Source organism: Arthrobacter sp. StoSoilB19 (assembly GCF_019977275.1).
In the GTDB taxonomy this organism is placed as follows: Bacteria; Actinomycetota; Actinomycetes; order Actinomycetales; family Micrococcaceae; genus Arthrobacter.
Genome location: NZ_AP024650.1, coordinates 2,746,537 through 2,977,222 on the forward strand (window position 1 = coordinate 2,746,537; position 230,686 = coordinate 2,977,222).

Annotated in this window: 205 protein-coding genes, 3 tRNA genes, 1 other RNA gene and 2 riboswitches (2 of these 211 running past the window's edge); of the genes, 85 read left to right on the top strand and 124 right to left on the bottom strand. The window is 65.4% G+C overall.

The window, feature by feature from the left end:
- The 4 genes from LDO86_RS12610 to LDO86_RS12625 form a co-directional block, all read left to right on the top strand.
- Positions 1–1,497, top strand: partial view of a multifunctional oxoglutarate decarboxylase/oxoglutarate dehydrogenase thiamine pyrophosphate-binding subunit/dihydrolipoyllysine-residue succinyltransferase subunit gene (locus LDO86_RS12610; RefSeq protein ID WP_026265645.1) — the 3' end only. Its footprint begins 2,322 nt before the window's first position; the window shows 1,497 of its 3,819 coding nt (coding positions 2,323–3,819); its start codon lies off the left edge, out of view; it ends in the stop codon at positions 1,495–1,497.
- Positions 1,498–1,652: 155 nt separating this feature from the next.
- Positions 1,653–2,252, top strand: a complete 600-nt coding sequence (locus tag LDO86_RS12615) for a GDSL-type esterase/lipase family protein (protein ID WP_018768443.1) — start codon at positions 1,653–1,655, stop codon at positions 2,250–2,252.
- A gap of 87 nt (positions 2,253–2,339) precedes the next feature.
- Positions 2,340–3,173 (top strand): DUF4097 family beta strand repeat-containing protein, encoded by an 834-nt coding sequence (locus LDO86_RS12620; protein WP_018768444.1) that lies wholly within the window; start codon positions 2,340–2,342, stop codon positions 3,171–3,173.
- On the top strand, positions 3,173–3,634 hold the full coding sequence (locus LDO86_RS12625) for a PadR family transcriptional regulator (protein ID WP_018768445.1): 462 nt from the start codon (positions 3,173–3,175) through the stop codon (positions 3,632–3,634). Before LDO86_RS12620 ends, LDO86_RS12625 begins: the two co-directional genes overlap by 1 nt.
- A 298-nt stretch (positions 3,635–3,932) precedes the next feature.
- Here LDO86_RS12625 and rsrA read toward each other — a convergent pair whose 3' ends face one another.
- Positions 3,933–4,193, bottom strand: coding sequence for a mycothiol system anti-sigma-R factor (rsrA, locus tag LDO86_RS12630; RefSeq protein WP_018768446.1), 261 nt, complete (start codon positions 4,191–4,193; stop codon positions 3,933–3,935).
- Positions 4,190–4,963: a sigma-70 family RNA polymerase sigma factor gene (locus LDO86_RS12635; RefSeq protein WP_134163828.1), complete on the bottom strand. Its 774-nt coding sequence runs from the start codon at positions 4,961–4,963 to the stop codon at positions 4,190–4,192. The genes rsrA and LDO86_RS12635 overlap by 4 nt, the downstream gene beginning before the upstream one ends.
- 275 nt (positions 4,964–5,238) lie before the next feature.
- Between LDO86_RS12635 and LDO86_RS12640 the strand changes: the two genes are divergently transcribed.
- The 10 genes from LDO86_RS12640 to LDO86_RS12685 all read left to right on the top strand — a co-directional run bounded on the left by LDO86_RS12640 (position 5,239) and on the right by LDO86_RS12685 (position 13,723).
- A complete protein-coding gene (locus LDO86_RS12640) occupies positions 5,239–5,787 on the top strand; it encodes a DoxX family protein (RefSeq protein WP_018768448.1) in 549 nt (182 codons plus the stop codon).
- Positions 5,788–5,793: 6 nt separating this feature from the next.
- Positions 5,794–7,182, top strand: a complete 1,389-nt coding sequence (gene aroA, locus LDO86_RS12645; protein WP_018768449.1) for a 3-phosphoshikimate 1-carboxyvinyltransferase — start codon at positions 5,794–5,796, stop codon at positions 7,180–7,182.
- On the top strand, positions 7,166–8,281 hold the full coding sequence (gene rsgA / locus LDO86_RS12650) for a ribosome small subunit-dependent GTPase A (protein ID WP_018768450.1): 1,116 nt from the start codon (positions 7,166–7,168) through the stop codon (positions 8,279–8,281). The genes aroA and rsgA overlap by 17 nt, the downstream gene beginning before the upstream one ends.
- Before the next feature lie 44 nt (positions 8,282–8,325).
- A complete protein-coding gene (gene hisN / locus LDO86_RS12655) occupies positions 8,326–9,138 on the top strand; it encodes a histidinol-phosphatase (protein ID WP_018768451.1) in 813 nt (270 codons plus the stop codon).
- A 152-nt stretch (positions 9,139–9,290) separates the two neighbouring features.
- Positions 9,291–9,404: riboswitch (SAM riboswitch) on the top strand.
- Between the two features lie 36 nt (positions 9,405–9,440).
- A complete protein-coding gene (locus LDO86_RS12660) occupies positions 9,441–10,859 on the top strand; it encodes an aminotransferase class V-fold PLP-dependent enzyme (RefSeq protein WP_224083997.1) in 1,419 nt (472 codons plus the stop codon).
- A gap of 102 nt (positions 10,860–10,961) precedes the next feature.
- Positions 10,962–11,720 (top strand): class I SAM-dependent methyltransferase, encoded by a 759-nt coding sequence (locus tag LDO86_RS12665; protein WP_018768453.1) that lies wholly within the window; start codon positions 10,962–10,964, stop codon positions 11,718–11,720.
- Positions 11,721–11,765: 45 nt separating this feature from the next.
- Positions 11,766–12,479 carry a metal-dependent transcriptional regulator gene (locus LDO86_RS12670; RefSeq protein ID WP_018768454.1) on the top strand — a complete coding sequence of 238 codons (714 nt, stop codon included), beginning with the start codon at positions 11,766–11,768 and terminating at the stop codon, positions 12,477–12,479.
- A 1-nt stretch (position 12,480) separates the two neighbouring features.
- The gene (locus LDO86_RS12675; protein ID WP_018768455.1) at positions 12,481–12,888 is read left to right on the top strand and encodes a CrcB family protein; all 408 of its coding nucleotides are present in this window, start codon (positions 12,481–12,483) and stop codon (positions 12,886–12,888) included.
- Entirely contained in the window at positions 12,885–13,283 is a 399-nt protein-coding gene (locus LDO86_RS12680) for a CrcB family protein (RefSeq protein ID WP_018768456.1), read from the top strand. Before LDO86_RS12675 ends, LDO86_RS12680 begins: the two co-directional genes overlap by 4 nt.
- Before the next feature lie 62 nt (positions 13,284–13,345).
- On the top strand, positions 13,346–13,723 hold the full coding sequence (locus tag LDO86_RS12685; RefSeq protein ID WP_018768457.1) for a hypothetical protein: 378 nt from the start codon (positions 13,346–13,348) through the stop codon (positions 13,721–13,723).
- 49 nt (positions 13,724–13,772) lie between these two features.
- On the opposite strand, the gene LDO86_RS12690 is transcribed toward LDO86_RS12685, so the two are convergent.
- The gene (locus LDO86_RS12690; protein ID WP_018768458.1) at positions 13,773–14,756 is read right to left on the bottom strand and encodes a trypsin-like peptidase domain-containing protein; all 984 of its coding nucleotides are present in this window, start codon (positions 14,754–14,756) and stop codon (positions 13,773–13,775) included.
- Between the two features lie 162 nt (positions 14,757–14,918).
- Here LDO86_RS12690 and LDO86_RS12695 point away from each other — a divergent pair, with 162 nt between their 5' ends.
- Entirely contained in the window at positions 14,919–15,383 is a 465-nt protein-coding gene (locus LDO86_RS12695) for a pyridoxamine 5'-phosphate oxidase family protein (RefSeq protein WP_018768459.1), read from the top strand.
- A 12-nt stretch (positions 15,384–15,395) separates the two neighbouring features.
- Here the strand turns inward: LDO86_RS12695 and LDO86_RS12700 are convergent, their stop codons facing one another.
- On the bottom strand, positions 15,396–16,451 hold the full coding sequence (locus tag LDO86_RS12700) for a zinc-dependent alcohol dehydrogenase family protein (protein WP_018768460.1): 1,056 nt from the start codon (positions 16,449–16,451) through the stop codon (positions 15,396–15,398).
- A gap of 10 nt (positions 16,452–16,461) precedes the next feature.
- Entirely contained in the window at positions 16,462–17,340 is an 879-nt protein-coding gene (locus tag LDO86_RS12705; RefSeq protein WP_018768461.1) for a hypothetical protein, read from the bottom strand.
- Between the two features lie 168 nt (positions 17,341–17,508).
- Here LDO86_RS12705 and LDO86_RS12710 point away from each other — a divergent pair, with 168 nt between their 5' ends.
- Positions 17,509–17,979 carry a pyridoxamine 5'-phosphate oxidase family protein gene (locus tag LDO86_RS12710; RefSeq protein ID WP_224083998.1) on the top strand — a complete coding sequence of 157 codons (471 nt, stop codon included), beginning with the start codon at positions 17,509–17,511 and terminating at the stop codon, positions 17,977–17,979.
- 21 nt (positions 17,980–18,000) lie between these two features.
- Complete coding sequence (locus LDO86_RS12715) at positions 18,001–19,011, top strand: zinc-dependent alcohol dehydrogenase family protein (protein WP_018768463.1); 1,011 nt, start codon at positions 18,001–18,003, stop codon at positions 19,009–19,011.
- Positions 19,012–19,015: 4 nt separating this feature from the next.
- Here the strand turns inward: LDO86_RS12715 and LDO86_RS12720 are convergent, their stop codons facing one another.
- The 17 genes from LDO86_RS12720 to LDO86_RS12800 form a co-directional block, all read right to left on the bottom strand.
- On the bottom strand, positions 19,016–20,041 hold the full coding sequence (locus tag LDO86_RS12720; RefSeq protein ID WP_018768464.1) for an ATP-dependent 6-phosphofructokinase: 1,026 nt from the start codon (positions 20,039–20,041) through the stop codon (positions 19,016–19,018).
- Entirely contained in the window at positions 20,038–23,223 is a 3,186-nt protein-coding gene (locus LDO86_RS12725) for an HAD-IA family hydrolase (RefSeq protein ID WP_224083999.1), read from the bottom strand. The genes LDO86_RS12720 and LDO86_RS12725 overlap by 4 nt, the downstream gene beginning before the upstream one ends.
- A gap of 87 nt (positions 23,224–23,310) precedes the next feature.
- On the bottom strand, positions 23,311–23,772 hold the full coding sequence (locus LDO86_RS12730) for a pyridoxamine 5'-phosphate oxidase family protein (RefSeq protein WP_018768466.1): 462 nt from the start codon (positions 23,770–23,772) through the stop codon (positions 23,311–23,313).
- Between the two features lie 116 nt (positions 23,773–23,888).
- Positions 23,889–24,257: a transfer-messenger RNA gene (gene ssrA, locus LDO86_RS12735) on the bottom strand.
- A 73-nt stretch (positions 24,258–24,330) separates the two neighbouring features.
- The gene (gene smpB, locus LDO86_RS12740) at positions 24,331–24,804 is read right to left on the bottom strand and encodes an SsrA-binding protein SmpB (RefSeq protein WP_009356865.1); all 474 of its coding nucleotides are present in this window, start codon (positions 24,802–24,804) and stop codon (positions 24,331–24,333) included.
- Between the two features lie 83 nt (positions 24,805–24,887).
- Positions 24,888–26,318, bottom strand: coding sequence for a M23 family metallopeptidase (locus tag LDO86_RS12745; protein ID WP_018768468.1), 1,431 nt, complete (start codon positions 26,316–26,318; stop codon positions 24,888–24,890).
- 29 nt (positions 26,319–26,347) lie between these two features.
- Positions 26,348–27,262 carry a permease-like cell division protein FtsX gene (gene ftsX / locus LDO86_RS12750; protein WP_018768469.1) on the bottom strand — a complete coding sequence of 305 codons (915 nt, stop codon included), beginning with the start codon at positions 27,260–27,262 and terminating at the stop codon, positions 26,348–26,350.
- Entirely contained in the window at positions 27,259–28,047 is a 789-nt protein-coding gene (gene ftsE, locus LDO86_RS12755) for a cell division ATP-binding protein FtsE (protein ID WP_018768470.1), read from the bottom strand. The genes ftsX and ftsE overlap by 4 nt, the downstream gene beginning before the upstream one ends.
- A 187-nt stretch (positions 28,048–28,234) precedes the next feature.
- Complete coding sequence (gene prfB, locus LDO86_RS12760) at positions 28,235–29,350, bottom strand: peptide chain release factor 2 (protein WP_018768471.1); 1,116 nt, start codon at positions 29,348–29,350, stop codon at positions 28,235–28,237.
- A 73-nt stretch (positions 29,351–29,423) separates the two neighbouring features.
- On the bottom strand, positions 29,424–29,870 hold the full coding sequence (locus LDO86_RS12765; RefSeq protein ID WP_018768472.1) for a pilus assembly protein TadG-related protein: 447 nt from the start codon (positions 29,868–29,870) through the stop codon (positions 29,424–29,426).
- Positions 29,867–30,544 (bottom strand): hypothetical protein, encoded by a 678-nt coding sequence (locus tag LDO86_RS20265; RefSeq protein WP_018768473.1) that lies wholly within the window; start codon positions 30,542–30,544, stop codon positions 29,867–29,869. Before LDO86_RS20265 ends, LDO86_RS12765 begins: the two co-directional genes overlap by 4 nt.
- Positions 30,525–30,938, bottom strand: a complete 414-nt coding sequence (locus LDO86_RS12775; RefSeq protein WP_018768474.1) for a TadE family protein — start codon at positions 30,936–30,938, stop codon at positions 30,525–30,527. The genes LDO86_RS20265 and LDO86_RS12775 overlap by 20 nt, the downstream gene beginning before the upstream one ends.
- A 3-nt stretch (positions 30,939–30,941) precedes the next feature.
- Positions 30,942–31,238, bottom strand: a complete 297-nt coding sequence (locus LDO86_RS12780) for a hypothetical protein (protein ID WP_018768475.1) — start codon at positions 31,236–31,238, stop codon at positions 30,942–30,944.
- A 76-nt stretch (positions 31,239–31,314) separates the two neighbouring features.
- Complete coding sequence (locus LDO86_RS12785) at positions 31,315–32,256, bottom strand: type II secretion system F family protein (protein WP_018768476.1); 942 nt, start codon at positions 32,254–32,256, stop codon at positions 31,315–31,317.
- Positions 32,253–33,110 carry a type II secretion system F family protein gene (locus LDO86_RS12790; RefSeq protein WP_018768477.1) on the bottom strand — a complete coding sequence of 286 codons (858 nt, stop codon included), beginning with the start codon at positions 33,108–33,110 and terminating at the stop codon, positions 32,253–32,255. Before LDO86_RS12790 ends, LDO86_RS12785 begins: the two co-directional genes overlap by 4 nt.
- The gene (locus LDO86_RS12795) at positions 33,107–34,330 is read right to left on the bottom strand and encodes an ATPase, T2SS/T4P/T4SS family (RefSeq protein WP_018768478.1); all 1,224 of its coding nucleotides are present in this window, start codon (positions 34,328–34,330) and stop codon (positions 33,107–33,109) included. The genes LDO86_RS12790 and LDO86_RS12795 overlap by 4 nt, the downstream gene beginning before the upstream one ends.
- A gap of 346 nt (positions 34,331–34,676) precedes the next feature.
- On the bottom strand, positions 34,677–35,033 hold the full coding sequence (locus tag LDO86_RS12800) for a hypothetical protein (RefSeq protein WP_018768479.1): 357 nt from the start codon (positions 35,031–35,033) through the stop codon (positions 34,677–34,679).
- A 4-nt stretch (positions 35,034–35,037) separates the two neighbouring features.
- Between LDO86_RS12800 and LDO86_RS12805 the strand changes: the two genes are divergently transcribed.
- On the top strand, positions 35,038–37,536 hold the full coding sequence (locus LDO86_RS12805; RefSeq protein ID WP_018768480.1) for a GH25 family lysozyme: 2,499 nt from the start codon (positions 35,038–35,040) through the stop codon (positions 37,534–37,536).
- Between the two features lie 108 nt (positions 37,537–37,644).
- Here the strand turns inward: LDO86_RS12805 and rfbA are convergent, their stop codons facing one another.
- A complete protein-coding gene (gene rfbA / locus LDO86_RS12810; RefSeq protein ID WP_018768481.1) occupies positions 37,645–38,511 on the bottom strand; it encodes a glucose-1-phosphate thymidylyltransferase RfbA in 867 nt (288 codons plus the stop codon).
- Positions 38,512–38,566: 55 nt separating this feature from the next.
- Here rfbA and rfbB point away from each other — a divergent pair, with 55 nt between their 5' ends.
- The 4 genes from rfbB to LDO86_RS12830 are packed head-to-tail and all read left to right on the top strand — an operon-like array spanning position 38,567 to position 42,140.
- Positions 38,567–39,565: a dTDP-glucose 4,6-dehydratase gene (rfbB, locus tag LDO86_RS12815; RefSeq protein WP_018768482.1), complete on the top strand. Its 999-nt coding sequence runs from the start codon at positions 38,567–38,569 to the stop codon at positions 39,563–39,565.
- Between the two features lie 3 nt (positions 39,566–39,568).
- Positions 39,569–40,993, top strand: coding sequence for a bifunctional dTDP-4-dehydrorhamnose 3,5-epimerase family protein/NAD(P)-dependent oxidoreductase (locus LDO86_RS12820; protein ID WP_018768483.1), 1,425 nt, complete (start codon positions 39,569–39,571; stop codon positions 40,991–40,993).
- Entirely contained in the window at positions 40,990–41,721 is a 732-nt protein-coding gene (locus tag LDO86_RS12825; RefSeq protein ID WP_018768484.1) for a glycosyltransferase family 2 protein, read from the top strand. Before LDO86_RS12820 ends, LDO86_RS12825 begins: the two co-directional genes overlap by 4 nt.
- A gap of 8 nt (positions 41,722–41,729) precedes the next feature.
- Complete coding sequence (locus LDO86_RS12830) at positions 41,730–42,140, top strand: DUF2304 domain-containing protein (protein WP_018768485.1); 411 nt, start codon at positions 41,730–41,732, stop codon at positions 42,138–42,140.
- A gap of 55 nt (positions 42,141–42,195) precedes the next feature.
- Here the strand turns inward: LDO86_RS12830 and LDO86_RS12835 are convergent, their stop codons facing one another.
- On the bottom strand, positions 42,196–43,077 hold the full coding sequence (locus tag LDO86_RS12835) for a glycosyltransferase (protein WP_018768486.1): 882 nt from the start codon (positions 43,075–43,077) through the stop codon (positions 42,196–42,198).
- 86 nt (positions 43,078–43,163) lie between these two features.
- Positions 43,164–43,661 (bottom strand): GtrA family protein, encoded by a 498-nt coding sequence (locus LDO86_RS12840; protein WP_224084000.1) that lies wholly within the window; start codon positions 43,659–43,661, stop codon positions 43,164–43,166.
- Between the two features lie 491 nt (positions 43,662–44,152).
- On the opposite strand from LDO86_RS12840, the gene LDO86_RS12845 reads away from it, so the two are divergent.
- The 4 genes from LDO86_RS12845 to LDO86_RS12860 all read left to right on the top strand — a co-directional run bounded on the left by LDO86_RS12845 (position 44,153) and on the right by LDO86_RS12860 (position 48,848).
- Positions 44,153–46,024: a hypothetical protein gene (locus LDO86_RS12845; protein WP_155845512.1), complete on the top strand. Its 1,872-nt coding sequence runs from the start codon at positions 44,153–44,155 to the stop codon at positions 46,022–46,024.
- A gap of 105 nt (positions 46,025–46,129) precedes the next feature.
- The gene (locus tag LDO86_RS12850; protein ID WP_155845514.1) at positions 46,130–47,059 is read left to right on the top strand and encodes a glycosyltransferase; all 930 of its coding nucleotides are present in this window, start codon (positions 46,130–46,132) and stop codon (positions 47,057–47,059) included.
- Positions 47,056–47,799: a glycosyltransferase gene (locus LDO86_RS12855; protein ID WP_026265649.1), complete on the top strand. Its 744-nt coding sequence runs from the start codon at positions 47,056–47,058 to the stop codon at positions 47,797–47,799. The genes LDO86_RS12850 and LDO86_RS12855 overlap by 4 nt, the downstream gene beginning before the upstream one ends.
- Positions 47,800–47,870: 71 nt before the next feature.
- Positions 47,871–48,848 (top strand): glycosyltransferase, encoded by a 978-nt coding sequence (locus LDO86_RS12860; RefSeq protein ID WP_018768491.1) that lies wholly within the window; start codon positions 47,871–47,873, stop codon positions 48,846–48,848.
- Between the two features lie 83 nt (positions 48,849–48,931).
- On the opposite strand, the gene LDO86_RS12865 is transcribed toward LDO86_RS12860, so the two are convergent.
- Entirely contained in the window at positions 48,932–49,846 is a 915-nt protein-coding gene (locus LDO86_RS12865; protein WP_018768492.1) for a glycosyltransferase family 2 protein, read from the bottom strand.
- Between the two features lie 104 nt (positions 49,847–49,950).
- On the opposite strand from LDO86_RS12865, the gene LDO86_RS12870 reads away from it, so the two are divergent.
- Positions 49,951–51,213 carry a polysaccharide biosynthesis C-terminal domain-containing protein gene (locus LDO86_RS12870; protein WP_155845515.1) on the top strand — a complete coding sequence of 421 codons (1,263 nt, stop codon included), beginning with the start codon at positions 49,951–49,953 and terminating at the stop codon, positions 51,211–51,213.
- A gap of 71 nt (positions 51,214–51,284) precedes the next feature.
- Here LDO86_RS12870 and LDO86_RS12875 read toward each other — a convergent pair whose 3' ends face one another.
- The 5 genes from LDO86_RS12875 to glf all read right to left on the bottom strand — a co-directional run bounded on the left by LDO86_RS12875 (position 51,285) and on the right by glf (position 58,229).
- Entirely contained in the window at positions 51,285–53,255 is a 1,971-nt protein-coding gene (locus LDO86_RS12875; RefSeq protein WP_331274135.1) for a DUF6541 family protein, read from the bottom strand.
- Between the two features lie 161 nt (positions 53,256–53,416).
- Entirely contained in the window at positions 53,417–54,142 is a 726-nt protein-coding gene (locus LDO86_RS12880) for an ABC transporter ATP-binding protein (RefSeq protein WP_018768495.1), read from the bottom strand.
- Positions 54,143–55,024 (bottom strand): ABC transporter permease, encoded by an 882-nt coding sequence (locus LDO86_RS12885; protein WP_026265651.1) that lies wholly within the window; start codon positions 55,022–55,024, stop codon positions 54,143–54,145. It abuts the gene before it with no gap.
- On the bottom strand, positions 55,021–57,045 hold the full coding sequence (locus LDO86_RS12890) for a glycosyltransferase (protein WP_026265652.1): 2,025 nt from the start codon (positions 57,043–57,045) through the stop codon (positions 55,021–55,023). The genes LDO86_RS12885 and LDO86_RS12890 overlap by 4 nt, the downstream gene beginning before the upstream one ends.
- Complete coding sequence (gene glf, locus LDO86_RS12895) at positions 57,042–58,229, bottom strand: UDP-galactopyranose mutase (RefSeq protein WP_018768498.1); 1,188 nt, start codon at positions 58,227–58,229, stop codon at positions 57,042–57,044. The genes LDO86_RS12890 and glf overlap by 4 nt, the downstream gene beginning before the upstream one ends.
- Before the next feature lie 242 nt (positions 58,230–58,471).
- On the opposite strand from glf, the gene LDO86_RS12900 reads away from it, so the two are divergent.
- Complete coding sequence (locus tag LDO86_RS12900; RefSeq protein ID WP_026265653.1) at positions 58,472–62,557, top strand: FtsK/SpoIIIE domain-containing protein; 4,086 nt, start codon at positions 58,472–58,474, stop codon at positions 62,555–62,557.
- Between the two features lie 61 nt (positions 62,558–62,618).
- On the opposite strand, the gene LDO86_RS12905 is transcribed toward LDO86_RS12900, so the two are convergent.
- The gene (locus LDO86_RS12905) at positions 62,619–63,107 is read right to left on the bottom strand and encodes a hypothetical protein (protein WP_026265654.1); all 489 of its coding nucleotides are present in this window, start codon (positions 63,105–63,107) and stop codon (positions 62,619–62,621) included.
- A gap of 229 nt (positions 63,108–63,336) precedes the next feature.
- On the opposite strand from LDO86_RS12905, the gene LDO86_RS12910 reads away from it, so the two are divergent.
- Entirely contained in the window at positions 63,337–63,585 is a 249-nt protein-coding gene (locus LDO86_RS12910; RefSeq protein WP_003804966.1) for a WhiB family transcriptional regulator, read from the top strand.
- A gap of 159 nt (positions 63,586–63,744) precedes the next feature.
- Here LDO86_RS12910 and LDO86_RS12915 read toward each other — a convergent pair whose 3' ends face one another.
- Genes LDO86_RS12915 through LDO86_RS12930 form a run of 4 tightly spaced genes read right to left on the bottom strand, consistent with a single transcriptional unit; the run spans position 63,745 to position 72,090 of the window.
- Entirely contained in the window at positions 63,745–65,211 is a 1,467-nt protein-coding gene (locus LDO86_RS12915) for a PAS domain-containing sensor histidine kinase (protein WP_018768501.1), read from the bottom strand.
- Positions 65,212–65,238: 27 nt separating this feature from the next.
- Entirely contained in the window at positions 65,239–70,092 is a 4,854-nt protein-coding gene (locus LDO86_RS12920) for an NAD-glutamate dehydrogenase (protein ID WP_026265655.1), read from the bottom strand.
- Between the two features lie 55 nt (positions 70,093–70,147).
- Positions 70,148–71,452 (bottom strand): P-loop NTPase, encoded by a 1,305-nt coding sequence (locus LDO86_RS12925; RefSeq protein WP_018768503.1) that lies wholly within the window; start codon positions 71,450–71,452, stop codon positions 70,148–70,150.
- Positions 71,449–72,090 carry a hypothetical protein gene (locus tag LDO86_RS12930; RefSeq protein ID WP_018768504.1) on the bottom strand — a complete coding sequence of 214 codons (642 nt, stop codon included), beginning with the start codon at positions 72,088–72,090 and terminating at the stop codon, positions 71,449–71,451. Before LDO86_RS12930 ends, LDO86_RS12925 begins: the two co-directional genes overlap by 4 nt.
- 152 nt (positions 72,091–72,242) lie before the next feature.
- Between LDO86_RS12930 and LDO86_RS12935 the strand changes: the two genes are divergently transcribed.
- The gene (locus LDO86_RS12935; protein WP_018768505.1) at positions 72,243–72,458 is read left to right on the top strand and encodes a helix-turn-helix domain-containing protein; all 216 of its coding nucleotides are present in this window, start codon (positions 72,243–72,245) and stop codon (positions 72,456–72,458) included.
- Positions 72,459–72,463: 5 nt separating this feature from the next.
- Here LDO86_RS12935 and LDO86_RS12940 read toward each other — a convergent pair whose 3' ends face one another.
- Complete coding sequence (locus tag LDO86_RS12940) at positions 72,464–73,033, bottom strand: hypothetical protein (protein WP_018768506.1); 570 nt, start codon at positions 73,031–73,033, stop codon at positions 72,464–72,466.
- 139 nt (positions 73,034–73,172) lie between these two features.
- Between LDO86_RS12940 and LDO86_RS12945 the strand changes: the two genes are divergently transcribed.
- Positions 73,173–74,075: a LysM domain-containing protein gene (locus tag LDO86_RS12945; protein WP_155845517.1), complete on the top strand. Its 903-nt coding sequence runs from the start codon at positions 73,173–73,175 to the stop codon at positions 74,073–74,075.
- 104 nt (positions 74,076–74,179) lie between these two features.
- Complete coding sequence (locus LDO86_RS12950) at positions 74,180–74,683, top strand: Rv3235 family protein (RefSeq protein WP_026265657.1); 504 nt, start codon at positions 74,180–74,182, stop codon at positions 74,681–74,683.
- A gap of 116 nt (positions 74,684–74,799) precedes the next feature.
- Here the strand turns inward: LDO86_RS12950 and secA are convergent, their stop codons facing one another.
- From secA to mtrA, 7 genes are all read right to left on the bottom strand, one after another.
- Positions 74,800–77,541, bottom strand: coding sequence for a preprotein translocase subunit SecA (gene secA / locus LDO86_RS12955; protein ID WP_018768509.1), 2,742 nt, complete (start codon positions 77,539–77,541; stop codon positions 74,800–74,802).
- Between the two features lie 100 nt (positions 77,542–77,641).
- Positions 77,642–78,853 carry a crosslink repair DNA glycosylase YcaQ family protein gene (locus LDO86_RS12960; RefSeq protein WP_026265658.1) on the bottom strand — a complete coding sequence of 404 codons (1,212 nt, stop codon included), beginning with the start codon at positions 78,851–78,853 and terminating at the stop codon, positions 77,642–77,644.
- Positions 78,854–78,885: 32 nt separating this feature from the next.
- On the bottom strand, positions 78,886–79,611 hold the full coding sequence (gene raiA / locus LDO86_RS12965; RefSeq protein WP_026265659.1) for a ribosome-associated translation inhibitor RaiA: 726 nt from the start codon (positions 79,609–79,611) through the stop codon (positions 78,886–78,888).
- A gap of 144 nt (positions 79,612–79,755) precedes the next feature.
- A complete protein-coding gene (locus LDO86_RS12970; protein WP_018768512.1) occupies positions 79,756–80,724 on the bottom strand; it encodes a phosphoribosyltransferase family protein in 969 nt (322 codons plus the stop codon).
- Between the two features lie 116 nt (positions 80,725–80,840).
- Positions 80,841–82,556, bottom strand: coding sequence for an LpqB family beta-propeller domain-containing protein (locus tag LDO86_RS12975; protein ID WP_018768513.1), 1,716 nt, complete (start codon positions 82,554–82,556; stop codon positions 80,841–80,843).
- On the bottom strand, positions 82,553–84,325 hold the full coding sequence (gene mtrB / locus LDO86_RS12980; RefSeq protein WP_224084484.1) for an MtrAB system histidine kinase MtrB: 1,773 nt from the start codon (positions 84,323–84,325) through the stop codon (positions 82,553–82,555). The genes LDO86_RS12975 and mtrB overlap by 4 nt, the downstream gene beginning before the upstream one ends.
- Before the next feature lie 127 nt (positions 84,326–84,452).
- Positions 84,453–85,127, bottom strand: a complete 675-nt coding sequence (gene mtrA, locus LDO86_RS12985) for an MtrAB system response regulator MtrA (RefSeq protein ID WP_018768515.1) — start codon at positions 85,125–85,127, stop codon at positions 84,453–84,455.
- Between the two features lie 182 nt (positions 85,128–85,309).
- Here mtrA and LDO86_RS12990 point away from each other — a divergent pair, with 182 nt between their 5' ends.
- From LDO86_RS12990 to LDO86_RS13015, 6 genes are read left to right on the top strand one after another with little or no spacing between them, the layout of a single operon-like run.
- Positions 85,310–86,761, top strand: a complete 1,452-nt coding sequence (locus LDO86_RS12990) for a hypothetical protein (RefSeq protein ID WP_224084002.1) — start codon at positions 85,310–85,312, stop codon at positions 86,759–86,761.
- On the top strand, positions 86,751–87,389 hold the full coding sequence (locus LDO86_RS12995; protein ID WP_018768517.1) for a DUF4129 domain-containing protein: 639 nt from the start codon (positions 86,751–86,753) through the stop codon (positions 87,387–87,389). Before LDO86_RS12990 ends, LDO86_RS12995 begins: the two co-directional genes overlap by 11 nt.
- Positions 87,386–88,612, top strand: a complete 1,227-nt coding sequence (locus LDO86_RS13000; RefSeq protein ID WP_018768518.1) for a DUF4350 domain-containing protein — start codon at positions 87,386–87,388, stop codon at positions 88,610–88,612. Before LDO86_RS12995 ends, LDO86_RS13000 begins: the two co-directional genes overlap by 4 nt.
- Complete coding sequence (locus tag LDO86_RS13005) at positions 88,609–89,604, top strand: MoxR family ATPase (protein ID WP_018768519.1); 996 nt, start codon at positions 88,609–88,611, stop codon at positions 89,602–89,604. Before LDO86_RS13000 ends, LDO86_RS13005 begins: the two co-directional genes overlap by 4 nt.
- Complete coding sequence (locus LDO86_RS13010) at positions 89,604–90,896, top strand: DUF58 domain-containing protein (protein ID WP_018768520.1); 1,293 nt, start codon at positions 89,604–89,606, stop codon at positions 90,894–90,896. Before LDO86_RS13005 ends, LDO86_RS13010 begins: the two co-directional genes overlap by 1 nt.
- 44 nt (positions 90,897–90,940) lie before the next feature.
- A complete protein-coding gene (locus LDO86_RS13015; protein WP_018768521.1) occupies positions 90,941–91,654 on the top strand; it encodes a DUF4166 domain-containing protein in 714 nt (237 codons plus the stop codon).
- A gap of 2 nt (positions 91,655–91,656) precedes the next feature.
- Here the strand turns inward: LDO86_RS13015 and LDO86_RS13020 are convergent, their stop codons facing one another.
- The 9 genes from LDO86_RS13020 to LDO86_RS13060 form a co-directional block, all read right to left on the bottom strand.
- Complete coding sequence (locus LDO86_RS13020; protein ID WP_018768522.1) at positions 91,657–92,664, bottom strand: hypothetical protein; 1,008 nt, start codon at positions 92,662–92,664, stop codon at positions 91,657–91,659.
- A 74-nt stretch (positions 92,665–92,738) separates the two neighbouring features.
- Positions 92,739–93,146: a chorismate mutase gene (locus LDO86_RS13025; RefSeq protein ID WP_018768523.1), complete on the bottom strand. Its 408-nt coding sequence runs from the start codon at positions 93,144–93,146 to the stop codon at positions 92,739–92,741.
- A 97-nt stretch (positions 93,147–93,243) separates the two neighbouring features.
- Positions 93,244–94,959, bottom strand: a complete 1,716-nt coding sequence (locus LDO86_RS13030) for an ABC transporter ATP-binding protein (protein ID WP_018768524.1) — start codon at positions 94,957–94,959, stop codon at positions 93,244–93,246.
- Positions 94,956–95,957: an ABC transporter permease gene (locus LDO86_RS13035; RefSeq protein WP_018768525.1), complete on the bottom strand. Its 1,002-nt coding sequence runs from the start codon at positions 95,955–95,957 to the stop codon at positions 94,956–94,958. The genes LDO86_RS13030 and LDO86_RS13035 overlap by 4 nt, the downstream gene beginning before the upstream one ends.
- Positions 95,957–97,039 carry an ABC transporter permease gene (locus LDO86_RS13040; protein WP_018768526.1) on the bottom strand — a complete coding sequence of 361 codons (1,083 nt, stop codon included), beginning with the start codon at positions 97,037–97,039 and terminating at the stop codon, positions 95,957–95,959. Before LDO86_RS13040 ends, LDO86_RS13035 begins: the two co-directional genes overlap by 1 nt.
- A gap of 95 nt (positions 97,040–97,134) precedes the next feature.
- Positions 97,135–98,769 (bottom strand): ABC transporter substrate-binding protein, encoded by a 1,635-nt coding sequence (locus LDO86_RS13045; RefSeq protein ID WP_018768527.1) that lies wholly within the window; start codon positions 98,767–98,769, stop codon positions 97,135–97,137.
- Positions 98,770–99,037: 268 nt separating this feature from the next.
- Positions 99,038–100,168 (bottom strand): tRNA 2-thiouridine(34) synthase MnmA, encoded by a 1,131-nt coding sequence (gene mnmA, locus LDO86_RS13050; protein WP_026265662.1) that lies wholly within the window; start codon positions 100,166–100,168, stop codon positions 99,038–99,040.
- Positions 100,169–100,319: 151 nt separating this feature from the next.
- Complete coding sequence (locus LDO86_RS13055; RefSeq protein ID WP_018768529.1) at positions 100,320–101,549, bottom strand: cysteine desulfurase family protein; 1,230 nt, start codon at positions 101,547–101,549, stop codon at positions 100,320–100,322.
- 45 nt (positions 101,550–101,594) lie between these two features.
- The gene (locus LDO86_RS13060) at positions 101,595–102,260 is read right to left on the bottom strand and encodes a helix-turn-helix domain-containing protein (protein ID WP_018768530.1); all 666 of its coding nucleotides are present in this window, start codon (positions 102,258–102,260) and stop codon (positions 101,595–101,597) included.
- An 88-nt stretch (positions 102,261–102,348) separates the two neighbouring features.
- Between LDO86_RS13060 and LDO86_RS13065 the strand changes: the two genes are divergently transcribed.
- Entirely contained in the window at positions 102,349–102,771 is a 423-nt protein-coding gene (locus LDO86_RS13065) for a hypothetical protein (RefSeq protein WP_018768531.1), read from the top strand.
- Between the two features lie 179 nt (positions 102,772–102,950).
- Here the strand turns inward: LDO86_RS13065 and LDO86_RS13070 are convergent, their stop codons facing one another.
- Entirely contained in the window at positions 102,951–103,595 is a 645-nt protein-coding gene (locus LDO86_RS13070; protein ID WP_018768532.1) for a hypothetical protein, read from the bottom strand.
- Between the two features lie 244 nt (positions 103,596–103,839).
- On the opposite strand from LDO86_RS13070, the gene LDO86_RS13075 reads away from it, so the two are divergent.
- From LDO86_RS13075 to LDO86_RS13090, 4 genes are all read left to right on the top strand, one after another.
- Positions 103,840–104,784, top strand: coding sequence for a DnaJ domain-containing protein (locus LDO86_RS13075; RefSeq protein ID WP_018768533.1), 945 nt, complete (start codon positions 103,840–103,842; stop codon positions 104,782–104,784).
- Positions 104,785–104,807: 23 nt separating this feature from the next.
- Positions 104,808–105,275 (top strand): tRNA (cytidine(34)-2'-O)-methyltransferase, encoded by a 468-nt coding sequence (locus tag LDO86_RS13080; RefSeq protein WP_018768534.1) that lies wholly within the window; start codon positions 104,808–104,810, stop codon positions 105,273–105,275.
- Between the two features lie 215 nt (positions 105,276–105,490).
- The gene (locus LDO86_RS13085; RefSeq protein WP_018768535.1) at positions 105,491–106,099 is read left to right on the top strand and encodes a sigma-70 family RNA polymerase sigma factor; all 609 of its coding nucleotides are present in this window, start codon (positions 105,491–105,493) and stop codon (positions 106,097–106,099) included.
- Position 106,100: 1 nt separating this feature from the next.
- Entirely contained in the window at positions 106,101–106,982 is an 882-nt protein-coding gene (locus tag LDO86_RS13090; protein ID WP_026265664.1) for an anti-sigma factor, read from the top strand.
- 79 nt (positions 106,983–107,061) lie between these two features.
- Here LDO86_RS13090 and LDO86_RS13095 read toward each other — a convergent pair whose 3' ends face one another.
- The 4 genes from LDO86_RS13095 to LDO86_RS13110 form a co-directional block, all read right to left on the bottom strand.
- Entirely contained in the window at positions 107,062–107,841 is a 780-nt protein-coding gene (locus tag LDO86_RS13095; RefSeq protein WP_018768537.1) for a PIG-L deacetylase family protein, read from the bottom strand.
- 4 nt (positions 107,842–107,845) lie between these two features.
- Positions 107,846–108,793 (bottom strand): electron transfer flavoprotein subunit alpha/FixB family protein, encoded by a 948-nt coding sequence (locus LDO86_RS13100; protein WP_018768538.1) that lies wholly within the window; start codon positions 108,791–108,793, stop codon positions 107,846–107,848.
- Positions 108,794–108,806: 13 nt separating this feature from the next.
- Positions 108,807–109,598: an electron transfer flavoprotein subunit beta/FixA family protein gene (locus tag LDO86_RS13105; RefSeq protein WP_018768539.1), complete on the bottom strand. Its 792-nt coding sequence runs from the start codon at positions 109,596–109,598 to the stop codon at positions 108,807–108,809.
- 239 nt (positions 109,599–109,837) lie between these two features.
- Positions 109,838–111,409 carry a trypsin-like peptidase domain-containing protein gene (locus LDO86_RS13110; protein WP_224084003.1) on the bottom strand — a complete coding sequence of 524 codons (1,572 nt, stop codon included), beginning with the start codon at positions 111,407–111,409 and terminating at the stop codon, positions 109,838–109,840.
- Between the two features lie 283 nt (positions 111,410–111,692).
- On the opposite strand from LDO86_RS13110, the gene LDO86_RS13115 reads away from it, so the two are divergent.
- From LDO86_RS13115 to LDO86_RS13125, 3 genes are all read left to right on the top strand, one after another.
- Positions 111,693–113,741, top strand: a complete 2,049-nt coding sequence (locus LDO86_RS13115; RefSeq protein WP_018768542.1) for a TPM domain-containing protein — start codon at positions 111,693–111,695, stop codon at positions 113,739–113,741.
- A 107-nt stretch (positions 113,742–113,848) separates the two neighbouring features.
- Complete coding sequence (locus LDO86_RS13120) at positions 113,849–114,637, top strand: PspA/IM30 family protein (RefSeq protein ID WP_018768543.1); 789 nt, start codon at positions 113,849–113,851, stop codon at positions 114,635–114,637.
- A gap of 91 nt (positions 114,638–114,728) precedes the next feature.
- Positions 114,729–116,153 carry a deoxyribodipyrimidine photo-lyase gene (locus LDO86_RS13125; protein WP_018768544.1) on the top strand — a complete coding sequence of 475 codons (1,425 nt, stop codon included), beginning with the start codon at positions 114,729–114,731 and terminating at the stop codon, positions 116,151–116,153.
- A gap of 30 nt (positions 116,154–116,183) precedes the next feature.
- Here LDO86_RS13125 and LDO86_RS13130 read toward each other — a convergent pair whose 3' ends face one another.
- From LDO86_RS13130 to LDO86_RS13150, 5 genes are all read right to left on the bottom strand, one after another.
- The gene (locus LDO86_RS13130) at positions 116,184–117,116 is read right to left on the bottom strand and encodes a cytochrome b/b6 domain-containing protein (RefSeq protein ID WP_018768545.1); all 933 of its coding nucleotides are present in this window, start codon (positions 117,114–117,116) and stop codon (positions 116,184–116,186) included.
- 138 nt (positions 117,117–117,254) lie between these two features.
- Positions 117,255–117,328 (bottom strand) — tRNA-Met (locus LDO86_RS13135).
- Positions 117,329–117,474: 146 nt separating this feature from the next.
- Positions 117,475–117,548: transfer RNA gene (locus LDO86_RS13140), tRNA-Met, on the bottom strand.
- A 137-nt stretch (positions 117,549–117,685) separates the two neighbouring features.
- The gene (locus LDO86_RS13145) at positions 117,686–120,664 is read right to left on the bottom strand and encodes a UPF0182 family protein (RefSeq protein ID WP_186447752.1); all 2,979 of its coding nucleotides are present in this window, start codon (positions 120,662–120,664) and stop codon (positions 117,686–117,688) included.
- Between the two features lie 162 nt (positions 120,665–120,826).
- Positions 120,827–121,855 carry a S16 family serine protease gene (locus LDO86_RS13150; protein WP_051081327.1) on the bottom strand — a complete coding sequence of 343 codons (1,029 nt, stop codon included), beginning with the start codon at positions 121,853–121,855 and terminating at the stop codon, positions 120,827–120,829.
- 322 nt (positions 121,856–122,177) lie between these two features.
- Between LDO86_RS13150 and LDO86_RS13155 the strand changes: the two genes are divergently transcribed.
- Positions 122,178–123,602 (top strand): zinc-dependent metalloprotease, encoded by a 1,425-nt coding sequence (locus LDO86_RS13155; RefSeq protein WP_018768548.1) that lies wholly within the window; start codon positions 122,178–122,180, stop codon positions 123,600–123,602.
- 64 nt (positions 123,603–123,666) lie between these two features.
- On the opposite strand, the gene LDO86_RS20270 is transcribed toward LDO86_RS13155, so the two are convergent.
- Genes LDO86_RS20270 through nudC form a run of 3 tightly spaced genes read right to left on the bottom strand, consistent with a single transcriptional unit; the run spans position 123,667 to position 127,509 of the window.
- Complete coding sequence (locus LDO86_RS20270; protein ID WP_018768549.1) at positions 123,667–124,299, bottom strand: M48 family metallopeptidase; 633 nt, start codon at positions 124,297–124,299, stop codon at positions 123,667–123,669.
- Complete coding sequence (locus LDO86_RS13165; protein ID WP_018768550.1) at positions 124,296–126,431, bottom strand: ATP-dependent DNA helicase UvrD2; 2,136 nt, start codon at positions 126,429–126,431, stop codon at positions 124,296–124,298. Before LDO86_RS13165 ends, LDO86_RS20270 begins: the two co-directional genes overlap by 4 nt.
- A 55-nt stretch (positions 126,432–126,486) precedes the next feature.
- Positions 126,487–127,509: an NAD(+) diphosphatase gene (gene nudC, locus LDO86_RS13170; RefSeq protein WP_018768551.1), complete on the bottom strand. Its 1,023-nt coding sequence runs from the start codon at positions 127,507–127,509 to the stop codon at positions 126,487–126,489.
- Between the two features lie 143 nt (positions 127,510–127,652).
- Between nudC and LDO86_RS13175 the strand changes: the two genes are divergently transcribed.
- Positions 127,653–128,912, top strand: a complete 1,260-nt coding sequence (locus LDO86_RS13175) for a macrolide 2'-phosphotransferase (RefSeq protein WP_018768552.1) — start codon at positions 127,653–127,655, stop codon at positions 128,910–128,912.
- A gap of 33 nt (positions 128,913–128,945) precedes the next feature.
- On the opposite strand, the gene LDO86_RS13180 is transcribed toward LDO86_RS13175, so the two are convergent.
- The 3 genes from LDO86_RS13180 to LDO86_RS13190 form a co-directional block, all read right to left on the bottom strand.
- Entirely contained in the window at positions 128,946–132,425 is a 3,480-nt protein-coding gene (locus LDO86_RS13180) for an ATP-dependent DNA helicase (protein ID WP_018768553.1), read from the bottom strand.
- Positions 132,422–135,673 (bottom strand): ATP-dependent DNA helicase, encoded by a 3,252-nt coding sequence (locus tag LDO86_RS13185; protein ID WP_224084485.1) that lies wholly within the window; start codon positions 135,671–135,673, stop codon positions 132,422–132,424. The genes LDO86_RS13180 and LDO86_RS13185 overlap by 4 nt, the downstream gene beginning before the upstream one ends.
- Positions 135,674–135,795: 122 nt before the next feature.
- Positions 135,796–136,212, bottom strand: a complete 417-nt coding sequence (locus LDO86_RS13190) for an MGMT family protein (RefSeq protein ID WP_018768555.1) — start codon at positions 136,210–136,212, stop codon at positions 135,796–135,798.
- 63 nt (positions 136,213–136,275) lie between these two features.
- Between LDO86_RS13190 and LDO86_RS13195 the strand changes: the two genes are divergently transcribed.
- The 4 genes from LDO86_RS13195 to LDO86_RS13210 all read left to right on the top strand — a co-directional run bounded on the left by LDO86_RS13195 (position 136,276) and on the right by LDO86_RS13210 (position 139,780).
- Entirely contained in the window at positions 136,276–136,986 is a 711-nt protein-coding gene (locus tag LDO86_RS13195) for a 3'-5' exonuclease (RefSeq protein ID WP_018768556.1), read from the top strand.
- Positions 136,987–137,315: 329 nt separating this feature from the next.
- Entirely contained in the window at positions 137,316–138,269 is a 954-nt protein-coding gene (locus LDO86_RS13200) for an ABC transporter substrate-binding protein (RefSeq protein WP_018768557.1), read from the top strand.
- A gap of 12 nt (positions 138,270–138,281) precedes the next feature.
- A complete protein-coding gene (locus LDO86_RS13205) occupies positions 138,282–139,046 on the top strand; it encodes an amino acid ABC transporter permease (RefSeq protein WP_018768558.1) in 765 nt (254 codons plus the stop codon).
- Entirely contained in the window at positions 139,043–139,780 is a 738-nt protein-coding gene (locus tag LDO86_RS13210; RefSeq protein ID WP_018768559.1) for an amino acid ABC transporter ATP-binding protein, read from the top strand. Before LDO86_RS13205 ends, LDO86_RS13210 begins: the two co-directional genes overlap by 4 nt.
- A 136-nt stretch (positions 139,781–139,916) precedes the next feature.
- Here the strand turns inward: LDO86_RS13210 and hemL are convergent, their stop codons facing one another.
- From hemL to hemE, 10 genes are all read right to left on the bottom strand, one after another.
- Positions 139,917–141,248 (bottom strand): glutamate-1-semialdehyde 2,1-aminomutase, encoded by a 1,332-nt coding sequence (gene hemL, locus LDO86_RS13215; RefSeq protein ID WP_018768560.1) that lies wholly within the window; start codon positions 141,246–141,248, stop codon positions 139,917–139,919.
- 33 nt (positions 141,249–141,281) lie between these two features.
- A complete protein-coding gene (locus tag LDO86_RS13220) occupies positions 141,282–142,358 on the bottom strand; it encodes an LLM class flavin-dependent oxidoreductase (RefSeq protein ID WP_018768561.1) in 1,077 nt (358 codons plus the stop codon).
- Entirely contained in the window at positions 142,355–143,338 is a 984-nt protein-coding gene (gene hemB, locus LDO86_RS13225; RefSeq protein WP_224084004.1) for a porphobilinogen synthase, read from the bottom strand. Before hemB ends, LDO86_RS13220 begins: the two co-directional genes overlap by 4 nt.
- A 57-nt stretch (positions 143,339–143,395) precedes the next feature.
- Entirely contained in the window at positions 143,396–144,277 is an 882-nt protein-coding gene (locus tag LDO86_RS13230; protein WP_018768563.1) for a uroporphyrinogen-III synthase, read from the bottom strand.
- Between the two features lie 7 nt (positions 144,278–144,284).
- Positions 144,285–145,283, bottom strand: a complete 999-nt coding sequence (gene hemC, locus LDO86_RS13235) for a hydroxymethylbilane synthase (RefSeq protein WP_018768564.1) — start codon at positions 145,281–145,283, stop codon at positions 144,285–144,287.
- Complete coding sequence (locus LDO86_RS13240) at positions 145,280–146,527, bottom strand: ferrochelatase (protein ID WP_224084005.1); 1,248 nt, start codon at positions 146,525–146,527, stop codon at positions 145,280–145,282. The genes hemC and LDO86_RS13240 overlap by 4 nt, the downstream gene beginning before the upstream one ends.
- Positions 146,524–147,225: a hydrogen peroxide-dependent heme synthase gene (gene hemQ / locus LDO86_RS13245; protein ID WP_018768566.1), complete on the bottom strand. Its 702-nt coding sequence runs from the start codon at positions 147,223–147,225 to the stop codon at positions 146,524–146,526. Before hemQ ends, LDO86_RS13240 begins: the two co-directional genes overlap by 4 nt.
- A gap of 113 nt (positions 147,226–147,338) precedes the next feature.
- The gene (locus tag LDO86_RS13250) at positions 147,339–148,025 is read right to left on the bottom strand and encodes a hypothetical protein (protein WP_155845519.1); all 687 of its coding nucleotides are present in this window, start codon (positions 148,023–148,025) and stop codon (positions 147,339–147,341) included.
- Between the two features lie 352 nt (positions 148,026–148,377).
- Positions 148,378–149,859 carry a protoporphyrinogen oxidase gene (hemG, locus tag LDO86_RS13255; protein WP_018768568.1) on the bottom strand — a complete coding sequence of 494 codons (1,482 nt, stop codon included), beginning with the start codon at positions 149,857–149,859 and terminating at the stop codon, positions 148,378–148,380.
- Positions 149,860–149,863: 4 nt separating this feature from the next.
- Positions 149,864–150,958: a uroporphyrinogen decarboxylase gene (gene hemE / locus LDO86_RS13260; RefSeq protein ID WP_224084006.1), complete on the bottom strand. Its 1,095-nt coding sequence runs from the start codon at positions 150,956–150,958 to the stop codon at positions 149,864–149,866.
- Between the two features lie 158 nt (positions 150,959–151,116).
- Here hemE and LDO86_RS13265 point away from each other — a divergent pair, with 158 nt between their 5' ends.
- Positions 151,117–152,442, top strand: a complete 1,326-nt coding sequence (locus LDO86_RS13265) for a glutamyl-tRNA reductase (protein WP_134163767.1) — start codon at positions 151,117–151,119, stop codon at positions 152,440–152,442.
- A gap of 107 nt (positions 152,443–152,549) precedes the next feature.
- Here the strand turns inward: LDO86_RS13265 and moeB are convergent, their stop codons facing one another.
- Positions 152,550–153,749, bottom strand: a complete 1,200-nt coding sequence (gene moeB / locus LDO86_RS13270) for a molybdopterin-synthase adenylyltransferase MoeB (RefSeq protein ID WP_056394059.1) — start codon at positions 153,747–153,749, stop codon at positions 152,550–152,552.
- A gap of 84 nt (positions 153,750–153,833) precedes the next feature.
- On the opposite strand from moeB, the gene LDO86_RS13275 reads away from it, so the two are divergent.
- From LDO86_RS13275 to LDO86_RS13285, 3 genes are read left to right on the top strand one after another with little or no spacing between them, the layout of a single operon-like run.
- Positions 153,834–154,499, top strand: a complete 666-nt coding sequence (locus LDO86_RS13275) for a TetR/AcrR family transcriptional regulator (RefSeq protein ID WP_018768572.1) — start codon at positions 153,834–153,836, stop codon at positions 154,497–154,499.
- Positions 154,500–154,547: 48 nt separating this feature from the next.
- A complete protein-coding gene (locus LDO86_RS13280; RefSeq protein ID WP_018768573.1) occupies positions 154,548–154,772 on the top strand; it encodes a DUF3107 domain-containing protein in 225 nt (74 codons plus the stop codon).
- A 21-nt stretch (positions 154,773–154,793) separates the two neighbouring features.
- On the top strand, positions 154,794–155,096 hold the full coding sequence (locus LDO86_RS13285) for a hypothetical protein (protein ID WP_018768574.1): 303 nt from the start codon (positions 154,794–154,796) through the stop codon (positions 155,094–155,096).
- A gap of 87 nt (positions 155,097–155,183) precedes the next feature.
- On the opposite strand, the gene LDO86_RS13290 is transcribed toward LDO86_RS13285, so the two are convergent.
- The 3 genes from LDO86_RS13290 to thiO form a co-directional block, all read right to left on the bottom strand.
- Positions 155,184–155,999 carry a thiazole synthase gene (locus LDO86_RS13290; RefSeq protein ID WP_056394063.1) on the bottom strand — a complete coding sequence of 272 codons (816 nt, stop codon included), beginning with the start codon at positions 155,997–155,999 and terminating at the stop codon, positions 155,184–155,186.
- Between the two features lie 4 nt (positions 156,000–156,003).
- Complete coding sequence (gene thiS, locus LDO86_RS13295) at positions 156,004–156,240, bottom strand: sulfur carrier protein ThiS (protein ID WP_056394066.1); 237 nt, start codon at positions 156,238–156,240, stop codon at positions 156,004–156,006.
- Positions 156,237–157,538, bottom strand: a complete 1,302-nt coding sequence (gene thiO / locus LDO86_RS13300; RefSeq protein WP_224084007.1) for a glycine oxidase ThiO — start codon at positions 157,536–157,538, stop codon at positions 156,237–156,239. The genes thiS and thiO overlap by 4 nt, the downstream gene beginning before the upstream one ends.
- A riboswitch (TPP riboswitch) is annotated at positions 157,531–157,650 on the bottom strand. It overlaps the preceding gene by 8 nt.
- A 27-nt stretch (positions 157,651–157,677) precedes the next feature.
- On the opposite strand from thiO, the gene thiE reads away from it, so the two are divergent.
- The 4 genes from thiE (at position 157,678) to LDO86_RS13320 (ending at position 162,825) form a co-directional block, all read left to right on the top strand.
- Positions 157,678–158,412 carry a thiamine phosphate synthase gene (gene thiE, locus LDO86_RS13305; protein WP_018768578.1) on the top strand — a complete coding sequence of 245 codons (735 nt, stop codon included), beginning with the start codon at positions 157,678–157,680 and terminating at the stop codon, positions 158,410–158,412.
- A gap of 36 nt (positions 158,413–158,448) precedes the next feature.
- Positions 158,449–159,954 (top strand): RNB domain-containing ribonuclease, encoded by a 1,506-nt coding sequence (locus tag LDO86_RS13310; protein ID WP_026265666.1) that lies wholly within the window; start codon positions 158,449–158,451, stop codon positions 159,952–159,954.
- Positions 159,955–160,243: 289 nt separating this feature from the next.
- Positions 160,244–161,944 (top strand): DEAD/DEAH box helicase, encoded by a 1,701-nt coding sequence (locus LDO86_RS13315; RefSeq protein ID WP_018768580.1) that lies wholly within the window; start codon positions 160,244–160,246, stop codon positions 161,942–161,944.
- A gap of 8 nt (positions 161,945–161,952) precedes the next feature.
- The gene (locus LDO86_RS13320) at positions 161,953–162,825 is read left to right on the top strand and encodes a site-specific DNA-methyltransferase (RefSeq protein ID WP_018768581.1); all 873 of its coding nucleotides are present in this window, start codon (positions 161,953–161,955) and stop codon (positions 162,823–162,825) included.
- Here the strand turns inward: LDO86_RS13320 and LDO86_RS13325 are convergent.
- Entirely contained in the window at positions 162,822–163,670 is an 849-nt protein-coding gene (locus tag LDO86_RS13325) for a PHP domain-containing protein (protein WP_018768582.1), read from the bottom strand. The genes LDO86_RS13320 and LDO86_RS13325 overlap by 4 nt on opposite strands.
- 80 nt (positions 163,671–163,750) lie before the next feature.
- Here LDO86_RS13325 and LDO86_RS13330 point away from each other — a divergent pair, with 80 nt between their 5' ends.
- On the top strand, positions 163,751–165,325 hold the full coding sequence (locus LDO86_RS13330) for an aminopeptidase P family protein (protein WP_018768583.1): 1,575 nt from the start codon (positions 163,751–163,753) through the stop codon (positions 165,323–165,325).
- A gap of 140 nt (positions 165,326–165,465) precedes the next feature.
- Here the strand turns inward: LDO86_RS13330 and LDO86_RS13335 are convergent, their stop codons facing one another.
- Positions 165,466–166,467, bottom strand: coding sequence for a general stress protein (locus LDO86_RS13335; RefSeq protein ID WP_018768584.1), 1,002 nt, complete (start codon positions 166,465–166,467; stop codon positions 165,466–165,468).
- A 77-nt stretch (positions 166,468–166,544) separates the two neighbouring features.
- On the opposite strand from LDO86_RS13335, the gene LDO86_RS13340 reads away from it, so the two are divergent.
- The 3 genes from LDO86_RS13340 (at position 166,545) to LDO86_RS13350 (ending at position 169,723) form a co-directional block, all read left to right on the top strand.
- Entirely contained in the window at positions 166,545–167,828 is a 1,284-nt protein-coding gene (locus LDO86_RS13340) for a CBS domain-containing protein (protein ID WP_026265667.1), read from the top strand.
- A 34-nt stretch (positions 167,829–167,862) separates the two neighbouring features.
- Positions 167,863–168,504, top strand: coding sequence for a DUF1003 domain-containing protein (locus tag LDO86_RS13345; RefSeq protein WP_223995234.1), 642 nt, complete (start codon positions 167,863–167,865; stop codon positions 168,502–168,504).
- 61 nt (positions 168,505–168,565) lie between these two features.
- Positions 168,566–169,723 (top strand): Mrp/NBP35 family ATP-binding protein, encoded by a 1,158-nt coding sequence (locus tag LDO86_RS13350; protein WP_018768587.1) that lies wholly within the window; start codon positions 168,566–168,568, stop codon positions 169,721–169,723.
- Between the two features lie 30 nt (positions 169,724–169,753).
- On the opposite strand, the gene LDO86_RS13355 is transcribed toward LDO86_RS13350, so the two are convergent.
- The 3 genes from LDO86_RS13355 to sigE form a co-directional block, all read right to left on the bottom strand.
- Positions 169,754–170,158, bottom strand: coding sequence for a twin-arginine translocation protein subunit TatB (locus LDO86_RS13355; RefSeq protein WP_018768588.1), 405 nt, complete (start codon positions 170,156–170,158; stop codon positions 169,754–169,756).
- A gap of 69 nt (positions 170,159–170,227) precedes the next feature.
- Positions 170,228–171,127, bottom strand: coding sequence for a hypothetical protein (locus tag LDO86_RS13360; RefSeq protein WP_018768589.1), 900 nt, complete (start codon positions 171,125–171,127; stop codon positions 170,228–170,230).
- Positions 171,128–171,134: 7 nt separating this feature from the next.
- Complete coding sequence (sigE, locus tag LDO86_RS13365) at positions 171,135–171,749, bottom strand: RNA polymerase sigma factor SigE (RefSeq protein WP_026265669.1); 615 nt, start codon at positions 171,747–171,749, stop codon at positions 171,135–171,137.
- Between the two features lie 229 nt (positions 171,750–171,978).
- On the opposite strand from sigE, the gene LDO86_RS13370 reads away from it, so the two are divergent.
- Positions 171,979–172,611 carry an O-methyltransferase gene (locus LDO86_RS13370; RefSeq protein WP_018768591.1) on the top strand — a complete coding sequence of 211 codons (633 nt, stop codon included), beginning with the start codon at positions 171,979–171,981 and terminating at the stop codon, positions 172,609–172,611.
- A gap of 58 nt (positions 172,612–172,669) precedes the next feature.
- Here LDO86_RS13370 and LDO86_RS13375 read toward each other — a convergent pair whose 3' ends face one another.
- From LDO86_RS13375 to LDO86_RS13390, 4 genes are all read right to left on the bottom strand, one after another.
- Entirely contained in the window at positions 172,670–172,837 is a 168-nt protein-coding gene (locus LDO86_RS13375) for a DUF3117 domain-containing protein (protein WP_009357720.1), read from the bottom strand.
- Between the two features lie 233 nt (positions 172,838–173,070).
- Positions 173,071–174,327, bottom strand: a complete 1,257-nt coding sequence (locus LDO86_RS13380; RefSeq protein WP_018768592.1) for a hypothetical protein — start codon at positions 174,325–174,327, stop codon at positions 173,071–173,073.
- Positions 174,324–174,779: a DivIVA domain-containing protein gene (locus tag LDO86_RS13385; protein WP_018768593.1), complete on the bottom strand. Its 456-nt coding sequence runs from the start codon at positions 174,777–174,779 to the stop codon at positions 174,324–174,326. Before LDO86_RS13385 ends, LDO86_RS13380 begins: the two co-directional genes overlap by 4 nt.
- A gap of 43 nt (positions 174,780–174,822) precedes the next feature.
- Positions 174,823–175,605: a TIGR00730 family Rossman fold protein gene (locus LDO86_RS13390; RefSeq protein WP_018768594.1), complete on the bottom strand. Its 783-nt coding sequence runs from the start codon at positions 175,603–175,605 to the stop codon at positions 174,823–174,825.
- A 104-nt stretch (positions 175,606–175,709) separates the two neighbouring features.
- Here LDO86_RS13390 and LDO86_RS13395 point away from each other — a divergent pair, with 104 nt between their 5' ends.
- From LDO86_RS13395 to LDO86_RS13410, 4 genes are all read left to right on the top strand, one after another.
- On the top strand, positions 175,710–176,465 hold the full coding sequence (locus LDO86_RS13395; RefSeq protein WP_026265670.1) for an amino acid ABC transporter ATP-binding protein: 756 nt from the start codon (positions 175,710–175,712) through the stop codon (positions 176,463–176,465).
- A 70-nt stretch (positions 176,466–176,535) separates the two neighbouring features.
- Positions 176,536–177,423, top strand: coding sequence for a glutamate ABC transporter substrate-binding protein (locus tag LDO86_RS13400; protein WP_018768596.1), 888 nt, complete (start codon positions 176,536–176,538; stop codon positions 177,421–177,423).
- 85 nt (positions 177,424–177,508) lie between these two features.
- Positions 177,509–178,159, top strand: a complete 651-nt coding sequence (locus tag LDO86_RS13405; protein ID WP_018768597.1) for an ABC transporter permease subunit — start codon at positions 177,509–177,511, stop codon at positions 178,157–178,159.
- Entirely contained in the window at positions 178,156–178,995 is an 840-nt protein-coding gene (locus LDO86_RS13410; RefSeq protein ID WP_018768598.1) for an ABC transporter permease subunit, read from the top strand. Before LDO86_RS13405 ends, LDO86_RS13410 begins: the two co-directional genes overlap by 4 nt.
- 73 nt (positions 178,996–179,068) lie before the next feature.
- Here LDO86_RS13410 and dapE read toward each other — a convergent pair whose 3' ends face one another.
- Positions 179,069–180,205, bottom strand: coding sequence for a succinyl-diaminopimelate desuccinylase (gene dapE / locus LDO86_RS13415; RefSeq protein ID WP_224084008.1), 1,137 nt, complete (start codon positions 180,203–180,205; stop codon positions 179,069–179,071).
- Between the two features lie 51 nt (positions 180,206–180,256).
- On the opposite strand from dapE, the gene dapD reads away from it, so the two are divergent.
- Together dapD and LDO86_RS13425 are read left to right on the top strand one after the other, a co-directional pair.
- Entirely contained in the window at positions 180,257–181,279 is a 1,023-nt protein-coding gene (gene dapD, locus LDO86_RS13420) for a 2,3,4,5-tetrahydropyridine-2,6-dicarboxylate N-succinyltransferase (RefSeq protein WP_018768600.1), read from the top strand.
- Between the two features lie 7 nt (positions 181,280–181,286).
- The gene (locus LDO86_RS13425) at positions 181,287–182,144 is read left to right on the top strand and encodes a hypothetical protein (RefSeq protein ID WP_018768601.1); all 858 of its coding nucleotides are present in this window, start codon (positions 181,287–181,289) and stop codon (positions 182,142–182,144) included.
- 30 nt (positions 182,145–182,174) lie between these two features.
- Here LDO86_RS13425 and LDO86_RS13430 read toward each other — a convergent pair whose 3' ends face one another.
- Together LDO86_RS13430 and LDO86_RS13435 are read right to left on the bottom strand one after the other, a co-directional pair.
- Positions 182,175–182,786, bottom strand: coding sequence for a hypothetical protein (locus LDO86_RS13430; RefSeq protein ID WP_224084009.1), 612 nt, complete (start codon positions 182,784–182,786; stop codon positions 182,175–182,177).
- Positions 182,787–182,900: 114 nt separating this feature from the next.
- On the bottom strand, positions 182,901–183,509 hold the full coding sequence (locus tag LDO86_RS13435) for a TetR family transcriptional regulator C-terminal domain-containing protein (protein WP_026265671.1): 609 nt from the start codon (positions 183,507–183,509) through the stop codon (positions 182,901–182,903).
- Between the two features lie 109 nt (positions 183,510–183,618).
- On the opposite strand from LDO86_RS13435, the gene galE reads away from it, so the two are divergent.
- Positions 183,619–184,632, top strand: a complete 1,014-nt coding sequence (gene galE, locus LDO86_RS13440; RefSeq protein WP_134163758.1) for a UDP-glucose 4-epimerase GalE — start codon at positions 183,619–183,621, stop codon at positions 184,630–184,632.
- A gap of 76 nt (positions 184,633–184,708) precedes the next feature.
- Here galE and LDO86_RS13445 read toward each other — a convergent pair whose 3' ends face one another.
- The 3 genes from LDO86_RS13445 to fdxA form a co-directional block, all read right to left on the bottom strand.
- The gene (locus LDO86_RS13445; RefSeq protein ID WP_018768605.1) at positions 184,709–185,995 is read right to left on the bottom strand and encodes a citrate synthase; all 1,287 of its coding nucleotides are present in this window, start codon (positions 185,993–185,995) and stop codon (positions 184,709–184,711) included.
- Between the two features lie 237 nt (positions 185,996–186,232).
- Complete coding sequence (dapC, locus tag LDO86_RS13450) at positions 186,233–187,384, bottom strand: succinyldiaminopimelate transaminase (RefSeq protein ID WP_224084010.1); 1,152 nt, start codon at positions 187,382–187,384, stop codon at positions 186,233–186,235.
- 14 nt (positions 187,385–187,398) lie between these two features.
- Positions 187,399–187,725, bottom strand: coding sequence for a ferredoxin (fdxA, locus tag LDO86_RS13455; RefSeq protein WP_026265673.1), 327 nt, complete (start codon positions 187,723–187,725; stop codon positions 187,399–187,401).
- A 137-nt stretch (positions 187,726–187,862) separates the two neighbouring features.
- Between fdxA and LDO86_RS13460 the strand changes: the two genes are divergently transcribed.
- On the top strand, positions 187,863–188,102 hold the full coding sequence (locus LDO86_RS13460) for a hypothetical protein (RefSeq protein WP_043424755.1): 240 nt from the start codon (positions 187,863–187,865) through the stop codon (positions 188,100–188,102).
- A 49-nt stretch (positions 188,103–188,151) separates the two neighbouring features.
- Here the strand turns inward: LDO86_RS13460 and LDO86_RS13465 are convergent, their stop codons facing one another.
- Positions 188,152–188,961 (bottom strand): hypothetical protein, encoded by an 810-nt coding sequence (locus LDO86_RS13465; RefSeq protein ID WP_224084011.1) that lies wholly within the window; start codon positions 188,959–188,961, stop codon positions 188,152–188,154.
- Between the two features lie 198 nt (positions 188,962–189,159).
- Complete coding sequence (typA, locus tag LDO86_RS13470) at positions 189,160–191,088, bottom strand: translational GTPase TypA (RefSeq protein ID WP_224084012.1); 1,929 nt, start codon at positions 191,086–191,088, stop codon at positions 189,160–189,162.
- A gap of 268 nt (positions 191,089–191,356) precedes the next feature.
- Here typA and LDO86_RS13475 point away from each other — a divergent pair, with 268 nt between their 5' ends.
- Positions 191,357–192,220, top strand: a complete 864-nt coding sequence (locus LDO86_RS13475; protein WP_224084013.1) for an SGNH/GDSL hydrolase family protein — start codon at positions 191,357–191,359, stop codon at positions 192,218–192,220.
- A 58-nt stretch (positions 192,221–192,278) separates the two neighbouring features.
- Here the strand turns inward: LDO86_RS13475 and LDO86_RS13480 are convergent, their stop codons facing one another.
- The 6 genes from LDO86_RS13480 to ychF all read right to left on the bottom strand — a co-directional run bounded on the left by LDO86_RS13480 (position 192,279) and on the right by ychF (position 200,893).
- Positions 192,279–193,985: an ABC transporter ATP-binding protein gene (locus tag LDO86_RS13480; protein WP_224084014.1), complete on the bottom strand. Its 1,707-nt coding sequence runs from the start codon at positions 193,983–193,985 to the stop codon at positions 192,279–192,281.
- A gap of 11 nt (positions 193,986–193,996) precedes the next feature.
- Positions 193,997–194,941: an ABC transporter permease gene (locus LDO86_RS13485; RefSeq protein ID WP_018768613.1), complete on the bottom strand. Its 945-nt coding sequence runs from the start codon at positions 194,939–194,941 to the stop codon at positions 193,997–193,999.
- Positions 194,931–195,860 (bottom strand): ABC transporter permease, encoded by a 930-nt coding sequence (locus LDO86_RS13490; RefSeq protein WP_018768614.1) that lies wholly within the window; start codon positions 195,858–195,860, stop codon positions 194,931–194,933. Before LDO86_RS13490 ends, LDO86_RS13485 begins: the two co-directional genes overlap by 11 nt.
- A gap of 126 nt (positions 195,861–195,986) precedes the next feature.
- Complete coding sequence (locus tag LDO86_RS13495; protein ID WP_018768615.1) at positions 195,987–197,675, bottom strand: ABC transporter substrate-binding protein; 1,689 nt, start codon at positions 197,673–197,675, stop codon at positions 195,987–195,989.
- Between the two features lie 286 nt (positions 197,676–197,961).
- Positions 197,962–199,722 carry an ABC transporter family substrate-binding protein gene (locus LDO86_RS13500; protein WP_224084015.1) on the bottom strand — a complete coding sequence of 587 codons (1,761 nt, stop codon included), beginning with the start codon at positions 199,720–199,722 and terminating at the stop codon, positions 197,962–197,964.
- An 85-nt stretch (positions 199,723–199,807) separates the two neighbouring features.
- Positions 199,808–200,893: a redox-regulated ATPase YchF gene (ychF, locus tag LDO86_RS13505; protein WP_026265763.1), complete on the bottom strand. Its 1,086-nt coding sequence runs from the start codon at positions 200,891–200,893 to the stop codon at positions 199,808–199,810.
- A gap of 90 nt (positions 200,894–200,983) precedes the next feature.
- On the opposite strand from ychF, the gene LDO86_RS13510 reads away from it, so the two are divergent.
- Positions 200,984–202,213 (top strand): DNA recombination protein RmuC, encoded by a 1,230-nt coding sequence (locus LDO86_RS13510; protein ID WP_224084016.1) that lies wholly within the window; start codon positions 200,984–200,986, stop codon positions 202,211–202,213.
- 98 nt (positions 202,214–202,311) lie between these two features.
- Here the strand turns inward: LDO86_RS13510 and LDO86_RS13515 are convergent, their stop codons facing one another.
- Complete coding sequence (locus LDO86_RS13515) at positions 202,312–203,391, bottom strand: 4-hydroxy-3-methylbut-2-enyl diphosphate reductase (RefSeq protein WP_026265762.1); 1,080 nt, start codon at positions 203,389–203,391, stop codon at positions 202,312–202,314.
- A gap of 9 nt (positions 203,392–203,400) precedes the next feature.
- The gene (locus tag LDO86_RS13520) at positions 203,401–204,252 is read right to left on the bottom strand and encodes a hypothetical protein (protein ID WP_224084017.1); all 852 of its coding nucleotides are present in this window, start codon (positions 204,250–204,252) and stop codon (positions 203,401–203,403) included.
- A 164-nt stretch (positions 204,253–204,416) separates the two neighbouring features.
- Here LDO86_RS13520 and xseA point away from each other — a divergent pair, with 164 nt between their 5' ends.
- Both xseA and LDO86_RS13530 read left to right on the top strand, forming a co-directional pair.
- A complete protein-coding gene (xseA, locus tag LDO86_RS13525) occupies positions 204,417–205,787 on the top strand; it encodes an exodeoxyribonuclease VII large subunit (protein WP_224084018.1) in 1,371 nt (456 codons plus the stop codon).
- On the top strand, positions 205,784–206,002 hold the full coding sequence (locus LDO86_RS13530; protein WP_018769251.1) for an exodeoxyribonuclease VII small subunit: 219 nt from the start codon (positions 205,784–205,786) through the stop codon (positions 206,000–206,002). The genes xseA and LDO86_RS13530 overlap by 4 nt, the downstream gene beginning before the upstream one ends.
- A gap of 65 nt (positions 206,003–206,067) precedes the next feature.
- Here LDO86_RS13530 and LDO86_RS13535 read toward each other — a convergent pair whose 3' ends face one another.
- The 6 genes from LDO86_RS13535 to LDO86_RS13560 all read right to left on the bottom strand — a co-directional run bounded on the left by LDO86_RS13535 (position 206,068) and on the right by LDO86_RS13560 (position 211,852).
- Entirely contained in the window at positions 206,068–206,922 is an 855-nt protein-coding gene (locus tag LDO86_RS13535; protein WP_224084019.1) for a polyphosphate kinase 2 family protein, read from the bottom strand.
- A gap of 50 nt (positions 206,923–206,972) precedes the next feature.
- Positions 206,973–208,193, bottom strand: a complete 1,221-nt coding sequence (locus LDO86_RS13540; protein ID WP_224084020.1) for a pyridoxal phosphate-dependent aminotransferase — start codon at positions 208,191–208,193, stop codon at positions 206,973–206,975.
- 143 nt (positions 208,194–208,336) lie between these two features.
- The gene (locus tag LDO86_RS13545; RefSeq protein WP_056394123.1) at positions 208,337–209,299 is read right to left on the bottom strand and encodes an ABC transporter substrate-binding protein; all 963 of its coding nucleotides are present in this window, start codon (positions 209,297–209,299) and stop codon (positions 208,337–208,339) included.
- Positions 209,296–210,042, bottom strand: a complete 747-nt coding sequence (locus LDO86_RS13550) for an ABC transporter permease (RefSeq protein WP_134163750.1) — start codon at positions 210,040–210,042, stop codon at positions 209,296–209,298. The genes LDO86_RS13545 and LDO86_RS13550 overlap by 4 nt, the downstream gene beginning before the upstream one ends.
- Positions 210,039–210,752: an ABC transporter permease gene (locus tag LDO86_RS13555; RefSeq protein ID WP_018769246.1), complete on the bottom strand. Its 714-nt coding sequence runs from the start codon at positions 210,750–210,752 to the stop codon at positions 210,039–210,041. The genes LDO86_RS13550 and LDO86_RS13555 overlap by 4 nt, the downstream gene beginning before the upstream one ends.
- Complete coding sequence (locus tag LDO86_RS13560) at positions 210,752–211,852, bottom strand: ATP-binding cassette domain-containing protein (protein WP_276572205.1); 1,101 nt, start codon at positions 211,850–211,852, stop codon at positions 210,752–210,754. Before LDO86_RS13560 ends, LDO86_RS13555 begins: the two co-directional genes overlap by 1 nt.
- 205 nt (positions 211,853–212,057) lie before the next feature.
- Here LDO86_RS13560 and LDO86_RS13565 point away from each other — a divergent pair, with 205 nt between their 5' ends.
- Positions 212,058–213,074, top strand: coding sequence for a pirin family protein (locus LDO86_RS13565; protein WP_018769244.1), 1,017 nt, complete (start codon positions 212,058–212,060; stop codon positions 213,072–213,074).
- 52 nt (positions 213,075–213,126) lie between these two features.
- Here LDO86_RS13565 and LDO86_RS13570 read toward each other — a convergent pair whose 3' ends face one another.
- Both LDO86_RS13570 and LDO86_RS13575 read right to left on the bottom strand, forming a co-directional pair.
- Positions 213,127–214,077 (bottom strand): BadF/BadG/BcrA/BcrD ATPase family protein, encoded by a 951-nt coding sequence (locus LDO86_RS13570; protein ID WP_224084021.1) that lies wholly within the window; start codon positions 214,075–214,077, stop codon positions 213,127–213,129.
- Positions 214,074–215,147: a LysR family transcriptional regulator gene (locus LDO86_RS13575; protein ID WP_224084022.1), complete on the bottom strand. Its 1,074-nt coding sequence runs from the start codon at positions 215,145–215,147 to the stop codon at positions 214,074–214,076. Before LDO86_RS13575 ends, LDO86_RS13570 begins: the two co-directional genes overlap by 4 nt.
- 119 nt (positions 215,148–215,266) lie before the next feature.
- Here LDO86_RS13575 and LDO86_RS13580 point away from each other — a divergent pair, with 119 nt between their 5' ends.
- Complete coding sequence (locus tag LDO86_RS13580) at positions 215,267–216,505, top strand: MFS transporter (protein WP_018769241.1); 1,239 nt, start codon at positions 215,267–215,269, stop codon at positions 216,503–216,505.
- Positions 216,506–216,643: 138 nt separating this feature from the next.
- Entirely contained in the window at positions 216,644–217,147 is a 504-nt protein-coding gene (locus LDO86_RS13585) for an Lrp/AsnC family transcriptional regulator (protein ID WP_026265760.1), read from the top strand.
- A 22-nt stretch (positions 217,148–217,169) separates the two neighbouring features.
- On the opposite strand, the gene LDO86_RS13590 is transcribed toward LDO86_RS13585, so the two are convergent.
- Positions 217,170–218,417 (bottom strand): MFS transporter, encoded by a 1,248-nt coding sequence (locus LDO86_RS13590; RefSeq protein WP_134163748.1) that lies wholly within the window; start codon positions 218,415–218,417, stop codon positions 217,170–217,172.
- Positions 218,418–218,587: 170 nt separating this feature from the next.
- On the opposite strand from LDO86_RS13590, the gene LDO86_RS13595 reads away from it, so the two are divergent.
- Together LDO86_RS13595 and corA are read left to right on the top strand one after the other, a co-directional pair.
- Positions 218,588–219,082, top strand: a complete 495-nt coding sequence (locus LDO86_RS13595) for an Lrp/AsnC family transcriptional regulator (protein WP_026265759.1) — start codon at positions 218,588–218,590, stop codon at positions 219,080–219,082.
- Positions 219,083–220,078, top strand: a complete 996-nt coding sequence (gene corA, locus LDO86_RS13600) for a magnesium/cobalt transporter CorA (RefSeq protein WP_018769237.1) — start codon at positions 219,083–219,085, stop codon at positions 220,076–220,078.
- Here the strand turns inward: corA and LDO86_RS13605 are convergent.
- From LDO86_RS13605 to galU, 6 genes are all read right to left on the bottom strand, one after another.
- On the bottom strand, positions 220,075–220,818 hold the full coding sequence (locus LDO86_RS13605; RefSeq protein WP_224084023.1) for a Pr6Pr family membrane protein: 744 nt from the start codon (positions 220,816–220,818) through the stop codon (positions 220,075–220,077). The two genes, corA and LDO86_RS13605, sit on opposite strands and share 4 nt — an antisense overlap.
- Before the next feature lie 105 nt (positions 220,819–220,923).
- On the bottom strand, positions 220,924–221,076 hold the full coding sequence (locus tag LDO86_RS13610) for a hypothetical protein (RefSeq protein WP_018769235.1): 153 nt from the start codon (positions 221,074–221,076) through the stop codon (positions 220,924–220,926).
- 642 nt (positions 221,077–221,718) lie between these two features.
- Positions 221,719–221,794: transfer RNA gene (locus tag LDO86_RS13615), tRNA-Ala, on the bottom strand.
- A 131-nt stretch (positions 221,795–221,925) separates the two neighbouring features.
- The gene (locus tag LDO86_RS13620) at positions 221,926–222,849 is read right to left on the bottom strand and encodes a hypothetical protein (protein WP_134163898.1); all 924 of its coding nucleotides are present in this window, start codon (positions 222,847–222,849) and stop codon (positions 221,926–221,928) included.
- A gap of 105 nt (positions 222,850–222,954) precedes the next feature.
- A complete protein-coding gene (locus tag LDO86_RS13625) occupies positions 222,955–223,575 on the bottom strand; it encodes a GNAT family protein (RefSeq protein ID WP_018769232.1) in 621 nt (206 codons plus the stop codon).
- Between the two features lie 4 nt (positions 223,576–223,579).
- Positions 223,580–224,485, bottom strand: a complete 906-nt coding sequence (galU, locus tag LDO86_RS13630) for a UTP--glucose-1-phosphate uridylyltransferase GalU (protein ID WP_018769231.1) — start codon at positions 224,483–224,485, stop codon at positions 223,580–223,582.
- Between the two features lie 107 nt (positions 224,486–224,592).
- On the opposite strand from galU, the gene LDO86_RS13635 reads away from it, so the two are divergent.
- From LDO86_RS13635 to LDO86_RS13645, 3 genes are all read left to right on the top strand, one after another.
- Positions 224,593–225,213 (top strand): 5-formyltetrahydrofolate cyclo-ligase, encoded by a 621-nt coding sequence (locus tag LDO86_RS13635; RefSeq protein ID WP_224084024.1) that lies wholly within the window; start codon positions 224,593–224,595, stop codon positions 225,211–225,213.
- Between the two features lie 110 nt (positions 225,214–225,323).
- Entirely contained in the window at positions 225,324–225,590 is a 267-nt protein-coding gene (locus LDO86_RS13640; protein ID WP_018769229.1) for an FmdB family zinc ribbon protein, read from the top strand.
- Between the two features lie 112 nt (positions 225,591–225,702).
- On the top strand, positions 225,703–226,446 hold the full coding sequence (locus tag LDO86_RS13645) for an RcpC/CpaB family pilus assembly protein (RefSeq protein ID WP_224084025.1): 744 nt from the start codon (positions 225,703–225,705) through the stop codon (positions 226,444–226,446).
- Positions 226,447–226,473: 27 nt separating this feature from the next.
- On the opposite strand, the gene LDO86_RS13650 is transcribed toward LDO86_RS13645, so the two are convergent.
- On the bottom strand, positions 226,474–230,686 hold the 3' portion of the coding sequence (locus LDO86_RS13650) for a DUF4011 domain-containing protein (RefSeq protein ID WP_224084026.1). The gene runs 77 nt beyond the window's last position; 4,213 of the gene's 4,290 nt are visible here — the last part of the coding sequence; the start codon falls outside the window, past its right edge; it ends in the stop codon at positions 226,474–226,476.

Here is a 230,686-nt window from a genome sequence, read left to right on the forward strand (position 1 = left end):
TTCCACAAGGACGTCGTCATCGACATGGTGTGCTACCGCCGCCGGGGCCACAACGAGGGTGACGACCCCTCGATGACCCAGCCGCTGATGTACAACCTGATCGAGGCCAAGCGCTCCGTCCGCAAGCTGTACACGGAGTCGCTCATCGGCCGCGGGGACATTACCGAGGAAGAAGCCGAGCAGCTGCTCCGCGACTACCAGGAACGGCTGGAGCGGGTCTTCGCCGAGACCCACGCCGCCCAGACCTCCCCCATCCCGATCGTGACCGCGGATTCCGCTGCCGTGTCCGACATCGAGCGGCCCATGGCCCAGCAGTCCGATTCCAGCGTCAGCGCACCGGCCTCCACGGCCATCAGCGCCGACACCCTGGCCCGGATCGGCAAGGCACACGTCGAGATCCCCGATGGCTTTACGGTCCACCCCAAGTTGAAGCAGCTGCTGGAAAAGCGCGAGCAGATGTCCCGCGAAGGCGGCATCGACTGGGGCTTCGGCGAGATCGCAGCCTTCGGCTCCCTGATCATGGAAGGCGTCCCCGTACGCCTTGCCGGCCAGGACTCCCGCCGCGGCACCTTCGTACAGCGCCACGCCGTCTTCCACGACCGTGCCAACGGCAAGGAATGGCTGCCGCTGGGCAACCTTTCCGACGACCAGGCCAAGCTGTGGATCTACGATTCGCTGCTGTCCGAATACGCGGCCATGGGCTTCGAGTACGGCTACTCCGTGGAACGCCCGGACGCCCTGGTCCTCTGGGAGGCCCAGTTCGGCGACTTCGTCAACGGTGCGCAGACCATCATCGACGAATTCATCTCCTCCGCAGAGCAGAAGTGGGGCCAGCGGTCCTCGCTGGTCCTGATGCTCCCGCACGGCTACGAAGGCCAAGGCCCGGACCACTCCTCGGCGAGGATCGAGCGCTTCCTGCAGCTCTGCGCGGAAGACAACATGATCGTGGCCAACCCCACCACGGCGGCCTCGCACTTCCACCTGCTGCGGCGCCAGGCGTACAACCGGCCGCGCAAGCCGTTGATCATCTTCACGCCCAAGCAGCTGCTGCGACTGAAGGCGGCCGCCTCGTCCGTGGAGGACTTCACCAGCGGCACCTTCCGTCCTGTCATTGGTGAGCATGAGCAGCTGCCGGCCACCGCCGTCGAACGCGTGCTTCTGGTCTCCGGCCGCCTGTACTACGATCTCCTGTCCACCCGGCAGAAGACCGGCGACAAGACCACCGCCATCATCCGCGTGGAGCAGCTCTACCCGCTGCCGCACCAGGAGATCGCGGCGGAGCTCGCCAAGTACCCCAACGCCGAAGTGGTCTGGGCACAGGATGAGCCTGCCAACCAGGGCCCCTGGCCATTCATCGGCCTGCACCTGCCCGAGGCCCTTGACCGGCGGGTCCGCCTTGTGTCCCGGCCGGCATCCGCCTCCACGGCAGCCGGCTCCATGAAGCGGCACGCTGCGGAACAGGATGTCCTCCTGAAGCAGGCATTTGCACGGAAGTAAGCAGTAAGGCTGCCCGGCCGGAGTCGAAATACCAGACTCCGGCCGGGCAGTTCTGTTTAATGGATGGACAGCGCCGCCCCGTACCCCCGCAGCCGCGGCGGCGACGATGCAGCGGCCGTACCGAAGTAAACCCGTACCGAAGTAAAGAGGAACGCGTGGAAGACAGGAAGCTGCGGATCGCAGCTGTAGGAGACGAACTGCTGGCCGGACTGGGGGATCCCCGGGCACTTGGCTGGCTGGGCCGCGTCCTGGCCCGCACTCCCCAGGACGGAATGCTCCTGGAAAGCTACGCCCTCCCCTGTCCCCAGGAAGGCACCGAGGGGCTTGCGGCACGTTGGCTGGAGGAAGCCGGCCGCCGTTTCAGCTCCCAGGCGGAGAACCGGCTGGTCATCGGCCTGTCCGGGCGGGACATTGAATTCGGTCTTTCCACCGCACGGAGCAGGCTGAACCTGGCCAATATCCTGGACTCGGCGTCACAGAACCGGATCGAGGTATTCGTCGTGGGGCCGCCTCCCACGCTGGACCCGGCCCAGAACCGGCGGCTTGACGAACTGAACACCGCCTTCGCCGATGTCACCACCCGCCGCAAGCACCTCTACGTCGACACGTTCTCGCCCCTGCTTAACCACGAACAGTGGCGCCAGGACCTTGCCGCAAACGGTGGAACGCCCGGCCAGGCAGGCTATGGCCTCATGGCATGGCTGGTGCTGCACCGCGGCTGGTTCCAGTGGCTGGGACTGGAAGCCCCCCAGTAGTAGCCCGCTCGAGATATATCTTGACCCTGCCCGCCTGCGGCGATACGTTGTAGGGGCTACGCGATATATCGTCTTTTGGAGGGGACCATGGCCGAGCAAAACTGGAGTGTGACAGACCCGCAAACCATGGACGTCGACGGCGTGACGGCCCTGAAGCTGGGCATGGTCCGTGGCAGGTTCAGGATCACGGCGCACGCGGGGTCCCAGGTGCGGCTGGAGTTCGCCGACGTGCACGGCGATCCGGTAGCCGTGTCACTGAACAGCGGCAGGCTCGAAGTGCGGCACCAGCTGCACGGAGCCCAGGGCTGGTTCAAGAACCTCATGGAGACGGTCAACCACAGCAGCGACAACTCCGCGCTCATCACCATCGCTGTTCCCCAGGGTGTGGAGGTGGAGGCCGGGACCGTCAGCGGGGACGGGCTGGTTTCGGGCGTCTCTGCCCGTGTCCGGCTTAACACCGTGTCAGGTTCCGTAGTGGCGGACAGTACCTCCGGCGAGCTTCAGGTCAATACCATCAGCGGCAGCGTGGAGGTCAGGAACCACCGCGGGGTACTCATGGCCAAGAGCGTCTCAGGCAGGGTTACCGCCTCCGGATACTTCACCAACGTGCGCACCAACACCGTCAGCGGGCACCTCGACGTTGAACTGCTCGATTTCACCCGGGACTTCGGCTCCAACTCGGTGTCCGGGGATCTGGCTATCAGGCTGCCGCACGACGTCGGCGTCGACATCGTGGCCAAGTCCGCCGGCGGAGCGGTGATCCTTGACGGCCGGCAGTGCCTCCTGGCCAACGGCAAAGTGGAGACCATTGCCGGGCCCGACGGGCAGCTGATGCTCGTCCGGACCAATTCGGTATCCGGCAAGACGTCCATATCCCACGCTCCTGCACCACTTGACGGCGACGGGGAAGCGCAAGGCTGATGCCGCCCGTCTTCGCACACGGTGCGTTGCGCCTCTACCTGCTGGCACTGCTGGAAAGCGGGCCCAAGCACGGGTACGAGCTCATCAAGGCGCTCAAGGAAAGGTTCGCGGGGACTTATTCGCCAAGCGCCGGAACCATTTACCCCCGGCTGGGCAAGCTCGAGGAGGATGGCCTGGTGGCCACCGAGCCGGCCGGGCGGCGCACCAACTACCGCATTACAGCCGCCGGCCTTGCCGAACTGAACCGGCGCCGCGACGATCTGGCGGGGGTCGAGAATGACATCGCCGTCTCCGTCCAACGGCTTGACGTGGAACTGATGGTGCAGAAGTTCCATGATGAGCTCTGCGCGGACCTGCGGCGGCAGGCCATGCGCCGCCCCATCAGCCCTGTGACGCTGGAAACCGTCAGGACAGCCCTCGACGACGCCCGCGCGGCCATCCGCAGCACCCTGCAGTCCTAAGGCGGCGCCTGCTGCCGCACTTCCGCAGGTCATCCGCCCCTACCCGGTTCGCGGGCCGCCACATCATGTGGGAGACTTGAGGGCAGCTCTTTTGAGTACCAACAGTAAGGAGGCCAGCTATGAGCAAGCGTGCACGCAAGCGTCGTGACCGTAAGCGTGGCGGCGCGAACCACGGGAAGCGCCCCAACACCTAGGCAAATGCCAGGAACTACGGTTCAAGCGAAGGACCCCGCAAGCCAAACGGCTTTCGGGGTCCTTTGCTGTCTGCGGCCCTGACCGGCGCAACGCGTGCCTGTTCCTAGGCCTCCACGGGACGGATGGTGTGGATCCTGTCCAGGATGGCGTTCTTCAGGTTGTCCGGCGCGGACTCCGTGCAGGAGCGCTTGACCATATTGCGGATGACGCACTCCAGGTCATACTGTTCCGTGCACTCAGGGCAGTCATCAAGGTGGTTCTTGATTTCCGTGAGGTCCTCGCGGGTCAGCGCCCCGTCAAGGTATTCGTAGATGCGTTGCATCCTGGTGTCGTCGCAATCGCCCAATCCCTGGCAGTCGCTCATTTCCTGTTCTCCTGTGCTTTGCTTCCTGCCGCATCCGAGGCATCTGCGGCCGTTTTAAATCCCCGCTCGGCGGCGTATTCCGCGAGCATGTCCCGCAACATTCGCCGGCCGCGGTGGAGCCGGGACATCACAGTGCCGATGGGCGTGTTCATGATGTCCGAGATTTCCTTGTAGGCAAAGCCCTCAACGTCGGCGAAGTAGACCGCCAGCCGGAATTCTTCGGGGATGTCCTGCAGCGCCCGCTTCACGTCCGAATCCGGAAGGTGATCCAGGGCTTCAGCCTCGGCTGAGCGCAGCCCGCTCGAGGTGTGCGACTCCGCCCGTGCCAGCTGCCAGTCCTCAATGCTGTCCGAGTTGGACTGCAGGGGCTCACGCTGCCTCTTGCGGTAGAGGTTGATGTACGTGTTGGTCAGGATCCGGTACAACCAGGCTTTCAGGTTTGTTCCCGGCTTGTACTGGTGGAAGGCCGAAAAAGCCTTGGTGTAGGCCTCCTGGACCAGATCCTCCGCGTCGGACGGGTTCCGGGCCATGCGCATGGCAGCGGAATACAGCTGGTCGACGTACTGCATGGCATCCCGCTCAAAGCGAAGGCGGCGCTCCTCCACGCTCTCCGTGGCGACGTCCAGCGTGGCATCCTCGGCATCCGCTTCTGCGGCCAATGATTCAGGGTCTGCCTGTCCGGCAGGCACAGGCGCGGTGCCGGCCCTGCCGTTTGCTTCGCCGGGGGTAGCCTCATACATGGCCGCAACGGCCGGATCCAGGGTGTTCATTGCCTTCAAGTCTACTGTCAGGCTCCCTGCCCGGGGCGTGCCGTATTCCGGCGGTTCCGAGGCCAGCTTGTCCACTGCCACCGGGCCCGCCTGCCTGGTTCCGTCCAACACCTTCCCCAAGGGCCAACTCCGCTCTGTTTCGGGTGAATGATTGTCAGGCCCCTGTTGCGGACCTGTTTGCCATAACCGCCTCCCACGGGCAAATATTCCCCAAAAGTGCAAGACTAGGACCGACTCCGCCGCTCGGCGCGGCTCGTCCATCCAGGAGGAAATCCATGTCCTTTGTCCGCACGCTCGCACGGCCCATGCTCGCCTCCAGTTTCGTTCTCGCCGGACTGGATAAGCTCAGGAACGCAGACGACACCGCACAGCAGCTCTCACCGCTGCTGCGCAAGGCTGCAGCCTCGCTTCCCTTCCAGGCGAACGAAACCACCCTCGCACGTGTGATTGGCGGAACCCAGGTAGGGGCCGGCGTCCTGTTCGGCCTTGGCAAGTTTTCCCGGCTCTCCGCGGGCCTATTGACGGTGATTTCGCTCTTGAACACCTTCGTTGAATGGCGCAGCGCGGATATCAGCAGCAAGGAAGGCCGCGAAAGCCGCCGGAACCAGCTGCTCAAGAACCTCTCGCTGAGCGGCGGCGCCCTGCTCGCTTCCGTGGACACCGCCGGCAAGCCCGGCCTGGCCTGGCGCGCCGAGCACCTGGCGGCCGATGCCCGTCGGAACGCCTCGCACCTGGCCGCCGACGCGCGCAGGACCACCACCAAGAAGCTGAACAAGGCGGACAAGGCCGTGCGCCGCGCCGTCGAACACGCTACGGGAGCATAAAAACGAATGACCGCAGCAGTTGCCACCCGGGACGGGTCCGGAACGCCTGTCCAGCACTGGGCCGCACCCTTTGCGTCCCGGCCCGTTAACGCCACAGTGACGGTGCCCGGATCGAAGTCCCTGACCAACAGGTACCTGGTCCTGGCTGCCCTCGCGGACGGCCCGTCCCGGCTGCGGGCCCCCCTGCATTCCAGGGACTCCGCACTCATGGTCGACGCACTGCGGCAGCTCGGTGCCGTCATCACCGAAGTGCCCGGGGACGGTGCCTTTGGGCCCGACCTGGAGGTGGTTCCGCTGCCGGCGGCAGCGGCCGCGTCCCACACCAGGATCGACTGCGGACTTGCCGGCACCGTCATGCGGTTCGTTCCGCCGCTGGCGGCGCTCCGCAACGGAGCCAGCGTGTTCGACGGCGATCCCCACGCCCGCAAGCGCCCCATGGGAACCATCATCGAGGCCCTCAAAGCCCTGGGCGTGGCCGTTTCCGCCGAAGACGGCAGCGCGCCGTCGTCGCTCCCTTTTGTGGTGGAAGGCAACGGCGCAGTCCGCGGCGGCCATCTGGTGATCGATGCCAGCGCCTCCTCGCAGTTCGTCTCCGCCCTCCTCCTGGTGGGCGCAAGGTTCGACGACGGCCTGCACCTGGAACACGTGGGCAAGCCGGTACCCAGCCTGGACCACATCAACATGACAGTGGCCGTCCTGCGCGGTGCCGGCGTTTCAGTGGACGACTCCGTCCCCAACCACTGGGTGGTGGCGCCGGGACCCATCCGCGCCTTCGACCAGCGGATTGAACAGGACCTTTCCAACGCCGGGCCCTTCCTGGCCGCGGCCCTGGCCACGCGGGGCACCGTACGGATTCCCAACTGGCCTGATGAAACGCAGCAGGTGGGAGACCTGTGGCGCGGAATCCTGGCCAGCATGGGCGCCTCGGTCACCCTGGCTGACGGTGTCCTGACCGTCACCGGCGGCCCGGAGATCAAGGGCGGCAACTTCGCGGACACCAGCGAACTGGCTCCCACGGTCGCGGCCCTGTGTGCCCTTGCCACGGGGCCTTCCCGCCTCAGCGGCATCGCCCACCTGAGGGGACACGAGACGGACAGGCTCGCGGCCCTGGTATCGGAGATCAACCGGCTGGGCGGCGACGCCGAGGAAACCAGCGACGGCCTGGTGATCCGGCCCACCCGGCTGCACGCCGGCGTCGTCCACAGCTACGCCGACCACCGCATGGCCACGGCCGGCGCAATCCTGGGACTCGCCGTCGAAGGCGTCCAGGTGGAGGACATCGGCACCACGGCCAAGACCATGCCGGATTTCCCGCAGCTGTGGGCCGGCATGCTGGCCCAGGGAGAAGGGTCCGCCGCCGGACCGGAAGGGCGCGGCAGTGGCGCGGAGCACTGATTCCTGGGACGAATCGGACGTTCGGATCCGTCCCAGCAAGAAGGGCTCCCGGCCGCGCACCAAAGACCGCCCCAGCCACGACGACGCCGTGACCGGACGGATCATCACGGTGGACCGCGGGCGGTACACCGCGGTAGTGGACGAGGACTCGGAGAATGAGCGCGTTGTCATTGCCGCGCGCGCCCGGGAACTTCGGCGCTCGCCCGTTGTGGCAGGCGACTTCGTCTCGCTCGTGGGGGACGTCTCCGGCGCGCCGGACACGCTTGCCCGGCTGGTGAAGATCCAGGACCGCCACACCCTCCTGCGCCGCAGCGCCGACGACACCGACCCCGTTGAGCGCGCGGTGGTGGCCAACGCCGACCAACTGGTGATCGTGGTGGCTGCCGCCAACCCGGAACCCCGCACGGGGTTCATCGACCGCGCGCTCGTGGCCGCATACGACGCCGGAATCGAACCCATCCTGCTGGTCACCAAGGCCGACGTCAAAGACCCCGCGGACCTGCTTTCCAACTACACGCACCTGGACTTCCCGGTGATCATCAGCAAGACGGCGGATGCGCAGGCGTCGGGAATCGATGCCCGGTCCGATGACGGGCTCTCGGCGCGGCTGGACAGCGCCGCAGTGGCGGCGCTGCGGGACCATCTCGATGGCAAGGTCACCGTTATGCTGGGGCACTCCGGCGTCGGCAAGTCCACCATGGTGAACGCCCTGACCGGCGCCGAGCGGGCCACCGGCGGCGTGAATGCCGTGACCGGGCGCGGCCGCCACACGTCGTCGTCGGCCCTTGCCTTGCGGTTGGCGGACGCGCCTCCCGGCAGCTGGATCATCGATACCCCCGGCATCCGTTCCTTTGGCCTGGCCCACGTGGACCCTGACCGCATCCTGCGCTCCTTCCCGGACCTCTCCCCCGGCATCGAGAACTGCGAACGGGGCTGCAAGCACACCGCAACCGCAGTGAACTGCGGCCTCGACGACTGGGTGGCAGGCGGACACGCAGGTCCCACCGGCGCGGCCCGGCTGGCCTCGCTGCGGCGCCTGCTTGGTACGGACCCGAGGATGGAAGCACAGGAAACCAAGGAGCTCGGCAGCGTCAACTGACGCGTTCTCCCGGCAGAACCGTCCACAGACGGTAGTTTGGAACCATGATCCAACCCGCTTCGAGCTACAACGATGACCTGCGCCTGGCCCATGTCCTGGCCGACTCCGTGGATGACCAGACCATGAGCCGCTTCAAGGCCCTGGACCTCCACGTTGAGACCAAGCCGGACCTGACGCCGGTCACCGACGCGGACAAGGCCGCCGAGGAAGCCATCCGGGGCCAGCTCTCCCGTTCACGCCCCCGCGACGCCGTCCTGGGCGAGGAATTCGGCAGCACCGGCCACGGTTCCCGGCGCTGGATCATCGACCCCATTGACGGAACCAAGAACTTTGTCCGCGGCGTTCCCGTATGGGCCACGCTGATCGCCCTCGTGGATGAGGGCGAACCGGTGGTGGGCGTCGTCAGCGCCCCGGCCCTGGGCAAGCGCTGGTGGGCGGCGAAAGGCATGGGCGCGTACATGGGCAGGTCCCTTGCCGCCGCCACCCGCCTCCGCGTGTCCAACGTGTCGAAGCTTTCCGACGCCTCCCTCTCCTACTCCAGCCTGGGCGGGTGGAAGGAACGCGGAAACCTTGACGAGTTCCTCGGCCTTACCGAGGACGTTTGGCGGACCCGGGCCTACGGGGATTTCTGGTCGTATTGCATGGTGGCCGAGGGCTCCGTGGACATCGCCTGCGAACCCGAGCTGAACCTCTATGACATGGCTGCCCTGGTGCCGATCGTGGTGGAGGCCGGCGGCCGGTTCACATCCCTGGAAGGCGAGGACGGCCCGTTCGGCGGGAACGCCCTGGCCACGAACTCAATCCTGCACTCGGAGGTCCTGCACCGATTGAACCCGTACCTGGACGATCTGCTGTAACTCACGCGCTTTCCACGTTTGAACGAATAATGCGACGCCGGACACCTCCCAAGGCAGGTGCCCGGCGTCGTTTATTCGGGGGCGCGTAACAAAGCCCTTAACAATTGCCGCGGCTTCAGTCCTGGCCGCCCCATGTCCTACGCTTTTATGCAGGTCACGAGTGCCAGCGCAAAACCCCGGTTTGCTGGCCGGCAACCCTCCATTCGCGGTGGGGTGCCCCGGGTGACGACCAGGCCGGTCCGGAGCGGATGCGGCAAGCGCGGATTCCACTATGCCGGAGTCCTGTACCAAGTGAGGTCTCTGTGACAACTGCCACCGTCTCCCCCCAGCCCGTCATTGCCGAAGCTGCCGTCCCCCAAGCACGCCACGCCGCAGCCGGCCGGCCGCTCGCTGCCGTCACCGGCGCCGAAATCCAGGCGCCCCTGATTTCAGGCGGCCACGTGCGGTACGCCAACCTCGATTACGGCGCCTCCGCCCCGGCACTGTCCGTAGTATCGGCTTACCTGAATGAGATCCTCCCCTACTACGCCAGCGTCCACCGCGGGGCAGGATACGCATCCCAGATCAGCACCTCCGTGTACGAGAACGCGCGCAGCATCGTCAGGGATTTCGTGGGCGGCCGCCCGGATGATTCGGTCATCTTCACCCGCAACACGACGGATTCGCTGAACCTGCTGGCCGGCTGCCTTCCCGTGACCGATGGCCGCCACGACGGCGAAGTGCTGTACCTGGACATCGAACACCACGCCAATCTCCTGCCGTGGCAGGGCGTCCCGCACCGCAGCATCGTCGCCGCCGACACCATCACCGGCACCCTTGAGGCCGTACGTGCCGAGCTTGGACAGGGCGGTGTCAGCTTGGTCGCGGTCACCGGGGCCTCCAACGTGACCGGCGAAATCCTCCCCATCCGGGCGCTGGCCGCGCTGGCCCACGAACATGGCGCACGGATCGTGGTGGATGCGGCCCAGCTCGCGCCGCACCGCCGCATAGACATCAGCGCGGATGACGTCGACTACCTCGCCTTCTCAGGCCACAAGCTGTACGCGCCCTTCGGCGCCGGCGTCCTGGTGGGGCGCCCGGACTGGCTGGACGCCGGCGTCCCGCACCTCGCCGGCGGCGGCGCCGTCAAGGAAGCCAGGCTCGACGGCGTCAGCTGGGCCACCGGCCCGGCCCGCCATGAGGGGGGCTCGCCGAACGTCCTGGGGGCCGCCACGCTGGCCCGCGCCACCCAGGTCATTGCCGGCCTGGACCAGGAACGCTGGCACGCCCACGAGTCCGCCATCCGCTCCTTCCTGGTGGAGGGACTCCAGCGGATCGACGGCGTCACGGTTCACCAGATCTTCAAGGACACCAACCCCGAAACGGACACCATCGGGGTGGTCAACTTCTCCGTCGAGGGTTACGACGCAGGACTGGTGGCGGCGTACCTTTCGGCAGAGCATGGCGTGGGCCTGCGTGACGGGCGCTTCTGCGCCCATCCCCTGCTGAAGCGCCTGGGCCTGCCGTCCGGTTCCCTCCGCGCCAGCTTCGGCGTCGGTTCGCGCCTGGAAGATGCCGAGCGCCTGCTGGCCGGCATCCAGGCGCTCCGGAGCAACGGGCTGGGCTGGGACTACGTGGTGGACGCAGGCCGCTGGGTCCCTGCCAACGACACCCGCACCTACCCGCACTGGGCGCCCAACACCCCTGGAACAGCCGGCGCAGCGCCCTGCATCGACGACTGACGCCGGAGACCGGCCACTCCTGTTTCAGCCGGCTGACCGTGCGTCAGGGGAATGCGGTAAATTCGAAAGGTACCGCAGGACGTCAGCTGAAGGAGGCCACGCGTGGTTCGGGGTGGCCCCAAGCTTGATCACGGGCGGCGCAGGGAACTGGGCCGGAGCTTCCAGGACGGCGGCAGGCACTACCAGCGCGTCCGGCCCGGCTACCCTGAGGAGTCCGCCCGGTGGCTGGTGCCCGCCGACGCCCATGAAGCCCTCGACGTTGGTGCCGGTACCGGAAAGTTCACCGCGCTGCTGCTGGACATGGGGCTGGACGTCACGGCCGTGGACCCCTCGGCGGACATGCTCGCCCAGCTCACGGAACACTACCCGGCTGCCACGGCGATGCCGGGGACTGCCGAGGCGACAGGCCTGCCCGACGCCAGCTTCGACGTCGTCACCGTAGCCCAGGCGTGGCACTGGTGCGACGCCCTGGCGGCAAGCACCGAACTGGCCCGCGTGCTGCGCCCGCACGGAACCCTCGGCCTGGTGTGGAACCAGCTGGACACCTCAGTGCCCTGGGTGCACCGGCTCTCCCGGATCATGCACGCAGGCGACGTCTACCGGCCGGGGCACAAGCCCGTCATCGGCCCGGAGTTCCAGGGGCTCGAAGGGCATGTCACCCACTGGCAGGACACAGTGGACACCACGGACCTGATGGAACTCACTAAATCCCGCAGCTACTACCTCCGGGCCGGCGAGTCAACGCGGGCCAAGGTCCTGGCCAACCTGGACTGGTACCTGCACGAACACCTTGCCTACACCCCTGACCAGGAAATCGACCTTCCCTACCTCACCCTGGCTTGGCGGGCCGTCAAGGCATGACGGCGCATCCCGTATGGCGCCTGCAGAGCCGGTAGGCTTGGATTCGTGAAGACCAGCGCGCCCTCCTCCTCGATCGAGGATTACGTCAAGGTCATTTATTCCTTTACCGAATGGCAGGACAAGCCCATCACGTCCTCCCAGCTCGCACAGCGGCTGGGGGTGGCAAATTCCTCGGTGTCGGAAATGGTCCGCAAACTCAAGGACCAGGGCCTGGTGGACCACAAGCCCTACAGCGCCGTCACGCTGACCGAGGCCGGCCTGCGGCTGGCGCTGTCCATGGTCCGGCGCCACCGGCTGATCGAGACATACCTTGTCCAGCGGCTCGGATACAGCTGGGACGAAGTCCACGATGAGGCTGAACAACTCGAACACGCCGTGTCGGACACGTTCATCGAACGGGTCGCCGCCAAGCTCGGGGACCCGAAGCGTGACCCGCACGGCGATCCAATCCCCACGGCGGACGGGCAGGTGCTGATGCCGCGCGCGCACCTCCTCGCCGAGCTGGACCAGGGACATACCGGCAGGATCACCCGGATCAGCGACGACAACCCGGAACTGCTGCGCTACCTGGCCGCCCAGGCCATCGACCTTGATGCGGACGTCGAGGTGGTGGGACGGCGGCCTTTCGGCGGAGCCCTGGTGGTGCGGATCGGTGGTCCCGGCGGCGCCCGTGAGTACGATTTCGCTGAGGAAATCGCCTCGGCGCTCTGGGTCTCCAGCGACGCGCCGCATGCCGGCTGCGCCCTGGACGGGCTCTGACGTGGCGCTGCCCACCGCCCGTGCCTGGCTGGCTGTCGCCGCCGGCGGACTGATCGGCAGTGAGCTGCGCTACGGGCTGGGCCTGGCGTTTCCGGACGTGCCCGGTTCGGTCCCGTGGGCCACGCTGGGCATCAACATCAGCGGCAGTTTCGTCCTCGCGGCTTTGACCACCGTCTGGATGGCACGCCCGCACACGGCCTTCTGGCTGCGCGCCGGCATCGGGCCGGGCCTGCTGGGTTCCTTCACCACCTTTTCCGCGGTCATTTTCGCCTCCGACCAGTTGGCACGCGCGGGTGAGCACCCCGTATGGCTCCTTTACCTGGGCTTGTCGCTGTTGCTCGGCCTTTCGGCGGCAGGCCTGGGCTGGCGCACCGGAAGGCTCATCGCCCGGAACCGGGGCCCGGCATGATCACGGCAGCCCTGGTGGGAGTGTTTGGCGTGGCCGGGGCGCTGCTGCGGTTCGGGATCGACAGCTGGTTCGCACACCACAGCAGCATCCGCAGCGTCCGCACCGATGGCCGTGCGGCGTTGCACTGGCCCTGGGCCACCCTGCTGGTCAACGTCGTCGGCTGCTTCATCATCGGTCTGGCACACGGCCTGACCGCCGGGCTGGGACTGGGCGCGGAATGGCAGGTGGTTTTGGCCACCGGACTGGCCGGCGGACTTACCACCTTCAGTTCGTGGACCACCGCCACCATCCGCTTGCTCAGCGAAGCACGGTTCGGCGCCGCGGCCCTGAACGTGGCAGTCAACCTGGGCCTTGGCTTTGCTGCCGCGTCCGCTGGCATAGCACTCGCTTCCTAGCGACGCTGTTCCCGTTGGGGGCCCGGCCGGCGATTTGGCGGCCTCCCGTATGGTGGAAGGTGATGATCAGCAGACGCGACGCCGCAATAACCCTTGATGTTCCCCTTGAGATGGCGCAGCGCCACGGCCTGCCGAAGTGGATGACGGAGGCCGAACTCCGCGCCATCCTCGACAATCCTCCGCCATGGCTGGTGCAGTCACGCGCCAACCGGACGGGCAAGCGGCCGGTGTGGGTGCACCTGGAATGCGCCGTCTGTGGCTATGAGGAGGCGGCCCGGCCCAAGAAGTGGTGGCCGGACTTCACCTACGTGGTATGCAGCCATCATGCGCCTTCCGATGTTCCCGCCGTCCGCCCCGGGTGCGTCCGCAGCGAGTACGACGGCGTGGGGACCCGTTTCGTGGGCATCGCGGACGTGGAAGCGCCTCCGGTCCGTCCTTAGGCCCGCCCCAGGTGACGTGCCCCGGGGACCTTCGGGCCGGCGTCGGGCATTATCCTGCGCCGTTGCCTGTCATTTCTTCCGGGACGGCGGTGAGGTGCAACTCGGCGCCGTCGCGGAGTACCTTCACGTCCAGCGGCTCGCCGATGGCATCGGAAAACAGGAGCCGCTGCAGGCTTTCGGCGTTGCTGACGGGACGGCCTCCGGCGGTGACGATAATGTCACCCGCGGTAAGGCCTGCTTTGTCCGCCGGCGAACCGGGCAGCACCTCCACGACGCGGAGCCCTTCGCGCAGCCCGCTGCGGATCACAGCGCTGGGGTTGAGCTGGATGGGCGTGCTGACAAGGCCCAGGTAGGCACGGCGTACCCTCCCGTCTGACAGGAGCGCGGAGATGATCCTGCGGGTGGTGGCATTGATTGGTATGGCGAGCCCCAGCCCGGCGCCCGCCACTGCGGTGTTGATGCCGACGATCCTGGAGTGCGTGTCCGCCAGCGCTCCACCGGAGTTGCCTGGGTTCAGCGCTGCGTCCGTCTGGATAACGTCCTCGATCACTCTCCTGTTGCCGCCCGCCCAGACTGGAATGGCCCGGCCCAAACCGCTGACCACGCCCGCGGTGACTGACCCCGCCAGGCCCAGTGGGTTTCCGACGGCAATCACAAGCTGGCCCACGCGCAGGGTCTCGGCCGCGCCGAACTGAGCAGGTGGCACCTTGGGCCGCGAACCGTGGACCACTGCTAGATCGGACAGGGGGTCGGCTCCCACCAGTTCCAGTTCCATCCGGCTCCCGTCTCCAAACACCGCAAAACCGTGCCGGGTGCCTGCCACGACGTGTGAGTTGGTGAGCAGGTATCCGTCCTCCGTGAAGAGAACGGCCGAGCCGGCGCCCACCCTCACCCTGCCGTTGCCCCTATTCGCGGTCATCTCGATGGCTGCCACGTGGGGCGTAACCGCTGCCGCGACACGCATGACCGTTTGCGAGTACGAGTCCAGGACGTCCTCGTCTCCGGTGGATATGGGTTCCCGCGCCTGTTCCATGACGCACCTCCGGTCTGGTGCCGCTTCCGGCAATCCATGCCCTTTACGGGTCCTTACGGGAGACAACAATGGCCGGGCACGGTCCACTCCCGGTGGAGCTACGCCGTGGGTGAACGCCGGCAGTGCGGTGCGGTGCGGCTGTCAAGGCTTTAGGATCGGAGCATGACTGACTCCCCTGCAGGGTCTCAAACGGAAATACTGAACGCTGAGGAGTGCTGGCGGTACCTTCGGTCCTCCTATATCGGGCGGCTGGCGGTCATCAACGGTGACGTTCCCGAGATTTTTCCCGTGAATTTTTCGGTCGCCGGTGACACCCTGCTGTTCCGCACGGCGCCGGGGACCAAGCTCCGTGCCCTGCTCAGCGGCTCGGTTGCCGCCTTGGAGGTGGACGGCCTCAACCCATACGCCACTCAGGTCTGGAGCGTTGTCGCCAAGGGCAGGCCGCAGCCATTCGATGAAGCCAGCATGAAGCTTCCGGAGGAAGACGCCGACAGGGAACCTTGGGAACCGGGGATCAAGGACCACCTGGTGGCCATTACCCCCACCGATATCACCGGCCGCCGTTTCGCTGTCACGCCGCGGACCCGCTGGTGGCCGCCGGTCGATTTTTCCGCCGACTGGCTGTAGCGGCCTGCGGTCTCACGCCGTGATGATCACTTTGAGGGCCTTGGTTTCGGCTGCCCGGGAAAACGTGTCGTAGGCGTCAAGGAACTGGTCGAAACTGAAATGGTGCGTGGCGAACTTCTCCGCCCTGATCTTTCCCTGGGCCACAAGCTTGAGCAGCATGGGCGTCGTGTTGGTATTCACCAGCCCCATGCTGATGTTGATGTTTTGGATCCACAGGTTTTCCAGGTGCAGCTCCACCGGTTTTCCGTGCACCCCAACGTTCGCCACCGATCCACCCGGCCGCACTATGTCGGTGCACATGCCAAATGTTGCCGGCACGCCAACAGCTTCGATGGCCACATCGACGCCCTGTCCGCCGGTCAGGGCCAGGACCTGTTCCTTCCAGTCACTGCTGCCGGAAAGGACAGTGTCCGTGGCGCCGAACTCCCTTGCCTTCGCCAGGCGGTTGGCGTCCAGGTCGATGGCCACCACAGTCGCTGCGCCGTACAGTCCTGCCGTGGTGATCGCCGCCAGGCCCACCGGCCCGGCACCAACAACGGCCACGGTGTCGCCGGGCTTCACCCGGCCGTACTGGACACCTATTTCGAATCCGGTGGGGAGGATATCGGAGAGCATGACGGCCTGTTCGTCGCTGACGCCCGCGGGCAGCAGGTGCAGCGAGTTTTCGGCGTACGGCACGCGGACATACTCCGCCTGGGTCCCGTCGATCAGGTGTCCGAAGATCCACCCGGTGCCTTCCTGGCCCTCGCCTCCCAGGCAGTGCGAATAGAGTCCGGTCTTGCAGTTGGCACAGTGGCCGCAGGATTTGATGCACGAGATGATGACACGGTCATTCACCTTCAGGCCGGTCACGGAAGGCCCGGTTTCCACGATGGTTCCCACCGCCTCATGTCCCAGGATCCGGCCCTTTTCGACGGCGGGTACGTCACCTTTGAGGATATGCAGGTCGGTGCCGCAGATCGTGGTGGTATCGACCTTGACGATGACGTCGCCGGGTTGCTGGATCCGGGGGTCGGGGACATCAGTCCATGACTTGTCACCCGGGCCGCCGTAGACGAGGGCTTTCATGTGTCTCTCCTTACTGTGTGGGACGGATTCTCCGACGTTCGCCGCCGGCTTGCGCGGACAGCTGATGGTTGGGCTGCGGGCCGGCGGGACTGGCTGCCGGCGGATCCAGTGCCTGGAGTTTGGCTATGTGCAGGCCTCCGAGCACCAGGAAAAGCCCCGAGAGCCCAAGGGCGGGCAGCAAGGCGGCCAGGCTTGGTTCTGCACCGAACAGGGGTTTAACCAGTTCACCCACCGCCAGGGAGAAAATGAGGGTGAAACCCAGGACATACAGGGCCGGGAGAAGCAGCAGTCCCGTACGGTGGCCCCGGTACGTGAGGAAGGACAGGATCAGGAACCCGGGCATGATGAAGCAAAGGTCCAGGATGAAGATCGAGTAGAGGGAGTCAATCTGCTCGCCGCTCCGCATCAGGGGCAGGAGCATCCCGATCCACAGAGGGTAGAAGATCAGCGGCTGAAGGATGGCACCGGCCGCTGACACCAGCCTCAGTGCACGGGGAAGGGAGGCGGATGGCGCGTCGCGGTCCATGGTGGCCCCGGCGGTGACCATGGCCCAGAATGACACTGCGAAGACTGCCATGTAGAGCAGGTACAGGCCGTTGTACGTCCGCTCAATGACGTAGATCCCGTATGCGTAGAAGAGGTAGCCAAGGAGCCCCAGTGCCACGATCTGGTATTTGGCCCTGTGCGGGCCAACCGCGTAGGCCAGGTACAGCAACGCGAGCCCGGCCGCGACGGAGAGCAGGTCCTGGGAGTAGGCGCCGGGGATCAGGTCAGCGGCAACCACCCTGTTGTAGATTCCGGGCCGCCAAAGCCCCGTTGCCGCAGCGGCGAGCGCCAGCAGTCCGGCAACAGCCCACAGCAGGCGGTTGAGGAACAGATGGGTCAGCATGGGCCACCTTTCACCGGAAGATGAGCGTTTCCCGGGCGTCCCCACAGCGTCCCATTGGGCCGGCCGGACCCCAAGTGCCATTGGTCCTTCCTTGGGCATTGGTCCTTCCTTGGAGGCCGGGCCTTTATGCCCTTACGGCAGGCGGGAGAGTTGCCTACGCTGTGGCCTATGACTGAGAAAACGAACGTGCCTGTGCCGGAAATCCTTGACGCGGACGAGTGCTGGACGCTCCTCGCCCAGACCGGGGTGGGGCGCCTGGCCGTCATCGCCGATGGCCATCCGGATGTCTTTCCCGTCAATTACAAGGTGGACGGCAGGACGCTGGTTTTCCGCACCGGCGGCGGTACCAAGCACCAGGCCCTCCAGTCGGAAGCCACCGTGGCCCTCGAAGCAGATGCGGTCAGCTCCCAATTCGGGCTCGCATGGAGCGTCGTGGTCAAAGGCACGGCTGTTGAAGCGACGCCCACGGGCCCTGACCTGGATGACGTCAAGCGGGCGCTGTTTCCATGGCAGGGCGTGGGGCAGGAGCACTTCATCCGCATCACGCCGGAGTCAATAACGGGGAGGCGCTTCACGGTGGACGCACCACTGCTGTGGCAAACCTCGCTGGACCACGCAACCCGCGCCGGTTTCGAGTAGGAATTACGGGCGGGAGACACCGTGCGCGCATGGTGGGTGAACGGGCCGGGCCCCATATCCACCCACCCGCTGGTTCAGGGACTCCGTGCCACTCCCACGCCTGCGGCCAACGAACTCCTGGTGGAAGTGACTGTCTGCGGTGTTTGCCGCACCGACCTCCACCTCGCTGAAGGAGACCTGGCACCGCACCGTGCGCAGACTGTGCCCGGGCATGAAGCAATCGGCGTGGTTGTTGAGGCAGGAGTTGCCTGCTCCCGGTTCAGGACTGGCGACAGGGTGGGTGTGGCGTGGCTTGGCGGGATTTGCGGCAGGTGCGACTACTGCCGCCGGGGTGATGAAAATCTGTGCCAGTCGCCCGTCTTCACCGGCTGGGACAGGGATGGCGGCTATGCCGAGTACTTGACGGTTGCGGAGGACTTTGCCTACCCGGTACCTCCAGCCTTCCCGGATGAGCAGGCGGCACCACTGCTGTGTTCGGGCATCATCGGGTACCGCGCGCTGAAGCGCGCCGCCCTTCCCGTGGGTGGCCGCCTTGGCATTTACGGCTTTGGCAGCTCTGCCCACATCACCGCCCAGTTGGCGCTTAAACAGGGCGCCTCCGTGTATGTCATGACCCGGTCTGACGGCGCGCGGTCGCTCGCCCTGGAGTTGGGAGCTGATTATGCGGGGGACGCTTATGACCAGCCGCCTGTACCGCTCGATTCCGCCATTCTTTTCGCACCGGTTGGAGACCTTGTCCCGGCTGCGCTGCGCGCCCTGGACCGGGGCGGAACGCTTGCCATCGCCGGAATCCACCTAAGCGACATCCCGGCCCTCAATTACACCAGGGAGCTCTTTTTTGAACGGCAGGTGCGGAGCGTGACAGCCAATACCCGGGCTGACGGGCGTGAGTTCCTGGCTCTCGCAGCCAGGCTTTCGCTTACCCTCACCACCACGGCCTACCCGTTCCAGGCTGCGGCCAAGGCACTTGAGGACCTGGCTGCCGACAGGATTACCGGTTCGGCAGTCCTGCGGGTCCGGCCGGAACAGTAGCCTCTCATCCAAACAGGACGGCGGCCTCCTGGTACCGCGCTTCAGGGACCACCTTCAGTTCCCCCAGCGCTTCTTCAAGGTCGACGTTGACAATGTCCGTGCCGCGCAGCGAAACCATGGTGCCCCACCTGCCGGCGGCTGCCGATTCGACGGCGGCCAGGCCCAGCCTGGTGGCAAGGACACGGTCGAAGGCCGTGGGTTCGCCGCCACGCTGGATGTGACCCAGGACGGTGGCGCGCGTTTCGATGCCGGTCCGCAGCTGCAGTTCTCCTTCAAGCAGCAGTCCGATGCCTCCCAGCCGCGGGCGTCCGAAAGTATCCAGGCCACGGGGCGCGTACGGTGCTTCGTGGCCTTCAGGAGCGAAGGCCTCGGCCACCACCACGAGCGGAGCCCTGCCCCGGTCACGGGCTGACAGCACCCACGAGCAAATTTGGTCCAGGGACACCGGATGTTCAGGTATCAGGATGGCGTGCGCGCCCGATGCCATCCCGGAATGCAGTGCTATCCAGCCCGCACTGCGGCCCATGACCTCGGCCACCATGCACCGGTGGTGCGACTCGCCGGTGGTCCGGAGCCGGTCGATGGCTTCGGTGGCGGTCTGCACCGCAGAATCAAAGCCGAAGGTGTAGTCGGTGGCGCCGAGGTCATTGTCGATGGTCTTGGGCACTCCCACCACGTTGATGCCCTGGGAGCAGAGTTCCCGGGCGGCTGCCAGTGTTCCCTCTCCCCCAATGGCAATCAGGCCGTCCAGTTCGTTGTGCCGGACGCAGGCACGGACACCCTCGATTCCATTGCCCACCAGCGGGTTGGTCCGGGACGTGCCCAGGATGGTTCCACCCAGGCGGGCGATCCCACGGACACTCGTACGGGGCAAAGGGTAAATGTCCTGCTCCAACACACCCCGCCAACCGTCCCGGAACCCGATGAATCCATAGCCATGCGAAACGTGTCCGCCCAGCACGGCTCCCCGGATGACCGCGTTCACGCCCGGGCAGTCACCGCCACTGGTGAGGATCCCCAGCCGCTTCACCGGACCACCACCCCCGAAGCCCGGACAGGCAACGGAAAATGGAGGGTTTGCCCGGGAGGAAGGACCTCGTCATTGCCATGCACCTGCACCTTGATGGGGCCGGCGTCACCGGGAGCAGAGGCGATGCTCATGTCCCCGTCCTTGAGATGTATGCGGAGGCGGTGTCCCCGGTAGAGGACCTCAAAGGCAACGGCGCGCAGCCCGGTGGGGAGGTTGGGTGCAAACAGGATCGTGTCACCGCTGAACCGGAGCCCCGCAAAGCTGCGCTGGACCACGTCGATGGTTCCGGCCATCGCGCCCAAATGGATGCCCGCGCGCGTGGTGCCGTGCTGGGTATCGTCAAGATCGGCGTCGAGCGCTTCCCGGAAACTGTCCCACGCCCGGTCCGCGTCCAGGCCCGCAAGGACGGACGCGTGGGCAACCCTGCTCAGGGTGGAGCCGTGCGCCGTCCTGGCCAGGTAATACTCGATCGTCTTGTTGAGGTGTTCCGCCGTGAATGCATACTGAAGCCGCCGAAGAATGCTGACCAGTCCGTCGTGCCCCAACAGGTACGGGAGCATCAGGACGTCGGCCTGCTTTGCCAGCTTGTAGCAGTTGGTACTGTCATCTTCGGCCTCGAGGATGAGGTCCAGCCGCTCAATGTCGCCGTACCTGTCCCGGTAGTGGTCCCAGTCGAGTTCCTTCAACGACCCGTAGCCCTCGAACTGGCTAATGACGCCGTCCTCGTGAAAGGGGACGTACATCGCCGATCCCACGTGCGCCCACCCGGCGGTTTCCTCCTCTGTGACACCCAGGCGTTCCATGAGTACGGCACGTTCGCTGCCGTGCAGGAAGGCCATGATTCCCCTTGCCGTGGAGCAGGCCCATGCCGCCATGACATTGGTGTAGGCATTGTCGTCCAGGCCGGGTCCGTCGCTGCCGGGATAGCCGGTGTGGTATTCGTCCGGTCCCACGACGCCGCGCAGGTGGTAACGGCCCTCCTGCTTGTCGTAGTCCGCCAGTGAGCGGAAGAAACGGGCAACCTCGATCACCAGTTCCGCCCCCTTTTGCAGGAGCCAGATCTTGTTACCAGTGGTCTGGAAGTACTGCCAGGCATTGAACGCGACAGCAAGTCCGGAGTGCACCTGCAGGTGCGAGTGGTCCTTGACCCACCTGCCGGACCTGTCGTTGTACAACCATTTGGGCGTTTCCTCGGTTCCGGCGCTGGCGCTTTGCCACGGAAATTTCGCCCCTGCCAGACCTTCCAGGGCCGCGGCATGCCGGGCGGCGGGAAGCCGCCGCCACCTGTAATCGATGACGGCACGCGCAACCTCAGGCGTCCTCGAGGCGAGTACCGGCAGGACGAACAGCTCATCCCAAAAGACGTGGCCCCGGTAGCCCTCGCCGTGGAGTCCACGCGCCGTCACGCCGGCATCCAGTTCGGTCGTATGGTGTGTCAGTGTCTGCAGCAGATGGAATATGTGCAGGTTCAGGACAAGGCGCACCTGGACCGGGGCATCGATCTCCACCATGAACGGCCGCAGCTCGCGCCGCCACGCTTCCTCGTGCGCCGTCAGCAGCGAATCGAAGTCCCCGGGGATACGCGCCAGGACCGCACGGGCGCCGGCTTCCGGAGAGGATATGGCACGGTCACGGGACGTCACCACTGCCACCGTCTTGGTGATCCGCACCGGGGCGCCGGCACTGAGGGACAGCAGAAGAGTCTGGAAATGGAAGGCCCCTTTCCTGCCCTCCTCAACTCCCTCCGCTTCCGGGAATACCTGTGTCCGATAGGCCGCGGCGATGCGGATGAGGCTCTGGGTAGTTTCCACTTCGACGACGGAGGCAGCAAGCGCGGACGGCTCAGGGATGGAGCGGTGGGAGGCTGTCCTGTCAGCGATGTGGACGTCCGAACCCTCGGCATGTTCGGGGAGGTTGGCGTTGCGGACCCCGGCGTTGACACCGCTGCGGACCTCCACCTGACCGCTCCAGCCCAGCGCGGTGATAACCGTCTCAAGGACCAGCAGATGGGGCTCGGCCATGGACGCGAAACGGGTTTGCACTACTTCCAGCCTGCGGTGGTCGGCTGTCTCCAGCAGCAGCCGCCGCTCCAGTACCGCCCGTCTGAGGTCCAGGACCCTGTGCTCGCGGACCGAGGTCATTCCGCCCTCCGACCACCACTGCTGGCCCGGCAGGCGCAGGTCGAGCGGCAGGCAGTTGGGGGCGTTGACCATGTGTTCTTCCAGCAGCGTCTCGCCGCCGGCTTCCGCGCGGACACGGTTGTAGACGCCGGCGAGGTACATGCCCGCGTAGCTGAAGCTGCCGCCTTCGGGCGCCGCCCCGCGGACGCCCATGTAACCATTGCCCAGCGTGGTCAGGGCTTCCCGGTGTCCCTCGTGTGCGGCGTCGAAACCTTCATAGACGAGGTGCCAGGCGTTGCCGATGACCTGGCCCAGATCCAGCTCCCCCACGTCGTTGAGGACGGTATGGGCGCCGGCTGCCTCAAGCTGCCGGCGGTTGCCGGTCCGGTCGATTCCGACAACGAGGCCGAAGTTACCCCGGCGGCCGGCCTCAACCCCCGCCGCGGAGTCCTCGATCACCACCGCATGTGGCGGGGAGACCCCAAGCCGCGATGCGGCCGCAAGAAAGACGTCCGGCGCCGGTTTTCCGCGCAGGCCGAGCCGGGCCGCCGTCGTTCCGTCCAGCACCACCCTGAAGAGATCCTGGATGCCCGCCGCTTCCAGGACCAACCCGGCGTTACGGCTTGAGGTGACCACAGCAGTGGGCACTGCCGCGCCCGCTAGCCTCTGCAGCAAATCCAGGGTGCCTGGGTAACTCTGGACGCCGTCGGTCCGGAGGTGTTTCAGGAACAGTTCGTTCTTCCAGGCACCCAGGCCGAACCCGGTCCATGCGCCGGCTTCGTCCGTCTCGTTTCCCTTCTCAACGTGCACTCCCCTGGCAGCCAGGAACCGTACCACCCCCTCCTCCCGCGGCATCCCGTCGATGAAGGTGAGGTAGTCATTCCTGCTGAGCGGGGCACGGTTGGCGCCGGCAGGGATTCTTGGGTCACGCAGGACCCGGTCGAACGCATCTTTCCAGGCAGCCTGGTGGACCAGCGCTGTATTGGTGACCACCCCGTCCAGGTCGAAGATGACGGCGTCAAACGGTGGCTTGGCAGCAGCGGCGGTGGGCGACCCGATCATAGGTCAGTGGTACCAGCAAAGCGGTCATTCCGGACAGGGCCCTAGGGCCCGGCGCGGCCGCCGGGTCACGACGCGGCCACTGGAACCCTATGTCTTTGCGCCGGCTGTGTGCCCCACGTGGCTCCACCAGGTCAACGGGGACGTGATGGAAAAACGCCTGCCCGTTACGGAGTTGGGAACGATCCGGACAAAGTGCTCCTTTTCACCGGCCTGCCAGGGAAACAGGGTAAGGCCTGCTCCCTTCATCAGTTCCTCCGATGGCTCGAGGATGACGGCCTTGCCTTTGACCAGGACGCTCCATGCTTTGGCGGCATCATGGCCGTCGGCTTCCAGGGCGACGGCGAGCGGCCCGCCTGCTGCGCGCAGTTTCGTTCCCTCCCCCGTCCGGAAGACCAGCGATTCGTGGTCCACTTTGTAGTTGACCGGGAACACCTCCGGGTATCCGTTCACCAGCACTGCCAAATGGCCGACGGATACTACACGCAGGAGGTCCCAGCACGTTCCGGCGTCCAGGACTTCGGTAGGCGTTTGCGGTGGATCGTTGTGCATGCAGTCGAAGGTAACGGCTTGCGGGGCCAGCCCGGTAGAGCATTTAGGCCCGGGTCCCCTTGCCTTGACAGGCAAAGAAAAACACCCCGGTCCGAAGACCGGGGTGTTTTACCCGTGGGTGGAGATGGGGGGAATTGAACCCCCGTCCGATGTCGTGTTGTCAGGGCTTCTCCGGGCGCAGTTTGCGTCGGATTTTCTCGGCCCCAGCCATGCTGCAAACAGCTGGCTGATCCGGGCCCAGTCATCTAAAAGTCCCGTTTACTCCGATGACGGGAGCAAACAGCAGTGGCTATCTAAATGACGCCAGGATCCGGGGCGATAGCAACCCCGGGCTGACGGACTGTCTTACTGCTTAGGCAGCAAGAGCGAAGTCAGTGCGCTTAGATTCGGCACTTATTGGTTTGCAGAAAGCGTTTACGAGATAATTCTGCATCCTCGGCCCGCTTCACCTGTCGCGACTAACACCGTCGAAACCGATCATCCCCGTATTTTGTTACCAAACCGGCTGGCAAGCCTGCCGGACTATTCATACTAACGCATGACCCGTGGAAATAATTCCTACCGGCGCCGGTTGCGCTCGCGCATCTCACGCTGGGCTTCACGGTTGTCCTGCTGTTCCCGCAGCGTCTGCCGCTTGTCGTATTCGCGCTTGCCGCGGGCAACACCGATTTCCACCTTGGCCTTGCCGTCCACGAAGTACAGCTGGAGGGGAACAATGGTGTAGCCGGACTCCCGGACCTTGTGGGAGATCTTGATGAGTTCTTCCCGGTGCAGCAGCAGCTTGCGGCGCCGGCGTGCCGCGTGGTTGGTCCAACTGCCCTGGTTGTATTCGGGAATGTGGATGGCTTCCATCCACAGTTCGTCGTTATAGAACGTGCAAAATCCGTCCACCATGGAGGCGTGGCCCTCACGCAGGGACTTCACTTCGGTGCCCATCAGCGCGATGCCGGCCTCGTAAGTGTCCAGCACGTGGTAATCGTGCCGGGCCTTGCGGTTGGTGGCCACTACCTTACGGCCACTTTCTTTAGGCACGGGGAAACTCCTCGGGTTCAGGTCGGGTGCCTCCGGGCCTGCGGCGCGGAGCTATACCAGTCTACGGCAGCAGCGCTTCGCCCCTACAGCAATCCCATGGGGTCGACGGCGGCACCATTGAGCCAGGTTTCGAAGTGGGCGTGGCAACCCGTGGAGTTGCCGGTGCTGCCGGAGTAGGCAATGAGCTGACCCTGGGAGACCCTCTGCCCATTCGAAACCACGATGCTGGAGTTGTGGTAGTAGATGGTGGTGAGCGTATTGCCCTGCACCACGCCGTGATCGATCTTGACGCGCCAACCGCCACCATCGGCGGAATTCCAGCCTGAGCTGAAGACCTCACCGGCAGCTGCCGCATACACGGGCGTGCCGCAGGCTGCGCCAAAGTCGATTCCGGTGTGCATGTATCCACCGGTGCCATAGAAGTCGATGGTTCCCGGCGGGGTGGTGCGGTAGCCAAAACCGGAGGTGATGGGGATGCTGCCGTCGAAGGGGTGGCGGAGGCCAAACGCCGACGGCGATCCCGCGGCGGGCGGGACGTACGGCTGCGCGGGCGGGGCCGGGCGGTTTGCGGCGGCCGCGGCCGCGGCCGCCGCAGCGGCAGCAGCAGCCGCCTGCCTGCGCTGCTCGGCTTCCCAAGCTTCACGGGCCCTGCGGTCGCGTTCGGCGATCTCGTTGGCCACCTGGTTCTGGTTGGCCTGGACGCCGGCCAACTGGGCCTGGATGCCGGGCTTTGCCGCCTGGAGTTCGGCATCGAGGCGGGTGGTGTCCGCAATGAGCTGGTCGACTTGGGCCTTCTTGGCCGCAGCCTCGTCGCGGGCGGCCTTCTCCCGCTCCAGGGCGGCGTCGGCCTTGGCCTTGAGGTCCTTGATCTCAGCTTCGACAGCTTGCAGGCGCGCTTCGGAGTTGACGTTGGTGGCGTTCTGCTGGCTGAGCTTGTCCATGGCTGCGTTCTGGCTGCGCATGGCCTGGTCCGCAAGGTCCATGGTCTCGGTCAGGCTGCTGCCGCTGTTGGAGCCGAAGAAGAGCGACAGGTTCGAAGGAACGCCGCCGGATTTGTAGGCCTGGGTGGCGATCTGCCCAATCAGTTTCTTGGTGTCCGCGATCTTTTGCTTGTCCGTCTCCAGCTGCTGGGTGATCTTGGCCTTGTTCTGCTGGGCCATGTCCACGCGGGCCGACAGCGCCTCTACCTCCTTGACAGCCCCGGCTACCCGGCCCTGTGCCTCAAGGAGTGCCTGCTGGGCACCGGGCAACTGTCCCTGGTAGATCACCAGGTCGCTGGCGGCCTTGGCGATCCGGGAATCGACGAATTCGAGGGATGCCTGGACGCGTGCGGCTTCGGCCTCGAGCGCGGCTTGGCGGTCTTCGAGGTCGTCGGCGAAAGCGACGGGTGTGGCAAGGGCCATCCCGGCCGAAAGGATGACGGTGAGCACGCCGCTGACGATCCCCAAACGGCGGGCAGCGGCCCGCCCTCGGCTGTGCCGGGGGCGGGGCAAGGTTTGGTGAATGAGGTTCATGGGCATTCCTAGGTCGCGGTGTGCACAGCCTAAACGCGCAAATATCTACGTAAGGTCAAGAGAGACGAAATTCCTGCCAAGGATCCGCCAAGGATTATCAGCGCCGGGGCGATGATCAGGGTCTGCCCGGATGAGATAAAGGCCGTATCCGGGTATTGCCGCGACATATAGTCGCCCAGGAAGTATTGCGCTACGGCCCACAGGGTGCCCGAGGCCAGGGCAGCGCCGATGACGGCTGCTATGACGCCTTCCAGGATGAACGGCAGCTGGATCACGGTTTTTGAGGCACCGACCAGGCGCATGATTCCGGTTTCGCGGCGCCGGCTGAACGCGGAGAGCCTGATGGTGGTGGCGATCAGCAGGATGGCGCAGACGATCATGACCCCTGCGATGCCGACCGCCACAAGGGACGCACCGTTCATCACCGAGAAGAGGCGTTCGAGGAGCTGGCGCTGGTCGATCACCGTTTCCACGCCTGGCTGGGAGGAAAACGTCTCGCTGATGATCTGGTACTTTTCCGGGTCCTTCATGTTGATCCGGAACGATGCGGGCAGCTGGTCCGGCGTCACGGAATCGACGATCGGAGAGTTCGAAAACTGGTCCTTGAAGTGCTTGTAGGCCTCATCCTTGGACTCGAACTGAAAGTCGTTGATGTACTGCGCCACGGCCGGGGACTCAAGGAGCGCGTTCAAGCCCTGTTGCTGCTCAGGGGTGACTGGCCCGGAAGCGCAACCCGGCGCCGTCGAACCTTCACTGCAAAGGAAGATCGCCACCTGGACCTTGTCGTACCAGTAGCCCTTCATCTGGTTGATCTGCATCTGCAGCATTCCGGCCGCACCCACGAAGGTGAGGGACACGAACGTCACCAGGATGACCGAGACCACCATGGAAAGGTTGCGGCGCAGCCCGCTGCCGATTTCCGAAAGGATGAATGCGAGCCTCACCGCTGGGCCTCGCCTTCAGCGCCGTTGCCCGGCAGGCCGCCGTCGGGCGTTTCCCTGCCACTGGCGTCCTTAAGGCGCCTGGACTGGCCGACGACGGGAATCATCGAGGTGTACAAGGCCTTGGCTTCGTCGCGGATCACCACGCCGTTCCTGAGTTCGACCACCCGTTTGCGCATTTCGTTGACGATGTCGTCATCGTGGGTGGCCATCACCACGGTGGTTCCGTTCTGGTTGATCTTGTCCAGGACGCCCATGATTCCCATGGACGTGGTGGGGTCCAGGTTTCCGGTGGGTTCGTCCGCGAGGAGGATCCCGGGCCGGTTGACCACGGCACGCGCGATGGCCACGCGCTGTTGCTCGCCGCCGGACAGCTCGTGCGGCATGCGGTGTTCCTTGCCTTCGAGGCCGACGGTCTTCAGGACCTCCGGGACGGTGTCGCGGATGACGCTGCGGCTCTTGCCGATGACCTGCATGGCGAACGCCACGTTGGCGAAGACATTCTTTTGGGGCAGGAGGCGGAAGTCCTGGAACACGACGCCGATGCCCCGGCGGAGGCGCGGAACACGCCAACTGGAAATCTTCGCGACGTTTTGGCCCGCCACGTAAACAGCGCCGGAGGTGGCGCGGTCTTCCTTCAGCACCAGGCGGAGGAAGGTGGATTTTCCGGAGCCGGACGCACCGACAAGGAAGGCGAATTCGCCGCGGTCAATCTCAAGGGTGACAGAGTCCAGCGCCGGACGGGCTTTCTGGTCGTAAACCTTGGTGACATTTTCGAATCGGATCATGGCCCTAAGTACCCTGCAGGGCATGGCTGATTCTTGTGATGCAGCCCAGTTCTGCAGCCGGTGCACGGGTTTTCGTTTGGGGAAAGTAGGGCCCCGGCCCCTCGACTATACGCAGGGTCCCCCGTGCTTCGACCTGCTTTCGGGGGCGTGTCGCTGGATCAGCTGCAGGACGGCGGGGCCGGCAGGCCTACTTTTCGGCGTTGCGGTTGTCAGTACGCCAGCGGATGCCCGCATCGATGAAGTCGTCAATCTCGCCGTCGAACACTGCGGACGTGTTGCCCACTTCGTGCTCGGTGCGCAGGTCCTTCACCATTTGATACGGGTTCAGAACGTAGGAGCGCATCTGGTCACCCCACGAAGCTTTAACATCGCCGGCCAGCGCCTTCTTCTCCGCATCCTCCTGCTCCTTCTTCAGCAGCAGGAGCCGGGACTGCAGCACGCGCATGGCGGCGGCGCGGTTCTGCAGCTGCGATTTCTCGTTTTGCATGGAAACCACCGTGCCGGTCGGGATGTGGGTGAGGCGGACGGCGGAGTCCGTGGTGTTGACCGACTGGCCGCCGGGGCCCGACGAACGGAACACGTCCACCCTGATTTCGTTGTCCGGGATGTCGATGGAGTCCGTCTGCTCGATCAGCGGAATGACTTCCACGGCGGCAAAGGACGTCTGGCGGCGGCCCTGGTTGTCGAACGGGCTGATCCTGACGAGACGGTGGGTTCCGGCTTCCACGCTGAGCGTGCCGTACGCGTAGGGAGCCTTCACCTCGAAGGTGGCCGACTTGAGCCCGGCCTCCTCCGCGTAGGACGTGTCCATGACGGTGGTGGGGTAGCCGTGCCGCTCGGCCCACCGGAGGTACATGCGCATCAGCATCTCGGCGAAGTCTGCGGCGTCCACACCTCCCGCGCCGGCGCGGATGGAGACCACGGCTTCGCGTTCGTCGTACTCGCCGGACAGCAGGGTGACCACTTCCAGGTCCTTGAGGGCTTTCCTAATGGACTCAAGTTCTGTCGCGGCCTCCCCCATCGAGTCCGCGTCGTCCTCGTCCTGCCCAAGCTCAACGAGGACTTCAAGGTCGTCGATCCGGGATGCCAGGCTGGTGAGTCGCTCCAGTTCGGACTGGCGGTGGGAAAGCCGGGAGGTGATTTTCTGCGCGGCCGCGGGGTCGTCCCAAAGGTCCGGCTCCCCTGCCCGCTCGCTGAGTTCGGCGATGTCTTCCTTGAGTGTCTCCACGTCGCTGACGCGTTCAATGGACTCGTAGGTGGCGCGCAGCGCCCGGATTTCAGCGGAAAAATCAATATTGGCCATGGTTGTTTAAGCCTACGCTATGGAGCGGTACGGCCCGGCGCTGCCAGGATCATTGGCTCAGCGGGTGCATGACTCAGCGGGTCAGGCGTGAGCGGGCGGTGGACGTCGCTTCGATTCGGATGCCATCAGGGACAAGGAAGTTCACCACAGGTGGGTGCACGTCTGCCGTGAGGACCACAACGGCGGTGGAACCGTCAGGTGTACCCGTTGTAGCGGCGACGGCGAGGCCTGAGAAACGCTGCGAGGCTGGGCTCCTCGAGACGAAGTCGGCAGCTACATTGCGGACGCGCGCGGGATTAAGGACAGCCGAGGGGCTTCCACCCTGGGATGTGACTTCTCCCAGGGTGTAGCTGTCGGCCGCCGCAAGCGACGCCCCGTCTGCCAGGGACAGCAGGCGCTTGTGCTCCAGATAGACGGCAGATATGCCGACGACGACCGTCGCCACCAGAAGTGCCAGGGTGATGTAGCCGAGAATCATCACCATGACCTGGCCGCTCTGGTCCGATTCCCGGCGTTTCACCGGTACCGGCCTACCAATTGGGTGGAAGACGCCTCAACCTCCGTGGCTGATAATCCGTCGGCGAACGGAATGAACGGCAGCGGTACGCTCAGGCTTACGGTGACAGTCACCGTGGTTCCGGCGGCCTGGCAGTCAGCAGGGTTGCAGGTCGTGGCCATGCGGGCCCTGTCTGCCTGGTGCCCGAAGTCGGAAAGGGCGAGGGCCACGGCCTGCTCCGCAGCTGCCTGGGCTGTGGAGGAATCCGGCTGTGCCACATAAACCTTCGCCGCCTGGTCCGCGGCACCCACCACAGCGAAGGAACCGCCCTGGATTTGCCCGACGGTGATCACGAAGTACACCAGCGGGACCATCAGCAGAAGTGCAAGGAACGTGAACTCGACTACCGCACTTCCTTGCTCGTGTCCGCTCCCCTGCTCCTCATGCACAAAGCCCTGCTGCTGGTGCTCCCCGCGAGCAGGCCTGGGGCAGTGGGATGGGTCGCCCACGTGCGTGCCCCCGGCACGCTCCCTGCAGAGCACTTCTGCCACGCGGGCCGTGACCAGGAACAGATTGGAACCGGCCTGTGCGCTGGAGCGGGACTGGGCACTGGAACAGGACTGCGCACTGGCGCGGGGTGGTCCGTCGGGGTGGGGCAACGGGCTGGCGCTGAACGGATCAAGGCTGGACAGCCGCATGCCCTTTCACCTCCAGCAGGTCCCGGGGCCCAATCAGACCGATGACCGGCATTGGGGACCGGACAGTCACTTCCAGGGTGCGCATCCCCTGGACAGTTACTTCCTGCGTACTGACCTGGTCAGCAAAGCCTTCGTTCAGGGCCATGCTGATGAGGCTGCGGGTCCGCTCTTGCGCGTCGGCGGCATTGCGGTCAGCGAGTGTGCCGTACCGGGCACCAGAGGCAGCAGCATCAATAAGTGTGTTCCGGACATGCAGAACCAGGGTCAGCTGAATAATCGCAAGGAAGAACATCGTCAGCAACCCGCCAACCAGGACGAAGTCCACCACGGCTGAACCCCGCTCGCCCGGCCTGGGCAGCACTGGCTGCACGGGTCCGTGAGCGGACGGCAGCATGGTTCAGTTCCCCACCTTGTCCATTGCCTGGTTGAACATGGCCTCCAAGGCGGGGCCCGCGAGCGCCAGCAGGGCTGCAACCAAGACCGCGGACATCAGGGTTATCATCACCCATCCCGGAACGTCACCTCGTTCAGGGTTATCGTTACCGATGGTCGGAGGCACCTGAAGGTCTTCCCTGCCTTCGGTGTACTGTGCACCGATAGGACGCCCCCTCCCGGCTGTCGCGGGCACCTTGAGCTGCAGTAGAGCGGCAAGGCCAAGAAGCAGCAGTGCACAGCGGGTTCCCATGGTTTTCATCTTGAGTCCTATTCCTGGTTCCTAAGGTGGGCTTTAACTAATGGCAGCGGGTCCGGGCTTCGGGTCTTTCTCCCCATCAGAAGCCCAGGTTGATGGCGGCCAGGCCGGGGAAGACAGCAAACACCACGGTCAGGGGAAGCACCCCGAAAACCAGGGGCACCATCATTGCGATTTCCTTTTTCCCGGCAGCTTCCATCAGGTCCCGCTTGGCCGAATCGCGGACGTCCTGCGCCTGCGCGCGAAGCACGTCCGCAAGGGGTGTTCCTCTTTCCACCGCAACGATGATGCCGTCAACAAACCTGACCAGCGGCGCAAGGTCGGTGCGCCCAGAGAACTCCTGCATTGCCAGAATCAGCGGCTTGCCGGCCCTGGTCTCCGCGAGGATCTTCGAAAATTCCTTGGACAGCTCACCGTTGGCACTCCTGCAGACGCGATCCAATGCGCCTGTTGCGCTCTCCCCTGCGCCGACGGCCAGGGCCATCAGTTCGGCAAGGCTGGGAAACTCGGCCATCATCCGCGCTTCCCGCCGGCGGACCTGGGCGCCAAGCCAGTAGTCCCGCAACACAAAACCCGCTGCAGTACTGCCGATAATTACCGCCGCTGCCAAGAGCGGGCTGAACCTGCCCGCTGCGGCTCCAATGAGCATGAAAGTCGCTGAGAGGACAAAACCCGCAGCAGCCCACAGCAACTGTTCAGCGCGGAAGTCGATGGCAGACTTGTTGATTCCTGCCTGGGCCAGCCGCCGGCCCGTGGCACCAGGCGTGGGGTTCAGTCTTCCCAACGCGGACAGCCAGTCCCGGAAGACGGGACGGAAAATTCGTTCGAGGGGGCCGAAAGGTGTCAGGTTCTGCTCGCCGGCGTGCAGGAGCCTCGACTCCAGGTTTTGCGACTTAAGTTGGGGCTCTATGCGTTGGGAAAGCGTCAGGGCGCGCATGGGAGGTGACCGGAAGATCACGAGCCACAAACCAAGGCCAAGGCCGATACCGCAGATTACTGCTGCAGGCGGGATGACGATCATCGGAGCACCCTTTCGTCCTGTGGTAGGGCCCCGATCTTCAACATCACCGTGTAGCAAACAAGCGAGACCACCAAGCCGCCGAGCAGGACTGCGGCGCCCATAGGCGTGTTGTAGGCCTGGATCGCCTCCGGCCTGCTGGCAAGCAGGATCATCACGATCCAGGGTGCCGCGACGGCAAGCCGGGCGGCATTGATGGTCCACGACTGCCGCGCCTCGAGCTCGCTGCGGGTCCGGGCATTCTCCCGCAGGAATTCCGCCAAGGTGCCCAGGAGCTTCCCCAGGTCCGAACCGCCTACCTCCCGGGTCAGCCGGAGCGCTTCGACGATGCGGTCGGCCACCGGGTCAGCCAATCGCTGCTTCAACTTGTTTAGAGACCCATCAAACTGGCCTCCGGCGCGATAGTCAGCGCCGAACTCACGAAAAATGGGCCGCAATTCCTCAGGTCCCTTTTCTCCAAGCTGAATGAGGGCCTCGGGCAGGGGCAGGCCCGCACGGATCGCAGAGCGCAGATGATCCACGACGTCAGGCCAGAGTTGGCGCAGCAGGGCCGTCCTCTTTTTGGCCCGCCACCTGAGGATGGTGATGGGAAGCCATGTGCCGAAAAGTCCGAAGCAGCCGGCAATGGGCCACGAATGGCTAAGCCCGTAGAACACCAGTGCTACAAAAACCCCGAGGCCCAAGCAAGTACCGGCCAAACCGCGGGCTGAGACCCTGTCGACCCCGGCAACCGCGAGCAGGTCAGCCAGGTGGCCGGGCTTTCGCACGCGGTTCCCGTGGTCCGGCGTTTCCCAACAGGACCACCAAATGAGGAAGAGGCCCATCCCTAGCGCCGCCCCCATCAGCGCCGGGATCATCGCGGATCCAGCAGCGTGGCGAGGTCGTATCCTGCCCGCGAAAACTTCTCAGCTGCCGGCATGGCGTTGGCCCGTGGTTGCAGGATTCCATTCTCCAGGGCGAAAACCAGTGACGACTCGATGATGCCGTTTTCCACGCGGCGCCCCAACGATAGGATTTGGGTCACTTGCCGACGCCCATCGGGATGCCTGCTGCAGTGCACTACAAGGTCGATGCAGGATGCAACGGTGGGGACCACGAACGCACTGGAGATGTTGTCCCCCGCCAGCAGCGGCAACGTGCAGATCTTGGTCACAGCATCGTGCGCCGAGTTCGCATGGACGGTGCACATTCCGGGCAGGCCACTGTTAAGGGCAATCAGCATGTCCAGGCTCTCGGCTTCCCGCACCTCCCCTACCACCAGCCGGTCCGGACGCATCCGCAACGCTTCCTTGACCAGGCGACGGAGTGGAATTTCGCCCTCACCTTCGAGGTTCGGCTGCCGGCACTGCAGACCCACCACGTCCCGGAGCGGAAACTGAAGTTCAAAGATCTCCTCGACCGTGATGACACGCTCCCGGCTACCTATGCTCGCCGCCAGACAGTTCAGCATGGTTGTCTTGCCTGCCTGGGTGGCCCCCGACACAAGGATGTTGAGGCCACTGGACACCGCTGCGCCGAGAAATCGTGCCGACTGCGGTGTCAGCGTTCCCAACTCGACCAGGTGTTCCAGTCGGCTGGCCTTCACGACGAATTTGCGGATGTTCACGGCCCAGTGCCGGCGGGTTACATCCGGAATGACTACGTGGAGCCTGGATCCGTCCGGCAGTGCCGCGTCCACAAAAGGGGACGACATGTCCAGCCTCCTGCCGGAGCTTTTGAGCATGCGTTCTACGAGGTCACGCACGTGTTGCTCGGAGAGGCTCAGCGAGGTCAGCTCTGACTCCCCGTTGCGTGCCACATATATTTCGTTTGGCGCGTTGAGCCAGATCTCTTCTATTGAAGGATCGTCGAGGAGTGGCTGGAGCACTCCAAAGCCGGCTACGGCATCGAACAGGAACCTACGGGCAGCATCCAACGGGCCAAGGGGTGGAAGAGGCCCCATCAGGGCGCGCTCGTCATAGTCAGTGACGGCTGCTTCCACCAGCCTACGGACCTCTCCTGCCTGCCTCAGTGGGTCCAGCCCACGACGGCGGATGAGCTCGCGGACTTCGTCCTCGACAATTCCCAGCGCGTCCATATGTTCCCCCATACAACTGCCGCCCCCAGCGGAGGCAGTTCGACTGGGTACAGCTTAAGTAGAGGGTCCTGCCGCAACAAGTCATTCAGCACTCCTGTGGATAACTGACGACCCTCAAGATTCCCCTTAGTAGGGCTCAAGATTTCGCTTCGAAGACCACAGGATTCACATAAGTAACACCAGAATCACTGGTTGCGCCAGTAACACTGGTGCTATGGTGAGCGCGTTATTTATCGAAATAGCACTATCAGGTGCCTTCCTGGGGGAAATCACCTGAGCAGTATCCAAAGAGGCGCTTGGGGGAGCGCCGCATTGTCTCCGGAGCACATATGAAGCGGAACCTGTCTCAGTCCCGTCGCCCAATCATGATGTCCCTTGGGGCCGGCTTATTAGCTGCCTCCTTGCTGACCGGCCCTGGCCTGATCGGAGCAGCTTCCGCTTTGGAGCCCAGTCCCACACCAACGCCTGCCCCGTCCCAAACTGCCACTACGCTGCCACAGGCGACGCCGGCACCAACAACCACAGCGTCGCCGCAGCCTTCCATCGCAGCCAGTTCGCCGACGTCGGCTACTCCCCAGTCAATGGCCCAGGCCATCGGCCCCGGCGGGGCGGAAATGGGGCAGAGGTCCAAGAGAGTGACCTCTGCTTCCCCGTCGCCCACCGCCCAGAAGCTCAGCGCCGAATCGCTCGCAACAGAGGGCACATGGATGCCCTCCTTTGGGATACAGGGGCTTGACGTCAGTGGACACCAAACCAGCGTCGACTGGCAGCAGCAGTGGAACATGGGTGCCAGGTTCGCGTATGTGAAAGCCTCTGAAGGCAATTACTTCACGAATGATCTGTTTGGCTCGCAGTACCAAGGCGCACGAAGCGTGGGGATGCTCCGGGGTGCTTACCACTTCGCGATCCCCAACTGGTCTTCCGGCGCCGATCAGGCGCGCTATTTCGTGAACAACGGTGGCGGATGGTCCGGCGACGGCTATACGTTGCCGCCGGTTCTCGACTTCGAGTTCAACCCCTACGAGGGTCGGACGATCAACGGCTTCTACTTTGGCAACACCTGCTATGGCATGTCCCAGGCGCAACTGACATCCTGGGTCCAGGACTTCGGAAACACGATGAGGTCCCTCACCGGCAGACTGCCGATGATCTATACGAATACAAATTGGTGGAACCAGTGCCTGGGCAATCCCACCGGTTTTGGGGACTATCCCTTGTGGGTTGCGGCCTACCCGTACTCGGCAACCAACGATGCGGGCGCCATTCCGACAGGGAGTTGGGACACCTACAGCATCTGGCAGTACAGCAGCACCGGGCCGTTTGCTGGGGACTCCAACGTTTGGAACGGGGACTATGCGGGACTCAAGGCATTCGCTTCCGGAGCCGTTCCATTGGCGGCGAGCCAGGCCATAGGCGACGTCCGATCCCGTACGCCAGAACTGGGAGCCCAGACGTCCAACATAGTTTGCGGCCTGCGCGAGGGAGGCTGCTACCAGAACTTCCAGAACGGTGCAGTCATATGGTCCCCGGCCAACGGAGCCCATCCCAGCCTGGCAGGTCCGATCAGGACGCTCTGGCAAGCCGACGGCTTCGAAAATGGAACCATGGGCTACCCGACCTCTGCCGTAATCTGCGGCCTGAAGGACGGCGGCTGCTATCAAAACTTCCAGAACGGTGCCATCCTGTGGAGTTCTGGCTCTGGCGCGCAAATCAGCGTGAGCGGACCAATTCGAACTGCCTGGGCAGCAACAGGCTTTGAAAACGGCGTTATGGGATATCCCACCGGAGGTCAAACATGCGGCCTCGCCGCACAGGGTTGTTACCAAAACTTCCAGTCGGGCGCGGTCTTGTGGTCTCCTGCTACCGGGGCCAAGCGCAGCCTCAACGGACCCATTAGGGCGGCTTGGCAAAAGACAGGCTTCGAGTCAGGGCCACTTGGCTACCCGACCAGCGACACGCTTTGCGGTCTTCGGGACGGCGGCTGCTTCCAAAGTTTCCAAACAGGCAGCATCGCGTCCTCATTCACCAATGGAGCACACATCGTTTGGGGCCAGATGGAGTCGGCCTGGAGGGCAGGTGGCCGGGAAGCAGGACCCCTGGGCTACCCCGCTGCAGATGAAGTCTGCGGCCTCAAGAACGGGGGGTGCCGGCAACTGTTCGAAAAGGGTGCCACCGTCTGGTCACCCTCCACTGGAGCCCAATTGAGCCCCGCCGGACCTATCCGCACGTTGTGGCTTCAGCAAGGGGGTGAGAGCGGTCTGATGGGATATCCCACCGGGCCTCAAACATGCGGGCTCGTCAACGGCGGCTGCTTCCAGGAGTTCGAAGGCGGGGCCATTATTTGGTCTGCGACGTCCGGTGCGCAGCTGAGCAAGGCTGGTCCCATCAGAAATGAATGGGCTCGAACTGGCTTTGAGAACGGTGCCATGGGCTACCCCACCGCAAATGAAGTTTGCGGGCTACCCGACGGGGGCTGCTCGCAGGATTTCCAGAACGGCTCACTTACGTGGACTTCCGGCAGAGGCGTTTTGCGGGTCATGTCCCCAATTTTTGCTTCGTGGAAAGCTCAGGGGCGCGAGTCCGGAGTACTTGGCTACCCCAGCGCAACCCAAGTCTGCGGACTTGTCGGAGGAGGCTGCTACCAGAACTTCCAGAATGGCGCCGTTCTCTGGTCGGCGGCCACGGGCGCCCAGCCGAGCCCTGCAGGGCCCATCCGCACACTCTGGGCTGCGACAGGATACGAAAACGGTTCTCTCGGATACCCCACCAGTAGCCAGGTCTGCGGTTTGAAAGACGGTGGTTGCTACCAGAACTACCAAAACGGGGCTATTCTCTGGTCTCCCGCCACGGGCGCGCAGATAAGCCCCAACGGACCCATCAGATCCAAGTGGGGCTCCATGGGCTACGAGCTCAGCGAGTTGGGATACCCTACGGGCGGTGTGGTCTGCGGCATCAGGGACGGGGGCTGCTACCAGAATTTCCAAGGCGGAGCGATGCTGTGGTCGCAGGCAACGGGGGCTCAGCCCAGCACTGGACCAATCCGCACGAAGTACGCCAGCCTTGGCTACGAGAACAGCTTCCTCGGCTATCCCATCGCGGCGACTTCCTGCACCTTGGCCAACGGAGGCTGCTTCCAGAACTACCAGGGCGGGTCCATCACCTGGAGCCCCACAACTGGGGCAAGCGCAAGCACAGTGCGCCGGTAACCGGTGTGGCTCCTGCTGCGAGAGGCAGGAGCCACGGTCAGAAGCTATTGGATTCAGAACAGAAAAGGGTTGAAGCAGCCGCTTCAACCCTTTTCTGTTTGTAGAAATCTACTTTTCGGCGAGGAGCTCGAGCAGGTATGAGCCGTAACCGCTCTTGACGAGGGGTTCGGCCCTTTCGCGGAGTTCATCGTCGGTCAGGAACCCCAGCCGCCACGAGATCTCTTCGGGCGCTCCAATCTTCAAGCCTTGCCGGTTCTCCACCGTCCGAATGAAATTGGAGGCATCGTTTAGGTCGTTGAAGGTCCCGGTGTCGAGCCAAGCAGTTCCCCGGGGCAGGATCTCGACCTGCAGCTTACCGGCGTCCAGATAGACGCGGTTCACGTCGGTGATCTCGAGTTCACCGCGGGCGGACGGCTTGAGGTTCTTGGCGATGTCAACAACATCGTTGTCATAGAAATAGAGCCCTGGAACTGCGTAGTGGCTCTTGGGTGCCGCGGGCTTCTCTTCCAGGGACAGAGCCTTGCCATCGTCATCGAATTCCACCACCCCGTAAGCAGACGGATCCTTGACCCAGTATCCGAAGACTGCTCCCCCGTCGATGGTCTTGAACCTGCGCAGCTGAGTGCCCATGCCCTGGCCATAGAAGATGTTGTCACCCAGGACCAGAGCAACGCTGTCATCACCGATATGGTCCGCACCGAGCACAAATGCCTGGGCCAGTCCGTCAGGAGAAGGCTGCTGCTTGTAGGTGATGGAGACGCCGAACCGGGACCCATCCCCCAATAAGCGTTCAAACTGCTCCGCGTCGTGGGGAGTGGTAATGATGAGGATGTCCCGGATCCCAGCCAGGATCAGCGTGGACAGCGGGTAGTAGATCATCGGCTTGTCGTAGACCGGTACCAATTGCTTGCTGACACCCAGCGTGATGGGATGAAGCCTGGAGCCGGTTCCGCCGGCCAGTATTATTCCGCGCATGTCCCCATCTTTCCCTTCGCTAGGAGCAGCAGCAAATCCGGTAGTCTAGGGAATTATGCAGCGACTTCTCGTAACCGGCGGAGCCGGCTTTATTGGCTCGAACTTTGTCCACTACGTTTTGGAAAACACCGACGACCACGTAACGGTTCTGGACAAGCTGACCTACGCAGGTAACCTCGAGTCGTTGAAGGGCCTTCCGGAGGAACGTTTCACCTTCGTCCGGGGCGATATCGCGGACGCAGCCCTTGTAGATGGTCTTGTTGCCGATTCCGACGTCGTTGTTCACTACGCTGCCGAGTCGCACAACGACAACTCGTTGCACGACCCACGCCCTTTCCTGGACACCAACATCATCGGCACCTATACGCTCATTGAGGCAGCGCGCAAGCACAACAAACGCTTCCACCACATCTCCACGGACGAAGTTTACGGAGACCTGGAGCTGGATGACCCGGAGCGTTTCACCGAACAAACGCCTTACAACCCCTCAAGCCCGTACTCGTCAACCAAGGCCGGTTCCGATCTGCTGGTACGGGCATGGGTACGCTCCTTCGGCCTGCAGGCCACCATCAGCAACTGTTCCAATAACTATGGTCCGTACCAGCACGTGGAGAAGTTCATCCCCCGGCAGATCACCAATGTCATCGACGGCATTCGCCCCAAGCTCTACGGTAAGGGCGAGAACGTCAGGGACTGGATCCACGCCAACGACCATTCCTCCGCTGTGCTTGCAATCATCGCCGGGGGAAAGATTGGCGAGACCTATCTGATCGGCGCGGACGGCGAGAAGAACAACAAAGACGTCGTAGAGCTGATCCTCAAGCACATGGGACAGGCCCCGGATGACTACGACCATGTGGTCGACCGGCCAGGTCACGACCTCCGCTACGCCATCGATTCCACCAAGTTGCGCGACGAACTCGGGTGGAAACCTCAGTTCTCCAACTTCGACGAGGGCATCGAAGACACAATCGGCTGGTACCGGGATAACGAAGACTGGTGGCGCCCGCAGAAGGCTGCCACCGAAGCAAAATACAAGGAACAGGGCCAGTAGTCCATGTCGCTGGAGTTCTCGAAGAAGCTTGCTGCCCACCAAACCCCCATTCCCGGCGTCGTTCTCTACGACCTCCCGGTCCACGGCGACAACCGGGGATGGTTCAAGGAGAACTGGCAGCGGGAAAAGATGCTTGCTCTCGGGTTGCCTGACTTCCGGCCCGTGCAGAACAACATCTCCTACAACGAAAAGGCCGGAACCACCCGTGGGATCCATGCCGAGCCGTGGGACAAATTCATTTCGGTGGCCACCGGCCGCATCTTCGGGGCGTGGGTTGATCTTCGGGAGGGCCCCTCGTTCGGTGCGGTCTTCACGGCTGAACTCGACCCGAGCCAGGCAATCTTCATCCCCCGCGGAGTCGGCAATGCGTTCCAGACGCTGGAGGACAATACCGCCTACACGTACTTGGTGAACGACCACTGGTCCGCGGACGCTCAAGGTCAATACACCTTCCTTAACCTCGCCGATGAGACGGCTGCGATCCAGTGGCCGATTCCGCTCACCCAGGCGGAACTCTCTGACAAGGACAAAGCGCACCCGCGGATGGCCGACGTGGTCCCGATGGCAGCCAAGAAGATCCTTGTGGTAGGTGCCGGGGGGCAGCTGGGCAAGGCACTTCGTGCCCAGTACGACGGCGATACCTCGGTTGAGTTTGCAGGCCGCGCTGAGTTCGATCTCACCAACGCGAACAGTTTCAAAAGCAGGAACTGGAAGAACTACTCGACGATTATCAACGCCGCCGCCTACACTGCTGTCGACGCAGCGGAAAGCGCAGATGGGCGGGCCTCCGCCTGGTCCATCAACGTCGCGGCCGTAGCGCAACTGGCGCGCACCGCCGTCGAGAATGATCTCACTTTGGTCCATATTTCCTCGGACTATGTCTTTGACGGTAGCCGCGATATCCACGACGAGGACGAGCTCTGCTCTCCCTTGGGCGTTTATGGGCAGACCAAGGCCGCCGGAGACGCGGTAGTCAGCGTGGTTCCCCGCCACTACATTGTGCGGACCAGTTGGGTTATTGGAGAAGGAAATAACTTCGTCCGCACCATGGCCAGCCTGGCGCGAAAAGGGGTCAAGCCTTCCGTCGTGAATGACCAGACAGGCCGCCTGAGCTTCACCCAGGACATTGCGGCTTTCATTCGACATTTGCTGGAGTCGGATGCAACCTACGGTTTGTATAACTTCAGCAATGACGGGCCCGTCAGGAGCTGGGCGGATATTGCGCGGGATGTGTTCGAGCAGTGCGGGGCATCCGGCAGTGACGTCACTGGCATCACCACTGCCGAATATTTCAAGGACAAGGCAGCGGCCCCGCGGCCACTTTCCAGCACGCTCGACTTGGCAAAGACGCGCTCTACGGGTTTCGACATACCTGATGCCGACGAGCGGCTGGCAGCCTATCTGAAGTTGGAAAACGATAAGGCATGAGACCTGTAGATCAGACGCAGCACACCCTTGTGATCATGCCGGCCTGGAACGAATCGGAGGCCATCGGCAACACGATTCGTGAGGTCTTCGAGTTTGGCCCGGATTGCGATGTCCTGGTAGTTGACGACGGTTCACGGGACGACACGGCACAGGTAGCCCGTGATGCAGGCGCGCTGGTTGTGCAGCTACCGTTCAACATGGGCGTTGGCGGTGCCATGAGAACCGGGTTCAAATTCGCAAAGATGCACGGCTACACCCAGGTCATCCAAGTGGATTCGGATGGCCAGCACGATCCCCGGGATATAAAAGCCGTCCTCGATGGGCTCCAGGAAGCAGACATCGTCATCGGTGCCCGCTTCGCCGATAAGGGCAATTACACAGTCCGCGGGCCCCGTAAGTGGGCCATGAACGTCCTGGCGTGGACGATATCGAGGGTCGCAGGAACCCGGCTCACGGATGTCACGTCAGGCTTCCGCGCTGCGAACACGAAGGCCATCCGGCAATACGTAGACCACTACCCTGCGGAGTACCTCGGGGACACCATTGATTCCCTGGTTGTTGCGATCCGGTCTGGGTGCACCGTGCGCCAGGTTGGAGTGTCAATGCGGGAGCGGCAGGGCGGGACGCCGAGCCACGACCCATTGAAGGCAGCCATCTACCTCGGCCGGTCAGCTTTTGCCCTCCTCTTCGCTTTGACGCGCAAGAAGAACGAACCGTCATCCAACTAGGAGTTCACATGGCCACGCTTGTTGGCTTCATCTTTGTGCTGGTCATTCTGCTCATTATCTTCGAGATGCTCCGCCGGCGTCATTTGAGGGAAAAGTACGCAGTCCTCTGGATCATCATCGGTGTTGGAATGCTGGTCCTTGTTGCGTTCCCACAGCTGCTTTTCTGGGCCAGCGGCGTGCTCGGCGTTCAAGTGCCTTCAAACCTTCTTTTCGCGATGGCATTGCTTTTGCTCGTCCTGGTCTGCCTTCATCTGTCTTTCGAGCAGTCCCAGGCTGAGGACGAAATCCGTGTCCTGGCCGAAGAAGTAGGAATTCTGCGGCTCAAAGTACAGGAACTGGAAAAAGGCCAAACACGCGATCAATCTGTACCGGACAACGAGGTGCCAAGCGCGGGAAGGCCACCCGAAACCACTGCATAAACTATTCAGGTGGCTGCCGGTCAATGCCTGCAGCCACCTGAATTATTTAAGTCTCCTAAGAGATAACGTGTTTCAACAGCCGGGGCAGGGAATCGGTCTTTCCAATCGCCAGGGAACGCGCGACCAGGGTAGCGGCGTTCAGACGCGACGTCGTATGGAAAGCAGCCGCGCGAGCTGTCCTCTGCCAGCCGAGTTCGCGGAATCGGCGCGCCTGGCCCTCGAAGAAGGCCCGCTCCTCATCGAAGCGCCTCCCATCCAGAGCCTTAACTGATGAGTCTGAGGCTGAATGACGGCGGTAAAGGAATGCCAAGGTTGGATCAACCACCATAGATCCGTTTTCAGCAGCAATATCCAGCAATAGTGCGAGGTCCTGGACGACGTGCAGCCCCTCGGTGAAACCGATGCGGCGAATCACGTCCGTGCGCCAAGCAAGGGACGGGAAGTAAGCCCAGTCTGCCCGCATAAGGCTGGTTGCCATTCTTTCGCCCTGCAGGAGGACCGGTTCCTTGACGCTCGGGGCATAGACCTTCTTGACGATGTCGACCAGAGGCGACGCGACTCGGCCCTTCTCATCGATCACCTGGACCCCTGGCTGCACCACGCTGGCTTGTGGGTAGGCTTCGAAAGCCTTTGATACTACTGCCAGATAGTTCGGCAGCATGATGTCATCAGCGCCCATGACGACGACGATGGGGGCTTCAGCCAGGTCCAGGGCCTTGCGGTAGTTTCCGTTGGCACCCAGGTTCTTTTCGTTCTTTTGGTAGCTCACCCGAGGGTCGGAGATGGATTCGAACCAGCGCTGAGGTTCGGGGCTTGGAAACCCATCATCCACCACGATGAGCCGCCAGTCTTCGAACTGCTGGCTCATGACGCTCTGGGCAGCGAGTTTCATCAGGTCGACGTCCCCATAGTAGGGAAGCAATACATCAATGGCCATGTGCCAGGTAGATCCTTTTCTTGTCTTCCAGCGGATGCCCGCCAGCGGTTAGTCCGAACGTGAGCCAGATGGTCGTTTGAGAAGTGCTAGTCCGTGCCTTCAGCGGTCACAGTTCCTGCACGAGCAGGAACTTTTCCGGGCTCATGCCTGAAAATCCATACCTTATAGAGCCAAAAGTTCCAAGATGTGGTCAGTACAGTCGCGAACGCTTTGCCTATTCCGTAGGAAATTCCCCAGGCGTCGAAGCCGTTCACGATGACATCTATTGCCACGATGTTGAAAACCACCAGGGCCAGATACTTAAGCAGGCTCACATGGCTCCGGTTTCTGGCACGGAACGTAAAGGAGCGCTGGAGGGCGAAGTTGAACACCAAGCTGGCGACAAAAGCGATGGGCGTGGCAATCCAGAGGTCCACTCCGAAGACTTCATGCATGAGGGCCAGTAGAACAAGATCTACTGCGAAGGAAGCGCCTCCAACGAGCAGGAACTTGATCAGGTGACTGCGCTCAACGATCCCTGAGATCCGGGAAGCGAGTTTCTGTGCTCGATGCTTCACTGATCGCGCACTGTCTGTTGTCTGCAAGCCACTCCCAGTTCCGTATACCCCCGCAGGTTGCAGTCGGGCTCAAGCCATCATACCGGGTGGCTGTCCATGGGGTGCTACCGGCAAAGAGGTCGAGGCGGCATTCGCGCCGACGGCTTCGACCGGTTCCATGACGTTATACTTGCGTTGCCGTTGCATACGTGGCGCCCTCGCCGGGGGCGCGGGGGTTAATTCGGCGCTTCAGAAATTTGGGGGAGCAACAACACATCATTCTGCGGCATCGAGCCATAGCCGGTGATTTCACCTTTGGTCCCCTTGGTCTGGGCGCCAGCCGCGATCTATGGGCGGCAGGGATCCCATGCAAGTCGGTCGAAATTGTCTGTGCAGCGTCGTGCCCGGGTTATGGCAAAGGTAACAGCAGTCGTTAGGCAAGAAGGAAGAGCAGAATGTCACCCCAGATGTCGTCCAGACTTCAAAGCATCAGCTTGCATGCCTGGCGTTGGGTGTCAGCTTCCGACCGAATGGCGCGAATGGCCGTCATCGCTGTGTATGCGTTCCTGGTGATCACTGGAGCCACGACCTCTTCAATTGGAGTGGCAGAACTCCGACAAGATCCTTCCCACCCGGAAGGAAACCAACTGGGGTCGAGCTCCGCTATTCGCTCTGACGAGTACAACGCATTCTCCCCGATTGCGATCTCCATCATGGCGACGGGGGCAGCCCCGACTACCAGCTATCTTGCCGCGCCGGCTGATGTCGTTCACAGGTATCCTTCCGGCGGGTTCTTCGAAACGTTCGTCTACTTTGATTCCACCATGCTCCGGTCCGCGGCGGTTCTGCCCGACGAGATGGTTTTCGCAGCCCACTGGTGGCTCCCGGCCTTCCTGCTCTTCCTTTTCCTTCCCAAATGGTTTCAGCAGATTGGGGCATCCCGGCACATGGGATGGCTGGCTGCTTTCCTTATAGCGCTCTCCCCCGCCGCATCCTGGTGGACGATGATGCCGATCCAGCTAATCGCGTACACGATCGCGGGGTCGAGTCTCCTGCTCTCCGCATATGGCGGCTTCAAATCGCGGCGCCTGCCCATCCCGCTCGCTCAGTCCGTTGCTGGTGGAATTCTCCTCGCCGGCATCCCCAGCTTCTACATTCCGTGGTCTTTGGTTCTGGGTCTTCCCGTGGTGGCTGCAACGTCCCTTTGGATCCTTTCCCGGAAGGAGAGTTGGGTGCCGAAGATCAAGGCCCTCGGCTTCACAGCCGGTGTAGCGTTGATATTCGGGATAGGCACGCTGCTGGAAAACAGGGAGGGCATCAATGCCCTGCTGAACACGGTATATCCAGGTTCGCGACGGTCAACTGGCGAAGCTCAGCCATTTGGGTTCCTTTTTGGTGCACCATCCCTGGGGGAGCTCAAAGATGCAATCCCTGTCGGCAGCAACCAGAGCGAGATGTCTACCGCGTTTACCATAACCTTCCTTTGGGCTGTGCTGGTATGGCTGGGCGTCTCTGGAATCGGCAGATGGAGGGATAATGTCGTACCCCTGATACTTTCCTTCTTTGGTGCTGTGTGGCTTCTGTGGTGCACCTTTAATTTTGGCCCTGTGGGGGCTCAAATCCCTCTGCTCAACTATGTCCAGCCTGCCAGGGCGGCCCAAGTCTGCGGAATTATCGGCACATTGTTGGTTGCCGTGCTGTTGTCCCGTCTCAAGGACAGCCCCCGGTGGCGCTTGCCCATTGCTGCAGGGCTCACAACAGGACTGGTAACCGCCTATGCGGGTTCCCAGCTTCAGCTCACTTATCTGCCGGGCATGTCAAGGAAGGAGGCGCTTCTCGCGGCTGCCGGCGTTGCAGCAGTCGTCTTCTTTGTCACACGCTTTCCCAAGTCCATTTATCCCGTCGGACTTGCTGCTGTCGTTGCCGCGATTCCAGTCTATGGCGCTAATCCTCTACTTTTCGGCTTGGGCGACCTCAGAGCGTCACCAGCAGCGACCTACTTATATTCCGAGGGGAGCGAAAGCCGCGAAGCAGGAACTCTCTGGGCCACCGACAGGTCGGCTGTTGACACCCTCTTGCTTGCTAGTGGCGTGCCCTCACTCACGGGAGTTCAGCGCTCCGGCCCCGACCAAAGTAAGTGGAGCATTCTTGATCCCGAACATCGATATGCCAACGACTGGAACAGGGGCGGCGGCTTCATTCAATTCGCCTGGACACCTGGGCTGCCAAAGACCTTCTCAAACAACGGTGGAGACAGGACAATCCTCCACATTGACCCCTGTGATCTGAAAGGGGCGTTTCCAAGCCTTACCCACATCACGGCATCCGGAGAACTTTCCGCTTCTTGCTTGACCCTGGAGAAAGAACTGACCTGGTCTGGACAAAAGACGCTAGTCTACCGCGTCTCATGACTGACGCCTTGTTCCCTCCGGGCGACGATACACTGGATCCTGCTGCCTGACGACTCCCACAGTTGGGGCCGGTCAATTCGGATAAGCGAAAAGGAACAGTGAGACGTGACGCGCCAGAGTGACGCCAGAGTGGTGGCCATTATTTCCGCATTCCACCCGCCGGTGGACCTGTCCGAGAGAGTCCTGGAACTCAACAAGCAGGTGGCACACACCGTGGTTGTCGATGATGGCTCGGATATCAGCCATTCCAGCACCGTCCTGCAGAAGCTTGAAGAGATCGGCTGCACTGTGCTCCGGATGCCGGAAAATTCAGGAATTGCTGCCGCCCTGAACACCGGCATCAATCTGGCGCTTCAAAAGTGGTCCCCCGACTTCGTGTTGACCCTGGACCAGGACTCCGCGCTTGATCCCGGCTACATTGAAGCTGCGCTCAACACCTTCACGGCGGCGAAGGCCGAGGGAATAGATCCCGGACTTATCAGCGCCCAGTCGCACAATGGCCTAAACGTTCCCCTTCTCACCAAAAAAGCTCACTTTCCTGAAGCCTTCGATCCCCTCCAATCTGGAGCTCTGATACCTGTCTCAACCCTCAAAGCCGTGGGAATGATGGATGAAAGACTCTTCATCGATTGCGTGGACTCTGAATTCAATCTGCGCGTCCGGTCCCATGGCCTCGCCACCCTGATAGGAAAGGGCTGCAATATGACCCATGCCCTGGGGCATGCACAGCCGATGATGCTTTTCGGATGGCATGTGTCCGTTCTGGGCACCAAACGGCACGTCCACTCGCACGCGCCGTTCCGGGTGTACTACATAACCAGAAACAGCATTTACCTTTGGCGCCAATACGGTGCGCGATTCCCAGGCTGGCTCCTGCGACGGCTCAGATTCCAATTGGAAAGCGACATCTTTCGACTGCTGTATGGGGCAAACCGCAAGGGGCAACTCCGTGCTTTGGCCCGCGGCTGCCTCGACGGCTGGCTTGGACGGCTCGGAAAGATTGACCCCTCATTTCAGCAACGGATCAGCTCATGAATGCGAAAGCGGTAAAAAGGGTATCTGTCTGCATGGCAACATATAACGGACAGGATTACCTGGCGGAGCAGATATCGTCCATTCTCGACCAACTGTCGCCCGAGGACGAACTCATCGTCGTGGACGATGCCTCCAAAGATGGGACGATCGACGTCGTCCGCAGCATCAATGACTCCCGTATCATCCTCCTTCCCAACCAGGAAAACATGGGGTATGTTTCCAGCTTCGAGAAGGCAATCGCCGCGAGCAAAGGTGCCTACATCATGCTCTCGGACCAGGACGACATCTGGTTGCCGGGGCGCGTGGAAAAGCTGGTGGATTCACTGCACACCAAGGCCTTTGCGGCAAGCAACTTCACGGTGTTTGGCGGCCCCGCCAACAAGCTGCAGAAAGTGCAGTTGAAGAAGGCCGACAGTGGGCGTTGGCTATCGAACCTGGTTACCACGTGGATCGGCATCCGACCCTACTATGGCTGCACCATGGCCTTCCGCGCAGATGCCAAGCGTCTGATTCTTCCCTTTCCAACGTTTCTTACGGAAACCCACGACCAGTGGATAGCGATCGTGGCGAACATTAATCGTGAAATGGAACATGTGGAATCGGCCACTGTTGCACGCCGCCTGCATGAACAAAACACGACACCCAAATCGCGACGTCCCATCTCCAAAATCGTCCGAGCCAGGATTATGTTGCTCCGGGCGTTCCTCGTTGCCCTTCGTCGGAAGTCCCAGACAACATGAGCCCCGCTCCTTCGCCTCCAACTTCGCCAGCTCAGGCGGGTAACTATTCTGAAGCATTTGGCGCTGTAGCTATGGCCGCCTACGAGCCCGACGAAACCATGTTCGCTCGGCAGCTCTTGTCCATTCAAGCCCAGACTCACACCGCCTTTGTATGCCTCATATCGGCTGATGGCAATTTTGAGCGCGTCCAGGACATTGTCAGCCGGACCTGCGGAGGCGACAGGCGTTTCAAGGTGCTTGGATACGACGACAGGCTTGGGTTCCATCACAATTTTGAGCGTGCGCTCAATGCAGTTCCTGCGGAGGCACGCTGGGTAGCCCTCAGCGACCAGGATGACTACTGGTATCCGGAAAAGCTCACCACGCTGCTCCCCTACCTCGAGGAGTCAGCGCTTGTGACGTGTCAAGCCCGCGTCGTATCACCAGAGATGTCAACAACAGACCTGGACCCAGCCAAGGGTACTCAGACCGATCGGAAGAATGTAGGGCCGGCTGATCTTGTCGCCAACAACCAGGTTACAGGCGCACTCTGTGTGTTTCGCCGTGAAGTCCTTGAGTTGGCTTTGCCCTTCCCGTCGCTGGCCGCCCCTTCCCAGTATCACGACCATTGGATCGCTCTCTGCGCTATGGCCGGAGACGGCGCACGCGTGAAGGACCTGGTCCTCCAGGACTACATCCAGCACGGCGGCAACGTTGTGGGAGAATCCCGGCAGAGTCTTACGGGCTCGATACGTAACACGTTCCGGTTCGTGCGCCGCTACGAAGGCAACGCTTCGCCTATAAGTATCTGCCGACTCATCTATAAGACAGGGCTGGGCTGGCGGACGCTGATGGCACGGACGCTCCTGCAGCGGCTTCAGAGCGACGGACGTTCAATCCCTGCGGACCTTCGGGGTGCATTGGAAATTTATGCCGCGCCCAAGGCACTACGCCTGATCCAGCTTTTGGCATTGGGTTGGCGACGCAAAAATGTGCCCTTGATGCGGGTGCTGGAAATCTTGCTGGGGGTCTTCGTGAAACCCATCAGCAGCCGGAACATAACCAACTGACCTGTTCGCCGGCGCCCTCGCGGTGCTTCGGTTCCAAGGCCCCCTTGAGCGTCCGGTGCTGCCGCAGCACGTGACCGGGACCGTCAGCAGTTGATGCGTTCCCGGGCCTCGGTGGTAAGGGTGGCCAGCAGTTCACCGGGCATCTGACGGGTGGGTTTGGTGAAGAAACCCTGCCCATAACCCTTGGCAACCGCCACAAACCAGTCCTTCTTACTCCGGGCGGCCAGTCCCTGGTGCAGAGAATGCTGGATCAACAACAGAACATCGAACACATTGGTACCCAGCGGGAATCCCCGTTCCCGGATGTACCAAAGGCTGTTTCTGACATGGAAGAACAGCCGTGATCCCATGTCCTCTCCAATGCCCTTGGCAACCGGGTGGTTGACTTGGCTCTCCTTGACGGTCATCGCGAAGCCCATCTTGGACAGTCGATGGGTGTATTCGGAGTCATCAATCCAGATAAAGAAGTCCTTGAACGGCAGATGCGTGGCGGCGGCAACCTGAAGGTTGATCAGCACGCCCACGAAGGTCGCGGCATCAATGGCGATACCGCCCAGTTCGCTGGCCCGTACCTGCTTATGAGCGTCCCGGCTCACTACGGGGGGATTCCTGGGATTGAACTCCCCCCGGCCCGCCGTCACGAGTGACGCAAGGAACGCGGGACGGGGCGCCATGGACTCGAACTTTTCCATCAACGGCGCCAGTGCGTCCAATTCGGGTTCAGCGTCGTCGTCCATGAGCCACGCTGCATCATGGCCGTGGGCAAGAGCAATCTCCACTCCCCAGGCGAAGCCCCCGGCTCCACCGAGATTGGCACCTGTCTCAAACATCGTGACAGTCGGGTGTGAGTCGCGTATGTACTCTGCGCTTCCGTCGGTGGATCCGTTCTCAATGACGATGATTTCATCGAGCGGCCTCGTCTGCTGTTCCAGAGCCGCCAGGCACTTCTTCAGGTAGTCAAGACGGTTGTAAGAGACGACGACAGCAGCTACGGACATGAAATTTCCTGACTTTTTAGATCAACTTCCCGGTACATCGTAGTCGACCTGGCGCACAATCCCCTTGTCCGGCGAGGGGCGCCGGCTACTCTAAGCTGGATACTTTGGCGCTCAACGCTTACAAAGGCACGTCGAAGGAACAGAACCGCATGAAAGCAATTGCCGCAGCGCTGGCCAGGTTGGCGAAGTTTGCCCTGACCGTTGGCCTCGGCACCGTCGTCGGACTAATAGCTATTCCTGTCATCACCGACGTTGTCGGGTCCGGGCTGTGGGCCATCCTTGCGCTGGTGCAATCGCTGGCCACCCTGTTCGGTGTACTGGTCGCCTTTGGATGGGGAACCGTCGGACCGTCGATGGTCGCGTCGCTGCCAGCGGCCGAACGTCCGCAACTTTTCGCGGACTCACTCGTAACGCGCTCCTATCTCTACTTGTTGACGGCACCAATCATGGGCTGCGTCATGATTGCTTTGCAGCCGGCCCATGCCGCCTTTGTCTTCCTGGCCTCCCTGACGTATCTTCTCCCCTTCCTTGGGGCCTCTTGGTACTTTATCGGCGAGGCAAAGCCAACACGCCTCTTTCTGGCTGACGCGCTGCCGCAGTTGGCCGGTACGGTTGCTGGACTTTTCGTTCTTACGAACACGAGAGATTTGACTCTCATGGTGCTGACGCAACTGCTGTTCAGCCTGTTTGCCGTAGCGATCAGCGCAGTCGTGGTGCTGGGCTCGGCTAAGTCGACCCTGAGCTTCGACTTCTCCATCCGTGGGTCCTGGTCGCGCATGCAGTTGCAACGGCACGGAGTCATCACTGCGGCGACTGGGAGCCTCTACGTGAATTTGCCGATTCTTGCCGTCACAATCCTGATTCCGTCCCATTTGGACGTGTACGCCTTCGCGGACCGGCTGTTCCGATACGGCGCCGTAGCTTTCTCGCCCGTTCTCCAATTTATTCAGGGTTGGATACCGGAAGGTGGCGTACGGGACCAGAAGCATAGAATCCGGCGTGCAGCCCAGGCCGCGCCCTTGATTGGGGTGGCAGGCGGTCTGGCCCTGGCGATCCTTGGCCCGTTTGCGGCTCAAGTTCTTGTCAAAGATCCCATCCCATTCGGCACAAGCCTCAGCGTACCGATCGGAGTGGCTTTTGCAGCGGTGGCGCTATCACAGGTGCTGGGACTGGCTTGCCTTGTAGCAGTTGGACGGGCACGGGACCTAGCGAGATCGACACTCATCGGCGCCCTGGCAGGTGCCCCGATGATCGTAGCGGGAGCACTCAGCCTTGGTGTGGTGGGGGTGGCCTGGGCCGTCGCCATATCCGAAGCCCTTGTTGCGGCTTACCAGCTTGTGGTACTCCGTCGACACATGCGGGGCTAAGCAGGGGTCATAGTTCCCGCAAAGCGGATACCAACCGTTCCGTGGCTGAATTATGAGGCCGGGTTTAGCCTCTACGCAGGAGGGGAAGGGCACAGGTCGAGTTTGTAGAGCTTCGCCTCACCCTGGGAGTCTTCGAGTGTGGCCATGCCTGCAGCTATGAGGGCGTCCAGTCCTTTATAGCCACTGTCCCTTCCATGGACTTCCCGGTGCCCGAAGTCGAGGATGTATTCGATCTTCAGGCTTTCAACTGTCGGGCATACGGCGGGATCGTCCTTGGCCGGAGCAGGACCGTTAAGCAAAGGAGTTGCACCTTGGGGAACGGCGCTGAGGATGTGGAGTTGGACGAGCTTCCGGTCGGCAAAGGCGTACGCGAGGGAACTTCCGTTCCATGGATTGCCCACCATAAGGGCGTCCTGGGGCACTTCGCCTGGCAAGCGCTTGATGAGCGCCATCTCGTCGCTGGAGATCAGCGGTGAGTTCTCGGACAACCGGTAAGACCCTGCCATTGACGCTTCGGCTTGGCTGACATTGCCGCGTTGAGTCGCCACAATCAAAGCCAAAACCATGACGGTAGCCGCCACGGCGCCCAACATCTCCGGCCGCAAAGTCTTCCCGCCCGTCACAGGCGCGGTAGGCCGGACAGAACGGCCCCTTATCAGGCCGGCGCCCTTTGCCACGAGGATGGACAGCTGATTCCACACCGCGACGGCACCCCTGCACGCAAGCGGAATCGTCACCACGGGCAGGAGAGCCGCCAGCCGGGGAGGGTCGTTGTACCAGATGCCAGTGAGGAAAAGCCGGAAGTCGTCAGCCGGAAAGGAGCTGACCACAACGAAGAGAAAAGCAGCCACCGCATAGGTTCCCAGCAGCCACAGCTGCCGCCCGGACCGGAAAGTTAAGTAAATGCCGATCAGCGTCAGGAGCATGATGCCCCACGCAACTGGACGGCCAATTGCTGAGCTGGAGATCACCTCTCCAATTGCCTGCCCCGTCGACTCTACCGGCGGCCAGAACGCAGCCTCGGCTGGAGGACGCACCGCGTCCCACAAGACTCGGAGCAGTACGACGGCGACAACGAAGCCGAGTGCCAGGGCCGTTGAAACGATGATTCGTTCCTTGCCCCGCCGGGTTGCAACCGTAGTCGTGAAAATGCGGGTGTATACGTAGAGGGCCGGGGGCAACATCAGTGCCAGCCACGCCATGGCGGCGCTTGGGTGGGCAAGTGCCATACCCGGAAGAGCCGCAAGCAGCAGGAACAGGCTCAGGAGCCTGGATCGGCTGGATACGGCAGACAGGCCAAGTGCGTCCAGTCCCAAGGCAATCACCATAGGCAGGAGGGCAAGCGCAAGAAAATTCGGGTACAGGACACCGAAGTCCAAGAGGGAAATTGGAAAAGCGCCGAATGCAGCAGATGCAATGCCTGCAGTGATGCTGACGGCCGGACGGCGCCCCCAAATGGCCTGTGCGAGATAAATGCACCCAAGCGGCCAGACGAAGGAGGCCACGACAATATTCATGACGTTTACGGATGCCGTGATGTCCCCTCCCCCAATGCCGACGAGCAGGGAGACCAGGTCGTGCCAGGCGGCGGGATAGGAACCGGCCCCCGTCATCGCATTAAGCGTGAGGGACGAGCCGGAGCCGGTGTCGAGAATGTACCGCACAGCGTTCAGGTGGAACACATTGTCGAAGGTTTGGGAAAACGACTCCGGGGAACCGGCGGCGTTCAACAGCCGACGACCAATCATGACGGCTGCGATGGCCAATGCCGCCAAAGAGGCAAGGATCCAGTGGCCCGGATTGTCCTTCAACCCCGCATCAACCGCACCGGCCCGCTTCCTGAGCAGGAGGGACACCGCAAGAGCTACGGCGGCCACCCCAATGGTTACGGCGACCACCGGCAGGAGCGACCAGGCAATTCCAGCGAAGGGTGCCAGGATTGCAGCCACAGCAATTATTGAGACGCTCACAGAGGGAGCAGCGGCGGCGGCCCGGGTGGCACCCAGTCGCGCGGCCATGCCGACGGTGAATCCGGGAATCATCAGCAGGGCCACCGCGAGGACAAACTGTGGTACTGCGTCAAACCAAGACAAAAGTCCTCCGTACGGCTACTGGAGCGCGGGTATGTTCTGCCTGCCGCGGCTGCCTGCTTGAAAACGTCACGGACGGCCTGGTAAGGCCCGCGACGAAGGGTTAAATTAGGTCAATTGCGCAACAGGCCGACAGCCTCATGTATCGGCCCGTCGTAAATCATTTCTCCGTGTTTGAGGAGAACACCCCGTTTGCAGATCCTCGACACAAGATCCAAGTCATGGCTCACCACGACCAAGGTCTTGCCGTCCTGCGCCAATTCCTGGATTTTGTCGATGCACTTCCGTTGGAAAGGCTCATCTCCTACTGCGAGGATCTCATCGATCAGGAAAACCTCAGGGTCTGTGTGCACAGCAACGGAAAAGGCGAGCCGCAGGTACATTCCGGACGAGTAGAACTTGACCTCGGTATCTATGAACTGGCCAATCTCGGAAAACTCGACAATGTCGTCGAACCGGTCCTTGATCTGCTGCTCGGTCATTCCCAGGATGGCGCCGTTAAGGAACACGTTGTCGCGTCCGGAGAGGTCCGGGTGGAAGCCCGCGCCGACTTCGATCAGTCCCGCCACCCTGCCCCTTGTTTTTACTGTTCCTGAATCAGGAAGCATGACCCCCGAAATATGCTTGAGCAGAGTGGACTTGCCGGAACCGTTCAGGCCCAGCAGCGCCACTGTTTCCCCCGCCTCGACGTTGAGAGAAACGTTCTTTAGCGCGTGGAACTTCTCCGAAAGATCCCCTTTGCGCCCCTTGACGAGCCAAACGACGGCTTCCTTGATGGATCGCGTATGGCGGAGGACGAATTGCTTGCTGATGTCAGAGACTTCAATTGCGTTGACCACTTAGAGCTCCTGCGCGAAACGGCCCTCAAGGCGCCGGAAAGTGAATTGGCCCAGGACGAGGATCGCCAAGGCAACGCCGATCCCAACCACCAGCCAAAGACTAAAAAGATTGGGGGGCATGGCGACGGAACCGTCAGTCGTCGGGAACCAGAACGCGTAATGAAAGAGCTCCACGCCGATCGTGATCGGATTCGCCTGGTAGACGGCAAACCATCCCGACCCCAGCTTCTCCTGAACCATGGACCAGGCATACATCACGGGGGAAGCCCAGGTGGCGACCATCAGGAGCATGTCCACCAGGTTCTCGGAGTCACGGAAGTAGACGTTGGCGGCGCCGAACAGAAGACCCAGGCCCGTGGCAAGGAGGGCAACGATTGCAAAGCCGGCCACCGCCGCGAGCAGCTGAAAAACGTTGGGATGCCATCCGGCGAAGAGACACCCGACGACGAGCACCACCAGCTGCGGGAAGAAGTGCACAGCCGAAACCCAAACGGACGCCACAGGAAAGAGTTCGCGCGGAAGATAGATCTTCTTGATGAGGTTTCCGTTGTTGACGATGGACCTGGCTGCATTTCCCAGTGCTTCGGAAAAGAAGTTGATTAGCACAATGCCCGAAAACAGGTAGACGGCGTAGTTGGCCAACCCTTCGGGGTTCCGTGCGCTTCGTTCCAGGCCCAGAAAAACCCCGAGAGCCACGTAGAAGACGATGAACTGCACTCCAGGCTTCACATACGACCAGAGCAGGCCCAGGACAGACCCTCGGTAGCGTACCTTGAGCTCTTTCCGTACCAGCAGCTTAAGAAGGAAGCCTGACTGCCTTATATCCCGGAGGCCACCACCCAGTCCGGGCGTGGTCAACTCCCCGGATGCGACTTCACTCACTTGATCTCGTTCTGGGTATGCTGCTCGAACGTCTTCCTCCAGGACTCCATAGAAGTGAGGTCCGACACGGCAGCTTTGTATTTCCTGCTGAGCGCGGGCCACTCCTTGAGCAGGGCAGAGTGAAGCCGCGCGCTCTCTGCCAGCATCTTCCGCAACTGCTTGGGATCCCGGCGGTACCAGGAGGCTCCGGTGCCTTCAGCGTTGGACACCACAGCGCTGTCGTACTGGGCCATGCGCCACCACCGGTTGTCCTGGTGCGCAATCGTTGTCTGAGGACGCTCTGCACTGGTGCCCTTGACCGGGCTTGCCAACTGCCGAACGACAGTCTTGGCCGCCCATGGAAGAAGGGTCAGCTTGCCAGGCTGCGACGGGCCGTGGCCCCGCCGCGGCGGTTTGTCCATCTTTGGCGCCGGAAAGTCTTCCGGATCAGGACGGAAGACTGCATCCGAATGTGCGGCCATCATCTCGCGGATCTGTGGCAGCTTGGCTGGCAGCAGCCCGGGCAGTGATTCCGGCCCCTTCAACACATCCTCCAGGGCCCATTGCCGGCCCTGGGCCGTGGCGTACTGCATGGACACCAGATGCTTGACGTCAGCGTATTGCGACTCCTTGATGACCCTGCCGCCGAACTCGTAGGGACTGTGAAGGAGGGCGGCCACCACCCTGTTGCGGGCGTGGAAGTAGGCCTGCCAGCCAACGAGGTCGTCCTTGTCAATCCAGGACACGTGCCAAACAGCTGAGCCCGGTAACGACACCGTGGGGTATCCGGCCGCCTTGGCCCGCAGCCCATATTCGGAATCGTCCCACTTGATGAACAGCGGGAGTGAGAGTCCGATCTCCCGGATTACCTGGGTGGGGATCAGGCACATCCACCAGCCGTTGTAATCGACGTCGCAACGCCGATGCAGCCACGGGGTTTGGCGAAGGTTGGACGACAGGAAGTCGTGGCCCAGGATCATGTCCTCGCTGGGTAGCGAAGGCTGGAACCGGTAAGGGTTTACCACTTCGCCGAAGGTGTGCAGGACCGTCCGGTTGTAGAGGTCGAACATGTGCCCTCCGACGAGGGTCGGAGTCTTGCACCGGTCCGCGAACGTCAGAAGGCGAATGATGCTCTCAGGCTCAACAACAACGTCATCGTCCATCAACAGGGCGTAGTCGCTGCCGTTCTCGACAGCCTCGAACATGCCCCGCGCAAACCCGCCCGAACCGCCCAGGTTGGACTGGTTGATGATGCGGAGCTTGCCCCTGAGGGAACGCTTGACGTCGTCGAACCCCTCAGCGTCGGAAAGTTTCTGTGTGCCCTGGTCAACAATCAGGATTTCCTGCACGTGGGCCAGCGCTTCTTCGCTGTCGGCAAGGAGCCGCAGGTTGTTGAGGCAGAAATCCGTTTTGTTCAGGGTGGTGATCTGGAGCGTGACGGACCCCGGCGTTGTTTCGACCGCCGGACCCTGCCATTCCGCGTCGAGCATGATCAAGGGCTCGGTTCCGGCCAGCAGGTCGAACCAGTACCACCCGCCGTCGCCGAAGGGCGCCAGTGAAAGTTCAAACGTGCTCTCCGCGTTGCCTTCAACCCGGCGGGTGTCCACCCGCTGCAGGGAACCGCGGGCGTTCGACTTGTAGACGATAACCGAGCCGGCGCCCTGGGTCCGGACCTGGAGCCGGATCTTGTCTACTGTCGTCCACCGACGCCAGTAGCTGGCGGGGAAAGCGTTGAAGTAGGTGCCGAAAGACACCCGTTCGCCGGAACGGACAGACGTTGAGTGCCGCGAAAGGAAGTCTTCAACGTGCGCTTCTTTGGTGGGGCTGCTGATGGTCCGGGGCTTCGCGGTCTTACCGTCGCGGTCGCCGGCGGTGGGCAACTGAATGCCCGTCGCGGTGCCCATGTCCATATAGAGGGGCACCGTGTCCATCTGGCTGGCACTGGGCAGGATCACACGCTGAAGCGTCTGCCACGCTCCCCGGTCCTTAACAGCGTCAGCCCTCACGGTGTTCTTCGTCTTGTTGTCGGTAGGGACGCTCATGCGTCGACTCCCCCGCTTTCAAGCTGTACGCCGCTTTCGAAGTGCGGCCGGATCTTGTTGTCAAACATGCTGAGAGCGGCGCCGATGGCCATGTGCATGTCGAGGTACTTGTAGGTGCCCAGCCTGCCGCCGAACAATACGTCCTTTTCGGCCGCAGCGAGGTCTCGGTACTTCAGGAGGCGTTCCCTGTCCGCGGAGGTGTTGACCGGGTAGTAAGGCTCATCGCCCTTTTCGGCAAAGCGCGAGAATTCGCGCATGATGACCGTCTTTTCGGTCTGGTAGTCGCGCTCCGGGTGGAAGTGGCGCGGTTCGATGATGCGGGTGTAGGGGACGTCTGCGTCGTTGTAGTTCACAACCGACGTGCCCTGGAAGTCGCCCATCTCAAGGACTTCTTCCTCGAAGTCGATGGTGCGCCAGGACAGGTCGCCCTCGGCATAGTCGAAGTACCGATCCACCGGGCCGGTGTAGACGACAGGAATGTTGCCCACGACCTTGTTTTTGCTGTACTCGTGGGACTCGTCGAAGAAGTCGGTATTGAGCCGCACCTCGATGTTGGGGTGCTCTGCCATCTTTTCGATCCAGGCGGTGTAGCCGTTGGTCGGCAGGCCCTCGTACTTGTCATTGAAGTACCGGTTGTCATAGTTGTAGCGCACAGGCAGCCGGGAAATGATACCGGCCGGCAGGTCCTTGGGATCTGTCTGCCACTGCTTGCCGGTGTAGTGCTTGATGAAGGCCTCGTACAAGGGGCGGCCGATCAGCTGGATGCCCTTGTCGTTCAGGTTCTGGGGGTCAGTTCCCGCCAGTTCCCCTGCCTGTTCCTGGATGAGGTCGCGGGCCTGGCCGGGGGTGAGATTGGCCCGGAAGAACTGGTTGATGGTGGCCAGGTTGATGGGAAGCGAATAGACCTCGCCCTTGTGGACGCCATAGACCTTGTGCACATAGTCAGTGAAGGTGGTGAACCGGTTGACGTACTCCCACACCCGCTCGTTCGAGGTATGGAAGAGGTGGGCGCCGTACCGGTGGATCTCGATCCCGGTCTGCTCTTCCTTTTCGCTGTACGCGTTTCCGCCGATGTGGTGGCGGCGGTCGATGACAACGACCTTCAGGCCGAGCTCAGTGGCGGCCTGTTCTGCGATTGTCAGGCCAAAAAAGCCGGACCCTACGATGACGAGGTCAGCGGTCACAAAATCTCCTGGTTCGAATGCGGGCAGCGCAATGGTGCGCAGTGTCTGCTGCTCTAGCCTACCCGAGTGACTGCAGGGCCCGTCGAATCAGCATTCCCGCTGTGACCCGGCACACGGAGTCCCGATGGGCAGGCGAAGGACCCCGTTATCCCAGTGCGGTTTATCCACATAGGCGCAGAAGCCAATGCCCCGCACTGAGCCCGGTGGCTAGCGTGGGTCCATGCACGAGGGACCAACTACCCATGACGCTTAATTGCACTCTGGTGGGCGGACCGGGATCACCGCGTGCCCAGCCACCCGTGGAACTGTCCATTGATGCACCGGCCGGCACGGCAGGGTACGTCATTCACGAACAGTTGGTCCGGAAGTACGGTGCGGGCTCAGTCAGAGTGGACGGGCAGGATCTGCGTTCCCTGGTCCTCGGCGTGCCGCCGCTCGTAGAGGCGGCAATCCTTGTCGACGGCGGCACCCCACCTTCGAGCAGGCGGCCACGGCGCCCGCCAATTGCCGATGCCGTCCCTCCCCTGGTCCTCGCCATCGACAGCGGAGCAGCAGCGGGAACCGTTGTGCCATTACGGCGTGGCACCTACACCATCGGTCGAAGCGGCACACGGATTGTCATCCCGGACCCGGAGTTGTCCCGTGAACATGCCAGTGTGGTGGTCACTGACACGGAGATCATATTGGTTGACCTGGACAGCGCCAACGGGACATATGTCGACGGCCAAAGGATACGGAACACGGTTATCTCAACGGACTCAACCATCAGGTGCGGTCAATCGAACCTATCGCTGGTGTTTGCAGATGTGCCCCATAGAGTCCTCTCGGAAGCAGGAAAGTCGGTGGCGGAACCTATCGTGGTGTCCGGCCGCCCTGATCCAGGAAACCGCGCGGCACTCCTTCTGACCGCGATTCTCCCACTGGCACTTGGGGTACTGCTGGCCTTTCTCACCGGCATGTGGATGTTTCTGGCCTTTTCCGCGGTTTCGGTGTTTTCGGTCCTGGTGCCCGCGGTCAGCGGACGGCGGCACAGGCGGGACCTGTCCGCGGCCCTGAAGTCGGCTGTTGAAGATGACAGGGAACGCCGACGACGGTGCGCCCCTTCCCTGTCCATCGTTGCTCTTGCGGCCCGGCGGACTGAAGGGACGTCCAGCCCGGTTCCCCCCGGCGACGGGGTGTGGCTGCGGCTGGGACAGGCAGAACAGCCGGCCAATGTCAGGATCGAACCGCCCGGTGCTGCCGCGACCATCCCACGGGCAGGAATCGTCCCCGTCGTTCTGGACCCGGACGTCCCGCTCACCACCCTGGGCGGCCCGCGCTTTGCCACCGATGGCACCCTCCGCTCCCTTCTCATGCAACTTGCGGCATACCCGCGCACGGGCACGATGAATGTCGTCGTCCACGGGCTGCCGGAAGCCCTACCCCTCGCAGCCCGGTATCTCAGCAGAGTGACGCTCACTGCAACATTGTCCGCCGCCCTTAATGCAGTGGACGGCAGCGAGCAACAGGGCTGCGGGCGGGGAGTCCTTTTGATCCGAGGGGATAACTCCGGAGCGGTGGTGGAAAAGTCGCTCCGGGAAGCAGCGCTCCAGCGGGGGTGGCAGGTTCTTCACTTCCTGCCTGAAGACGGCGATTGGCCTGCACCTGACGTCCTCCTGTCCGAGCGTGCATCAACCGTGGTGCAGAACCACCGCGGTACTGTGTTTGTCCCTGACCTGGTCCCGGACGAAGTCTTTACGGCTTTCTGCCGGCACCTCGCCGGTGCCCTGATTCGTGACAAGGAACAGGCCAAGACCGTTCCCGCTTCCTGCAGCCTTGACGAAGTCCTGCCACTGACGCTCGCGGCTACCGCAAGCAGATGGGACTGCAGCGCCCGAAACATCGGATTGCCCGTACCCTTGGGCGTTTGCAGGTCGGGAACGAAGACCTTCGACCTCCTGGCCGACGGTCCGCACCTCGTGGTGGCAGGCACCACAGGCTCAGGGAAGTCGGAACTGCTCCGGAGCATGGCCCTGGCGCTGGCCTTGTCCTATCCGCCGGACCGGGTCAACTTCTTCTTCATCGATTTCAAGGGCGGTTCAGGTCTTGGTCCGCTCAGCGGGCTCTTTCATTGCGTGGGACTGCAGACGGATCTTTCCGATTCCGAGATGGAGCGGACACTGACATCGCTTCGCGCCGAAGTGAGGCTGCGGGAGAGCTGCCTCGCCGCGGCCCGCGTCCCTGACGTCTCCACGTACCGCTCCGCACCGGCGGCCAAGGATTTTGTGCTCCCCCACCTCGTCATCGTCATCGATGAGTTCAGGATGCTGGTTGACGACGCGCCGGAAGTTCTTCGTGAGCTGCTGCGGATAGCATCGATCGGACGGTCACTGGGCATCCACTTGATCATGGCCACTCAGAGGCCGCAGGGAGCGTTGACAGCTGACATCCGTGCAAACGTCACCTCGAGCATTGCACTTCGCGTGCAGTCCGACATGGAATCTGTCGACATCGTCAATTCCAGGGACGCTTCGGCCATCAGTGTTAATACCCCCGGCCGCGCCTTCCTGGCGCGCGGAACGGAGCCGGCCGAGGAGTTCCAGGCCGCGTCCCTGTCGTCAGTCTCCGATCGCAAACAGCCAAGTGCCGTTTTTGTCCAGCGGACAATGGACTATCTCGCCTGCCAGGCAGCCGAACCAGGCGACAGACGAGCCCCTGCACCCACCCCCGCACAGGCAGTGGAACCGCTGGCAGCCTTGGTGAGGAGCCTGTGCGCTGCCCAGCAGAAACCAGCACCGAGAAGGCCTGTCGCACCTCCACTGCCGACTGAACTGGAAAAGCCCGACCCGAACGCGCCATCCTCGGATTCGGGAACCGCTGACTCACTGGCCCTGGAACCCGTGGCTGTGGCGGGCCAGATCTGCCTCGGCCTGATGGATGTTCCCGAGCAACAAAAACTTCAGCCCCTTCTGTGGAGCCATGCCAAGCACGGTCACACAGCCTTCATTGGCAGTCCAACTTCCGGGGCCGGATCGGCACTGGAATTAACTGTCCATGAACTAATGGCCAGTCCTGATGGAGCCCATTTCTATGTCCTGGACGCGGACGGGAGTCTTTGCCCGCTGGCAGGCGAAGCACGGGTGGGCGCCCACGCCGCCTTGCACGATCTGCGGCGTGGAGTGCGCATCCTGGAGCGGCTCGTCCGTGAACTGGGGCAGCGGTTGAGTCAACCCGCCTCCAATCCGGTACCTCTCGTCCTCGTCATCATCGGCTGGGGATCCTGGGTTTCGGCATTCCGGTCCGGACCGCTGGCCTGGGCGGAAGATCTGGTTCTGGACCTCGTGCGCGACGGCGCCAGGGCAGGGATAACGCTCCTGGTCCATGGGGAGCGGGAGCTTGTCACCGCCAGGTTCTTTGGTGCGCTTCCCAATCGTTTCTTTTTTCCAGCCTGCTCCACCGAGGAGAACCGCGCCCTGTGGCCGCGGATGCCTGCCGTCCCGGCCGTCAAGGGCAGGGCTGTAGCCTTCGGCCCTGTCTCGGGCGGCAACCCCGTTGCCTGCCAGTTCTACCGCACCCCCGATCTGCAGGCTGGCACAGGCCGGAGAGGCGCCGGATATCCGCCAGCCGCATCGACTCCATTCCGCATTGAACCCCTCCCGGCGAAAATCACGGTCCGGCAGGTCGCAGCGGTCTTGTCGGCGGCGGGGACACCCCAACGAGCCCTGCGGTCCCCAGACCAGGACCCGCCTGGCGGTACGCACTGCTCCGAACTATCGGAACCGCCCCGCCGGCCACGCAACGTCCTCCTGGGCGTAGCCGGAGACGAACCCGCTCCAGCGTCCTTGCTGATGCCTGGCAGCGGAGTCACCGCCATTCTTGGCAACCCGGGAAGCGGCAAAAGCAATACCCTGCTCGCGCTGGCAGCACTCAACCCGGGACAGCAGTGGTGCACGTGTCCGGTACCGGCAGAAGGCGCAGAAGATTTTTGGCGGGACGTGCTTATGCAGGCGGAGAGCGGGGGGCTTTCGCGGGAGACCGTACTGCTGGTTGACGACGTTGATCTGCTGGCCCTTCCGGCGTTGAGGGCTTTGGAGCAGCTGGCCGCTTTGGGCCACTCCCTGATGGTCACTGCTGCCTTCAGCCCAATGCTTTTCCAACGCGTTCCGCTGGTCATGAACGCAAGGGGCGCCGGCGCCGGACTTCTGCTGGGTCCACGTTCTCTGGCGGATGGCGACCTGTTTGGGATCAGGTTCGAAGTTGAGTCCAACGCTCCGCCGGGGCGTGGCGTCCTCATCTCCGGCGGGCGGTCCTGCCCCGTTCAGGTGGCCTGGGCGGGCGCGACAGGCTGAGCATGCCGGTTGCCCGTCGAACGCCGTCCCGCGGAGAGGCGGCCAGGCCCCGCGCTGCAGGTCAAAGTGCGGGCGGAGCACTTCCGGTTCGGGAGGCATGGTTGATCACGTTGTTGGAGAACAGGAGGACGATGGCGATAACAGCGGGTACCAGCATCGCCAACCCGGCAAGGACCAGGCCGCTGGTTATGGCAGGTACGCCTATGGTCAGGACGAACAGTTGGGCCACCAATGCGGCCGCCCGGGTCCAGCGGTAGCCCCTGTACAAAAAGACGGACACCGCAAACAGCCACGCGGAGAAAGCAAGCAGGAGCCCCAAGGTGAAGACGGCACCCCAGAAGGACAGCACGGGGCTCCCGCTGAGCAGCTCGTAGGCGTACCACCCGGCGGCTGCCAGCAAAGCCGTCGCCTCTGCAGCAGTCACAATGGCCACCACCTTGGCCGCGGCCGGCACGGTTGCCGGACGATCGCCGGCCCAGGGGTCAGCACCGTCACGGGGCTCATCAGGAGAAGAGGGGGCGCCTGCTGGGTTTACCGGGGGTCTTGACACACTGGCACCCTACCGGACATAGTCGGACACTGGTGAGGGCGGGAGCCGACACTGTGATGCATCGCTCAGGTTTCAGCGGATATCAAGCGTTATTACCCCTTGTTTACACAGCGTTAACATGACAGGCTTGATGCAGATGACCAAGGGGGCCCTGAGGGCCCCTTTCCTTTGTAGCCACTAGTGAATAATTTCACAAAGGCATTTCCCAGAAATGGAGCAACTGATCAGCATGGATTGGCGTAACCGCGCAGCGTGCCTTGACAAGGACCCGGAACTGTTTTTCCCCGTTGGGAACACAGGACCTGCCCTCCTGCAGATCGAGGAAGCCAAGAGCGTCTGCCGCCGGTGCCCTGTCGTAGACACCTGCCTGCAGTGGGCCCTCGAGTCCGGCCAGGACGCCGGCGTATGGGGCGGCATGAGCGAAGACGAGCGCCGCGCGCTTAAACGGCGCGCCGCCCGCGCACGTCGCGCCTCCTAGGAAGGCACGGCACCGCAGGCCGGTCAGCATCGGACCTAGCAACCGAAGAATAGAGGCCCCTGGACAATCCACATGGATCGTCCAGGGGCCTCTGTCTGTTCGTCGGTGTCTGTATTACTCACCGTCCGGCCCTTGGATCTGTGGCCGGACCGGTGCCCTTTACTTCCCGGCCAGGCTGAGCCGGATCTTGACCTCAGTCCCGCCGCCCTCGCGGCGCTCCCACGTGATGGTCCCGCCCAACTCGCTGGTGACAAGCGTGCGCACGATCTGAAGCCCGAGCCCCTCAACGTGCGGAGTCTGCGGAAGCCCCACCCCGTCATCGGCGATGGTCACAGTCAGTTCTTCGCCGTCGTCCCCTTCGGACCGGTCGGCAACAAGCCAGACTGTTCCTGCCCTTCCTTCAAGGCCATGCTCCACAGCGTTGGTCACCAGTTCGTTGATGACGAGGGCCAGCGGGGTGGCAAGATCGCTGGGAAGTTCACCGAAGGTCCCTGACCGTTCGGTCCGGACCTGCTGCGACGGGGAGGCCACCTCAGCAGACAGCCGGAACTGGCGCCCGATCAGTTCGTCGAAATCAACACTTTGCGTCAGGCCCTGCGACAATGTCTCGTGGACCAGCGCGATCGTGGCAACGCGCCGCATCGCCTGCTCCAGGCCCTGCTTCGCCTCATCGCTGACCATGCGCCTGGACTGCATCCGCAAGAGCGCAGCCACGGTCTGGAGATTGTTCTTGACCCGGTGGTGGATCTCCCGGATGGTGGCGTCCTTGGTCACCAGCTCCATTTCGCGTCGGCGCAACTCGGAGACGTCACGGCAGAGAACCAGGGCGCCGAACCGCTGCTGTTCGTCCCGGAGCGGAATGGCCCGCAGGGACAGGCTGACCCCGCGGGACTCGATCTCGCTGCGCCATGGCATGCGTCCGGTGACAACCAGCGGCAGGGTCTCATCGACCATGCGCCGGTCCTTGAGCAGGCCGGCGGTGACTTCGGCGAGCGAGCGCCCTTCCAGGGATTCGCCGTCACCCAGGCGCCGGAAGGCCGACACTCCGTTGGGACTGGCGTACTGGACCACGCCATCGGCATCCAGCCGGATGAGGCCGTCCCCTACGCGGGGCGCGCCCCGGCGGGAGCCGGTAGGTGAGGCGAAGTCGGGCCACAACCCAAGCGTGCCCATCCGCAGGAGGTCGTAGGCGCACTGGCGGTAGGTCAACTCCAGCCGTGACGGCATGCGTGAACTGGAGAGGTCCATATGGGTGGTGACTACCGCAAGGGTCCGGCCGTTGCGGACCATGGGGACGGCCTCCACCCGCAGCGCCATCTCGCTGTTCCAGTTCGTCTCGCTGGAGCGCTCAATGGACCGGGAGTTCCAGGCTTTGTCCACGAGCGGTTGCAGGTCTGACCGGATTCCCTCGCCGACGAAGTCGCTGTGGAACGCCGTGTGCGTGGTGGACGGGCGTACGTGCGCCAAAGCGATGTAGCCAAGCTCCGGGTGGGGGAACCAGAGCGCCAGGTCGGCGAACGCCAAGTCCGCGACCATCTGCCAGTCCCCCACCAGGAGGTGCAGCCATTCGGCATCGCCCGGCCCGAAATCAGCATGTTCCCTGATAGGGTCCGTAAAGATTGCCACTGCACCTCCATTTGCGACGCCGGATTGCTAGCGTCGGACGATTGACCTCAAGAGCCTCAATGCTACCGACAGCGAGGCCATGTCGTCGGCCTCGAGTGCATTCACCTCGTCGAACATGCTCTTTGCCCTGCCCAGCTGCTCGGCATTTTGTGCCTCCCAGTCCTTGAGTCGTGCATCGGGGGCGTCGGCGGCAGACGTAGCGTCCAGCACCGCCGTCGTCATGTCCGACACCGTTGAGTACAGATCGTCGCGCAGGGCAGCCCTTGCCAGCGCCTGCCACCGGTCCTGTCGGGGCAGGCTGCTGATCCGCTCCAGCAGCGAGTCGGCATGGAACCGGTTGAACACCGTGTAGTAGACGGCGGCGATCTGCTCCACCGGGTCTTTCCGGGTCCGGGCGATCTTTGCGATGTCCAGCAGCACGAAGCTCTCGAACAGTTCTGCCCAGCGCAGGGCAAGGCCTTCGGGCAGTTGCCACTCGCGGCCCTTCGCCAGCCATTCCGCCACCCGCTCGCGGTCGTCGCCGCGCAGGTAGTCCAGCAGCCGGGCCCGCATGGGATCCATGAGCGGCTTGAACTCGGCCACCACGTCTGCGATGGGGCGTGAAACGCTCTCCTGGCTCAGCAGCCACCGGACCGCACGGTCCAGAAGCCGACGGATGTCCAGGTGGACGGTGCTCCAGTGCTCCGTGGGGAACGAGGCAGGCAGGCTGTTCAGCTCGCCCACCATCGCATCCAGTTCGTACACCTCGCGCAGCGCCACGAATGCCTTGGCCACGGCCACTTCACTGGCCGAGGTTTCCTCCATGACGCGGAAGGCGAAGGTGATGCCGCCCAGGTTGATCATGTCGTTCGCCACCACGGTGGCGATAATCTCGCGGCGCAGGGGGTGGGTGTCCAGTTCCGCATCGAAGCGTTCCCGCACCTGGTGCGGGAAGTAGGAACGCAACGTCTGCCGGAACCACGGGTCATCGGCAAGGTCGCTGTCCCGCAGCGCTGATGCAAGCTCGATCTTGGCGTAGGCGGCCAGCACCGAAAGCTCGGGAGAAGTCAGGCCCTGGCCTTGCTGCAGCCGGTCCCGGAGCATTGCCGTGCTGGGCAGCGCTTCCAGGTCGCGATTCAAGTCGGCGCTCTTCTCCAGCCAGTCCATGAGCCGCTCGTAGCTCGGGCTCCACTCCGCGACGCGGGTCCTGTCGTTCAGCAGCAGGATGTTCTGGTCGATGTTGTCTTCGAGGACCAGCCGGCCCACCTCATCGGTCATGGAGGCGAGGAAGTCGGCCCGCTCACCGGCCGGCAGTTTGCCAGCCGCAACCATCCGGTCAACGAAGATCTTGATGTTCACTTCGTGGTCCGAGCAGTCCACGCCGGCGGAGTTGTCGATCGCGTCCGTGTTGAGAATGACGCCCTGCAACGCTGCCTCGATACGTCCGCGCTGGGTCATGCCCAGGTTTCCGCCTTCACCCACCACCTTGACGCGCAGGTCCCGGCCGTTGACGCGGATGGCATCGTTGGCTTTGTCGCCCACGGATGCGTTGGATTCGGAGCTCGCCTTGACGTAGGTACCGATACCGCCGTTGTAGAGAAGGTCGGCAGGCGCCAGCAGGATGGCACGCAGCAGCTCGGGAGGGCTGAGTTCAGTGGTGTCCGCCGGGAGCCCCAGCGCGGTCCGAACCTGCGTGGACACGGGAATGGACTTGGCCTGCCGGGCGAAGACCCCGCCGCCTTCACTGATCAGCGACTTGTCGTAGTCGTCCCACGAGGACCGGGGCAGCTCGAAAAGTCTCTGCCGCTCCACAAACGAGGACTCCTCGTCCGGCTCCGGGTCCAGGAAGATGTGCCGGTGGTCGAAGGCAGCCAGCAGGCGGATGTGCCGGGACAGGAGCATCCCATTGCCAAACACGTCACCGGACATGTCCCCCACACCCACCACCGTGAACGGCTCGGTCTGGGTATCCAGGTCCAGCTCGCTGAAGTGCCGCTTGACCGATTCCCAGGCGCCGCGGGCCGTGATGCCCATGGCCTTGTGGTCGTACCCCACGGAGCCGCCGGAGGCGAAGGCGTCGCCAAGCCAGAAGCCGTACTCCGCGGAAAGGCTGTTGGCAATGTCTGAGAAAGTAGCCGTTCCCTTGTCCGCCGCGACCACCAGGTAGGAGTCGTCGTCGTCATGCCTGACAACGTTCGACGGCGGCACGAGCCGTTCGCCGCCGCCTTCCGTGAGAAGGTTGTCAGTTAGATCCAGCAGCCCACGGATGAACGTCTTGTAGCTTTCGACGCCCTCGGCCATCCAGGCGGCGCGATCCGTGGCGGGATCGGGAAGCTGCTTGGCGAAGAAGCCGCCCTTGGCACCGGTTGGCACGATGACGGCGTTCTTGACCGTCTGCGCCTTCACCAGGCCCAGGACCTCCGTCCGGAAATCCTCCCGCCGGTCAGACCAGCGCAGTCCGCCACGCGCCACCTTGCCGAACCGAAGGTGCACACCCTCAACTCGTGGGGAGTAAACCCAAATTTCAAACATGGGCCGCGGGAAGGGCAGGCCTTCAATCCGCGCGGGATCCAGCTTGAAGCTCAGGTGCGGCTTGTCCTGGTAGAAGTTGGTGCGAAGCGTGGCCTCAATGAGGTTGACGAAGGTGCGAAGCACGCGGTCGGCGTCCAGCGTTGCCACCTTTTCGATGGATGCTGCCAGGTCCCGTCCCACGGAGGCCTGTGCCTCGGACCGGTCTCCGTCAGTCAAGGCCGGGTCAAAGCGGGCGGCAAAGAGCGCCGTGAGGCCCCTTGTCACGTTGGGGTTCGCGAGGAGCGTGTCCGCCATGAAGCCGAAGGAGCTGCTGTTGCCCATCTGGCGCATGTAACGGGCATAGGCGCGCAGTACGGTGATCTGCCGCCAGTGCAGGCCCTCCCTCAGCACCAGCCGGTCAAAGCTGTCCGATTCCGCAGCGCCCGTGACAGCCGCCCCGAAGGATTCCGCGAGAAGCTCTCCCGTTGACATCGGGTCCACGCCGGCCGGGTATTTCAAACCCAGGTCGTACAGGAAGAAGTCGCGGTGGTCTGCTGTTTCGATTTCAAACGGCCGTTCATCCAGGACCTCGAGTCCGAGATTATGGAAGTACGGCAAAATCTGGCTCAGGCTCTTGGGCTCCAGCATGTAGAGCTTGACCCTTGCATCCTCTTCCAGGGTGGCGCCGGCCCCTTCTGGAAGGTACACGTGGACGCCGGGCCTTTCCTGCCGCGCGCCGGTGCTCCGCTCCGCGGCGGCCCCGTACTTTTCGAAACGCGCAATGTCCTCAAGCGCGTCCTCTACTTCGTAGTCCACGCGGTAGCTGGCCGGGAATGCTTCGGCCCAGATAGCGGCGAGTTCCTTGGCTTCGGTCGCATCCCGCCCTTCACGCAGGACTTCCGCGATGCCTTCACTCCATGACCTTGCGGCCCGGACCAGCCGCTTTTCCAGCTCATCGCTGTTGACGTGGCTGACGTCGGCATCCTTGGGCAGCCGAATACGGAAGAACAGCCTGGCGAGGGCGGACTCCGTCATACGGGCTTCGTAATCAATCGAGACCGCCTGGAACGTTTCCCGCAGTTCCTGTTCTATGCGAAGCCGGACGTTGGTGGTGTAACGGTCGCGCGGCAGGTAAACGACGGCGGACATGAACCGGCCGTAGATGTCCGGCCTCAGGAACAGGCGGGTACGCCGCCGTTCCTGCAGCTTCTGGATTCCCAGCGCGGTGGCGGCAAGGTCGGGAATTTCGATCTGGAAAAGTTCATCCCGGGGGTAGGTTTCGAGGATTCCCAGGAGGTCCTTGCCCGAGTGCGAGTCCGGCGGGAAACCCGCGCTCTGCAGCACGGCATCCACTTTCTCCCGGACAATGGGAATATCGCGGACGGAGCCGGCGTAGGCGCTGGTGGCGAAAAGACCGATGAAACGGCGCTCCCCGTTGACGTTGCCCGCGGCGTCGAAGCTTTTGATGCCGATGTAGTCCAAGTAGGCCGAGCGGTGGACGGTGGACCGTGAATTGGCCTTCGTGATGACCAGTGCACGCTTTTCGCGGGCCTTCTTACGGCCGGTATCAGTGAGGTGCTGGATGTGCGGGGAGTCGGCGGCCGCGCGCAGCAGCCCGAGGCCGCTGTCCTCGCGCAGTTCGAGGACGTCTTCGCCGTCCACGTTGAGAAGGTCGTACTCACGGTAGCCGAGGAACGTGAAGTTCCCTTCGTCAAGCCACCGCAGCAAGTCCTTGGCCTGCCGCAGTTCGGCAATCTGGGCGGGATTGGCCACCCGGTCCAGGCTTTCGGCGATTTCCAGGGCCTTTTGGCGCATTTTGGGCCAGTCTTCGACGGCGGCGCGCACATCTTTCAGCACGCGGGTCAGGCCGGCGAGCAGGGACGCCTTCACGTCGTCGGAGACGCGTTGGATTTCGACGGCGATCCACGACTCCATGTGCGACGCGTTCTCACCCTGCGCGATGAGGTGGGAGAGGTTTGGCATTGCCGCGGTATCCCCACTTGATATGCCCAAGTGCGCGGGGACCCTGTTCACCTTGACCAGTTCGCCCGTTTCCCGGTTCCTGGTGGCCACGAAAAGCGGGTGGACCACAAGCTTGATGGCGGCGTGCTGCCTGACCAGTTCTGAGTTCACGGAGTCGACAAGAAACGGCATGTCGTCGGTGACGACAAAGATGACGCTGCTGTCCTCTTCGTCGATGATCGAGATCTTCGCCTGCCCGGGCTGCCGTACTGATGCTGTCCGGCGGTGTTCCTCGGCCCGGGACTCCAGTACGTCGCGGGGGTAGCTTCGGGCATCCTCCTCAGCCAGGTGCTGGTAGTAGTCCCCCATGAAGCCTTCAAGGCTTTCAATGGAGAGGGGCTGGTCCTCCACACTGGATCCAGACGACATCGACAACGCCTCCATCAGAGATTCTCGCCGCACCTTTGCAGCTCTTATGGCGAGCCTAGTCCTTTGCCCTTCGCCGCGGTGTGGAAGAAAATACAGATGATTTGGACTTTCGCTGGTCGGGTGCACAAACCAGGTCCCGGATAGCGCGCCGGAGGGTCGATTCGGGCGACGCTTCGAGCAGCAGTGATCCGGCCAGGAGTGCGGCGTCGGCGGCGACAGGGTCGTAAGGCAGGAACGCCTTGAGGCTGGACGCGGGGCCGTACCGTTCCCACGCATCCCGCAGTTGGCGCTCGGGGGCCCTTCCCACGGACGACGAACGCACCTTGTTCATTACGACTGTGGGCGATGCCTGCGGGACTGCGCCCTCCAGCTCGGCAAGTGCACGGACCAGCCGTGGAACACCCACGGGATCAGCAGCGCCGACGGCATACACAGTGTCCGCCAGTTCCAGCGGACGCAGTGTCGCCGCGTTCCGTCGAGGCGCCGTGGTGTCAAAGCTCAGTTCCTCATCCGCCTCAAGGCAAAACCCGGTGTCCACCACCACAACATCGGCAATCTGCCGGGCCCGCTCAAGGACCAGTCCCAGGGCAGGGGCGCGGAGTTCCGTCCACCGATCGGCCCGGGTTATGCCGGTCAGCACCCGGAACGTCCCGGCCGTGGTGGCGACCGTGGCGGCCACCTTCCGCAGTGCCTCGGCGTCCAGCAGGCCCTGGTCTGCAAGCCTGCACGCCTGGGCAAGCCCGGCTGACTCATCCAGGAGTCCCAGCACTGCCGCCACGCTGGCGCCGTACGTGTCGGCGTCGACCAGCAGGACTGACCGGCCGTCGGCGGCCATCTCACCGGCGATGTTCACAGCAACCGTTGTACGTCCCGGAGATCCGGCGGGACCCCAAACAACGATCAGCTGCCCGGCCCCGCGCCCCTCCTCGTCCAACGCCGGCACAACGGGATCCGTTGCCAGTGCAGCAGCGGTATCGGCGGCCGCGCTGAGGTTCGCCGGACGAAGCGCGCCGGTCAGCTGGGCGACGGCGTCCGCGATCCTTTCCGAAAGCTCCGCGGACTCAACGCCCGACAGCGCCGAAGCGACACCTATCGTGCGGAGTCTGGCTGCCTCCTCCGCGTTATCGGTCAGCGCGACGATCGCCACGCCAACAGCTCCAAGACGGTCAACCAGGGACGCGGTCAGCCCCTCTGAACCCTCTGCCACGACTGCCGCCCTCGCCAGCCCGCTCTGGCAGGCAGCAAGCAGTTCGGGAAGTTCAGCGCACCTGCGAACCACCGTGACCGGGCCGTGGAGTCTTTCGAGCCCGCCCACCAGGTCCTCGCGGCTCTGGCCGACGGTGACAACGGGAATGTTCATCGGGCGCCGCCCGGATTCCACACCACGGAGATCTTGGCCTCGTTTGCCTGGGCCCCCAGCAACGCAGGCATCTGCTTGTCCTCCACCAGGACCATCAGCACAGTGGTCTTTGACGATCCAAGAGCGGTGGATCCCGTGGAGACCTCTGCAATTTCCGCTCCGGGAAGGATCAGCCTGGGCTCGCTGAATCCATTCTTCGCATCCGGCTGTGCCACCCAGACGTCCACGCGGGCACCGGCAACTGCCTGTGACGGCAAGGTCTGCTCAACGCTGAGGGCGACGGGCTTCCGGTCCAGCCGATCCACCGTGCCGAGGCTTGCCCTGGGAACCAGTTGGTCTTTTGCGATTCTTTGCAACGCGACCACGTCCTGGGGCAGGCCGGCCTCGACAGTGATGTAGTGCTGTTCGGCATCGCCCAGCCGGACCTTGGCGCGGACTACATTGTCGGGCGTCAGGCGCTCACCAACGGCTATGCCGTCCCGTGCGGCGTAGACCTCGGTGGTGCGGTCTGCACTTCCGACAAGGAAGACGACTCCGGCGACGGACACCAGGACCAGGAGAACGCCAACCAGCAGCCGGGGGTCCTTCCACGATGGACGCTTAAGCCGCGCTGCAGTTGCACTTGAATCAGGAACCATACCGTTCTCCCCCCAGGTATACCGAGCCTGTCCGCTCTGGCCGGACTCCTCATTGTTACCGCATGGCCCGGTGAACAAAAGTCATTTGTCTAAATGGCGCCAATCTGTGGATAACAGCCACAAAATGAGCCACTTGATGGCAAAATGGATACATGCCCAGGTTCCTCACACTCGCTGACGTCGCGGAGCAGCTCCAGATCAATTCCCCTGCCGCCTACGCCCTGGTCCGCAGCGGTGAGCTGAAGGCTATCCAGGTGGGTGGCCGCGGGCAATGGCGGGTCGAAGAGAAGATGCTGGAGCAGTACATCGAGGAACGCTACGCCGAGGCCAGCCGCATGATCCAGGAATCGCGCTCGAAGTCCGTCTGACGCCGCTAGCTCCCGCCGGGTTTGTATGACCTGATCATGGCCAGGGCCGTGAAAGGTATTGCTGAAACCTGGCCTACACTGTGACCCCTCCGGGGCTCCCCGGTATTGACCATGGCCAGGTCGATGTAGTCCCTGCCAACACGGTCGATCACGCCTGCCAGCCTGCTGGTCCCGGCTCCACCACCAATCGTTACCGAGAGCTCCGCCCGGTCGCGCGCCAGGCCACGCAGGGCATGCGCCAATCCGATCGACCGGCGGACCGGTGAAGTCTCCGCCAATGCGTGCCTGCCCAGGCCAACGTAGCGTGCCGCCGCCGCATAGGGGATGAGCACCTGGTGCTGGCCTTCATCCAGGACCAGTGCATCCGCTCCAGCATGCGTCAGTTCCCCGTGCACCGTTTCGCCGCAGATGAGCTGAACACCGATCCGGTACCCAACAGCGGCGCGCAACCTGCCTTCAAGGGGCAGGCTCACCATTTCTGCCCGCGCGCGCTCGTTGACCTCACTGTCCAGCGCCAGCCGCTCAGCCTCCGCAAGCTGGCTTTCCATGTCATTGAAGAGTGCATCCCAGCGCATTCCGCCAGCGTAGGGTCCCCCTGTCCGGCCCGTCAATGCGCCGTCTTTTTCATTCCAACGTATGGACAAATACTTTGATCGCGGTCCAAACTGATTCAAACATCAATAAACAGCATCAAACGCTATCAAAGGAGTACTAATGGGCCGGGGAGACAGAATCCAATGGTCGGATGCCTGCATGGTCCTGGCCCTGTTAGTACTCGGCATTCTGCTCTGCTTCCTCGGAACGGGCCTGTTGTCCCAGTGGCAGGAATCCATGGCCCGGCACCAGGGCGAATCCGTGGACCTCCTCCTGGGTGGGACCACAGCAGCCACCGGCCTTGGCCTTCTCCTCTGGTGGGGTGTCTCGATCCTGACCGCCGGGGCATCCGTTCTGCTGGAACGCCTGGGACGACGGCGGGCCGCAGCGGCCGCGCGGAGGCTCTCGCCCGCTTTCATGCGGAGGGCAGTTGTCGCGGCACTCTCAATACAACTTGCGTCAGGTGTCGCCGCACATGCGGCGGTCCTAAGCGCTCCCGGGCCCGAGTGGACGCCTACACAGGCACACGTGGCGTCGTCGGCTCCGTCAGACCCGGCGGCTCCCCAAGATGGTCCGCTGCCCACGGTCAGCGACAGCCCGGGCGGTGTGCGCGTTAAAAACCCGCCTCTCCCGGTTGCAGCAGCGCCAACCGGCCGGGAAGGGCCGTCGCCGGCATGGAATTCCATGACACCGCCCACCGTCACTCCGATCGACCCCGGTTGGCAGCCCGCTCCCCCTGTGGTGGAGCCCGGCCTGCTGGCCGGACCGGAAACCAGGACCGCGCCGGAGTGGGGCGGCAGTGGCCCTGGTGCCAATGGCAGGGGTGGCCCGGCAAAGGCAGTGACGGTCCTCGCGGGCGACACGCTGTGGGACATCGTAGCCACCCATTTGGGCCCGGAGGCATCGGATGTGGACATCGCTCTTGAATGGCCGCGCTGGTATGCCGCGAACCGTGCACTGATCGGTGGAAGCCCGGATGTCCTGCTTCCAGGCCAGATACTCCAGGCGCCGGCAGCGTTGTAGCCGCTGTCAGTGACCCACTCGCACCAATAACCGGTCAAAGCACCAACATCACGTCGAACCAGAAGCAAGCCTAATCACCAGTCACACCAACCAAGGGGAACGCCATGACCGCAGTGACACCTATCCGGGCCGTTAAAGGTCCGGCCACCGAGTCCAGGCAGGGAGGGGCCGGTCCCGCAAAGCCGCTGCCTGTGTCGACGCCAACCCGCTCCGGCCAATCCACCGGGGCAACCCCTCCATCGCTGCGGCCAGTTAGCGAGGCTGCGGAGGTCAGGGCCATTACCCGCGGGACAGTTCAGGCTTCCATGGAGGTCCTCGCCGGAATCCGCCCCATCCAGCAGTTGGCGCGGCGCCTGGACCCGCGCTGCCTGGCATCGCTGCAGCACCGGGCAGCGCTGATCAGGCGCGAGCTCACCAGGACCGGCAATCCTGCATTGGCCCGGCTCCACCGGAATTCAACAGTCCGCTCCGTGCGGGTCTGTGAAGTGGCCGACGGAATCTATGAGGCCAGTGCTGTAGTGGTGGATGATGTGCGGGCCCGTGCCGTAGCTGTCCGGCTTGAGCGCAGCAAGCAGGTGTGGCGGGTTGTTGAACTTGTCATCGGCTGACCCGTCGAAATACCTGGGGCGTGCGGTGGTACGGAACAGGCGACGCGCAAACAGGGCAGGGACGCGTCCGTCCCTGCCCTGTTTGCCGCCGTCGGCGGGTACCTGCAGCTGTCCTGCTAGCGCTTCTTCTTTTTCGCGGGGCGTTTGGCTGCATCCTGGGCAGCTGCCTTGGCAGGATTGCCGGAGCGACCGCTTCCGGCGCGCGTTTCCACGCGTGTCTGGGTTCCTCCACTTTCCGAGGGAGCCGTGTACTGCAGCTGCGCAGGCTTCTCGGGGGCTTCGAGGCCGGCGGCGTGAACCTGGGGGTCAACGTGCTCGGTATGCCCGCCGGCGGCATCCTGTACTACTACATCCTGGGCGGGGGTTACTTCCACCTCAAGGTTGTAGAGGAATCCAACGCTTTCCTCGCGGATGGCTTCCATCATGCTTTGGAACATGGCGAAGCCCTCGCGCTGGTACTCCACCAGCGGATCGCGCTGTGCCATGGCGCGCAGGCCAATCCCTTCCTTCAGGTAGTCCATCTCGTAGAGGTGTTCCTGCCATTTGCGTCCGATGACGGACAGGACCACCCTGCGCTCGAGCTCGCGCATGCTTTCGGAGCCGATGACCTCCTCGCGGGCCTGGTACACCAGGCGGGCGTCAGAGAGGATTTCCTCCTTCAGCAGCTCCACGGTAACCCTGGACTTGCCCCCGGCTTCCTCGATGATGTCTTCCGCCGAAACGCTGACCGGGTAGAGCGTCTTGAGGTTGGTCCACAGCTGGTGGAAGTCCCAGTCGTCACCGTTCCCCTCCGCCGTTGCGGCATCGATCAGCGCCGTAATGGTGTCTTCGATGAAGAACTGCACCTTCTCGTGCAGGTCATCGCCCTCAAGGATGCGGCGGCGGTCGCTGTAAATCGCTTCACGCTGACGGTTCAGGACGTCGTCGTACTTCAGCACGTTCTTGCGCTGCTCGGCGTTCCGGCCTTCCACCTGGCCCTGCGCGGACGCGATGGCACGCGAGACAAGCTTGGATTCGAGCGCGACGTCGTCCGGGACCGAGCTGTTCATCAGACGTTCCGCGGCTCCCGAGTTGAAGAGCCGCATAAGGTCGTCTGTCAGCGAGAGGTAGAACCGGGATTCCCCGGGATCGCCCTGGCGGCCGGAACGGCCGCGGAGCTGGTTGTCGATGCGGCGTGACTCATGGCGCTCGGTGCCCAGGACATAGAGGCCCCCGAGGTCCAGGACTTCCTCGTGTTCGTCCTTCACGGACTGTTTGGCAGCTTCAAGTGCCGCAGGCCAGGCTGCCTCGTATTCTTCCGAGTTCTCCTCGGGGTCCAGCCCGCGTTTGGCAAGCTCGGCCACGGCGGTGAACTCCGCGTTGCCGCCGAGCATGATGTCGGTGCCGCGGCCGGCCATGTTGGTGGCCACGGTGACCGCGCCCTTCCGGCCCGCCTGGGCGACAATGGCGGCTTCGCGGGCGTGGTTCTTGGCGTTCAGGACTTCGTGCCGGATGCCTTCCTTGGCGAGCAGCTTGGACAGGTACTCGCTCTTCTCCACGCTGGTGGTGCCCACGAGGACAGGCTGGCCTTTTTCGTGGCGTTCGGCGATGTCCCGCACCACGGCGTCGAACTTGACAACCTCATTCTTGAACACGAGGTCCGGCTGGTCTATCCGCTGCATGTCCCGGTTGGTGGGGATGGCCACCACGCCAAGCTTGTAGGTGCTCATGAACTCGGCCGCCTCAGTCTCGGCGGTGCCGGTCATGCCGGAAAGCTTGTCATACATGCGGAAGTAGTTCTGCAGGGTGACTGTGGCAAGGGTCTGGTTTTCCGCCTTGATCTCGACGCCTTCCTTGGCCTCGATCGCCTGGTGCATGCCTTCGTTGTAGCGTCGCCCGGCCAGGATGCGGCCGGTGTGCTCGTCAACGATCAGGACTTCGCCGTCCAGGATGACGTAGTCCTTGTCCCGCTTGAACAGTTCCTTGGCCTTGATGGCGTTATTCAGGAACCCGATCAGCGGCGTGTTCGCGGATTCGTACAGGTTGGAGATGCCAAGGTAGTCCTCGACCTTTTCAATTCCGCTCTCCAGGACGCCGACCGTGCGCTTCTTTTCATCGACTTCGTAGTCTTTGTCCGGCTGCAGCCGGAGCACCACTTTGGCGAACTCGCTGTACCAGCGGTTGGTGTCCCCCTGGGCAGGGCCGGAGATGATGAGCGGCGTACGCGCTTCATCGATAAGGATGGAGTCGACTTCGTCGACGATGGCGAAGTTGTGGCCGCGCTGGACCAGTTCGTTCCGGTCCCAGGCCATGTTATCGCGCAGGTAATCGAACCCGAACTCGTTGTTGGTTCCATAGGTGATGTCCGCGGCGTACTGCTGGCGGCGCACGGCAGGATCCTGGTTGGCGAGGATGACGCCGCTGGTGAGGCCGAGGAAGCGGTAGACACGGCCCATGAGTTCGGACTGGTATTCGGCCAGGTAATCGTTGACGGTGACCACGTGGACACCCTTGCCGGTGAGGGCGTTCAGGTAGGCGGGAGCGGTCGCCACCAGGGTCTTGCCTTCACCGGTTTTCATTTCAGCGATGTTCCCCAAATGCAGGGCAGCGCCGCCCATCAGTTGGACATCGAAGTGGCGCATCCCCAGGGTCCGCGAGGACGCTTCGCGCACGGCGGCAAAAGCCTCCGGAAGCAGGTCTTCGAGCTTTTCACCGTCCTGGTGGCGTTCGCGGAGACGGTCAGTCTCCTCACGCAACTCTGCGTCGGTAAAGGTCTTGAATGAGTCTTCGAGGGCGTTGATGGAATCGGCATAGTTCCGCAGCTGCCGGAGTGTTTTCTTGTCACCCGTGCGGAGAATTTTTTCGATAAGTGATGCCACGTGAAGATGCTCCCAGTCTGATGCCGCCGAATTCTGGCGTGTTCAGTCTACGGGAGAGACACGCGGCCGGTGCCCCCTTTTCCCTGAGAGCGGATACTCCTTACAGCCGTGCCAGCTCATGGGCAAGCCTTGCAGCGAGGTCTCCTGCCGGACCCACTTCCACATCCGGCAGGCCAAGCCACTGACTCATCAGCCTCAGCTCGGCAGCGAGTTCGACGGCGGTGTCCGCGGGTGCGTCCGGCTCGGCAAAGGCGGCTCTCACCAGCAGACGGCCACCCGACCGGTCCGCCTTCAAGTCAACCCTGGCCACCATCCTGTCGCGCAGCAGGAACGGCAGGACGTAATAGCCGTAGCGCCGTTTGGGCTCCGGGGTGTAGATCTCGATCCGGTAATGGAAGCCGAACAGTTCCAGCAGGCGCCGGCGTTCAAAGACCATGGAATCAAACGGGCTCAACAGGGCCCGGCCGGTGGCACGCCGCGGGAGTACAGCCTCGACATGCCGGAACACGTCCCTCCCCCACCCCGGCACGTTGACCGGTTCCAGCCTGCCCTGCTCCACCAAGTGCGCAACGGCGAGCGCCGTTGCCTTGACGGGCGTCCGGAAGTAGTCGGCGAAGCAGCGGATGCTTCCGATCCCATGCGCCCGCGCCGCCGCTTCGGTCAGCCGGCGGAGCGCAGCTGTTGGGTCGACTTCCCCTTCTGCTTCGGCAGGGCGTGGGAGGACTTTGGCTGTCAGCGTGTATCTGCGCTCGAATTGCCCGGTCCTCGAGGCTGCCGATACCAGCCCTTCTTCGAAGAGGTGTTCAAGGACCCGTTTCACCGCGTTCCAGTTCCACCCCCAGTCGACTGTCTGTTTTTCCTCAACGTGGCCAATCCGGGCGGTCAGTTCGGAGGCCGTCATGGGCCGGGACCTGGCCAGGACCGCCAGGATCCGGTCTGCGACGTCGTTGCGGAGCCCGGGATCCAGCCGGGAGGCGCCCACCCAGGAGCGCTTTTGCCACAGCAGCAGATCCTGGTAATGCTCCGGCCGGATGTAGCTCGCTTCGTGTGCCCAGTACTCCAGCATCCGGCGGGGGTGGCTGGCAGACATGCGCTGCAGGATGTCCCGGTCATAGTTGCCAAGGCGGGAATAGAAGGGCAGGAAATGGCTGCGGACCAGGACGTTCACGGAGTCGATCTGGACGAGCTGGAGGCGGGCAAAAGTACGGCCCACCGCCCGTGCTGTCACGGGGCCGGTGGGCCGTACTTTATGGAGTCCCTGCGCTGCCAATGCGATCCGCCGTGCCTGGTGAAGGCTCAGCGTTGCTGACAATTCAGTCCTCTCTGCTGGTGGTTTGGTCCACCCTAAGCGTTGGCGGCGGCGTCGTCGGAGCGGTAGGCAAGAATCTTTTCCTCCACCACGGTGTCTCCCGGCTCGCATTCATGGTCCAGCGTAATGACGCCATAGGTCCAGCCACGGCGGCGGTACACGACGGAGGGCGTGTTGGTCGCTTTGTCCACGAAGAGATAGAAGTCGTGGCCCACAAGCTCCATATTGTCTACGGCGTCGTCGAGGGAGAGTGATGCGGCGGGAAAGACCTTGCGCCGGATCAGCACCGGTGAGTTTCCGGCCGGGATGTCGTTGTCAACATCGTACGGCGATTTGTCTTCGGGGGCTGCCACCGCTTCATTCCGGTGGTTGGCCTCAAGATACAGCGGTTCATGGGCACTGGCGGGCTCGAGTGAGGCGGTGGCCTCACGGACAGCCTTGGGAGTGTGGCGGCCGTGGTGGACCTTCTTGCGGTCCTTGGCCCGCCGGAGCCGCTCAAGCAGTTTGTTGTAGGCGAGGTCAAAGGCGGCAAACTTGTCTGCGGCGCTTGCTTCGGCACGGATTACGGGTCCGCGGCCCAGGACTGTCACCTCGACGGTCAGCTGGTCGCCGGTCTGCCGGGCATTGGTCTCCTTGGAGACTTTCGCGTCGACCCGCTGGACTTTGTCGCCCAGCGATTCAATTTTCGCGATCTTTTCCCCGGCATACTCGCGGAACCGGTCTGAAACTGTCAGATTTCGTCCGCTGATCATAAACTCCATGGTGCCCTCCAAATGACTTCGGTGACACGACGGCGGCGCTTCCCTGGGCCGGGCTGTGTGACAGTCGAGCCCCTCTCCGAGCCGCCATCGAAAGGTACATTCTGTTCTTGGTACCCACCTCAGACGTTAGTTCATAGCCACCCGTTATTCATCCTTTCCCGGTTTATTTTTTTCTAAGTCATGCGGGCTTTCACGCGGCGCGGCGGCCCGGCAGCCCGGCTGCTGGGTATCGGGCGGGCGTGTCGCGGCAAGCACGACGGCGCCCCTCACCACAGCGCCGGCCAGGTGCAGTGCGCGGGCTGCTTCACCCACCGTGGCACCGGTTGTGAGGACGTCATCAACGATGATGCAGGGGCGCCCTGCCACCTTTGCCCGGGCCCCGGGCTTGACCCGCATGGACCCCCGGACGCGCTGGGAACGGGCTCCCCTCCCCAGGCCTTTTTGGCCGGCCACACCTCTTCCGCTGCCGGATCCGCGGGTGCCGGGGAGGACGGGGCCAGGCCTTGGAGTCTTGCCCAGCACATCCGCGACGTCGAGCCCTGGATGCTGCCGTGCCGCCGACTTCAGGAGCAGGTGGACCGGGCTGAAGCCCCGGCTGACGTAGGCCGGCGTGCTGGTGGGCACGGGGACCAGGAGGCATCGGCCGGGGCCAGGGACGGCGGCCCTGACTGCACCTGCGAGCGCCCGGCCAAGGCTTCTGCCAAGCTGAGGCTGGCCGTGCCGTTTGAACGACAGCAGTCCCTGCGCCAGCTCGTCCCGGTACACCCCCGCTGCCACGACGGGAAGCACGACGGAGCCGGCGACATCCATAAGGGCCGGAGCTCCGCTTTCGGCCCGGAATGGCTGCCTGGTCAGCTGGCGGATGCGGCTGGCACAGGATGGGCACAGGGTGCTGTCTTCGGCCCCGCAGCAGACACAGTCCACAGGGACGGCCAGGGCGAGCAGATCCGCCACGGCGCCGGCCAGCCAGTCGGCAAGGCGAAGGAGGGCGGCCGCGTGTTCACCCCGGTGCAGCGCCGCCCAGGGCGGGGGCGGTTGAAGGTCCGGATCCACCCTCCGGGTCCGCCGGTGGCCGGAACCGGCCGCGCCGTTCCTGCGGATGAGCCGTTTCATGGTTCCACTGTCGCCTGAAGCCCAGTCACAGTTGGAGGGCCAGCCCGGGCTATGTGCATAAGGCAGGCCCCATCGGGACGGCGGAGGCAGAACCTGGCGATACCGCCAACAGGGTGTCAGCCGGGAAACGCGGGGTCGATAGGGCCCTTGATCTGCGGGGACCAGCCATTGCCGAGGCGCTGGAAGATCCCTTCCCCGGACTGGACATAAATGTCGTCGGCGCCATTCCCGGCACTGATGGCTACCAGGCCCGGCCACGGGGCAAGCTGCTGCGGCTGTCCGGAGGTGAGGGACAGCAGCTCCGGTGTGACGTTGGAACCCGAAGCCCCCTTCATGACGGCAACGGTAATGCCATTCACCCACACCCCTTGATCAGGGTCGGTGCCGGATACCAGGGTGACGGGCGCGGTCAGTTCGCGCGGCGTGCCGTCGGCGGCGCGGATCATGCCTGTCACCTGCACCTTGGACTTCCCGTTCTGTTCGGATATGACCAGGGCGCGCACACCGTCGCGTGAGACGCGGAATTCCTTGACCGTGCGGCCGGCAAGCCAGGAGGGTGCCAGCGTCACGGACGGAACGGCGGCGCCCTCTGCCACTCCGGTGGGATGGAAAGCCACTACTTCCGTGGCTCCGGTGGCACCGGGTCCGGCCGTCCATACCCAGTCGGAGACACTGAAGGACGGGCGGGTGAGGGTGCTCCGGGTAGTCAAGGCGCGCGCAGACTGGCCGGGATTGATGCTGTACAGCGTGGTGCGGCCTTCATTGAGGAAGGCAGCCGTCTGTGACACCGGGGATTCCGCCGGATAGCGGGGGTTGAGCGCAGACACCGGCTGCATGTCAGGCAGCGGCGAGACGCGGTTGTTTTCATAGCGCACCAGTTCGTTGCCGCTAATGGCGATCTGGCGTGAGGGCACGGTCCTGTCCAGCACCGGAGGAAGAACGGACCCGTTGTCCTCCACCCGGACCAGGTCCTGGTTGGCACGGAGTTCAACATTGACCACGTCAGGCTGGCTGCGGAATGTCAGGGTCAGCTGCATCTGCATGCGGAGCCGGTCCTCCGCCGATGTTTCCGTCAGCTCCTTGGCTGTCAGGTCCACCTGTGCGGCCCCGGACACCACCGGCACGGATTCCCGGGCGAGCTTGATCCCGGAAGGGAAGGCACTGGCGACGGCGCCGCGCAGATACGGGGCGGGCCCGGCCAGCAGGGCACTGGTCATTGCTTTGACGGTCTTGTTCTTCAGGAACCAGCGGACGTCCGGGATGGCATAGGTGAAGGTGGGGTCGTAAAAGTAGATGGGGTAGGCACCGTAGATCACCTTGAACGTTTCCTCGGCAATGGCGGTCCCGTCGGGAATCGCCGAAATCCGCCACTCTCCATCCACCTGGGTCACCGTCACCGGGATGCGCTCCACGGTTCCCGGGGGCGACTGGGTGGCTATGCCGTCGGCGTCCACCGTGTAGGACACATCGAGCTCGTAGTTGAAGACGTTTTCCGTGCCCGTGGGCACAACGCGCGCCTCCCGGTATACCAGCGCGCGTTTGTCCGGTTTCCAGGACACAGCCGAGGCCTGGGTCAGGTACTGGCGGGCCACCGCATAGTCGTCCTCGTAGCCACTGCCTGCCCGGTAGAAGTAATCGATGATGGTCTCGGGTGATGCCCCGGGCTGCGGCGCTGCCGGGAGGAACACGGGGGCGCTGACGTTGCCGGCGCTGCTTTCGCTGCTTTTTCCCACCGGACCGGACGTGGGGATCCGTGCGCAGCCGGACAAGAGGACGATCAGCAGGGCAAGCAGTGCCGCCGGGTACTTCGCCAGGCGCACGGTGGCCCTCATGGTGTCTCCTCGGGCGCGCGCACCGGAGCAGGCCGGGCCGCTCCCGCCTGCAGCACCAGCATGTTTTTGTAGTCCTGTTCCGCGGGAACGCTCCCCGGTGCTCCGGGATTGGTGACGTCCTTTGGCTCCAGCTGGACGGGCGACTCAGTGATGCCACCGTCCTGGCGCAAGGGAAGGGTCAAACGGAAGTTGGCGCCGTCGCCTTTCCTGCCCCAGGCCTGGAGCCAGCCGTGGTGCAGCTTCGTATCCTCCATGGCGATGGACAATCCCAGCCCGCTGCCGCCCGTGGTGCGTGCGCGGGCAGGGTCGGCTCGCCAGAACCTGTCGAAAACCCTGGCGGCCTGTGCCTGGTCCATCCCGATCCCGTGGTCGCGGACAGCGACGCCCACGGCAGTTTCATTGACCGCGACCGTGACGGCCACCGGCTTGCCCTCACCGTGCTCCACCGCGTTCAGGATCAGGTTCCGCAGGATCCTGTCGATGCGCCGGGCGTCCATCTCCACCACCACGGCGCCCTCGGGAGCGGTCAGGACAATCTCCGAACCGTATTCAGCCGCCACCGGCGCGGCGCCTTCAATGACGTGGGAGATCACTTGGAGAAGGTCCTCGGGTTCAGCATCCAGCACGGCCACGCCGGCGTCGAAGCGGCTGATTTCGAGGAGGTCGGAGAGGAGGGACTGGAACCGCTCCACCTGGTTGTACAGGAGCTCTGCGGACCGCTTGTTGATGGGGTCGAAGTCATCGCGGGCGTCGTACAGGACCTCTGCCGCCATGCGCACGGTTGTGAGCGGCGTCCGGAGCTCGTGCGACACATCGGACACGAAGCGCTGCTGCATCTGGGAGAGCGTCGCCAGCTGGGTGATCTGCTCCTGCAGGCTGGCGGCCATGTGGTTGAAGGAAGCGCCAAGGCGGGCCACCTCGTCCTCCCCCTTGACCACCATGCGCTCCTGCAGCTGCCCGGCGGCGAGCTTCTCCGAGACCATCGCGGCATGGCTGACCGGGCTCACCACGTTGCGGGTGACGTACCAGGCGACAGCGCCGATCAGGAGGACCAGCACCGCACCGCCGGCCCACAGGACGCTTTGGATCTCGTTAAGCGTCTGCTGCGCTGTGTTCAGGTCGTAGATCAGGTATAGCTCGTAGACAGTGCCGTTGAAGGTCACCTTGTTGCCGACCGCGATCCCCGGCCGGTCCTCCGTGCCCACGGGGATGACGGTGGAAGCCCAGTACTGGTCCTTCCCCGACTGCTGGACGGCCTTGCGCAGCTCAGGGGGAATGACGCTGACCGTCAGTTGGTCGGATGCCCGCGACTCAACCCACCGGTTGCGGGGCTTGGTCTGTTCCGGCATCGCCTCGAAGACGTACCGGCGCTGGATCACTGAGCCCCGGCCCTCCACCGCGTTCAGGGTGTCGTAGACCAGGGTGATGACGCTGGACTGGTCGGTGACCTGGGCGCCGTCGAACGTTTCCTGGACCTGCTTGACGTTGTAGCGGGTCTCGGACTCCGCCTGCGTCAGCCGCTCCTGGAACAGGTTGTTGGCAATCTGGTTGGACAGATAGGCACCGACCACGGCGAACGAGGTCACGGCGAGCATCAGGGTGGTGAGAACGGTGCGGAATTGAATGGACCGGCGCCAGCGCCGCTGCAAGGCCCGCCCAAGGTACCGCAGACCGGGAAGGAAGCGCCGGACTCCCGTCCGGACGAGCCGGGCGACGCGGAGGGCCACAATCAGGGCACGCCGCTGCCAGATCCTTGCCCGGAACGCCATGTGCCGCAGCCCGGGAGTGGCGGCGTCGCCGGCTTCCGGCGCGTCCTGGACGGCGCCGTCCTGTTTCACGGCATCCGCGGAGTCCGGGGTTGGGCGCTGATCCGGTTCCCCGTCCTGCGCGGCGGGGTCAGACCCCTGCTTTATAGCCGACACCACGCACCGTCAATACGACTTCCGGAGCTTCCGGGTCCTGCTCGATCTTGGACCGCAGGCGCTGGACATGGACGTTGACAAGCCGGGTGTCAGCGGCGTGGCGGTAGCCCCAGACCTGCTCCAGCAGCAGTTCCCGGGTGAAGACCTGCCAAGGCTTGCGGGCCAGCGCCACCAGGAGGTCGAACTCCAGCGGCGTCAGGGAGATCCGCTCATTGCCCCGGCTGACCGTGTGCCCGGCGACGTCGATGGTGATATCCGCGATGCGCAGCGTTTCGGGGGCTTTCTGGTCCCCCGGGCGAAGGCGGGCACGCACGCGTGCCACCAGCTCGGCAGGCTTGAACGGCTTAGGCACGTAGTCGTCAGCCCCGGATTCCAGCCCGCGGACGACGTCTGAGGTATCGGACTTGGCGGTCAGCATGACGATGGGCACGTCCGACTCGCCGCGGATCTGGCGGCAGACCTCGATGCCATCCATACCGGGAAGCATGAGATCGAGCAGGACCAGGTCCGGCCGCGATGACCGGAACACGTCCAGGGCCTGGGCGCCGTCGGCGCAAAAGACCGGCTCGAAGCCGTCATTACGGAGGACAATTCCAATCATCTCGGCCAGCGCTTCGTCATCATCTACCACCAGAATGCGTGCCTTCATAGCTATATATTCCCTTATCGGGATGGGTTTGTCCTGTTGAGCGGCTTCCGGCATGGCGGGGCACTAGGCCGTCCGGCGCCGGAACTATAGTCTTGGGGTCATGCCCCGCGTGGCCGGTGCGCCCTTTTGCCGGGTGCATTTCCGGCGCAGGAGCAGGCGGACTGGTATTGGGGGAGGAATCAGTGTCACCACAGGAGTCGGGGCCCGGGGAGCCGGCGCAGGAGCAGCCAGGCGTTGGACACGACGACGTCGGGCCGGCTTCCGCAGGCGGGCCCGGGCCGGTGCCGCCCGCCCGGGAACAGCAGTGGGACCAGCCCTGGACGCCGCCCGAGGGCCGGCAAGCAGGCCCCTGGCCGGGAACCGAGCCGCGGCAGCAACCGCAGTGGCAACAGCAGCCCGGACAGCACCCGCCCCGAAATGCCCCGTACCCTGGCGCCCCGTCCCCCGGAGCCTTCCCATCCGGCGGCCAGTCCTACGGGACCCCGGGATACAGCGGCCAGCCTTACGGCGGACCCCCAGATATCCGGTCGCCGTATTCCGGCGGTTCCTACGGCGCCTGGCCCTCAGCGCAGCCCAGGTATGCAGCCCCGCCCAAACCCGGGATCATTCCGTTGCGGCCGTTGTTGTTCGGGGAGGTCCTGGACGGTTCCTTCCAGGCCATCAGGCGCAACGCCAAGGCGATGCTCGGCGCCGGCCTCCTGGCGCAGTCCCTGTCAGCCATCCTCGCGGCGGTGCTAACGGGAGTTTTCGCGACGTCGTCAGGGTCCATCGAAGCCTGGGCCCGGACGGCGAGCAACACCGATATCGCTTCCCTGGGATTCGGGCTGATGGCCACCTTCGTCCTGCTGTCCATCCTGTCCGTCTTCATCACCGTTGTCCTCCAAGGTGCCATGGTGGTCCCGGTGGCCCGGTCCGTCCTTAACCAGCCCACCGGCTTCCGGCGCATGCTGTCGTTGGCGCGTCCAAGGTTTGGGTCACTGATCAGGTTGGCGGCGCTGCTGGTTGCAGCCGTGCTGGCCACGGCGATCGTTTTCGTCGCCGTCGTCGTGCTCCTGTTCTCCAACGTGCGTGGCGCGGGAGCCCTGCTGGTCATCCCCCTGATGCTGGCCTTCGGCGCCGGGTTCCTCTGGGTGGCGGTCAAGCTCATGGTGGCGCCCGCCGCCGTCGTTATCGAAGAACTCGGGGCGTTTGCCGGCCTTCGCCGGTCCTGGAAACTGACCAGGGGCAACTGGTGGCGGATCTTTGGCATCACCCTGGTGGTGGGGATCCTGGTGGCCGTCATCACCCAGGTGGTCCTGATCCCGGCCAGCATCCTGCCAACGGTCCTCTCCGGGGTGGTCTCGCCGCACGGCGGCAGCGGGCAGGAAGCAACGCTCGCCGTGGCCGTCGGCATCTTCACCGCGGTGGTCGGTGCCCTGGTGGGCGCGGTCGGTTACGCCTTCCAGACGTCAGTCATGGCGTTGCTCTACATGGACCTGCGGATGCGCCGGGACGGCCTGGACATTGCGCTGCTGCACCAATTGGAGAACGGCGCTGATCCTGACGGCATCCCGGGCCGGGGCGCGCACCCCGGCAACAACCGCCCGTATCCCGGATATGGAGCCTCGCCTGGAGCCTGGCCTTATGGCGGCTGAGCCACCCGTGCGTCCGGGTGCCGGGGAGGCACGGCGCTGGGCGGAGGAGGAATTGGCCAAACGGGAGTACCGTGATGCCGCCCCCTCATGGCTCGGCACCCTGTGGCGGAACTTCCTGGACTGGCTGCAGTCCCTGGACGGCTCCCAGGGAGACGCTGCCCCGGTGCCAAGCCCCGTCATCGCCCTCGTTATTGCCGCCATCATCGCGGCTGCCGTCATCCTGGCCCGCCCCCGCCTGCACGCCCGGTCCCGGCAGGCCAGGGACGTCTTCGAACGGGAACCCACCCTTGGTGCCACCGACTACCGGGCCCGTGCGGAAGCGGCGGCCGCCGCCGGAAAGTGGGGGGACGCCGTCGTCGACCGCTTCCGCGCGGTGGTCCGGAGTGCGGAGGACCGGGCCATCCTGGACCCGCAGCCCGGCCGCACTGCCGACGAAGCGGCCCGGGCCTTGTCCGTTCCGTTCAACAGCCAGTCCGGGCGCCTTGCCCGGGCAGCGGCCACTTTCGACGGGGTCCGCTACGGAAACAGGGCGGCCGACAGCGGGGACTACCGGCAGATGGTGGAGCTTGATACCGCCTTGGACGCCATGAAGCCCGCCACCGCCGGCACTGCGGCGGTGACGCCGTGACCGGCCTTCCCGCCATCGGCGAGAAACCCCGGGACGCGGGCAGGGAACCGGACGGTGGCAAGCAACCGGCCACCGGATCCGTGGCTGACAACCGGAGGATTCGGGGTTGGCTGCGGCGGCACCGCGGCCTGACCGCGGCGGCAATGGTGGTGGCTGCGGGGCTGGCACTTGTCGTGGGCACGCAACTCGCTCCGAAGGGTGACGCCGTTCCCCTCTCGGTCCACAATGCCGCGCCGGAAGGGGCCAGGGCGCTGGCGCAGATCCTGGGCCGGCACGGGGTTTCCGTTCACACACCCGGCCGGTTCGATGCAGCGCTGGCGGACCTGCGCTCCGGCTCCTCCCCCACCCTCCTGCTCTACGACAGGAACGGCATCCTGGGTGCGCAGCAGCTGGCCGACCTGAGAGCGGAGGCAGACCGGGTGGTGGTGCTCTCCCCACGGCTGGAGACGCTCACCGCCCTTGACAGCGGCATCCACCAGGCCGGCGTTGTTCCCGATGCCTTCCCGATCCTCGATGCCGGGTGTTCCCACCCTGACGCGGAAGCTGCGGGACAGGTCACGGGACAGGGAGGATTTGTGTACGACGGCGGCACGTCCTGTTTCCGGACAGCAGGAACCGCCGGAATGCTTGCCATCAGCGGCGATGGCCGCCTGGCCGTGCTGGGCAGCACGGCCGTCCTGGGCAACGGGAGGCTGGACGAACTGGGAAACGCCGCGCTTGCCACCAGGTTGCTCGGCGCGTCGCCTGACCTGGTCTGGTACTTGCCCTCGATTGAGGACGCAGCATCCAACGGATCCGGGAAAACCCTCGATGACATTGCTCCGGCCTGGGCCCGCTTCCTGGGCCCCTGGCTGCTCCTGGTGGCGGTGACGGCCGTCGTGTGGCGGGGCCGGCGGCACGGGCCGCTCGTATTCGAGCCGTTGCCGGTGGTGGTCAAGGCTGTTGAGACGGCCGAGGGACGTGCCCGGCTCTACCAGGACGCGCGCGCCATCGACCAGGCACGGGACAACCTCCGGGCCGGCCTGCTGGTCCGGTTGTCCGGGAAGCTGCGGATGGGACCAGGCGCCACCGCCGAGGACACGATTTCGGCAGCAGCCCGGATCCTGAACCGGGACGCCACTGAAGTCCGCGCGCTGATCAACGAACGCCCCGCAACCGAGGCCCGGCTGGTTGCCTGGTCGCAGGCCTTGGACAAACTCGAGAAAGAGGTCAAGATCCGATGAGCGAACAGAGCAGTGGCCAGCGGGTCCTTAATACGGTTGACGACGACGGCGCACGGCAGGCGCTGCTTGCGGTCCGCCGGGAGGTGGCCAAGGCGGTGGTGGGGCAGGATGCCACCGTCACCGGCCTCCTGATTGCACTGCTTTCCCAGGGGCATGTGCTGCTGGAGGGCGTCCCCGGAGTTGCAAAGACCCTGCTGGTCCGGGCGTTGTCCTCCGCGCTGAGCCTGGACACCAAGCGGGTGCAGTTCACCCCCGACCTCATGCCGGGTGACGTCACCGGTTCCCTGGTCTACGACTCGCACACCTCCGAGTTCAGCTTCCGGGAAGGACCGGTCTTCACCAACCTCCTGCTGGCGGACGAGATCAACCGGACTCCTCCAAAGACCCAGGCTTCACTCCTCGAAGCCATGGAAGAGCGGCAGGTGTCTGTGGACGGCGTCTCCCGGCGGCTGCCCTCGCCATTCCTGGTGGCGGCCACCCAGAACCCCGTGGAGTACGAGGGGACCTATCCCCTGCCTGAGGCACAGCTGGACCGGTTCCTCCTGAAGCTCACCATGCCGCTGCCTGAACGCAGGGATGAGATAGAAGTCATCCGCCGCCACGCCGCCGGGTTCGATCCGCGGGACCTGGCTGCCGCCGGCGTCCGGGCCGTGGCCGGCGCGGAGGACCTGGAACAGGCGCGGGAGGCAGTGGGCCGGGTGGCGGTGGAACCGGAAATTATCGGCTACATCGTTGACCTGGTGCGCGCCACCCGGTCAGCGCCTTCATTCCAGCTTGGCGTCTCACCGCGTGGCGCCACCGCCCTGCTGAACACGTCAAGGTCGTGGGCGTGGCTCTCCGGCCGCTCTTTCGTGACCCCGGACGACGTCAAGGCGCTGGCTTTGCCCTGTTTGCGGCACCGGGTGGCGCTGCAGCCCGAAGCGCAGATGGACGGGGTCCGGGTGGACGACGTCCTGGGCAGCATCCTGGCCGCCGTCCCCGTTCCGCGCTGATGGCCATCTCCGGGCGCTTCGTGGCAGTGGCGCTGCTGGGACTTGTACCGGTACTGCTGTTCCCGGAATGGCTGACGGTCCTGGCCACGATCGCGGTGCTTGTGGGACTGCTGGGGGCCGACCTGCTGGTGGCGGCGCCACTCCGGCAGGTCAATCTGGTGCGTGCCGAACCGGAGAACGTAACCCTGAACAATGCGGTGGAGGCGGCGCTCACCATCCGTAACGGCGGCAGCAGGCGGCTTCGGGGATCGTTCCGGGACGGGTGGCAACCTTCCGCCGGTGCCCGGAACCCCGTCCAGGACATTGATGTCCCGGCCGGGGAAGGCAGGCGGTTCGCGGTTCGGCTCCGGCCGGTCCGGCGGGGTGACCTCTCAGCGCCGCACGTGACGCTTCGGTCCTTTGGTCCGCTGCACCTGGCGGCCCGCCAGCGGACCATTGACTGTCCGGGCTCGGTGCGGGTGCTGCCGCCCTTCCATTCCCGACGCCACCTGCCGTCAAAGCTGCGGAAGCTGCGTGAACTTGATGGGAAGGCGGCAGTCCAGGTCCGGGGCGCGGGCACCGAGTTCGATTCCCTGCGGGACTATGTCCGCGGTGACGACGTACGCTCCATCGACTGGCGCGCCACTGCCCGGCGCTCCTCCGTGGTGGTCCGGACCTGGCGCCCGGAACGGGACCGGCGCGTGGTGATGGTCCTGGATACGTCACGTACCGCCGCAGCAAGGATCGTGGACGAATCGCGCCTGGACACCGGGATAGAGGCTGCGCTCCTTCTGGGTGTCCTGGCCGAACGGGGTGGCGACCGGGTGGACCTGGTAGCCTTCGACCGCAGGGTCCGGGCGCGGGCGGGCTCTGCCGGGCAGGGCAATATCCTGGGCCGGCTGGTCCAGGCCATGGCTCCGCTTGAGGCCGAGCTGATTGAGATGGATTGGCCTGCGGTCCCGGCCCAGGTCCGTGCTGTTTCGGCGCACCGGTCGCTGGTGGTGCTGTTGACGTCGCTGGACAGCGGGGCGCCGGAGGAGGGCCTGCTTCCCGTGGCGGAGCGGCTGGCGAGCCAGCATGTCGTGGTGGTGGCGGCTGTCCGCGACCCGCAGCTGGGCGCCATGCTCCGGGAACGGAACGATGCCACGGCGGTGTTCCGCGCGGCCGCGGCCGAGCGCGCCCTCCTGCAGCGGGCGGCGGTCTCAGCCGAGCTGCGCCGCTACGGGGTGGAAGTGGTGGACGCCGAGCCCCACGAGTTGCCGCCCCGGCTGGCGGACATGTACATCCGGCTCAAGGCTGCCGGTAGATTGTGAATCCGGAGGCTATCGTCCTCCCCCGGCAACAGGAGGTCCACTTCATGAACGTCCCGATCTACCAGCAGGCCCTGGGCCGGGAATTCTCCCGGCTGCAGCCCGAGCTCCAGGAGTACTTCTCGCTGGTCCCGGGATCCGGCCAGTACGGCGTAGGGGAAGGAACGTTCGACGTCGTGGGGTGCCGCCAGCGGTGGCTGCGCCCTTTGCTGAGGGTCACCGGGGGCGAAGAGGCCTTCTTCCCCGAGTACGGGGAGAACGTTCCGTTCCGGATCGAGAACCACGCCCACCAGGATCCGTTCGGCCGTTCCAGCCTTACCGCCCGGCGCGAGATCCGGTTCCCGGCGCGCACCCGGCTTTTCCAGGACACCACCAGCGTCACCAACCGGGGTGGCACCACCCAGCTGGTGGACTACGTGGGCAGATACCGGCGCCTGGTGACCGACCTGAACCTGAGCGTCACCGCTGCCGGAAGGCTGCGCGGTGTCTCAGAGGCGTCGCGGCTCTTCCTGGGCCCGCTCCGGGTCCCGCTTCCGGCAGGCCTGGACGCCAAGGCGTACGCCGAACAGTGGTGGGATCCCGCGGAAGGAAGCAACGGGCGGCACCGCATCCAGGTGAAGGTCATCCAGCCGCAGATCGGCCTGGTGCTGGTGTACGCGGGCGCCTTCGATTACCGGCTGCGGCCCTACACTGGCGGCAGTTCCGCCCAAAGCTTCGTGCCCCGCTACGCCCAGCCGGACCGCTGGGAGAACAGGGTGTAGCCCTATCCCAGCGCCTGCTGGTTCAGGCCGTCGGCCACCTGGATCAGCCGGCCCAGGACGGCGGTGGCCTGCGCAGGTGTGTGGCCTGCCAGTCCTGCTGAAGGCGTCACCCGGATGGCGCCAAGCAGCGACGGCGGAAGACCCAGCTGGCGCCACGGACGCCATACTGACTCCACGCAGTCGGCGACCCTGGGCAGCGGGGCGCCGGCGGGGACGTCCAGCGCACCGGCCCAGAACTGTTTCCCTGACTCCAGTGCTGCGGCAAGCTGTTCCCACTGGCGGTTGGTCAGTGCCTTGAGCGGCAGGGCGACGCCGTCCGCACCGGCCGCCAGGACCAGCTCGATCGGCGCTTCGATTTCAGGACATGAGACAACAACCTCAGCGGCACCGGCCGAGCGGAGGGCGTCCAGGACCAGGCGCCAGGATTCGCGCGCTTCCGATGCCGGCACTGCGCGGAGGGTGCGGTAACCGCTCGCCGTGGGTATGGTTCCGGCCAGCACGGCGGCGATGGCGGGCTCGTCCACCTGCACCACCAGGCGTGCACCCGGTACGGCCGCCGCAACCCGGCGAAGGTAACCGCCGACGCCCGCGGCAAGGGACGCGGCCACGTCCCGGCGGGCTCCGTAGTCCAGGAGGGCGCGCTCCCCGTTATGCAAGTGCAGGCCGGCGGCAAGGCTGAGCGGCCCCACCAGCTGCACCTTGAGTTCACCCGCCGACACGTCCTCGCCCCCGGCCACGTCGGCGAGGACATTCAGGTCGGTGGACAGCGCCGACACGGCACGCTGCATGTCCTTGCCGGGGCGGTCAACAAGCCGCCATCCGTAGGGCTGGACGTCCACCGCCAGCTCTTCCAGGAACGAGGCCGTACGGCCCAGGGCGTCTGAGCCGACACCGCGGTCGGGCAGTTCGGCGAGGAATGGCAGGTGCGGGCTACCGAGCTCGCCGCGGATGATCCGGGCGGCTTCCAGCGGGTCCTCGCCCGGCCACGGTCCCAGTCCGGTGGCCGTCACTTCCCTGGCTGTGACCTTCTGGAAGGGAGCCGCGGCCGGACGCGGGGCTGGGCCCCTTTGGTGCTGTTCCCGGCTCACGCCAGTGCGGAATTCTGCGGCTGCTGGCCCGACGAGGCCTGGTGGTCCTCGGCGATGGCCTCGTGATGGCGGATCACCTCGCCGATGATGAAGTTGAGGAACTTCTCTGCGAATGCCGGGTCAAGGTGGGCGTCCTCGGCGAGGCGTCGCAGCCTCGCGATCTGGGCTGCTTCACGTCCTGGGTCGCCGGCCGGAAGGCGGTGTGTTGCCTTCAGGAAGCCCACTTTTTGTGTGGCCTTGAATCGCTCGGCCAGGAGGTACACCAGGGTGGCATCAATGTTGTCGATGCTGGAGCGGATGGACAGCAGTTCAGCCATCACCGAATCGTCCACGTGGCCAGCCAGTGAGCTGGCGGAGGGATCAAAATCGTCGGAGCCAGGAGTGCTGGGGTTGTGCTGCGTCATGGCTCCAGTCTATGGGAGCCGACGGAATCGACGCGGGTGTGAAGCGCCGGTGCGGCCGTCCGCCGGCACCGGCGCCCCACACTGCGGGCCTGGAGGGTCAGATGCCCAGGAGTGCCCGGTGCTCCTCCCGGCGTTTGGCCTGTTCGGCCGGGTCCGGCACGGGCAGGGAGGCGATCAGCCGGCGCGTGTAGTCATGCTGGGGGTTCCCCATGACCTGGCTTCCGATCCCCTGCTCCACCAGCTTGCCCTTGTACAGCACGCCCACCCACGAGGACAGGATGTCCACTACAGCCAGGTCATGGCTGATGAACAGGCAGCCGAAGCCGAACTCCTCCTGGATGTCCCTGAACAGCTCCAGGACCTTTGCCTGCACCGAAACGTCCAGGGCCGACGTCGGCTCATCCGCTATCAGCAGCCGCGGGTTCAGGCTCAGCGCCCGCGCCAGTGATGCCCGCTGCCGCTGGCCGCCGGAAAGTTCGTGCGGGTAACGGGCCGCGTACGACGCCGGCAGCTGGACTGATTCGAGCAGCTCACCGACGCGTTTCCGCGCCTGGGCCGGGCTTGGATTTGTGTGGATGACCATAGGTTCGGCGATGCATTCCCCGATGGTCAGCTGCGGGTTAAAGGAGGCGGCGGGGTCCTGGAACACGAAGCCGATGTCCTTGCGGAGCGGCTTGAAAGTGCGTTCGCGAAGGTTGAGCATCTCATAGCCCAGCACCTTCAGGCTGCCGCCGGTGGTCCGGTTGAGCCCGGCGATCGCCCGCCCGATGGTGGTCTTGCCGGACCCCGATTCGCCCACCAGGCCGAAAACCTCACCCCTGGACAGGGTGAAGCTGACGCCGTCCACGGCCTTGAAGGCAGGGGTGCCGAGCCGCCCCGGATACTCGATGACCAGGTTGTCAGCAGCCACAAGGACTTCCTCATCCTGGTGGCGCCGTACGGTAAGGCCTGCGGACGCGGAATTCCGGCCCAGGTGCGGGACTGCAGCCAGGAGCTTGCGGGTGTAGTCCTGGCGGGGTTCAGCGAACAACGTCTTCGCCGGCGCTTCCTCCACAACGTCGCCCTGGTACATCACCACCACGCGGTCCGCCAGGTCAGCCACCACGCCCATGTTGTGCGTGATCAGCACTATGGACGTGCCGTACTTGTCGCGAAGGTCTCGCAGCAGCTCCAGGATCTCGGCCTGAACGGTGACGTCGAGGGCGGTGGTGGGCTCGTCGGCGACAATCAGTCCGGGGTTCAGCGCCAGCGCGGCGGCGATCACCACACGCTGCTTCTGCCCTCCGGAGAACTGGTGCGGGTAATAGTTGACGCGGTGTTCCGGGTCAGGGATGCCCACCTTGCGGAGCGCCTCGATTGCCCGTGCTTTGGCCTCCTTTGCCGAGACGCGGCCTCCGCCATCCACGGCGGCGTGGGCGCGAATCCCCTCGGCGATCTGCCAGCCCACTGTGAATACGGGGTTCAGGGCCGTGGACGGCTCCTGGAACACCATGGCCACATCCCGGCCGCGGATCTGCCGCAGCCGGTGCGGACTGAGGCTGATGATGTTGGTGCCGTTGATCAGGACCGCGCCGGAACTCGTGGCGGTTTCCGGGAGCAGGCCCAGGATGGTTTTGGCCGTGACGGTCTTGCCGGAGCCGGACTCCCCCACGATGGCAAGGACCTCACCCTTCCTGACGTTGAGGCTCACGTCCTTGACTGCGTGGACGTCGCCTGCGTCCGTGGCGAACGTGACCTGCAGGTGGTCGATGTCGAGCACGTGCTGGCCGGCGTTGGGCTGGTGTACCGGCGACGGGTCGATGTTGCCTGTCATGAATTCCTCACTTCTGCAGCGATGGCCTCATTGGCCACCGGGGCCGGCGCCGTGCCGCCGGCACGCTTGCGTCCGCGCAGGCGCGGGTCGTTCAGGTCATTAATGCTCTCCCCGACCAAGGTGAGTCCGACGACCGTCAGGACTATGGCCAAGCCAGGGAAGACACCGGTCCACCAGATGCCCGAGGAGGCATCGGAAAGTGCCTTGTTCAGGTCAAATCCCCATTCCGCAGCGGAGCTCGGCTCAATGCCAAAGCCCAGGAAGCCCAGCCCTGCCAAAGTCAGGATGGCTTCCGAGGCGTTGAGGGTGAAGATCAACGGCAGGGTCCTGGTGGCGTTGGCGAAAATGTGCCGGCCGATGATCCTGGCGCTGGAGGCGCCTACCACCTGCGCGGATTCCACGAACGGTTCGGCTTTCAGCCGTATGGTTTCGGCACGTATCACCCGGAAGTACTGCGGGACAAACACTGCGGTGATTGCCAGCCCGCAGGCGAGGATTCCACCCCAGAATCCGGACTGCCCCTTATTGATGGCGATGGACATAACGATCGCTACGAGGAGGGTCGGAAAGGCATAGATGGCATCAGCAACCACCACAAGAACCCGGTCCAGCCAGCCACCAATGTAGCCACTGACGAGCCCCAGAAATACCCCGAGGAAGATTGACATCACGACAGCGGCCACAAGCACCGCTGCGGCTGTCTGTGATCCCCAGATCACGCGTGACAGGACGTCGTAGCCTCCAACAGTCGTCCCCCATGGGTGCTTGCCACCGGGTTCCGCCTGGGCCGGAAACGAGCCTGCTTCATCGGAAATCTGGGAGAAACCATAGGGCGCCAGCAGCGGCGCGAAAACAGCAGCCACCACAAAAACAACACAAAGCACGACGCCGATCAGCAGCATCGTGCGCTGCAGGCCAACGCTTTGGCGGATGTGGGACGCCACCGGCAGGCGGTCGAGCAGCGGCTTTTTGGGGTGGGGCAGGGCTTCGTTATTCATCAGTACCTCACCCGCGGATCAATCAGGGCGGCCGCAATATCCACCACGAAATTGGTGACCGCAACGATGACGGCCAGAAGCATGACTATCCCCTGGACCGCAACAAAGTCACGCGCCGTCAGGTACTGCGCCAGCTGATACCCAAGGCCCTTCCACTCAAAAGTGGTTTCCGTCAGCACTGCGCCGCCGAGCATCAAGGCGATCTGCAGGCCCATAACGGTGATGATGGGGATCAGGGCCGGCTTGTAGGCATGCTTTGTCACAAGCCGGAATTCGCTGACTCCACGGGAGCGGCCGGCCTCAACATAATCCTTGCCCAGGGTGCCAATGACGTTGGTGCGGACCAGGCGCAGGAAAACACCGGCTGTAAGCAGGCCGAGGGCGACGGCAGGCAGAACCGCGTGGTGGACGATGTCGCCAAAAGCTGCCAGGTCACCGCTGCGCAGGGCGTCCAGCCAGTAGATCCGGCTGGGCGCTGCCAGCCTGCCCATCGCCAGTTCCGTTGTGGTGGATGCACGGCCCGCGACGGGGAACCAGCCCAAGCCTACGGAAAAGACCAGCTTCAGCAGCAGACCTGCGAAGAAGACAGGAGTGGCGTAGCAAAGAATGGCAAACAACCGCAGGAGGGCGTCCGGAACCTTATCGCGTTTGTGGGCGGCAAACATCCCCAGCGGAATCCCCACCAGCAGCGCCACGATCAAGGCATTGATGCTCAGTTCCAGCGTGGCGGCCCCGAAAGTGGTCAGCATCTCGATGACGGGCCGCCCGTCTGAGATGGTCCTTCCGAAGTTGCCTGTGGCGATGTTGCCAAGGTACTCGACGTACTGAATGAACAGGCTCCGGTCATAACCAGCCTGGTGGATCAACGCATCAATCTGCTCCTGCGGCAGGCGTCCGCCTTGGGATGCGGTGATGGGATCGCCAGTGATCCGCATCAGGAAGAAGACCAGGGTGACGAGGATGAAGATCGTCGGAAAGATAAGCAGGAAGCGGATCAGGATGTATCTCCCGAGGCCACCTCCGGCGGATTTGGATTTGGGCGGCGCTACCGTTGGCGGCGGCGCATCGATCATTGTGGCCATGCTGTCCCTGCTTGGTAAGAAAACGAAAGATGTGGGGCCAACAGTTAGGAGGCGGAGCCGCGCAGGCCCCACCTCCTAAGCTGGCGGATTGGTGATTACTTGGAAACGGTCCCGAGCCTGAACTTGAAGGATGCGTCCAATGTGGAATCCACGCCCTTCACGTTTTTCCCTGAAACGGCCACCTGGGCTCCCTGCAGCAGCGGCAGGGTGGAAATGTCCTTGGCCAGTTGGTTTTGAATGTCCTGGATAGTCTTAACACGCTCCGATTTGTCGGCAGTGACCAACTGCTTGGCAATCAGCGCTTCGACGTCGGTGTTGGAGTAGTGGTTGTTGAAGAAGCCGCCCTTAGGGAAGAAGGGGGTCAGGTAGTTGTCCGCATCACTGAAGTCCGGGAACCAGCCAAGCTGGAAGACGGGGTAGCTGTCCTTCTTCGATGCCGAGTTGTAGGTGACCCACTCGGTGGACTGCAGATCTACGGTAAAGAGGCCGCTCTTCTCCAATTGGTCCTTGACCATGGCATATTCGTCACCCGAGGACTTGCCATAGTGGTCCGGGTTGTACTGCAGTTTGAGATTGACCGGACCGCTGATGCCGGCGTCGCTGAGGACCTTCTTCGCCTTGTCCAGGCTCGGCTTGCCGCTTCCGTCGCCGTACGCCTGCTTGAAGGATTCGTTGGCGCCGAGGAAACCGGACGGAACATTGGACCACATGGGCAGATAGGTGCCCTTGTAGACCTGGTCGGAAATGGCCTGGCGGTCAACGAGGTTGGCCATGGCCTGCCGCACGGCCAGCGCCTTCTTAGGATCTGCTTCGGGAGTCTTGGCGCCGAAGGGCATGGTGTCGAAGTTGAAGACGATGTACCGCATCTCGCCGCCGGGGCCGACGTTGACCTTGACGTTGGAGTCCTTTTTGAGGTCGTCAATGTCCGTGGCGCTGAGGCTGCGGTTGGCAACGTCGATCTGCCCACCCTTGACTTCCAGCTTCATGTTGGTCTGGTCGGTGTAGTACTTAATGGTGGCGCCGGAATTGGCCGGTTTGCCGAGGACACCGTTGTAATCGGGCCAAGCCGTGAGGCTCACCAGCGTGTTCTTGTTGTAGGAGTCGATAACGTACTGGCCGTGGAAGGCCTTGGCCTTGACGATCTCCTCGTCACTGAGGAGTTTGTCCGCCGGGAAGACTTCATCGTCGACAATGGGGGCCGCGGGACTTTGCAGGATCTGGGTGAAGGTCTGATCGTTGGCCTGCTTGAGGGTGAACACCACTGTGGTGGCATCCGGGGTGGCAATGGACTGGATGTTGGTCAGCAGGGATGCAGGCCCGTTGGGATCAGCGATCTTGACCTGGCGGTCGAACGAAAACTTCACGTCTTTGGAGTCCAGTACGTGCCCATTGGCCCATTTAAGGCCGCTCTTCATCTTGACCGTGAATTCCGTGGGTTTAGTAAAGGAACCCGATTCGGCCAGGTCCGGTGTAGGTTCGGCGCCGCCGGGCTTGGAGTTCATCAGGAAGGAGTAGATCTGGTTCATCACCATGAACGAACCGTTGTCGTACGACCCCGCCGGGTCCAGGGCAGTGACTTTGTCGGTGGTGCCGTAAGCAATGATGCTGCCTGCACTTCCCGATGCTGTGCTGCTTCCGCCTCCGGACGGGCCTGTGCAGGCCGTCATTGCCAGCGCGGAAATGCCTGCCAGCGCGATCGCGCCATGCAGGGCTTTGTTGCTCTTCGTCATCTGTGAGCTTTCTGTCCGATGAGAACGTGCGCTCCGGGCACATGGGCGTGGGTGCCCCTGCCCCGGAGCACAGGGCTGATCCCTAGATTCAATCAGAGAGTCAGCCCTCGGGACGGCCAATTTGTGAGTTGAAACACAAAATTTATCTCATTGGTACCCCTGCCCACTGGTCGGACTGCGGATGCAGGCGCCTGAGGGACAGGAATCGGCCGGAAACGCCAAAGCACCGCCCCGGCGACAACCGGGACGGTGCTTTGGGATGGTGTGGCTAGAGCGCGGCGCGCTGCAGCGACCGGGCGGTGTCGATGGTGGCCTGGCCCAGTACCCGGCTGCCCTGGTAGAGCACCACTGTCTGGCCGGGGGCCACCCCCCTCAGGGGCGTCACCAGCCGGACCACCAGCTGGCCTCCGGCTCCGTCCGTGGCAGGCTCCATCCTGGCAGTGGCCGGCACCGGGTCCCCGTGCGCCCGGACCTGGGCGTAGCAGTCGAACTCAGCTCCCGTTTCCACCTCGGCGATCGGAAGTCCCGCCCAGGACACCTTGATGCCGCGGATCTCGTCGATCGCCAGCAGCGCCTCGGGACCCACCACCACCTTGTTTTCCTTGGGCCGGATTTCCAGGACGAAGCGGGGCTTGCCGTCGGCAGCGGGAGTTCCGAGTTTTAGTCCGCGCCGCTGGCCGACCGTGAACGCGTTGGCTCCCGGGTGCTCCCCCACCTTCGCGCCGGTCTCGTCGACAATGTCGCCGGTGGTCATGTCGATTTTTTCCGCAAGCCAACCCGCCGTGTCGCCGTCGGGAATGAAGCAAATGTCATGGCTGTCCGGCTTGTTGGCGACAGACAGGCCCCGCCGCTCCGCTTCGGCACGCACCTCGACCTTGGACGGGGTGTCGGCCAGCGGGAACATGGAGTGCTTGAGCTGTTCGTGGGTGAGGACGCCAAGGACGTAGCTCTGGTCCTTGGCCCAGTCCGCGGCGCGGTGCAGTTCCCGGTTACCGTGGGCGTCTTCGATCACCTTGGCGTAGTGGCCGGTGCACACGGCATCAAAGCCCAGGGCGATGGCCTTTTCCAGCAGGGCCGCGAACTTGATGCGTTCGTTGCAGCGCATGCAGGGGTTGGGCGTCCTGCCGGCCGCGTATTCATCGATGAAGTCCTGGACGACGTCTTCCTTGAAGCGCTCCGAGAAATCCCACACGTAATAGGGAATGCCCAAAACGTCGCAGGCGCGCCAGGCATCCCGGGAGTCCTCAATGGTGCAGCAGCCGCGGCTGCCCGTGCGCAGGGTGCCGGGCATGCGCGAGAGGGCCAGGTGGACGCCGACGACGTCGTGCCCGGCCTCCACCGCGCGGGCGGCGGCAACAGCGGAGTCCACTCCGCCGCTCATGGCTGCTAGTACTCGCATGCTGGCCTTCTGTTGGGGGATATGTTCTTCCGGGCCGGGCTGGGACCCACCGGCAGCGGAAACGATCTTCGCCTATCTATTCTACGGTGGCAGGCAAATCGGCCGGCACGATCCAGGCCGGTATGGGCACGAAGAACGTCGGGTGGCGCGTTCACACGCCGCGCAGCGCCTGCCGCGCCACGGTTCCTGCTGTCTGGATGGAGGACTCGTGCCCGGCCATGCCGGCCTGGCGGGCCCGCGCATAAGCCTCCGGAAGCGCCCTCAGCAAAGCATCAACGTCGGCCTCGGTGGACGCGTGCCCCAGGCTGAAACGCTGGGCTCCGCGTGCCGTTTCCTCGTCCAGGCCCATGGCGAGCAGCACGTGGGATGGCCGCGGCACGCCGGCGGTGCACGCCGAGCCGGTGGATGATTCGACGCCGGCCAGGTCAAGAAGGAACAGCAGCGAGTCACCTTCGCAGCCGGGGAACGTGAAATGGGCATTGCCTGGCAGCCGTCCTCCGTGGGGTGCCCCGCGGAGGACGGCCTCCGGAACGCTTTCCCGGACGCCCTCGATCAGGCGGTCACGCAGTGCGGCAACCCGCGCCGCTTCCGCCGGCAGCCCGGCGGTGACGGCCTCCGCGGCGGCAGCGAAGGCAGCGATGGAGGCGGTGTCCAGCGTGCCGGAGCGGACATCACGTTCCTGGCCGCCGCCGTGCTGTACCGGCGTCAGTTTTACAGCGCGGCCCAGCAGGAGTGCGCCCACGCCCACCGGGCCGCCGATCTTGTGTCCGGAGATGGACATCGCGTCCAGGCCCGATTCCTTGAAGTGCACCGGGACGGAGCCGAATGCCTGGACGGCGTCCGAGTGCACGGGGACGCCGGCGGCATGGGCCAGCTCAACCACCCGGTGGATGGGCTGGATGGTGCCCACCTCGTTGTTCGCCCACATCACGGTCACCAGGGCCACGGCGGCGGGGTCGCGCGCGAGCTCGGCTTCGAGGACGTCGAGGTCCAGGACACCCTTGCCGTCCACCGGCAGCCAGGTCACGTCGGCACCCTCGTGGCGTTCGAGCCATTCGACGGTGTCCAGCACCGCATGATGTTCGACGGCGGAGCAAAGGATGCGGCGCCGGTGTGGGTCCTCTGCCACGCGGGACCAGTACATGCCCTTCACTGCGAGGTTGTCCGATTCGGTGCCTCCGGAGGTGAAAATTACCTCGGAGGGGTGGGCTCCCGCGGCCGCTGCGATCACCTCGCGCGCATCCTCAACGGCACGGCGCGCCCGGCGTCCCGATCCATGAAGCGACGACGGGTTCCCGGTCCGGGCCAGTTCACGCGTCAGGGCGGCGAGCGCCGCTGCGGACAGCGGAGTGGTGGCGGCATGGTCGAGATAGGCGGGCATCCCCCAATTCTATCGTGGCCTGCCGCCGCATCCCCGGGGAGCCGGTCAGTCCCCGTCGGTAATCCTCGCGCAGCAATGGCCGGCGCCGGCAGCTGGGGCAACGCGCTCTTCCGGACTGCCACACCCCACCGCGGCCCCGCGCAGGAAGGCGCCGTTCATATCGCACACCACTGCCGCATGTGCCCGCGACAGGCGGTGGAACGGGCAGTTGGGAAGCAGGTAACCGCCCTCGCCGTCGTGCTCTGGCTGGTAGCCCGATTCGGTCAGGAACTCTTCCAGGTCCCCCGCCGCTTCCGCCAGTTCCCGGCCCTTCAGGAAGGCGGCCGCGCGGAGCGACTCAGCCACAGGCGCGCCGTCGGCCTGGGAGGCTTCGATGGCGGTCGCCATGAGTTCCCCGGCGAGGTCATAGTTCCGGTCCGGCACCGACGCGCCGATTTCACTCCCCACTGTCCGGTACATCTTGGCGGGGCGGCCGGAGCCCGGCCCCGTCCTTCCTGCGGGCTTGTGGAACTCCACCGCCAGCAAACCGTCCTGGACCAGCCTGTCCAGGTGGAATGACACTGTGCTGCGGGCCATGCCTGCGGCCTCGGCAACATCGTCGCGCCCCAGCGGCCGTGGTGATGATGCCACGAGCTCGAAAAGATGCAGCCTCTTGGCGTCCGTCAGCGAGGCAACGGCAGCAATCCTGTCAGCCCAGGGAAGTCGGTACATAATGCCCACCAATCCAAAGTCAAGATCTATTGATTATAGAACGTGCGCTTTCTAAAATGGGCATACCTACTTTTAGAAGGAGAACACCATGAAATCAGCGTCGGCAGTGCGGGCCCAGCACGCATCAACCACCATGCCGGCGGCCCGGCAGGCGTTCGTGCTGCTGCGTACCGTCTTCACCGTTGCTCCGGTCCTTTTCGGCCTGGACAAGTTCACGAACATCCTGACTGACTGGACCATCTACCTGGCGCCCCAGGCAACAGCGGTGGTGCCGCTGCCGCCCCAGACCTTCATGTACATCGTCGGCGCAGTGGAGATCATCGCGGGCATCGTCGTGGCTGTCCGGCCGAAGTATGGTTCGCTGCTCGTGGCGGCGTGGCTGGCAGGGATCATCGTCAACCTGCTCCTGCTGGGAAGTTTCTACGACGTGGCCCTCCGGGACTTCGGGCTGCTGGTCGGCGCGCTGGCCCTTAACCGGCTGTCGATGGGGACCAGCCGAACTGCTGCCTGACGCCGCTGGCGCCGGCCAGGCGCAAGCACTACAGACAGCGCACAGCATTACTCACGGCGCGGAGCGTTGTGCACACCCAAAGCCGCCGGCAGCTGAGCCCTCCAGCCGCCGGCGGTTTTACGAGCCGGACCCCGCGCCCCAGCCCTGCAACAGGGCCCATGCATGTACGCTGTCCGGGCTCAAGCAGACGGAGGCAGCAACGGCAGGTAGCGGACCACCTCGTCGCGCGCCGTGGCCAAGGTGGCCGGATCCGGGCAGGACACGGATATATAGGCCGAGGAGCCTGCGGTGCCGAAGACCCTCGCCAGCACGGCGGTGGACCTTCCGCCGGGAGCCGTCTGCTCCAGCGCCAGCACTTCCACATTCTTGCCGGGAGCCTCGGGGGTACCACCCCACCGCAAAGTCCCGGTCTTCAGGTACGAGGGCTGGATGGTGGCGTCCAGGTACTGGAAAAGGGCGACGGACGATTCACGGTCATCGCCGCGGACCAGCGGCCCCTGGCCCGTACTGACCCGTGCGGCGACAACGCACCCATCCGCCTTAACGTATTCGCTGGCGCCCGACACGTTGTCCTTGGTGACCTTCCAGCCGGGCACGTCCCTCAGCCCGTCAGAAATTCCCACCGGCACCCCGGGCGCCAAGGTGCCACCGGCGGCAAAGGGCAGGTCCCGTCCCGCCACTGCAGCGGCGTCGTGGCCCGGGGTGATGGTTGGCGTGGACAGAACGGGCGTGCTGGCAGGGGCAGCAGGCACGGAAGGATCCCGGACGTCCACGCTGCAGCCGCCAAGAAGCACCGCAACCAGGCCTGCAATGGCGGGCTGCACTCCCCGGTTCCATGCCCTGCCGGCCCGTCCCGCCGTCGTCGGCATATCCGTCTCCAGTCCGTCGCATCCCCTTCGGCCGGTGTCCGGCCGCGCAGGCAAGAGTCTAGACGCCGTCCGCCGGGAACCTGGAAGCCCCGGACATTCGTTGTTACGGCAGGCCCATCAACCGTGCTGGCTAGACTGGGCGGGCACTTTGCTTTCCCTGCGGAGAATTAAGACGCCGCGCATCAAGAAAAGGAAGATCTTGACCGAGAGCAGCAGCTCCCACTACCAGGTCCTTCGCGTGGCCGTCACCGCCACCGAAAAGGAAATCAAGGTGGCGTACCGGCGCGCTGCCAGGGCGGCACACCCGGACCACGGGGGTGACGCCGCAACCTTCCGCCGGGTGACCGCCGCGTACGAGACCCTCATCGATCCGCAGCGCCGGAAAGCCTACGACCGCACCTATGGCGCGGGTGCGGTCCGTGACACGTCCGACGGCGGCGCCCACTTTGATGCGCCCGCCGCCGGAAGCCGGGCCTCTGCCACCGTCCGCAGGCCGGACAACGGCAGGAACACCGCAGGCGACCCGCCGGTCTACGTTCCGCCGTACGAGGCAGCTGGCTCCGCGGTCCCGCTCATTCCCCTTGCCCAGGCCCGCCAACAGGTACACGGGATGCCGCGGAAACGGGGTATCTTCGGTGCCGAGGCCCGCATCCAGCGCGAGATGCGCACCGTTCAGCTGCTGACCCGGCAGGTGCTTCCGGCCATCCCGGCCGCGCGGCTCATCAACGGCCTGCAGTCGCCCGCGGACAACAGCCACATCGACCACGCGGTCCTGTCCGGCTACCGGCTGGCCCTGGTCAACTCCATGCTGCTGCCCAAGGGCGCCTATGCATGGGACGGCCGGACCCTCAACCACGGCGGCCGCGCGGTGGCACCACCGCAGCTCGCCCGCGTGGTGTGGGCCATGCAGGACATCTTTCCCGAGCTGAACGTCACCGGATGGACCGTGGTGCACAGCCCGGACGGCAACCTCCACGAACCCGTGATCGACCACCACCGGCGCCCCGCGGGCGCCCTGGAGACCGTCCAGATCGTCAATGCCGCCGGCATGGTGCGCGGCCTGAAGGAGTTCCTGGCATCGGGCCCTGCCCCGAACACCGTCAACGTTCCGGTCCTCGCAAGGCTGCTGCGGGGAATGCACTAAGAACGGATCGCTAGGATGGGGAGGTGTTCCGCATCCTTTTCCATGCCCCAGAAATCCCCGGCAATACCGGCAACGCCATCCGCCTTGCCGCAATCACCGGCGCAGAGCTGCACCTTGTGGAACCCCTGGGGTTCGACTTCTCTGACGCAAAACTCCGCCGGGCGGGCCTCGACTACCACGACCTCGCCGTCGTCACTGTGCACAAGTCGATCGAAGCCGCCTGGGAGCACCTTCAGCCCGGGAACGTTTACGCCTTCACCTCTGACGGCACCACCAGCTACACGGACATCACCTACCGTCCCGGTGATGTACTGATGTTCGGCCGTGAATCCGTGGGACTGCCGGCGGAACTGAAGACCGATCCCCATGTAACGGCCACCGTGCGCCTGCCCATGCTGCCGGCCCTGCGTTCCCTGAACCTCGCAAACGCCGCCTCGATTGCCGTGTATGAGGCCTGGCGCCAGCAAGGTTTTCCGGGGGCCAGGCTGTAGCAGTCGTCCGGACCGGCGCCCCCTCCCAGGAGCCATGCAAATTCTTCAGCCGCCGTCCCATCCGCCCCGCCTCCGGCCTCGAATGGCTCTTGACGACATTCGAGCGGAGCAAGGAGCGGCAGGTGACACTACTGGAGTCAGGATCCAGGCAGGCAAGCCGCAACCGGCACGGCAGTGCTCAGGATTCGCCGCCCGGAGACTTATGCTTGGACTTAATGGAAACTCCCAACGCGCCAAATTCCGAGGGCTCCGCCGCGGTGACTGACCCGCCGGCAGACCTCAGCCAACGCCTGTCAATCCTGCTCGCGGGCATCGCCCGCGGAGACCAGGCGGCGTTCGCCGAGTTCTACCAGTTGACGTCCCGCAGGGTCTTCGGCATGGCACGGCGCGTCCTGATCGATCCCGAACTCAGCGAGGACACCACCCAGGAGGTCTTCCTGCAGGTCTGGCAGAACGCGGCGAAGTTCGATCCGCAGGCAGGGAGCCCGCTTTCCTGGCTGATGACCATCTCGCACCGGCGGGCCGTGGACAAGGTGCGCTCGTCGCAGTCTTCCACCGACAGGGAAGCCAGGTACGGGGCCAGCACGCAGGACATCGACCACGACAGTGTTTCCGACGAAGTGGGCAGCCGGCTTGAGGCTGAGGCGGTGGTCCGCTGCCTGGGGACGCTGACCGAAACACAGCAGGAATCCGTGCGCCTTGCCTACTACGGCGGCCTCACCTACCGGGAGGTCGCCGAACGGCTGAACGCAGCCGTGCCCACCATCAAGTCCCGCATCCGCGATGGACTGATCCGATTGAAGACCTGTTTGGGGGTGAGTTGAGATGAGCGGTATGGACGAAGGGCGCAGTGGACGTTCGGGTTCCTTCGGCGACGCTGTCGCCATGGACCTTGCGTCAGGCCGCGCCGTTGACCTGGCCGAGCTCTACGCCCTGGATGCGGTCACGGAGCAGGAACGCGACACCATTGACCAGTACATCTCCTCGGCCCCGGCAGCGGAGCGCCTGGCCTTCCTGGACCGCGTCCGGCAGTCCCGCGAGGCGCTGGCGCGCACTTTCCGGGTGGAGGAAGAACCCCCGTCGGACCTCTTCGAGCGGATCATTGCGCAGCTTCCTGCCCAATTCCCCGGGCAGGAGGGGCTGCCCGGTGGAGCCGTACCGGCCGCAGGCACCCCGCCAACCCCATTTGAAGGCAAGCCTGCAGGGCCGGAAGCTCGCGATGAGCTGGCGCAGGCCCGCAAGCGCCGGGAGGACCGGCGCGGCGCTTCCGGCGCCCGGCGCTGGCTGGTCGGCGTGGCAGCTGCAGCAGCCATTGCCCTGGGCGGCGTGGGCGTTGGCGCCTACATTGCCGACCAAAACGATCCGGTCAACCAGGTGGCCAGGGCCGGGGACCTGCGCGAAGCTTCCGTGAACGTGGTGGGCGGCGGCAAGGCCACCCTCCTGATTTCAGCGTCGGAGGACGCGGCCGTAGTGAAGATGAGCGGCGTGCCCGCTCCCCCGGCGGGCAAGGTCTACCAGATGTGGCTGATCCCCAAGGACGGCTCCGCACCGGTGTCGCAGGGCCTCATGGACGAACAGGCCCTGTCCAAGCCTGCGGTGGTCCAGGGCATCCACTCGGCCGCTTCACTGGGAATCACAGTTGAGCCGGCGGGCGGGTCCAAGGCCCCCACCCTGCCCACGGTGGCGGCAGCCCCGCTGGGAGCCTGACCCGGCCCCGGCATCAGCCGTCAAACAGTAAAGCGCCCCCGGTTCCTTCCTGAGGAAGGAACCGGGGGCGCTTTACAACTCAAAAGCCTGCGATGGTCCCGGGCCCGTTGATTGCCACCACGTGGAAGGCTTCCGCGCTGTGCCCCTCCGGCAGCCCGGCCCGTGCGGCATTGAGCCGCATACCCTGCCGGACGGCGGCTTCCATGGCAGCCACGTCAGGATGCTGGCTGACGTGGACATGGATGGCGGCCAGCTTGGCGTCCACCTGGGCGGTGACGTCCACGAAGTGGTTCTCCCGTTCCTCGGGTCCGGCGTAAAGCCACAGCCACGGCAGCTTGTAGGCTGCCAGGCCGGCTTCGGCCAGTTCCGGGTAGGCGAACGGGTTCTCGAGCGCGGGATACACGGCACGTGTTACCGCTTCCCCCACGGCCAGGTGGTCGGGATGGCTCTTTTGGATCCGCTGCCAGTTCCGTTCCGGATGCATGGCGAGGACGACGTCGGGACGGAGTTCCCGGATCAGCCGCACCACCCCTTTCATCACCTCGTGCGACGGCTCGAGGTACCCGTCCCGCTGGTGAAGGTAGTGGATGTCGGTGACGCCCACCAGTTCCGCGGCACGGCGCTGCTCGGCGTCGCGCATGGCGATGATGTCCGCGCGGTGCGCCGGGTCGAAGCCGCCGGCGTCGCCGTCGGTCATGATGCAGTAGCTGACCTCCACGCCGGCCGCCGTCCAGGCGGCAACGGTGCCGGCTGCGCCAAAATCGATGTCGTCAGGGTGGGCCGCAAAACAGAGCACCCGCCCAACCCGGTGTATGTCCGGGTTGAACGGGCTCCCTGCCTGCCTGTGGGAGGCAGTCAACGATTCAGCCTTTTCGCTTCTTGATCTCGGCGGTGGCCTGCGGGAGGACTTCGAACACATCGCCGATGATGCCGAAATCCGCAATCTCGAAGACCGGGGACTCGGCATCCTTGTTCACGGCAACGATGACCTTGGACGTCTGCATTCCGGCTTTTTGCTGGATGGCGCCGGAGATGCCTGCGGAGATGTACAGCTGCGGGGAAACTGTCTTGCCGGTCTGCCCCACCTGGGCATCGTGGCTGATCCAGCCCGCGTCCGTGGCGGCACGGGAGGCGCCCACGGCGGCACCGAGGGCATCGGCCAACTCTTCCACCGGGCCGAAGTCGCCGTCCATGCCGCGTCCGCCGGCAACCACGATCCGTGCGTCCGTGAGGTCGGGCCGGCCGCTGGCCACCTTCTGCTCACGGGCCGTGATCCGGGCGGCTGCAGCCACCGCGGGGACCTCAACCGTCGCTGTTTCGGGCGTTGTGGGTGCAGGGGCAGGTTCCGGGGTGACGTTGTTGGCCTTCAGGGTCAGCACGGAAACCGGGGTGGTGGCTTTGCAGTCCGTGTTGTACGAGCCGGCCAGGACGGACTTGTGGGCAGTGCCGTCCGGGTCCACGGCCACCACGTCAGTAATGACCCCGGCGTTCAACCGGATAGCCGCCCGCGCCGCGATCTCCTTGCCTTCGGGCGAGTTGTCCAGCAGCACGATGCCGGCGCCGCTGGCTTCAGCCGCGGCGGCCACGTAGGCGGCCTTGGGTGCCACCAGGAAGTCATCCAGGTCCTGGGCAGACGGGCGCAGGATGCTTTCCACGCCGTATTCGGCGAAGGTGGCTGCGGCGCCGTCGGAAAGGTCTCCGTTGAGCGCCACGGCGCCCCCGCCCAGGGAACGGGCCAGGGTCAGCAGCTCAAGGCTGCTCTTCTTGAGCGATTCGCCGGGGTTGTCGATGAATACGAGTACTTTTGCCATGTCGATGTCCCTCTTAGAGCAGCTTCTGGGCGGCCAGGAAGTCAACCAGCTTGATGCCGGCGTCGCCCTCGTCGGTGATGATGGTCCCTGCAGTCCGGGGCGGCCGCTGTTCCGCGCTGGCCACGCTGGTCCAGGAACCGGCGAAGCCGACCTGGGCGGGGTCCACACCGATGTCGGCCAGGGACAGTGTGGTGATGCTCTTGCGCTTGGCTGCGATGATTCCCTTGAAGTTGGGGTACCGGGGCTCGTTGATCTGGTCCGTCACGGATACGACGGCGGGCAGCGGCGCCTCCACGGTCTCCGAGGAGGTATCCGCGTCGCGGCGGGCCGTCAGCCGGCCGCCGTCGACCTCCAGCGTGGAGGCAAAGGTCACCTGGGGCAGCCCGAGCCGCTCCGCCAGCTGCGCCGGGACAAGCGAGGTTTCACCGTCGGTGGAGGCCATGCCGGTGATGACCAGGTCCACGTCGCCCAGGTGGCGGACGGCCGCTGCGAGCGCAAGCGACGTGGCCGCGGCGTCCGAGCCGGCCAGGGCGTCGTCCGTCAGGTGAACGCCCTCGGTGGCGCCCATCTGCAGCGACTTCTTGACGGCGTTGACGGCTCCGGAGGGTCCCATGCTCAGGGCGATGACCTGGTTGCCCGCTTTGCTCCCGCCCCTCGCCTCGGCCAGCTGCAGCGCTGCCTCGAGGGCGTACTCGTCAAGCTCGGACAGAATGCTTTCATCGCGGTCCACCGTGTTGCCCTCACCGTTGAGATGACGGTCGAACTGGGCGTCCGGTACATGTTTGACCAGGACTACGATCTTCAATGTCTCTTCCACTGTGTTTACAGCAGCCTTCCATGCTTGTGGACAGCCAGCCGGGTGGGTCATGGCCGCGGAATGCCCGGCAGGCGGGTAGCTCCTAGCTAACCATATCGGCGCGCCCCTGCGCCCTCTTCCGTTAACGCCTGTGTCAGGCCCTCACCGTGGCTCAGCATGACGACGGCGGCGCCCCCTTGGATGGGAACGCCGCCGTCGTCATTGCTGCACGATGCTGCTGCCTGGCCTCAGCTGGCTGCGGCACCCAGCGTGACGTCGAATGTCTGTTCCTTGCCGCTGCGCTGGACCGTGATCTTCCCGGTGGAGCCCGCCGGCTGTTCGCGGACGGCCGCGGTCAGCTGGTTCGGTTCGCCGATGGTGAGGTCGTTGAACTTGGTGATGACGTCACCGACCTTGATACCGGCTTTTCCTGCGGCAGAGTTGGGGTCAACGGTTGCCACGTCGGCCCCCACCGAGAATTCGGAGGAGGCACCCGACGTCTTGGCCTTGACGCTGACACCCAGCTGGCCGTGCGAGGCCTTGCCGGTGTCGATGATTTCCTGGGCGACGCGCTTGGCGTTGTTGATCGGGATGCTGAACCCCACGCCGATGTTGCCGCTCTGGGAAGTGGACGTCCCGGAGCCCGCGGAAGCAATGGCGACGTTGACGCCGATGATCTCGCCCTTGCTGTTCACCAGGGCGCCGCCGGAGTTGCCAGGGTTGATGGCAGCATCAGTCTGGATGACGTTGATGGCGATGGATCCCTCGCCCGCGCTTTGCTGGCTCTGGCCGCCGCCCGGAGGGGCGAACTGGAAGCCCTGGTCGCCGCCCTGGCTGTTGTCGCCGCCCTTCGGGGCTGCGGACGATGCAACGCTGATGGTCCGGTTGAGCGTGGACACGATGCCGTCCGTGACCGTTCCGGTCAGCCCAAGCGGGGAACCGATGGCGATGGCCGTATCACCCACGTTCAGCTTGGAGGAATCACCCAGGGTGGCAGGGGTCAGGCTTGACGTGTCGTCCACCTTGATGACGGCGAGGTCGGACAGGGGGTCGGTGCCCACCAGCTTTGCCGGCAGGACCTTTCCGTCACTGGTCCGGATTTCGAGGGTGGCATTGGCGGTCTGGCCATCGAGGGTCACCACGTGGGTGTTGGTCAGGATGTGGCCTTGGTCGTCAAGGACGATGCCCGAACCCGTGCCCCCTGAGCTGCCGCTGGTGGCACTGATGGTGACGACGCTGGGCGAGGCCTTCACGGCAGCCGCGGTAATAGCGTTGACGTCGTCCTTGTTGTTGACGATGACCGTGCCGGGCTGGCTGTTGCTGCCGACGGTTGAAGTGCTGGACCCGGTGTTCCCAAACAGTTCGCCGGCACCCACCGTAGCCACGCCGCCTCCCACAAGGCCTGCTGCGAGGATGCTGGCCACGAGGGTACCGACGCCAAAGGTTGCCTTCCGGCGCGGCGCGTCCTTGGGATTGGGGGTGTAGCCGGCGTTGCCGTTCGGCGTGCCGGGGCCCCCGCCGTGAACGGGCTGGCTATCGTGGTGCTGCTGCTGGCCGTAGTATCCGGACTGGCCGTAAAACGGCTGGCGCTGCGGATACACCGGACGTGGAGCTCCGGGCAACTCCTGGGTGTGGTCGCGCTGCTCCGCACCGCTGTAGCCGCCGGGCTCCTGGTCCGCGGTCCCGTTCCCATACTGAGTGGCCACCTGCCGGTCACCGGGCTGCTGCGCGTTCTGCTGCTGGCCCTGCCGCTGCCACGGGTTCCGGTTGCCCGCGTGGCTGTCCTCCGGGACCGGTCCTGGGGTTTGATTCTCAGTCATGGGACTTCCTTTCATCCTCGTCTGCCATTAACTATGGACCGTCCCGCTGGAACAAGCTCGGATGTTTGCTGAGAGCTTCCTGAACGTTCCGGTCATGTCCTTCTGGAGGGCGGGGCGTTTCGCTGGGGGCATATTCGCCGTCATGGACTGGCTGTGGGGTGCACCATAGAATCAAAGATGAATTGCCACAGCGACCTGCGGCTTCACACCAAGCGTGGGGGCGCTGTTGGATTCGACGACTGATTCGTCCCGAATCGGTGTCAGGCGTGCTGAAGGGTTGCACATGCGGTCAAAGTTCAAACGTTTCCTCGCCGTGATCGGCCTTGCCGGGCTGCTGGCGGTACCCGCCGGCGCCGCCTGGGCCGAAAACCCGGTCACCATCCCCTCCGGCACCAACATTGTTGATGACGCGAACGTCCTGGGCAGCCGGAAGGGCGAGGTCCAGGACGCCATCCAGAAGCTGCTGAAGGACCACAAGTACAACCTGTACGTGGTCACGGTTAAGTCTTTCGAGAACCCCACTGATCCCGCAGCCTGGAGCAATGCGGTGGCGCAGGCCAAGGGAATGGGCAAAGCAGACGCCATTCTTGCCATCGCCACCGAGCAGGGCAAGTACTACTTCTCGCCCAATTCCGCCAGTTCCATTTACTCCAAGCGCAGCAACATCACCCAGAACGCTGTCGCCGCCAACCTCGGGGCGGGCAAGCGCGACTTCGCCCAGGCTGCCATCGATACCGCCTCAGCCATCGGCGATGCCGCCGGCGGCGGCAGCGGCAATGTGTCATCCGGTGACGGGGCCGGCGCGGGCATCCTGGTGGGTGCCGGCGTGGTGGTGGCCGGCGGCGGCGCGTACCTGTATTACCGGAACCGGCGAAAGAAGGCCGCCGGCAAGGACGCGTCCAGTGGAAGCTACGGCCCCCAGGGCGCAGAACTGGACCCGCTGGCGTCACTGAGCGTGGAGGAACTCCGCCGGAAGAGCGGATCCCTGCTCATCGAAGCGGATGACGCCATCAAGTCCAGCGAGCAGGAACTCGGCTTTGCCCAGGCACAGTACGGTGATGCCGCCGTCGGAAACTTCACCAAAGCTTTGGCGGAAGCGAAGGGCCACATGACGGAGTCCTTCAAGCTTCAGCAGCAGCTGGACGACCACATTCCGGACACCGAGGAGCAGCAGCGGACCTGGCTGGGCGAGATCATCCGGCGCTCGGAAGCCGCCCTGGCCTCCCTGCAGGAGCAGAAGGCGGACTTCGACTCCCTGCGTGAGCTGGAGAAGAACGCACCGCAGGCCCTTGCGGCGGTCAACACCGGAGCCCGCGAAGCGGACGCCAAGATCGCCAGCGCGGAGCAGTCCCTTGCCGCCATGCGGTCAAAGTACGCCGACAGTGCGCTGACCCAGGTCTCGGACAACATCGTGCAGGCCAAGGAACGGCTGGCGTTCGTCCAGAACGCCTCCGAAACCGCGCAGCAGAAGCTCGGCGAGGGCGAGAGCAGCCTGGCGGCAGTGGCCGTTCGCGCAGCCGAAGAAAGCCTGCACCAGACCAACGTCCTGCTGGATGCCATCGCCAAGGTCGCCGCCAATCTCGACCAGGCCCGCAACGGCCTCGAAGCGGCGGTGGTGGATACGTCCCAGGACCTGGCCCAGGCAAAGGCCATGATCCAGTCCGGCACCCACGCCGAACTGGCCGGTCCAGTGGCAGCGGTGGAGGCCGCCCTTGCCCAGGTGAAGACCGAAATCCAGGGTGGAAAGATTGACCCCATCGCCACCCTGCAGAGGGTGGAAACCGCGCACCAGTCCCTGGACCAGGCCCTGACCGGGATCCGGGACCAGCAGGAGCAGGCCCGCCGCGCACAGGCGTCGCTGCAGCAGACCATCATGTCCGCCCAGGCCCAGATCAGTGCCACCTCCGATTACATCACCGCGCGCCGCGGCGGGGTGGGCACCGAGGCACGCACCAGGCTTGCGGAGTCGCAGCGGAACCTCGACTACGCACTCTCCATTGCCCGCACCGACCCCGTCACCGCGCTTACCTACGCGCAGCAGGCCCACGCCCTGGCAGCACAGGCCGCACAGCTGGCCCAGGCCGACGTCGAGCATTTTGACGGCTATGCCAACCAGGGCTTCGGCCGTGGCGGCATGTTCGGCGGCGGAGGCGGCGGCGGACTGGGCGGCGCCATCCTGGGCGGCATCCTGATCAACTCAATCCTCAACGGTGGCCACGGCGGCTGGGGCGGCGGCGGCGGCTGGGGTGATGGCGGTGGAGGCGGCGGCTTCGGCGGGGACGGCGGCTTTGGCGGCGGTGATTTCGGCGGCGGAGACTCCGGCAGTTTCTAAACACTTCCGTCGGAACACGCTGGAGAACCCGGCGGGCGGACAGAAGCACGACACCACTGTTCACGGACGTCAGTGGTCAACACAGAGCAGGACGAAAGGCAAACACCATGGTTAAGCAGTCCATTTTCGGCCGGATCGCGCAGCTGGCAAAGGCCAATATCAACTCCTTGCTGGACAACGCCGAGGATCCGCAGCGGATGCTGGACCAGATGGTCCGCGACTACACCAACAACATCGCCGAAGCCGAGTCCGCCGTGGCGCAAACCATCGGCAACCTCCGCATGCTGGAAGACGACTACAACGAAGACGTCAAGAACGCCCGCGACTGGGGGAACAAGGCACTGGCCGCCTCCCGCAAGGCTGACGAGTTCCGCGCCGCCGGCGACGTCGCCGACGCCGAGAAGTTCGACAACCTGGCAAAGGTCGCCCTGCAGCGGCAGATGGCGGCCGAGAACGAAGCCAAGGGCGCAGAGCCGAGCATCGCCTCCCAGCGCGAGGTGGTGGACAAGCTGAAGACCGGCCTGGACCAGATGAAGAACAAGCTCAACCAGCTGACCAGCAAGCGCAACGAACTGGTGGCCAGGTCCAAGACGGCAGAGGCGCAGTCCCAGGTGCACGATGCCATCAAGAGCATCGACATCATGGACCCCACCAGCGAAGTGGGACGCTTCGAAGAAAAGATCCGCCGCGAAGAGGCCAGGGTCCGCGGCCAGGAGGAACTGGCAGCGTCCAGCCTGGATGCCCAGTTCAACCAGCTGGAGGACCTTGGCGAGCAGACGGAGATCGAGGCCCGGCTGGCCGCTTTGAAGGCCGGCGGCGCCAAACCTGCCCTCGGCGCCGCCAACGCCGCGGAGTCCGAGGCAACCGTGGAGGAAGCGGACTTCGACAAGCTCTAAGGCCAGCCAGCACCACACAGTCGAAACCAGGCGGTGGCCGGGACCCCGTGGTCCCGGCCACCGGCATGTCCGCAGTGTGTAGCGTGGAGCCATGACCTCCTCTGAAGAGACCGCCCTGGTCTGGCTGCGCGATGACCTTCGCCTGGATGACAACCCCGCCCTCAACTCCGCCGCCGCGCTGGGCCTGCCGGTGACAGTGGTGTACGTCCTGGATGAAGAATCTGCGGGCATCCGGCCGCTGGGCGGTGCAACCCGGTGGTGGCTGCACCACTCACTGGCACGATTGGCTTCCTCCCTCGAGGCCCGCGGCTCGCGGCTGCTCCTTCGCCGGGGGCCGGCCGGGCGGGTGATTAAGGAAGTGGCTGTGCACGCCGGAGCAACGCACTTGTTCTGGAACCGGCGGTACGGTCAACCCGAGCGCAGCATCGACGCCGCGGTCAAGGAGTGGGCCGGGGAGAACGGCCTGGAGGCGTCAAGCTTCCAGGCAAACCTCCTGTTCGAGCCCTGGACGGTCAAGACAGGCTCCGGCGGCCCCTACAAGGTGTTCACTCCTTTCTGGCGGGCATGCCTTGCCGGCCAGGAGGTCCGGGACCCCCAGGAGCCTCCGGCCCGGATCCCGGGACCCCCTCAGGGCGGCCGTCTCCAGGCCGGCGACGAGCTCGACAGCTGGCGGCTGCTCCCCTCCTCCCCCGACTGGAGCGGCGGCCTCTCCGCCACCTGGACTCCCGGCGAGGAAGGCGCGCGCCACCGGCTGGCGGACTTCCTGGACGGCCCTGCCGAGGAATATGGAACCGGACGGAACCTGCCCGGCATCGAGGGAACCAGCCGTCTGTCACCCCACCTGCGTTTCGGCGAAGTCAGCCCGTTCCGGGTGTGGCGTGAGATCCGCCAACGTTTCCCGCATAAGGTGCCGGCCGACGTCGGAATTTTCCGCTCGGAGCTTGGCTGGCGGGAATTCTGCTGGCAGCTGCTGTACAACAACCCGGACCTGGCCACCCGCAACTACCGGCCCGAATTCGACCGGTTCGCCTGGCAGCAGCCGGGCAGGAGTGAGCTCGCGGCCTGGCAGCAGGGACGCACGGGCTACCCCCTGGTGGACGCCGGGATGCGGCAGCTCTGGCAGACCGGCTGGATGCACAACCGGGTGCGGATGGCCGCGGCCTCGTTCCTGGTGAAGAATCTGCTGGCCGACTGGCGGATTGGAGAGCAATGGTTCTGGGACACGCTGGTGGACGCCGACGCCGCCAGCAATCCGGCCAACTGGCAGTGGGTGGCCGGTTCCGGCGCGGACGCGTCGCCGTACTACCGGATCTTCAATCCCGTCACCCAAAGCAGGAAATTCGACGCCGGCGGCCGGTACCTGCGCGAGTTCGTTCCGGAGCTCGCTGACCTGGACAACAAGTCCATCCACGAGCCCTGGAAGACCGGGGTCCCGGACTACCCGGAACCCCTTGTGGAGCTTCCTCAGTCCCGGGAACGGGCGCTGGCTGCCTACCAGCAGCTCAAGGACGGCTGAGCCGCCCCGGCTGTGGGGTGCCGGGTGGCCTTAGCGGCTGACCTTGCCCATGAGGGAGGCGATGGGCCGCAGGAAGACCGGGCGGGCCAGGAACCACGCGGCCGCCATGACGGCCACGGAGGCCAGGAACACCCAGAAGCCGAACCAGCCGTCGTCGTCCCGGACCCCGTACATGTGGTTCAGGTTCCGCAGTGCACCCGTGGTGAGCACCAGGAAGACGTGGACCACGATGAAGGCCACGAAGTAGATCATCACCGGGAAGTGGACGGCGCGGGCCCATTCGATCGGGTAGGCCTTGTTCAGGCCGGCAGCCTTCTTTGGCCAGGCGGAGGACATCCGCAGGCCCGTGATGAACGCCAGCGGAGCGGCGAGGAAGACCGTCACGAAGTAAGCCAGGAGCTGCAGCGCGTTGTAGTTGATCCAGCCGTCTTCCGTGGGCCAGTCCAGCGAGGCGTATTGCAGCGCGGCCGACAGGGCGTTGGGGATGACGTCCCAGCTGGTGGGGACGATGCGCATCCATTGCCCGGTGGCGAACAGCAGCACGGCAAAGACGAGCCCGTTCAGGATCCACAGGGCGTCCAGCGTCAGGTGGAACCACAGTTCAAGGCTGATCTTGGTGGGCGCGTTCCTGGTGCGGATCAGGCCCTTGTTGTTCCGGGTCCAGTGCCCGCTGGGCCGTGTGGTGGTCCGCACCTGCCATCCGGTGCGGATGATCAGGAGCAGGAAGAAGGCGTTGAGGAAGTGCTGCCAGGCGAGCCACGCGGGGAATCCCTCCGGGGCGCCGGCCGGCAGTGCCGACTGGCCCGGGTAGTCGGTGACAAAGGACGCGACGGCGGGCAGTCCCACGACCAGCCTGGCCGCCAGAACCACCAGGACCAGCGCCACGAGGACAGCAGGAACCGCCCAGTAGAGCCGGGACCGCTTACCCGTCGCGGCGCCGGGTTTCTTCGTGGGTGTGGCCATCGAACAACATACCTCTCAAGAATGACTGGGGCAGCCCGCAGATCGCGGGACCCTTCGAAAGAGAATACTAGGAACTGTGCGCATCCAAGGAAAAGAAAGACCCCGGCCGGCGTAACTGCCGGTCGGGGCCTTCATAAGTTGCGGGGACAGGATTTGAACCTGTGACCTCTGGGTTATGAGCCCAGCGAGCTACCGAACTGCTCCACCCCGCGTCGCTTGATCAACACTACCCTACTTTCACGGCCGGCCTGACCACACGTCCACCAGGCCCCCTTGGGGTTCGACGACGGTCCCGGCGGCCCCAGCGGAGAAAGCAAAAGACCCGGACATTGTTTCCAATGTCCGGGCCTTTCCTCAGTTGCGGGGACAGGATTTGAACCTGTGACCTCTGGGTTATGAGCCCAGCGAGCTACCGAACTGCTCCACCCCGCGTCGCAAGAACTACTTTACCGGGAGGTGAACCGCAGGCCAAATCGAAGCGGCGTGACGTCCGTTACGCCGGCCCGGCACCTTGCCCCCATGGGGCTCGGATGCCGGGCCGCCGCCGTCGTGCTGCTGTGCCCGTCCTGCTACCGGCCCGCTGACGGGGACGGCGTTGCCGAGGGTGAGCTGGAAGCAGCGGGGGCCGGGCTTGCCTCCGGAGCGGTGACCGGGATCTTGGCCTCGGCGTCCATCGCCTTCTTCAGCGCGGCCGCCACCTTCTTCTGCGCCTCGCCATAGGCAGCGAAGTCGCCTGCCGCCAGTGCCGACTGGCCGGACTGGATGGCCGCATTCGCCTCGTCCAGGGCCGCCTTCAACTGGGCCTTCGCGTCCGCTGCGGCCGGTGTCGCAGGCGCTGCCGGGCCGGCCGGCACCTGGCCGTTGTTGGCGGAGTCACCCGCTGCTGCACCGGAGTCACCACCGAATAGCTGCTTGAGGGCCGCGTCAAGCGTTGGCGCGAAGCCCACCTTGTCCCCGAAGGCCACCAGCACGCGTTGCAGGGTGGGGTAGGACGTCTCACCGGTGGACTTGAGGTAGACAGGCTGGACGTAAAGGATGCCGCCGCCGACGGGCAGGGTGAGCAGGTTGCCGTTCAGCACGTCCGACGCACCCTGCCGCAGCAGGTTCAGTGCCTGCGAAACAGTGGGATCGGAGTTGAACTTGTTCTGCGCCTGGCCCGGGCCGGGCACCTGCGTTTCCGGCGGGATCTGCAGCAGCCGGAGCTTGCCGTAGCCGTCCGCCTTCACACCGGCCTGGTTCCCGGCATCCGAGTCAGCGGCGAGGAACCCGTACAGGACGTTGCGGGCATTGCCGTTGACGATCTGCGGGATGAACGAGGACGTCAGCTGGAACGCAGGCTTCTGCTGGTCCGGCATCTGCAGCGACATGTAGAACGGCGGCTGCTTCACGTCCGTATCCACCGTGGGATCGGCAGGTACGCTCCATGCGTCGTTGTTCTTGTAGAAGCTGGTGGGATCCGTCACGTGGTACTGCCCCAGCAGCTCACGCTGGACCTTGAAGAGGTCCTCCGGGTAGCGGACGTGGCTCATCACCGCGCCGGACATCTCCGAGTACGGCTTCAGGGATGAGGGGAAGACCTTCTGCCAGGCCTTGAGGACCGGGTCCGTGTCGTCCCAGGCATAGAGGGTGACCGAGCCGTCGTAGGCATCCACAGTGGCCTTGACCGAGTTGCGGATGTAGTTCACCGTGCTGTTGGGCAGGGCCACGGCGCGGCCGGAGCTGGTCTGCGAATCAGTGGTGGCATCCGAGAGCTGCTTCTGCTGCGAGTACGGGTAGTACTGGCTGGTGGTGTAGCCGTCCACGATCCATTTGACCCGGCCGTCCACCACGGCCGGGTAAGCGCCGCCGTCAACGGTCAGGTAGGGTGCCACCTTCTGGACACGCTCGCGGGGGCTGCGGTCATACAGGATCTGCGACGCCGGGTTCACGCCGTCCGATAGCAGCAGGTCCGAGGACTGGAACTTGATGGCGTAAAGGATCTTGTTGAAGAAGGATCCAACATTGGGCCCGCCGTTCCCCTTGAACGTGTACTGGGTTTCGCCCTCCCCTTCCTTGCCGGAAGGGCGGTCCTGCTCGCGCGGGGTGGCGCCGTCGGGTGCGCCGACGATCGAGTATTCGGGCGAGGACTCGCCGAAGTAGATCCGCGGCTCGTAGGTTGTATCGTTGCCCAACACGCCGGTGGACGGAATGCCGGACTGGAGGAATTCAGGCTTGCCGTCAACCGTGAACTTGTTGCCCTTGGCCGCCACAACCCCATAGCCGTGGGTGTACACCACATGCTGGTTCAGCCAGCCCTGCTGGTTGGTTGCCACGTTCGTGGGATTCAGTTCCCGCACGGCGATCACGGTGTCCTGGATCTTGCCGTCCACCTCGTAGCGGTCCACATTGAGGGCCTTGGGGAACTGGTAGTACGGGCGGTACTGCTCCAGCTGAGCAAACGCGTCCGAAATCAGGTTCGGGTCCAGGAGGCGGATGTTGGCAGTGGTCTGGGCGTCCGGCGCCAACGCGCCGGTACTGGCCGTGTTGGTGGCGTCGTACCGGGTTTCCTGGATGCCGTCCAGGCCGTAGGCCTTGCGTGTGTTCTCGATGTTGCGCTGGATGTACTTGCTTTCCAGCGTCTGCTCGGACGGGCGGACCTGGAACTGCTGGATCACCCAGGGATAGACGCCCCCGGCCAGGATGGAGGTGATGATCAGCATGGCGGTACCGATCACCGGAAGGCGCCAGCGGCCAATCACGGCGGCCACGATGAACAGGATGGCCACCAGCACGGCAGCCACGGCGAGGATGGCCTTGGTGGGGATGACGGCGTTGACATCCGTGTAGAGGGCGCCGGCCCAGCGGCCGCCGTTGCTCTGGACGGAAGAGTAGCGGTCGAGCCAGAAGTTGACGCCGAGGAGCACCAGGAAGGCGGCGCCGGTCACGGCGATGTGGATCTGTGCCGCGCGGCTGGTGAACACGCCGCGCTCCATCAGCCGGATGCTGCCGTACAGGTAGTGCGTGAGGATGCCGGCGATGCCCGCAATCACCACCACGCTGATCAGGAACCCGGTCACAAAACCGAGGAACGGCAGGGTCATCAGGTAGAAGCTGATGTCCATGTTGAACTGCGGATCGGCCTCGCCGAAGCCAACCTGGTTGAAGAACAGCAGGACCTTCTGCCACTGGCTCGCCGCAGCGCTGCCCGCAAACAGGCCGAAGAGGACCGGCAGGCCCACCATGACGATGCGCCGGACCGGCTCCAGCTGCGCCTGGTACCGGTTGAGGTTGTCCCTGATTTCGGAGTCCGGCGCGTAGACCGGCCGGGCGTTGTAGGCAATGCGGATCGAAAAGAAGACAGCCGCGAACATGATGGCGAAGCCGGCCACGAAGGTGGCGATCTTGGCGAGGTTCTCGGTGACGAAGACTTCGATGAAGCCCAGTTGCCGGTACCAGAGGACGTCGGTCCAGACGTTGGCGAAGAAAATGAAGCCCACTACCACCAGGGCGACAATAATCAGGGTGGGCGTCAGCACGCCGCGTCGTGAAGGGGGCCTGCCGGTGGACATGGTGCTGGCGGGACGGGACAAACTGGGTACCTCATAGCTGGTCGTCGAAATATTCGAAGCGTGCGAGCGACGTACGGTACCGGTCAAACGGCTGGTTTCGTCCGTCAACTGTGCCACGAGTGGCGGTAAAGCTTAGTTCCTGTGAGTCTAGTTGCGCCCAGTCTATTTGCTGGAGCAGGCCGGGAGCGCGGATGTGTCCTGGCCGCTTCCGGCCAGTTCCACGGCATGCCGGGCTTCCGAGAGGTTTTCCACGCGGACCACCTGGAGGCCGTCGGGAACGTGGCCGGCCACTTCGTTGCAGTTGCCGGCGGGCGCCAGGAAAAGGGTGGCACCGGACGAACGCGCACCCCGCATCTTTTGCCCGATGCCGCCGATGGGTCCCACCTTGCCGTCAGGCGAGATGGTGCCGGTACCCGCGATATGTTTTCCGCCGGTGAGGTCCCCCGGCGTAACCGTATCGATGATGCCCAGCGAGAACATGAGCCCGGCACTGGGCCCGCCCACCTTGTCCAGGGAGATCTGGACCTGGAAGGGGAAGCTGAAGAGGTACTTCAACATGACACCGAGGATGAAACGGCCCTGGCCGTTGTCCTTGGGCGTGACCTGGACGGTGACGGGCTGGCCGGCGCGTTCCACCGTTACCGATACCGGGGCACCCTTGCCCGAGGCCAGCTCATCCTGGATCACACTGAGGGCGGTGATGTCCCTGCCGTTAATGGATTTGAGGATGTCCCCTTGCTGGATCCTGCCGGCGGACGCGGAATCCTTGGACAGGTCCGCGGCCTGGAGCTGTTGGCTGAAGGGAATCCCGAGTTCATTCAGGGCGGAGGCCACCGCGTTCTCCTGGGACGTGGCCATGGCCACCGCACTCTGTTCCTGGGCCTCTTCCTTCGTTGTGCCCGTGGGATAGATCAGCTCCACCGGGTACACGGCTTTGGAGTTGTCCAGCCATGCCGAGAATGCGTCGAGGATGCTGACCGGGCCATTGGGGCCGCCGTCAACGTACACGGTGGTCAGGTCGAGGCTCCCGGCAGCCGGATACGTTTCGCGGCCGCTGACGTTGATGACCGGATGTCCCTGGCTCTCCCCCAGCGTGTTGTAGGTGGGCCCGGGCGATTCAATGACATACGGCACCGGAAGCGTACCCACGGCAATTCCCAGCCCCAACGCCGCCAGCCCGGCAACCATCATGGTGGAAAGCCGCCTGCCCGTGCCGCCGCCGTCGGACGCGCCGGGGCCGCTGCGTTCAACTGCCTGGCCGCCACCGGCCCCGGAGCCTTCGGGCGGGCTGCCGGCACCAAACGGACCGGGCTTGGAGAAAGGGGGAAGATCGGGAACGTGGTCCTCTGAAGGGTGGCCGCCACGGGTTGTAGTCACCCCACCAACAGTACGCGGTGGTGGTGCGACGGGGCGCTTTGCCTAGAGCGAACGACGGCGGCGGGCGGCAGACAGCCGACCCCCACCGGGGTACCGTGAAGGTTGATCAACAGTCACACCATCGATCGGCGGGACCATGACCTCCAACCCACTCAATCCGTCCAACGGCGACGACACCCCCAAGGATCCGTTGACCGAAATGCTGCAGAACCTAATGGGCGGCAAGGGGATGGAAAACTTCGATCCCGCCGAGCTGGCCAAGGCGGCCGGCCTGCCGGACGACCCCAACCTGCTGGCCCAGATGTTCTCCCAGGTTCAGGCGATGATGAGCGCACCGTCCGAAGGGCCCGTCAACTGGACACTGGCCCACGACAATGCCCGGCGGGTTGCGGCCGGCAGCGCGGACCCGTCCGTCACAGCCCAGCAGTCCCGGGAGGTGGATGAAGCCCTCCGCCTCGCCGAGATGTGGCTGGACCCCGTCACCGACCTGCCCGCCACCGGTCTGATCGGCAAGGCATGGTCCCGCGCGGAATGGGTGGAGGCCACCCTGGGCACCTGGAAGCGGCTGACAGAACCCGTGGCCAACAGCATCGCCAATGCGCTCTCCTCCGCCATGACGGAGCAGATGCCCGAGGAAATGAAGTCCATGATGGGCGGCGCCTCCTCGATGCTGCAGAACATGGGCGGCGCCATCTTCGGTATGCAGCTGGGGCAGGCCATCGGCGCCCTGTCCAAGGACGTGGTGAGCTCCACCGACATCGGCGTCCCGCTGGCCGACCTTGAGATGGCACTCCTGCCGGCCAATGTCGCCGCGTTCGGCGAGGGCCTGTCCCTGCCCGGGAACGACATCCGGCTGTTCCTGGCCGTGCGGGAAGCCGCGCACGCCCGGCTGTTCGTACAGGTTCCCTGGCTGCGCGGACACCTGCTGGGCGCCATCGAGGCATACGCCCGCGGCATCCACATCGACACCTCACGCATCGAGGAACTCGCCCGCGACCTTGACCCCAGCAACCCGGAAGGCATCCAGGAGGCCTTGTCGCAGGGCGTGTTCATGCCACAGCGGACTCCCGCCCAGGAACAGGCACTGGAAAAGCTCGAGACCGCGCTGGCCCTTGTGGAGGGCTGGGTGGATGAACTGACCGCGGCCGCCACGGAGAAGGTCCTGCCGTCCGCCGGGGCACTGCGCGAAACAGTGCGGCGCCGGCGGGCAACGGGCGGTCCCGCCGAACACGCCTTCGCTTCACTGGTGGGACTCGAGCTGCGTCCGCGCAGGCTGCGGGACGCGGCCACCCTGTGGGCCACGTTGAAGGAGGAACGCGGGATCGAGGGCCGTGACGCCATCTGGCACCACCCCGACCTGCTGCCCACGGCCGAGGACCTGGATGATCCGAAGGGTTTCAGCTCCCGCCGCAAGCTTGCCGAGGCAAGCGACAGCGAGGTGGATGACGCGCTGCAGAAACTGCTGGACGGCGGTTTCGACGACACCTCCGGTGATCAGGGCGGCGCCGGGGACACCGGCAGCAAGGACGACGACGGCGGAACGGACCAGCCCAAGGGCTGAGACATTGCTGGCGGGCCAGGGCTTCCTGGCCCGCCAGACTTCTTTTCGCCGGATTTAATGCCCGCTATTGGACTACGTCAGCGTCAAGCGGGCCGACGTCAGGCTGGTCGGCATCTTTGTCCATTCCCCGCGACGTGGCGAAGGAAACACCCTCGAGGAAGGCCTTGGCCCGCTGGGTTTCGGGGTAGGCCTCCAGCAGCTGCCAGAAGGCAGCGTTGTGTGAGGCCACCAGAAGGTGGGCCAGCTCGTGGAGCAGCACGTAGTCGATGACCCACTGGGGCATGGGCCGCAGCTTGTCAGACAGGCGGATGGTCCCCTCGGCCGGCGTGGCCGAACCCCACCGGGAATTCTGGTTGCTGACCCAACGGACGGATGTGGGCACTGACCGGCCACCGAGGTATTGCGTGGACAGCGTGGCCGCATGGGCTGCGAGGGCCTCATCTGTGGCAGGACGCCGCCGCCCGGCTGCCGCCTGCCGCTGCCCCTGCGTGTGCAGTTTGGCCAGCATTTTGTGGACCCACTCGCGCTCCTGCGCCGCAGTGAAGCGGGCCGGAATGGCAACCACCGCCGTCCCGTCTTCCCAGAACGCCGCCACGGTTCGGGTGCGCCGGGCAGAGCGCCGCACCTCCACCGGAGAACCGTTCGAGGTGGTCAGCACTGACGCCTGCCGGGCACCGCCGCTGGCTCCGCGTTTCACAGGACCGAGCTTTCGACGAGGACCCGGAGGACGTCCTCCCCGTACTTTTCCAGCTTGGATGGGCCAACGCCGGCCAGGCCGGCAAGTTCCTCCAGCGACGCCGGCCTCGCCTCCGCGATGGCAGTGAGGGTGGCGTCGGTAAAGACGACGAAGGCCGGGACGTCCGCGGATTGGGCCACCTCGCGGCGCCAGTTGCGGAGCGCATCAAAGGTCTGCTCCTCGTAGCTGGGGGGACACGCGTTGCAGCGGCCAACCTTGCGTTCCGCTCCGGTGGCAAGCATGCTCCCGCAGACCCGGCACACGGCGGGGGCGGCAGCCTTGCGGCGCGGAAGCGCGCCCTTCCCCCGGGTGCTTGAGCTTGCCACCGAGTCCGGCCGCAGGCCGTCGAGGAACCGGGACGGCTTCCGGTTGGCCCGGCCGCCGGGGGTCCTCGCGGTGCTCCACGAGAGGGAAAGGTGTTCACGGGCGCGGGTGATGCCGACATAGAGGAGGCGGCGCTCCTCATCCACCGATTCCGGTGAATCGGCGAAGGAAATGGGCATCAGGCCTTCGCTGAGCCCCACCAGGAAGACGGCATCCCATTCCAGGCCCTTGGCCGCGTGGAGCGAGGCGAGCGTAACGCCCTGCACGGTGGGCGCGTGCTGGGCGAGGGAACGCTCCTGGAGTTCGTTGACGAAATCAGCCAGGCCAAACTGGGGGCCGCGGGACTGCACCAGTTCGTCGGCGAGCGCCACCAGTGCCGCGAGGGACTCCCAGCGTTCGCGCAGGGCACCCCCGCTGTGCGGTGCCGAGTCGGTGTAGCCGAGGGAGGAGACGATGTCCCGGACCAGTTGACCCAGGGGTTCCGGTGTGTCCGATTCGGAAACCGCCCGGGTGGCGGCACGCAGCTGGAGGATCGCGTCCCTTACCTCCTTGCGGGCGAAGAAGCGCTCGCCGCCACGCAGCTGGTAGCCGATGCCTGCCGCGGCCAGCGCCTGCTCGTAAGCCTCGGACTGGCCGTTGGTACGGAAAAGGATGGCCACCTCGCTGGCTGGAGTGCCGGCGTCGAGCAGTGCCTTGATCTTCTGCGCCACCGTGGCGGCTTCAGCTTCGTCGTCCGTGCACTCGGTGAACTGGGGCGCGGGCCCGGCGGGGCGCTGCGCCACGAGCTGGAGGGGCGATGCCCACGCGGCGTCGGCGGTGGGCCCGCCGCTGCGGCGGGCGGCCAGCAGGTCATTGGCCAGTTTCACCACCTGCGGGGTGGAGCGGTAGTCCCTGATGAGCTTGACCACGTTGGCCTGGGGGTATCGGGTCTTGAAGTCCAGGAGGTGCCGGGGCGATGCGCCGGTAAAGGAATAGATGGTCTGGCTTGCGTCACCCACCACGCAGAGTTCGTCACGGCCGCCGAGCCACAGGTCCAGGAGCCGCTGCTGCAGCGGGGAGACGTCCTGATATTCGTCCACCACAAAGTGCCGGTACTGTTCCCGGACCGTGGCGGCCACCTTCTCGTCCTCCTGCAGGATGCCCACCGTGATCAGCAGGACGTCCTCAAAGTCGATCACGTTGCGGTCCGTCTTGACGTCCTCGTAGGACTGGAAGACCCGGGCGACCGTGGTGAGGTCAAACCCGCCGGGCGCGCCCCTCCCTTGGGCGTTCTCCAGGTAATTGGCCGGTGTCAGCATGGACACTTTGGCCCATTCGATTTCCGAGGCAAGGTCGCGGATGGAGGCCCGGTCCGTGCTGAGCCTGAGCCGCCGGGCGGCCTCTGCCAGCATCTGGGCCTTGTGGTCCAGCAGGTTGGGCAGTGTTCCACCCACCGCCTGGGGCCAGAAGAACTGCAGCTGGCGCAGGGCAGCGGCGTGGAAGGTACGGGCCTGCACGTTGCCGGCGCCAAGGTCCCGCAGGCGGCTGCGCATCTCTGCCGCAGCCCGGGCCGTGAACGTTACGGCGAGCAGGCGCTGCGGAGTGTAAACCCCCGAGTGCACGCCGTAGGCGATGCGGTGGGTGATGGCACGGGTCTTTCCGGTGCCCGCGCCGGCCAGGACGCACAACGGGCCATTCAAGGTGCTGGCCACCTCACGCTGTTCGGCGTCCAGTCCGCCGAGGATCCGGTCCTCCAGCGAGGCTGCTCCGTCAAAATTCTCTGTAGTCACTTCTGCTGCTTTGTTTCTCGACTACCGCGTGCTGGAGTCTGGTGGATGGAATGACTTAGGCGCCAGTGAGGTCCTGGATCCGGCCGCCGTACCAGTGCTCAATAAGCGAGCGGGCAATGGAGAGCCTGGTGGAGATGGTGATCTCCCCGCTGAGCACCGCTTCCTGGAGTTCCTCCCGGCTGAACCAGCGGGCCCTGGTGACCTCCACGCCGTCGGGCGTTGCCTGGGCGTCCTCGGTGACGGCGGTGAATCCAAGCATAAGGGAGGCGGGGAACGGCCACGACTGGGAGCCGAGGTACTGGCAGGCGGTGACCCGCACGCCCACCTCCTCCTGGATCTCGCGCACCACGGCCTCTTCAAGGGATTCGCCAGGCTCAACGAACCCGGCGAGGGTGGAGTAGTTCCGGGCGTCCACGGGGCCGCCGCCGCCCAGGAGCAACCGGCCGTCCGGGCCGACGACAGTGACGATGATGGCGGGGTCCGTGCGGGGGAAGTGTTCGGAACTGTCCGCCGGGCACCGGCGCACCCAGCCGCCGGCCACCACTTCCGTGGGGGTGCCGCAGCGTGGGCAATGCGTGTGGGCAGCGTGCCAGTTTGCGATGGCGCTGGCTTCCACGAACAAGGCTGTGGAGGTGGCCGTCAAGCCTGCGGCGACGTCGCGGAATCCAGCCCACTCAGCATCCGCGGGGATACCGGCGGTCCCGGGTTCCGGGGGCTCAGGAAGGACGAACAGCAGCAGCTCGGTCCCGGCCGGAAGGTGTGAGGCAGGCAGCGCCGAGCCCAGGTACACCACGAGTTCCGGCGCGGCTCCTGCTGCTTTCAGCTGTGCCAGGAGTTCCCTGGCCCCGGTCAGCATCATGTCGCCGCCCTGCACCAGCCCCTGGCGCCTCGACAGGACCGCAGCCAGCGCATCCGGGCCGGACAGAAGATCATCGATCATGCCGGGCCTGGCGCGCGCGGCCGATCCGCGGTCCACCAAGGCCGGCCTTACGGGGAGCAGGGTATCCACCAGATGGTTCGCCGGCAGCCGTTCCGGCGCCGCCTGGTGGACGGGTATGACAGACTCCGCATGGCTCATGGTTCCACCGTACTGACTGCTTCCGACATTTCACATTTCGGGAGGCACCGCCCCGCCGCAGGGAAACCCCCTATTTGCAGCTATCTCAAGACTCGCCGCGGCCGGACCGCTGTCTGGGAGGGCGGGCAATCTACCGTGGAACGGTGAGAAGAAAACCGATTGAACTGGCGGCAATAGCAACCGCGGCAGTCCCCGGACTGACCCCGACGGCCGTTAGCTCCGCGCCGGATGACCCCGCGGACTTCGATTCGGCCCTGCTCCTCGATTCCGAAGGAAAGCGCTGGCGGGTCCGGTCGCCGCGCCACGCGGAAGCCAGCGCGCGGCTGGAAACGGAATTCCTGGTACTCCGGGCTTTTGCTCCCGCCGTGCGCGCCGAACTGCCGTTCCTGATGCCGACGGTGGCCGGCAGCGTCCGGCTGGGAACGCTGACCACCTTCGTTTACTCGCACCTGTCCGGCACCACACGCAGCGTCGAGGAGCTGACGTCGGGGCCTGCCGGCCTGGCCCGGGAGATCGGCTCCGCCTTGGCCGCGGTCCACGACCTGCCCCGCTCGCTGGTCAGCAACGCCGACCTGCCCAGCTACACCCCCAATGAGTTCCGCCAGCGGCGGCTGAACGAACTGGACCAGGCGGCCACCACCGGCAAGATCCCGGCCGCACTGCTGCGCCGCTGGGAACACGCCATGGAGGATGTGTCCCTGTGGCGGTTCAACCCCTGTGTGGTCCACGGCGACCTGCATGAGGACAACCTGCTGGTGGAGGCGGGCAGGGTGACCGCAGTAACGGGTTGGACCGACCTGCGCATCGGGGACCCGGCCGATGACTTCGCCTGGCTGGTGGCTTCCAATGAACAGGACTTCATTGACGCCGTGCTGAAGGCGTACACATCCAGCCGACGCGACGTGCCGGACCAGCACCTCCTGCGCCGGGCCGCCCTGTCCGCCGAATTCGCCCTGGCTCAGTACCTGGTCAAGGGCCTCGCCACCGGTGACCAGGACATGGTCACCGAGGCGGAAGACATGCTGGAGAGCCTGGCCAGCGACATCGCCGAGTACGGCGGCCAGCCGATCAGCGTGGAGCCGCTTCCGGTCAAGGACAGCCCGGACGCTGCAGGCGCATCCGTTCCCGCAGCCGCCACCGGATCCGGAACAGGCGCGGCTTCCGGGAGCGGCAGTTCCGCCGTCACTCCCGCCGTTACGGTGGTTCCGGTCCCCGCCGGGTCCACTACGCCAGCGGAGCCGGCAGTCTCCATCCAACCTGCAGTGCACGTTGCCCCCATCCCGGCGGAGCAGCCCACTGCAGCCGGTTCCGCGGAGGCCACGGGCGCCGAAACCCCCGGAACCAAGGGTCCGGACGATACATCCACCGCCGCCATCTCGGTCATTAACGTCAAACAGGGCTGAGCCTGGCCAGGCCTGGCCACGTGGCAGTCCCACTCAAGGCCGGCTAAGCGCAGCGGCAACGATTCCTTCCAGCTCGTCGGCCGACCCCAAATCGTGCGGCCGCACCACAGCGTTGTCAGCCACGTAGAAGAATGCAGCCCGCACGTCCTCCAGGGGAACATCCTTCAGGCGTGCCCACGCCAGCCGGTACACCGCCAACTGGATCGAACGGGTCTTCAGCTGCTCCGCGGACGGCCGGCGGCCGGTTTTCCAGTCCACCAGGTCCCAGCGGCCATCGGCGTCACGGAATACGGCGTCCACCCGGCCCCGCACCACAACCTCCCCAACCCTGGTTTCCACCGGGACCTCGACGAAGGCCGGGTTCCGCTCAGCCCAAGGGGAAGCCTTGAACGTAGCCACCATCTCATCCAAATCGTAGGCAGCATCGATATGGTCGTCCGAACCGGGCGCTTCGCCGAGGTCCAGCATTCCGGCCCTGCCAAAATATTCCTCCACCCAAGCATGGAAAGCGGTGCCCTTCCGGGCCGACATGCCCGGTTCCCGGGGCATCGGCCGGCGCAGGCGCCCCAGCACCGCCTCAGGGTCATCCCGGAGGTCAACCAGGGTGGAAGCAGAGATGTGGGTAGGCAGGTGCACATCCTGTCCACTGGATCTTCTGGCCCTGCGCTCCAGCAGCAACGCGGCTTCGCGTGCCCAGCCGGCCGCTGCTCCCGTCAGGCCGGGCTGCGGCACGGACCGCTCCGCGGGCACCAGCGCTCCCCCGCCGGTGGACAGGATGCCGAGCACCCGTTGGGCCGCCGACTCCATGGCCGTCCTTCGCCCGCGGGCCAACCGAAGGCGCTCACCGCTGCGTGGGTCCACGGGCCCTTCAAGGGGGTCGTACGGCCAGGTTGCTTCTTCTGTTTCCAGTGTCAACGGACTCTGCAGGGGCAGCGCTGCCTCCTCCAGCGACAGCGGGTGGACCACAGCCTCCCGACTTCCCGCGCCGTCAGCCGGTTGCGCCAGGACTTCCAGCTCCGCAAGGAATGGAGACATCTCCGCCCGCCCCGCCCGTGAGCCCACCCAGGCGGCACTGGACACCCACAGGACATGCTTGGCCCTGGTGTAGGCGACGTACGCCAGCCGCCGTTCCTCCGATTCGCCGTGGGCCTGCACCCCGGCCTTGTAGTCCTTCTCCGCGTCCAGCCAGCCTTTCTGGTCCGGTTGGTCGAGGTCCCACTGCGGAAGGTCGGCCCGGTCCCCGCGCAGCGGCCAGGGCAGCGCGGCGGAACCGCTGCTCCAGCGGGAGTCCCTGTCGCTGGGGAAGGCGCCGGCATTCATCCCGGGGACAAACACAACATCCCATTCCAGGCCCTTGGAAGCGTGGACCGTCAACAGCTGCACGGCCTCCCGGTTCACGTCACTGGCAGGCGCTTCCAACCCGTTTTCTTCCGCTGAAGCAGCCTCCAGCCAGGACAGGAAAGCGAGGATATCCACTCTCTGGGAGGTGCGCAGGAACCCGGCGGCGGCATCCTGGAACGCATCGAGGTTGCGGCGGGCCTGGTGGATGCTGATCCCCGGGCGCGCTGCCACTTCGATGTCCAGCAGCATGGCCCTCTCCACCTCGCCCAGGAGCGTGGTGAGGTCATCGCCGAGGTATCCGCGCAGTTGCCGCAACTCGGCAGACAGCCGGGCCAGCCTGCTGCGGGCCGCAGCGCTGAGGATGCGGCCATTCTGCGACGTCCACCCGTCACGCGGCAGGAAGTCCAGGGCCTCCACCAGGCTGGCGCCGTCGGTAAGGTCACCCTCGAGGACGGGGACGCCTGCTTCATCGCTGTCACCGTCCCGGGTGTCGGCGTCGAACTCCTGCGCAGCCCGCCCCCGCCTCCTTGCCAGCTGGCTCGACCAATCGCGCAGGGCCATGAGGTCGGCAGGACCTATCCGCCATCGGGCACCCGCGAGCAGCCGCATCAGGGCATCAGACCGCCCCGGATCGGCAAGCACGCGGAGGGTGGCCACCAGGTCAACAATCTCCGGGGTGTCCAGGAGTCCGCCAAGACCGACGATTTCGTAAGGGATCCCCCGGGCCTCGAACTGCCGCCGGACGGTTTCCATCTGGGCGCGCCTGCGGCACAGCACGGCTAGGGCCGGCGGCTCGGGCACACCGTCAGGTTTCAGTTCGAAGTCTGTCACCCGGTATTTCAGGACATCGTCAGCCAGGGCTGCAGCTTCCTCCACGTCGCTGGCGAAACGGCCCAGCACCACCGTTCCGTCCACGGCATGGGGGCTCGGCTGCAGCGGGGGCACGTCCGCAGCTGCTGCCCTGTCCCCGGCAGGTCCCTTGTGGGCCGCTGACCGGCCGAGGGATTGCGACATGACGTTTGCTGCGGCCAGGATCGACCGGCCGTTCCGCCAGGCCGTTGTGAGGTATGAGGTGGGGGCAGGCGCCCAGCCCGGTGCCTCGTCCGGTGCGTTGGTCCGGACGGGAAATTCGCGGACGAAGTGGAACAACTGGCCCGCGGAAGCGCCACGGAAACCATAGATTGACTGGTTGGGGTCCCCGACCGCTGTCACGGCGTGGCCGCCGCCGAACAGACGGGAAAACAGCACCAACTGCGCGTATGAGGTGTCCTGGAACTCGTCGAGCAGGACCACTTTGTACCGCTGGCGCTCCATCTGGGCAGCCAGCGGGACCTCCTGCGCCACCTTGGCGGCGAGGGCCACCAGGTCGCCGAAATCGAGTGCGCCGCGGGCCCGTTTGGCTGCGGCGTAGCGGCCCACCATGTCAGCGACGCTTGCCCTGGTCCGCAGCATTCCACCCAGGTCCAGTGCCGCCTTGGGCGGGTTCCTTTTCTTTCCGGCCACGTAGGGCAGTGAATCAAACTCCGAAAGGCGGGCCATGAGCCACGCTTCGACGTCCTCAGGCTCCTGAAGGTGTTCCGCGCATTCCCCCGCCAGCTGAATGACGGCCTTCACCAATGTGGACTTGGCGGCCCGGAAGTGGGCGTATTCGCCGTCGTAGGCCTCAACCACCTCACTGGCCAGCTGCCAGGCCTGCGCACCGCCCAGCAGAACCACGTCCCGCTCCACCCCGAGCCGCAGCCCGTAGTCGGAGACGATGCCGCTGGCGAACGAATGGTAGGTGGACACTTTGGGCTCAAGGGCGTCACTGCTGCCCAGGGCCTCCGGAAAGACGCCTTTCCCGGCCTCCTTCGCCGCAAGACGCTGCAGGGCCAGGAGCTTTGACCGGATCCGGCTGGCAAGTTCGCCGGCCGCCTTCCGGGTGAAGGTCACGCCCAGGACCTCCTCAGGGGTGACCCACCCGTTGGCCACGAGCCAGACCACCCGGTCGGCCATGGTGGCGGTTTTTCCCGATCCGGCTCCCGCGATGACCAGCCGCGGAGCAAGCGGCGAGGAGATGATCGCTGATTGCTCAGGCGTTGGGGTATTTCTTTCTCCGAGCAGCGCAGACAGTTCTTCGGGGCTGAAGCGCACCGCCGGAGCGGCTTCCGCGGCTGCCGGCACCCCGCTCATTCGGTCACCTGCCTTCCGCGCGCGCACAGGGGGCACACCTCAGGGAGCCGGCAGCCATGGCCGCCATGGCTGCCCTTGGCAGGGTCATGCCGTGCAACGAACTCCTTGCCGGCCATCACGGCGGCCGCCTCCTCCACCATGTCCAATGCCCAGTTCTCCTGCGGGTCGAGTGGTTCCTGCTGCTGGATGGCTGGATTGATGGCTCCAGTCCCCAGCTGTGCCAGCACGGCCCCGCCGGACCTGGGGCGGTCCCCGTCAGCGCCGGCATCGAAACCGCCCGCCAGTACTGCCGCCTGGTATGCGCCGAGCTGTGGGTGGCGGGACAGATCGTCCTTGCCTGGCTGCCGCTTCCCGGTCTTGAGGTCCACCACCACCAGCCGCCCTTCGGCGTCGATCTCCAAACGGTCCACCTGGCCGCGGAGCACCGCTTCACGCGGCGGAGCATCGTCCACTGCCACCTGGCCAAGGGCCACTTCAAAGTCCTTTTCCACGCCCAGCAGGCTGCGGTTTTCGCTCCTCATCGAAAGCACGTACTGCGCAAGCTTGCGCACCATGGCTTCAGCACGCTGGAAGTCCAGCTTTCCCTCCCAGTTGTCCTTCATGCCCAGCGCAGGCCAGCGCCGCACGAGTTCAGCAACGTACTCTGATCCGGACGCGTCCGGCATGTCCTGCGCGATCGCGTGCACCAGGGTGCCCAGGCTCCGGGCGAAGTCCGTTGCTGCTTCCCCGCCGGCTGCCTGGACGAACCAGTCCAACGGCGACTTTTGGACGGTCTCCACCTTTGAGGGGGAAACGGACACCGTCCCGCCGGGCGGGACCACCGCCTCCGAGGAGGTCAAAGGGGCAAGTCCCCACCAGCTGTCCGGGTGCGCTCCGGCCACGGCAGGGTCCTGCGCAGCGAGATGTGCCAGAACCCTCGCGGCTTCTGCTGCCTGGGCTGTCCCCTCCAGCTGGGCATGTTGCCGGAGCTCGGCGACCAGAGCACGCAGCGTCATGGGCCGTTCCACCTGGGTGAACGCCCGCCCCTCCTCCCCCGCGCCCAGGGGCGCAACGAAGTCCAGGAAGGATGACGGCTGGCAGTCCTCCGACGAGACTGCGGTACAAACCAGCAGCTCCCGTGCCCTGGACACCGCCATGGAGAAACTCCGGAGTTCGTCGTAGCGGATGTCCCGGAGGCGGCTCAAGGGGTCCCGCTGGAGGGCATACTCCGGACCATGTTCCACGGCATCCGCATACAGCGTGCTGCCGAGCAGTTCACCGCGGAGCCTTGTGTTGGGCCACACCCCCTCCTGCAGCCCCGCAACTATCACGACGGGCCATTCCCGCCCGGCGGCACTGGCGGGGGTCATCAACTCCACGGCATCATCCACCTGGGCGCGGGCGGCGAGGGTGTCCATGGGAAGCTCCTGGTTCAGGAGGTACTCCAGGAACTGTTCGGGGCCCGCGCCGGGCATCTGGTCCACGTAGCGCTCCGCTGTGTGGAACAGCGCCATCATGGCGTCCAGGTCGCGGTCAGCCCGGGCCCCGTGCGGGCCGCCCGACAAAGCGGTGGCCGTCCACACCGATGAGAGCCCCGTGGAGTTCCAGAGCGCCCACAGCACCGACTCGGCGTTGGCACCGGGCAGGTGGGCGGCTTCCCGCCCGGCCTGGATCATCCGGGCAGTCCGGCGGGCGGCGCGGCCCTCGATACCCAGTGCACCCAGCGCGCCGGGCTCAAGCAGTGCCTCGACCAGCAGCACATCGCTGGCGCGGCCCCCGCCGCCCAGGAGTTCCTCGCGCCGCAGCGATTGCCGGAGCCTGCGCAGTTCGATGGAGGTGGCACCACCGATGCGGGAGGTGAGAAGTGACACTGCGGCCTCGGGTGTCAGCAGCTTGGGATCCAACGCAATGGCGAAAGCATCCAGCAGGGGCCGGACAGCCACTTCGTCCCGGACCGCCGATTCGGCCACAGGCACTCGCACCGGAATGCCCTGCCCGGAGAGATAACGCTGCAACTCGCTGACCTGGCCGCCGTTGCGGACGATGACTGCAATATCCGCGAGATCGCGGTTGTGGTTGATGTGCTGGTCCAGGATCCGCTGTACAACATACCGGAGCTCATGCACCGGAGTGGGGACCAGATGGGCCTCGACGTTCCCGGGAACGGCAGGTCCGGGGCGCGCGGGGCCTTCGGCCTGTCCAGGCCACACCGGCGGTTCAAGGCGCCGTGCCAGCTGGCCGCCTGCGCGCTGCGAGATGCGGCCCGCGACGTTTTGCCACGCCTCGGCCAGGCGGGGCGCCAGGCCGTGGGCGTGCCACAACGGGCGCTCCAGGACAGGCGTCCGGGTTGACAGCAGCCGGGGCAGCTCCGCCACGAGGTCGGGACGGGCTCCCCGGAAACCCTGGACCACCGTGTCCGGGGACGATGTCACGTAGCAGTCCTTGCCGGCGGCGATATCTGCCAGCAGCTCAAAGATAGCGGGGTTTGCTTCCTGGATATCGTCCACCAGGACAACCTGCAGCCGGGCACGTTCCGCGGCGAGGAAATCCGGGGCGTCCTGAAAGATCTGCCGGGCGGCCGTGATGATCCCGGCGGGATCGAAGGCCTCGGGCATCCGCAGGTCAAGGACGTCGCGGTACTCGGCATACAGCGCAGCTGCGGCTTTCCAATCGGGCCGGTTGCACTCATCCGCCAACCGGACAAGGTCCCCGGCCGTGCGGCCGGATTCGATGATGCGGTCAAAGAGCTGCCGCACTTCCTGGCGGAAGCCGCGGGTTTCCAGTGCCCCCTCAAGATCGGCGGGCCAGGGCAGTTCAAGGCCGGGAAGCCTGTGGCCTTCGAGGAGTTCCCTGATGATGAGGTCCTGCTCCGGGCCGGACAGCAGCCGCGGCGGCCTGGAAAGCGGGATGACGCCCTCGGCCTTGGCACGGCGGATCAGGTCGAAGGCGTAGGAGGCCCACGTCCTGGCGGGGGTGGTGCTGAGGCTCCTGTCCAGCCGGGCGGTAAAACGGTCGCGCAGGAAATCGGCAGCAAGGCGGGTGGGCGCGAGAATCAGCATGCGCTCGGGGTCGACGCCGTCACGGAAGACCCGCTGGACGGCGGCCTCGACCAGGACGGTGGTCTTTCCCGTGCCCGGTGCGCCCGGGACCAGGACGGGCCCGGAACCCTGTGCCACGTCAACTGCGGCCTGCTGGTCCGGCGTGAGCCGGAGGGCTTCCACGTGCACCCGTCGCGGGGGCAGCAACCGGAGGGCAGGGACAGCAGGCAGGCCACTGCCGCTGTCCGGGGTCCCTGCGTCGGGAAAAGCCTGCTCCTGCCCCGTGTGGGGCTGGCCTGTCCCCGGCGCCTGCCGCTGCGGGTCCCAGGGGCCGGTCAAAGGAATTGTTACGGTCACAAAATCATTCCATCATCAGCCACCGACAATCTGTGGAGGCTGCGCTCCAGTTGCCCGGCAATTGCGTCGATACTGTCAAAATCACTCTCCGTGGGTGCCCAGCGGGCGGCCGCCAGGTCAACCCGCCACCGGCCCTCCCCGGTCCGGAGGTACGAACTGAAGTCGCCAAGGAGCGCGGTGCCCTCTTCAAGGTAAAGGAGGAGGGCCTCGGCCTCATGCCCCTCGGGCGCGTGGCCGCTGGCCTTCAGGACGCGCCACCAGGGAACGCCGCCGCCATGGTGGCTCATGACGGAACCGATCTGGCGCGGTCCGCCCGAACCCAGGAGCTCGGCCACATCCCCGTACGACACTGCGGACCCTGGCGGTACCAGCCTTACGACGGCAAGGACCGCTTGGACGTACTCATTCCGCATTGATCCAATCTAGCCGCAGTGGCGTTCCACGGATTTGTCAGTGGGTCCCTTTAGCGTTGAAGCATGAGTTCCTGGAACACCCTTCCCCGCGCAGCCTTCGACCTGGAAACCACCGGCCGCAATTCGCGGGCGGCAAGAATCGTCACCGCATCAATCACCGTGGTGGACCACCAAGGCCAGGTCATCAAGGAACACGAGTGGCTGGCTGATCCCGGCGTGGAAATCCCCACCGAGGCAAGTGACGTCCACGGCATCACCACCGAACAGGCCAGGCGGGACGGCCGCCCGGCGCACGAGGTCACCCGTGAAGTCGCCGCGGTGCTCCAGGAGCTCTTCGATTCCGCCATCCCGGTGATCGCGTTCAACGCGAGCTACGATTTCACGGTCCTTGCCGCTGAATCCGCCCGCTATGGGATTCCCCAGCTCAGCCGCTTCCCGGTCCTTGACCCCTACATCATGAACAAGCAGGTTGACCGGTTCCGCAAGGGCAAGCGCACGCTCACCGCATTGTGCGAGGAGTACGGCGTGGTCCTGGACAATGCCCACACTTCGGCCGCGGATGCGCTTGCCACCCTGCGGGTCCTCGATGCGATGGCGGGCAAGTTCCCCAAGCTGGTGATGCCGGCAAGCCAGCTGCACCAACTGCAGGTGGACTGGGCGGTCAGCCAGGCGGCGGACTTCCAGGGGTACCTCCGAAAGACAAAGCCGGCCGCCGTGATCGAGGGTGACTGGCCGGTGCTGCCGCCGCAGGATGCAACGGCAGGTGGCTTCTAGGCGCAGCCGCGCCACTCCAAACTGGGAGGCATGTCACAGTCATGCTGCTTCACAAACCGCGGAGTCCCTGCACCTGCATCCTTCACCGGAAGAGGGTAACCGCGCGCAAGCTGCTCCAACTTCCTCATAAAGGGCAGAATTTCATTTGGCAGAACCGAGATTGGGCTCGCGCTTCTTCGGCAAGGACCCTCACTTCACGCAAGTGAGACAATAAAGTTTTGCGGTCACCCCTGCCCCGGACGGCTCGACCAGCACCGGGCAGGTGCCAGGCGCCACAGCGCTGCCTTGCGGCCCGGTCGACTTATGACTCATATGAAAGTGACAACCTGATGAAAATCAAAGCGATGAAGTGGCTCACTACCGCTCCCGTTGCACTTGCCCTCGCGGTTTCCCTCGCAGCCTGCGGCGGCGGGTCTTCCCAGCCCAGCGGCACCCCCACCGATGCCCTCGCCGGCAGCGACCAGCAGACGCTGGACAAGTACACCACCGCCAACGTCACCCCGGTGGACAAGATCGACAAGACCAAGCTGGGCCTCATCACCGAGGGCACCCTGCGCGTGGGAACCCTCTCGGACGCCCCGCCCAACATCTTCATCGACCCTTCGGGCAAGTTCACCGGCTACGACAACGAGCTGCTGCGCGCCATTGCCGACAAGCTGGGCCTCAAGGTTGAGTTCGCCTCCACCGACTTCTCGGCCCTGCTGTCCCAGGTGGCCAACAAGCAGTTCGACGTCGGATCCTCCTCGATCTCCACCACCGACGCCCGCCGCAAGACCGTTGGCTTCACCAACGGCTACGACTTCGGCTACATGGCTGTGGTGACCAAGAACGGCTCCAAGGTCAACGGCTTCGCCGACCTCAAGGAAGGCGTCCGGATCGGCGTCGTCCAGGGCACCGTCCAGGACGACTACGTCACCAACACCCTCAAGCTGGAGCCTGTCCGTTTCCCGGACTACAACACCGTGTACGGCAACGTGAAGAACGGCCAGATCGACGCCTGGGTGGCACCCTCCCAGCAGGCAACCGGCCAGGTCAAGGAAGGCGACAACACCAAGATCGCCGAGAAGGTTGTGAACACCCAGAACTTCACCGCCTACGCCGTCAACAAGGACAACCAGCCCCTGATCGACGCCCTGAACTCCGGCCTGGACGCGGTCATCGCGGACGGTACCTGGGCCAAGCTGACGTCCGAGTGGTACAAGGACCGCCCCACCGCCGCTGAACAGACCCCGCAGGGCTGGAAGCCGGGCAGCAAGGCCGTCCAGATCCCGGCCGCCAAGTAACCAGGGCGTTCCATGGATATCCTCAAGCAACTCGCTGACACCTTCCTTGACTGGAAGGCGATGGGCGAAGTCATCCCCAAGATGTTCGCCGTCGGCCTGCCGAATACCCTCGTGCTGGCCATCATCTCGGGCATCATCGGGACAGCCCTGGGGATGCTGCTCGCCCTGATGGGGATCTCCCGGAACGCAGCAGCGCGCTGGGTCGCGCGGATCTACACGGACATCCTGCGCGGCCTCCCGCCGGTCCTGACCATCCTGGTCATCGGCTTCGGGTTCGGGCCGATCGTCCGCGAATTCACGGGTTCCACGAGCCCCTACCCGATGGCTGTCGCGGCGCTTTCGCTGATGTCCGGCGCCTACATCGGCGAGATCTTCCGCTCCGGCATCCAGAGCGTCGACAAGGGACAACTCGAGGCTTCCCGCGCCCTGGGGTTCGGCTACGGTGCGTCCATGCGCCTTGTAGTGGTGCCCCAGGGCATCCGGCGGGTGCTTCCGGCCCTGGTCAACCAGTTCATTGCGCTGATCAAGGAATCATCCCTTGTCTTCCTCCTGGGACTGCTGGCAAGTGAGCGCGAGATCTTCCAAATCGGCAAGGATGCGGCGGCCACCACCGGCAACCTGTCGCCCTACGTGGCGGCAGCCGTCTTCTACCTGGCGCTGACCATCCCGCTGACCCACTTCGTGAACTGGATCGATGCCCGGCTGCGCACCGGCAGGCCCGAAAAGAAAGAACCGGACGAGGCCGCAGCGGTCGTTGGAAAGGGAGCCCAGGCATGAGCGAATTTGCGTCGGGAACACTGAGCGCCAAGAACATCCACCTTTCCTTCGGCAGCAACCACGTCCTGCGGGGCATCGACCTGCACGTTCCCCAGGGCACCACGGCGTCCGTCATTGGACCGTCGGGTTCGGGCAAGTCCACGCTGTTGCGCGTCATGAACCGCCTGATCGAACCGGATCAGGGGGACATCCTGCTGGACGGGCGGTCAGTCCTGAAGGACAACCCGGACGAGCTGCGGCGCCGGATCGGCATGGTATTCCAGCAGTTCAACCTGTTCCCGCACAAGACGGTGGAGGAAAACGTTTCACTGGCCCTGCGGAAGCTGCGCAAGCTCTCCAAGGAGGAGGCGCGCAGTGAGGCACTGGAGCAGCTGGACCTGGTGGGCCTGAGGCATAAGGCCGATTCCCGCCCGGCCAACCTCTCCGGAGGCCAGCAGCAGCGCGTGGCCATCGCCCGTGCGCTGGCCATGAAGCCGGAGGTCATGTTCTTCGACGAGGCAACCTCTGCCCTGGACCCGGAGCTGGTCAAGGGCGTGCTGTCGCTGATGGCGGACCTCGCCAAGGGCGGCATGACCATGGTGGTGGTAACCCACGAAATGGGCTTCTCCCGCAACGTGTCCGACGCCGTGACGTTCATGGACGCCGGTGTTGTGGTGGAGTCCGGTCCGCCGGAGCAGCTCTTCACCGACCCGAAGACGGACCGGCTCAAGGGCTTCCTCTCGGACGTCCTCTAGGGCCGAAGGCACGCACAGACAGAAAATCCCCGCTTCCCGGACTTTCCCCTCGCATGCAGTGGGATTTGTCCGGAAGGCGGGGATTTTTCGTCCCGGCGGCAGGTTCACGACGCCGGGACGCACCTTTTCGCTGTTCCTACCCCTGGGCGGCGGCTGCGGCCCTGGCTGCCGCGGGAAGGGCGTCGTAGATCCGGTTCATGGCATCATCGTCGTGCGCGGCGGAGAGGAACCAGGCCTCGAAGACCGACGGCGGCAGGTACACGCCGGACTCCAGCATGGAGTGGAAGAACGGCGCGTAGCGGAACGCCTCCTGGGCCTGGGCGTCGGCGTAGTTGTGGACGCCGTGGGCCGAGGTTCCGAAGGCCACCGAGAACAGGTTGCCGGCGAACTGGATGGAGTGGTCCACCCCCGCGGCATCCAGGGCGTTGGACAGCGCGGAGGACAGTTCGAGGGACCGGACGTCGATGAAGGAATAAACGTCCCGCGTGGCGTGCGTCAGGGTTGCCACACCTGCCGCCATGGCCACCGGGTTCCCGGAAAGCGTTCCGGCCTGGTAGACCGGGCCGGTGGGGGCCAGGTAGTCCATGACGTCGGCACGTCCGCCCAGTGCCGCCGTCGGCATTCCGCCGCCAATGACCTTGCCGAAGGTGAGCAGGTCCGGAGTCCAGGGGTCCTCGGCATCCGGCGCGCCTCCGGTGAGGCCCCAGTAGCCGGAGTAGCCGGTGCGGAAACCGGTCAGGACCTCGTCGACGATGAGCAGCGCGCCATGCTCGCGGGTGATCCGGGAAAGCCCTGCATTGAACCCTTCGGCGGGGGTGACCACACCCATGTTGGCGGGCGCCGCTTCGGTGATGACGGCCGCGATATTGGATCCGTGCGTGGCGAAGGCTTCCTTGACGGCCTGGAGGTCGTTGTAGGGCAGCACCAGGGTTTCGGCGGCGGTGGCTTCCGTGACGCCGGCGGAACCGGGCAGGGCGAGGGTTGCCACGCCGGAGCCTGCAGCGGCCAGGAGTCCATCGAGGTGGCCGTGGTAGCAGCCGGCGAACTTGATGATGAGGTTGCGGCCGGTGAACCCGCGGGCCAGCCGGACCGCCGTCATGGTGGCTTCGGTGCCGGTGGAGACCATGCGGAGGCGCTCGACGGCGGGGACGCGCTCCTTCACGATTTCGGCCAGGTTCGCTTCGTCCGGGGTGGAAGCGCCGAAGGAGAGGCCGCGGTCGACGGCGGCGTGGACGGCATCCAGCACGGCCGGGTGGGCGTGCCCCAGCAGCGCCGGGCCCCAGGAGCAGACCAGGTCCACGTATTCCTTGCCGTCGGCGTCGGTCAGGTAGGGCCCCTTGGCGGAGACCATGAAGCGCGGCGTCCCGCCGACGGAGCCGAAGGCCCGGACCGGCGAATTGACTCCGCCCGGCATCAGCTGGCGGGCGCGGTCGAAGAGTGCCTCGTTGCGAGGATTGCTGGAAGTCATGGTTTCTATTCTCTCAGTTAGCCGGAAGCGCAGTCAGCCGGCGAGCAGCTCTGCCACCCGGGGCGCCACCGCGGTGCCCATCAGTTCGATTGAACGCATCATGGCCGCGTGCGGCAGCGGTCCGTTGCTGTATTTCAAGTCGAAGCGGTCCACACCCAGGTTCCGCTTCAGCCGGACGATTTTTTGGGCCACCGTTTCCGGCGATCCGACGTAGAGGGCGCCTTCCGCGGAGCACAGGGCATCGAACTCTCCCCGGCCGGCCGGTCCCCATCCGCGTTCGGCGCCGAGCTTGTTGCGCAGCTTCAGCCAGTGCGGGAACAGTTCTTCCCGGGCCTGCTCATCGGTGTCGGCCACGTGCCCGGGCGAGTGCGTGGCCATCTGCTGCATGGGGTGCCCGTACTTGGCCATCGCCTCCCGGTAGAGGTCGGCAAGCGGCCGGAAGCCGCGCGGCTGGCCGCCGATGATGGCAAAGATGATGGGATAGCCGTACTGGGCGCAGCGCAGCACCGATTCTGGTGTTCCGCCCACCCCGATCCACGTGGGCAGCAGGTGGTGCTCCAGGGGCGGATAGACGCTCAGGCCGTGCAGCGCGGGCCGGGTGCGGCCTTCCCAGTGCACGGGCTTTTGCGCGCGGACCTTGTCGAACAACTCGAGTTTCTCTTCGAACAGGACCTCATAGTCGGCCAGGTCCAGGCCGAACAGGGGGAAGGATTCGATGAAGGATCCGCGCCCCAGCATCACTTCGGCGCGGCCGTTCGAAATGGCGTCCACAGTGGAAAAGCGCTGGAAGACACGGATGGGGTCATCCGAGCTCAGGACTGTTACGGCGGAGCCCAGCCGGATGCGGGTTGTGCGGGCGGCAGCGGCGGCCAGGAAGACTTCCGGCGCTGACACCGCGTAGTCCTTGCGGTGGTGCTCACCCACGCCAAAGGCATGGAGCCCGACGGCGTCGGCAAGTTCCGCCTGTTCCAGCAGTTGGCGCAGGACCTGGGCGTGCGGCTGCTGGCTGCCGTCCGGAGCCTCGCCAACGTCACCGAAGGTGTTCAGGCCGAGGAGGATGCGGTCCTCCCCCACCGGCGCGGTGGGTTCCGCGGCCTGCCCGGCTGTCACCGGGCTTCCTTCAGCCAGCCGGCCAGTTCGGCGGCCCAGTACGTGAGGACCATGTGGGCCCCGGCCCGCCGGATGCCCAGGACGGACTCGGTGATGGCTGCGCGGCGGTCGATCCAGCCGTTGGCGGCGGCGGCCTCGATCATGGCGTATTCACCGGAAATCTGGTAGGCGGACACCGGGACGGGACTCATCGCGGCAACGTCGGCCACGATGTCCAGGTAGCTCATGGCCGGTTTGACCATGATGATGTCCGCGCCCTCGGCGAGGTCCAGTTCAACCTCGCGGAGGGCTTCGGTGCGGTTGCCGGCATCCATTTGGTAGGTCCGCCGGTCGCCCTTGAGCTGTGAGTCCACCGCTTCGCGGAACGGCCCGTAGAACGCCGAGGCGTACTTGGCGGCGTAGGCGATGACGGAGGCGTTGGCATATCCGGCTTGATCCAGGGCCGACCGGATGGCGGCGATCTGGCCGTCCATCATGCCGGAGGGGCCCAGCATGTGCGCGCCGGCCTCCGCCTGTGCAACGGCCATCCTGGCGTAGATCTCCACGGTGCGGTCGTTGTCCACGTACCCGTCGGCGTCGAGGACTCCGCAGTGGCCGTGGTCGGTGAATTCGTCCAGGCACACATCGCTCATGACCACCAGGTCATCGCCCACTTCGGCGCGGACGTCCCGGATGGCCTTGTTCAGCACTCCCTCCGGGTCGAGTGATGCCGAGCCTTCGGCGTCACGGGTTTCCGGGATGCCGAAGAGCATGATGCCGCCCAGGCCGAGCTCAACGGCCTCCGCCGCGGCCCGCTTGAGCGTGTCGGTGGTGTGCTGGACCACCCCCGGCATGGAAGTGATGGGGTTGGGTTCGGTCAGTCCCTCGCGGATGAAGGCCGGAAGGATGAGTTCCGCCGGCGAGAGGCGGGTTTCGGCGGTCAGCCGGCGCATGGCGGGGGTGGTGCGCAGGCGGCGGGGGCGTTGGTTGGGGAAAGTCATGGGTCCTGTCCTTCGCGTTGTTCTTGAAGCTTGAGGGGGCATACCGGGGCGGGGCGGTCAGGGCGGGTTGAGGGCCTTCGCGACGGCCGCCACCAGCCCGTCCGGTGTGGGCTCAGCCGCCACCGCAGCCACGTCCAGGCCCAGGGCAGCAGCCTGGTCCGCCGTCGAACGGCCGATCACCACCAGCCGGCAGCCGCCCAGGGGACCAAGGGCGGAAATACGGCGTACGGCGCTCGGCGAGGCGGCGATCACGGCCGCTATGCGCCCTTCGGCGATGTCCGCGGCGGCCGTTTCGGGCGTCAGGAGGGAGTACGACGGCGGGTGCTGGCCGGCGTCGCCGTCTTCCGGCTGCACGGCGAGCCTGCGGTCGGCTGCCGCCGGATAGTCGACGGTGCGGTAGGCCGTTACGGCGGTGACGGCGCTGCCTGCGGCAGCGAGGCCCTCTGCCAGTGTGCCGGCTGCGATGTCCGCCTGCGGCAGCAGGATCCTGCCGCCGCCGGGCCATACCGCGAGGAGGCCGGCGGCCGACTGTTCGCCGGCGGGGGTGAGGGCGGCATCCAGCCCGCCCGCCGACAGCAGCCTCCGCGTGGCGGGGCCGATCGCGGCGATCCGGGTACCGGAGGGGACCAACTGGCCCAGGCCAAGGCCACGCTCGGCGGCCTTTTCCATCAGGACATGCACGGTAGTGGCACTGCTGACCACCAGCCAGTCGAAGGCCCCTGCCGCCAGGGCGTCGCAGGCGACGTCGAGCGCGTGCTGGTCCGGGGCCCGTTCGAAGTCGATGAGCGGCAGCAGCACCGGCGTCGCGCCGGCTCCGGCCAGGGCCTCCACCAGAGCACCGGACCGCTCCGGGCTGCGCGTGACGAGGACGCGGGCTCCGCCCAGCAGGGATTGGCTGGGTGGAATCTGCGGTCCGGACCTGCGGGAAGGCTGCGTCATCGCCGGGTCAGGACGCCTGCAGGTCCGCGATGTCGGCGGCTCCGGCGGCAAGCAGCGCTTCGGCCAGCTCGATGCCCAGCAGGGTGGCCCCGACTTCCGTGAGTCCGTCCGTGGCGCGCTTGTCCCGGACCGTTGCGGTGCCATCGACGGCGCACACCACGGCTTCCAGGTGCAGCATGCTGCCCTTCCGGTAGGCATAGGCGCCTACCGGGGCTGCACAGCCTGCTTCGAGCCGGGCCAGCAGGGCGCGCTCTGCCGTCACGGCAAGGCGGGTGTCGGGGTCGTCCAGGGCAGCGAGGGCTTGGGCCAGGACCTCACGGGATCCTTCATCCGATCCCGGTTTGGGCGGCGCGTCGGCAGTACGGCACTCGATGGCCAGTGATCCCTGTCCGGCCGCGGGCAGCATCACGTCCGTTTCGAGGTACTCGGTGACGGCGTCCAGCCGGCCAATGCGCTCAAGGCCGGCGGCAGCAAGAACCACGGCGTCCAGGTCGCAGGATTTCCCGGGGACCACTTGGTCAGTGGAGTTGCCTGGCAGGCCGGGAACACGGCCCAGGCGGGTGTCCACGTTGCCGCGGATGTCGACAATGTCCAGGTCGGCGCGGGCCGCCCGCAGCTGTGCAGCGCGGCGGGGCGACCCGGTGCCGACCCGGGCCCCGGCCGGCAGGTCGGCCAGCTTGAACCCATCGCGGGCGCACAGGACGTCGCGGACGTCCACCCGGCGCGGCGTGGCGGCAAGGCTGAGTCCTACGGCCGCACCGGTGGGCAGGTCCTTGAGCGAATGGACGGCGACGTCGCACTCACTGCGCAGCAGCGCGTCGCGCAGGGCCGCAACAAAGACGCCCGTGCCGCCCATCTGGGACAGCGACCCGGTGAGGACGTCACCGTCAGTGCGGATGTGCACCAGTTCCACCGGGAAACCCCCGACGGCGGCGAGCTGGTCCGCGGTCTGCTGGGTCTGGGTGAGCGCCAGTTTGCTGGCGCGGGTTCCAATCCGGACCGTCACGGCTGCGCCGTCTCGCCGGCATCCCCCGAGGGATAAGGGTCATGCCCCGTGCCCACGGTGGTGTCGGCTCCTGCAATCGTGGGTTTTTCGCCGCGGAAGTTGGCGCAGCAGCCCGGGCGGCAGACGTCGTACCAGGGGCCAAGATCCGTCAGGGCGGGACGGTCGCTGATGTTGTTGGCCACCGTCCGCTCGCAGATGAGGTCCACCAGTCCATTAACGAACGTGCGGTGGGTACCGGGGGTGGGGACGCGGGTGGCCGCAAGGCCGAGGTTTGCGCACGTTTCCATGGCCTCGGTGTCCAGGTCCCAGACAACTTCCATGTGGTCGCTGACAAAGCCCAGGGGGACGATGACGATGCCCTTGACGCCCTGCCCGGCGAGTTCCTCGATGGCGTCATTGATGTCCGGTTCCAGCCACGGCACGTGCGGGGCGCCCGAACGGGACTGGTACACCAGGGACCACGGTGCGGTCAGGCCGGTTTCATCCTGGACCCGCCCGATGACGGCCGCGGCGTTGGCCAGGTGCTGCGCCACGTAGGCGGACCCTTCCTCGAACTCACGCGGCTCACCCTCGGACCGCCCCGCGGCCTCAGCATCCCGGGTAGGGATGGAGTGGGTGGCAAACAGGATGTGGACGGGCGCGTCGGGGATTCCGGCGTCGGCAAGCTTGGCGCGCACATCGGCCAGTCCTGCGGCAGTTCCCTCGACGAACGGCTCCACGAAACCGGGGTGGTCGAAGTACTGGCGGACCTTGTCCACTTCCAGCCGGCCGTCCAGGCCGGTCTCCGTCAGGGCCATGCCGATGTCCTCGCGGTACTGGCGGCAGCTGGAGTAGCAGGAGTAGGCACTCGTGGTGAGCATCAGCACCCGGCGGTGGCGGGCGTCGTACGCTTCCTGCAGGGTCTGGGGGATGTACGGCGCCCAGTTCCGGTTGCCCCACAGCACGGGCAGGTCGATGCCGCGGGCAGCCAGTTCGGCTTCCAGCGCTGCCTTGAGTTCCCGGTTCTGCTGGTTGATGGGGCTCACGCCGCCGTTGGCGCGGTAATGGTGCGAGACTTCCTCGAGCCGCTCGTCCGGGATCCCCCGGCCGCGCGTGACGTTGCGGAGGAACGGGATGACGTCCTCCTGGCCTTCCGGACCGCCGAAGGAGGCGAGCAGGACGGCGTCGTAATTCTTGGGAGCCATGCGCCCGGCCTCGGTGACGGGGTTCACGGCGGTGGCAAGTGTGGGGTCGAGCGGGTTCATGCGAGCACCTCTGCTACTTCTTCGGCGGTGATCCGGCGTCCGGTGTAGAACGGAACTTCCTCGCGGACATGGTTGCGGGCCTCCGTGGCGCGCAGGTGGCGCATCAGGTCCACGAGGTCCACCAGTTCGGGTGCTTCCAGGCCGAGGATCCATTCCCAGTCCCCCAGGGCGAAGGAGGAGACGGTGTTGGAGATGACCTGGGGGAAGTCCCTGCCCAGCAGGCCGTGGTCGCGGAGCATCTTGCCGCGCTCGGCCTCCGGCAGGATGTACCACTCGTAGGAGCGCACGAACGGGTAGACGCACAGCCACTCGGCCGGAGCGACGCCCCGCGAGTAGGCGGGCGTGTGGTTCTTGGCGAACTCCGCCTCGCGGTGGACGCCCATGGCGGACCACACGATCTCCGTGCCCGCGAAGAGGGGGCTGCGGCGGATGTCGCGGATGGCCTGCTGCAGCGCCTCGGGCTTGGGGCCGTGGAGCCACACCATGACGTCGGCGTCGGCGCGCATGGCCGAGACGTCGTAGCTGCCCCGGTGCGTGACGCCGGCCGCGGCGAGCCGCTCCAGCAGCGCTTCGAAGTCGGCGGCGGCATCGGCGCTGCGGACCACTGACTCCGACCGCTTGAATACCGTCCAGAGGGTAAAGAACTGCTCGGCTGATTCTTCGGTTTTAGTGACAGATTCGGCAGAAGTGTGGCTCATGGTTACAAGTTTGCCCCTTCGCTGCCCCCAAGGCGAAACCGAAGAGTTCTACGACTCGTAGAAGTGAGCAAAGTCACGTTTGCCTGCCGTGGAGGGCTTCCGGCGCCGCATCCTCAGGGGCGGCGCATGCGCAGGAAGACCAACCCGGCGGCGGCACCCACGCCAACCAGTCCGGCGCCCAGCCACACCATGGCATCCGGCATGTCCGGCAGGGGGCCGGTGGAGGAAACGGCGCGGCCCGGGCCCGCGGGTGCAGCGGCAGCCTGCGGCACCCGGGTGGGCTGGGACTGGCGTGCATTGATGGACAGCGCGGTGGGCAGCGACGTGGGCAGGGTGGGAGAAGGCGCAACCGCTCCCCCACTCGCGGCCGGGCCGGCCGCTTCTCCACCGGCCTCTCCACCGGTGGCGGTACCTGCCGCCCCGCCGGGGGCTGCTACGGCATCCTGTGAACCGGACGCCTGGCCTGCCGCTTCTGTTCCAGGCGAGGGAGGCGTCGGGGCCGGGGCGCCCCCCGCCGGGGAGGTACCGGCCGCGGGGGCAACCCCTGGCGCGGTGGCTGAGGTGGGCCCCGGCTGGGTGCCGGATCCTGGTCGGGTTGCCGTGGAGGATGCTCCGCCGGCCGGCGCCGCAGTCGAGGTGGTCGGGCCGCCGGTCACCAAAGGCGTTCCGGAGACTGCGGGCAGCGGGACGTCCGGAAGCGGCAGTCCCGTCATCGAAGCCTGCGCTGTGGCCTGTGCCGTCGCCGTCGTCGAACTGGGTGCGAGCGAAGCCTTCACGGCCGGCAGCAATGCTCCCGGCACGGCAGGGATGGTCGGAACCTTGCCACGAGGGGTGGCAGTTGCACCGTCCGCGGCCGTTCCGGCCGGGGACGCCTGCGCTGGGGAGTCTTGGGGAGGGGGAACCGCGTCGTCAGCCAAGGACGCCTGCACGCCGGTGGAAAGAACCAGTACCGCTCCGAACGCAGCGGCTGCAGTACCGCGTCGGAGTCCCCCATGGATACCGGTCCGGGACATGGAAAGCTCGGACCTGTGTTGAACCATAGTCATCGACCCTAACCAGAACGGATGGCCGATTGAAAACCGGGAAGGGCCGCGGGGCGTGCGGGTGGATACTGCCAAGAACCCGACGCGCCGGGCTGACCAGCACCGATGCCTAGGCGGCGGTTAATTGGCCGATTTGCTCACGTGTGTCGGCAACGATGGCGGCGAGGCCGTTTCCGGCCACCCAGCCGCCCACGATTGCCAGGCCACCGGCGGCGGTGCAGGCCTGGCGGATCTCTGCTGCCCGGGCGCGGTGCCCCACGGCTGCGAACGGCAGCGAGCCGCGCCATCGGACAACGTCCCATCCGCGCACGTCCCCGCCGGCGATCTGGAGGCCCAGGAGAGCGGAAGCGTCCCGCAGGGCGGCTGCGAAGAGCTCGTCATCGGTTTCCGGTCCGGCAGGCTGGTGCACCGAAGCGCCGTCCACCCGGCCGTAGGAAAGGCGCACCACGTGGCGTCCCTGGCCGGCAGCAGCCGCCAGCCAGTCCCATTTGCCCGTTGCATGCGTCAGCGCCTTTGCCTCGATGCCCGGCGTTTGCGGGGCCACCAGGATTCCTGTCCCCCGGGGCCGCCGGTCAAGGTCCGGTTTGTCCAGGACCATGGTGACCAGCTTGACGTCAGGTCCGGACGCAGGCTTCTTCCCTGCGATCAGCGGGACGGCATGTTCCAGCAGTCCGACGGCGGCCGGGCCATCCACGGCCACCACCAGCAGGGCGGTGCGGAAGGCTGCACCGCCGGCCTCCACCAGCCAGCCTTCAGGGGTGCGGGATACAGAGGTGGCAGCGGTGTTCGCCAGCAGGGCGACGCCCCGTCGCCTGAGATCTTCCACCAGTGCCTCCACCAGGGTGTGCATGCCGCCTTCGAGGCCCGCGACGGCGGAACCGGCCTTGGCAGGTTTTCCTGCTTGGCCGGGCTGGAGTGGGGTGCCGGCGCCGGCTGCCCCGGAATTCTCACCGGCCCCGCGCCGCTGGGCCGAAACCGCGGCAGCGAGGGAACCGTGCCGGCGCAACCCTGCCCGCAGCCCTGGAGCCACCATGTCGACGTCGAGCAGCCCGGGATCTGCGGAGTGGACGCCGCCCACCACCGGCGAGACCAGGCGCTCCAGCACCCGCGAACCCATCCTGGCCCGGACCAGCGCGGAGACGCTGGTGACGCCCGCACCGGCGCCCACGGAAGCGGGCAGCAGCCTGTCCAGGGAGGCCCGCAGCGAGCCCAGGGTACCCAGGGTGCGCCGGACTTCAGGATCCCAGGGGTTGGCGGGGATGCCCAGGACGCCGGTCCTGGGAAGTTCGCGGGCACCATCCGGAAGCTGCACCCACGCACCTCCGGGGCGGGGCGGAACGATCCTTGCGCCCAGGCCAAGTTCTGCGCACAGCCGCGCGACGGCGTCGGACCGCGTGGCGAAAGACTCGGCGCCACTGTCCAGCGTGAGGCCCGCTACCGTGTGGCTGCCCACGCAGCCGCCCCACGCCGGGCCCGCCTCCAGGACCGTCACCTCGTGGCCGGCCGCGGCGAGTTCCCGGGCGGACAGCAGCCCGGAGATTCCGCCGCCCACCACCAGTGCCGTGCCGGGCCTCGCCGCAGAACTGCCCATGTGGCTACTCCGGCGAGATGGAGTGGATGAGCTCCACCACCCGGGTCAGGACGTCCGGATCAGTTTCGGGCGGCACTCCATGTCCCAGGTTCAGGACGTGGCCGGGGGCGGCGGAGCCGGCGGCGATGACCTCGCGGACATGGGCCTCGAGGATGTCCCAAGGAGCCGCCAGCAGTGCGGGGTCGATGTTTCCCTGCAGCGGGACGGTTCCGCCCAGCCGGCGGTTGGCCTCATCGAGCGGCAGCCGGTAGTCGACGCCCACCACATCCACACCCACGTCGCGCATGGCAACGAGAAGTTCGGAGGTGCCGGTGCCGAAGTGGATGAGCGGAGCCCCGAGGTGGCGGACATGGTCCAGGGCGCGGGCCGACGCCGGTGCAACGTACTTGGTGTAATCGGCCAGTCCCAGCGAACCCGCCCAGGAGTCAAAGAGCTGGGCGGCGGATGCGCCTGCCTCCAGCTGGGCCTGGAGGAACATGCCCGAGGCATCGGCAGCCCAGTTGGCCAGGGCGGTCCACGTCTCCGGATCCGCATGCATCATGGTCCGCGGGCCGAGGTGGTCACGGCTGGGTTTTCCTTCCACCATGTAGGCGGCCAGGGTGAACGGTGCGCCGGCAAACCCGATCAGCGGCGTCTTGCCCAGTTCGGCCACGGTCAGGCGGACGGCTTCGCGGATGGGTTCCAGGGCTTCCCAGGTGAGCTGGGGCAGGGCGGCAACGTCGGCCGCCGTACGCACCGGCATGTCAAGGACCGGGCCCACCCCGGGAACGATGTCCACGCCCACGCCGGCGAGCTTCAGCGGGATGACGATGTCCGAGAAGAAGATGCCCGCGTCCACATCGTGGCGGCGTACGGGCTGGAGCGTGATTTCGGAGGCCAGCTCCGGCCGGAGGCAGGAGTCCAGCATGGCGATGCCCTCGCGCACCTTGAGGTATTCCGGCAGCGACCGGCCCGCCTGCCGCATGAACCAGACGGGACGGCGGGACGGCTTGCCTCCGCGGTAGGCCGTGATCAGCGGTGAATCCGCTGTGCGGCCGTCCATCAGTGGATGGTCTGCGGCAAGGGCGCCGGTAGCGGAGACGGCAGGGCTAGGAGTCATGCTTTTGATTGTGCCGAAAAAGAGCTGCAAAAGATAACGACAACCTGTCGCTGGCAACGCGGGCCAGGGGGAGGTGGCGCGGATCACGGTGGAATGTGGCGGTTATCCTTTCGGGTGGTTGTTCTACCAGGCAACGAAAAAGCTATGATTGGTCTGCTGTGGTTCTTTTCTCATTGGTGGCTACACACGCCGACATCGACCTTGAAACCGTTGCTCAGTTGAGCAACGGTTCCTCCGGGATTGCCGCATCCGCGCTCACCGAATCCCCCGCCGTGGCAGGGGCAGTGGTGCTGGCCACCTGCAACCGCTACGAAATCTACGGCGAAGCTGCCAACCCCAACGACGTCGAAGCAGCCCGGGCGGCACTCGTGGCCCGGATCAGCGAGGCCAGCGGACTGGCCGAACCCCTCGTTTCACGTTCCTTCAGCACACGCACCGGACCCGAGGTGACCCAGCACCTGTTCGCCGTCAGCGCGGGACTGGACTCCGCCGTCGTGGGTGAACGCGAAATCGCCGGCCAGGTGCGGCGGGCACTGATTACCGCCCAGCACGACGGCACTGCCAGCGCCGGCCTCATCCGGCTTTTCCAGGCCGCCTCCAAGACAGCCAAGGATGTTGGCGCGCAGACGGCGCTCGGTTCCCGCGGCCTGTCCATCGTCTCGGTGGCACTGGACCTTGCCACCGATCTTTCCGAAAACCCGGACTGGACAACCAAGAAGGTTGTGCTGTTCGGGACCGGCGCCTACGCCGGGGCCACCATGGCACTGCTGCGTGAACGCGGCTGCACGGACATCTCCGTTTACTCCTCGTCCGGCCGGGCCGAAGGATTTGTCGCCTCGCGCGGCGGGACCGCCCTGGACGTGGACTCGCTGCGGTCCGCAGTGGCGGCTGCGGACGTCATGATCGGGTGCAGTGGGTCGGACACCCGGGTCGAAGCCGACGAGCTCGCCCAGGTGCGCGCCGATTCGCCGCAGCCCCTGATCGCCATCGACCTTGCCCTCACCCACGACTTCGACCCCGCCGTCGGCGAGCTGGACGGCGTGGAGCTGCTCACCCTGGAATCAGTCCGCCTGGCCGCGCCGCAGGAACAGGCGGAATCGCTGGCCCAGGCCAGCGGAATCGTGAAGGGTGCCGCCAAGGCCTTCGAGCAGGAGCGTGAAGCCCGCTCCGTCGATTCAGCCATTGTTGCCCTGCGGCGCCACACCATGAACGTCCTGGACGCGGAGATGGAAAAGGTCCGTGCCCGCCACGGCTGCACCGCCGCCGCCGAGGAAGTCGAGTTCGCCCTCCGCCGCATGGTCAAGCAGCTGCTGCACGTACCCACGGTCCGCGCCCGCGAACTCGCTGCGAACGGCCAGCAGGACGACTACGTTGCTGCGCTGGAGGCCCTGTACGGCATCACTGTCGAACAGCCCGCCACCGCCTCCCCTGCCGCCGTCGAGGCCGAATGCCCGGTGGACCACCAGGGCCGCGAAACCGCCTGACCACGCCCCATCACTACCTGCACTATTTACGGCAACGCCCCATCACTTTCTTCTGGAAAGTGATGGGGCGTACTCCAAAAGGGCGCGGGAAGTGATGGAGCGTCCCGTCAGTAGACGGGCTTCTGGGGTTCCACCTCACGCACCCAGGCCAGGATCCCGCCGTCAAGGTGGCTGACCCGCTGGTAGCCGGCCTGCCGTGCCGCTGCCAGCACGTTCGCGGACCGGGTGCCGGCCTTGCAGTGGAACACGATGTCCCGGTCCTGCGGAAGTTCGTCCCACGCCTCCCCGGCAAGGATCCGTCCCTGCGGGATCAGTTTGGCCCCGTCGATCCGGACGATGTCGTATTCCCCGGCTTCGCGGACATCTACCAGCTCGAAATCCTTGAGCCCGGCTTTCCGCGACGCCAGCATGGTGGCCAGCTGGGTAGCGGTGACTGTATGTTCCGTGTCCGCCTGCGAGGCGGGAGCGATGCCGCAGAAAGCCTCGTAGTCAGTGAGTTCGGTGATGGGTTCCGCCGCGGGGTCCTTCGACACCCGGATCTCCCGCCAGCTGCCGCCCAAGGCGTCAAAGAGGGCCACGCGGCCCAGCAGGGAACGCCCGACGCCGGTGATCAGCTTCACTGCCTCGGTCACCATGAGCGATCCCACGGCAGCGCAGAGCATGCCGAACACACCGCCCTCGCCGCAGGACGGCACGGACCCCGCGGGGGGAGCCTCCGGATACAGGTCGCGGTAGGTGGGCCCGTGCTTCTCCCAGAACACGCTGACCTGGCCGTCGAACCGGAAGATGGAACCCCACACGTAGGGCTTGCCCAGGATGGCCGCGGCGTCGTTCACCAGGTACCTGGTGGCGAAGTTGTCGGCCCCGTCAAGGATGAGGTCGTACCCCCGGAACAACTCCAGGGCGTTGGACGCGTCAAGGCGCAGGTTGTGCAGCCGGACATCCACCAGCGGATTCAGCTCCGCAATGGCATCGCGTGCCGACTCGATCTTGGGCCGGCCCACGTCGCTGACGCCGTGGATCACCTGCCGCTGCAGGTTGCTCAGGTCCACCACGTCGTCGTCGACGATTCCAATGGTTCCAACGCCTGCCGCGGCCAGGTACAGCAGGGCCGGGGCGCCCAGGCCGCCGGCACCGATCACCAGCACCTTGGCGTTCTTGAGCCGCCGCTGGCCCAGGGCACCGATCTCGGGAATGATCAGGTGCCGGGAGTACCGTTCAACCTCGGCAGGGGTGAGGCCGGCGGCCGGTTCCACCAGCGGATCCAGGGAATGGGTTGAAACATTTGCGGTGAAAGACGAAGCCATACTTCAATGTATGCCCCGGGATACCGCCGGGTCATATTACCCCGCAGTAAAGTGAAGGTAACTGCAATGGAAAGAAGGACAACTGTGGTCCCTGAAGCACGGGCTGACCGCCCGCCCGCCGCCGAACCGCAAACTCCCTCCCGCCCCGCAGGCCATCGGTCCGCCCGGCTGCCCCGGGATGAGCGCCGCGCACAGCTGCTTGCCGCCGCCCAGGAGGTGTTCGTGGCCAACGGCTACCACGGCGCGGCCATGGATGAAATTGCAGAGACCGCCCATGTCAGCAAACCGGTGCTGTACCAGCACTTTCCGTCAAAGCGGGAACTCTACCTCGCACTGCTCGAGAGCCACCTTGCGTCCCTGACCGAGTTGATGCTGGGTGCCCTGAATTCCACCACGGACAACGATGAACGGGTCCAGGCCGTCATGCGCGCCTACTTCCATTTCATCGCCAGCGACGACCAGGCCCACCGCCTGGTGTTCGAGTCCGACCTGATCAACGACCCCGACGTCAGCTCCAGGCTGGAAACCTTCAACCGGACCTTCGCCGACGCCATCGCCAGGGTCATTGCCGAGGACACCAAGCTCCCCCACCTCGAGGCCGAACTCCTTGGCCGCGGACTGGCCGGAATGGCGCAGGTCAGCGCGCGGTACTGGCTGGAAACGGACGGTAACCTGGACCTCAACGTGGCCAGTGACCTCATCTACCGTTTAGCTTGGCGCGGAATCTCTCGCTTCCCCAAAGAGTCCTAGACTACAAATAAGACATCATCGACGAACTTCACAGGCTGGGAGGCCCCCTTGGAAATTAAGATCGGCGTTCAAAACGTTGGCCGCGAGATCGTGCTGGAATCGGACCAGGACGCGGAGACTGTGGCCAAGGTTGTTGGCGAAGCCATCACCGGAGGCAACGAACTTCGCCTGAAGGATGAAAAAGGACGCCTGATCATTGTTCCGGGCAACGCTCTGGCCTATGTGGAAATCGGTGCCGAAGAGGTTCGGCGCGTAGGTTTCGGCCAGTTCTAGTCCCCGGTTCCAAGGAGATCCATGCTTTCGCTGTCCATCGTGGTGCTGGCCACTGTCGCCGGCGGCTTCGTCGTCTGGGCCAATGACAAGCGGCACGCCAAGTACGGTGCGGCGCTTCCGGCCGGCGTCGCCGCGGGTGCTGCGGCGCTGGTGTGGATCATTCTGATGGCGGCCGGTTTCGGCTACCTGCCCGGGCTGACCTGGCTTCCCTGGGTCCTGCCCATCGTTCTGGGCATTGCTGCCGCCATCGCCGCCGTCGCCTATTTTGGCCGTACGCGGGCGCGCCATGATGCGGAACGGCTCACTGCGATCCTGCGGCGCTGAGCCGTCGCTGGCAGGCTCCCAGGCATATGGCTGTGGCCACCACCCAGGCGGGTGGTGGCCACAGCCCTTTAAGTGAATGGCCGATGCCTAGAGGAACTCGGCCCGGCCTTCCATGGCGGATGAGGCGAGGGCATGCTCCCGGCGCGGGATGCGCCCGGCCGCCCGGGCCATCCTGCCCGCGATCACCGCGTGCTTGAAGGCTTCTCCCATGAGCGTGGGGTTCTGGGCGCGGGTCACGGCCGTGGCCAGCAGCACGGCGTCGCAGCCCAGCTCCATGGCAAGGGAGGCGTCGGATGCCGTGCCGATGCCGGCATCCAGGACCACGGGCACGGAGGCCCGGGAAACGATGAGCTCAATGTTGTGCGGGTTCAGGATCCCCAGGCCGGTGCCGATCGGGGCACCCAGCGGCATGACGGCGGTGGCTCCAAGGTTCTCCAGCCGCAGGGCCAGCACAGGATCGTCGTTGGTGTAGGCGAAGACCTTGAAGCCGCGGTTGACCAGCTGCTCGGTGGCCTCGACCAGTTCCACGGCGTCCGGCAGGAGGGTTTGTTCATCGGCGATGACCTCCAGTTTCACCCAGTCTGTTTCCAGGGCCTCCCGGGCCAGTTCCGCGGTAAGGACCGCGTCCCTGGCCGTGAAGCAGCCGGCCGTATTGGGCAGGACCCGGATTCCATGATCCACCAGCAGCTGGAACAGCGAGCCGGTTTCAGCCGTGGAGTAGCGCCGCATGGCCACGGTGGTCAGTGCGGTGCCGGAGGCAAGGAGCGCCGCGCCCAGGCCATCGAGGCTGGGCGCTCCCCCGGTGCCCATGATGAGCCTGGAACCCAGCGCGACGCCGTCGATCACCAGGGCGTCGCCGGCACCGGCGTTTCCTGCAGGGTTGATGGTGCTGGTTTCGGTCATGGCGTCAGCCTCCCTGTACTGCTGTAACAAGTTCGATGTCGTCGCCGTCGGCGAGCGCGGTGGCGAACCATTGGCTGCGCGGCACCACCTGGGCATTGTGCGCGACGGCGACGCCGAGTTTCCCGCCGTCGGTCGCCTGTCCGTTGTCCGCCAGCGGGCGTCCGGTGACCTCGCTGACCAGCGTGGTGATCGAAGCTCCGTCGGCCACCGTGTGCGGGTTTCCGTTAAGGGTGATGTTCACGCAGTCTCCTTGATGTGGGGGCTTGTTGCTGCCGTTGCCGGCCTGGAAAACCGGTCCGGGCTGAAGGGACCCCAGCGGGGATCGGCCCTGCCGTCCAGCAGTTCCCTGCAGATGGCCGCCGCGGCGGGAGTGAGCAGGACTCCGTGCCGGAAGAACCCGGTGGCGATGATGAGTCCGGGGACGTGCCCGGCCTGTCCTCCCCCGGCGCCCGGAGCGGCCGGCACCCGGCCCAGGAGCGGCGCGTTGTCAGGGGTACCGGGGCGGGCGCGGGCGGTGCATTCCAGGAGTTCGAGTTCAGCGACGGCGGGCACCAGAGCCTGCGCATCCCGCAGCAGCTGGTAGACGCCGCCGGCACTCACGGCATCGGAGCGGGCGTCCTCCCGCTGCGTAGCTCCGATCACCACGGTCCCGTCCTGCCTGGGAACGATGTACACGGGGATGCCGTGGACCAGGCCGCGCACCGTTGACGTCACCAAGGGCTGAAGGTGGCGGGGAACGGCAAGGCGCAGGATATCCCCGTGCACGGGCCGCAGCGGCAGCTCAAGGCCGTCCGGCAGGCCGTCAAGCGCCCCCGCCTGCAGGCCATTGGCCACCACGGTCTCCGTTGCCAGCACCGTGCCGCCGCCGGCCAGGCGGACCCCGGAAACCGTTCCGCCCTCCCACAGCAGCCCGGCTGCCCGCTCCGGCACGGCAAAACCTTCCACTGCCCCGGCAACCGCCAGCTGGGGCTGCTCCTGCGCCGCGCCGGCCAGGGCCAGCCGCAAGGCGGCCACCAGGCGCCGGGGATCCACCTGGTGGTCCGCCGGGGTATCAAGTGCGCACGCAATGGCCGGGCTGAGCAGCGGCTCACGCTTCCGGGCCTCCCGCACGGTCAGGGGTTCCACCGCCAGCCCGTTGGCCTGCTGGACTGTGCGCAGGTCCATCAGCGCCCGGCGGTCGGCCGCGTCGGCACCCACGGCGAGGGTCGGCGTCGTCAGGTATCCGGAATCCGCGCCCGTTGCCCTGCCCAGCCCGGCGGCGAACCCGGGCCAGCGCGATGATGCGTCAAGCATCAGTTCCAGGAGCTCTTCCTCCTGGTAATGCAGTTCGCTGACGGGAGCCAGCATGCCGGCCGCCGCCCAGCTGGCGCCGGTACCGGGCGCGTCATCAATGAGGACCACCGAGCGCCCGGAACGCTGCGCCTCCCAGGCAATGCCGTGCCCCACCACTCCCCCGCCGATGACGGCAACGTCGGCCCGGAGGGTGGAGGGAATGGAGCTGCGGGCGGACCCGGGGTGATGGGTGAAGGGGGTACGCATGTGGGTTCCTTCCCTACGCCGGCATTAACCGGATCAGGTCAAGCGGTCGGCTCTGACGCCCTCTCAGCCCGGCGCTTTGTGACAGCCGCCGCGGGCTCCCGCAGTACCAGCCCAGTTTAGAGGAACTAGGCTTGCACGCATGAATGTGTCCACCCCATCCTTTCCCGCCGGCCACCACGCTCCAGCCACCGAAGTCGTCAATTCACGGGACAACGACGCCCTGAAGGCAGCCCGCCTGTACCTCTGCACCGATGCGCGCCGGGACCGCGGCGACTTCGCGGATTTCGTTGACGCCGCGTTCGCCGGTGGCGTGGACATCATCCAGCTGCGCGACAAGACCATCGAGGCGGCCGAGGAACTGGACCTCCTGGCGGTGCTGAAGGAATCCGCGGTACGGCACGGAAAGCTGTGGGCGGTCAATGACCGTGCGGACATCGCCGTCCTCTCCGGGGCACCGGTGTTCCACATCGGCCAGAAGGACCTGCCGCTGGCGGCGGCGCGCACGCTGGTCAACGGCAACGCCGCCATCGGGCTCTCCAGCCACACCACCGGGCAGGTGGACGCCGCCCTGGCAGCAACTGCCGGACCAGCCGGGCTGGACTACTTCTGCGTGGGTCCGGTCTGGGCAACCCCCACCAAACCCGGCAGGTCCGCCGTGGGCACTGACCTGGTGAAGTATGCCGCCGAGGCCTCACGGCAGGCGGCGGACCCCGTGCCCTGGTTCGCCATTGGCGGCATTGACCACGGAAACGTCCACCAGGTGGCGGAAGCCGGTGCGCGCAGGATCGTGGTGGTGCGCGCCATCACCGAGGCCTCCGATCCCGCCGCCGCTGCCGCCTCCCTCCTCGACGCATTGGACGCCGCCGCCGCCTGATGCCATATCGGCGGACTTGGAGCTACGCTGACTTTTGTGTCACATCATCGGCTGGCTCCAAACGTCCATGACCACAGGAACGCCCTGGAAGAGGCGTTGGGCCTGCTGCGCACCGAACTTGAACTGCCGGGACCGTACCCGGCTGAGGCAGTGGCGGATGCCCGGGCCGCGGTGGCAGCGCTGAGGCTTCCGTCCTATGACCTGACCGCCGTCCAGTTCGTGACCATCGATCCGGCCTCCTCCACGGACCTGGACCAGGCGGTGTTCATCGAACCGGACGGGAACGGCTACCGGGTAATGTACGCGATCGCCGATGTGCCGGCGTTTGTTGCGCCGGGAGGTCCCCTGGACGCCGAGACCCGGCGCCGCGGCCAGACGTTCTACGCTCCGGACGGCCGGATTCCGCTGCACCCGGAAGTGATCAGCGAGGGGGCAGGAAGCCTGCTGCCGGGCCAGGATTGTTCGGCTTTCGTATGGGACTTCACGCTCGACGGCGACGCAACGGTTGTGTCGGTGGGCGTCAGGCGGGCGCGGGTCCGCAGCCGCGACAAGCTCAGCTACAAGGGTGCGCAGGAAGACCTCGACGCCGGGACGGCCTCGCCGGTGCTGCGGCTCCTCCGCGAGGTGGGCCTGAAGCGGGTGGCCCTGGAGCGGGAACGCGGCGGGGCCAGCCTCAACATGCCCGAGCAGGAAATTGTCCAGCTGCCCGACGGCGGCTACCGCATTGCTGCCGTACCGCAGCTTCCCGTGGAGGACTGGAACGCGCAGATTTCCCTGATGACCGGGATGGCCGCCGCGCAGCTCATGCTGGAGGGCAAGGTGGGAATCCTGCGCACCATGCCCGCCCCGGACGAACGGTCGCTGAAGCATTTCCGGCTGCAGACCGAGGTGCTGGGCAGGCCCTGGGACGGTGAAGTCAGCTACGGCGAATACCTGCGTTCCCTGGATCCCACCGATCCCCGCCAGCTGGCCATCATGCATTCCGCCGGCATGCTGTTCCGGGGCGCCTCCTATACCGCCTTTGACGGAACGGTCCCCGAGGACGGCGTGCAGTCTGCCATCGGCGCGGCCTATGCCCACACCACCGCGCCGCTCCGCCGCCTGGTGGACCGCTTTGTGCTGGTGATCTGCGAGGCCCTCAGCAATGGCGGGGATGTTCCGGACTGGGCGCGGGAAGCCCTGCCGCTCCTGCCGGGCATCATGGCCGGATCGGACCAGCTCGCGTCCAGGATGGAACGACTGGCCCTGGACACCGTTGAGGCCGCGCTGCTGCTGAACCACATCGGGCAGGAGTTCGATGCGATCGTGATTTCCGGCTCCCGGCCGCAAAACGGAAACGGGAATGGAAACGGGACCGGGACGGTGAAAAACGGCAACGGGAAGAACGGAAACGGCACCGGAAGTTCGGGCATCATCCAGATTGCCGAGCCCGCGGTCACTGCCCGGTGCGCCGGCGAGCTGGAGTCGGGTACCAAGGTCCGGGTCCGGCTGGTTTCCTCGGACATCACCACCCGCGAGATCCATTTCGAGCTGATCCCGTAAGCGGCGGCGGCCGCGGCAGGCGGGCCGAAACGTGTTTCTGCGACCTTGCAGCTAGACTGAGAGGGTAGAAATGGATGCCCGGTCGTTGATTTCCTTGATTTGAAACCAACAAGCCCGCCCCTACGCGATCTTGAGATTTGCCCGTTGGTCACCAGTGCCAGCATTAGATAGCCCGCGATCGGCTTCCACTGGAATCGCTTGCGCGCCTGAGCGTGCTCCGGAACGGCCAGTCCTGGCCGGCCCGTTGAGCAGGCAGCGCCATTGCCCAAATGAATAAGGAAACTCCCCCGTGAGTGAATTGCATACCCACCAGCTCCTGAGCGATGAGACCGGCACGGAAACCATCGAGCCGGAAGAAACCATCATCTCCGACGAGACCCCGCACGAGATCGCGGAGAAGTCTTTTGCCGACTACAACGTCCGCGAGGACATCGTGGAATCCCTGGCTGACGCCGGGATCACCCACCCGTTCCCCATCCAGGCCATGACCCTTCCGGTGGCGCTGGGCGGCCACGACATCATCGGCCAGGCCAAGACGGGCACCGGCAAGACCCTGGGCTTCGGCATCCCCGCACTGCAGCGGGTCATCGGGCAGGACGACCCCGGCTACGCCAAGCTGGCCGTCCCGGGAGCCCCGCAGGCCCTGGTCATCGTCCCCACCCGCGAACTGGCGGTGCAGGTGGCCGGTGACCTGGTGACCGCTTCCCGGAAGCGCAACGCGAGGATCGCCACCATTTACGGCGGCCGCGCCTACGAGCCCCAGGTGGAGGCCCTCAAGCAGGGCGTCGAGGTTGTGGTGGGTACCCCCGGCCGGCTGATCGACCTTTTCAAGCAAAAGCACCTGAGCCTGAAGAACGTCAAGATCGTGGTGCTGGACGAAGCTGACGAGATGCTGGACCTTGGCTTCCTGCCGGATGTCGAGACCCTCATCGCGGCAACTCCCGCAGTTCGCCAGACGCTCCTGTTCTCCGCCACCATGCCCGGTCCGGTCATCGCCATGGCCCGCCGCTACATGACCCAGCCCACGCACATCCGCGCAGCGGACCCCGAGGACGAGGGCCTGACCAAGCGCGATATCCGCCAGCTGATCTACCGTGCGCACAGCATGGACAAGATCGAAGTGGTGGCACGCATCCTGCAGGCCCGCGGCCGCGGACGGACCATCATCTTCACCAAGACCAAGCGCACCGCCGCAAAGGTGGCCGAGGAACTGGTGGACCGCGGCTTCGCTGCCGCTGCCATCCACGGTGACCTGGGGCAGGGCGCCCGTGAACAGGCACTGCGGGCATTCCGCAACAACAAGGTGGACGTCCTGGTGGCCACCGATGTCGCGGCGCGCGGCATCGACGTCGAGGACGTCACCCACGTGATCAACTACCAGTGCGTGGAAGACGAAAAGATCTACCTGCACCGGGTGGGCCGCACCGGCCGCGCGGGCAACAAGGGCACCGCTGTCACGTTCGTTGACTGGGACGATGTTCCCCGCTGGGTGCTGATCAACAAGGCGCTGGGACTCAACGTGCCCGAACCTGTCGAAACCTACTCCTCCTCGCCGCACCTCTTCGCGGACCTCGACATCCCCGTGGGGACCAAGGGCCGGCTGCCGCGTGACAAGCGGACCCTGGCTGGCGTCGACGCCGAGGTGCTTGAGGACCTGGGCGAAACCGGCAAGAAGAACAGCCGCAGCGGCAGCCGCGACGGCGGCCGGTCCCGGGAACGGGACGGCCGTGGGCGGGAAAGCCGCACTGGCAGCCGCGAAGGTTCCCGCAGCGAAGGAAGCCGCAGCGGCGGCGACACCGCGCGCAGCGGCGAGCGCCGCCGTCGGACGCCGGACTCCGCCGCCGCTCCCGCGGCCGAGGCTGCCGCACCCGCAACGGGCGGCGAACAGCCTTCACGCACCCGCAGGCCCCGGACCCGCACCCGCCGCCGCAACGGCGAAGTGGTGGCAGGCGCCGACACGGGCACGCAGCCTGGCACGTCAGAGGGCTAACTGCCCCGATGACTGACACTGTTTGGGCGCCGGACGGCGGCAGCCTGGTGGTACACGCTGACAACGCGGAGTACCTCCCCACGCTGCCGGACGGCGCCTTCACACTGATTTACGTGGACCCGCCCTTCAACACGGGCAGGCCGCAGCTGCGCCAGGAAACCAGGATGGTGGTTAACGCCGGCGGCAGCGGGGACCGCGTGGGCTTCAAGGGCCGCTCCTACGACACCATCAAGGGCGCCCTGCACCGCTACGATGACGCGTTCAGCGACTACTGGTCCTTCCTGGAACCCCGGCTGGTGGAGGCATGGCGCCTGCTGGCCGACGACGGAACCCTCTACCTGCACCTGGACTACCGCGAGGTGCACTACGCCAAAGTGATGCTTGATGCGATCTTTGGCCGCGAATGCTTCCTGAACGAGATCATCTGGGCCTACGACTACGGCGCGCGGGCCAAAAACCGGTGGCCCACCAAGCACGACAACATCCTGGTGTACGTCAAGAACCCGGCGAAGTACCACTTCGACAGCGCCGAGGTGGACCGCGAGCCGTACATGGCGCCTGGATTGGTAACGCCTGCCAAGCGCGAGCTGGGAAAGCTGCCCACCGACGTCTGGTGGCACACCATCGTCTCACCCACCGGCAAGGAGAAGACCGGTTACCCCACGCAGAAGCCGGAGGGCCTGGTCAGGCGGGTGGTGGCCGCCTCGAGCCGGCCCGGTGACTGGTGCCTGGACTTCTTCGCCGGCTCCGGAACGCTGGGGGCCGTTGCCGCCAAGCTTGGCCGGAAGTTCGTGTGCGTGGACCAGAATCAGCCCGCCATTGACATCATGGCCAAGCGGCTGGGCGCGCACGCCACCCTTGCCTCGTTCCAGCCCAGCTAGGGCCGGACGACGGCGGCTCCCGTGCCGAGTGCCTCGATCCGCGCGAGCATGTCGGGTGCCGTGAGGTTTTCGCCGAGCAGGTTGGGCTTGCCGGTGCCGTGGTAGTCGGAGGAACCGGTAATCAGCAGGCCGTGTTTGGCCGCGAGCCTGCGCAGGAAGTCCCGGCCCTCTTCCGGGTTGTCCCGGTGGTCGATCTCCAGGCCGGCCAGCCCGGCGTCGATCATGTCGCGGTAGGTCCGCTCCCCCACGATCCGTCCCCGTGCGGACGCCACAGGGTGGGCGAACACGGGCACGCCGCCGGCGGCACGGACAAGTTCGACGGCGGTGGCCGGGTCCGGAGCATAGTGCGGGATGAAGTACCGGGACCGGGAGGTGAGGATGGAGGCGAAGGCTTCCGAACGGTCCTCCACCACGCCCGCCGCGACGAGGGCGTCTGCGATGTGCGGCCGTCCGAGGGTGGCGCCGGGTGCCACGTGGTGGATCACGTCATCCCACGTCAGCGGGTAGTCCTCCGCCAGGATGGTGACCATCCGTTCGGCCCTGGTGAGGCGGGAATCCTTGGCCTTGGTGATTTCCTCCAGGAGGCCGGGATGGGTGGGATCATGCAGATAGCTCAGCAGGTGGACGCTGATGCCCTCCTCCGTCCGGCATGAAACCTCCATGCCCGGTACCAGTGCCACCCCGCAGGTTGCTGCGGCCGCTGCCGCCTCCGCCCAGCCTGCCGTGGAGTCGTGGTCGGTCAGGGCCACCACATCAAGGCCGGCACGCGCGGCCGACGCCATGACATCGGCGGGCGTTTCGGTACCGTCGGAAACATTGGAGTGGGCATGCAGGTCAATCCTCACTGGTCCAGCGTAGTGGACCACGGCCCCGGGACCCGGCTGTCCTGTTCGCTTAGCCGGGATGCTGGTGAGACGATGGTGCCGTGAACGATGCCGAAAACACCCAGAACTCTGCTTCCCAGCCGTTGGAGGAGCGCGTCAACAACCGCTCGCAGCGGCCCAGTTCCAACGCTTTCAAGGCCTTCATGGCCAGCAACTGGGCGCCGTCCAGCCAGGAGCTTCCGCAGCGGGACGCCGTCGCCGGATACGCCGCTGCCCGGCGCAAGGCGATCTCCGCCCTGTTCAACGGCGAACGCCTGATCATCCCCGCGGGGCCCCTGAAAGTCCGTTCCAACGACTGCGACTACCGCTTCCGCCCGCACTCCGGCTTCGCCCACCTGACCGGGCTGGGCCTGGACCACGAACCGGATGCCGTCCTGATCCTGGAACCCGTGGCAGAAGGAACGGGCGACGACGGCGGGAACCACCGCGCGACGCTGTACTTCCGGCCGCTGGCCGGCAGGGACACCGAACAGTTCTACGCCGATTCCCGCTCCGGCGAGTTCTGGATTGGGGCCCGCCCCACCCTGGAGGAATTCGAGGCCCGCCTGGGACTGGCCACCGCGCACATCGACCAACTGGAAACGGCCATCACCAAGGATGTGGGCGCCCCGGAGATCGGCGGAATCTCCATCCGCCTGGTCCGCAAAGTGGACGAGAACATTGACGCACTGGTGGACACGGCCCGGTACAACACGGCCAGGGACCCTGAGAACCTGGACCTTGGCGTCCTTGATGCCCTGGACGAAAAGCTCAGTGAGGCCCTTTCCGAACTGCGCCTGCTCAAGGATGAGTGGGAAATCGAGGAAATGAAGATCGCGGTGGCGGCCACCGTCGAAGGCTTCGAAGAAGTGGTCAAGGCCCTTCCGCGGGCACTGACGCATGCCCGCGGCGAGCGGGTGGTGGAGGGAGCCTTCTTCGCCCGCGCCCGCGAAGTGGGCAACGAACTGGGTTACGACACCATCGCAGCATCCGGCAACAACGCCACCGTGCTGCACTGGACCCGCAACACCGGACGCATCCACGCCGGCGAGCTCCTGCTCCTGGACGCCGGTGTCGAGGCCGACTCGCTCTACACAGCAGACATCACCCGGACGCTTCCGGCCAGCGGCACCTTCAGCGACATCCAGCGCAAGGTCTACCAGGCAGTCCTCGATGCTGCCGACGCCGGGTTCGCCGCTGCCCGGCCGGGAACCAAGTTCCGTGACATCCACACCGCCGCCACCACCGTGCTGGCAGAACGCCTGGCCGAATGGGACATCCTGCCGGTCAGCGTGGAGGAGGCCATCAGCCCCGAGGGGCAGCAGCACCGCCGGTGGATGCCGCACGGCACCAGCCACCACCTGGGACTGGACGTGCACGACTGCGCGCAGGCCAAACGCGAACTCTACCTGGACGGCATCCTCACCGAAGGCATGGTCTTCACCATCGAACCGGGCCTGTACTTCAAGAAGGAAGACCTGGCAATTCCCGAGGAATACCGCGGCATCGGCATCAGGATCGAGGACGACATCCTCATGACCGCTGACGGCCCCGTGAACCTCAGTGCCGCCCTGCCGCGGAAACCGGAAGACGTGGAGGACTGGATGGCCGGCATCTACCGGACCGAAGAAGCCTGACCCCGGCCGGAAACAGCAAAGAGCGGGGCCGCCGGATTCGTTCCGGCGGTCCCGCTCTTTGCGTTGGCGCTCCCAGGTTTCCTTGGCTTACAGGCTTCCCTGGCTTTCAGGCTTCCTGGACCTTGGCTGCTCCGGCCGTCCTACTCCCGGTGGTCGCCGTGGTGCTGGTCCCCGTCCTGGCCATGCCGGGCGTCGGGTTGGTGTTCCGCGTTCTGTCCTGGCGCAGGCTGTCGGGGATCTGGCTGTCCTGGCCCTGGCTGTCCGGCGCCGGGACCCTGCGGCAGGCGCACGCCGTACTGCGGGCGGCCATCCGGCAGGTCCGGGTAGCGGACGGCCCGGACCGGGCTTGCCGGCTGCGCCGGCTGGTGCTGGCCGCCGTCGTATTGCTGCCCGCCGTGCTGCTGCCCACTGTGCTGCTGGCCGGCGTCGCCTGCGTAGCCACTTCCGTCCTGGGCTGATCCGTCGTGTGCTGATCCATCCTCGGCGGCTGTGCCGGCGGACCGCTGGCCGTAGGGATCGTTCCATCCGGCGGGACGGGCAGGGCCCTGCTGCTGCCCCGGCTGCTGCTGGTGCTGGTACGGCTGGTTGTAGTAGTCGTGCTGTGTGTACGGCCGCTGGCCCGCTGCCGCGTCCGAACGCGTCATGGGCAGCTGCTGCAGCAGGCGCCGCGCCTCGTGGGCGGCCTCCGGCGCAACGATCACGTCGTAGCTCGTTGCCACCACCTGGCTGGTGGACGTGAAGTCCCGCTTGCCGCGCTGCATGGCGTACGTGACAATGCCGAAGAGCATGAAGAACGCCGCACCCATCAGCACCGACGTCATGATCGAGAAGTAGCCGGGCGAGGGTGCGAAGAAGGACAGCATGACGCCGACGAACAGGCCGAACCACATGCCGCTCAACGCCCCCGACAGCGCCACCCGGGGGTAGCTGAGACGCCCCGTGACCCGCTCCACCATCTTCAGTTCATTGCCCACGATGGAGACCATCTGGACCGGGAACTGCTGGTCCGCCAGGTAGTCAACCGCTTTTTGGGCGTCGAGGTAGGAAGTGTAGGAGCCAACGGTGTCGCCGGTGGGAACAGCCCGGGCATCGTCCGGTCCGTTCGCGGCGCCGGCCCTGGGAGGACCAAAAATGTTCGACATAACCCCATTCTTGCCCATCAAGGTGGGTGCTGCCTGTAAATTCAGCTAAAAGAGAGCAGACTCGGTAGCCTGTAGTGGTGAGCACAACACCTACTCGCGTCTTCGTGGCGCGCCTCCTGGGCCTCGATGTCTTCGACCCGCTGGGCGACCGGCTGGGCCGGCTGCGCGATGTTGTTGTGCTGTCCCGCGGAACCCAGGGAGCCCCCCACGTGGTGGGCATCGTGGTGGAAGTACCGGGAAAGAAGCGCGTCTTCGTGCCCATGACGCGTATTACCTCGATCGACCAGACCCAGATCATCTGCACGGGCCTGGTCAACCTGCGCCGGTTTGAACAGCGCGGAGCCGAAACGCTGGTGGTGGCGGAGATGTTCGACCGCAGGGTCACCCTCCGTGACGGCAGCGGGGACGCCACCATCGAGGACATCGCCATCGACCAGCACCGGTCCCGCGACTGGTTCGTCAGCAAGCTCTTTGTCCGGCGCGGCCATTCACTGTCCCCCTTGAGCCGGCTGCGCCGCAACGAAACACTGATCATTGACTGGGCGGACGCCCAGCAGGGGCCACGCACCGAGCCGCAGGCAGCCACACAGTTCGTGGCCAACCACGAGGACCTCAAGCCCGCTGACTTCGCCGAGGCACTGCAGGAGATGAGCGACAAGCGCCGGTTCGAAGTGGCCAGCGAACTGCAGGACGAGCGGCTGGCCGACGTCCTCCAGGAGCTTCCCGAGGACGACCAGGTGGAAATCCTCTCCGCGCTGGATGTCCAGCGCGCCGCCGACGTCCTCGAGGAGATGGACCCCGACGACGCCGCCGACCTCCTCGGCGAACTCCCCTCCGCCCAGGCAGAGGAACTCCTCCAGCTGATGGAACCCGAAGGCGCGGAGGACGTCCGCCGCCTGCTTGAATACGACGAGGACACCGCCGGCGGCCTGATGACTCCGGTACCGGTCATCCTGCCGCCGGAAGCCACGGTTGCCGAAGCCCTGGCCCACGTCCGGCGGGAGGAGCTCTCCCCTGCGCTGGCGTCGTCGATCTTTATTGCCCGGCCGCCGCTGGAAACCCCCACCGGCCGCTTCCTGGGTGTGGTGCACATCCAGCAGCTGCTGCGCTTCCCGCCGTTCGAGGCTCTGGGAAACCTGGTGGACAAGAACCTCGAGCCGTTGTCCGACCAGGCCCACATCAGCGAAGTGGCACGGACCCTGGCCACCTACAACCTCAACTCCCTCCCGGTGGTCAACGACGCCGGCCGGCTTGTGGGGGCGGTGACTGTTGATGACGTATTGGATCACTTGTTGCCGGACGACTGGCGCGCCCATGATGGCGAAGCCCCGATAAGAAAGCTCGGTGGCCGCATTGGCTGATAACAGCGCCCCGAAGAACCCCAGCCAGCGGAACCTGGCCAACGCGGAATCAAAAGGCAGTCTCGATACCCCCTTGAGCGCCCGGCAGCGGATCCTGCCCAAGTTCTCCCCGGATCCGGACGCATTCGGCCACGCCACCGAGGGCTTTGCCCGGTTCATGGGCACCCCGCAGTTCCTGGTCTACATGACGGTGTTCTGTATTTTCTGGCTGGGCTGGAACACGTGGGCGCCCGTCGAGTGGCAGTTCGATTCAAGGGACCTTGGCTTCACCCTGCTGACCCTGATGCTGTCGCTGCAGGCTTCCTACGCCGCGCCCCTGCTGCTGCTGGCGCAGAACCGGCAGGATGACCGCGACCGCGTCTCGGTGCAGCAGGACCGCCAGCGCGCCGAACGCAACCTGTCCGACACCGAGTACCTGACCCGGGAACTGGCCTCCCTGCGGATCGCCCTGCGCGAGGTAGCCACCCGCGACTACGTCCGCGCCGAGCTGCGCTCACTCCTTGAAGACCTGCTGGAAGCCCAGGAGGAACTGCGGACCCACGACGACACGGGCCCCGGTTCGCACGAATCCCCACGGGACAAGGTCAAGGACAAGCTGCGCGAACAGCGGGACCGGCAACGCAGCCCGCGCACCCAGCAGATCCCCCGGGTGAAACCGGGCCACTCTGCCCAATGACCGCCAGGCCGCCCTCCGGCAGGCCCGCCGCCGCATCCGTACGAAAGCCGAGGCTCCTCCCATGAGCGCCCCCATCGATCCCGCTGACTCCACCCAACCGGCACTGGCACAGGCCGTCAACAGCGCCCTCGCCACCGTGATCGATCCCGAACTCCGGCGCCCCATCACCGAACTGGGCATGGTGGACTCCGTCCAGGTTTCCGACGACGGCAAGGTGAGCGTGGCGGTCCTGCTCACCATTGCCGGCTGCCCGCTGCGGGACACCATCACCGCCGATGCGCAAAAGGCCCTTTTCGCAGTCCCCGGCGTCACCGCCGTCGACGTCGAGCTCAAGGTGATGGACCAGGCCCAGCGCGATGCCCTCAAGGAGAAGCTGCGCGGCGCCGGCGGCCAGCGCAAAATCCCCTTCAATGAGCCCGATTCCCTCACCAGGGTCTACGCCGTGGCCAGCGGCAAGGGCGGAGTGGGCAAGTCCTCGGTCACCGTCAACCTGGCCACGGCCCTGGCTGCCCAAGGCCTGCGTGTGGGCATCGTGGATGCAGACGTCTACGGCTTCTCCGTCCCTGCGCTGATGGGCATCACCCAGAAACCCACCCAGGTGGACGACATGATCCTCCCCCCGGTTGCGTACGGCGTGAAGGTGATCTCCATTGGCATGTTCGTCACCGCCAACCAGCCGGTTGCCTGGCGGGGACCCATGCTGCACCGGGCCCTGGAACAGTTCCTCACCGACGTCTACTTCGGCGACTTGGACGCCCTGTTCCTGGATCTCCCGCCGGGTACGGGTGACATCGCCATTTCCGTGGCCCAACTCCTGCCCAAGGCCGAAATCCTGGTGGTCACCACGCCCCAGCCGGCGGCGGCGGACGTTGCCGAACGCGCTGGCGCCATCGCCACCCAGACGGGTCAGAAGATCGCGGGCGTCATCGAGAACATGTCCTACCTGGAGATGCCCGACGGCGGCCGGATGGAACTGTTTGGAAGCGGCGGCGGGGCGGTCCTCACCGAACGCCTCAGCGCCACGGTCGGGGCGGAGGTACCGTTGCTGGGCCAGATTCCCCTGGACATCCAGCTGCGCGAAGGCGGGGACTCGGGGGTTCCGATCGTGCTGGGCCAACCTGCTTCGGCGGGCGCTGTGGCGCTGGCCGGCATCGCAGGGCAGTTGGCCGCAAAACCCCGTGGCCTTGCAGGGATGAAGCTGGGACTGCAGCCGCGCTGACCGGGCCGGAACTGGCGGGGCGCGAAAACCCTAGGTGGCTTCGGTGTCGAAAGGGGCTGCATCGCCAGGGGCCAGCCTCTGCACGACTCTTTCAGGCCGCTGCGGGGCTGCATCCGCCACGGCCGCGGCGCCGGAAACTGCTGCCACGGCGGCCGGAGCATTTGCGCTGACGGGCTTGGTGTCGTCGTCGAGCAGTGCTTCCTTGATGATGCGGCGGGGGTCGTACTGGCGGGGGTCGTACTTCTTCCAGTCGACATCGTCAATGTCGATGCCCACTTCTTCCTTGATTTGTTCACGCGCCCCGGAAGCCATGCGGCGGAGTTCCTTGACCAGGTTTGCCAGCTTCTGGGTATATTCCGGCAGCCGCTGGGGGCCGATCACCAGCACGCCGATGATCAGCAGAAGGATGAACTCCGGGCCGTTGATTCCAAACACTTTAGGAAGATTACCCTCTCCGGGCTGCGAGTGACGATTCCCGTCCGGCGGACGGGAAAACAGTCTGCATTACTGGGTGAACAGGGCAGCTATCTTGTTGATCCCGCGCTCCAGCCGCGACTCCAGGGGCTCCGGTGCCGGCGTCACCGTGGTGTCGGGCACGGCGGCGGCAACCCCTTCCGCCGCGGTATCGGCGTACTGCTTGAGCATGGGCAGGGCATCATCTGCCTGCTCGGGGGGCAGATCGGAGCGGTAAGTGATGGTGAGGCCGGCTGCCCGGTAGGTGGCGGACCAGGGAGAGGTGCTCGAAACCTGCATTGGACCACCTTGGCCGGCGGAGCCCTCCCCCGCCGGGGCGCCCGGAGCCGGTGTCGCGTTGCCGGCCGGTTGATGATCAACCGGGTGCTGTTCCGTGACGGTGGCGTGATGGGTACCGTCGGTGAGCCGCAGCTCCACTGCAGGTTGCCCGTCAACCACCAGCGCCCTGGCCGCTTCCACATGGAATCCCATGGCCTGCAGTTCGGGGCAGGCCCACCCCTCCGAACGCAACGTGGCCAGCTGCGCGGCGGTCAAGGTCCGGCCGTCCGCAGGGGTCTGGGACGAGACGTGCGAAAAGGCTGCTTCGGTCCCCGCCCGTTCCCCGGCCGCAGGGTCTCCCGCTGCCGTGAAGGCCCCTACGGCCAGCACTCCGGCCGCTGCCATGGTTCCGCCCGCGGTGAATGCAAGTGCCCGGGCGGCCACACGGGAGGTCCCGCCCTGATGGGCAGGGGCGGGCGGCTGGGCTGCCAATTCGTGGGTGCGGGTCAGCAGCCGCGCCGTCAGGTCCTGGCTGGCGGGCGGAATGGGAGCATCGCGCAGACGCTCCAGGTACTGCCGTTCCCGGCGCACGGCCGCAGCACACTCCTGGCAGGCCTCAAGGTGGCTGCCGCTGCGCTGATGCCTGCCGCCGAAAGGAAACTGGGACTTCATGTGCCGTTCAGAGGATGCCGGCGATGCGTGGCATCGCAAGCTTGCGGCGGGACTGCTGCGGGCGGGGGTCGCGGTGGGCCAGCTTTTCACGGAGCATGGTCCTGCCGCGGTGGATGCGTGAGCGGACGGTGCCCAGCTTCACGCCCAGGGCCTCGGCGACTTCGTCGTAGGACAGCCCCTCGAGGTCGCACAGGACCACGGCGGCACGGAAGTCCGGCGGCAGTTCCTCCAGCGCCGCCTGTACGTCCAGGTCCAGGTTGTTCAGCTCGAAGCTCTGCTCCGGCCCCGGCTCACGGCCGGGCAGCCGGGACTCGGCGTCCTCCGCGAGGGCGTCGAAACGGATGCGGGTCCTGCGCCGGGCCTGGTCAAGGAACAGGTTGGTGGTGATGCGGTGCAGCCAGCCGTCGAGTGTTCCTGGCTTGAAGTTCTCCAGCGACCGGAAGACGCGGACAAACACCTCCTGGGTGAGGTCCTCGGCGTCGTACTTGTTTCCGGTCAGGCGGTACGCCAGCCGGTACACCTTTGCGGAATGGTTGGTGACCACTTCTTCCCAGGTGGGACGGACCCACTCATCATCGGGATTGTTTACTGCAGGGACAGGTGCCACAACTGAAGATGACATCGTCCACTCCCCTCGTGGAATGCTAACGCCCGGATACTGTTGACATCTCTGATTCGGCGCCGGTCACCTTTTGGATGAGCGGATATCAATCATGTCAAACTTGGCTGGGAATTTCCTGACCATTGGCAAACTTCAGCCTTCGGCGCAACGGCCGCTTTCCCGGCCGGCCGGCCCGAACACAGTAGGCTTGAGGAGACATTCCCCCCTTACGCCCAGAAAGCGATAATTCATGAGCGCCGACAAATCCAGCAGCTGGTCCTATGCAGAAGATCTGCCCGCTGAGGATGAGGTTATGCTTCGGGCCCGGGAACGTTCATTTGAATTGGGAGTAAGCGCCATCAGCCCCGGCGTGGGGGCCGTCCTGACGGTGCTGGCCGCCGCCTCCAAAGCCCAGACCGCCGTCGAGATCGGCACCGGCGCCGGCGTCTCCGGCGTCTGCCTGCTGCGGGGCCTGGGACCGCACGCAGTCCTGACCACCATCGACGTGGATGTGGAGCACCTGAGGGCCGCCCGCGAAGCGTTTGCGGAGGCCGGCAGTCCCGCCAACCGCACCCGCACCATTTCCGGCCGTGCGGGCGACGTCCTGCCACGGCTGACCGATGGCGCCTACGACCTCGTCTTCATCGACGCGGACAAGCCGGGCCTTCCGGGCTATGTGGAGCAGGCCATCCGGCTGCTGAAGCCCGCGGGGCTGCTGGTCATCAATGACGCGCTGGACAAGGACAAGGTTGCCAACCCGGCGGGCCGGGAGGCCACCACGGTGGTCCTGCGGCAGGTGGGCAGGGCAATCCGCGACGACGACAGGCTGGCGTCGGCAATGCTCCCCACCGGCGATGGCCTGCTGGTGGCAGTCAAGAAGTAAGTCTCCCAAAAAAGGACAGGGTGCGCAGCCCGCGGGCCGCGCACCCTGTCCGGTACGACTATTCGGTAACGCCTACCAGGCATTCCTTGAGGTTGGCTGCCTCGGCAGCGTTCAGTTCGACCACCAGGCGTCCGCCGCCTTCGAGCGGGACGCGCATGATCAGGCTGCGGCCCTCCTTGGTGACTTCCATTGGGCCGTCGCCGGTGCGTGGTTTCATAGCCGCCATGAGGAATTCCCCTCCATTTTGTCCCAGGACTGATCAGCCCGGGCGGGCTGTGTCCGCATGTCGATCAGGCCGCTATGGCGGGGTGGTGGTGCCACCGCCAAGGCTGCGCGTTTTCTGAATGCTTTTGTCCTTGCTTACCTATCATTATCGCGGAATTACCCGTACGTAGCTAATCGATGGACATTTTCCGGCAACTGTTATTTCCCGGCTGACCTGCGCGGAAGCCTGATTTGTCAGGGCGGATAATCCCCTCCGCCGGGAAGCTGCGCCCAGGCCCAGAGCCAGACGATCCAGACCATCTGAAGCAGCAGGAACATCACCACCACCGTGCCCCGGTAAGCCCTGGAACGGGACAGGAACGCCGCCCCCAGGGCCAGTGGAAACAGCGGCAGCAGCATCCTGAAGGTGCTGGTTTGCGGATGGAGGAACATCAGCAGGTAACCCATGTAGCAGGCGCACCAGAGCCGCAGTTCGACGCCGAGCCGCACCACCGGGGGAAGGAACAGCATGGCAATGAACAGTGCCACGAAAACCACGGGGGCCAGAAGGCCCAGCACGGGGCCGAAGAGTTCGACGCCGGTGTCGAACCACGGCTGGAACGGGACCAGGTCCTGGCCCCGCCACACCGTCTCGGTTTTGGTATAGGCCTGCGGGTCGCCCGTCGCTGCCCAGGCGGCGGCGGGCCAGGCCAGCGCGGAAACGCCTGCGACGGCGGTGAGCCCCGTCAGTGCCGCCAGGTCCCGGAGGGAATGGGCTGCTTCATCCGCGCCGCGCTGCCGCCCCTTCCGGATGTGCGCGGCGGCGCGGAAGACCAGCAGCAGCCCCGCCATGGCGGCGAAGGGGACGCCCACCGGCCGGGACAGGCACAGCAGGAACACCACGGGGATGGCCCAGAGGTACTGCCGGCGTACTACCAGCAGCAGGGCCGCGGCCAGCAGCAGGAGTGACAGCGGCTCGGCATACGGGACCTGCAGCACGGCGGAGACGGGAAAAGTCGAAAAGAACGCTACCCCCCACATGGCCGGCACGTGTGCGGCCTTCTGCCGGAAGAGCGTGTAGACCACCAGGGCGGCCGCCCAGCCGGCCAGCATGGCGATGAGGGTCAGCGAGGCGGCAGGGTTCAAGCCGGTGAGGCGGCTAAGTCCACCGGCCAGTGCAGGATAGAGCGGGTAGAAAGCCCACGTATTTTCCTGCACATTGCCGGCGGCATCCGTGGGAAGGATTGACGGGTAGCCGTTGGCGATGACCTGGGCGTACCAGCGGGCGTCCCAGATGTTGATGAAGTTCCAGTAATCCGGCTTGGGCGGGAACCAGGGGTTGACGCCCTGGTGGAGCGCCGCGGCCATGAAGATGCAGGCCGAAACGAGGCGTGCGGCGGCATACAGGCCGGTGACCTGGAGCCACCACGGCCAGTTGCGGACGGCTGAGGCCAGGCGTCGGGCCAGGGTGCCGGCAGAGGGCGGAGCGTTGCGGGGGGCCACCGTGCTCACAGGCCGCCCTGTCCCGGCACGGCAACCTCGTCGGCCTCCCCACTCCCGGCGTTCCCGCTGCCTGGCACTTCAGGTGCCCTCCCGCCGGGTGCCGCGGGTCCGCCGTCGGAAGCCTGCTCCCCCGCCTGCTCCATGGCAGCCAGCCGGATACGCAGCTCCGCCAGCTCGGTGTCCCTTGCGGTCAACTGGTCCCGCAGCTCGTCCAGGACCTGGTCCACCTGGTCCATCCGGTAGCCGCGCAGGCCAAGCGAAAAGCGGATCTGCTCAACGTCTTCCGGAGCGGCACGCTCCGGAAGCAGCACGGGCGGCAGGTTGGCGGGCGGCTCGTTGAATCCCCCGTCCAAAAGGGCGGGCAGCGCAGCCCCGCCGGTCTTGCGGGCGCGCCGGCCCAGGCCGGCCCAAAGGACGGCCGCCACCAGCACGACGGCCAGGAAAACGAGGAAGAAGCTCACGGTTCCATCGTGCCAGACCGTCGGCCCGGACTTTGGCCTGCAGCTACTCCGGCCGCTGCTCCCCGTTCAGGGACGGTGTCACGCCTGCATGCAGGACCCGGTCCACTGCCTCCGCGGGATCGTCCACGAGCTGGATCAGGTCCAGGTCCTTTTCCGAGACCATGCCTTCGGCCACCAGGGTGCCCCTGATCCAGTCGATCATCGGTCCCCAGAATTCGACGCCGAGGAGCACGATGGGAAACGAGGTCACCTTGCGCGTCTGGACCAGGACCATGGCCTCGAACAGCTCATCCAGGGTGCCCAGCCCCCCGGGGAGCACAATGAAGCCCTGCGCGTATTTGACGAACATCGTCTTGCGGGCAAAGAAGTACCGGAAGTTGATGCCCAGGTCCACCCACTGGTTCAGGCCCTGCTCGAACGGCAACTCGATGCCAAGGCCAACCGATACGCCGTTGCCCTCCACCGTCCCCCGGTTGGCCGCCTCCATGGAGCCCGGCCCGCCACCGGTAATTACCGCGACTCCGGCTTCGGCGAGCTTGCGGCCCACCTCCACACCCATCTCGTAGTACTGGCTGCCCGGTTTGGTCCGCGCCGAGCCGAAAACGCTGACCGCTTTTCCAATGTCTGCCAGGGCACCGAAACCTTCGACGAATTCACTTTGGATCCGCAGGACCCGCCACGGATCGGTGTGGACAAACTGGCCCGGACCCTTGGTATCAAGCAGGTGCTGGTCCGACATCTCCACGGCCGCCTGCTTGCGCCGCAGCTCAAGGGGCCCCTTACGGCGGGGCTGGGAATTCTTGGCCGGATCTGCGTTGATACTCATTCCCCTAGGCTAACCTCCCGCTCCAGGTATCTCTTGAATCACGATCAGCAGGAACTTGGGGTGATTGGCGTCATAACGCACGGTTCTTCGCTAGATTCGTTCCTATGACTACTCATGTGCCCGGCGATGCCCTCGTCTCCCTGAACGCCGTAAACAAGCATTACGGCCAGCTGCACGTTTTGAAGGACATCAACCTGCAGGTCCGCAAGGGCGAGGTTGTTGTGGTCATCGGACCCTCGGGATCCGGTAAGTCCACCCTCTGCCGGGCCATCAACCGCCTGGAAACCATTGAGGGCGGAACCATCAGCATCGACGGGAAAGTCCTCCCCGAGGAAGGCAAGGAGCTCGCGCAGCTCCGTGCCGACGTCGGAATGGTTTTCCAGTCCTTCAACCTCTTCGCCCACAAGACGATCCTCGAGAACGTGACCCTGGGGCCCATCAAGGTCAAGGGCGTGTCCAAGGCGGCCGCGGAAAAGGACGCCATGGCCCTGCTCGAACGGGTGGGCGTGGGCCACCAGGCGCCCAAGCTGCCGGCGCAGCTCTCCGGCGGCCAGCAGCAGCGTGTGGCGATTGCCCGCGCCCTGGCAATGAAGCCGAAGGTCATGCTGTTCGATGAGCCCACATCCGCACTGGACCCCGAAATGATCAACGAGGTCCTGGACGTCATGGTCCAGCTGGCCAAGGAAGGCATGACCATGATTGTGGTCACGCACGAGATGGGCTTCGCCCGCAAGGCCGCCGACCGCGTGGTGTTCATGGCGGACGGCCAGATCGTGGAGGACGCCACCCCGGAGGAATTCTTCACCAACCCGAAGAGCGACCGCGCCAAGGACTTCCTGTCCAAGCTCCTCACCCACTGAGTTATTCGAACCATCACACGTCAGTTCGCATCCAGGCCGGAAACCCACGGCCACCAATGAAAGGAATGTCATGAAGGCATTTATGTCCAGGCGGAAATCCTTCGTCGTGGCGGCCACCGCTGCCCTCGCCCTGTCCCTCAGCGCCTGTGGCGGCGGAGACTCGGGTGGCTCCAGCAACCCCAGCCCCGTTGAGAAGCCGTCGTTCGCCGCCGGAACCACCATGGCAAAGCTGTCCTCCGCCGGCACCATCAAGATCGGCACCAAGTTCGACCAGCCACTGTTCGGCCAGGTTGGCCTGGACGGCAAGCCCGTCGGTTTCGACGTTGAAATCGGCAAGCTGATCGCCGCCAAGCTGGGCATCGCCGCGGACAAGATCGAATGGTCCGAGACCGTTTCGGCCAACCGCGAGCCCTTCATTGAGCAGGGCAAGGTGGATCTGGTCATTGCCACCTACACCATCAGCGACAAGCGCAAGCAGGTTGTCGACTTCGCCGGCCCGTACTACGAAGCCGGCCAGGCCCTCATGGTGAACAAGGACAACGACTCCATCAAGAAGCCCGAGGACGTCAAGGGCAAGAAGGTCTGCTCCGTGACGGGCTCCACCCCGGCCGCCACCATCGTGGACAAGTACGGCGCGGAACTGGTTCCGGCCGCTACCTACTCCGCCTGCCTGGAGCCGCTTCGCAACAAGCAGGTTGAAGCCGTCACCACGGACAACGTGATCCTCGCCGGTTTCGTTGACAAGGAGCCGGATGCCTTCAAGCTCGCCTCAGAGGAAACCTTCACCAAGGAGCCTTACGGCATCGGCCTGAAGAAGGGTGATACCGAGTTCCGCAACTGGATCAACGACCAGCTGGAATCCTTCGGGAAGGACGGCTCGTACAAGAAGGCGTGGGAAGCCACCGCAGGTTCGGTTATCAAGACCGCGCCCAGCCTCCCGGCCATCAACCGTTACTAAGTAGCGTCCGCCATGCTGCCGGGGCCCCTCAACGGCCCCGGCAGCACAGCCTTCAATCCGTCCACGCTTACAGCCGAAGGATCTTATGGACGTCATCTTTGAAAACCTGCCCCTGTACTGGGAGGGTTTTCTCCGCACTCTTTTCCTTTCCGTCGTCTCCGGTATCTTCGCGTTGATCCTTGGCACTTTGCTGGCCGCGGCACGCGTCTCCCCGGTTGCGGCACTCCGCGGTTTCAGCACCGTCTACGTGGAAGTCCTCCGCAACACCCCGCTGACCATCGCGTTCTTCTTTGCAGCAGTCGTGCTCCCCCGTATCGGAGTCAAGTTCGAACAGTTCGAGATCGCCGCGATCATCGCCCTCAGCACCTACACCGCCGCGTTCATCGCCGAAGCTGTCCGCTCAGGTGTCAACAGCGTGCCTGTCGGCCAGGCCGAGGCAGCGCGCAGCATCGGCATGAAGTTCGGCCAGGTGCTCTCGCTCATCATCCTCCCCCAGGCCCTGCGGACGGTGATCCCGCCGCTGATCAACATCCTGATCGCGCTCGTCAAGAACTCTTCGGTGGCCGGCGCCTTCTTCGTCCTGGAGCTGTTCGGCTACGGCCGCCAGCTGGCCAACGCCAACGGCGACGCCGTCATCACCGTCCTGCTGGGCACTGCGTTCTTCTATCTGCTCCTCACCGTTCCGCTGGGAATCCTCGCCAACACGGTGGAACGAAAGGTGGCGATTGCCCGATGAGCTCGGTTCTCTACGACGTCCCCGGCCCCAAAGCGCGCCGGGTCTCCCTCATTGCCTCCATCATCGGCGGCCTGCTGATTCTCGGCCTGCTGGCCTGGGTGGTCACGATCCTCGCCCAGCAGGGCATCTTCGAGGCGCGCCGCTGGCAAATCTTCACCCGCGGCGACGTGTGGCAGCTGCTCGGTAAAGGGCTGGGGTCCACGCTCTCCGCAGCCGCACTGGCGGCAGTCATCGCGTTCCCGCTGGGCCTGCTGCTGTGCCTGCTCCGCATTTCGGATGCCGCATTCATCCGGATTCCCATGAGGATCATCCTGGAATTCCTCCGCGGCATGCCCGTGGTCCTCATGATGCTCTTCATCCTGCTCGGGTTCGGCACCTCGGCGTTCATTGCCGTCGTGGCCGGCCTGGTGCTGTACAACGCTGCGGTCTTTGCCGAGATCATCCGCGCCGGCATCCAGTCCCTGCCCAAGGGACAACGGGAAGCCGGCCTGGCCATCGGCCTCACCAGCTACAAGTCCCGCATGCTGATCGAGCTGCCGCAGGCGATCCGCCGCATGATGCCGTCCCTCGTGGCGCAGATGGTGGTGCTGCTGAAGGACACCTCGCTGGGCTACATTGTGGCGTACGGCGAGCTGCTGCGCGCGGTGCAGGTCATGGCGGACTTCCTTGGCACGCAGTACCTGTTCCCCATCTTCTTCGTGGCGGCGGCCATTTACATCGCCATCAACATCTCGGTCTCGCGGCTTGCCGTGTGGATCGAGCGCCGCGGCTCCAAGAAGGCAGCCGGGGGCATGGCGAAGGCCGAACCCGATGTTTTGGAAGCTGCGGCTCCGTAGCTTCCAAGAGCCCACAACAGGAAAGGTCCGGAGCTCCCGTGGGGAGTTCCGGACCTTTCCTGTTCGTGGACCGTCAGGCAGCGAGCCAGCTCTGCAGGGCGGCCAGGCACTTGCGGATGGCGTCGGCGTGGACGTGCTCGTCGTCCTTGTGCGCCAGCAGCGCGTCCCCCGGGCCGAAGTTCACCGCCGGGATGCCCAGCTCACTGAAGCGGGCGACGTCGGTCCAGCCGTATTTCGGCTTGGGCTCGGCTCCCACGGCGGCCACGAACGAGGCGGCAGCAGGGTGCTGCAGTCCGGGCCGCGCGCCGGCGGCGGCATCGGTGCGGACCACGTCGAAGCCCGCCAGCAGCTCCCGGACGTGGGCTTCGGCCTGGTCCGGCGTCTTGTCCGGGGCGAACCGATAATTGATCTCGACGACGCAGCGGTCCGGGATGACGTTCCCGGCCGTGCCGCCGTTGATCTTCACCGCGTTGAGGCTTTCCCGGTAATCGAGCCCGTCGACATTGATGGTCCGGGGTTCGTAGGCAGCCAGGCGGGCAAGGATCGGTGCCGCGGCGTGGATGGCGTTGCTGCCCATCCAGGCGCGGGCCGAGTGGGCGGCCTCCCCCACCGTGCTTGCCTCGAACCGGCTGGTGCCGTTGCAGCCGCCCTCCACCGTGCCGTCCGTCGGTTCCAGCAGGATGGCGAAGTCCCCCTTCAGCAGGTCGCCGTGGTTGCGGACCAGGCGTCCCAGTCCGCTCTTCACGGCCTCCACTTCCTCGTGGTCATAGAAGACGAAGGTGACGTCCCGCTTGGGCTGCGCGCCGCCGTCGAACAATCCTGCCGCCAGTGCGAGCTGGACCGCCACCCCGCCCTTCATGTCCGTGGCCCCGCGGCCATACAGGACGCCCTCGCCCGGAACACCCGATTCCCAGCTGGAGGGAACGGTGCCCCGGGATCCTTCGGTGAGCGGAAGCGGCACTGTGTCCAGGTGGCCGGCAAGGATCACACGCTCAGCGAGTCCAAGTTCGGTCCGGGCGATGATGGCGTCGCCGTCGCGCACCACGGCCAGCTGGGGAATCCCGAGCAAGGCGGACTCGACGGCGTCCGCGAGCTGCTTTTCATTGCCGGACACGCTGTTGATGTCCATGAGCGCTGCGGTCAGCAGCGCCACGTCCTGGCGGAGGTCAAGGGTGGACACGGAAGAGTCTGGGGCGGTTTCAGCAGTCACGAAGCCAGTCTAGTTCGAACCCCATGCCCCGCCCTCGATAGACTGGGGCACATGACTGAGACCGCTTCCTCTGCCGTGCCCGAAACCCTGACCTCCAACGCTGATGACCGTTCCGCCTACGGTTTTGGCGTAGCCACCATTGCCACCGGCGACGCCACCGTCCTGGACGTCTGGTTCCCCGCGCCGGCACTGGGAGTTGCGGCGGAGAACCTCCGCACGGTGGACAACGCGGATGAAACCCTGGTGCAGATCGCCGAGAACGGCACTGACGAGGACCGCGGCACCGAGCAGAAGGTGGTCTTTGTCCAGATCAACCTCGATGAAGCCCCGGCGGACACCGCGGACGCCTACCTCCGCCTCCACCTCCTCTCGCACCGCCTGGTCCAGCCCAACACCATCAACCTGGACGGCATCTTCGGCAAGCTGCCCAACGTGGTGTGGACCAACTTCGGCCCGGCCGCCGTCGAGGGCTTCGAACTGACACGCGCAAGGCTTCGCCGCCGGGGCGCCGTCACCGTCTACGGCGTGGACAAGTTCCCGCGCATGGTGGACTACGTGGTCCCCTCCGGCGTCAGGATTGCCGACGCCGACCGGGTCCGCCTGGGCGCGCACCTCGCCGCCGGCACCACAGTCATGCACGAGGGCTTCGTCAACTTCAACGCCGGCACCCTGGGCACCTCCATGGTGGAAGGCCGTATCTCCGCAGGTGTCGTGGCCGGCGACGGCAGCGATGTTGGCGGCGGCGCCTCCATCATGGGCACCCTGTCCGGCGGCGGCAAGGAAAAGATCACCATCGGTGAGCGCGTCCTGCTCGGTGCGAACTCCGGCGTGGGCATCAGCATCGGGGATGATTCCGTGGTGGAAGCCGGGCTTTACGTCACGGCAGGCACCCGGGTCCGCGTTCCGGGCCCCAAGGACGAGGTGGGCGATGACACCACCAAGATCGTCAAGGCCGCCGAACTCTCCGGCGTGCCCAACCTGCTGTTCCGCCGCAACTCCACCACGGGGGCGGTGGAGGCCCTGCCCCGCAAGGGCCAGACCGTTGAACTGAACGACGCCCTGCACGCCAACTGATCCCTTCGTGGCACGCAGACGCGGCCTGCGCCGCCTGGCGGTGCTGCTGCTCACCCTCGCACTGGCAGCGGGCGGAATTTACACAGCAGTGTTCTTCGTGCAGCGTTCCGAAACCCTCGTTTCGGAGCGCTGCACCGCTGCGGCCGGCAACCGGACCGGTGAACTTGCGCCGGACCAGGCGGCCAACGCCGCGCTGATTACGGCGGCGGCCGTCAGGCGGGGACTGCCGGCGCGCGCCGCCACCATTGCCATCGCCACTGCCATGCAGGAGTCGAAGCTGCGCAACATCGGGCACGGCGACCAGGCCGGTCCGGACTCGCGGGGGCTTTTCCAGCAGCGTCCGTCCCAGGGTTGGGGCACGGAGGCCGAGATCATGGACCCCTACTATGCCGTTAATGCCTTCTATGACGCGCTGGTGAAAATTCCGGGCTACGAGGCGCTCGACATCACCGATGCAGCTCAGCGGGTCCAGAAGTCGGCCTACCCCAAGGCATATGCCCAGCACGAGGACATGGGCCGGGCCTTTGCCTCCGGACTCACCGGACAGACGCCGGCCGGAGTGCAGTGCACGCTCCGCTCCCCGGCGGCCGGCGGGACAACAGCATCGGTGGCCACCGACCTGGACCAGGCCTACGGCGGCGTGGACTCACAGGTTGACGGCGCCACCCTGGTGGTGGACGCCGACGGCGCGCTGGCATGGTCGGTTGCCCAGTGGGCGGTTGCCAACGCCAAGGACCTGGCCGTCACCCAGGTGGAGGTGGCAGGCCGGACCTGGCACCGTCCCGATGGGGACGGATGGCAGGCTTCAGGGGCCCCGGAGGGACAGGTGCGCATCACCGTACGTCAGGACGACGGCGGCAGCTGAAGGGCCGCCGTCGTCCTGCCTTAAGGGCGGCTAGACCAGGATCTCCAGCACCGGCTGGATGTAGCTGCGGAGGAGGTCCGGCTGCCCCATCAAATCCTGGCTCATGATTATTTTTTCGGGCTCCAGGTACCACGCCCGCTGCTCGTCCAGCGGCAGCTCGATGATGGTCAGCTTGAAGTCCCGCGAGTCCCGCCCCACTTCCATCAGCCTGTCGTCCACCATGTCCTCGAGCAGCTGGTCCGTTCCGGATGCCACCCGTTCGGCCTCGAGCTCGGCGTATTCGCTCCTGCGCTCCCTGGCCCAAGTGAGGGCGGAGCCGAAATGGGCCTGCAGGACCCGCTGCAGGGCCGGAGAGTTGCCGAACGCGTCAAAACTGGGCGGGGAGAGTTCCGGCGATGTGTGCGGATGGGCCTTCAGCAGCTGCTCCCACCAGGCCTCCCACTCGGTCTTCAGCGCGCTGATGCCACCAACGTCGGCCGTCAGGTGGGAGTGGTCCGCCGAACGGACCTTCGGCGACGCATGGGACAGCATCGGTTGTCCCACTCCGTTCAAGCCGGCCGCATCCCGGACGTACAGTGCGATCATCATTGGCCCGGACGTGTCGGTGGTGATCTGCCACCCTGAACCGCTTGCGTGATGCATCCAAAGTCCTTCCCTGGCCTTCCCATGCCGGGCGGCATGACCCGCTCTGCAGTACCCGGCTATCAGTCTATTCCCGCAGCCAGTTCCCGGTAGTGCAGGATTGGACCCGGGCGCCTACCGTGCCAGTCCGTCCAAGTGCCGCTCAAGCACGTCGCGGCACATCTGCGCTGTCATCCAGCCCGGTTGCAGCAGGGCATGCATGCACAGGCCGTCCAGGGTGGCCAGAAGGCGTTCCGCCTCCACCACCAGGTTCTCCTGCGGTTCATCATCGGGGAGCAGGGAGGCGACCACTCCGCCCACGATGGCGGCCACCTCGCGGTGGCTGCGGTCGGCCTCGGCGGCAAGGAACGGCCTGATCCGCGCCGCGTTCTTGAAGGCAAGCCAGGCGCAGGCCTCCACAGCTGATTCCTCATCCAGCGGAAGCATGCCGCCCAGGAGGGTCAGAACCGCCTGCCGCTGTTCAGGGCTGGCCTGGGCAGCCTCCTGCACGCCCGGCAGCAGTGCCTCCAGCCTGCCGACCACCCGGTCCACCACGGTGCCGAACGAGAAGGCCAGCAGTTCATCACTGCCAGCGAAGTAGTGCCGGACGGAACCGACTGCCAGGCCGGCCTCGTCCGCCACTTCGCGCAGCGAGGCACGTTCCAGCCCATCGACGGCGATGATGCGCAGAACCGCTTGGACAACATCCTGACGCCGGGCATCCGCGTCTACTATTTTGGGCACCATTCTTATTAGCACACTTGTGCTTCCACTGCCGCCTCCACCGTCAGGTCGACGCCCGCCATCCGGGACGCAGGGGCGGGGACCGCTTCCCGTGGGATAGCGTTGAGGCATGAAAATCTTGGTCACAGGGGGTACCGGCTACATCGGTTCCCACACTGTTCTTTCCCTGCAGGAAGCCGGCCACGACGTGGCCGTCATCGACAACCTGGTCAACTCCAGCGAGGAGTCACTGCGCCGCGTGGCTGAGCTCAGCGGCAAGACCGCGGAGTTCCACAACGTCGACCTGGTGGACGAGGCCGCCGTCGACAAGGTCTTCGCCGGCGCCGGCATTGACGCCGTCATCCACTTCGCCGGGCTCAAGGCCGTGGGCGAATCAGTGCAGCAGCCGCTCAAGTACTACTACAACAACCTGGTGGGCACGCTCAACCTCATCCGCGTCATGGACCGGCACGACGTCCGCTCCATTGTCTTTAGCTCGTCCGCCACCGTCTACGGCGAACACAACCCCATCCCCTATGTGGAAAAGATGGAAATCGGCGCCAACAACCCCTACGGGCGCACCAAGGAACAGATCGAGGACATCCTCTCCGATCTTGGCGCAGCCGACTCCCGCTGGCACATAGCACTGCTGCGCTACTTCAACCCGGTGGGCGCGCACCCCTCAGGACGCATCGGCGAAGATCCCCAGGGCATCCCCAACAACCTGGTTCCGTTCATCGCCCAGGTGGCGGTGGGCCGCCGCGAGAAGCTCATGGTCTTCGGCGGCGACTACGACACCCCGGACGGCACCTGCCTGCGCGACTACATCCATGTGGTGGACCTGGCGGAAGGGCACGTCGCGGCACTGGACCACATTGCCGGCCGGACGGGCGTCTTCCGCTGGAACCTCGGCTCCGGCAAGGGCTCCTCCGTTCTGGAGGTCCTGCGCTCCTTCGAGAAGGCTGTGGGCAAGCCCATCCCCTACGAAATCACCAGCCGCCGGGCAGGGGACCTGCCCGCCTTCTGGGCCGACGCCACGTCCGCCCTGGCGGACCTGAGCTGGTCCACCACCAAGACGGTGGACCAGATGTGCGAGGACCACTGGCGCTGGCAGAAAAACAACCCCCAGGGCTACGCCTCGTAGTCCCCTTGAATGTGGCACAACGCGAAGCGGCCGCCCACCTTGGAAAGGTGGGCGGCCGCCGTCGTTATGGCCGGTTTCAGCGGACCGGGTAGTCCCGCTCCGGCTCGCCGATGTACAGCTGGCGCGGACGGCCGATCTTGGTGTTGGGATCGCTGATCATTTCACGCCACTGGGCAATCCAGCCGGGCAGGCGGCCGATGGCGAACAGGACGGTGAACATTTTCTCGGGGAAGCCCATGGCCTTGTAGATCAGGCCGGTGTAGAAGTCCACGTTCGGGTAGAGCTTGCGCTGGATGAAGTAGTCGTCGCTAAGCGCCTTCTCTTCCAGCCGCATGGCGATGTCCAGCAGTTCGTCGTTGCCGCCGAGCTTGCTGAGGATCTCGTGCGCCGTGGCCTTGACGATCTTGGCGCGCGGATCGTAGTTCTTGTACACGCGGTGCCCGAAGCCCATGAGGCGGACGCCGTCTTCCTTGTTCTTGACCTTCTCCATGTAGTCCTCGGGCTTGAGGCCCTCGGCCTGGATCTGGCGGAGCATCTTGAGCACGGCCTCGTTGGCACCGCCGTGGGCCGGGCCGAAGAGGGCGTTGATACCCGCCGAAACGGACGCGAAGAGGTTGGCGTTGGAGGAGCCCACCAGGCGCACGGTGGAAGTGGAACAGTTCTGCTCGTGGTCAGCGTGGAGGATGAGGAGCAGGTCCAGGGCCTTGACGATGACCGGGTCCAGCTCATACTGCTCGGCGGGCAGGCCGAAGCTGAGGCGCAGGAAGTTCTCCACCAGGTTCATCGAGTTGTCCGGGTACAGCATGGGCTGGCCGATGGACTTCTTGTGGGCATAGGCGGCGATGACCGGCAGCTTGGCCATGAGCCGGATGGTGGAGACCTCCACCTGTTCGGCGTTGAACGGGTCCAGCGAGTCCTGGTAGAACGTGGACAGCGCGGACACCGCCGAGGACAGCACCGGCATGGGGTGCGCGTCGCGGGGGAAGCCGCCGAAGAAGCCCTTGAGCTCCTCGTGCAGCAGGGTGTGGCGGCGGATCTTCTGGTCGAACTCGTCCAGCTCGGTGGGCGTGGGCAGGTTGCCGTAGATCAGCAGGTAGGACACCTCAAGGAAGCTGGAGTGCTGCGCCAGCTGCTCGATGGGGTATCCGCGGTAGCGCAGGATGCCCGCATCGCCATCGATGTAGGTGATTGCCGAGGTGGTTGCTGCGGTGTTCATGAAGCCGGGGTCGAAGGTCACGGCACCGGTCTGCTTCAGCAGCTTGGAGACGTCGTAACCCTCGTTCCCTTCAACAACCTGGATGCGCGGGAGCTTCAGCTCGCCACCTGCGTGGAGCAGGGTCGCAGCATTGTTGGTCTCAGTCATGGAGTCCCCTTCATGAGGCTTCTGGGCCTCTGTCGAAAGCTTGATCCAACATCAGGTGAGCCGCGCACGAAGCCTGAGGAGACAGGTTCCAACACCCGGGCTGCCTTCTTGTAGAAAGCCACCATTGATAGTCACTTAAAAAGTACCGCCCCTTGGCGGGTGTCACTAATCCGCAGCCGTCAAATGCACCCTAAAACGCGCCGGATGTGGGGCGAGTCACACGATTATTACGTACCCTTAGGAGCCTGATCCGGCCAGGCGTGCCACGGCCGCATCGATCCGCTCGTCGGATCCGGTGAGGGCAACGCGGACATAGCCGTTGCCGGCGTCCCCGTAGAAGACGCCGGGTCCCACCACAATGCCGCGGTCAGCCAGGCGGGCCACCGTGTCCCACGTGTCCTCCCCCGCCGTCGACCAAAGGTACAGCCCGGCGTCGGAATCCTTGATCTCCAGGCCGAAGTCCAGCAGGGCGGGCACCAGCCGCTCCCGCCGGCCCCTGTACAGGTCCTTTTGGGCCTCGACGTGGGAGTCGTCCCCCAGGGCCACGCGCATGGCCTCCTGGACCGGGTAAGGGACAATCATGCCCGCGTGCTTGCGGCTGTTGACCAGGTTGGGCATCAGGTCCGGATCACCGGCCACGAATGCCGCGCGGTATCCGGCGACGTTGGACTGCTTGCTCAGCGAGTACACGGCAAGCAGGCCCTGGTGGGAGCCGCCCGCCACCTGCGGGTCCAGGATGCTGGGAACGCGCCGGCCGCCGCGCTGGACGTCCCAGTCCCCCCATCCGAGTTCGGCATAGCATTCGTCCGAGGCCACCACGGCACCCAGTTCACGCGCCTGTTCCACAAGCGCCTTGAGGGATTCGATGCCCCGGACGCTTCCCGTGGGGTTCCCGGGGGAATTGACCCAGATGAGGCGGACGCGCGAGCGGGTGGCGTCATCGAGTTCGTCCAGGTTGTCCGTTGCCACGGAGGTGACGCCTGCGAGGGTGGCGCCGATATCGTACGTCGGGTAGGCCACCTTGGGGCGTACGACGACGTCCCCCGGCTTGAGGCCCAGCAGCAGCGGAAGCCACGCAACGAGTTCCTTGGACCCCACCGTGGGCATGATGTTCCGGGGATCAAGGCCGGACACGCCGCGCCGGCGCTCGAACCAGCCCGCAATGGCTTCCCGGAGCGCCGGGGTGCCGTGCACCGTGGGATATCCCGGAGCATTCGCGGCCGCCTTCAGTGCATCCTGTATCAGCTGCGGCGTGGGATCGACAGGTGTCCCGATCGACAGGTTCACGGCTCCGCCGGGATGCTCCGAAGCCTTCGCCAGGTACGGCGCCATGGCCTCCCACGGGTAGTCGGGCAGATCCAGGCCAAACGAATTCGTTGCTGCGGTCACGGCTTGCGTCCGAGTCAGTGGTCTTGGTTCTGCGGCGGCAGGGCGGCGATCATGGGGTGGTCCTTGCCCGTGTTGCCGACCTTGGCCGCGCCACCCGGGGACCCGAGGTCATCGAAGAACTCAACATTGGCCTTGTAGTAGTCGGCCCATTCCTCGGGGGTGTCATCCTCGTAGTAGATGGCCTCCACCGGGCACACCGGTTCACAGGCGCCGCAGTCAACGCATTCGTCCGGATGGATGTACAGCGAACGCTCGCCCTCATAGATGCAGTCGACCGGGCATTCCTCAATACATGCCTTGTCCTTAACATCCACACACGGCTGCGCGATTACGTACGTCACGTCCCTGGCCTCTCCACGTTGGGTTCCGGCTTCCCGCCGGCTCTTGCATCCGGCAGCACGGCCGGACTGTTGACATCTGAGCCTATTATCCCCCAGCCCGTTCCCGCGAACCTAGCCGGCGCACCTAGTATGAACTGGTGAGTCAGCCACTACCCGCACCCGCCCGCTTCCTTGCCTCGGCTGCGCCCGGCATCCGCGTGGTGGTGCGTTACCGGATCGAAGGAGGCCTCACGGACGCCCTGGGTCACCTGCTGGCCTGCGACGCCGGTTCCTGCACCGTCCGCACCCGGCAAGCCGACGTCGTTATTCCCCTTGGGCAGGTGGTGGCCGCCAAGGAGGTCCCGCCTGCTCCCCCGCGCCGCCCGGCCGTGCGCTGACTGCCGCTCCCGGTGCGCCCGGACTGCTCCTGCGCGCTGATCCCGGGCTTCATCGCGCCGTCCCGTACATGGCAAGTGCCTTGCGGACGATTCCAACGAACTCCGCGGGGTCGCGGACCAGCATCTCGAACGTCACCCGGAGAGTTGGGACACCCCTGATGACGGTGACATTCCAACGCCGCCTGTCTTCCCGATAGGCCTCCCGGCTGCTGTGATGGGCATAGCCGTCCGCCTCAATGCCCAGCAGACCATCAACAAGGAGATCCAGGTGGCCCATGCCAGGAATGTGCACCTGCAACTCGACTGTAAGCCCCGCTTCTTCAAGCAGATACCGGGCGATGGTTTCGATGATGGAGCCGGACTGGGGTCGGATTCTGCCAACCAGGTTCAGCAGGGCCTTTTCACGGGCGGCCGGAAACCGCGCCCGCAGCTCCGCGAGTTGGATTTGGCCTTTCTTGACGGCGGACTCCGCGATAGTCAGTCCCTCAAGAGGGGGCAGACAGCGGAGAGACTGGCAGACGACGTCCAGAGGAGTCAACGGAAGGTCGCTGCGGTGCACCACACAGCCGGCTGTTGGCCTGCCATGGCGGGCGGCAAGATGCGGCCTATCCGGAGCCTTGATCACCCATAACCCGGAAGCCACTGCGGCCGTGGCGCAACCAGGTGCGGCGTGATGGCGTGCCGCATGGACAAGCACGGGGTCAGCATCCGGAAGGGCGAATACGCCGCGGGCGATCCTTTGGGCGGACCCGTCTGATAGTCCGGCTTCCAGGCATCGGCGGGAGACGCCGGCCAGTAACAGTGTTCGGGTGCCCGCAACGCCGCCCAAGGCAGCCAGCGCTTCAGAAATAGTGTGCATGTCTGAAGCCTGCGCCTCGCGGGGAGCATCCGCAGGTGGTGGAAACGGCTATGTGGAGAACGGACCCTGGCGCCGAAGTAGGCGCCCAGTGCGCCCACGCCGTCCCTGCGCATCGAGGCCTGGGTTGGCCGCGCCGCCCGGCTTAACGCAGAATGCCACCGGTGCAATACCGGTGGCATTCTTTGCGTTCAGGCGTTGCTATGCCTTGGCGCGGGCGCGGTTGGCCTTGGCGCGCTCGTTGGTGTCCAGGATGACCTTGCGGATGCGGATGGCTTCCGGGGTCACCTCGACGCACTCGTCCTCGCGGGCGAATTCCAGCGATTCCTCGAGGGTGAACTCGCGCGGCGGGGTCAGGTTCTCGAAGGTGTCGGAGGAAGCGGCACGCATGTTGGTGAGCTTCTTTTCCTTGGTGATGTTGACGTCCATGTCGTCGGCGCGGGAGTTCTCGCCCACGATCATGCCCTCGTACACCTCGGAGGTGGGCTTCACGAAGAAGGAGCCGCGTTCCTGCAGGTTGATCATGGCGAACGGGGTCACAACACCGGCGCGGTCAGCAACCATGGAGCCGTTGGTGCGGTACTCGATGGGGCCGGCCCAGGGCTCGTAGCCTTCGGAGATGGACGCTGCGATGCCGGCGCCGCGGGTGTCGGTGAGGAACCGGGTGCGGAAGCCGATCAGGCCGCGGGCGGGAACGATGAACTCCATGCGGCACCAGCCGGTGCCGTGGTTGGCCATGTTGGTCATGCGGCCCTTGCGGGCAGCCATCAGCTGCGTGACGGCGCCCAGGTATTCCTCGGGCACGTCGATGGTCATGTGCTCCATCGGCTCGTGGATCTTGCCGTCAACGGTCTTGGTGACAACCTGCGGCTTGCCAACGGTCAGTTCGAAGCCTTCACGGCGCATCTGCTCAACCAGGATGGCCAGCGCCAGCTCGCCACGGCCCTGGACTTCCCAGGCATCCGGACGCTCGGTGGGGAGCACCTTGATGGAGACGTTACCGATCAGTTCCTTGTCCAGGCGGTCCTTGACCTGGCGGGCGGTGACCTTGGCGCCCTTGACCTTGCCGGCCAGCGGCGAGGTGTTGATACCGATGGTCATGGAGATCGCGGGATCGTCCACGGTGATCAGCGGCAGCGGCTGCGGGTTCTCGGCGTCGGTCAGGGTCTCACCGATGGTGATTTCCTCGATGCCGGCGACGGCGACGATTTCGCCCGGTCCGGCGGATTCCGCCGGAACGCGGTCCAGCGCCTTGGTGGCCAGGAGTTCGGTGATCTTGACGTTCTTGAGTTCACCGTTGGCGCGGGCCCAGGCAACTGTCTGGCCCTTGCGCAGGGTGCCGTTGTAGATGCGCAGCAGCGCCAGGCGGCCCAGGAACGGGGAAGCGTCCAGGTTGGTGACGTGCGCCTGCAGGACACCTTCGGGGTTGTAGGTGGGAGCCGGGATGTGTTCGATGATGGTCTTGAAAAGCGGCTCAAGGTCCTCGTTGTCCGGGGCGGCACCGTTGGCGGGCTGCTCCAGCGATGCGCGGCCAACCTTGGCGGCGGCGTAGACAACGGGAACTTCCAGGACCTTGTCCAGGTCCAGGTCCGGCACCTCGTCGGCAAGGTCGGAGGCCAGGCCCAGGAGCAGGTCCATGGACTCGTGGACCACTTCGTCGATGCGGGCATCGGGGCGGTCGGTCTTGTTGACCAGCAGGATCACGGGAAGGTGCGCGGCAAGGGCCTTGCGCAGCACGAAGCGGGTCTGGGGCAGCGGGCCCTCAGAGGCGTCAACGAGGAGGACGACGCCGTCCACCATGGACAGGCCGCGCTCCACCTCGCCGCCGAAGTCGGCGTGGCCGGGGGTGTCGATGACGTTGATGGTGATGGTCTCGCCGTTGGAAGACGGACCGTTGTAGGCCACCGTAGTGTTCTTGGCCAGGATGGTGATGCCCTTTTCGCGCTCCAGGTCACCGGAGTCCATCACCCGGTCCTCGAGGTGGTTGTGCTCGGCAAAGGAGTTGGTCTGCTTGAGCATGGCGTCGACCAGGGTGGTCTTGCCGTGGTCAACGTGGGCCACAATCGCGACGTTGCGCAGGTCACTGCGCGATGCAGTGGCTACCGCGGTGTTGGTGGTGGTTTCAGACATGCGTAATGGCTCGATTCAGTGGAGTCAGCTGTTGTATCGCGACATTTCCAACTGGAACGCACGACGGACAAGGCCCTTGGCACAGGGCGCCTTCCTCTATTCTAGCCGCCCAGCCATTTGTTGGCCTAAATTCCGGCAGATTTGCCGGGGCCGGGAATGCCGCGATCAGGCCCAACCGATCCGGCATGTGACTAAGTTCACTCCCACTTCCGCGTACGTGGCATGATGACTGTGACACAGCCCACTTCCGAGACCGCCGGAGCCAACGATGCCCCCAGCCAAGGCCAGCACACCGCGGGGTGCCGCCCGGGCTGCCGCCGCCGCTGTGTCCGGCCTGGTCGCAGTATCGGCAGTGCTCGGACTCGCCGGCTGTGCACTGTCCGGGGACTCTCCCCAGGGCGGCCTGGCACGGGCGGCAACCGGGCAGCCGGCGGACGGACAGGCGGCCGCGGGGCAAGCCGGCGGCGCAGGAGCGAAACCGGCCGTGGTGGCCACGTCCCGGATCCGCAATCCCGGAAACGGACGGCTCGAGGCGGTGGTTCCGGACATCAGCAGGACCGTGCTGCTGATTGGCGATTCACAGTCGGAACCCGCGGATGGCTGGCCGCGCCTGGGCCTCGCCGCTGCCGGCTACAACGTCTACTTCTGCGGCCGCGGCGGCACAGGCTTCGTGGCGGCGAACGGCTCCACGGGCAGTTACATCGATGCCCTGCAGCGCGGGGACTGGCTGCTTCCCGCCGGAACGCCGGCACTGATCGTGATTGAGGGTGGCGGGAACGACGCCGCCGGGGGCGCCGGCAACGCGCAGATCGCGGGAAACGCCCAGCGGTTGCTTGCCGAACTGCGGACCCGCTATCCCGGCACGAGGATTGCCATGATAGGCACCCTGGCGCGGGGAGCAAACGACGGCGGTGGGCGCCGCAGCGAGGTGGACGCTCTGCTGGGTGCCGTGGCAGCAGCCAACGGACTTCCCTTTGTTTCCGTGGGCGACTGGCTCACCCGGTACGGACTGGCGAAAGACCTGGCGGATGCCGTCCACATGAACGCCGAAGGCCGTGTGGCGCTCGGTGGGATTCTTGAGCACAGGCTGCGCGAACTGGGACTGGACCAGAAACCGGCAGTGGAGCAGTGAAACAGCTTGAGCCGGGACCCGAAGATCCCGGCTCAAGCCGTTCAGCGAAAACGTTCCGCTACGCCACCTCAGGAGGAAGCATCAGCTTCGCACCGGGGATGGCGTTCAGCAGCGCTTTGGTGTAGTCCTGCTTAGGCGCTTCGAAGACGTCGTCCGTGGACCCGGTTTCCACCAGGCGGCCCTTCTCCATCACGCACACGTGGTCTGCGATCTGCCGGACGACGGCAAGGTCATGCGTGATGAACAGGTAGGTCAGTCCAAGGTTGGCCTGCAGGTCGGCAAGCAGGTTGAGCACCTGGGCCTGCACCAGCACGTCCAGCGCAGAGACAGCCTCGTCACAGATGATGACTTCGGGGTCCAGCGCCAGCGCCCTGGCAATGGCAACGCGTTGCCGCTGCCCGCCTGACAGCTCGTTCGGATACCGCTGCATGGCGGACTGGGGCAGCGCCACCTGGTCCAGCAGCGTCCGGACTTTCTTTTCCCGGCTGGCCTGGTCGCCGATCTTGTGGACCCGCAGCGGTTCCTCGATGGTGCGGTAGATGTTGTACATCGGATCGAGCGAACCGTACGGGTCCTGGAAGATCGGCTGGACCCGCCTGCGGAACTTGAACAGTTCGGCAGGCTTCAGGGGGGAGGTGTCGACGCCGTCGAACAGGATCCTGCCGTCCGTCGGCTTCTCAAGCTGGAGCACCATCTTGGCCACTGTGGACTTGCCGGAACCCGACTCCCCCACGATCGCCGTCGTGGTGCCACGCCGGACGTCGAAGCTCACGCCGTCGACGGCGGCGAAGTCCGTGGTCTTGCCCAGCCCCTGGCGGAGCTTGTACACCTTCCGCAGGTCCTGGATCTGCAGGAAGGTATCGGACTTCACCGTTTCAGCGGCGGGCGCAAGGAGGTCCGCCGTCTCCACGCCCTGCTCCTTGGCCACCTGGATACGGCGGCTGGCAAGCGACGGAGCGGACTCCACGAGCCGCTTGGTGTAGGGGTGCTGCGGGTTGCGGAGAAGTTCCAGCGACGGTCCCGCTTCAACGACGCGGCCCTGGTACATGACCACGACCTTGTCCGCGCGCTCGGCTGCCAGGCCCAGGTCGTGGGTGATCAGCAGGACCGAGGTGCCCAGCTCGTTGGTCATGGTTTCCAGGTGGTCCAGGATCTGCCGCTGGACGGTGACGTCGAGGGCCGACGTCGGTTCGTCCGCGATCAGCAGGCGCGGCTGGCAGGACAGGCCAATCGCGATCAGCGCGCGCTGGCGCATGCCGCCCGAGAACTCGTGCGGGTACTGGTTGGCCCGCCGCTTGGCATCCGGCAGGCCTGCCTGGGAGAGCACCTTGGCGATGTCGTCCGGCCCGCTGGGACGGCCGTTCGCCTTCAGAGTTTCCCTCACCTGGTAACCGATCTTCCACACGGGGTTCAGGTTGGACATGGGGTCCTGCGGGACCATGCCGATGGTGTTGCCGCGCAGTTCGATCATGCGCTGCTCGCTGGCGTGGGCAATGTCCTCGCCGTCGAGCAGGATCTGGCCGCCGGAGACCCTGCCGTTGTTGGGCAGGAGCCCGATGGCCGCCAAGGCAGTGGTGGACTTTCCGGAGCCGGATTCCCCCACGATTGCCACGGTTTCGCCCGGCATGATGGTCAGGTGGGCGTCCCGGACAGCCTGGACTTCACCGCCGCCGGTCTTGAAGGTGATGGCCAGGTCACGGATTTCGAGCAGCGGCCTGACGCCGGTGGTGCCGGCCTCATCAATGCGGACGTCTGGAGTTGTCATCTCTTTATCTCTCATCGCTGACGGCTCTTCGGGTCAAGGGCGTCACGCACGGCGTCGCCCAGCATGATGAAGCTCAACACCGTAAGGGAGAGCGCGGCGGCCGGGTAGAGCATGATTTCCGGCCGGGTCCTGATTGATGCCTGGGCACCTGCAATGTCATTGCCCCAGGACATGATGCTTTGCGGGAGGCCGATGCCCAGGAAGGACAGGGTGGCTTCCGCAACGATGAACACGCCAAGTTCCAGCGTTGCCAGGACAATGATAGGGGCCAGGGCGTTCGGCAGGACGTGGCGGATCAGTGCGCCGAACTTGGAAACACCCAGCGCCCGTGCAGCGGTGACGAAGTCCGCATTGCGCACCTCGATGACAGCGCCCCGGGTGATGCGGGCCATTTGCGGCCACGCCAGGAGCGAGATAACGAATACCACGGTCCATACGCTCTTGTTCTCGCGGAACAGCGGGAGCTGCGTGATCACCAGTGCGCCCAGCACCAGCGGCAGTGCGAAGAAGATGTCGCCCAGGCGGGCCAGCACGGCATCGATCCAGCCGCCGTAGTATCCGGCGAGGGCACCGAGGGTCACACCGATGACCAGGACGCAGAGTACCGAGAGCAGGCCCACGGAAAGTGAGGCCTGCGTGCCGTGGATGACCCTGGAATAGACGTCGCAGCCCTGGAAGGTGAAGCCGAACGGGTGCCCGGCGGTGGGGCCTGCCTCGGAGTTTGCGAGCTCACAGCCCTCGTTGGGCGGGGTTGACGTGAAGAGGCCCGGGAACAGCGCAATCACGATCAGGGCAAGGATCAGCAGTGCCGAGATGATGAACAACGGACGACGGCGGAGCTTGCGCCAGGCGTCAGCCCACAGGCTGAGCGGGGCCTGGTCAGTCTTGACGGCGTCCGTTGCCTGCAGAGGTGTCTCGTCGATGGGTGCCACAAAGTGGCTGTTATTACTGGTCATAGCGGATCCTCGGGTCAAGCCAGGCGTACAGGAGATCGACAAGCAGGTTGGCCACCACGAACACCAGCACCAGCACGCTGACGATGGAGACGATGGTGGGACCTTCACTGCGCAGGACGGCCTGGTAAAGCTTGTTGCCCACGCCAGGGACATTGAAGATGCCCTCTGTCACGATGGCACCGCCCATCAGGCCGCCAAGGTTGGCACCCAGGTAGGTCACCACCGGGATCAGCGAGTTGCGCAGGATGTGCGCCAGGACCACCCGGGGCCGGGACAGACCCTTGGCGGTTGCCGTCCGGACGTAGTCGGCGTTCATGTTTTCGCTCACCGATGCCCGGGTCAGGCGGAGGACGTACGCAAAGGAGACGAGTCCCAGGACCACTGCCGGCAGCAGCAGGGTGACCCAGTTGGCATTGGCGCCCACGGTGGGTTTGGCCCACCCCAGCTGGACACCAAAGACGAGCTGGAAGACGAAGCCCAACACGAAGGTGGGGACGGCGATGACCACCAGCGATGCCACGAGCACCGTGGAGTCGAACCAGCCGCCGCGGCGCAGGCCCGCGAAAACGCCGAACGCGACCCCGAAGATGGCCTGGATGGCCAGCGCCTCGATGGCGAGCATCGCCGTCACCGGGAAGACCCGCGCCAGGCTTGCCGCAATCGGCTGGCCGGTGAAGTCATTGCCCAGGTTGAAGGTGAAGAGGTTCTTGAGGAACAGGCCGTACTGGACCCAGAAGGGCTGGTCGAGGTTGTACTGGCTGCGCAGGGTGTCGATGACCGCCTGCGGGGGCTGGCGGTCGCCGAACAAGGCCGCAATGGGATCACCGGGCAGGGCGAACACCATGTAGTAGACCAAGAGGGTTGTGCCGAGGAAAACAGGGATCACCTGGAGGAGTCGGCGCAGAATGAACCGGAGCACAGTGTTACCTGCCTTCCGGTAAAGGAGAAAACGCGTTCATGAGTGCCTTCCTGCCGCTTGCAAGCCAATGGGGGCCCGGACGTAACCGGAACCCCCATCAGCCTTGACGGCAAGTTAGATCTGGGACTACTTGGCGGTGATGCCGTAGTAGAGGATTTCACCGTTCCAGCCGGTTTCGGCCTTCACGATGTTGTTGCTCCACACGATCGGCCGTGCCTGGTCCCAGAGCGGCAGGCCGGGCAGGTCCTGGAACAGGATCTCCTGTGCCTGGTTGAACTTGGCGTTGGCCTCGTCGGTGCTCTTGGCGGCCAGGCCCTCCTTGAGGAGCTTGTCGAACTCAGGGTTCGAGTACTTCTCGTAGTTGGAGGAAGCGCCCGTGGCCCAGACCGGTCCCAGGAAGTTGTAGAGCGACGGGTAGTCACCCTGCCAGCCCGCGCGGGTCAGGCCCGGCAGCTGCTGGGACTTGCGCAGGTTCAGGACTTCGGCGAACTTGGCAAAGGGCTGGATTTCAGCCTGGATGCCGAGGTTGTTCTTGAAGCCGTTGGCGACGGCATCGATCCATTCCTTGTTGCCACCATCGGTGTTGGAGGCGATCTGGAGCGGCTTGGAGTTGTCGTACGGCTTGATCTTCTCAGCCTGTGCCCACAGGTCCTTGGCCTTGGCGGCGTCGAACTTCAGGACTTCGCTGCCCTTGATGCCTTCCTTGAAGCCATCGATGACCGGCGGCGCGAAGGCCTTGGCCGGGGTGCGGGTGCCGTTGAAGACCACCTTGGCGATTTCCTCGCGGTTGATGGCGTAGGACAGAGCCTGGCGGCGCAGCTTGCCGGCTTCACCCTGGAAGTTCGGGTTGTAGCCCGGGATGTTCAGGGTGGAATCGGTGGCTACCGGCTTGGTGGCGTTCCGGTCCGGGAAGTCGTTGACGTAGGTCTTCAGGGCGTTGGACGGCAGGACATCGGTGATGTCCAGGTTGTCCGACTGAAGGTCGGTGTACGCGGGGCCCGGGTCGGTGTAGAACTTGAAGGTCACGCCGCCGTTCTTGGCGGGGCGGGTGCCGTTGTAATCAGCGTTCTTGACCAGCGTGATGGACTGGTCGTGGACCCAGGAACCCTGCTTCTCGAACTTGTAGGGGCCGTTGCCCACGGGGTTTTCACCGTAGGTCTTGGGGTCCTTCAAAGCCGCGGAGGGCAGCGGGTAGAAAGCGGAGTAGCCAAGGCGCAGGGACCAGTCGGCCTCGGGCTGGGCGAGCTTGACCGTGATGGTGGAATCATCGGTCGCCTGCAGGCCGGACATGGTGTCGGCCTTGGGAGCGGGCGTGGTGGTGGTCTTGCCGTCAGCACCCTTGACGGAATCGACGGCGGAGACATCCTCGTACCCGGCAATGGATTCGAAGAAGAAGCCATTGTTCTGCAGGTTCTTGGAGTTTGCCGCGAAGTTCCAGGAGTCAACGAAGGTCTTGGCCGTGATGGCTTCACCGTTGGTGAATTTCTGGCCCTGCTTGACCTTGATGGTCCAGTTCTGCGCGTCCGACGAGTCGATCGAGTCGGCCAGCGCGTTGACTGCCTTGCCGTTCGCGTCGTAGCTGCGAAGGCCTTCGAACAGCAGGTTTACGACACGGCCGCCGTAGACCTCATTGGTGTTGGCAGGCAGCAACGGGTTTTGTGGTTCGTTGCTGTAGGCCGTGATGACCTTGTTCGGGTCGCCGGCAGCATTGCTGGCACCCTCATTGCTGCCACCGCCACCGGTGCCGCATCCGGTCAAGGCAAGCGCGGCGATTGCCACGATGCCCAATGCTTTGGAAGTGCGCGTAAAACGCATTCCGCCTCCTATGAGTTGTGGGAGAGATGTATAGGGGAATCTTGTGCTTCCCCGCAGGCCGGACGCAGCACACCGCTGTGACGAAACCTACATATACGGGTTAGCCTAACCGCACAAAGTCCAGATACTGGTACTCCGTTGCCAAACCGTGACCGGCGCAGTCAAATGCCCCAGGCCACAGTGGATAGTTAGGCACGTCACATGCTACTCGCCAGTAAGCCAGACGGCGAATCGGCTGGCGCGGCTCCCCGCAAGGGCCGGAAGACCTAAAGGAAACGCGGCTGCGTCAGGACAGACGCCAGTCCCATACGTTCCACCACACACCGAGGGGGCCGGGACTGGTCTTCACGCCGGCCACCCTGGAGTTGAAGGCAGTTGTGCCGAGGGTTTGGTAGAGGGGCAGCCCGTACGCGTCCTCCCAGACGTGCTTGTCGATCTCGGCCAGGAGTTCGTCCTGTTTGCCCAGATCCGTGGTCTGGGACAGTTGTTCCATGACCTTGTCCGCGTCGCCGTCGGAATAGCCCGTGAAGTTGCTGCCTGCCCCGGTGCGGAAGATCTGCGGCACCCGGCTCACGCCGGCCTCGGTCCCAATCCATCCGGACAAGGCGGCGTCATAGCCGCCCCGGCTCAAGGCAGCTGCCCAGTCGGCACTCCCCTGGCCACCGTCCACCACCCGGAATCCTGCCAGGACGGCCGAGTCGCGGATCAGGGTGAACGCCCTGGCACGGTTGGGATTGTCGCGGTTGTAGAGAATCCGGACAGTGGGGGTTACGCCCTTCAGGAGGCTCTTTGCGGCGTCGATGTCCACCTTGGCGTAGTTTGAGGAGCCGTTGTTCTTTACCGTCTCTTCGTATTTGGGCTGTCCAGGCAGGAAGACCTGCGAGTCCAGCGGCTTGCTGTCCGGCACCTGGTTTCCCAGCACTGCGTCCACGATTGCCTGCCGTGGAACCGTCTTGAGGAACGCTTCCCGGACGTCCTTGTCGGCGAACGGTCCGGCGAAGTTGAGGTCCAGGTGGTCGTAGCCGGACTGCTTGTACCGTTCAACGGTGATGCCCTGGCCGGACAGGCCCGTGAGGAGATTGTCCGTGGCAGCCGAGGGCCGGGGCGAGATGATGTCTGCCTGCCCGTTGCGCAGGGCATCAACTGCGGCCGGCACTGCCCCGGTGAACCTGACGTTGATCTCGTCCAGCCAGGGTTCGGAACCCCAGACGTAGTCCCGGTTCCGGACCAGCTTCATTGAAACCTCCGGGACGATGTCGCGGACAATGTAGGGGCCGCTGGACAGGTAGAGTGCCGGATCGTCGGGAATGGATTTTGTATCGAAACCGGTATTCCAGAAGTCGCTGACCTTCTTGAGCGCGGGGTTCGATGCCGGCTTTTCCGGATTGCCCCGCGGGGTGTCCTTGAGGAGATCAACCAGGTCCTCCTCATCGTTCAGCCCGCTCTTGGCGGCGACGACGTGGGCCGGGAGGCCGACGTCGAACGCCACTTCCCAGTCGGCATACGGTGCGGCGTACTCGATGGTGATGGACCGGCCGTCCGAGCCGATTTCAGGAAACTGGGTGCCTGCCAGCCCGGTGGTGTCAGACGCCACGGAGAAGTACTTGGTTCCCTTCCCGGCCGCTGGATCGACGTCGTCGAAGTAGCCTGACGCGGCGGCCCAGCTTAGTAGCAGGTCGGCCGCGCCAATTGGCGCACCGTCCGACCACTTGACGCCCTCGTTGACTGTGTACTTCACCTTGAGCGGCTGGTCGGAGACCTTTTCGAAGTGCCCGAACTTGTCATTGCGGACAACTTTGGAGCTGTCATCGAGGTAGTAGAAGCCGGAGTGGGTAATGGCACCGATCTTCGAGTTGATGTCGGTATTGCCGTTGGCGCTGTAGGGGTTGAACGAGGAGAAGGCATTGACCTCTGCCACCGTCACGCTGCCGCCGCGCTTCGCCTCCCCCACCACCACCGAGGGGGCACTGGTGCCTGAGCAGCCTGAAAGAACCAGGGCAGCCGCCAATACGGCGATGAGCAACTGCATCAGACGCCGGACCGGCATGCCGCCTCCTTGTGTTTTCCCTCTCCGGAGGGGACTGGGTCGCCACGATCACGCCCTACAGACTCAGGATAAGCCGTCCGGCCGGTCAGACGTTGAAGCGGAACTCCACCACGTCGCCGTCGGCCATGACGTATTCCTTGCCTTCGATGCGGACCTTCCCGCGGGACTTTGCTTCAGCCATGGAGCCGGCCTCCACGAGGTCGTTGAAGGAGACCACCTCGGCTTTGATGAATCCGCGCTGGAAGTCGGAGTGGATGACGCCGGCGGCCTGCGGTGCCGTGTCCCCCTGCCGGATGGTCCAGGCCCGCGCTTCCTTGGGCCCGGCAGTGAGGTACGTCTGCAGCCCCAGGGTGTGGAAGCCGACGCGCGCCAGCTGGTCCAGGCCGGATTCGTCCTGGCCGTTCATCTCGAGCATCTCGCGGGCCTCTTCCTCGTCGAGTTCCACGAGGTCTGCTTCGAGCTTTGCGTCAAGGAAGATGCAGTCCGCGGGGGCCACCATGGCGCGCAGCTCCTCCTGCTTTTCCGGGCTGCCCAGGATGGCTTCATCCGCATTGAAAACGTAGATGAAGGGTTTGGCCGTCAGCAGCCCCAGCTCCTTGAGGTGCTCCATCTCCAGCTTGTCGCTCTTGATGGAAGAGTAGATGGTGTCACCCCGTTCCAGGACCGCCTGCGCGGCCTTGATGGCCGCAAGCTCGGCGGCCTCCCGCTTCTTGATCTTGACTTCCTTTTCGATCCGCGGGATGGCCTTTTCGATGGTCTGCAGGTCGGCGAGGATCAGCTCGGTGTTGATGGTTTCCATGTCCGAGCGGGGATCCACCTTGCCGTCGACGTGCACCACGTCGGGGTCATCGAAGACCCGGACAACCTCGGCGATGGCTTCAGCCTCGCGGATGTTGGCCAGGAACTGGTTGCCCAGCCCCTCCCCCTCGGACGCACCCTTGACGATGCCTGCGATGTCGACGAAGGACACGGCGGCAGGCAGGACACGCTGCGAGCCGAAGATCCCGGCGAGCTTCTGGAGCCTGGGGTCCGGGAGGTTCACTACACCGACGTTCGGTTCAATGGTGGCGAACGGGTAGTTCGCGGCCAGGACCTGGTTGCGGGTGAGCGCGTTGAAGAGGGTTGATTTGCCGACGTTGGGCAGTCCGACGATGCCAATAGTTAGAGCCACGAGCATTGATTCTACCCGTCCGGCCCCGGCAGCCCCTACCGGGGAATGTCATTGCCTTTGATTGTCAGAGGCCCGTGCAACAGTGAAGCCATGGATGCTTTTGCCTTGATTCTGGCCCTTCTCATGCTGCTGCTTGGTGCGCTTGCCGGCGCCGCGGCCACTTATTTCTCCCTGCGCAGGAACTCGCATGCCTTGGAGGCGGACTTTGACCAGGTGTCGTCCCGCCTTTCGGAGGTCACGGCGCAGCTGGCAGCGGCCGACGCCGAGCGGCGGCTTTTGGCGGTGCAGAACCGTGAGCTGGGCGAGGCCAGGACGCAGGACGGCAGTGTCCTGCGCGCCCTGGCCCCGGTGGCGGAGAAGCTGTCCGCTGTCCAGCAGCAGGTGGCGCTGCTGGAGCGGGACCGGGTGGAACAGTACGGCCAACTGGCGCAGCAGCTGCAGGAGGCAAGGCTTTCCGATGAACAGCTCATCCGGTCCACGCATGCCCTGGAATCGGCCCTGCGTTCCAACAGCGCCAGGGGCCAGTGGGGCGAGGTGCAGCTGCGGCGTGTAGTGGAGGCCGCGGGGATGCTGCGCCACGTGGACTTTGTGGAACAGGTGCACAGCGCCGGCCAGGACTCGGCTGTCCGCCCGGACCTGGTGGTGCAGTTGCCGGGCGACAAGCAGCTGGTGGTGGATGCCAAAGTCCCGTTGTCGTCCTACCTTGAGGCACAGGAACTGGGTGCGGTGGATCCGCGCGCCGGCCAGCCCTCCGGACTCCAGTCGGTAAGTGATGGGCGGAACCGGCAGGCGCTGCTGGCGGCGCATGCCAAGGCCCTGAGGGCGCACGTTGACGCATTGGGCACCAAGAAATACTGGGACGTCCCGGGAAACTCTCCGGAACTGGTGGTCTGTTTCATTCCGGCCGAATCCATCCTGGCGGCAGCACTGACTGCCGACGCCGGGCTCCTGGATTACGCGTTGTCCCGCAACGTGGTCCTTGCGTCGCCGAGCACCCTGCTGGCCGTGCTGAAGTCGGTGGCATTCACGTGGCGCCAGGACGTCCTGACGGACAGTGCACGTGAGTTGTTCGAGCTCGCGCGGCAGCTGTACGACCGGATGGGCACCCTGGGTGAAAACGTCACCAAACTGGGCTCTTCCCTCAAGTCTTCGGTGGACCGTTACAACGCCATGGTGGGCACCCTGGAAGCCAGGGTGCTGCCCACTGCCCGGAAGCTCAACACGCTCGAGGAGTCCGGCCTGGTGACACCTCCTGTTGTGGAGGTGACGCCGCGCTCGCTGGTGGCACCCGAACTCCAGGGCGACGGCGAGGCCGCCTGACAACGGGCCGCGGATGCAGGACGGGCCGGGCAGTCGTGTGACTGCCCGGCCCGTCTTTTACGTCTGGTTGGCGTCCGGCTGCTGATAATGCAGGGGACTCAGCTGCGGGGCCGGCGTCCGCCAAGGGCGCGGCTGACGTCGCCGGCCTGCTTCAGGGTTGCGCGGAGTTCCTTGGGCAGCGAGAACAGGAGGTCTTCCTCTGCCGTGACCACTTCCTCCACCGCGCCGTAGCCATAGTCTGCCAGGAGCCTGAGGACGTCCTGGACCAGGACTTCCGGAACCGAAGCCCCGGATGTGACGCCCACGGTAGCGACGCCCTCGAACCAGGCTTCGTCAACCTCGTTGGCGAAGTCCACCCGGTAGGAGGCTTTGGCGCCGTACTCAAGTGCCACCTCCACCAGGCGGACGGAGTTCGACGAGTTGGCCGAGCCCACCACGATCACCAGGTCCGCCTTGGGTGCGATCTTCTTGATGGCGACCTGGCGGTTGGTGGTGGCGTAGCAAATGTCATCGCTGGGCGGGTCCTGCAGGGTGGGGAACCGCTCCTTGAGCAGCCGGACGGTCTCCATGGTCTCGTCGACGCTCAGCGTGGTCTGCGAGAGCCAGATGACCTTCTCGGGGTCACGGACAGTTACCTTGTCCACTTCATGGGGACCGTTGATGATCTGGATGTGTTCCGGCGCTTCACCGGAGGTGCCTTCCACTTCCTCATGCCCGTCGTGGCCGATCAGGAGGATGTCGAAATCGTCCTTGGCGAAGCGGACGGCTTCCTTGTGCACTTTGGTAACCAGCGGACACGTGGCATCAATGGTGCGCAGGCCGCGCTCTTCGGCGGATTCGACCACTGCGGGGGAAACGCCGTGGGCGGAGAAAATCACCAGCGCGCCTTCGGGCACTTCGTCCGTCTCCTCCACGAAGATGGCGCCCTTTTCCTCCAGGGAGCTGACCACGTGGACGTTGTGGACGATCTGCTTGCGGACATACACGGGCGGCCCGTAGTGTTCCAGTGCCTTTTCGACGGCGATCACGGCCCGGTCAACGCCTGCACAGTAGCCACGGGGGGCAGCCAACAGCACCTTCTTGGTGCCGTTCACGGGGGCTGCCGCTGCTACGTCCTCAGGCGAGCGGCGCCTGCGTGGAATGGTTGGCATCGAGAGGGGTACAGCCGAGGTGGTCATCCCTCCATGCTACCGGCTGGCCGGCGCCCGTTTCCGGGATGCGAACAACGTCACAACGCCTGCTGCCATAAGAACGCCACCTGTCACCGTGGCCGCTGCGATCCACGTCTGGAAATCGGTGCCTGCGGCGGCCAGGAACTCGTCACGGAACATGTTGGCCACCGCATTGCCGGTGTCCGTGGCCTGGGCACGGGCCGAACCCAGCTGTAAGGCCAAGCCCCACGCCCCTGCAAGGGCCAGTCCGCCAAGTCCGGCTGCCAGCAGCACAGTCCAGCGGCGCCGTGCCGCGACGAGAGCCAGCAGGAACGCTATGGCTGAACCGATGGCCAGGATGTAGCCCATGGGTGCGTACGTGGCCAGCCGCTCGGTCCATTGCCGCTGAACTGGCTGGCCGACATTGATCAGCGTTTGCTCCGGAGGGTCGAGGGGAAGCCGGGTGGTGCGGGAGATCTCCTCCGAGCCGAGGGCAACCAACGGGGCGACGTCGAGGGTTAACGAGGATGCCGAGGCACCGCCCTGCGGACTGGCCGCCGGGTCGGCGAAACTTAGGCGGTGGCTCCGGCGGAGCGTCTCCTCCCACGCCGCCGGATAGCCGGGAAGCCCGGTCAGGGACTCCGCCGCCTTCTCGAGCATCGGCTGGACCAGCCCGGACAGGAAACCGGGGACAGATCCGGTATCGATCGTTCCCACCGCCGCCGCAGCGAGTTTCCTTTGGAAGTCTGAGTCCTTGCCGAGTGGTGCTGCAAGGCGGACAAACCCGGCTTCCTGGACAATGTTCCGGTCCACCCACATGGCGGGAACCGCAACGGCGGCCAGGAGGATGCCCAGCACGGTGGCGATGGCAGAAACAAAAGTGCGCACAACAGGTCCTTCGGGGTTGGGGGCCTTACCCCATCCTAGGCAGGGTGGAAGGGCCGTCCCTGTCAGTGCCCGGTGCTACACCTTATGGATAAGGTTGATTGACCGCCCACAACAGATGAAGGACCGCATGCCCGCAGCACCAGCAGCCTCCCAACGGCGTCCGCATGTCTGACCAGGCCTCCCTTCCGGGTGCGGCGCCCACTACCCTGCCGGCCACAGCGGCGGAAACCAGCCCGGACAACCCCTGGCCGCTGCAGCTGTTGTCGCAGAAGCTTAAGGCGCATATCGACCGCACCCCGTCGGCATGGGTGGAAGGCCAGGTCATCGAGCTGAACCGCCGCGGCACCAACGCCTACCTCACGCTTCGCGACGTGGACGCAGAGGTGTCCCTTCCCGCGTCGGTGTGGACCAAGGTGCTGGAACGGCAGAATCTGCCGCTGGAGCGCGGTTCACGGGTGGTGGCCCTGCTGAAACCGGAGTTCTGGTTGAAGACGGGCAGGCTCAACATGCTGGTGCGGGACATGCGGCCCGTGGGATTGGGCGACTTGCTGGCCAGGATCGAGCGGCTGCGCCAGGCGTTGGCGGCTGAGGGCTTGTTTGCCGACTCACGGAAGAAACCGCTGCCCCTGCTGCCTCACCGCATCGGCCTGATCACCGGGCGGGATTCGGACGCCAAGAAGGACATCCTGCGCAACGCAGCCCTGCGGTGGCCGGCGGTGGAGTTTGAGATCCGCGAGGTTGCTGTCCAGGGGAATACCGCCGTGGCCCAGGTGGTCCGCGCCCTGCGGGAACTGGACGCCCGGCCTGAGGTGGACGTCATTGTCATCGCCCGGGGCGGCGGGGCGCTGGAAGACCTCTTGCCGTTCAACAGCGAGGAACTGGTCCGGGCAGTGGCTGCCGCCGCCACGCCCGTGGTGAGTGCCATCGGGCATGAGGCCGACCGGCCGCTGCTGGATGATGTTGCAGACCTCCGGGCTTCCACCCCCACCGACGCCGCCAAGCGGATCGTTCCCGAAGTCTCGGAAGAACTCGCCGGCGTGCGCCAGGCGCGGGAACAACTGCGGCGGTGCATGGACCGGCTGGTGGACCGGGAGTCGGACCGGCTGGCGGCCCTGCATTCCCGGCCCGTCATGGCGGCACCCGAAGGAATGGTCTCCGTCCGGGCCGAGGAAATCGAGCGGCTGCTGCGGCGGTCCTCTGCGGCCGTGAGCTCCACCGTGGTGCGGGCAGCGGACCAGCTTGAACACCTGAAAGCCCAGGTCCGGGCCCTCTCGCCCCAAAAGACGCTTGACCGAGGGTACGCCGTCGTCGAACTGGCAGGAGACCAGGCCGCCCGGATCGCCCAGGCCGGCCACGCCGTTGTCCGCCGTCCTGCCGAAGCGCCGGCGGGGGCCGCCCTGTCCATCCGCGTGGCAGAGGGGCGCTTCGGAGCCACGTCTACCGGCACCATGTCCACCGGGGCCATGTCCACCGGGGCCGGCGGGTCACAATCAGGAAACCCCGACCACCACCAGGAATTGGAAGAGAAGTCATGACCGAACAGAAACCTGAGTCCGACGTCGCAGCCCTGAGCTACGAGGAAGCGCGGGAGCAGCTCATAGCAGTGGTGGGCAGGCTGGAGGCAGGAGGGGCAAGCCTGGAGGAGTCCCTGGCCCTGTGGGAACGAGGTGAGGCGCTGGCGGTACGCTGCGAGGAGTGGCTGGAGGGCGCCCGCAAGCGGCTGGCTGCAGCCCGGGACCAGCCGCTTTAGGCAAACCCGGAAGCGGGGAAAACCAAACAGGGAAGCTGAAGCAGGACCACGGCCAGGGCCGGCCCTCAGGAACGGGCCACCAGCTCCCGCTCGGCAGCTACGTCGAACTCGGCCTTGGGCCACTCCAGCTTCAGGCCGGACAAGGCGCCGAGCAGCAGCTGCTGGACCGCGATCCGGGCGAACCACTTCTTGTTGGCCGGAACAACATGCCATGGCGCGTTGGGCGTACTCGTTTCGTCGATGGCCGCCTGGTATGCGGCCATGTAGTCCTCCCAGTGGGCCCGCTCGTCCAGGTCTCCCCTGCTGTACTTCCAGTGCTTGGAAGGATCATCCAGCCGGGCCAGCAGCCTCTCCTTTTGCTCCGCACTGCTGATGTGGAGCATCACCTTGATGATCTTCGTCCCCGAGTCGGCCAGCCGTGTTTCAAACTCATTAATGGCCACGTAGCGCCGCTTGATCTCGTCCGGGGTGGCCCATCCGTGGACGCGATGGATGAGAACGTCCTCGTAGTGGGAGCGGTCGAACACACCCACCATTCCGGCGGCCGGAACTTCCTTTTCGATCCGCCACAGGAAGTCGTAGGACTTCTCCTCGTCGGTGGGCGCCTTGAATGCCTTGAACTGGACGCCCTGCGGGTTCATCGCCGCCATGACATGGCTGACGATTCCGCCCTTGCCGGCGGTGTCCATGGCCTGCAGGATCAACAGGATCCGTTTGGTCCCCCCGAACCGGGATTCGGCAAAGAGCTTTTCCTGCAACCCGGAAAGTTCGTCGTCCATCTCCGCCAGCAGCAGCCGGCCGTCAGCCTTGTTGCCGCTGTACCCGGGGGTCGAGTCCGGGTCTACTGCGGCAAGGGAGAACCCCTCCCCGGCCTGAAGGGTTTCAGCAGGATGCTGGTCGAAGCCGACGACGCGGGCCATGGGAGTCCTTTCCGCAAGGTTGCACGGACCGGTGGGCCCGTGAGCACAGGCTAGTTCCCCTGGTACCTGGTTAGGAAGTCCCCCATCCGGCCGATGGCCTCTTCAATGTCCTTGACGTTGGGCAGCGTCACCATCCGGAAATGGTCGGGGCGCACCCAGTTGAAGGCACGGCCGTGGGACACCAGGATCTTCTGTTCCTTCAGGAGGTCAAGGACAAACTTTTCGTCGTCCCGGATGTGGTAGACCTCCGGGTCGAGCCGGGGAAAGAGGTAAAGGGCACCCCGGGCCTGCTGCGTGCTGACGCCCGGGATGGCGTTGAGCATGTCGTATGCCTTGTTGCGCTGCTCCAGCAGGCGGCCACCGGGGAGGATGAGGTCGTTGATGCTCTGGTAGCCGCCCAGCGCCGTCTGGATGGCGTGCTGGGCCGGGACGTTGGCGCACAGGCGCATATTGGCCAGGAGGTTGATGCCTTCGAGGTAGTCGGCGGCATCCTTCTTGGGCCCGGAGATGGCCATCCAGCCGGCCCGGTAGCCGCAGACGCGGTACGCCTTGGACAACCCGCTGAACGTCAGGCACAGGACGTTGTCACCGGTCAGTCTGGCGAGGTTCACATGGACGGCGTCCTCGTACAGGATCTTTTCGTAGATCTCGTCGGCAAAAATCACCAGGCCGTGCTTCTCGGCGAGGGCGACGATTTTCTTCAGCGTCTCTTCCGGGTAGACGGCGCCCGTGGGGTTGTTCGGGTTGATGACCACGATGCCCTTGGTGCGCGGCGTGATCTTCGCTTCCAGGTCGTCAAGGTCGGGCTGCCAGCCGGATTCCTCGTCGCAGAGGTAATGCACCGGCCTGCCGCTGGCCAGCGCCACGGACGCGGTCCACAACGGGTAGTCCGGCGTGGGGATGAGCACTTCATCGCCGTCGTCAAGAAGGGCCATGAGGGACATGGTGATGAGCTCGCTGACACCGTTGCCCAGGTAGATGTCATCCACGTGGATATTCTGGATCCCGCGGGTCTGGTAGTACTGCGAGACGGCGGTGCGTGCCGAAAAGATGCCGCGGGAGTCGCTGTAGCCCTGGGCATGGGGCAGGTGGCGGATCATGTCCACCAGGATGGCGTCCGGCGCCTCGAAGCCAAACGGCGCCGGGTTGCCGATGTTCAGTTTGAGGATTCGATGGCCCTCCGCCTCCATCTGCTGGGCGGCCTGCAGGATCGGTCCACGGATGTCATAGAGGACGTTGTTGAGCTTCGTGGACTGCCTGAATTCTGCCATCCCTCAAATATGCCACAGGAAGGATGCATCCCCGTTGAGACGTCCACCACACGGCCGGCGGCGGCTGCCGGACCCTCGCAGGTCCGGCAGCCGCCGTCGTTAATCACCAGTCCGTACCCTGCCCGTGCGGACAGGGAACCGATTTACTTGACGATGCCCTTGTCCTTCAGCCAGGCGGTCGCTGCCGCCTTGGCGTCCTGCTTCTGGCTGCCGCTGACTGCCCGGTTGAGGTTGATCAGGTCATCCGTCGTGAGCGTGCTGGACACGGAGTTGAGCGCCTGCTTGGCCTTGTCTGTCATCTTGGCCTTGTTGTACAGCGGCAGGACCTGCTGGGCGATGAAGTTGTTCTTCGGGTCCTCCAGCACCACCAGGTCGTTGTCCGCGATGGACGGCGTGGTGGTGTAGATGTCGGCCACCTGCACCTGGTTCTCCAGCAGCGCCTTGAGCGTCACCGGGCCGCCGCCGTCGCTGAAGGGCTCCAGCTTCTTGGGGACGCAGTTGTAGTTCTTCTTCAGTCCGGGCAGGCCGTACGCGCGCTCGGCGAACGTGGCCGGAGCCCCCACTACAATCTCGCTGCAGACCTTGGCCAGGTCCTCGATGGACTTCAACTGGTACTTCTCCGCCGTTGCCTTGGTGACCACCATGGCGTCCTTGTCCTCGGCCTTGGACACGTCCAGCACGCCGAGTCCGTCCGGCAGCTTGCCGGGCAGTGCCTTGGCGATGTCACCGGCGGAGACCTCCTTGGCTTCCTTGTCCACGTACAGCAGCAGGTTGCCGCTGTAGTCCGGCACCACGTCCACCGAGCCGTCCTGGACGGCCTTGAAGTAGACCTCGCGGGAGCCGATGTTCGGCTTGGTGGTGGCGGTGATGCCGTTGGCGTTCAATGCACCGGCATACAGCTCGGCGATGATCTGGCTCTCCGGGAAGTCCGCTGAACCCACCACGAGGGAGGTCGCCCCACCCGATGCACTGCCGCTGGTGGCCGGCGGGTTCTTCAGCGGATCGGACGACCCCCCGCAGGCGGACAATGCCACTGCCAGGCCAAGCCCGGCGGCCAAACCGCTGAACGCCCGCCTTCCGAGGCGCTGGGGACGGCTATCTTTCATGACTTACCTCCTTGAACAACAGTCTCCGCAACAACGGGGTCTGTGAGATCAACCGCAGCCTCATGGCTGCGGTAGGACAGCTTCGAGGCCCCTTGGGTCAGGAACAGCCTCTGGAACAGGGACAGGACAAGGTCGACGGCGATCGCCAGCGCCGCGATGAGGAGGGAACCTCCCAGCATCTGGGGGAAGTCGCTAAGGACAAGGCCGTCGAAGAGATAGCGGCCCAGGCCACCTAGGTTGATGTAGGCAACGACGGAGACGGTGGCGATCACCTGCAGCACGCCGGTTCGGAAACCGCCGAACATGACGGTGAGTGCGTTGGGCAGCTCGGCCCGGAACAGGACCTGCAGTTCAGTCATTCCCATGGCCCGGGCCGCGTCCACCACATTCCGGTCCACGCTGGAGATGCCGGCATACGTCCCGGCCAGCAGCGGGGGCACGGTGAGGATCACCAGCGCCCAGATGGGAGGCATCAGCCCGATGCCGGCCAGCAGAACGAACAGGATGAGCAGGCCCAGGGTGGGCAGCGCGCGCAGGGCTCCGGCCAGGGCGACGACTGCCACCCGTCCCCTTCCCGTGTGGCCGACAAACAGCCCGACGGGAACGGCGATGGCAGTGGCGATCAGCATGACGAGTCCGGTGTACTGCAGATGCTCCAACATCCGGGCGGGGATGCCCATGCTTCCGGACCAGTGCAGGGGGTCGGAAAGCCAGGCGAAGGTATCTGAAAAGACGTTGCTCACGCTGCTTCTCCCGCCAGGGTGGCGCGCTCCGCAGCGGCGGGCGCAGTGCCGCCTTCATCCCTGCGGCCCCGCCGCGTTCCTGCCCGTTCCCACGGAGTGAGGATGCGTTCCAGCAGGACGAGGACGGCATCCATCAGCAGCGCGAGGATCAGGATGGCGACGATCCCCACCACCACCTCGGTGACGAAGTCGCGCTGGAGGCCATCGGTGAAGAGCATGCCCAGGTTGCCGACACCCAGCAGGGCGGCGACGCTCACCAGCGAGATGTTGCTGACGGACACCACCCGCAGCCCGGCGAACAGGACCGGCAGGGAGAGCGGCAGGTCCACCTGCAGGAACCGGGCCAGCGGCTTGAAGCCCATGGCCTGCGCGGCCTGGCTGACGTCTGCGTCCACGGAATCGAAGGCATCCAGGGCGGCGCGCACCAGCAGTGCCACGGCATAGATGGTCAGGGCCACCACCACGTTGAGGGGATCCAGGATCCGGGTGCCCAGGATGGTGGGCAGGATGATGAACAGCGCCAGCGAGGGGATGGTGTACAGGAGAGAGGAAGCCGTCAGGACCACGGAGCGGAGTGCACTGTTCTGCCGTGCCAACTGCGCCAGCGGAATGGAAATCAGCAGGCCCAGGGCCATGGGAACGAGTGCCAGCACCAGGTGCTGGCCGCCGCGTTCCAGGATCATGCCGGTGTTGGCCAGGAACCATTCCATCAGAGGGCAGCCTGCCGCAACTGGCGCGCCTCTTCGATCAGCGCCAGGACCTCACCGCCGCGGACCACGCCCAATACCGTGCCATCGGTATCAACGGCGACACCGAGGCCCGACGGGGACGACAGGGCCGCGTCAAGGGCCCGCCGCAGGCTCTCTCCCGGACGGAACAGCGACCCACCCGGAACGAGCTCGGTCTCGGTCCCTGGTGCCGACCATCCCAGGGGATGTTTGTCCGCATCCACCACCAACTGCCAGCCACCGGCAGCACTGGCATCAGACTCATATCCGTCCGGAGAGCGGACGATCGTGGGCACGGGATGGATGGCCACGCCGTCGGACGGCGTGAAGCCCAGGTGGCGGAAGCCGCGGTCCCGCCCCACGAAGGATGCGACGAAGTTGTTGGCCGGCGCCCGCAGGATTTCCTCCGGGGTGGCGTACTGGGCCAGCTTGCCGCCGGTGGCAAAGACGGCGACCTTGTCGCCCAGGATGGTGGCCTCGTCGATGTCGTGGGTTACGAACACGATGGTCTTGGCCAGGTCCTTCTGGAGGCGCAGCAGTTCCTGCTGGAGTTCGTCCCGGACAACGGGGTCCACGGCGCTGAACGGCTCATCCATGAGGAGAACAGGCGGATCTGCGGCGAGCGCGCGTGCAACGCCAACGCGCTGCTGCTGGCCGCCGGACAGCTGGGACGGGTACCGCTTGCCCAGGGAGTGCGCCAGGCCCACCACGTCCAGGAGCTCCTCTGCGCGCTTCCGGGCGTCAGCTTTGGAGACGCCGTTCAGCCGTGGAACGGTGGCGATGTTGTCGAGGACCGAGCGGTGCGGCAGCAGACCTGCCGACTGCATGACGTAGCCCATGGAGCGGCGCAGTTCGGCCGCCGGCACCGTGGTGACATCCCGGCCGTCCACGGTGATGGTCCCTGACGTGGGTTCCACCATGCGGTTGATCATCCTGAGCGATGTTGTTTTACCGCAGCCGGAAGGACCCACGAAGACCGTCACACTGCCTTTGGCAATGGACATGGACAGCCCGTCCACCGCCGGCTGGCCGCCCGGGTACTGCTTGGTAACGCTCTGGAACTCGATCATCGCCTGGTCCATGGTGCGGACTTACCTGTTCTCTTGGACGGGCTGTTGTCAGCACCGCGACATTGCCATCAGCACGCTGATAGTTACGGTAACCCAAACGGGGGCCGGCTTCAGCAGATGAGGCCCTAATCCCCGCAAAGGAATCCCTACTGTAATCATTCGGTACCCCGCTTGGCGTGGATGGGTAGCCGAAGCCGGGCAGGCCTAAAGTGGAGGCGTGACCAACTTGGAAGTTTCACCCCAGCAGGAAGTTTGTCCGCCCGCACCTGCCGGAGGCACGTCGGGCCCGTGCCTGCAGCTGTGGCCCGAACGTGAGGTGCCCCTGGGCGGGGTGCGCGCCATGAACGTCAAGCGCACCCTGCCCCAGCGCGGACTGCCCACCATCGGCGCGTGGTGCTTCCTGGACAGCTTCGGGCCGGACCGTACCGCCATGTCTGTCCTCCCCCATCCCCATATCGGGCTGCAGACGGTGACGTGGCCGCTGGCTGGGCACATCCGACACCGGGACAGCGTTGGCAGCGACGTGGTGGTGCGCCCCGGGGAGCTGAATATCATGACGGCGGGGCACGGGGTCTCGCACTCTGAATTCGCCGTGCTTCCCGACGGCGGGGAGTTGCCGCTGCAGCGGGGCCTGCAGCTCTGGGTGGCCCTTCCCGACGGGGAGAGAAACCGGGAGCCGGCGTTCGAACAGCACCGGGAACTGCCGCGCGTCGCCGGCCACGGCTTCACCGCCACCGTCATGGTGGGTGGGTTTGCGGGCGTCGTGTCCCCCGCGACGATGTTTTCGCCGATCGTTGGCGCGGACGTTTCCTGCGAAGGGGACGCGGTACTGCCACTGGACCCCGCCTTTGAGCACGGCATCCTGGTGCTCGACGGCGGCCTGGCGGTGGACGGGCAGGACCTGCCGGCGGGGCCGCTGGGCTACTTGGGCACCGGCCGCAGCGAACTCCGGATGGAGGCCCGCCCCGGCACGCGGTTCCTGCTGATTGGCGGTGAGCCGTTCGGTGAAGAACTGCTGATGTGGTGGAACTTTGTGGGCCGCACCCACGACGAAGTGGAGCAGGCCCGGGAGGACTGGGAAGCGCAGGCCGGGCTGCCGGATGCCGAAACGGCTGCGGCCAGGTATGGACTGGTGCCAGGCCACGGTCCGGAGGCCGGGGCGGAGGCCGGCCGCATTCCCGCTCCCCCGCTGCCCGGCGTGCGGTTGACGCCCCGTAAGCGCGCCGTCGACTAAGCGCGCCGCCTGGCCCGCTGACGGGCAAGCGCGGTTTGGTTCCTGTCGGCCGTCAGGCCGGTTCGGCCAGGAGTTGCAGGACGCCGAACACCGGTTCCTGGTCCAGGACCCTCACGTCAGTGATGCCGCCTGCTTCGAGGTTCCGGCGGAATGACTCCTGCAGCGGTGCCACGTTCATGCCCAGGCCGCCGCCCAGGATCACCGGACCTTCAATTTTCAGCTGGCCCAGCACCTGCCCGGCCAAGGCGGCAAGGTCGCGGCCGGCCTGCTCCAGCAGGGCTGCACTGTCCTGGTGCCCGGCAGCGGCCGCTTCCACGACATGCCTGGCCTGCTGGGCCCAAAAGCGCCGTCCCGTGTCCGGGGAATGGAACAGCGCAATCAGCTTGTTGGGGTGGTCCAGGCCGCAGGATGCCAGGAGGGATTCCGTGAGCTGGTCAATCGGCAGGCCCTGGTTCATCCTGCGCAGGCTGTGCCGGACCGCTTCCCTGCCCAGCCAGTAACCGCTGCCCTCATCCCCCAGCAGGTAGCCCCATCCGCCCGCCCGGGCCTCGCCGCCGTCGGCGTTGCGTCCCCAGGCAGCCGAGCCGGTACCTGCAATGACCGCAACTCCCGTACTGGCACGGCCCGCGGCCAGCAGCAGGCGGGAGTCGTGGACAACGGTGATGCGGGCCTCCGGGACGAGTGGCTGGATCAGGGCCGCCAGGGCGGCGGCGTCCTCGTCGGTATCGATTCCGCCGGACCCTGCGTACACCCGGTCCACGCGGCCGCCACCGATCCTGGCGAAAAGCTCCGCCAGATTCCGTGCTGCCTGGTCGCGGCTGACGTTCTGGACGTTGGAGCTCCCCGCCGCATCGTCCGCGACGGGCACTCCGTCTTCAAAGCGGATGCCGTGTGTCTTGGTGCCGCCGATGTCCAGGCCGATCGTGACGCCGCGCAGTGGGTTGCCTGGCGAGTCCGTGGCGTGCTGGTCGGGACTGGTGGAGGGGTTCTGGGTGTTCGTCACGTCACAAGGGTACTTGCGTGGCCTGGCTTTGGGGCGCCGCGCCTGCCTTCCGCGGAGGCGCTGCCGCCACCCGCCGTCGTCATCCGGTTCCCCGGGTCAGCGGTCCGCCCTGTGACCAGCCCGGCCAACAAGCGTGGCCCCTGGGCCACCACCAGCTCGCGGAAGAGCCTGGCGGGAACGGGTTCGGTTTCGGGTTTCCGGCGCCGCCAGCTCACTCCGACTTCCCGGAAGGCCAGCTCCGAGTCCAGCGGCACCTCCACCCAGCCGAGGTCTCCGGTTTCCGGGCGCAGCGTCCTGCCGGGGGCATCGCCGCCGGGCGGCAGGATGCTGACGCCCAGGCCTGCCGAGACCAGTCCGCGGACCGTGTGTGAATCCTGGCTCTCGAAGGCGATCCGCGGCCGGTATCCCGCCTCGCGGAACAGGGCGTCCGTCAGCGAACGCAGCCCGTATCCGGTTCCCAGCGCCACGAACGGTTCCGTCCGGATATCGGCCAGCCGGGCCATCCGCTGCCTGGCCAGGGGATGGGCGTGATGCACCACTAGCCGGAGCGGTTCCCGGTACAGCGGGGCCGAATCGAGGGTTTTGCCCGCCGGCGCCACGGGAGCGGTGAGGGCCAGGTCCGCTTCCCCGGATGACAGCTCTTCAAGGCATGCGCTCCGGGCGCCCTGGCTGAGCCGGAACCCGGTCCCGGGATGCCGGGCACGGAAGGCGCTGATCAGCAGGGGCAGGGTGGCCTCGCCGAAGGTGTGCTGGAAAGACAGGGACACGGTGCCCCTGACCAGTTCGGACTCGTTCCGGACCAGGTCCAGGCCGGCCTGGAACTCCGCGAGCGCCTGCTCGATGTAGGGCAGCAGGGTGCGGGCTGCGGGCGTCAGGCGGACACCGCGGCCGTCCCGGACCAGGAGTTCGGTGCCGACGGCGGCGCTGGCCCTTGCCACTGCCCTGCTCACCGTCGATTGGGGTAATCCGAGGAGTTCGGCCGTCTCCGTGACGTGTTCGGTCCGTCCCAGCTCGGCGAGTACCGGCATGAGGGGCAGAAGTTGGGCCAATTGTTTCCGGTCCGGTTCCATGGCTGCTCCCTTGCCGGTTCCCGAGCTTTCCCGAAACCGGGAAGCAATCCGATATTGCTATCAGTTTGGCATAAAATATGCATTGGAAGCATTCATTGCCCGGGGACTACGCTTGCTTGATGCCACAGAAAGCGAGCTCCGGCACGGCGGCTTCCCCTCCGTGGAACGGCCATCCCAAAGGGTCCAGGGCCTACGGGCGGATCCTGGCCGGTCTGTCATGCGCAGGGGTTGCAACGTTCGCGCAGCTTTACTCCACCCAGGCGGTCCTGCCCCTCCTGGCGGCCGATCTGCGCGTCACTGCCGCCGAGGCTGCCCTCACCATTTCCCTGGCCACCGTGGGTTTGGCCGCAACCGTGATCCCCTGGTCCTTCCTGGCGGACCGGATCGGCCGGGTGAAGGCGATGATGTGGGGCATCACGGCGGCCACGGTGCTGGGACTGCTGGTGCCCCTGTCCGCCAGCTTCGGCATGCTGCTGGTCCTCCGGCTGTTGGAGGGGATGGCGCTGGGCGGAATCCCCGCCATCGCCATTGCCTACCTCAACGAGGAGGTCAGCAAAGCGCACGCCGCGCTTGCCGCCGGAAGCTATGTTGCCGGGACCACCCTGGGGGGACTTTCAGGGCGGCTCGTGGCCGGCCCTGTCGGCGAACTCTGGGGGTGGCGGTCGGCAGCCCTGGCAGTTTCCGTGCTGGCGACGATTGCCGCCGTCGCCTTCCTTGTCCTGGTGCCCCGGGCCAGGGGTTTTGTTCCTGCCCGGGCCGCCGGACTCCGGAGCGCCGTCCGGACGCTCGGGGGCCACCTTAGGAACATCCGGCTGCTGGCCCTGTATGCCCAGGCCTTCCTGATGATGGGCGGGTTCGTGGCCGTCTACAACTATCTGGGGTTCCGGTTGTCGGGCGCCCCGTTCGGGCTGCCGGCCACCGTGATCAGCCTGATCTTCCTGGCCTATCTGTCCGGCACCTTCTCCTCCCGCTGGGCAGCGGGGATGACCTCGAAATACGGGCGCCGGAACGTGCTGCTGGGCGGACTTGGCCTGGCTGTTGGCGGCCTTGCCCTGACCCTCACCCCGTCCCTGGTGCTGATCCTGTGCGGGCTGGTGGTGTTCACGGGCGGCTTCTTCGCAGCCCACAGCATCGGCTCCGGCTGGACGGGCGCCATCGCCAGCACCGGCCGCGCGCAGGCAGCGTCCCTTTACAACCTGGCCTACTACCTGGGCTCCAGCCTCCTGGGCTGGGCAGGTGGCCTGGTCTTCCAGGCCTGGGGCTGGAACGCACTGGCTGGAGCCGTGATCGCCCTGGCGTGCCTCACTGCCGCAACTGTCGCCGTCGTCCATTCCCGCGCGGAAACGGCCGCTGCCTGACTCGGTGCCGCACTCGAATTAACACGCTCCAGCAGCTTCGAGGATAGAGCGGATGTTCGGCAGGACGCGTGCCTGTGGAGCCGATGGTGGAGATTCTGCGGTCTAGGATGAACTAAGGACCGTGTGGAAGGAACCGCCGTGAGTACGAATGCCAGGAACACCAGGCCCGGGGCGCACCTGGAGCCGCTGGATGCCATTGACGAGCGCCTCCTTGCGGCCCTCGTGGCAGACGCCAGGATTTCCAACAAGCAGCTCGCCGAAATGGTGGGTATTGCGCCGTCGACCGCCTTGATGCGCACCCGCGCCCTCTCGGAGCGCGGGATTGTGCAGGGCTACGAGGCGAAGCTGAGCCTGTCGGCCATCGGCCGGTCGGTGCAGGCCCTGGTGGCCGTACGGCTCCGTGCCCACGACCGGGACCAGATCGACCGTTTCACTGCGCGCGTGCCGCACCTGCCCGCCGTGCTGTCGACCTTCCACACCTCAGGTTCGGTGGACTACCTGCTGCACATCGCCGTCGGAAGCACCGAAGACCTGCGGGACTGGGTCCTGGACAATTTGGCTACCGATCCCGTGGTGGGCCACACCGAAACCACGCTGGTCTTTGAACACATCCAGGGCAACCACGGCCCGCTTCCGGACTAGCGCCGCTGTAGATCCACCCGGCTCAGACGGACCCCTGTTTCGTTGCTTTGATGGAAGCGGTGAGGGTGACGGCTGACAGGGCGAGTGCCGCCGAGCCGCACAGCAGGACGAATCCCTGCACCGCTGCCGCCATTCCGAACACGGCGCTGGCCCAGCCCAGGCCGAGGACCGGCACGGCGCTGCCCAGGTAGGTGATGACGTACACGGTGCTGATGATCTGCGCGTGGCGTGCCGGCTCCACCTTGCCCGCCACCTCGTTGAAAACCATCCGGAAGGCCATGCCCTGCCCCAGGCCGGCGGTAACGGCAGCCCCAACGAGCAGCAGTGGGCTGTGCCATGCGCCGGCGGCTCCCAGCAGGATGACGGAGACGCCCAGGACGGCCAGCCCCGCAGGCACGGCCAGGCGCCCGCGCAGGGTCACCAGCTGGCTCAGGGCTGACGCCCCCAGCGGCAGACCGGCCAGCACGCCGATCAGTGGCCGGGAGTCCGTGCCCAGGACCTGCGCGAAGTAGCCCGGGGCCAGTGACAGGGAGAAGCCAAACACGGCAAAGCTCAGGAAGCCGACGCCGGACGCCAGCCAGAAAGCGCCCCTCGCCTGCCGTGAAACGGAGGGACGGCGCGGGGCAAGGACGTGCAGCGGGCGGGACACTGCCGGCACCATGATGGCCGGGCGTGCGCGGATCAGGTACAGCGGGACAAGGAGCGCGGCCAGCAACAGCGAATGGACGACGTACGGAGCCGTGGTTGCACCGGGAAGCAGCGACAGCAGTCCGCCGATGACGGGACCCGCCGCTACGCCCCCCGAGGAGGCCAGCAGCGTAAAGCGCGATGCCCACTCCGGCCGGGACGGGAGCAGCTCGCGAAGGGCTGCCGCGCTGGCCCCCGTGGCGAGCGCAACCGCCATTCCCTGCAGCGCCCGTCCGGCGCACAGGGCAGCCAGCGTGCCCGCTTCGGCGAAGATCCAGCCGCCCGCCAGTCCGGTCAGGACAGCGACCAGGAGGGCGGCCCGGCGGCCGATATGGTCCGACCAGTGCCCGGCGAGCAGCAGCGTCCCCACCAGGGCCAGGACGTAGCTGGCGAAAGCCGCCGTTACGTCGAGGCTGGACAGCCCGAGGTTGGCCTGCAGCAGGGGGTACAGCGGGGTGGCAAGGTTGGCGCCCACCAGGAGCATGAAGATGACCGCGCCGGAAATCACCAGCCGCGCCGTAGTGGTGGCATTCCATCCGCTGGCCGTGGCCGGGCGCATGCGCAGTTCGCTGAAGACCGTCATTGTGCCGCCTTAGGGGTCGCCGCGGCGGGTGGTCCTTGTGGGAGCCCGGCGCGGATACAACTGTGATGGTTCAAGAATGCGGTACCGCTGCGCCATATCTTTCGACCTTGCAGGGATAATTGAGCAAAATCATCAACTTATGGATCCACGAATGGTGGAGAGTGACGATCTTGAACAAACTGGACCCCACGGACCTGAAGATCCTGCTGGCCCTCATCCGGGATCCCCGCATCCAGATCGGTGAGCTGGGCGAGTCCCTGGGCATCGCCCGCAACACGGCCCAGTCACGGGTTCGCCGCCTGCTGCGCAGCGGGGTGCTGCGCCCGGGCGGGCGCGAGGTTGACCTGGAGGCGGTGGGCTATGACGTGGTGGCCTTTGTGACCATTGAGGTCTCCCACCGGGAGCTGGACGGCGTCGTGGCAGCACTGCGGCTCATCCCGCAGGTCCTGGAAGTCCACGAGATCTCCGGCCGCGGCGATGTCTGGTGCCGGGTGGTGGCCACGGACACCCACAACCTCCAGTCGTCCCTGCGGCAGGTCCTGCGGATCAAGGGTGTCATCCGGACAGAGACCGTGCTGGCCCTGCACACCCATATCCCCTACCGGACCGAGCCCCTCATCAGCGGCCTGAGCAGTGCCGCAGCTCCGGCGGCTAGGATTTCCTGAATGACCATCATCGATAACGCCGTCTACGTCAACGGCGTCCGCCATGCAGAGCCCGACAGTCTTGAGCAGACCTTTGAGACCCTGTCCCTGCATGGCGGCATGGCATGGATCGGCCTCTACCGGCCCACGGCGGAGGAAATGGCGGCCGTGGCCAGCGAGTTCGGACTCCATGCCCTCGCAGTGGAGGATGCCGTTTCGGCCCACCAGCGGCCCAAGCTGGAGCGTTACGACGACAACCTTTTCACCGTCCTGCGGCCCGCCCGGTACGTGGACGAGGACGAAACCGTGGAATTCGGCGAACTCCACGTGTTCACCGGCAAGAACTTTGTGGTGACTGTGCGGCATGCGGAAACGGCAGGCGTTGCCAGGGTGCGGCAGCGGCTGGAAGGGCGGCCTGATCTCCTGCGGCACGGGCCCGAAGCGGTGCTGTATGCCCTGCTGGACCGGGTGGTGGATGACTACGCCCCGGTGGTGGCGGGGCTGGAAAACGACATTGACGAGATCGAGGACCAGCTGTTCAGCGGCGATTCCTCCGTGTCCCGCCGCATTTACGAACTGGCCCGGGAGGTCATCCAGTTCCAGCGCGCCATCCACCCCCTGCCCGAGATGCTGGACCAGTTGAAGCGCGGCTTCGAGAAGTACGAAGTGGAAAGCGAGCTGCGGCATAACCTGCGTGACGTGGAAGACCACGTTGAGCGGGTGATTTCCCGGGCGGACTCCTTCCGGGACTTGCTGCAGAACGCCCTGACCCTCGACGGGACACTGACAGCCAACCGGCAGAACGAGGCCAGCGCCGAGCAGAACGAACAGGTCAAGAAAATCTCGTCCTGGGCGGCCATCCTGTTTGCGCCCTCATTCGTGGCCGGGATCTACGGCATGAACTTTGACAACATGCCCGAACTCCATTGGTCCTTCGGCTACCCCCTGGCGCTGCTCCTCATGGTGGCTGCCGGCGGCCTCATGTACGGCATCTTCAAGAGGAAGGGCTGGATCTAGCGGGGCGGGATCACCGTCGCGGGCAGCCGTCCGGCGGCCAGCGCCACCCGCATATTGCCCACCGCGTGCACCATGAGGGAAACAACCAGGAATGCCACCAGAACCTGTCCGGTGGAACCCAGCACCCTCACCCATCCGCCATCGAGGGTTGGGTCAAGGAAGTCGTACACGTACCATCCGTCAAGGCCGCCCCGGATCCACGAAAACGCAAGGAATGCCACCGGGTAGCCCAGCCAGGCAAGGGGCCGCCACCAGGGACCTCGGACCGTCCGGGTGACGAGAATCCAGTCAAGCGCCGCCACCAGCGGGGCCAGGCGGTGGTGGGCAACCTGCGGCCAATACAAATCCCATGTCCACCACGGCTCTTCCGGCGGAGCCACGAGCACGATGTAGATGATGCCCGTCATGACCATGTACAGGACCAGCGCGCCGAACATCTGGTCCCACCACAGCGGCAGCCGGCGTCGCCGCAGCACCCCTGAAATGATCAGGACAAGCGCGAAGACAAGATTTCCCTGCACAGTGAATTCCGAATACAGCTGCGGGACATCCACGTCGTTGCCGGGCAGGGTGGCGTCGAAGGTCTTTTGCACGATTGCGGCCAGCACGACAAGACCGACGCTGATCCGGGTGGCCCGGATCCATGGGCGGTCGGGGTGCAGGGCACGGTTGATGGCAAAGTTGCGCACGACCGGCGGAGCCAGCTGTGGGGGGTGCCCTTCCTTCTTCGTGAGGCTCATGGAGCAAGGATCACGCCGGCAGGAGGAAAAAGACAGGGTCCTTCGACCGCTAACGCCCACCGCCCACCGGGGCCGGTGACAGCCGGTCCGGGCAGGCGGTGACGGTCAGGCGTTGGTTCTGCGCTTCAGCCAGCCCCAGACGCCGGTGGCGACGAAGAGGACCAGGCCGATGATGGCGAGCCAGAGAAGGCCCTTCACGACGAAGCCGACGATGGACAGGATGAGCCAGAGGACAAGAAGTCCGATGATGATTCCCATGAGGCCCACTCTAGGCCCCCACCCATCCGATCGGGCCTGCATCCGGGGGCGTTTTGCCTATGGGAACGGTAACGCGTCCCGCGGTTCCGTCCACCACCACTGTTTGCCCGTTCACGAGGGTGCGGGTTGCGGACCTACCTTCCAGCTCACTGCGTTTGGCGGCGCGGGCCAGCACACGCCGGCGGCGCCGCTCCTTCTCCGCCGGCGGCAACGCCCCGCCGTCGGGCATTGCCGCAAAGTTCCTCGAAGCGCAGGTGAGTGACATCCGTGGGCCCGGCCAGGACACCGGCTTCCGTGAGGCGCCCTCCCAGCGTATGCGGCGGCACCGGAAAGCCTCCGCGCAACAGTTCGCCCAGGTTGGCGCCCTTGCCGCCAGCCAAGGCCACATCCAGGGCCCCCTGACGATGTCCCGCCCTCTGCTCCCTACAAGCCAGGCCCAGGAACCGTGGTGCACAACCAGGGGCCCCAGGCGCCCTTTGCCCGGTCTGCGGAAGCGGCTCGTTGCATCAGGGCCACGGGAAGGGACGAGCGAGGGAGGGATCCGCGGAGTCCGCCCGCGGACAGGAATCGCCCGGCGGTGGGCACCTGCGTTTGAAAAGGAAGGCAAACCAGGTGTTCTGGCTCTGGCAACACGCCTGCAAATGGTGGAGCTAAGGAGATTCGAACTCCTGACCTCTTCGATGCGAACGAAGCGCTCTACCAACTGAGCTATAGCCCCGGAATGGGCCGCAACCTGCAAGGCGTTCCAGGATGGTGCGGAACCGGTGTCCCTAGGCTACAAATTTTCCCGGCCCAACGCCAATTGACGCTCCGGCCGGCCGCGGGACCCCAAGGCGCCCCGCCCAAACTTTACGCGCGCCGGCGCTGAAGAACGTCGTCGAGGTTGCTCAGCGCGCTCTGCGCCTTGGTCAACTGCTGATCGGCCACCTGCTGTGCTTCCGCGGACTCCGCTGCCTGCACCCCGGCAGCGCCCTGCTTCAGGGACGGCTTGCCAACTGCCTTGGGCGCCTCAGGAAGTTCAAGAGGCTGCGGCTCCGGGCGCTTTGCCTTGGCTGCGTCCACGTAAACGGGCTTGGGGACTTCCACCGGCTCCCAAGGGGTTCCCGCCGGAGTGGCCGGGGCCGCCTCTGCAGCACTGGTATCGCCGGCAGCCACCGCGACGGCGAGGGCTGCTTCACGAAGCTCAACTGCCGTGAGCCGCTTGATCCCGGCCTGGCCTGCCTCGGCATCGAAAAGCGGGCTGTCCGGCCGCGCGGGGGCGGCCTCAGGTTTTGGGGGAATCGCGTCGGCCGTCTCCGGGCGGCGTGCAGGCGCACTCATGGCCGAGCGGAACGCAGCATTGACCTTTGCCTTGCGGTCGCGGACGGCGAGCATACGCAGCAGCGCCACCGACCCGAGAGTCAGCACCGTGCACAGGATCGGAAGGGCAGGCGAACCGATGCCAAAGGCAGCCAGGATCCCGGAAATGAATGCAGTGACAAGGGAGAGCAGCCCCATCAGGGCCAGCGCGGTCCGGCCGTAGCGGATGCGGAGCCGGGCCGGAGGGGGGGTGCTGGCAGCGCCGGCACCGGGTGACGGACTCTTCCTGGGTTCCATGGCTTTCTCCTGCTGGGCGGCGACGTTCAAGACCAGGCCGGCGTGCGGATCCGGCCCCTCATCGGCGGGGGCGTCTGCCAGGAAGTCGACGGCAGGCTGGAACTGGTGCCGGCGGTTCCGGAGGACGTAAGGGGCAACCCATACAATCCAGAGCGCGACGGCAACCACGAGGATCACTGAGCTGCTAAGGGGGAAGTCCACACTCAAAACCGTATGAGCATCATGCCTGCTCAGGCCGCATTAGCCCCGGTGTGTCGTGCCCCCTCTGGCAAACCGTTGGATTTATGACCGGCGCGAGGCCAGCCAGGGGCCCAGCAGGCCCTCCGGGACTTCTTCCGCGGTGAGGGCGAAGGAACGGTGGTCGGCCCATTTGCCGTTGATGTGCAGGAAACGGGGCCGGTACCCCTCGTCCCGGAATCCCAGCTTTTCCACCACCCGCAGGCTGGGTCCGTTCTCGGGCCGGATATTGATTTCCATCCGGTGCAGGCCGAGGGTCCTGAAGCAGTGGTCCGTCACCAACGCCACGGAGGTGGGGGCGATCCCCCGTCCAGCCCGTGCCTGGTCAACCCAGTAGCCAAGGGTTGCCATCATGGCCGAACCCCACACGATTGACGACACGGTCAACTGGCCCACGATGGCGGGGCTGCTGAGGCCCGGCCTCCACTCGGTAATAAGGAAGGGCAAAGCTGTGGCCTGCGCGGCCTGCACTTTGAGCGACCGGACCATGTGCCGGTAATCGGGCAGCCCACCGCCCGGATCCGGATTGGAGGCCTCCCACGGCTGCAGCCACTCACTGTTGCGCGAGCGCACCTCCATCCATTCATTCTTGTCGCGGTACCGGATGGGCCGCAGGACCAAGTCGCCGCACTCCAGGGTGACCGGCCAGATGGGACCACTGCGCATGGCGCTAGCGGGAAAGGTCCGAGGTGAAACCTGGCAGCCATTCCCGCAGGCCCGGGCCCAGGTCGTCGCTGTCGATGGCGAGCTGGATGCAGGCCTTGAGGTAGCTGAGTTTGTCGCCGGTGTCGTAGCGCCGGCCCCGGAACACGACCCCGTACACCCCGTGCCCTTCACCATCACCGGAGGCAAGTTCCTGGAGGGCATCCGTCAACTGGATTTCCCCGCCCCGGCCCGGTTCGGTGTGTTCAAGGACGCCGAACACGGCGGGGTGCAGGACATAACGCCCGATCAGGGCCAGGTTGGAGGGCGCTTCCTCGGGTGACGGCTTTTCCACCAGCCGGTTGACGCGGACGTAGTCTTCGCCGTCGATGTCCTGGATGTCCGCACAGCCGTAGGCGCTGATCTCCGACGGCTCCACTTCAATCAGGGCGACGACGGACCCACCGGTTTTGGCCTGGACGTCAATCATCGTGCTGAGCAGTTCGTCGCGGGCGTCAATCAGGTCATCTCCCAGCAGGACAGCGAAGGCTTCGTCACCCACGTGCTGTTTTGCGCGGAGCACCGCATGGCCCAGGCCGTGGGGGTCGCCCTGCCGGACGTAGTGGATGTCACCCAACTGGCTGGCCGCCTGGATGGACGCCAGCTTCTCCGTGTCCCCTTTGTCCTCGAGCGTTGACTCAAGGGACGGCACGCGGTCGAAGTGGTCTTCCAGGGCCCGCTTGTTGCGGCCCGTAATCATCAGGATGTCGTGGAGGCCCACGTGGACGGCTTCCTCCACCACATACTGGATGGCAGGCTTGTCCACGACGGGGAGCATTTCCTTGGGCATCGCCTTGGTGGCTGGCAGGAACCTGGTGCCCAGGCCCGCGGCGGGAATGACGGCTTTGCGGACTCTGGGGTTACTGGTGTTCACCGGTCTAATCTAACGTCAGCGTCAAGCATTTCAGTAACCACCGGAGCGGCAAGCCCGTGCCGGTGCGGGAAGAACCTCCCAATACGGGGCATTGCAGGAAGGACACCATGCTGCAGGAGACCAACGCAGTCAAGGACGGCATCAGGGCCGCCCACCGCCGGCGGCGGGCAGCGCTGACGCCGGCGCAGCTCGAAGCTGCCGGCGCGGCCCTGGCCGTCCATGGGGAAGCATGGGCGGGGACGGTCACAGGGAAGCACGCCTCGGTAGCCTGCGTGTACCTTGGCGTGGGACACGAACCGCCCACCCTGCCCCTGATCAACGCCCTGCATCGCAGCGGCCATCAGGTACTGCTTCCGGTGTGCGAGGAAGGCCGGGAATTGAGCTGGGTGTTCTGGACGCCGGAGACCAGCTTCGAGCGCAGCAAATATGCACCAATACTGGAGCCCACGGGGCACCGTCACGGGCCGGAAACGGCCGGTGGCGCAGCGGTGCTCTTTATTCCGGCCACCGCAGTGGACCTCGCCGGCAACAGGATCGGGCAGGGCGGAGGCTACTACGACAAATTCCTGGGGCACCTGGCTACGGCAGGGAAGGAAATTCCCTTGGCCGCTGTTATCTACGATGACGAATTGCTGCCCGCCGGCCGGATACCGGCCGAGAAGTTCGACCGACCGGTCCCGGCCGTCCTGGCCCCGTCCGGATACCGGCCATTGGCGGGCAACGCCTAAGCCCGTCCATTCGGGCACAGTGATAGAATTAGCACTCAGGCCCTGCGACTGCTAACGGTTTACCCGGTGGCAGCACGGGACCTCTCGTTTGCCCAAGAGGAGGAGCACCAGTGCCAACATATGCTTACGCCTGCAAGGATTGCGGCCACGCCTTCGACATTGTCCAGTCGTTCTCGGACAGCAGCCTGACGTCCTGCCCGGAATGCGAGGGCACGTTGCGCAAGAAGTTCAACAGCGTCGGTGTCGTCTTCAAGGGCTCGGGTTTCTACCGCACGGATTCCCGCGATTCCAAGGGCAGCTCCGTCTCCCCCGCACCCGCAGCGACGCCCGCTGCCACCCCCGCCGCGTCGGCGCCGGCAGCAGCTGCCGCCAGCTAAGCAGCCCAGGACTTTACGACGGCGGCCGGACGCTCCCTGCGTCCGGCCGCCTTTGTCCACATAGCCGCCGTCCGGGCTCCCGTGCCGCTTTGGCGTCACCTAGCGTGGGCGCATGCCAGTACTCTTCCGACGTCGCCGCGACGGTCTCCGGTTCCCCGGCCATGTCCATGCTGCAGGTGCCCGTAACATCCCCCGCCGCCCCGGACGGCGTCCCCTGCACTCGCGGTTTGCCGGCTGGCTAAGCCGCAACCGACGCCTCGTAGCGGCCCTGCTCTTGTGCGCAGCTGCAGCAATCGCTGTACAGCAACTCACTCCCGCCCCGCTCACCACCGTCACGGCGCTGTCCGCTGCCCGGGACCTGCCCGCGGGAACAACGGTAACGGCAGCAGACCTGGCCCAGGTCCAGGTGCCGCCCGGGATGGTGACCGACGGCTTCCTCCGGGATGGATCCGCAACCGCAGGCAAGCAGCTCGCAGCGCCGCTGCGGAAGGGCCAGCTCCTCACCGACGCCCAGCTGCTGGGCCCCGGGCTCCTGGCAGGGACGCCCCCCGGTTCGGCCGCGGTTCCCCTGCAGATGGCGGATGCCTCATCCATCCAGCTGGTCTCCCCCGGCCAGCTGGTCAACATTGTGCTGACATCAGCCAACGGGTTCGACCAGAAGGGTCCCTCTGAGGTCCTGGCGTCTGCCGTCCCGGTGCTGTGGACCTCGAACAACGGCGGCCAAGGGGGTCAATGGCTCGGCACCACCGAGACCGATGGACTGATCGTGGTGGCAGCCACCGCCGAACAATCACTGCGCCTGGCCGGCGCCTCCACCCAGGGCAGGCTGTTCTTCGTCCTGGTCGGGCCGCCCTGACCTCAAGCGTGGCCCGGATGATGTGGGTCAGCCCCAGTGCGGCGGTTTCTGTTCCTTCAACCAGGTATCGTGATCGTCCTCCCGGTCACCCCAGCTGCGGGCGTCGTCTTCCGCCGCCTTGCTCGGGAGGATCTCGTCGGTGCCCCCCGCTGCCGGCCGCGCCCCCGGAGAAGGCACCGGCGCTGCGGAATCCGCGGGAGCGGCACCGCGGTCAGTTCCGGCTGCGGCCCCGCTCCTGTTCGCGCCGCCGTTCTTGTCCAGGTCGTCGTTCCTGTTCGAGCCGCCGTTCTTATCCAGGTCGTCGTTCCTGTTCAGGTCGTTCGTGTTCCGGGTGTTGTTCTCGTTCTGGCGCATGTCTTCCTCGGGCCTGTCTTTCCCAGGCCGGTCTTCTCTCGTCGTGGCACCCGCTTCCCTTGTCCCCTGGGCGCGCCGGCCTTGGCTGACAGCCTCGGAAGGCAGGTAGGAAACACCGGCAGCAGGCGCCCCATCAATTCCGTGAAGTGCGTGGTTGAAGTCATCGTCCAGGAATCCTGTGCTGGACGCGGTCCGGCCCGGAAGCACCATCTTCTCAAGACCCAGGTAACCGGCGATGCGGTCCGCGCAGGACGAGGGGTCCGTGAAGACCTCGATGGTCCACAGCGGCATGTACCGCCATCCCAGGCGTTCCAGCAGTTGCGGCCGCAGCCTGCTGCGCTCACGCACGCTCATGGTGCGGTACTGGGCCGTGCCGTCGGATTCGATGGCCACGGGCCGCGGGAGGTCGGGGTCGTCCTGGCCCATGGTGTTCAGGGGATCCGCCGCGGCAACCACGTCGATGGCGCCGTCGTACTGGTGCCAGACCCTGGCGCCACGGGCCCGCAACCGGTCCCCCAGGTCCGCTACCAGCGGGTCCGCTCCCAGCGCCTGCTCGCTGGCCGCGGCACGGGACGCGGGAGTCCCGAGATCGGTGTTGCCGGAAATTTCCCGGTCCAGCAGCGTATAGAGATCCACCGCCCCGTGGGTGAGCCTGGTGCGGTCCAGGTCCTCCGGCCGGAAGCAGGTGAGCACGTGCATGGAACGGCGCGCCCGGGTCATGGCCAGGGCAAACTTCTCCCGGCCGCCCTCCGCGGAGAGCGGCCCGAAGTTGTGCAGGGCGCGGCCGTGCGGGGTCCGCCCGAATCCGGGCGAGAAAATGACGTGGTCGCGGACCAGGCCCTGGGCGCGTTCAAGGTCAACTACCCGGAAAGATTCCGGCCCGGCGCCGAAGAAGCCGGCCAGGCCCGGCTGGTTGGACAGCTGGAGCCTGATGGATTCACCAATCCTGGCGGCGTGCCGCAGGCTTGCGGTAACCACTGCCAGCGACGTTCGCGGGCGCAGGCGGGCGTGTTCGAAGACGAGCTCCACCACGCGGTTGACCTCGGCCACCACGGACTCCACGCCTTCGTCGCCGGCACTGGGCAGGCCCGTGCCGTCCGGCAGGTATTCCACCAGCAGCGACCGGTCCAGCCCCGTGGCCGACTGGCCTTCCGGCAGCCGGCGCAGGCCGCCGTCGTAAAAGTTCTTGCTCAGCTGAAGGACCAGGTCCTCGTCCACCGCCCGGTACACCACGTTGAGCCGCCACACCGGAAGCACGGCAGACAATGCCGTGAAGGCACTTTCCACCCGGTGGTGGGCCGACTCGCCGGGCGCCAGCCGTTCCACCCCGACGGTGAAGGTCCGCGGCGTGGCAATGCGCGAGTCGCCAAAGGCAATCACCTGCCGTGCACGGGCGATTGCCGGCAGGACAGCCTGAAGCGAGGTGGCTTCCGCATCGAGGATTACGACGGCGTCGAAGTGCTGTTCCGCCGGAAGCAGGCCCGTCATCAGGTACGGGCTGACAGACCAGACGGGAACCAGGGTGCCGATCAGGTCCGGAGCCTGTGCGGTAAGGGCCGGCAGGGAGACCCGGCCGTCCTTGAGCAGGCTCCGCAGCAGGTCGGCCTGGCGGGGCTGGGCAGCGATGGCTGTGCGCCACCGTTCCGCCAGGTCCCACCGCAGGCGGGCGGCGCCGCTGGCAACGTGGGCGTTGTCCGCCAGCCGGTACTCTGCCTCAAGCTGGCGCAGCGCGTCGCCGTCGGACATGGCCAAGTAGTCGTCACCGCTGATCATTGCCTCAAGCGCGGACTGCCACCAGGCCAGCTCCAGCTCGGCGGCAACGGATCCCTCCGGGACTTCCCGCTCGGCGAGGTCGGCCAGGAGCTCGCCCAGGCCGTGTTCGCGCATGTTCTCGACCAGGAGGGTGCGCTCGGGCAGGGTCTTAAGCGTGTCGGTGTCCGCCACCAGGCGCTCCAGGCGTTCCATCAGCCGCGCGTAGGGAACGGTGGACAGCGAGCCGCCGCCTTCCGTGTGCCGCAGCGCCTCACCCAGCTGTGCCAGTTCGCCGTCCAGGGACCGGTACATGGCAATCATTTCGGCCAGGCCGGAAGGTACGGCGGGGTGCCGCTGCGTGGTGGCGTAGCCCGCCCACAGGGCGCGCTGCTCCTGCACCAGCACCAGGGATGAGTGCAGGTCTGCGATGTGGACGCCCGGGCGCACGTATTCCTTGGCGACCCGGCGCAGCCTTGAGCGCTGCATGGCAGTCAGCTCGATGCCGCGCTCTCGCCGCCAGGCGGACGGCGCGGTGGCGGAAATTAGGTCCGTCACGGGCCGGTCAAAGATGTCCGGGGTGAACTTGTCCAGGCTTCCGCGGACGGCGACCAGCAGTTCCAGCTGCTCGCCCCACTCGGCGAATGATTCGCCCAGGCGGATTTCGGCGTGCTCCGCAACGGCGTCCATGCGGTCGCGGAGGAGGGGAAGGCTCTTGGCGACGGAGCGGACCAGGTCCTGGGCTTCCTCCGTTTCCTTGCGGGTCAGCAGCCGGGCCCCGTGCCAGGGGCTGGTGGTGGCCGCCTTACTGAAGCTGCCCAGTTCCGCGGCGCGCCTGAGCCTGCCGGCCAGCTCCTCGCGGTCCCGGATGCTGTCCAGGACGCTGCGCTTGAGCCGGACGGTGGTGGCCGGCGCGGGGTGGATGGAGGTGAGCTCCGCGAGTGACTGCATGGCCTGGTAGGGCGAGCAGCCCCAACGCTCGCGGACGTTGTGGAGCGACGCCACGTGGTCCATGAGGGCGTGCCGGTGTTCCACCAGGGTGTTGTGGAGGTTCCCGAGCTGGGGTTCCAGTGATTTTTCGTTGCGCACGATCGCCCGGAGCAGCTGGCCCTTCAGCTGCTGCGCCGTGACGTTTCCGGAGAGCTGGAACAGGATGGACTCCAGCCCGAGCGACTCCAGATGCCCGGAGACCTCGTTGAGGCTGGCGCGGCGGTCGCCCACCACCAGGACAGTCTTGCCGGCGTCCACCAGGGCACCGATGGTGTTGATGGCCGTCTGGGTCTGCCCGGTGCCGGGCGGACTGCTGACCACCAGGGAGTCTCCGGTGCGGGCCGCGTCCACGACGTACTGCTGGTCAGTGTCCGCATCCAGCAGCAGCAGCTCGTCCTTGGGGTGCCTGTTGTCCAGGTGGGGGAAGCGGGAGGGGTCGGGTTCCTCAACGTCCACCAGTTCGCCGCCGGCAGCAGTTGCCAGCGCGGACACAAGGGGATGGGAGTCGTTGATCCAGGGATCGTCGAGGTTGCCGGAGAGGTCGGCGAACGTGGAAACGAGCAGGTTGTGCTGGGTTTCCGCGCCGTGGATGGGCCGGATCAGGGTGGCCAGCCGGTCCAGGACAGGCTGGGGGTCGAACCGGGCGGTGCTGTAGGCGAGGCGGGTCACGGCGTTGACGTCAAAGACGATCCCGTGGATGTTCTTCAGGTGCCGCACCAGGGCCGGGTTGATGTGCGCCTGCTCGGTGAGCTGCAGTTCGAAGTCGTCCTCCCCCGGCCGTACCGTGAGGGAGATGGCGGTCAGCATGACCGGAGCGGACACCCGCTGGGGTTTGCCGCCGACGGCTGACGTCCATACCACAGTGCCGGCGGACAGGTAGCCGGCATCGATGCCGCGGTCGTTGGCAAGCTCGAAGATCTTGGACCGGATGTTGCGCGAAGCGCGGGCCGCCACCACATACTGCTGCCGGTCACGGATCAGGGTGGACAGGCGTGTGCGGCGCCCGGCCATGAGCTGGGCGAGCCCGGAGGGGTGTGCCGACGTAAGGTCGATGGAGCCTTCGGGTGTCTTGGTGAAGCGCAGCATCGTGTCCGCGCCGGTAACGGGTTTAAGCCCGGACAGCCATTTGCGAAGCTCTTCCGAGCCT

Coding starts and splice junctions, on each gene's coding strand:
- LDO86_RS12620 (WP_018768444.1), top strand. CDS start 2,340: ATGGCCGAGCAAAACTGGAGTGTGACAGACCCGCAAACCATGGACGTC.
- LDO86_RS12625 (WP_018768445.1), top strand. CDS start 3,173: ATGCCGCCCGTCTTCGCACACGGTGCGTTGCGCCTCTACCTGCTGGCA.
- rsrA (WP_018768446.1), bottom strand. CDS start 4,193: ATGAGCGACTGCCAGGGATTGGGCGATTGCGACGACACCAGGATGCAA.
- LDO86_RS12635 (WP_134163828.1), bottom strand. CDS start 4,963: ATGAACACCCTGGATCCGGCCGTTGCGGCCATGTATGAGGCTACCCCC.
- LDO86_RS12640 (WP_018768448.1), top strand. CDS start 5,239: ATGTCCTTTGTCCGCACGCTCGCACGGCCCATGCTCGCCTCCAGTTTC.
- aroA (WP_018768449.1), top strand. CDS start 5,794: ATGACCGCAGCAGTTGCCACCCGGGACGGGTCCGGAACGCCTGTCCAG.
- hisN (WP_018768451.1), top strand. CDS start 8,326: ATGATCCAACCCGCTTCGAGCTACAACGATGACCTGCGCCTGGCCCAT.
- LDO86_RS12680 (WP_018768456.1), top strand. CDS start 12,885: ATGATCACGGCAGCCCTGGTGGGAGTGTTTGGCGTGGCCGGGGCGCTG.
- LDO86_RS12685 (WP_018768457.1), top strand. CDS start 13,346: ATGATCAGCAGACGCGACGCCGCAATAACCCTTGATGTTCCCCTTGAG.
- LDO86_RS12690 (WP_018768458.1), bottom strand. CDS start 14,756: ATGGAACAGGCGCGGGAACCCATATCCACCGGAGACGAGGACGTCCTG.
- LDO86_RS12695 (WP_018768459.1), top strand. CDS start 14,919: ATGACTGACTCCCCTGCAGGGTCTCAAACGGAAATACTGAACGCTGAG.
- LDO86_RS12700 (WP_018768460.1), bottom strand. CDS start 16,451: ATGAAAGCCCTCGTCTACGGCGGCCCGGGTGACAAGTCATGGACTGAT.
- LDO86_RS12705 (WP_018768461.1), bottom strand. CDS start 17,340: ATGCTGACCCATCTGTTCCTCAACCGCCTGCTGTGGGCTGTTGCCGGA.
- LDO86_RS12710 (WP_224083998.1), top strand. CDS start 17,509: ATGACTGAGAAAACGAACGTGCCTGTGCCGGAAATCCTTGACGCGGAC.
- LDO86_RS12725 (WP_224083999.1), bottom strand. CDS start 23,223: ATGATCGGGTCGCCCACCGCCGCTGCTGCCAAGCCACCGTTTGACGCC.
- LDO86_RS12730 (WP_018768466.1), bottom strand. CDS start 23,772: ATGCACAACGATCCACCGCAAACGCCTACCGAAGTCCTGGACGCCGGA.
- LDO86_RS12745 (WP_018768468.1), bottom strand. CDS start 26,318: ATGAACCTCATTCACCAAACCTTGCCCCGCCCCCGGCACAGCCGAGGG.
- ftsE (WP_018768470.1), bottom strand. CDS start 28,047: ATGATCCGATTCGAAAATGTCACCAAGGTTTACGACCAGAAAGCCCGT.
- prfB (WP_018768471.1), bottom strand. CDS start 29,350: ATGGCCAATATTGATTTTTCCGCTGAAATCCGGGCGCTGCGCGCCACC.
- LDO86_RS20265 (WP_018768473.1), bottom strand. CDS start 30,544: ATGCGGCTGTCCAGCCTTGATCCGTTCAGCGCCAGCCCGTTGCCCCAC.
- LDO86_RS12775 (WP_018768474.1), bottom strand. CDS start 30,938: ATGCTGCCGTCCGCTCACGGACCCGTGCAGCCAGTGCTGCCCAGGCCG.
- LDO86_RS12780 (WP_018768475.1), bottom strand. CDS start 31,238: ATGAAAACCATGGGAACCCGCTGTGCACTGCTGCTTCTTGGCCTTGCC.
- LDO86_RS12785 (WP_018768476.1), bottom strand. CDS start 32,256: ATGATCGTCATCCCGCCTGCAGCAGTAATCTGCGGTATCGGCCTTGGC.
- LDO86_RS12790 (WP_018768477.1), bottom strand. CDS start 33,110: ATGATCCCGGCGCTGATGGGGGCGGCGCTAGGGATGGGCCTCTTCCTC.
- LDO86_RS12795 (WP_018768478.1), bottom strand. CDS start 34,330: ATGGACGCGCTGGGAATTGTCGAGGACGAAGTCCGCGAGCTCATCCGC.
- LDO86_RS12805 (WP_018768480.1), top strand. CDS start 35,038: ATGCCCTCCTTTGGGATACAGGGGCTTGACGTCAGTGGACACCAAACC.
- rfbA (WP_018768481.1), bottom strand. CDS start 38,511: ATGCGCGGAATAATACTGGCCGGCGGAACCGGCTCCAGGCTTCATCCC.
- rfbB (WP_018768482.1), top strand. CDS start 38,567: ATGCAGCGACTTCTCGTAACCGGCGGAGCCGGCTTTATTGGCTCGAAC.
- LDO86_RS12820 (WP_018768483.1), top strand. CDS start 39,569: ATGTCGCTGGAGTTCTCGAAGAAGCTTGCTGCCCACCAAACCCCCATT.
- LDO86_RS12825 (WP_018768484.1), top strand. CDS start 40,990: ATGAGACCTGTAGATCAGACGCAGCACACCCTTGTGATCATGCCGGCC.
- LDO86_RS12830 (WP_018768485.1), top strand. CDS start 41,730: ATGGCCACGCTTGTTGGCTTCATCTTTGTGCTGGTCATTCTGCTCATT.
- LDO86_RS12835 (WP_018768486.1), bottom strand. CDS start 43,077: ATGGCCATTGATGTATTGCTTCCCTACTATGGGGACGTCGACCTGATG.
- LDO86_RS12845 (WP_155845512.1), top strand. CDS start 44,153: ATGGCCGTCATCGCTGTGTATGCGTTCCTGGTGATCACTGGAGCCACG.
- LDO86_RS12855 (WP_026265649.1), top strand. CDS start 47,056: ATGAATGCGAAAGCGGTAAAAAGGGTATCTGTCTGCATGGCAACATAT.
- LDO86_RS12860 (WP_018768491.1), top strand. CDS start 47,871: ATGGCCGCCTACGAGCCCGACGAAACCATGTTCGCTCGGCAGCTCTTG.
- LDO86_RS12865 (WP_018768492.1), bottom strand. CDS start 49,846: ATGTCCGTAGCTGCTGTCGTCGTCTCTTACAACCGTCTTGACTACCTG.
- LDO86_RS12875 (WP_331274135.1), bottom strand. CDS start 53,255: ATGATTCCCGGATTCACCGTCGGCATGGCCGCGCGACTGGGTGCCACC.
- LDO86_RS12890 (WP_026265652.1), bottom strand. CDS start 57,045: ATGAGCGTCCCTACCGACAACAAGACGAAGAACACCGTGAGGGCTGAC.
- LDO86_RS12900 (WP_026265653.1), top strand. CDS start 58,472: ATGACGCTTAATTGCACTCTGGTGGGCGGACCGGGATCACCGCGTGCC.
- LDO86_RS12910 (WP_003804966.1), top strand. CDS start 63,337: ATGGATTGGCGTAACCGCGCAGCGTGCCTTGACAAGGACCCGGAACTG.
- LDO86_RS12920 (WP_026265655.1), bottom strand. CDS start 70,092: ATGTCGTCTGGATCCAGTGTGGAGGACCAGCCCCTCTCCATTGAAAGC.
- LDO86_RS12925 (WP_018768503.1), bottom strand. CDS start 71,452: ATGAACATTCCCGTTGTCACCGTCGGCCAGAGCCGCGAGGACCTGGTG.
- LDO86_RS12930 (WP_018768504.1), bottom strand. CDS start 72,090: ATGGTTCCTGATTCAAGTGCAACTGCAGCGCGGCTTAAGCGTCCATCG.
- LDO86_RS12935 (WP_018768505.1), top strand. CDS start 72,243: ATGCCCAGGTTCCTCACACTCGCTGACGTCGCGGAGCAGCTCCAGATC.
- LDO86_RS12940 (WP_018768506.1), bottom strand. CDS start 73,033: ATGCGCTGGGATGCACTCTTCAATGACATGGAAAGCCAGCTTGCGGAG.
- LDO86_RS12945 (WP_155845517.1), top strand. CDS start 73,173: ATGGGCCGGGGAGACAGAATCCAATGGTCGGATGCCTGCATGGTCCTG.
- LDO86_RS12950 (WP_026265657.1), top strand. CDS start 74,180: ATGACCGCAGTGACACCTATCCGGGCCGTTAAAGGTCCGGCCACCGAG.
- raiA (WP_026265659.1), bottom strand. CDS start 79,611: ATGGAGTTTATGATCAGCGGACGAAATCTGACAGTTTCAGACCGGTTC.
- LDO86_RS12970 (WP_018768512.1), bottom strand. CDS start 80,724: ATGAAACGGCTCATCCGCAGGAACGGCGCGGCCGGTTCCGGCCACCGG.
- LDO86_RS12975 (WP_018768513.1), bottom strand. CDS start 82,556: ATGAGGGCCACCGTGCGCCTGGCGAAGTACCCGGCGGCACTGCTTGCC.
- mtrB (WP_224084484.1), bottom strand. CDS start 84,325: ATGGCGTTCCGGGCAAGGATCTGGCAGCGGCGTGCCCTGATTGTGGCC.
- mtrA (WP_018768515.1), bottom strand. CDS start 85,127: ATGAAGGCACGCATTCTGGTGGTAGATGATGACGAAGCGCTGGCCGAG.
- LDO86_RS12995 (WP_018768517.1), top strand. CDS start 86,751: ATGGCGGCTGAGCCACCCGTGCGTCCGGGTGCCGGGGAGGCACGGCGC.
- LDO86_RS13005 (WP_018768519.1), top strand. CDS start 88,609: ATGAGCGAACAGAGCAGTGGCCAGCGGGTCCTTAATACGGTTGACGAC.
- LDO86_RS13010 (WP_018768520.1), top strand. CDS start 89,604: ATGGCCATCTCCGGGCGCTTCGTGGCAGTGGCGCTGCTGGGACTTGTA.
- LDO86_RS13015 (WP_018768521.1), top strand. CDS start 90,941: ATGAACGTCCCGATCTACCAGCAGGCCCTGGGCCGGGAATTCTCCCGG.
- LDO86_RS13025 (WP_018768523.1), bottom strand. CDS start 93,146: ATGACGCAGCACAACCCCAGCACTCCTGGCTCCGACGATTTTGATCCC.
- LDO86_RS13030 (WP_018768524.1), bottom strand. CDS start 94,959: ATGACAGGCAACATCGACCCGTCGCCGGTACACCAGCCCAACGCCGGC.
- LDO86_RS13035 (WP_018768525.1), bottom strand. CDS start 95,957: ATGAATAACGAAGCCCTGCCCCACCCCAAAAAGCCGCTGCTCGACCGC.
- LDO86_RS13040 (WP_018768526.1), bottom strand. CDS start 97,039: ATGGCCACAATGATCGATGCGCCGCCGCCAACGGTAGCGCCGCCCAAA.
- LDO86_RS13045 (WP_018768527.1), bottom strand. CDS start 98,769: ATGACGAAGAGCAACAAAGCCCTGCATGGCGCGATCGCGCTGGCAGGC.
- mnmA (WP_026265662.1), bottom strand. CDS start 100,168: ATGCGAGTACTAGCAGCCATGAGCGGCGGAGTGGACTCCGCTGTTGCC.
- LDO86_RS13055 (WP_018768529.1), bottom strand. CDS start 101,549: ATGCCCGCCTATCTCGACCATGCCGCCACCACTCCGCTGTCCGCAGCG.
- LDO86_RS13060 (WP_018768530.1), bottom strand. CDS start 102,260: ATGTACCGACTTCCCTGGGCTGACAGGATTGCTGCCGTTGCCTCGCTG.
- LDO86_RS13065 (WP_018768531.1), top strand. CDS start 102,349: ATGAAATCAGCGTCGGCAGTGCGGGCCCAGCACGCATCAACCACCATG.
- LDO86_RS13085 (WP_018768535.1), top strand. CDS start 105,491: ATGGAAACTCCCAACGCGCCAAATTCCGAGGGCTCCGCCGCGGTGACT.
- LDO86_RS13090 (WP_026265664.1), top strand. CDS start 106,101: ATGAGCGGTATGGACGAAGGGCGCAGTGGACGTTCGGGTTCCTTCGGC.
- LDO86_RS13100 (WP_018768538.1), bottom strand. CDS start 108,793: ATGGCAAAAGTACTCGTATTCATCGACAACCCCGGCGAATCGCTCAAG.
- LDO86_RS13110 (WP_224084003.1), bottom strand. CDS start 111,409: ATGACTGAGAATCAAACCCCAGGACCGGTCCCGGAGGACAGCCACGCG.
- LDO86_RS13115 (WP_018768542.1), top strand. CDS start 111,693: ATGCGGTCAAAGTTCAAACGTTTCCTCGCCGTGATCGGCCTTGCCGGG.
- LDO86_RS13120 (WP_018768543.1), top strand. CDS start 113,849: ATGGTTAAGCAGTCCATTTTCGGCCGGATCGCGCAGCTGGCAAAGGCC.
- LDO86_RS13125 (WP_018768544.1), top strand. CDS start 114,729: ATGACCTCCTCTGAAGAGACCGCCCTGGTCTGGCTGCGCGATGACCTT.
- LDO86_RS13130 (WP_018768545.1), bottom strand. CDS start 117,116: ATGGCCACACCCACGAAGAAACCCGGCGCCGCGACGGGTAAGCGGTCC.
- LDO86_RS13145 (WP_186447752.1), bottom strand. CDS start 120,664: ATGTCCACCGGCAGGCCCCCTTCACGACGCGGCGTGCTGACGCCCACC.
- LDO86_RS13150 (WP_051081327.1), bottom strand. CDS start 121,855: ATGATGGTTGCCGGGCTGGCGGCGTTGGGGCTGGGAATTGCCGTGGGT.
- LDO86_RS13155 (WP_018768548.1), top strand. CDS start 122,178: ATGACCTCCAACCCACTCAATCCGTCCAACGGCGACGACACCCCCAAG.
- nudC (WP_018768551.1), bottom strand. CDS start 127,509: ATGAGCCATGCGGAGTCTGTCATACCCGTCCACCAGGCGGCGCCGGAA.
- LDO86_RS13180 (WP_018768553.1), bottom strand. CDS start 132,425: ATGAGCGGGGTGCCGGCAGCCGCGGAAGCCGCTCCGGCGGTGCGCTTC.
- LDO86_RS13190 (WP_018768555.1), bottom strand. CDS start 136,212: ATGCGGAATGAGTACGTCCAAGCGGTCCTTGCCGTCGTAAGGCTGGTA.
- LDO86_RS13195 (WP_018768556.1), top strand. CDS start 136,276: ATGAGTTCCTGGAACACCCTTCCCCGCGCAGCCTTCGACCTGGAAACC.
- LDO86_RS13200 (WP_018768557.1), top strand. CDS start 137,316: ATGAAAATCAAAGCGATGAAGTGGCTCACTACCGCTCCCGTTGCACTT.
- LDO86_RS13205 (WP_018768558.1), top strand. CDS start 138,282: ATGGATATCCTCAAGCAACTCGCTGACACCTTCCTTGACTGGAAGGCG.
- LDO86_RS13210 (WP_018768559.1), top strand. CDS start 139,043: ATGAGCGAATTTGCGTCGGGAACACTGAGCGCCAAGAACATCCACCTT.
- hemL (WP_018768560.1), bottom strand. CDS start 141,248: ATGACTTCCAGCAATCCTCGCAACGAGGCACTCTTCGACCGCGCCCGC.
- hemB (WP_224084004.1), bottom strand. CDS start 143,338: ATGACTTTCCCCAACCAACGCCCCCGCCGCCTGCGCACCACCCCCGCC.
- LDO86_RS13230 (WP_018768563.1), bottom strand. CDS start 144,277: ATGACGCAGCCTTCCCGCAGGTCCGGACCGCAGATTCCACCCAGCCAA.
- LDO86_RS13240 (WP_224084005.1), bottom strand. CDS start 146,527: ATGAACCCGCTCGACCCCACACTTGCCACCGCCGTGAACCCCGTCACC.
- hemQ (WP_018768566.1), bottom strand. CDS start 147,225: ATGAGCCACACTTCTGCCGAATCTGTCACTAAAACCGAAGAATCAGCC.
- hemG (WP_018768568.1), bottom strand. CDS start 149,859: ATGGGCAGTTCTGCGGCGAGGCCCGGCACGGCACTGGTGGTGGGCGGC.
- hemE (WP_224084006.1), bottom strand. CDS start 150,958: ATGACTCCTAGCCCTGCCGTCTCCGCTACCGGCGCCCTTGCCGCAGAC.
- moeB (WP_056394059.1), bottom strand. CDS start 153,749: ATGGCTTCGTCTTTCACCGCAAATGTTTCAACCCATTCCCTGGATCCG.
- LDO86_RS13285 (WP_018768574.1), top strand. CDS start 154,794: ATGCTTTCGCTGTCCATCGTGGTGCTGGCCACTGTCGCCGGCGGCTTC.
- LDO86_RS13290 (WP_056394063.1), bottom strand. CDS start 155,999: ATGACCGAAACCAGCACCATCAACCCTGCAGGAAACGCCGGTGCCGGC.
- thiO (WP_224084007.1), bottom strand. CDS start 157,538: ATGCGTACCCCCTTCACCCATCACCCCGGGTCCGCCCGCAGCTCCATT.
- thiE (WP_018768578.1), top strand. CDS start 157,678: ATGAATGTGTCCACCCCATCCTTTCCCGCCGGCCACCACGCTCCAGCC.
- LDO86_RS13320 (WP_018768581.1), top strand. CDS start 161,953: ATGACTGACACTGTTTGGGCGCCGGACGGCGGCAGCCTGGTGGTACAC.
- LDO86_RS13335 (WP_018768584.1), bottom strand. CDS start 166,467: ATGTCGAACATTTTTGGTCCTCCCAGGGCCGGCGCCGCGAACGGACCG.
- LDO86_RS13350 (WP_018768587.1), top strand. CDS start 168,566: ATGAGCGCCCCCATCGATCCCGCTGACTCCACCCAACCGGCACTGGCA.
- LDO86_RS13360 (WP_018768589.1), bottom strand. CDS start 171,127: ATGAAGTCCCAGTTTCCTTTCGGCGGCAGGCATCAGCGCAGCGGCAGC.
- sigE (WP_026265669.1), bottom strand. CDS start 171,749: ATGTCATCTTCAGTTGTGGCACCTGTCCCTGCAGTAAACAATCCCGAT.
- LDO86_RS13370 (WP_018768591.1), top strand. CDS start 171,979: ATGAGCGCCGACAAATCCAGCAGCTGGTCCTATGCAGAAGATCTGCCC.
- LDO86_RS13375 (WP_009357720.1), bottom strand. CDS start 172,837: ATGGCGGCTATGAAACCACGCACCGGCGACGGCCCAATGGAAGTCACC.
- LDO86_RS13390 (WP_018768594.1), bottom strand. CDS start 175,605: ATGAGTATCAACGCAGATCCGGCCAAGAATTCCCAGCCCCGCCGTAAG.
- LDO86_RS13395 (WP_026265670.1), top strand. CDS start 175,710: ATGACTACTCATGTGCCCGGCGATGCCCTCGTCTCCCTGAACGCCGTA.
- LDO86_RS13400 (WP_018768596.1), top strand. CDS start 176,536: ATGAAGGCATTTATGTCCAGGCGGAAATCCTTCGTCGTGGCGGCCACC.
- LDO86_RS13405 (WP_018768597.1), top strand. CDS start 177,509: ATGGACGTCATCTTTGAAAACCTGCCCCTGTACTGGGAGGGTTTTCTC.
- LDO86_RS13410 (WP_018768598.1), top strand. CDS start 178,156: ATGAGCTCGGTTCTCTACGACGTCCCCGGCCCCAAAGCGCGCCGGGTC.
- dapD (WP_018768600.1), top strand. CDS start 180,257: ATGACTGAGACCGCTTCCTCTGCCGTGCCCGAAACCCTGACCTCCAAC.
- LDO86_RS13430 (WP_224084009.1), bottom strand. CDS start 182,786: ATGCATCACGCAAGCGGTTCAGGGTGGCAGATCACCACCGACACGTCC.
- galE (WP_134163758.1), top strand. CDS start 183,619: ATGAAAATCTTGGTCACAGGGGGTACCGGCTACATCGGTTCCCACACT.
- LDO86_RS13445 (WP_018768605.1), bottom strand. CDS start 185,995: ATGACTGAGACCAACAATGCTGCGACCCTGCTCCACGCAGGTGGCGAG.
- LDO86_RS13465 (WP_224084011.1), bottom strand. CDS start 188,961: ATGCACACTATTTCTGAAGCGCTGGCTGCCTTGGGCGGCGTTGCGGGC.
- typA (WP_224084012.1), bottom strand. CDS start 191,088: ATGTCTGAAACCACCACCAACACCGCGGTAGCCACTGCATCGCGCAGT.
- LDO86_RS13475 (WP_224084013.1), top strand. CDS start 191,357: ATGCCCCCAGCCAAGGCCAGCACACCGCGGGGTGCCGCCCGGGCTGCC.
- LDO86_RS13480 (WP_224084014.1), bottom strand. CDS start 193,985: ATGACAACTCCAGACGTCCGCATTGATGAGGCCGGCACCACCGGCGTC.
- LDO86_RS13485 (WP_018768613.1), bottom strand. CDS start 194,941: ATGACCAGTAATAACAGCCACTTTGTGGCACCCATCGACGAGACACCT.
- LDO86_RS13495 (WP_018768615.1), bottom strand. CDS start 197,675: ATGCGTTTTACGCGCACTTCCAAAGCATTGGGCATCGTGGCAATCGCC.
- LDO86_RS13500 (WP_224084015.1), bottom strand. CDS start 199,722: ATGCCGGTCCGGCGTCTGATGCAGTTGCTCATCGCCGTATTGGCGGCT.
- LDO86_RS13510 (WP_224084016.1), top strand. CDS start 200,984: ATGGATGCTTTTGCCTTGATTCTGGCCCTTCTCATGCTGCTGCTTGGT.
- LDO86_RS13515 (WP_026265762.1), bottom strand. CDS start 203,391: ATGACCACCTCGGCTGTACCCCTCTCGATGCCAACCATTCCACGCAGG.
- xseA (WP_224084018.1), top strand. CDS start 204,417: ATGTCTGACCAGGCCTCCCTTCCGGGTGCGGCGCCCACTACCCTGCCG.
- LDO86_RS13530 (WP_018769251.1), top strand. CDS start 205,784: ATGACCGAACAGAAACCTGAGTCCGACGTCGCAGCCCTGAGCTACGAG.
- LDO86_RS13535 (WP_224084019.1), bottom strand. CDS start 206,922: ATGGCCCGCGTCGTCGGCTTCGACCAGCATCCTGCTGAAACCCTTCAG.
- LDO86_RS13540 (WP_224084020.1), bottom strand. CDS start 208,193: ATGGCAGAATTCAGGCAGTCCACGAAGCTCAACAACGTCCTCTATGAC.
- LDO86_RS13545 (WP_056394123.1), bottom strand. CDS start 209,299: ATGAAAGATAGCCGTCCCCAGCGCCTCGGAAGGCGGGCGTTCAGCGGT.
- LDO86_RS13555 (WP_018769246.1), bottom strand. CDS start 210,752: ATGGAATGGTTCCTGGCCAACACCGGCATGATCCTGGAACGCGGCGGC.
- LDO86_RS13560 (WP_276572205.1), bottom strand. CDS start 211,852: ATGGACCAGGCGATGATCGAGTTCCAGAGCGTTACCAAGCAGTACCCG.
- LDO86_RS13575 (WP_224084022.1), bottom strand. CDS start 215,147: ATGGAACCGGACCGGAAACAATTGGCCCAACTTCTGCCCCTCATGCCG.
- LDO86_RS13580 (WP_018769241.1), top strand. CDS start 215,267: ATGCCACAGAAAGCGAGCTCCGGCACGGCGGCTTCCCCTCCGTGGAAC.
- LDO86_RS13590 (WP_134163748.1), bottom strand. CDS start 218,417: ATGACGGTCTTCAGCGAACTGCGCATGCGCCCGGCCACGGCCAGCGGA.
- corA (WP_018769237.1), top strand. CDS start 219,083: ATGACCATCATCGATAACGCCGTCTACGTCAACGGCGTCCGCCATGCA.
- LDO86_RS13605 (WP_224084023.1), bottom strand. CDS start 220,818: ATGAGCCTCACGAAGAAGGAAGGGCACCCCCCACAGCTGGCTCCGCCG.
- LDO86_RS13610 (WP_018769235.1), bottom strand. CDS start 221,076: ATGGGAATCATCATCGGACTTCTTGTCCTCTGGCTCATCCTGTCCATC.
- LDO86_RS13625 (WP_018769232.1), bottom strand. CDS start 223,575: ATGCGCAGTGGTCCCATCTGGCCGGTCACCCTGGAGTGCGGCGACTTG.
- LDO86_RS13635 (WP_224084024.1), top strand. CDS start 224,593: ATGCTGCAGGAGACCAACGCAGTCAAGGACGGCATCAGGGCCGCCCAC.
- LDO86_RS13645 (WP_224084025.1), top strand. CDS start 225,703: ATGCCAGTACTCTTCCGACGTCGCCGCGACGGTCTCCGGTTCCCCGGC.